At 62.3% G+C, this 219,533-nt stretch carries 245 protein-coding genes, 1 tRNA gene and 5 pseudogenes (2 of these 251 running past the window's edge); 118 read left to right on the top strand and 133 right to left on the bottom strand.

What is annotated here, in order from left to right:
• The 3 genes in view from BPRO_RS18410 to BPRO_RS18420 are tightly spaced (at most 50 nt apart) and all read right to left on the bottom strand, a layout consistent with a single transcriptional unit that may run on beyond the window.
• On the bottom strand, positions 1-329 hold the 5' portion of the coding sequence (locus BPRO_RS18410; protein WP_011484582.1) for an alpha/beta fold hydrolase. It extends 568 nt beyond the left edge of the window; the window shows 329 of its 897 coding nt (coding positions 1-329); the start codon lies at positions 327-329; its stop codon lies beyond the left edge, outside the window.
• 11 nt (positions 330-340) lie between these two features.
• Positions 341-877: a cupin domain-containing protein gene (locus BPRO_RS18415; RefSeq protein WP_011484583.1), complete on the bottom strand. Its 537-nt coding sequence runs from the start codon at positions 875-877 to the stop codon at positions 341-343.
• Positions 878-927: 50 nt separating this feature from the next.
• Positions 928-1,698: an SDR family oxidoreductase gene (locus BPRO_RS18420; RefSeq protein WP_011484584.1), complete on the bottom strand. Its 771-nt coding sequence runs from the start codon at positions 1,696-1,698 to the stop codon at positions 928-930.
• Positions 1,699-1,974: 276 nt separating this feature from the next.
• Between BPRO_RS18420 and BPRO_RS30735 the strand changes: the two genes are divergently transcribed.
• Together BPRO_RS30735 and BPRO_RS30520 are read left to right on the top strand one after the other, a co-directional pair.
• On the top strand, positions 1,975-2,109 hold the full coding sequence (locus BPRO_RS30735) for a hypothetical protein (RefSeq protein ID WP_255349053.1): 135 nt from the start codon (positions 1,975-1,977) through the stop codon (positions 2,107-2,109).
• A gap of 129 nt (positions 2,110-2,238) precedes the next feature.
• Positions 2,239-2,574: a hypothetical protein gene (locus BPRO_RS30520; RefSeq protein WP_232291430.1), complete on the top strand. Its 336-nt coding sequence runs from the start codon at positions 2,239-2,241 to the stop codon at positions 2,572-2,574.
• 166 nt (positions 2,575-2,740) lie between these two features.
• Here BPRO_RS30520 and BPRO_RS18430 read toward each other — a convergent pair whose 3' ends face one another.
• Positions 2,741-3,637, bottom strand: coding sequence for a c-type cytochrome (locus BPRO_RS18430; RefSeq protein ID WP_011484586.1), 897 nt, complete (start codon positions 3,635-3,637; stop codon positions 2,741-2,743).
• A gap of 306 nt (positions 3,638-3,943) precedes the next feature.
• Here BPRO_RS18430 and BPRO_RS18435 point away from each other — a divergent pair, with 306 nt between their 5' ends.
• Complete coding sequence (locus tag BPRO_RS18435) at positions 3,944-5,155, top strand: Y-family DNA polymerase (protein ID WP_049764145.1); 1,212 nt, start codon at positions 3,944-3,946, stop codon at positions 5,153-5,155.
• 32 nt (positions 5,156-5,187) lie between these two features.
• Here BPRO_RS18435 and BPRO_RS18440 read toward each other — a convergent pair whose 3' ends face one another.
• Positions 5,188-5,775, bottom strand: a complete 588-nt coding sequence (locus tag BPRO_RS18440; protein WP_011484588.1) for a hypothetical protein — start codon at positions 5,773-5,775, stop codon at positions 5,188-5,190.
• A gap of 18 nt (positions 5,776-5,793) precedes the next feature.
• Positions 5,794-6,363, bottom strand: a complete 570-nt coding sequence (locus BPRO_RS18445) for a DUF3455 domain-containing protein (protein ID WP_011484589.1) — start codon at positions 6,361-6,363, stop codon at positions 5,794-5,796.
• A gap of 201 nt (positions 6,364-6,564) precedes the next feature.
• Between BPRO_RS18445 and BPRO_RS18450 the strand changes: the two genes are divergently transcribed.
• From BPRO_RS18450 to BPRO_RS18470, 5 genes are all read left to right on the top strand, one after another.
• The gene (locus BPRO_RS18450) at positions 6,565-7,176 is read left to right on the top strand and encodes an RNA polymerase sigma factor (protein WP_011484590.1); all 612 of its coding nucleotides are present in this window, start codon (positions 6,565-6,567) and stop codon (positions 7,174-7,176) included.
• Positions 7,173-7,925 (top strand): anti-sigma factor, encoded by a 753-nt coding sequence (locus tag BPRO_RS18455; RefSeq protein ID WP_011484591.1) that lies wholly within the window; start codon positions 7,173-7,175, stop codon positions 7,923-7,925. The genes BPRO_RS18450 and BPRO_RS18455 overlap by 4 nt, the downstream gene beginning before the upstream one ends.
• A gap of 103 nt (positions 7,926-8,028) precedes the next feature.
• Positions 8,029-8,535 carry a DinB family protein gene (locus tag BPRO_RS18460; protein ID WP_011484592.1) on the top strand — a complete coding sequence of 169 codons (507 nt, stop codon included), beginning with the start codon at positions 8,029-8,031 and terminating at the stop codon, positions 8,533-8,535.
• Between the two features lie 139 nt (positions 8,536-8,674).
• Entirely contained in the window at positions 8,675-9,133 is a 459-nt protein-coding gene (locus BPRO_RS18465; RefSeq protein ID WP_041388934.1) for a tetratricopeptide repeat protein, read from the top strand.
• Positions 9,134-9,324: 191 nt separating this feature from the next.
• The gene (locus tag BPRO_RS18470; protein ID WP_011484594.1) at positions 9,325-9,624 is read left to right on the top strand and encodes a hypothetical protein; all 300 of its coding nucleotides are present in this window, start codon (positions 9,325-9,327) and stop codon (positions 9,622-9,624) included.
• A gap of 88 nt (positions 9,625-9,712) precedes the next feature.
• Here the strand turns inward: BPRO_RS18470 and BPRO_RS18475 are convergent, their stop codons facing one another.
• The 13 genes from BPRO_RS18475 to BPRO_RS18535 all read right to left on the bottom strand — a co-directional run bounded on the left by BPRO_RS18475 (position 9,713) and on the right by BPRO_RS18535 (position 19,936).
• Positions 9,713-10,135: a DUF2784 domain-containing protein gene (locus tag BPRO_RS18475; protein ID WP_041390024.1), complete on the bottom strand. Its 423-nt coding sequence runs from the start codon at positions 10,133-10,135 to the stop codon at positions 9,713-9,715.
• 117 nt (positions 10,136-10,252) lie between these two features.
• Positions 10,253-10,714, bottom strand: coding sequence for a DUF1810 domain-containing protein (locus BPRO_RS18480; RefSeq protein ID WP_011484596.1), 462 nt, complete (start codon positions 10,712-10,714; stop codon positions 10,253-10,255).
• Between the two features lie 138 nt (positions 10,715-10,852).
• Entirely contained in the window at positions 10,853-11,218 is a 366-nt protein-coding gene (locus tag BPRO_RS18485) for a nuclear transport factor 2 family protein (RefSeq protein WP_011484597.1), read from the bottom strand.
• Positions 11,219-11,381: 163 nt separating this feature from the next.
• Positions 11,382-11,738 (bottom strand): cupin domain-containing protein, encoded by a 357-nt coding sequence (locus tag BPRO_RS30925; RefSeq protein ID WP_081430533.1) that lies wholly within the window; start codon positions 11,736-11,738, stop codon positions 11,382-11,384.
• Positions 11,739-11,880: 142 nt separating this feature from the next.
• Entirely contained in the window at positions 11,881-12,288 is a 408-nt protein-coding gene (locus BPRO_RS28055) for a hypothetical protein (RefSeq protein ID WP_049764146.1), read from the bottom strand.
• Positions 12,289-12,421: 133 nt separating this feature from the next.
• Positions 12,422-13,081: a hypothetical protein gene (locus tag BPRO_RS18500; RefSeq protein WP_041388935.1), complete on the bottom strand. Its 660-nt coding sequence runs from the start codon at positions 13,079-13,081 to the stop codon at positions 12,422-12,424.
• 328 nt (positions 13,082-13,409) lie between these two features.
• Entirely contained in the window at positions 13,410-14,237 is an 828-nt protein-coding gene (gene queF, locus BPRO_RS18505; RefSeq protein ID WP_011484601.1) for an NADPH-dependent 7-cyano-7-deazaguanine reductase QueF, read from the bottom strand.
• Positions 14,238-14,380: 143 nt separating this feature from the next.
• On the bottom strand, positions 14,381-15,274 hold the full coding sequence (locus tag BPRO_RS18510; protein ID WP_011484602.1) for an alpha/beta fold hydrolase: 894 nt from the start codon (positions 15,272-15,274) through the stop codon (positions 14,381-14,383).
• Between the two features lie 246 nt (positions 15,275-15,520).
• Positions 15,521-16,354 (bottom strand): 2-oxoglutarate-dependent dioxygenase, encoded by an 834-nt coding sequence (locus BPRO_RS18515; RefSeq protein WP_011484603.1) that lies wholly within the window; start codon positions 16,352-16,354, stop codon positions 15,521-15,523.
• Positions 16,355-16,381: 27 nt separating this feature from the next.
• Positions 16,382-17,158, bottom strand: a complete 777-nt coding sequence (yaaA, locus tag BPRO_RS18520; protein WP_011484604.1) for a peroxide stress protein YaaA — start codon at positions 17,156-17,158, stop codon at positions 16,382-16,384.
• 114 nt (positions 17,159-17,272) lie between these two features.
• Positions 17,273-17,863: a DUF3501 family protein gene (locus BPRO_RS18525; RefSeq protein WP_011484605.1), complete on the bottom strand. Its 591-nt coding sequence runs from the start codon at positions 17,861-17,863 to the stop codon at positions 17,273-17,275.
• A 99-nt stretch (positions 17,864-17,962) separates the two neighbouring features.
• On the bottom strand, positions 17,963-19,312 hold the full coding sequence (locus tag BPRO_RS18530; protein WP_011484606.1) for a (Fe-S)-binding protein: 1,350 nt from the start codon (positions 19,310-19,312) through the stop codon (positions 17,963-17,965).
• A gap of 201 nt (positions 19,313-19,513) precedes the next feature.
• Positions 19,514-19,936 (bottom strand): rubrerythrin family protein, encoded by a 423-nt coding sequence (locus tag BPRO_RS18535; RefSeq protein ID WP_011484607.1) that lies wholly within the window; start codon positions 19,934-19,936, stop codon positions 19,514-19,516.
• A 383-nt stretch (positions 19,937-20,319) separates the two neighbouring features.
• On the opposite strand from BPRO_RS18535, the gene BPRO_RS18540 reads away from it, so the two are divergent.
• The 5 genes from BPRO_RS18540 (at position 20,320) to BPRO_RS18560 (ending at position 27,131) form a co-directional block, all read left to right on the top strand.
• Positions 20,320-20,922: a VOC family protein gene (locus tag BPRO_RS18540; RefSeq protein ID WP_041390026.1), complete on the top strand. Its 603-nt coding sequence runs from the start codon at positions 20,320-20,322 to the stop codon at positions 20,920-20,922.
• Positions 20,923-20,985: 63 nt separating this feature from the next.
• Positions 20,986-22,743, top strand: coding sequence for an FAD-dependent monooxygenase (locus BPRO_RS18545; RefSeq protein ID WP_011484609.1), 1,758 nt, complete (start codon positions 20,986-20,988; stop codon positions 22,741-22,743).
• Positions 22,740-22,961: a DUF2783 domain-containing protein gene (locus BPRO_RS18550; RefSeq protein WP_011484610.1), complete on the top strand. Its 222-nt coding sequence runs from the start codon at positions 22,740-22,742 to the stop codon at positions 22,959-22,961. Before BPRO_RS18545 ends, BPRO_RS18550 begins: the two co-directional genes overlap by 4 nt.
• Before the next feature lie 54 nt (positions 22,962-23,015).
• The gene (locus BPRO_RS18555) at positions 23,016-24,080 is read left to right on the top strand and encodes a S1C family serine protease (protein ID WP_011484611.1); all 1,065 of its coding nucleotides are present in this window, start codon (positions 23,016-23,018) and stop codon (positions 24,078-24,080) included.
• A 150-nt stretch (positions 24,081-24,230) separates the two neighbouring features.
• Positions 24,231-27,131 carry a valine--tRNA ligase gene (locus BPRO_RS18560; protein ID WP_232291432.1) on the top strand — a complete coding sequence of 967 codons (2,901 nt, stop codon included), beginning with the start codon at positions 24,231-24,233 and terminating at the stop codon, positions 27,129-27,131.
• A 53-nt stretch (positions 27,132-27,184) separates the two neighbouring features.
• Here the strand turns inward: BPRO_RS18560 and BPRO_RS18565 are convergent, their stop codons facing one another.
• Complete coding sequence (locus tag BPRO_RS18565; protein WP_041390027.1) at positions 27,185-28,171, bottom strand: NAD(P)-dependent oxidoreductase; 987 nt, start codon at positions 28,169-28,171, stop codon at positions 27,185-27,187.
• A gap of 134 nt (positions 28,172-28,305) precedes the next feature.
• On the opposite strand from BPRO_RS18565, the gene galU reads away from it, so the two are divergent.
• Positions 28,306-29,205 (top strand): UTP--glucose-1-phosphate uridylyltransferase GalU, encoded by a 900-nt coding sequence (galU, locus tag BPRO_RS18570; protein ID WP_011484614.1) that lies wholly within the window; start codon positions 28,306-28,308, stop codon positions 29,203-29,205.
• 69 nt (positions 29,206-29,274) lie between these two features.
• Here galU and BPRO_RS18575 read toward each other — a convergent pair whose 3' ends face one another.
• The 3 genes from BPRO_RS18575 to cysM all read right to left on the bottom strand — a co-directional run bounded on the left by BPRO_RS18575 (position 29,275) and on the right by cysM (position 31,129).
• Positions 29,275-29,502, bottom strand: coding sequence for a sulfurtransferase TusA family protein (locus BPRO_RS18575; RefSeq protein ID WP_011484615.1), 228 nt, complete (start codon positions 29,500-29,502; stop codon positions 29,275-29,277).
• A gap of 101 nt (positions 29,503-29,603) precedes the next feature.
• Positions 29,604-30,137, bottom strand: coding sequence for an NUDIX domain-containing protein (locus tag BPRO_RS18580; protein WP_011484616.1), 534 nt, complete (start codon positions 30,135-30,137; stop codon positions 29,604-29,606).
• Between the two features lie 89 nt (positions 30,138-30,226).
• Positions 30,227-31,129, bottom strand: a complete 903-nt coding sequence (gene cysM / locus BPRO_RS18585; protein ID WP_011484617.1) for a cysteine synthase CysM — start codon at positions 31,127-31,129, stop codon at positions 30,227-30,229.
• 40 nt (positions 31,130-31,169) lie between these two features.
• Here cysM and BPRO_RS18590 point away from each other — a divergent pair.
• Positions 31,170-31,254, top strand: a tRNA-Leu gene (locus tag BPRO_RS18590).
• A 212-nt stretch (positions 31,255-31,466) separates the two neighbouring features.
• On the opposite strand, the pseudogene BPRO_RS18595 reads toward BPRO_RS18590, so the two are convergent.
• From BPRO_RS18595 to BPRO_RS18715, 28 genes and pseudogenes are all read right to left on the bottom strand, one after another.
• A pseudogene (locus BPRO_RS18595) lies at positions 31,467-31,700 on the bottom strand (flavin reductase family protein); the annotation flags it as partial.
• Between the two features lie 278 nt (positions 31,701-31,978).
• Entirely contained in the window at positions 31,979-32,764 is a 786-nt protein-coding gene (locus BPRO_RS18600) for a DNA adenine methylase (RefSeq protein WP_041388937.1), read from the bottom strand.
• Between the two features lie 7 nt (positions 32,765-32,771).
• On the bottom strand, positions 32,772-32,996 hold the full coding sequence (locus BPRO_RS28695; RefSeq protein WP_081430534.1) for a Com family DNA-binding transcriptional regulator: 225 nt from the start codon (positions 32,994-32,996) through the stop codon (positions 32,772-32,774).
• Positions 32,997-33,098: 102 nt separating this feature from the next.
• Positions 33,099-33,260, bottom strand: coding sequence for a hypothetical protein (locus tag BPRO_RS29720; RefSeq protein ID WP_157045829.1), 162 nt, complete (start codon positions 33,258-33,260; stop codon positions 33,099-33,101).
• Between the two features lie 17 nt (positions 33,261-33,277).
• On the bottom strand, positions 33,278-33,769 hold the full coding sequence (locus tag BPRO_RS18605) for a hypothetical protein (RefSeq protein ID WP_011484619.1): 492 nt from the start codon (positions 33,767-33,769) through the stop codon (positions 33,278-33,280).
• A gap of 8 nt (positions 33,770-33,777) precedes the next feature.
• Positions 33,778-34,449, bottom strand: a complete 672-nt coding sequence (locus tag BPRO_RS28060; RefSeq protein ID WP_011484620.1) for a hypothetical protein — start codon at positions 34,447-34,449, stop codon at positions 33,778-33,780.
• A gap of 8 nt (positions 34,450-34,457) precedes the next feature.
• On the bottom strand, positions 34,458-35,354 hold the full coding sequence (locus tag BPRO_RS28065; RefSeq protein ID WP_011484621.1) for a gp53-like domain-containing protein: 897 nt from the start codon (positions 35,352-35,354) through the stop codon (positions 34,458-34,460).
• A gap of 12 nt (positions 35,355-35,366) precedes the next feature.
• Positions 35,367-35,963, bottom strand: a complete 597-nt coding sequence (locus tag BPRO_RS18620; protein WP_011484622.1) for a YmfQ family protein — start codon at positions 35,961-35,963, stop codon at positions 35,367-35,369.
• Positions 35,954-37,009, bottom strand: a complete 1,056-nt coding sequence (locus BPRO_RS18625) for a baseplate J/gp47 family protein (protein WP_011484623.1) — start codon at positions 37,007-37,009, stop codon at positions 35,954-35,956. Before BPRO_RS18625 ends, BPRO_RS18620 begins: the two co-directional genes overlap by 10 nt.
• Positions 37,010-37,477 carry a phage GP46 family protein gene (locus tag BPRO_RS18630; RefSeq protein WP_011484624.1) on the bottom strand — a complete coding sequence of 156 codons (468 nt, stop codon included), beginning with the start codon at positions 37,475-37,477 and terminating at the stop codon, positions 37,010-37,012.
• Positions 37,474-38,055 (bottom strand): phage baseplate assembly protein V, encoded by a 582-nt coding sequence (locus BPRO_RS18635; RefSeq protein ID WP_011484625.1) that lies wholly within the window; start codon positions 38,053-38,055, stop codon positions 37,474-37,476. The genes BPRO_RS18630 and BPRO_RS18635 overlap by 4 nt, the downstream gene beginning before the upstream one ends.
• The gene (locus tag BPRO_RS18640) at positions 38,052-39,134 is read right to left on the bottom strand and encodes a phage baseplate assembly protein (protein ID WP_011484626.1); all 1,083 of its coding nucleotides are present in this window, start codon (positions 39,132-39,134) and stop codon (positions 38,052-38,054) included. The genes BPRO_RS18635 and BPRO_RS18640 overlap by 4 nt, the downstream gene beginning before the upstream one ends.
• Positions 39,127-40,374: a DNA circularization protein gene (locus BPRO_RS28070; protein WP_011484627.1), complete on the bottom strand. Its 1,248-nt coding sequence runs from the start codon at positions 40,372-40,374 to the stop codon at positions 39,127-39,129. Before BPRO_RS28070 ends, BPRO_RS18640 begins: the two co-directional genes overlap by 8 nt.
• Entirely contained in the window at positions 40,371-41,993 is a 1,623-nt protein-coding gene (locus BPRO_RS18650; RefSeq protein WP_011484628.1) for a hypothetical protein, read from the bottom strand. The genes BPRO_RS28070 and BPRO_RS18650 overlap by 4 nt, the downstream gene beginning before the upstream one ends.
• Entirely contained in the window at positions 41,990-42,109 is a 120-nt protein-coding gene (locus tag BPRO_RS30930) for a GpE family phage tail protein (RefSeq protein WP_081430535.1), read from the bottom strand. The genes BPRO_RS18650 and BPRO_RS30930 overlap by 4 nt, the downstream gene beginning before the upstream one ends.
• Complete coding sequence (locus BPRO_RS18655) at positions 42,109-42,399, bottom strand: phage tail assembly protein (RefSeq protein WP_011484629.1); 291 nt, start codon at positions 42,397-42,399, stop codon at positions 42,109-42,111. The genes BPRO_RS30930 and BPRO_RS18655 overlap by 1 nt, the downstream gene beginning before the upstream one ends.
• 2 nt (positions 42,400-42,401) lie before the next feature.
• On the bottom strand, positions 42,402-42,764 hold the full coding sequence (locus BPRO_RS18660; RefSeq protein ID WP_011484630.1) for a phage tail tube protein: 363 nt from the start codon (positions 42,762-42,764) through the stop codon (positions 42,402-42,404).
• Between the two features lie 27 nt (positions 42,765-42,791).
• The gene (locus BPRO_RS18665; RefSeq protein WP_011484631.1) at positions 42,792-44,252 is read right to left on the bottom strand and encodes a phage tail sheath subtilisin-like domain-containing protein; all 1,461 of its coding nucleotides are present in this window, start codon (positions 44,250-44,252) and stop codon (positions 42,792-42,794) included.
• A gap of 6 nt (positions 44,253-44,258) precedes the next feature.
• Complete coding sequence (locus BPRO_RS18670; RefSeq protein ID WP_041388939.1) at positions 44,259-44,453, bottom strand: DUF2635 domain-containing protein; 195 nt, start codon at positions 44,451-44,453, stop codon at positions 44,259-44,261.
• 28 nt (positions 44,454-44,481) lie between these two features.
• Entirely contained in the window at positions 44,482-44,784 is a 303-nt protein-coding gene (locus BPRO_RS18675; protein ID WP_011484632.1) for a Gp49 family protein, read from the bottom strand.
• A gap of 8 nt (positions 44,785-44,792) precedes the next feature.
• A complete protein-coding gene (locus BPRO_RS18680) occupies positions 44,793-45,401 on the bottom strand; it encodes a DUF1834 family protein (RefSeq protein WP_011484633.1) in 609 nt (202 codons plus the stop codon).
• A 2-nt stretch (positions 45,402-45,403) separates the two neighbouring features.
• Positions 45,404-45,826, bottom strand: a complete 423-nt coding sequence (locus BPRO_RS18685) for a gp436 family protein (protein WP_011484634.1) — start codon at positions 45,824-45,826, stop codon at positions 45,404-45,406.
• 115 nt (positions 45,827-45,941) lie between these two features.
• Positions 45,942-46,121 (bottom strand): hypothetical protein, encoded by a 180-nt coding sequence (locus tag BPRO_RS18690; RefSeq protein ID WP_041388940.1) that lies wholly within the window; start codon positions 46,119-46,121, stop codon positions 45,942-45,944.
• Between the two features lie 101 nt (positions 46,122-46,222).
• A complete protein-coding gene (locus BPRO_RS18695) occupies positions 46,223-47,185 on the bottom strand; it encodes a major capsid protein (protein ID WP_011484635.1) in 963 nt (320 codons plus the stop codon).
• A gap of 65 nt (positions 47,186-47,250) precedes the next feature.
• Positions 47,251-47,628 carry a capsid cement protein gene (locus BPRO_RS18700; protein WP_011484636.1) on the bottom strand — a complete coding sequence of 126 codons (378 nt, stop codon included), beginning with the start codon at positions 47,626-47,628 and terminating at the stop codon, positions 47,251-47,253.
• Positions 47,629-47,634: 6 nt separating this feature from the next.
• Entirely contained in the window at positions 47,635-48,765 is a 1,131-nt protein-coding gene (locus BPRO_RS18705) for a peptidase (protein ID WP_157045830.1), read from the bottom strand.
• A gap of 233 nt (positions 48,766-48,998) precedes the next feature.
• A complete protein-coding gene (locus BPRO_RS18710; RefSeq protein WP_011484638.1) occupies positions 48,999-49,667 on the bottom strand; it encodes a hypothetical protein in 669 nt (222 codons plus the stop codon).
• Positions 49,668-49,688: 21 nt separating this feature from the next.
• Positions 49,689-50,321: a hypothetical protein gene (locus BPRO_RS18715; RefSeq protein ID WP_011484639.1), complete on the bottom strand. Its 633-nt coding sequence runs from the start codon at positions 50,319-50,321 to the stop codon at positions 49,689-49,691.
• Between the two features lie 64 nt (positions 50,322-50,385).
• On the opposite strand from BPRO_RS18715, the gene BPRO_RS18720 reads away from it, so the two are divergent.
• The 38 genes from BPRO_RS18720 (at position 50,386) to BPRO_RS18905 (ending at position 70,335) form a co-directional block, all read left to right on the top strand.
• Positions 50,386-50,640 (top strand): helix-turn-helix domain-containing protein, encoded by a 255-nt coding sequence (locus BPRO_RS18720; protein ID WP_011484640.1) that lies wholly within the window; start codon positions 50,386-50,388, stop codon positions 50,638-50,640.
• A complete protein-coding gene (locus BPRO_RS18725) occupies positions 50,637-51,131 on the top strand; it encodes a hypothetical protein (protein WP_011484641.1) in 495 nt (164 codons plus the stop codon). The genes BPRO_RS18720 and BPRO_RS18725 overlap by 4 nt, the downstream gene beginning before the upstream one ends.
• Positions 51,128-53,446, top strand: coding sequence for a DNA-binding protein (locus tag BPRO_RS18730; protein ID WP_011484642.1), 2,319 nt, complete (start codon positions 51,128-51,130; stop codon positions 53,444-53,446). The genes BPRO_RS18725 and BPRO_RS18730 overlap by 4 nt, the downstream gene beginning before the upstream one ends.
• 64 nt (positions 53,447-53,510) lie before the next feature.
• Entirely contained in the window at positions 53,511-54,236 is a 726-nt protein-coding gene (locus BPRO_RS18735) for an AAA family ATPase (RefSeq protein WP_011484643.1), read from the top strand.
• Positions 54,237-54,240: 4 nt separating this feature from the next.
• Positions 54,241-54,642, top strand: coding sequence for a hypothetical protein (locus BPRO_RS18740; RefSeq protein WP_011484644.1), 402 nt, complete (start codon positions 54,241-54,243; stop codon positions 54,640-54,642).
• Entirely contained in the window at positions 54,639-55,037 is a 399-nt protein-coding gene (locus tag BPRO_RS18745; RefSeq protein WP_011484645.1) for a helix-turn-helix domain-containing protein, read from the top strand. The genes BPRO_RS18740 and BPRO_RS18745 overlap by 4 nt, the downstream gene beginning before the upstream one ends.
• Positions 55,034-55,318 (top strand): hypothetical protein, encoded by a 285-nt coding sequence (locus BPRO_RS18750; protein ID WP_041388942.1) that lies wholly within the window; start codon positions 55,034-55,036, stop codon positions 55,316-55,318. Before BPRO_RS18745 ends, BPRO_RS18750 begins: the two co-directional genes overlap by 4 nt.
• A gap of 1 nt (position 55,319) precedes the next feature.
• Complete coding sequence (locus BPRO_RS18755; protein WP_041388943.1) at positions 55,320-55,703, top strand: hypothetical protein; 384 nt, start codon at positions 55,320-55,322, stop codon at positions 55,701-55,703.
• Positions 55,700-56,083 (top strand): hypothetical protein, encoded by a 384-nt coding sequence (locus tag BPRO_RS18760; protein ID WP_011484648.1) that lies wholly within the window; start codon positions 55,700-55,702, stop codon positions 56,081-56,083. The genes BPRO_RS18755 and BPRO_RS18760 overlap by 4 nt, the downstream gene beginning before the upstream one ends.
• A 35-nt stretch (positions 56,084-56,118) precedes the next feature.
• Complete coding sequence (locus BPRO_RS18765) at positions 56,119-56,667, top strand: host-nuclease inhibitor Gam family protein (RefSeq protein WP_011484649.1); 549 nt, start codon at positions 56,119-56,121, stop codon at positions 56,665-56,667.
• Between the two features lie 229 nt (positions 56,668-56,896).
• Positions 56,897-57,223, top strand: coding sequence for a hypothetical protein (locus tag BPRO_RS18770; RefSeq protein ID WP_011484650.1), 327 nt, complete (start codon positions 56,897-56,899; stop codon positions 57,221-57,223).
• On the top strand, positions 57,220-57,753 hold the full coding sequence (locus BPRO_RS29725; RefSeq protein WP_011484651.1) for a hypothetical protein: 534 nt from the start codon (positions 57,220-57,222) through the stop codon (positions 57,751-57,753). The genes BPRO_RS18770 and BPRO_RS29725 overlap by 4 nt, the downstream gene beginning before the upstream one ends.
• A complete protein-coding gene (locus BPRO_RS18780; RefSeq protein WP_011484652.1) occupies positions 57,750-58,001 on the top strand; it encodes a hypothetical protein in 252 nt (83 codons plus the stop codon). Before BPRO_RS29725 ends, BPRO_RS18780 begins: the two co-directional genes overlap by 4 nt.
• Positions 57,998-58,228, top strand: a complete 231-nt coding sequence (locus BPRO_RS18785) for a hypothetical protein (protein ID WP_011484653.1) — start codon at positions 57,998-58,000, stop codon at positions 58,226-58,228. The genes BPRO_RS18780 and BPRO_RS18785 overlap by 4 nt, the downstream gene beginning before the upstream one ends.
• Entirely contained in the window at positions 58,225-58,509 is a 285-nt protein-coding gene (locus BPRO_RS18790) for a hypothetical protein (protein WP_011484654.1), read from the top strand. Before BPRO_RS18785 ends, BPRO_RS18790 begins: the two co-directional genes overlap by 4 nt.
• Complete coding sequence (locus BPRO_RS18795) at positions 58,506-58,781, top strand: hypothetical protein (protein WP_011484655.1); 276 nt, start codon at positions 58,506-58,508, stop codon at positions 58,779-58,781. The genes BPRO_RS18790 and BPRO_RS18795 overlap by 4 nt, the downstream gene beginning before the upstream one ends.
• Positions 58,771-59,388 (top strand): hypothetical protein, encoded by a 618-nt coding sequence (locus tag BPRO_RS18800; protein WP_041388944.1) that lies wholly within the window; start codon positions 58,771-58,773, stop codon positions 59,386-59,388. Before BPRO_RS18795 ends, BPRO_RS18800 begins: the two co-directional genes overlap by 11 nt.
• Positions 59,385-59,729 carry a hypothetical protein gene (locus BPRO_RS18805; RefSeq protein ID WP_041388945.1) on the top strand — a complete coding sequence of 115 codons (345 nt, stop codon included), beginning with the start codon at positions 59,385-59,387 and terminating at the stop codon, positions 59,727-59,729. Before BPRO_RS18800 ends, BPRO_RS18805 begins: the two co-directional genes overlap by 4 nt.
• Positions 59,729-60,025 carry a hypothetical protein gene (locus BPRO_RS18810; RefSeq protein ID WP_011484657.1) on the top strand — a complete coding sequence of 99 codons (297 nt, stop codon included), beginning with the start codon at positions 59,729-59,731 and terminating at the stop codon, positions 60,023-60,025. Before BPRO_RS18805 ends, BPRO_RS18810 begins: the two co-directional genes overlap by 1 nt.
• A complete protein-coding gene (locus BPRO_RS18815; protein WP_041388946.1) occupies positions 60,022-60,228 on the top strand; it encodes a hypothetical protein in 207 nt (68 codons plus the stop codon). Before BPRO_RS18810 ends, BPRO_RS18815 begins: the two co-directional genes overlap by 4 nt.
• Positions 60,225-60,680 (top strand): gp16 family protein, encoded by a 456-nt coding sequence (locus tag BPRO_RS18820; protein ID WP_011484658.1) that lies wholly within the window; start codon positions 60,225-60,227, stop codon positions 60,678-60,680. Before BPRO_RS18815 ends, BPRO_RS18820 begins: the two co-directional genes overlap by 4 nt.
• Positions 60,677-61,087: a hypothetical protein gene (locus BPRO_RS18825; RefSeq protein ID WP_011484659.1), complete on the top strand. Its 411-nt coding sequence runs from the start codon at positions 60,677-60,679 to the stop codon at positions 61,085-61,087. Before BPRO_RS18820 ends, BPRO_RS18825 begins: the two co-directional genes overlap by 4 nt.
• Entirely contained in the window at positions 61,078-61,542 is a 465-nt protein-coding gene (locus BPRO_RS18830; RefSeq protein WP_041388947.1) for a hypothetical protein, read from the top strand. The genes BPRO_RS18825 and BPRO_RS18830 overlap by 10 nt, the downstream gene beginning before the upstream one ends.
• The gene (locus BPRO_RS18835; RefSeq protein WP_011484661.1) at positions 61,539-61,910 is read left to right on the top strand and encodes a hypothetical protein; all 372 of its coding nucleotides are present in this window, start codon (positions 61,539-61,541) and stop codon (positions 61,908-61,910) included. The genes BPRO_RS18830 and BPRO_RS18835 overlap by 4 nt, the downstream gene beginning before the upstream one ends.
• Positions 61,907-62,281, top strand: coding sequence for a Mor transcription activator family protein (locus BPRO_RS18840; RefSeq protein ID WP_011484662.1), 375 nt, complete (start codon positions 61,907-61,909; stop codon positions 62,279-62,281). Before BPRO_RS18835 ends, BPRO_RS18840 begins: the two co-directional genes overlap by 4 nt.
• A 2-nt stretch (positions 62,282-62,283) precedes the next feature.
• Entirely contained in the window at positions 62,284-62,502 is a 219-nt protein-coding gene (locus BPRO_RS18845; protein WP_011484663.1) for a hypothetical protein, read from the top strand.
• The gene (locus BPRO_RS18850; protein WP_011484664.1) at positions 62,502-62,765 is read left to right on the top strand and encodes a hypothetical protein; all 264 of its coding nucleotides are present in this window, start codon (positions 62,502-62,504) and stop codon (positions 62,763-62,765) included. Before BPRO_RS18845 ends, BPRO_RS18850 begins: the two co-directional genes overlap by 1 nt.
• A gap of 93 nt (positions 62,766-62,858) precedes the next feature.
• Entirely contained in the window at positions 62,859-63,470 is a 612-nt protein-coding gene (locus BPRO_RS18855) for an N-acetylmuramoyl-L-alanine amidase (protein ID WP_011484665.1), read from the top strand.
• A complete protein-coding gene (locus tag BPRO_RS18860) occupies positions 63,467-63,769 on the top strand; it encodes a hypothetical protein (RefSeq protein ID WP_011484666.1) in 303 nt (100 codons plus the stop codon). The genes BPRO_RS18855 and BPRO_RS18860 overlap by 4 nt, the downstream gene beginning before the upstream one ends.
• 9 nt (positions 63,770-63,778) lie before the next feature.
• On the top strand, positions 63,779-64,309 hold the full coding sequence (locus tag BPRO_RS28075; RefSeq protein ID WP_011484667.1) for a hypothetical protein: 531 nt from the start codon (positions 63,779-63,781) through the stop codon (positions 64,307-64,309).
• Between the two features lie 4 nt (positions 64,310-64,313).
• On the top strand, positions 64,314-64,553 hold the full coding sequence (locus BPRO_RS18870; protein WP_011484668.1) for a TraR/DksA C4-type zinc finger protein: 240 nt from the start codon (positions 64,314-64,316) through the stop codon (positions 64,551-64,553).
• Positions 64,550-64,885, top strand: a complete 336-nt coding sequence (locus BPRO_RS18875; protein WP_011484669.1) for a hypothetical protein — start codon at positions 64,550-64,552, stop codon at positions 64,883-64,885. Before BPRO_RS18870 ends, BPRO_RS18875 begins: the two co-directional genes overlap by 4 nt.
• Entirely contained in the window at positions 64,878-65,207 is a 330-nt protein-coding gene (locus BPRO_RS18880; protein ID WP_011484670.1) for a hypothetical protein, read from the top strand. The genes BPRO_RS18875 and BPRO_RS18880 overlap by 8 nt, the downstream gene beginning before the upstream one ends.
• Before the next feature lie 2 nt (positions 65,208-65,209).
• On the top strand, positions 65,210-65,731 hold the full coding sequence (locus BPRO_RS18885) for a DUF3486 family protein (protein ID WP_011484671.1): 522 nt from the start codon (positions 65,210-65,212) through the stop codon (positions 65,729-65,731).
• Positions 65,732-65,894: 163 nt separating this feature from the next.
• Positions 65,895-67,418, top strand: coding sequence for a hypothetical protein (locus BPRO_RS18890; protein WP_041388949.1), 1,524 nt, complete (start codon positions 65,895-65,897; stop codon positions 67,416-67,418).
• 1 nt (position 67,419) lies between these two features.
• Positions 67,420-69,033, top strand: coding sequence for a DUF935 domain-containing protein (locus tag BPRO_RS18895; protein ID WP_011484673.1), 1,614 nt, complete (start codon positions 67,420-67,422; stop codon positions 69,031-69,033).
• Positions 69,033-69,806 (top strand): phage head morphogenesis protein, encoded by a 774-nt coding sequence (locus BPRO_RS18900; RefSeq protein WP_011484674.1) that lies wholly within the window; start codon positions 69,033-69,035, stop codon positions 69,804-69,806. The genes BPRO_RS18895 and BPRO_RS18900 overlap by 1 nt, the downstream gene beginning before the upstream one ends.
• A 52-nt stretch (positions 69,807-69,858) precedes the next feature.
• Positions 69,859-70,335, top strand: coding sequence for a phage virion morphogenesis protein (locus BPRO_RS18905; RefSeq protein WP_198140943.1), 477 nt, complete (start codon positions 69,859-69,861; stop codon positions 70,333-70,335).
• A gap of 522 nt (positions 70,336-70,857) precedes the next feature.
• Here the strand turns inward: BPRO_RS18905 and BPRO_RS18910 are convergent.
• Positions 70,858-71,256 (bottom strand): annotated as a pseudogene (locus tag BPRO_RS18910) (flavin reductase family protein); the annotation flags it as partial.
• 210 nt (positions 71,257-71,466) lie between these two features.
• On the opposite strand from BPRO_RS18910, the gene BPRO_RS18915 reads away from it, so the two are divergent.
• The gene (locus BPRO_RS18915) at positions 71,467-72,261 is read left to right on the top strand and encodes an SDR family oxidoreductase (protein ID WP_011484678.1); all 795 of its coding nucleotides are present in this window, start codon (positions 71,467-71,469) and stop codon (positions 72,259-72,261) included.
• A gap of 86 nt (positions 72,262-72,347) precedes the next feature.
• On the opposite strand, the gene BPRO_RS18920 is transcribed toward BPRO_RS18915, so the two are convergent.
• A complete protein-coding gene (locus BPRO_RS18920; protein WP_011484679.1) occupies positions 72,348-73,271 on the bottom strand; it encodes an SDR family oxidoreductase in 924 nt (307 codons plus the stop codon).
• A 61-nt stretch (positions 73,272-73,332) separates the two neighbouring features.
• Between BPRO_RS18920 and BPRO_RS18925 the strand changes: the two genes are divergently transcribed.
• Together BPRO_RS18925 and BPRO_RS18930 are read left to right on the top strand one after the other, a co-directional pair.
• Positions 73,333-74,373 (top strand): CDP-6-deoxy-delta-3,4-glucoseen reductase, encoded by a 1,041-nt coding sequence (locus BPRO_RS18925; protein ID WP_011484680.1) that lies wholly within the window; start codon positions 73,333-73,335, stop codon positions 74,371-74,373.
• A 178-nt stretch (positions 74,374-74,551) separates the two neighbouring features.
• Positions 74,552-75,514 carry a Bug family tripartite tricarboxylate transporter substrate binding protein gene (locus BPRO_RS18930; RefSeq protein WP_011484681.1) on the top strand — a complete coding sequence of 321 codons (963 nt, stop codon included), beginning with the start codon at positions 74,552-74,554 and terminating at the stop codon, positions 75,512-75,514.
• 26 nt (positions 75,515-75,540) lie between these two features.
• On the opposite strand, the gene BPRO_RS30530 is transcribed toward BPRO_RS18930, so the two are convergent.
• The 9 genes from BPRO_RS30530 to BPRO_RS18975 all read right to left on the bottom strand — a co-directional run bounded on the left by BPRO_RS30530 (position 75,541) and on the right by BPRO_RS18975 (position 85,386).
• A complete protein-coding gene (locus BPRO_RS30530) occupies positions 75,541-75,744 on the bottom strand; it encodes a sensor histidine kinase (protein WP_041388950.1) in 204 nt (67 codons plus the stop codon).
• A 516-nt stretch (positions 75,745-76,260) separates the two neighbouring features.
• The gene (locus tag BPRO_RS18940) at positions 76,261-76,977 is read right to left on the bottom strand and encodes an ABC transporter ATP-binding protein (protein ID WP_011484682.1); all 717 of its coding nucleotides are present in this window, start codon (positions 76,975-76,977) and stop codon (positions 76,261-76,263) included.
• Between the two features lie 13 nt (positions 76,978-76,990).
• The gene (locus tag BPRO_RS18945; protein ID WP_011484683.1) at positions 76,991-77,758 is read right to left on the bottom strand and encodes an ABC transporter ATP-binding protein; all 768 of its coding nucleotides are present in this window, start codon (positions 77,756-77,758) and stop codon (positions 76,991-76,993) included.
• Positions 77,759-77,769: 11 nt separating this feature from the next.
• The gene (locus BPRO_RS18950) at positions 77,770-78,855 is read right to left on the bottom strand and encodes a branched-chain amino acid ABC transporter permease (RefSeq protein WP_011484684.1); all 1,086 of its coding nucleotides are present in this window, start codon (positions 78,853-78,855) and stop codon (positions 77,770-77,772) included.
• Between the two features lie 28 nt (positions 78,856-78,883).
• Complete coding sequence (locus tag BPRO_RS18955; RefSeq protein WP_011484685.1) at positions 78,884-79,813, bottom strand: branched-chain amino acid ABC transporter permease; 930 nt, start codon at positions 79,811-79,813, stop codon at positions 78,884-78,886.
• Positions 79,814-80,084: 271 nt separating this feature from the next.
• On the bottom strand, positions 80,085-81,392 hold the full coding sequence (locus BPRO_RS18960; RefSeq protein ID WP_198140945.1) for a replication-associated recombination protein A: 1,308 nt from the start codon (positions 81,390-81,392) through the stop codon (positions 80,085-80,087).
• 35 nt (positions 81,393-81,427) lie between these two features.
• The gene (gene lolA, locus BPRO_RS18965) at positions 81,428-82,054 is read right to left on the bottom strand and encodes an outer membrane lipoprotein chaperone LolA (RefSeq protein ID WP_157045964.1); all 627 of its coding nucleotides are present in this window, start codon (positions 82,052-82,054) and stop codon (positions 81,428-81,430) included.
• A gap of 233 nt (positions 82,055-82,287) precedes the next feature.
• Positions 82,288-84,633: a DNA translocase FtsK gene (locus BPRO_RS18970; protein ID WP_011484688.1), complete on the bottom strand. Its 2,346-nt coding sequence runs from the start codon at positions 84,631-84,633 to the stop codon at positions 82,288-82,290.
• A 75-nt stretch (positions 84,634-84,708) separates the two neighbouring features.
• Complete coding sequence (locus BPRO_RS18975) at positions 84,709-85,386, bottom strand: Crp/Fnr family transcriptional regulator (RefSeq protein ID WP_011484689.1); 678 nt, start codon at positions 85,384-85,386, stop codon at positions 84,709-84,711.
• A 160-nt stretch (positions 85,387-85,546) separates the two neighbouring features.
• Between BPRO_RS18975 and trxB the strand changes: the two genes are divergently transcribed.
• The 3 genes from trxB (at position 85,547) to rpmG (ending at position 87,136) form a co-directional block, all read left to right on the top strand.
• Positions 85,547-86,488 (top strand): thioredoxin-disulfide reductase, encoded by a 942-nt coding sequence (gene trxB, locus BPRO_RS18980; RefSeq protein WP_041388951.1) that lies wholly within the window; start codon positions 85,547-85,549, stop codon positions 86,486-86,488.
• Between the two features lie 235 nt (positions 86,489-86,723).
• Complete coding sequence (rpmB, locus tag BPRO_RS18985; RefSeq protein ID WP_011484691.1) at positions 86,724-86,957, top strand: 50S ribosomal protein L28; 234 nt, start codon at positions 86,724-86,726, stop codon at positions 86,955-86,957.
• Positions 86,958-86,968: 11 nt separating this feature from the next.
• Complete coding sequence (rpmG, locus tag BPRO_RS18990; protein WP_007863188.1) at positions 86,969-87,136, top strand: 50S ribosomal protein L33; 168 nt, start codon at positions 86,969-86,971, stop codon at positions 87,134-87,136.
• Between the two features lie 361 nt (positions 87,137-87,497).
• Here the strand turns inward: rpmG and BPRO_RS18995 are convergent, their stop codons facing one another.
• From BPRO_RS18995 to BPRO_RS19005, 3 genes are all read right to left on the bottom strand, one after another.
• A complete protein-coding gene (locus tag BPRO_RS18995) occupies positions 87,498-88,697 on the bottom strand; it encodes a DesA family fatty acid desaturase (RefSeq protein WP_011484692.1) in 1,200 nt (399 codons plus the stop codon).
• 201 nt (positions 88,698-88,898) lie between these two features.
• On the bottom strand, positions 88,899-90,152 hold the full coding sequence (locus BPRO_RS19000) for an RsmB/NOP family class I SAM-dependent RNA methyltransferase (RefSeq protein ID WP_011484693.1): 1,254 nt from the start codon (positions 90,150-90,152) through the stop codon (positions 88,899-88,901).
• A gap of 30 nt (positions 90,153-90,182) precedes the next feature.
• Positions 90,183-92,045 (bottom strand): M48 family metallopeptidase, encoded by a 1,863-nt coding sequence (locus BPRO_RS19005; RefSeq protein ID WP_011484694.1) that lies wholly within the window; start codon positions 92,043-92,045, stop codon positions 90,183-90,185.
• A gap of 35 nt (positions 92,046-92,080) precedes the next feature.
• On the opposite strand from BPRO_RS19005, the gene BPRO_RS19010 reads away from it, so the two are divergent.
• From BPRO_RS19010 to BPRO_RS19030, 5 genes are all read left to right on the top strand, one after another.
• Positions 92,081-92,317, top strand: a complete 237-nt coding sequence (locus tag BPRO_RS19010; protein WP_011484695.1) for a DUF1653 domain-containing protein — start codon at positions 92,081-92,083, stop codon at positions 92,315-92,317.
• Positions 92,318-92,464: 147 nt separating this feature from the next.
• Positions 92,465-94,081: a peptide chain release factor 3 gene (locus BPRO_RS19015; RefSeq protein ID WP_011484696.1), complete on the top strand. Its 1,617-nt coding sequence runs from the start codon at positions 92,465-92,467 to the stop codon at positions 94,079-94,081.
• Positions 94,082-94,436: 355 nt separating this feature from the next.
• Entirely contained in the window at positions 94,437-95,369 is a 933-nt protein-coding gene (locus BPRO_RS19020; RefSeq protein ID WP_011484697.1) for a tripartite tricarboxylate transporter substrate binding protein, read from the top strand.
• Positions 95,370-95,402: 33 nt separating this feature from the next.
• The gene (locus BPRO_RS19025; RefSeq protein WP_011484698.1) at positions 95,403-97,157 is read left to right on the top strand and encodes an IlvD/Edd family dehydratase; all 1,755 of its coding nucleotides are present in this window, start codon (positions 95,403-95,405) and stop codon (positions 97,155-97,157) included.
• A 1-nt stretch (position 97,158) separates the two neighbouring features.
• On the top strand, positions 97,159-98,088 hold the full coding sequence (locus BPRO_RS19030) for a 2-hydroxyacid dehydrogenase (RefSeq protein WP_011484699.1): 930 nt from the start codon (positions 97,159-97,161) through the stop codon (positions 98,086-98,088).
• Here the strand turns inward: BPRO_RS19030 and BPRO_RS19035 are convergent.
• Positions 98,085-99,050 (bottom strand): LysR family transcriptional regulator, encoded by a 966-nt coding sequence (locus BPRO_RS19035; RefSeq protein WP_011484700.1) that lies wholly within the window; start codon positions 99,048-99,050, stop codon positions 98,085-98,087. The two genes, BPRO_RS19030 and BPRO_RS19035, sit on opposite strands and share 4 nt — an antisense overlap.
• A 214-nt stretch (positions 99,051-99,264) precedes the next feature.
• Between BPRO_RS19035 and BPRO_RS19040 the strand changes: the two genes are divergently transcribed.
• From BPRO_RS19040 to BPRO_RS19080, 9 genes are all read left to right on the top strand, one after another.
• Positions 99,265-99,687 carry a VOC family protein gene (locus BPRO_RS19040; protein ID WP_011484701.1) on the top strand — a complete coding sequence of 141 codons (423 nt, stop codon included), beginning with the start codon at positions 99,265-99,267 and terminating at the stop codon, positions 99,685-99,687.
• 210 nt (positions 99,688-99,897) lie between these two features.
• A complete protein-coding gene (locus tag BPRO_RS19045) occupies positions 99,898-100,818 on the top strand; it encodes a dihydrodipicolinate synthase family protein (RefSeq protein ID WP_011484702.1) in 921 nt (306 codons plus the stop codon).
• Positions 100,819-100,880: 62 nt separating this feature from the next.
• Complete coding sequence (locus tag BPRO_RS19050; protein WP_011484703.1) at positions 100,881-102,203, top strand: ABC transporter substrate-binding protein; 1,323 nt, start codon at positions 100,881-100,883, stop codon at positions 102,201-102,203.
• 21 nt (positions 102,204-102,224) lie between these two features.
• Entirely contained in the window at positions 102,225-103,199 is a 975-nt protein-coding gene (locus BPRO_RS19055) for a carbohydrate ABC transporter permease (protein WP_157045831.1), read from the top strand.
• A 2-nt stretch (positions 103,200-103,201) separates the two neighbouring features.
• Positions 103,202-104,053 (top strand): carbohydrate ABC transporter permease, encoded by an 852-nt coding sequence (locus BPRO_RS19060; protein ID WP_011484705.1) that lies wholly within the window; start codon positions 103,202-103,204, stop codon positions 104,051-104,053.
• Positions 104,054-104,095: 42 nt separating this feature from the next.
• Positions 104,096-105,208: an ABC transporter ATP-binding protein gene (locus BPRO_RS19065; protein WP_011484706.1), complete on the top strand. Its 1,113-nt coding sequence runs from the start codon at positions 104,096-104,098 to the stop codon at positions 105,206-105,208.
• Positions 105,209-105,210: 2 nt separating this feature from the next.
• Positions 105,211-106,236, top strand: a complete 1,026-nt coding sequence (locus BPRO_RS19070) for a Gfo/Idh/MocA family protein (RefSeq protein ID WP_011484707.1) — start codon at positions 105,211-105,213, stop codon at positions 106,234-106,236.
• A 94-nt stretch (positions 106,237-106,330) separates the two neighbouring features.
• Positions 106,331-107,182, top strand: coding sequence for an amidohydrolase family protein (locus BPRO_RS19075; protein ID WP_232291433.1), 852 nt, complete (start codon positions 106,331-106,333; stop codon positions 107,180-107,182).
• A 102-nt stretch (positions 107,183-107,284) separates the two neighbouring features.
• Positions 107,285-107,563, top strand: coding sequence for a hypothetical protein (locus tag BPRO_RS19080; RefSeq protein WP_198140946.1), 279 nt, complete (start codon positions 107,285-107,287; stop codon positions 107,561-107,563).
• A 332-nt stretch (positions 107,564-107,895) separates the two neighbouring features.
• Here the strand turns inward: BPRO_RS19080 and BPRO_RS19085 are convergent, their stop codons facing one another.
• Positions 107,896-108,819 (bottom strand): DUF3616 domain-containing protein, encoded by a 924-nt coding sequence (locus BPRO_RS19085; protein WP_041390046.1) that lies wholly within the window; start codon positions 108,817-108,819, stop codon positions 107,896-107,898.
• Positions 108,820-109,047: 228 nt separating this feature from the next.
• A complete protein-coding gene (locus BPRO_RS19090) occupies positions 109,048-109,521 on the bottom strand; it encodes a hypothetical protein (RefSeq protein ID WP_011484711.1) in 474 nt (157 codons plus the stop codon).
• 105 nt (positions 109,522-109,626) lie between these two features.
• On the opposite strand from BPRO_RS19090, the gene BPRO_RS19095 reads away from it, so the two are divergent.
• Positions 109,627-110,331, top strand: a complete 705-nt coding sequence (locus tag BPRO_RS19095; RefSeq protein WP_011484712.1) for a TetR/AcrR family transcriptional regulator — start codon at positions 109,627-109,629, stop codon at positions 110,329-110,331.
• A 410-nt stretch (positions 110,332-110,741) separates the two neighbouring features.
• On the opposite strand, the gene BPRO_RS19105 is transcribed toward BPRO_RS19095, so the two are convergent.
• The 4 genes from BPRO_RS19105 to BPRO_RS19120 form a co-directional block, all read right to left on the bottom strand.
• On the bottom strand, positions 110,742-110,984 hold the full coding sequence (locus BPRO_RS19105) for a hypothetical protein (RefSeq protein ID WP_011484713.1): 243 nt from the start codon (positions 110,982-110,984) through the stop codon (positions 110,742-110,744).
• A gap of 49 nt (positions 110,985-111,033) precedes the next feature.
• Positions 111,034-112,563, bottom strand: a complete 1,530-nt coding sequence (locus BPRO_RS19110; protein WP_011484714.1) for an amidase — start codon at positions 112,561-112,563, stop codon at positions 111,034-111,036.
• A gap of 9 nt (positions 112,564-112,572) precedes the next feature.
• Positions 112,573-113,565, bottom strand: coding sequence for a Bug family tripartite tricarboxylate transporter substrate binding protein (locus tag BPRO_RS19115; RefSeq protein WP_011484715.1), 993 nt, complete (start codon positions 113,563-113,565; stop codon positions 112,573-112,575).
• A 242-nt stretch (positions 113,566-113,807) separates the two neighbouring features.
• Entirely contained in the window at positions 113,808-114,836 is a 1,029-nt protein-coding gene (locus BPRO_RS19120) for a 1-aminocyclopropane-1-carboxylate deaminase (protein WP_011484716.1), read from the bottom strand.
• Positions 114,837-115,064: 228 nt separating this feature from the next.
• Here BPRO_RS19120 and BPRO_RS19125 point away from each other — a divergent pair, with 228 nt between their 5' ends.
• On the top strand, positions 115,065-115,529 hold the full coding sequence (locus BPRO_RS19125) for an Lrp/AsnC family transcriptional regulator (RefSeq protein WP_011484717.1): 465 nt from the start codon (positions 115,065-115,067) through the stop codon (positions 115,527-115,529).
• 211 nt (positions 115,530-115,740) lie between these two features.
• Here BPRO_RS19125 and BPRO_RS19130 read toward each other — a convergent pair whose 3' ends face one another.
• A complete protein-coding gene (locus tag BPRO_RS19130; protein ID WP_011484718.1) occupies positions 115,741-116,217 on the bottom strand; it encodes an Lrp/AsnC family transcriptional regulator in 477 nt (158 codons plus the stop codon).
• Positions 116,218-116,322: 105 nt separating this feature from the next.
• Here BPRO_RS19130 and mdeB point away from each other — a divergent pair, with 105 nt between their 5' ends.
• On the top strand, positions 116,323-119,025 hold the full coding sequence (gene mdeB / locus BPRO_RS19135; RefSeq protein ID WP_011484719.1) for an alpha-ketoglutarate dehydrogenase: 2,703 nt from the start codon (positions 116,323-116,325) through the stop codon (positions 119,023-119,025).
• A 131-nt stretch (positions 119,026-119,156) separates the two neighbouring features.
• On the opposite strand, the gene BPRO_RS19140 is transcribed toward mdeB, so the two are convergent.
• The 12 genes from BPRO_RS19140 to purN all read right to left on the bottom strand — a co-directional run bounded on the left by BPRO_RS19140 (position 119,157) and on the right by purN (position 131,876).
• The gene (locus tag BPRO_RS19140; protein ID WP_011484720.1) at positions 119,157-120,341 is read right to left on the bottom strand and encodes a lipid-transfer protein; all 1,185 of its coding nucleotides are present in this window, start codon (positions 120,339-120,341) and stop codon (positions 119,157-119,159) included.
• 37 nt (positions 120,342-120,378) lie between these two features.
• Positions 120,379-121,353 (bottom strand): NAD(P)H-dependent flavin oxidoreductase, encoded by a 975-nt coding sequence (locus tag BPRO_RS19145; RefSeq protein WP_011484721.1) that lies wholly within the window; start codon positions 121,351-121,353, stop codon positions 120,379-120,381.
• A gap of 31 nt (positions 121,354-121,384) precedes the next feature.
• Positions 121,385-122,173 carry an enoyl-CoA hydratase/isomerase family protein gene (locus tag BPRO_RS19150; RefSeq protein ID WP_011484722.1) on the bottom strand — a complete coding sequence of 263 codons (789 nt, stop codon included), beginning with the start codon at positions 122,171-122,173 and terminating at the stop codon, positions 121,385-121,387.
• A gap of 43 nt (positions 122,174-122,216) precedes the next feature.
• On the bottom strand, positions 122,217-123,437 hold the full coding sequence (locus tag BPRO_RS19155; protein ID WP_011484723.1) for an acyl-CoA dehydrogenase family protein: 1,221 nt from the start codon (positions 123,435-123,437) through the stop codon (positions 122,217-122,219).
• Positions 123,438-123,462: 25 nt separating this feature from the next.
• Positions 123,463-124,203 carry a TetR/AcrR family transcriptional regulator gene (locus tag BPRO_RS19160; RefSeq protein ID WP_011484724.1) on the bottom strand — a complete coding sequence of 247 codons (741 nt, stop codon included), beginning with the start codon at positions 124,201-124,203 and terminating at the stop codon, positions 123,463-123,465.
• A 66-nt stretch (positions 124,204-124,269) separates the two neighbouring features.
• Positions 124,270-126,075: an AMP-dependent synthetase/ligase gene (locus BPRO_RS19165; RefSeq protein ID WP_011484725.1), complete on the bottom strand. Its 1,806-nt coding sequence runs from the start codon at positions 126,073-126,075 to the stop codon at positions 124,270-124,272.
• A gap of 37 nt (positions 126,076-126,112) precedes the next feature.
• Positions 126,113-126,943: an ABC transporter ATP-binding protein gene (locus BPRO_RS19170; RefSeq protein ID WP_011484726.1), complete on the bottom strand. Its 831-nt coding sequence runs from the start codon at positions 126,941-126,943 to the stop codon at positions 126,113-126,115.
• Between the two features lie 14 nt (positions 126,944-126,957).
• Positions 126,958-128,151 carry an ABC transporter substrate-binding protein gene (locus BPRO_RS19175; protein ID WP_011484727.1) on the bottom strand — a complete coding sequence of 398 codons (1,194 nt, stop codon included), beginning with the start codon at positions 128,149-128,151 and terminating at the stop codon, positions 126,958-126,960.
• A gap of 30 nt (positions 128,152-128,181) precedes the next feature.
• Positions 128,182-129,231 (bottom strand): branched-chain amino acid ABC transporter permease, encoded by a 1,050-nt coding sequence (locus BPRO_RS19180; RefSeq protein WP_011484728.1) that lies wholly within the window; start codon positions 129,229-129,231, stop codon positions 128,182-128,184.
• Positions 129,231-130,115, bottom strand: a complete 885-nt coding sequence (locus BPRO_RS19185; protein ID WP_011484729.1) for a branched-chain amino acid ABC transporter permease — start codon at positions 130,113-130,115, stop codon at positions 129,231-129,233. Before BPRO_RS19185 ends, BPRO_RS19180 begins: the two co-directional genes overlap by 1 nt.
• Complete coding sequence (locus BPRO_RS19190) at positions 130,112-130,984, bottom strand: ABC transporter ATP-binding protein (protein WP_041388954.1); 873 nt, start codon at positions 130,982-130,984, stop codon at positions 130,112-130,114. Before BPRO_RS19190 ends, BPRO_RS19185 begins: the two co-directional genes overlap by 4 nt.
• Before the next feature lie 292 nt (positions 130,985-131,276).
• On the bottom strand, positions 131,277-131,876 hold the full coding sequence (purN, locus tag BPRO_RS19195) for a phosphoribosylglycinamide formyltransferase (protein WP_011484731.1): 600 nt from the start codon (positions 131,874-131,876) through the stop codon (positions 131,277-131,279).
• A 49-nt stretch (positions 131,877-131,925) separates the two neighbouring features.
• Between purN and BPRO_RS19200 the strand changes: the two genes are divergently transcribed.
• From BPRO_RS19200 to BPRO_RS19210, 3 genes are all read left to right on the top strand, one after another.
• On the top strand, positions 131,926-132,636 hold the full coding sequence (locus tag BPRO_RS19200; RefSeq protein WP_011484732.1) for a YceH family protein: 711 nt from the start codon (positions 131,926-131,928) through the stop codon (positions 132,634-132,636).
• A 73-nt stretch (positions 132,637-132,709) separates the two neighbouring features.
• Entirely contained in the window at positions 132,710-133,891 is a 1,182-nt protein-coding gene (locus BPRO_RS19205) for an acyl-CoA dehydrogenase family protein (RefSeq protein ID WP_011484733.1), read from the top strand.
• 22 nt (positions 133,892-133,913) lie between these two features.
• Complete coding sequence (locus BPRO_RS19210; RefSeq protein WP_011484734.1) at positions 133,914-135,029, top strand: acyl-CoA dehydrogenase family protein; 1,116 nt, start codon at positions 133,914-133,916, stop codon at positions 135,027-135,029.
• 65 nt (positions 135,030-135,094) lie between these two features.
• Here the strand turns inward: BPRO_RS19210 and BPRO_RS19215 are convergent, their stop codons facing one another.
• Positions 135,095-135,652 (bottom strand): HNH endonuclease, encoded by a 558-nt coding sequence (locus BPRO_RS19215; RefSeq protein WP_011484735.1) that lies wholly within the window; start codon positions 135,650-135,652, stop codon positions 135,095-135,097.
• A 150-nt stretch (positions 135,653-135,802) separates the two neighbouring features.
• Between BPRO_RS19215 and BPRO_RS19220 the strand changes: the two genes are divergently transcribed.
• The 4 genes from BPRO_RS19220 to BPRO_RS19235 all read left to right on the top strand — a co-directional run bounded on the left by BPRO_RS19220 (position 135,803) and on the right by BPRO_RS19235 (position 142,060).
• Entirely contained in the window at positions 135,803-136,828 is a 1,026-nt protein-coding gene (locus BPRO_RS19220) for a bifunctional riboflavin kinase/FAD synthetase (RefSeq protein WP_011484736.1), read from the top strand.
• A 123-nt stretch (positions 136,829-136,951) separates the two neighbouring features.
• Positions 136,952-139,783: an isoleucine--tRNA ligase gene (gene ileS / locus BPRO_RS19225; protein WP_011484737.1), complete on the top strand. Its 2,832-nt coding sequence runs from the start codon at positions 136,952-136,954 to the stop codon at positions 139,781-139,783.
• On the top strand, positions 139,783-140,277 hold the full coding sequence (lspA, locus tag BPRO_RS19230; RefSeq protein WP_011484738.1) for a signal peptidase II: 495 nt from the start codon (positions 139,783-139,785) through the stop codon (positions 140,275-140,277). The genes ileS and lspA overlap by 1 nt, the downstream gene beginning before the upstream one ends.
• A 121-nt stretch (positions 140,278-140,398) precedes the next feature.
• A complete protein-coding gene (locus tag BPRO_RS19235) occupies positions 140,399-142,060 on the top strand; it encodes a Na/Pi cotransporter family protein (protein ID WP_011484739.1) in 1,662 nt (553 codons plus the stop codon).
• A gap of 40 nt (positions 142,061-142,100) precedes the next feature.
• Here the strand turns inward: BPRO_RS19235 and BPRO_RS19240 are convergent, their stop codons facing one another.
• Together BPRO_RS19240 and BPRO_RS19245 are read right to left on the bottom strand one after the other, a co-directional pair.
• Positions 142,101-142,919: an NUDIX hydrolase gene (locus BPRO_RS19240; RefSeq protein ID WP_011484740.1), complete on the bottom strand. Its 819-nt coding sequence runs from the start codon at positions 142,917-142,919 to the stop codon at positions 142,101-142,103.
• Positions 142,916-143,899: a quinone oxidoreductase family protein gene (locus BPRO_RS19245; protein WP_041388955.1), complete on the bottom strand. Its 984-nt coding sequence runs from the start codon at positions 143,897-143,899 to the stop codon at positions 142,916-142,918. Before BPRO_RS19245 ends, BPRO_RS19240 begins: the two co-directional genes overlap by 4 nt.
• Before the next feature lie 258 nt (positions 143,900-144,157).
• Here BPRO_RS19245 and BPRO_RS19250 point away from each other — a divergent pair, with 258 nt between their 5' ends.
• From BPRO_RS19250 to BPRO_RS29730, 6 genes and pseudogenes are all read left to right on the top strand, one after another.
• The gene (locus BPRO_RS19250; RefSeq protein WP_011484742.1) at positions 144,158-145,144 is read left to right on the top strand and encodes a Bug family tripartite tricarboxylate transporter substrate binding protein; all 987 of its coding nucleotides are present in this window, start codon (positions 144,158-144,160) and stop codon (positions 145,142-145,144) included.
• Positions 145,137-145,898 carry an HpcH/HpaI aldolase family protein gene (locus BPRO_RS19255; RefSeq protein ID WP_011484743.1) on the top strand — a complete coding sequence of 254 codons (762 nt, stop codon included), beginning with the start codon at positions 145,137-145,139 and terminating at the stop codon, positions 145,896-145,898. The genes BPRO_RS19250 and BPRO_RS19255 overlap by 8 nt, the downstream gene beginning before the upstream one ends.
• Positions 145,899-145,943: 45 nt before the next feature.
• A complete protein-coding gene (locus tag BPRO_RS19260) occupies positions 145,944-146,315 on the top strand; it encodes a cupin domain-containing protein (protein ID WP_011484744.1) in 372 nt (123 codons plus the stop codon).
• 12 nt (positions 146,316-146,327) lie between these two features.
• On the top strand, positions 146,328-147,272 hold the full coding sequence (locus tag BPRO_RS19265; protein ID WP_011484745.1) for a DUF6282 family protein: 945 nt from the start codon (positions 146,328-146,330) through the stop codon (positions 147,270-147,272).
• A 26-nt stretch (positions 147,273-147,298) separates the two neighbouring features.
• On the top strand, positions 147,299-148,135 hold the full coding sequence (locus tag BPRO_RS19270; protein ID WP_011484746.1) for an IclR family transcriptional regulator: 837 nt from the start codon (positions 147,299-147,301) through the stop codon (positions 148,133-148,135).
• A gap of 72 nt (positions 148,136-148,207) precedes the next feature.
• A pseudogene (locus tag BPRO_RS29730) lies at positions 148,208-148,342 on the top strand (EamA family transporter); the annotation flags it as partial.
• 133 nt (positions 148,343-148,475) lie between these two features.
• On the opposite strand, the gene BPRO_RS19275 reads toward BPRO_RS29730, so the two are convergent.
• Entirely contained in the window at positions 148,476-149,588 is a 1,113-nt protein-coding gene (locus BPRO_RS19275; RefSeq protein ID WP_011484747.1) for a CapA family protein, read from the bottom strand.
• A 42-nt stretch (positions 149,589-149,630) separates the two neighbouring features.
• Positions 149,631-149,759, bottom strand: a pseudogene (locus BPRO_RS30535) (3-oxoacyl-ACP reductase); the annotation flags it as partial.
• Here BPRO_RS30535 and BPRO_RS19280 point away from each other — a divergent pair.
• Positions 149,752-150,047 (top strand): annotated as a pseudogene (locus tag BPRO_RS19280) (EamA family transporter); the annotation flags it as partial. The pseudogenes BPRO_RS30535 and BPRO_RS19280 sit on opposite strands and share 8 nt — an antisense overlap.
• 116 nt (positions 150,048-150,163) lie before the next feature.
• Here the strand turns inward: BPRO_RS19280 and BPRO_RS29740 are convergent.
• The 6 genes from BPRO_RS29740 to BPRO_RS19310 form a co-directional block, all read right to left on the bottom strand.
• Entirely contained in the window at positions 150,164-150,448 is a 285-nt protein-coding gene (locus BPRO_RS29740) for a transposase (protein WP_369794713.1), read from the bottom strand.
• A gap of 225 nt (positions 150,449-150,673) precedes the next feature.
• Positions 150,674-150,988, bottom strand: coding sequence for a winged helix-turn-helix domain-containing protein (locus BPRO_RS29745; protein WP_198140949.1), 315 nt, complete (start codon positions 150,986-150,988; stop codon positions 150,674-150,676).
• Positions 150,989-151,148: 160 nt separating this feature from the next.
• Entirely contained in the window at positions 151,149-151,598 is a 450-nt protein-coding gene (locus BPRO_RS19295; protein WP_011484749.1) for a hypothetical protein, read from the bottom strand.
• A 95-nt stretch (positions 151,599-151,693) separates the two neighbouring features.
• A complete protein-coding gene (locus BPRO_RS19300; protein ID WP_011484750.1) occupies positions 151,694-152,431 on the bottom strand; it encodes a TerC family protein in 738 nt (245 codons plus the stop codon).
• Positions 152,432-152,682: 251 nt separating this feature from the next.
• Positions 152,683-153,090: a cation-transporting P-type ATPase gene (locus tag BPRO_RS19305; RefSeq protein ID WP_011484751.1), complete on the bottom strand. Its 408-nt coding sequence runs from the start codon at positions 153,088-153,090 to the stop codon at positions 152,683-152,685.
• A 25-nt stretch (positions 153,091-153,115) separates the two neighbouring features.
• On the bottom strand, positions 153,116-153,547 hold the full coding sequence (locus BPRO_RS19310) for a universal stress protein (protein ID WP_041390057.1): 432 nt from the start codon (positions 153,545-153,547) through the stop codon (positions 153,116-153,118).
• A 268-nt stretch (positions 153,548-153,815) separates the two neighbouring features.
• On the opposite strand from BPRO_RS19310, the gene nhaR reads away from it, so the two are divergent.
• On the top strand, positions 153,816-154,745 hold the full coding sequence (gene nhaR, locus BPRO_RS19315) for a transcriptional activator NhaR (RefSeq protein WP_011484753.1): 930 nt from the start codon (positions 153,816-153,818) through the stop codon (positions 154,743-154,745).
• A gap of 105 nt (positions 154,746-154,850) precedes the next feature.
• Here the strand turns inward: nhaR and BPRO_RS19320 are convergent, their stop codons facing one another.
• The 3 genes from BPRO_RS19320 to BPRO_RS19330 all read right to left on the bottom strand — a co-directional run bounded on the left by BPRO_RS19320 (position 154,851) and on the right by BPRO_RS19330 (position 157,779).
• Positions 154,851-155,711: a PA4780 family RIO1-like protein kinase gene (locus tag BPRO_RS19320; protein WP_011484754.1), complete on the bottom strand. Its 861-nt coding sequence runs from the start codon at positions 155,709-155,711 to the stop codon at positions 154,851-154,853.
• Between the two features lie 55 nt (positions 155,712-155,766).
• On the bottom strand, positions 155,767-156,741 hold the full coding sequence (locus BPRO_RS19325) for a Bug family tripartite tricarboxylate transporter substrate binding protein (RefSeq protein ID WP_041390058.1): 975 nt from the start codon (positions 156,739-156,741) through the stop codon (positions 155,767-155,769).
• A 90-nt stretch (positions 156,742-156,831) separates the two neighbouring features.
• Positions 156,832-157,779, bottom strand: coding sequence for a Bug family tripartite tricarboxylate transporter substrate binding protein (locus BPRO_RS19330; RefSeq protein ID WP_011484756.1), 948 nt, complete (start codon positions 157,777-157,779; stop codon positions 156,832-156,834).
• Positions 157,780-157,905: 126 nt separating this feature from the next.
• Here BPRO_RS19330 and acnA point away from each other — a divergent pair, with 126 nt between their 5' ends.
• The 4 genes from acnA (at position 157,906) to BPRO_RS19350 (ending at position 163,410) form a co-directional block, all read left to right on the top strand.
• Positions 157,906-160,572 (top strand): aconitate hydratase AcnA, encoded by a 2,667-nt coding sequence (gene acnA, locus BPRO_RS19335; protein WP_011484757.1) that lies wholly within the window; start codon positions 157,906-157,908, stop codon positions 160,570-160,572.
• A 32-nt stretch (positions 160,573-160,604) separates the two neighbouring features.
• Entirely contained in the window at positions 160,605-161,501 is an 897-nt protein-coding gene (locus tag BPRO_RS19340; protein WP_041388957.1) for a GntR family transcriptional regulator, read from the top strand.
• A gap of 73 nt (positions 161,502-161,574) precedes the next feature.
• Positions 161,575-162,327 carry an ABC transporter substrate-binding protein gene (locus tag BPRO_RS19345; protein ID WP_011484759.1) on the top strand — a complete coding sequence of 251 codons (753 nt, stop codon included), beginning with the start codon at positions 161,575-161,577 and terminating at the stop codon, positions 162,325-162,327.
• 27 nt (positions 162,328-162,354) lie between these two features.
• The gene (locus tag BPRO_RS19350) at positions 162,355-163,410 is read left to right on the top strand and encodes a lactonase family protein (protein ID WP_011484760.1); all 1,056 of its coding nucleotides are present in this window, start codon (positions 162,355-162,357) and stop codon (positions 163,408-163,410) included.
• 142 nt (positions 163,411-163,552) lie between these two features.
• On the opposite strand, the gene BPRO_RS19355 is transcribed toward BPRO_RS19350, so the two are convergent.
• The 11 genes from BPRO_RS19355 to BPRO_RS19405 form a co-directional block, all read right to left on the bottom strand.
• A complete protein-coding gene (locus tag BPRO_RS19355) occupies positions 163,553-164,098 on the bottom strand; it encodes a hypothetical protein (protein WP_011484761.1) in 546 nt (181 codons plus the stop codon).
• Between the two features lie 215 nt (positions 164,099-164,313).
• The gene (locus BPRO_RS19360; RefSeq protein ID WP_011484762.1) at positions 164,314-165,108 is read right to left on the bottom strand and encodes an SDR family oxidoreductase; all 795 of its coding nucleotides are present in this window, start codon (positions 165,106-165,108) and stop codon (positions 164,314-164,316) included.
• A gap of 84 nt (positions 165,109-165,192) precedes the next feature.
• On the bottom strand, positions 165,193-166,155 hold the full coding sequence (locus tag BPRO_RS19365; protein WP_011484763.1) for a DMT family transporter: 963 nt from the start codon (positions 166,153-166,155) through the stop codon (positions 165,193-165,195).
• A gap of 9 nt (positions 166,156-166,164) precedes the next feature.
• Positions 166,165-167,775, bottom strand: a complete 1,611-nt coding sequence (locus BPRO_RS19370) for a gamma-glutamyltransferase family protein (protein ID WP_041390059.1) — start codon at positions 167,773-167,775, stop codon at positions 166,165-166,167.
• A 169-nt stretch (positions 167,776-167,944) separates the two neighbouring features.
• A complete protein-coding gene (locus tag BPRO_RS19375; protein ID WP_041390060.1) occupies positions 167,945-169,252 on the bottom strand; it encodes a DUF3422 family protein in 1,308 nt (435 codons plus the stop codon).
• Positions 169,253-169,363: 111 nt separating this feature from the next.
• Positions 169,364-170,878 carry a tripartite tricarboxylate transporter permease gene (locus BPRO_RS19380; RefSeq protein WP_011484766.1) on the bottom strand — a complete coding sequence of 505 codons (1,515 nt, stop codon included), beginning with the start codon at positions 170,876-170,878 and terminating at the stop codon, positions 169,364-169,366.
• Between the two features lie 8 nt (positions 170,879-170,886).
• A complete protein-coding gene (locus tag BPRO_RS19385; protein ID WP_011484767.1) occupies positions 170,887-171,375 on the bottom strand; it encodes a tripartite tricarboxylate transporter TctB family protein in 489 nt (162 codons plus the stop codon).
• 182 nt (positions 171,376-171,557) lie between these two features.
• On the bottom strand, positions 171,558-173,369 hold the full coding sequence (locus tag BPRO_RS19390; protein WP_011484768.1) for a GspE/PulE family protein: 1,812 nt from the start codon (positions 173,367-173,369) through the stop codon (positions 171,558-171,560).
• A gap of 55 nt (positions 173,370-173,424) precedes the next feature.
• Positions 173,425-174,192, bottom strand: coding sequence for a hypothetical protein (locus BPRO_RS19395; protein ID WP_011484769.1), 768 nt, complete (start codon positions 174,190-174,192; stop codon positions 173,425-173,427).
• A complete protein-coding gene (locus BPRO_RS19400) occupies positions 174,192-174,737 on the bottom strand; it encodes a DNA-deoxyinosine glycosylase (RefSeq protein WP_232291434.1) in 546 nt (181 codons plus the stop codon). Before BPRO_RS19400 ends, BPRO_RS19395 begins: the two co-directional genes overlap by 1 nt.
• A complete protein-coding gene (locus tag BPRO_RS19405) occupies positions 174,734-175,597 on the bottom strand; it encodes a TatD family hydrolase (protein ID WP_011484771.1) in 864 nt (287 codons plus the stop codon). Before BPRO_RS19405 ends, BPRO_RS19400 begins: the two co-directional genes overlap by 4 nt.
• 166 nt (positions 175,598-175,763) lie before the next feature.
• On the opposite strand from BPRO_RS19405, the gene BPRO_RS19410 reads away from it, so the two are divergent.
• The 8 genes from BPRO_RS19410 (at position 175,764) to BPRO_RS19445 (ending at position 184,341) form a co-directional block, all read left to right on the top strand.
• Positions 175,764-176,840, top strand: coding sequence for an extracellular solute-binding protein (locus tag BPRO_RS19410; protein WP_011484772.1), 1,077 nt, complete (start codon positions 175,764-175,766; stop codon positions 176,838-176,840).
• Positions 176,841-176,861: 21 nt separating this feature from the next.
• A complete protein-coding gene (locus BPRO_RS19415; protein ID WP_011484773.1) occupies positions 176,862-177,968 on the top strand; it encodes an ABC transporter ATP-binding protein in 1,107 nt (368 codons plus the stop codon).
• A gap of 5 nt (positions 177,969-177,973) precedes the next feature.
• Positions 177,974-178,879 carry an ABC transporter permease gene (locus tag BPRO_RS19420; RefSeq protein ID WP_011484774.1) on the top strand — a complete coding sequence of 302 codons (906 nt, stop codon included), beginning with the start codon at positions 177,974-177,976 and terminating at the stop codon, positions 178,877-178,879.
• Between the two features lie 247 nt (positions 178,880-179,126).
• Complete coding sequence (locus tag BPRO_RS19425) at positions 179,127-179,987, top strand: ABC transporter permease (RefSeq protein ID WP_011484775.1); 861 nt, start codon at positions 179,127-179,129, stop codon at positions 179,985-179,987.
• 204 nt (positions 179,988-180,191) lie between these two features.
• Entirely contained in the window at positions 180,192-181,145 is a 954-nt protein-coding gene (locus tag BPRO_RS19430) for a S1C family serine protease (protein ID WP_011484776.1), read from the top strand.
• Positions 181,146-181,154: 9 nt separating this feature from the next.
• Positions 181,155-182,189: an AAA family ATPase gene (locus BPRO_RS19435; protein ID WP_011484777.1), complete on the top strand. Its 1,035-nt coding sequence runs from the start codon at positions 181,155-181,157 to the stop codon at positions 182,187-182,189.
• Positions 182,170-183,261: a DUF58 domain-containing protein gene (locus BPRO_RS19440; protein WP_011484778.1), complete on the top strand. Its 1,092-nt coding sequence runs from the start codon at positions 182,170-182,172 to the stop codon at positions 183,259-183,261. The genes BPRO_RS19435 and BPRO_RS19440 overlap by 20 nt, the downstream gene beginning before the upstream one ends.
• Before the next feature lie 39 nt (positions 183,262-183,300).
• Positions 183,301-184,341, top strand: a complete 1,041-nt coding sequence (locus BPRO_RS19445; RefSeq protein ID WP_011484779.1) for a VWA domain-containing protein — start codon at positions 183,301-183,303, stop codon at positions 184,339-184,341.
• 78 nt (positions 184,342-184,419) lie between these two features.
• Here BPRO_RS19445 and BPRO_RS19450 read toward each other — a convergent pair whose 3' ends face one another.
• From BPRO_RS19450 to BPRO_RS19465, 4 genes are read right to left on the bottom strand one after another with little or no spacing between them, the layout of a single operon-like run.
• Positions 184,420-185,784, bottom strand: a complete 1,365-nt coding sequence (locus BPRO_RS19450) for a hypothetical protein (RefSeq protein ID WP_011484780.1) — start codon at positions 185,782-185,784, stop codon at positions 184,420-184,422.
• Positions 185,785-185,791: 7 nt separating this feature from the next.
• Positions 185,792-186,538: a hypothetical protein gene (locus BPRO_RS19455; protein ID WP_011484781.1), complete on the bottom strand. Its 747-nt coding sequence runs from the start codon at positions 186,536-186,538 to the stop codon at positions 185,792-185,794.
• Between the two features lie 37 nt (positions 186,539-186,575).
• A complete protein-coding gene (locus BPRO_RS19460) occupies positions 186,576-187,154 on the bottom strand; it encodes a hypothetical protein (protein WP_011484782.1) in 579 nt (192 codons plus the stop codon).
• Positions 187,155-187,183: 29 nt separating this feature from the next.
• Positions 187,184-187,459 carry a DnaJ domain-containing protein gene (locus BPRO_RS19465; protein ID WP_011484783.1) on the bottom strand — a complete coding sequence of 92 codons (276 nt, stop codon included), beginning with the start codon at positions 187,457-187,459 and terminating at the stop codon, positions 187,184-187,186.
• 524 nt (positions 187,460-187,983) lie between these two features.
• Between BPRO_RS19465 and BPRO_RS19470 the strand changes: the two genes are divergently transcribed.
• The 3 genes from BPRO_RS19470 (at position 187,984) to BPRO_RS19480 (ending at position 192,754) form a co-directional block, all read left to right on the top strand.
• Complete coding sequence (locus BPRO_RS19470) at positions 187,984-190,995, top strand: ATP-binding protein (RefSeq protein ID WP_011484784.1); 3,012 nt, start codon at positions 187,984-187,986, stop codon at positions 190,993-190,995.
• 169 nt (positions 190,996-191,164) lie between these two features.
• Entirely contained in the window at positions 191,165-191,893 is a 729-nt protein-coding gene (locus BPRO_RS19475) for a hypothetical protein (protein ID WP_011484785.1), read from the top strand.
• Between the two features lie 114 nt (positions 191,894-192,007).
• Positions 192,008-192,754, top strand: coding sequence for a hypothetical protein (locus tag BPRO_RS19480; RefSeq protein ID WP_011484786.1), 747 nt, complete (start codon positions 192,008-192,010; stop codon positions 192,752-192,754).
• 137 nt (positions 192,755-192,891) lie between these two features.
• Here the strand turns inward: BPRO_RS19480 and BPRO_RS19485 are convergent, their stop codons facing one another.
• The 6 genes from BPRO_RS19485 to BPRO_RS19510 all read right to left on the bottom strand — a co-directional run bounded on the left by BPRO_RS19485 (position 192,892) and on the right by BPRO_RS19510 (position 199,840).
• Positions 192,892-193,629, bottom strand: coding sequence for an amino acid ABC transporter ATP-binding protein (locus BPRO_RS19485; RefSeq protein WP_011484787.1), 738 nt, complete (start codon positions 193,627-193,629; stop codon positions 192,892-192,894).
• A gap of 40 nt (positions 193,630-193,669) precedes the next feature.
• Complete coding sequence (locus BPRO_RS19490) at positions 193,670-194,338, bottom strand: amino acid ABC transporter permease (RefSeq protein WP_011484788.1); 669 nt, start codon at positions 194,336-194,338, stop codon at positions 193,670-193,672.
• Between the two features lies 1 nt (position 194,339).
• The gene (locus tag BPRO_RS19495) at positions 194,340-195,062 is read right to left on the bottom strand and encodes an amino acid ABC transporter permease (protein ID WP_011484789.1); all 723 of its coding nucleotides are present in this window, start codon (positions 195,060-195,062) and stop codon (positions 194,340-194,342) included.
• A 114-nt stretch (positions 195,063-195,176) separates the two neighbouring features.
• Positions 195,177-196,073 carry an amino acid ABC transporter substrate-binding protein gene (locus tag BPRO_RS19500; protein ID WP_011484790.1) on the bottom strand — a complete coding sequence of 299 codons (897 nt, stop codon included), beginning with the start codon at positions 196,071-196,073 and terminating at the stop codon, positions 195,177-195,179.
• 556 nt (positions 196,074-196,629) lie between these two features.
• Positions 196,630-197,592 carry a LysR substrate-binding domain-containing protein gene (locus BPRO_RS19505; protein WP_011484791.1) on the bottom strand — a complete coding sequence of 321 codons (963 nt, stop codon included), beginning with the start codon at positions 197,590-197,592 and terminating at the stop codon, positions 196,630-196,632.
• A 388-nt stretch (positions 197,593-197,980) separates the two neighbouring features.
• Positions 197,981-199,840 (bottom strand): ABCB family ABC transporter ATP-binding protein/permease, encoded by a 1,860-nt coding sequence (locus BPRO_RS19510; RefSeq protein WP_011484792.1) that lies wholly within the window; start codon positions 199,838-199,840, stop codon positions 197,981-197,983.
• Positions 199,841-199,906: 66 nt separating this feature from the next.
• Here BPRO_RS19510 and BPRO_RS19515 point away from each other — a divergent pair, with 66 nt between their 5' ends.
• Both BPRO_RS19515 and BPRO_RS19520 read left to right on the top strand, forming a co-directional pair.
• A complete protein-coding gene (locus BPRO_RS19515) occupies positions 199,907-200,383 on the top strand; it encodes an acyl-CoA thioesterase (protein ID WP_011484793.1) in 477 nt (158 codons plus the stop codon).
• A 27-nt stretch (positions 200,384-200,410) separates the two neighbouring features.
• A complete protein-coding gene (locus tag BPRO_RS19520) occupies positions 200,411-200,995 on the top strand; it encodes a YdeI/OmpD-associated family protein (protein WP_011484794.1) in 585 nt (194 codons plus the stop codon).
• A 194-nt stretch (positions 200,996-201,189) separates the two neighbouring features.
• On the opposite strand, the gene BPRO_RS19525 is transcribed toward BPRO_RS19520, so the two are convergent.
• Complete coding sequence (locus BPRO_RS19525; RefSeq protein ID WP_011484795.1) at positions 201,190-201,633, bottom strand: hemerythrin domain-containing protein; 444 nt, start codon at positions 201,631-201,633, stop codon at positions 201,190-201,192.
• A 197-nt stretch (positions 201,634-201,830) separates the two neighbouring features.
• Here BPRO_RS19525 and BPRO_RS19530 point away from each other — a divergent pair, with 197 nt between their 5' ends.
• From BPRO_RS19530 to otsA, 8 genes are all read left to right on the top strand, one after another.
• Positions 201,831-202,787, top strand: coding sequence for a complex I NDUFA9 subunit family protein (locus BPRO_RS19530; RefSeq protein ID WP_011484796.1), 957 nt, complete (start codon positions 201,831-201,833; stop codon positions 202,785-202,787).
• Between the two features lie 414 nt (positions 202,788-203,201).
• The gene (locus BPRO_RS19535; RefSeq protein WP_011484797.1) at positions 203,202-203,894 is read left to right on the top strand and encodes a glutathione S-transferase family protein; all 693 of its coding nucleotides are present in this window, start codon (positions 203,202-203,204) and stop codon (positions 203,892-203,894) included.
• Positions 203,895-203,916: 22 nt separating this feature from the next.
• Complete coding sequence (locus BPRO_RS19540; RefSeq protein ID WP_041388959.1) at positions 203,917-204,222, top strand: NIPSNAP family protein; 306 nt, start codon at positions 203,917-203,919, stop codon at positions 204,220-204,222.
• Between the two features lie 253 nt (positions 204,223-204,475).
• Positions 204,476-204,982: a hypothetical protein gene (locus tag BPRO_RS19545; RefSeq protein ID WP_011484798.1), complete on the top strand. Its 507-nt coding sequence runs from the start codon at positions 204,476-204,478 to the stop codon at positions 204,980-204,982.
• A 59-nt stretch (positions 204,983-205,041) separates the two neighbouring features.
• Positions 205,042-206,430, top strand: a complete 1,389-nt coding sequence (locus BPRO_RS19550) for a multifunctional CCA addition/repair protein (protein ID WP_011484799.1) — start codon at positions 205,042-205,044, stop codon at positions 206,428-206,430.
• 76 nt (positions 206,431-206,506) lie between these two features.
• Positions 206,507-207,289: a trehalose-phosphatase gene (otsB, locus tag BPRO_RS19555; RefSeq protein ID WP_011484800.1), complete on the top strand. Its 783-nt coding sequence runs from the start codon at positions 206,507-206,509 to the stop codon at positions 207,287-207,289.
• Entirely contained in the window at positions 207,286-209,142 is a 1,857-nt protein-coding gene (locus tag BPRO_RS19560) for a glycoside hydrolase family 15 protein (RefSeq protein ID WP_011484801.1), read from the top strand. The genes otsB and BPRO_RS19560 overlap by 4 nt, the downstream gene beginning before the upstream one ends.
• Positions 209,143-209,473: 331 nt before the next feature.
• Positions 209,474-210,856, top strand: coding sequence for an alpha,alpha-trehalose-phosphate synthase (UDP-forming) (otsA, locus tag BPRO_RS19565; protein ID WP_011484803.1), 1,383 nt, complete (start codon positions 209,474-209,476; stop codon positions 210,854-210,856).
• 86 nt (positions 210,857-210,942) lie between these two features.
• Here otsA and BPRO_RS19570 read toward each other — a convergent pair whose 3' ends face one another.
• From BPRO_RS19570 to BPRO_RS19600, 7 genes are all read right to left on the bottom strand, one after another.
• Positions 210,943-211,452, bottom strand: coding sequence for a thioesterase family protein (locus BPRO_RS19570; RefSeq protein WP_011484804.1), 510 nt, complete (start codon positions 211,450-211,452; stop codon positions 210,943-210,945).
• The gene (locus BPRO_RS19575) at positions 211,449-212,132 is read right to left on the bottom strand and encodes a TetR/AcrR family transcriptional regulator (RefSeq protein WP_011484805.1); all 684 of its coding nucleotides are present in this window, start codon (positions 212,130-212,132) and stop codon (positions 211,449-211,451) included. Before BPRO_RS19575 ends, BPRO_RS19570 begins: the two co-directional genes overlap by 4 nt.
• A 446-nt stretch (positions 212,133-212,578) precedes the next feature.
• Positions 212,579-213,886, bottom strand: a complete 1,308-nt coding sequence (locus BPRO_RS19580) for an RNA polymerase sigma factor (RefSeq protein ID WP_011484806.1) — start codon at positions 213,884-213,886, stop codon at positions 212,579-212,581.
• A gap of 27 nt (positions 213,887-213,913) precedes the next feature.
• Entirely contained in the window at positions 213,914-214,336 is a 423-nt protein-coding gene (locus BPRO_RS19585; RefSeq protein ID WP_011484807.1) for a VOC family protein, read from the bottom strand.
• A gap of 80 nt (positions 214,337-214,416) precedes the next feature.
• Positions 214,417-214,947 carry an SRPBCC family protein gene (locus BPRO_RS19590; protein ID WP_011484808.1) on the bottom strand — a complete coding sequence of 177 codons (531 nt, stop codon included), beginning with the start codon at positions 214,945-214,947 and terminating at the stop codon, positions 214,417-214,419.
• An 11-nt stretch (positions 214,948-214,958) separates the two neighbouring features.
• Positions 214,959-215,384, bottom strand: a complete 426-nt coding sequence (locus BPRO_RS19595) for a YciI family protein (RefSeq protein ID WP_011484809.1) — start codon at positions 215,382-215,384, stop codon at positions 214,959-214,961.
• A 150-nt stretch (positions 215,385-215,534) separates the two neighbouring features.
• Positions 215,535-215,897, bottom strand: coding sequence for a YciI family protein (locus BPRO_RS19600; protein ID WP_041388961.1), 363 nt, complete (start codon positions 215,895-215,897; stop codon positions 215,535-215,537).
• Between the two features lie 193 nt (positions 215,898-216,090).
• Here BPRO_RS19600 and BPRO_RS19605 point away from each other — a divergent pair, with 193 nt between their 5' ends.
• Complete coding sequence (locus BPRO_RS19605; protein WP_011484811.1) at positions 216,091-216,444, top strand: carboxymuconolactone decarboxylase family protein; 354 nt, start codon at positions 216,091-216,093, stop codon at positions 216,442-216,444.
• Between the two features lie 66 nt (positions 216,445-216,510).
• Here the strand turns inward: BPRO_RS19605 and BPRO_RS30170 are convergent, their stop codons facing one another.
• The 3 genes from BPRO_RS30170 to BPRO_RS19620 all read right to left on the bottom strand — a co-directional run bounded on the left by BPRO_RS30170 (position 216,511) and on the right by BPRO_RS19620 (position 218,127).
• Complete coding sequence (locus tag BPRO_RS30170) at positions 216,511-216,711, bottom strand: hypothetical protein (RefSeq protein ID WP_041388962.1); 201 nt, start codon at positions 216,709-216,711, stop codon at positions 216,511-216,513.
• Between the two features lie 275 nt (positions 216,712-216,986).
• Complete coding sequence (locus tag BPRO_RS19615; protein WP_011484812.1) at positions 216,987-217,298, bottom strand: hypothetical protein; 312 nt, start codon at positions 217,296-217,298, stop codon at positions 216,987-216,989.
• A 19-nt stretch (positions 217,299-217,317) separates the two neighbouring features.
• Complete coding sequence (locus tag BPRO_RS19620; protein ID WP_011484813.1) at positions 217,318-218,127, bottom strand: class I SAM-dependent methyltransferase; 810 nt, start codon at positions 218,125-218,127, stop codon at positions 217,318-217,320.
• A gap of 154 nt (positions 218,128-218,281) precedes the next feature.
• Here BPRO_RS19620 and BPRO_RS19625 point away from each other — a divergent pair, with 154 nt between their 5' ends.
• Complete coding sequence (locus BPRO_RS19625) at positions 218,282-218,497, top strand: hypothetical protein (RefSeq protein WP_011484814.1); 216 nt, start codon at positions 218,282-218,284, stop codon at positions 218,495-218,497.
• Here BPRO_RS19625 and BPRO_RS19630 read toward each other — a convergent pair.
• Both BPRO_RS19630 and BPRO_RS19635 read right to left on the bottom strand, forming a co-directional pair.
• A complete protein-coding gene (locus BPRO_RS19630) occupies positions 218,472-219,299 on the bottom strand; it encodes an SDR family oxidoreductase (RefSeq protein WP_011484815.1) in 828 nt (275 codons plus the stop codon). The genes BPRO_RS19625 and BPRO_RS19630 overlap by 26 nt on opposite strands.
• A gap of 118 nt (positions 219,300-219,417) precedes the next feature.
• On the bottom strand, positions 219,418-219,533 hold the end of the coding sequence (locus tag BPRO_RS19635; protein WP_041390071.1) for an enoyl-CoA hydratase. 649 nt of this gene lie beyond the right edge of the window; only the last 116 of its 765 coding nucleotides appear in the window; its start codon lies off the right edge, out of view — the gene reads right to left on this strand; the stop codon is at positions 219,418-219,420.

The raw sequence follows: 219,533 nt of genomic DNA on the forward strand, positions 1-219,533 counted from the left end.
GCCTGCAGCAGTTCATGCAGGCGTGCCGCATAGTCTGCGTCCGTGGGGGCATCGCCCCGAAGCGGGGTGGAGTCACCATAGCCGGGGGCATCCCACGCCATGACATGCACCTGCTCACCGGCCAGCAGCGCCGCATGCGACCATGAGGCAGCGCCGGAGCTGATGCCGTGCAGCAGCACAACCGTGGGCGCCTCGCCGGGCGCACCGCATTCGCGCAGCGCCACCTGCGCGCCCGAGGGCAGCGGCACGATGCGCTGGGGAAAGCGACTATCCAGCAGCGCGAGCGGCGCCTGCAGCAGATCGTCAGCGGTGCGGGGCACGGCGTTCATGGCAGATGCGCTCAGCGCTTGATCTTGGCGAGCGGGTGCTCGGGCGGATAGGTGGGCGTGATGGGCTTCTTGTTGCCCAGCATCACGCACATCAGCGCGTCTTCGTCGCCGATGTTGATTTCCTCGCGATACACGCCCGGCGGCACCGAGACGACGTCGCGGTCGGTCAGGATGGTTTCAAAACGCTCGCCGTCTTTTTCCAGCACCAGCTTGAGCTTGCCGCGGATGAGGAAGAACACCTCCTCCACGTCGACGTGCAGGTGCGAGGGGCCTTCGTGGCCGGCCGGGATCACCATGGTCGAGAAGGTGAAGTTTTCCGCCGGGATGGTGGTGCTGTCCGAGGCGACACCGGTGCCTCCGGTGCCGATATAGCGCATCTGGCCACGGCGGTATTTGGGATCGAAGTCCGCCTGGAACTTCAGGGCGTCAAAGTCATACTTGCGGGTGGAAAAGCGCGCAACACGGCTTTCCATCCAGGACGCGAAACTCGCCCCCTCAGGTTGGTCCCAGCTTTTGGGGAGTTGCCGTTGCTCAGACAGATCACTCATTGTTCACTCCTTTGAAATTGCGTTTAGCGGGTTTTTCGGGTTTTGCGCGTTCAGCGCATGACGAAGCCGCCATTGACGGCGAGAACCTGGCCGGTGACGAACCGGGCCAGATCGGATAGCGCATAGAGCACCGCGCCGGAGACGTCCTCGGGCATCTGCTCGCGCTGGAGCGCGCGCTGGTCGATGTATTGACGGTGCCGCGACTCGGGCACGTACTGCGTGGCTTCCACCAACACCAAGCCGGGGGCGATGGCATTGACGGTGATGTTGTCGGGGCCCAGCTCGCGGGCCAGCGAATGCGTCATCGCAATCACGGCGCCCTTGCTGGCCACATAGGCCAGCAGATTGGGCGCACCCCACATCGCAGTATCTGAAGCCAGGTTGACAATGGCGCCGCGGCCACCGGCGCGCAGCGCGGGGCGACAGGCACGCGTCATGAGCCAGGTGCCGCGCACGTTGACGTTCATCACCTGGTCCCACTTGGCGATCTCGATGTCGTCCATGCCGCGACCTCCGGAGTCGGTCACCGCGGCGTTGTTGACGAGACCGTCCAGGCCGCCCAGGTTGGCCACCGCCTGCTCGGCGCAGCACTGGATCGATGCCGGGTCGCCCACATCCACCGCCACGCCGCTGGCGTCAAAGCCTTCTGCGCGCAGGGTTGCAACGGACTGCTGCAGCAACTCCTCGCGCAGATCGGCCAGCACCACCCGGGCGCCGCTCTCGCACAGCGTGCGGGCAAAGGAAAAACCCAAACCGCGGGCCGCACCGGTCACCAGGATGCGGCGGCCCTGCACAAGTCCTTGCTGGCTATGCGCGACCATGGTTCACCTCCCTGCGGGCTTGCTTGCGGGCCTGATGCCTCAAACTGCGTGGAAGGCCGGTGATGCGGATGATTTCAAACATGAGAAACCTCAACTGAAGATTTGGATTCTGACTTTGTCTTGTTTCACTAATGAAACAACGATTAATATCTGAAACGATGAACGAAGCTTAAAGGTGATTTTTAGCTTCAAAAATAGGTATAAACCCTAATAAATTCGGCAAAACTCCCCCTCTGGCATGCGGTGTGAGCCTGAAAACGGGTGTGAAAAGGCCTCGTGATGGTTGCGGCATTCCGCGACATTCCGGTGGCCGTCGCCGGCAACTGCATGGGCCACAGCATTGGCGCCATGGGCTTGCGGCCTTACCACGGGCGCATGAGCACCGTGCTGTGCGGCCCGGCGACAACCTGATGATCCACAAGGCCCTGATGATGGTGGAGCCCGGCGACGTACTGGTCATTGATGCGGCGGCGACCTGACACAGGTCCTCGTGGGAGACCTGATGCGCACCACCGCCTCGCCAAACAACTCGGCGAGCTGGTGATCGATGGCGCCGTCCGCAACCTGCTGGAATGGGCCGAGGACGGCATGCCGATCTTTGCGCGCGGGCACACGCACTGCGGCCCCAGCAAGGAAGGCCCGGGCGAAATCAACATACCGATCGCCTGCGCAGGCCTAGCGGTGCAGCCGGGCGACCTGATGCTGGGCGATGCGGATGGCGTGATCGCCATTCCATCGGTGGACGTGGCGGCGCCGCTGCCGGTCGTGCGTGCGCACCTGGCGCGCGAAGCCAAAATTCGCGCCACCAACGCCGCCGGCACCTCCGACCCGGAGCGTTTCAACGCCCTGCTGCGCAGCAAGGGCCTGCCGGTCTGACAGGCCGAACTGCGGCACACCCTCGAACTGGCTGCGGTCGGCAGCCCGTTCGAAGTGCAATGGCCAGTGGCATCCGCTCGGGACAAGACGTGCTCAAGGCCAAGGCCTTGGGCGCTCAGGGCACCTGCTCATGAGTCATGGCAGGCTTCGCCAAGCGAAGTCCTGCCTAACGCTGGCCCGCAGGTCGGGCCGGCACCGTTTGCAGGTAAGCGTGCAGCGCTCGGGTATCGACATCGTTCATGGCCGACAGCGATCCAAACGGCATCACCTGGATGGCTGTGCCGTCAGGCCGTTTGCCGCTGCGCATCATGGCCATGAACTGCGCTGCATCCTTGTAACGCCCCATGGCACTGCCCTCGCCGGGCGTGATGTTGGCGGCCGCCGGCCAGTCCGGGGGGCCACCGGGAATCTTCCCGCCGGACAGCTTCTCGCCATGGCAACCGATGCACATATTGGCCACATAGGCGCCATGCTGCACCGTCACGGCAGCCGCCACCGGGGTTGAGGGCGGCAGCGAGTGGTCAATCCGTTGCGCCGCATCGGGAATGGCGTCAAAGCCGTAGAGCACCCAGGCTGGCAAGGGCAGTTCGATCACCGCGGCACGGGGATTTTGTGGCGGCAAGCTGCGCACATACGCCACCAATGCGGCCAGGTCTTCGTTGGTGAAGCGGTTGTAGTCCTCACTGGGCATGATCAGCGCCGGGTGCCCATCGGGTTTGACCCCATGGCGTATCGTGCGAACCCAGTCTTCGGGCTTGTACCCGGCCACCACACCGCCAGGCGTGATATTGGGTCCGGCGATGCGCGTGCCTTTGCCGTCATTGACAAAGTCGCGCCCGCCCCCGTTCACGCCATGGCAGTCAACGCAACCGCGCGACTGGAATAAATACTTGCCGCGCTCCAGCGCCTGGGCATCCGAGACGTACGCCACGGGTTGCACCGGCACACTCACCTGGCGCATGCGTTTTCGCTCGGCCAGCTGCGTGCCCACCACGGCCGCACCCGCGACCAGCAGTACGGCCAAGCCCAGGCCGGCAGCGCTCCATTTAATCCAGCGTTTCATTGTATTTCCCCCTCCATTAGCCTCGATGGCGCGCCACCACCGGGCCGCATCGTCGCAGGCAAATCGGGCAGTTTAGGCAGCCGCGGATTTTTTGTCAGTGAGAAATTAACATCGCCTGGCGTGAAACCGGTGTGGGCAGCCAGAGCAACCGGTCCCCCACACTCGCGCCCGCATCGGCGTGGAAGTCGGCATTCCGGATGCTTGACCACACAAAAGCGATGACACGTCGACGAGCGCTATGCTTGCCATGTGAACGTTTCAAGCCCGTCCCACAGCGCCAGACTGCGCCGTATTGCCCACCTCGACATGGATGCTTTTTTTGCGTCGATCGAGTTGCTGCGCTACCCGCAACTCAAAGGCCTGCCCGTGGTGATTGGTGGCGGGCGGCGCAAGGTGGATGAAGAACTGCTGGCGGCGCAAGGCGAGCGCGCGCTGCGCTTCATTCCGGTGGAAAATTTTCCGCTGCTCAAGGACTATGTGGGCCGCGGCGTGATCACCACGGCGACCTACGCAGCGCGGCAATTTGGCGTGGGCTCGGCCATGGGCATGATGAAGGCGGCCAAACTCTGTCCGCAGGCCATTGTGTTGCCGGTCGATTTTGAAGAAGTGCGCAAATACTCGCGGCTGTTCAAAAGCACCATCACCGAGATTGCCCCCGTGATGCAGGACCGCGGGGTGGACGAGGTGTATATCGACTTCACCGATGTGCCCGGCGGCCAGCGCGAGGGAGGCCGGGTGCTGGCGCGGTTGATCCAGAAAGCGATTTTTGAAAAGACCGGCCTCACCTGCTCGGTTGGCGTGGCCCCCAACAAGCTGCTGGCCAAGATGGCCAGCGAGTTCGACAAGCCCAATGGCATTTCGATTGTGTACGAGGAAGACCTGCAGCCCCGGATCTGGCCGCTCAACGTACGCAAGATCAACGGCATTGGTCCCAAGGCCGGGGAAAAGCTGGCCAGGCTGCACATCCACACCATCGGCGAGCTGGCCGCGCAGGATCCTTCATTTCTGATTGCCAATTTCGGCAAAGCCACGGGCGCCTGGATGCACGAGGCCGCCTGGGGCCGTGACGACCGGCCAGTGGTCACCGAGAGCGAGCCCGTCAGCATGAGCCGGGAAACCACCTTTGACCGCGACCTGCATGCAGTGCGCGACAAGGCGGTGCTTGGCGCCATCTTCACCGATCTGTGCAGCAAACTGGCGCAGGACCTGCAGCGCAAGGGCTATGTGGCCAAAACCATAGGCATCAAGCTGCGCTATGACGATTTCAGAATTGCAACGCGCGACCAGACCGCCGACAGCTACACCGCTGACGGTCAAGCCATCCGGAAACTGGCGGGCCTGTGCCTGAAGCGGGTTCCGCTCGAGAAAAAGCTGCGCTTGCTGGGCGTTCGCGCCAGCACGCTGGCCAAAGCCGGCGAAGAGCCGGTGCCCGAACAAAAATCGCCACCATCCCGATCGGGAAGCCCGCAACAAGGGCAACAAGGTATTGAATCGATGGCAAGCGATCAATTGTTCTAACGCATCGACCGCTCCACCATCAGCGCTAGCTATCACCCCCTTTCAGAAACGCCGCCCAGCGGTGCAAGGTCGGATAAATAGACACGGTTGCCGAGCTGCAGCTCATGCCCTTTCTGCCGGGCGGCCTCGAAGGCGGCAAACTCTTCAGCCGTGGGGTGGTCGCGCTTGCGGTGCGGCAGTGGCAGGCCCGGCGCCTCGGTCCCGCCGCCACTGTGCTGTGCATCAGGCCGGCTGGTCTCGAAGCCCTGGATCTGGTCGTTGACCTGCCAGTACACAGCGGACACCGTGATGCCGTACCGCGCAGCCGCATTTTTGGTGATCGCCGCACCCAGGACGACCAGTTGCCCGGGACGGCCTTCGCGGTTGTGCAGGAAGTCGGTGGACAGATCGACCAGAACCAAATACCGGTGGCCGCGCCTGTCGTTGCGCACCACACGGAACCGGTAGCTGGCCGACAGGATGCCGTGGGCCTGCATCGTGACCGTGATGGCCTCATACAGCATTTTTCGCCGGAACCACATGCGCTCCTCAAGACTCATCTTGACGGGTGTGGTCTCCGGCCCGGCAGGCTCGGATTTTGAGCGTTTCCCGGTGCTAAACAGATTCTTGAGTACGAACATGCTGGGATGGCATCAGGGCTATTTCGCCGCAAAGAAAACATAGTCCGCCGTATAGCCTTCCTTGCTGCGCTTGCCGGCGTCGGCCTTGGTCTCGCAGCCCTTGGCCGGCGCATTGCCGCCTGCCGTGTTGAGGCGCTGCACGCTGGTAACGCTAGCCATCCTGCCGGTCGCATCGCTTGATTTGGCGGACAGCAGCAGCAGCGGAATGTCTACCGCGCGCTCACCATCGGCGCGGGCCTTGACGGTGCCTACCGTCTTGCTGCCGTCAAGCGCCGCCCAGTTGGGGCCGGCACCGTGGGTGCCGACTTTCTCGTTTTTCTGGTTGAAAAGATCAGCCTCGGGCGCCACAAACACCCAGACCCAACCGCCCTTGTCGGCGACGCGGCATTCATAAATCTGCGAGCCGACGGCGTGCCAGGTGAACGCCACACGCTCGCTATCGGCGGGCTTGAGCGCCGCAGGCACGGGTTTCGCGGCGTTTGCGGCTCCTCCCGGTTTGGACGAGGCGCAAGCACTGAGCAGGCCGGCGCAAAGCGCGGCCAGAACCAGGCTGGTGGCGGCGGACGGGGTTGCGGGAATCGATGTCATGAAAATCTCCTGAAGTGAATTGACGGATAAACAGCCGGTCAGCTGAAGTGCGCAGCCTGGCGCCCTGCTTCCGCCGCCTTGCCTGCAAGGGACAAACGCTGCGTTTTGAAAATCGGATGCAGGTTCGCAAAAATATTTTTGTGACGAGGCCTGGGCGTTTGCCGCCCGGCAAAATTTCAGGAACTTCATATACTCAGCCGCATGAAGCTGGACACTGATGCGGACACCCGCAGCCTGGAAGCGCTGATCGCGGCTGCGGCGCAAGGCGACCATGCCTGCTTCGCCCGGATCTATTCACGCACCCATATGCATCTGTTTGGCGTTGCCCTGCGTATATTGAGACATGGACAGGCGGCCGAGGATGTGCTGCAAGAGGCGTATGTGAGCATCTGGAAAAATGCCGGCGGCTACCGCAGCGAGGTAGACGGGCAAACCATTCAACCCATGACATGGCTGATTGCCATCGTCCGTAACAAGGCGCTGGACGCCTTGCGCTCCCGCACGCGCCGCAAGGAAAGCGAATTGCCCGAGTCCGGCGACGTGGACGAAGAAGACACCGAAACCACCGCAACGCCCGCCCCCAGCGCCATGCAGCTTCTGGAACAGGCCAGCCAGGCCCTGCATATAGAAGGCTGCATGAATGCGCTGGAAGGCAGTTACCGCCAAAGCCTGGCGCTTGCCTACTACCAGGGCTTGTCGCACACCGAGGTGGCGGCGCAAATGGGCGCGCCGCTCGGCTCCGTCAAAGCCTGGATACGGCGCGGGCTGGAAAAACTCAGAGGCTGCCTGGCCGCGCAGGGGGTGACGCCATGAGGTACACCCACCCTGAACTGCTGGAACACCTCGCCTCGTCTTATGTGCTGGGCACGCTGGCGGGCGGCGCACGGCGCCGCTTTGAACGCCTGCAGCGCGACCGCGCCGATGTGCGGATGCTGGTGACGCAGTGGGAAACGCGGCTGGGCCAGCTGGCCATGTCAGTGCCGGCCCAGCGGCCTTCGCCGCAGCTGTGGGCCGCAATTGCCGCACGTACGCAACCCGGCAGGGCACCCGCTGCACCGCCTGCCGCTTCCCCTTCGGCCTCCTGGCTGGGCTGGCTCAAGCCGGCAGGCTTTGGCCTGGGTGGCCTGGCGGCCGGGGTGATCGCGGCCAGCGCGCTGTTTGCAGCCATGCCCTCGCTTTTCATGTCCAGCGACCAGATCGCCATGCGATCGGGTGAAAAACTGCCGCAAAGCTATGTGGGCCTGCTCACCGATGCGCAGGGCAACGGCAAGCTGCTGGTGAGCTCGCTGCGTCACGGCAAGACCATGACGGTCAAGGTGATAGGCCCCATCACACCGCCCGCTGCCGGAACGCTGGTGCTGTGGGCCGTGCCCGCCAATGCGCCGGCCTTTGCGCTTGGCACCGTGCCCACCAGCGGTTCGGCCGTTTCCATGTTGTCCGACACGTCGGAAAATCTGCTGTCCAAAGTGGGCAAGCTGATGGTGACGCTTGAGGCCAGCGCAGCGCCTGCCGTTCCTGGCGGGACCGTGGTCTTCAGCGGCAATTGCGCGAAGTTGTGGTGATCAAGACCGAGCCGCAAGACTGGATTTGGGATGCTGGCACCACGGGCCAACATCGCGTCTATCGTTGCCAATCATGTGAAACCTTAACCCATACACCAACCGAATGAATACAACCACCCTAAACGCCCTGTCCGCATTCCCGGCGCAACTGGAAGCGCACTACGCCGCCATTCCTGCCGAGTTCAAGCACTGGGCCCCGCCATCCTGGGATGGCGTGCCGAGCGAGCCTTTCACGGCCATCGAACAGGTCTGCCATGTGCGTGACATCGAGATCGACGGCTATCACGTGCGCTTGCACCGCACGTTAAATGAAATCAACCCGACACTGGCATCCATCGACAGCGAAGCGCTTGCAAAAGCACGTTCCTACGCCACGGCCAATGCGGGCGAAGCGTTTTCGGCCTTTCGGGAAGCGCGGGCGAAGACCATTTCGGTCATTACCGGCCTGAGTGCGGAGCAGCTCAACAGGACTGCGGAATTTGAAGGCTACGGTCCGTTGTCACTCCGCAGCCTGGTGCACTACCTTTGCAGCCATGACCAGCAGCACCTGGCAGGTTTGCAGTGGCTGCTTGGAAAGATAGAGGCCTCGCGTGTGCAGGTGCGAAGCTAACCCTTGCGATCAACCGCCGTCCCCGTCCCAATTACAAATAAATACGAATCCAGCTGCATCCGTTTTTCAGGTTCCGTCGTTTGTCTCAGGTGCTGGTTTGCAGCGCACTTCAATCAACCGACTATTCAAGGAGCCCGACATGAACGCATTTTCAATTCGCAGCTTTATCGCCCTGCCTGTGCTGGGCCTGGCTTTCGCCGGCGCCGCCCTGGCTGCCGACTTTCAAACCATGCCCGTCCAGAACGTGCAGATCGACGATTTCGCAGCCGGCAAAAAAGCCATTGATGCCAAAAACTGGGCACAGGCCGTCAGCAGCTTCAGCAAGGTCGTCGCCAGGAACCCCACGAATGCCGACGCCTACAGCTACCTCGGTTATGCCAACCGCTGGCTGGGCAAGTACGACGAGGCCTTTGCCGCCTACGGCAAGGCGCTGGCGCTGGACCCCAGGCACAAGGGCGCGCTGGAATATTCGGGCATCGCCTACCTGAAAACCAACCAGAAAGCCCAGGCTGAAGCCCAGTTCGCCAAGCTGCAGGCCATCTGCGCGACCTGCGAGGAAACCAGCGACCTGGCCAAGGCCGTTGCAGCGGCTAAATAACCAAAAAGCCCTGCCTGCCGCCCTGCCATCCTAGCAACCCGCCGGGATGGTTTCTCCCCTGATCCCGATCCTGTTCCCTTCCCATTGCCCCCGGAAGGCTTGCCGGGCCCGTCCCGGCCTATGAAATGGGTGTCGCAGCATTGACAGAACCTTTCATGAATCTTACAGTTAAGTCTCTGCACGGAGGCTTTATGTCAGACCCTTCCAGATACCATCCACACCACCTGACCTTGGCGCAGTTGCAGCGCGTCAAAAACTGGCATGTGGCCCAGCAGGGGGCGCACCCGGTGGAACGCCAGGTCTGGGAGGCCGTGCTGACCGTATGGATCATGGGGTGGATAGGCTGGCTGCCCGCCTACACCTTTGAAGCACCTTGGGCATTTCCGCTGTGCCTGCTGGGTGTTTTCGCGCCGCGGCTTTATGTGCACTGGCGGGCACATGCCCATGCCAGGCAGCTCATCCGGTGTGAATGGCTGGATCTGGTGCGCTGACTTCGCCTGACCGCGCTCAATGGGCGGCCGAGGGCCCGCCAACACCATCGGTCAGGCTCTTGCCGTTGAGGGGCGCTTGAGCGATGGGTCAGGCGCCGCCTTTGCGCCCAGGTTTTTTAAACCTTGGCGGGAAGTACCACCAAGCCGCCACAACAAGCAAGCCGAACAATGTGTACACCGCACTGAAAACCCATGGTGGCGCCTCGTAGAAGAGCAGGCGCTGAACCCAATGCTCAATGAAACTCTCGCTGTAGAACGTGGATCCAGCCTGTATTCGAAGCCAGACTTCCGCTGCTGTCAGTGGGCAGATGATGCCCAGCCACGACTCGGCGACAACAACCCCGATTGCCGCGATATGCCCGACGCGGAACCACGGGCTGTTGACCCAACGCCAAGCCAGCAAGTTGCCGGCGACGATGAGTAGCAAGCCACCGACAACAAACAGGACGACAGCGAAATGCAGGACCAGCACCGCGTCCGCGAGAAGCTGATACGGCAGCGATGCAGGCATTTCGGAGGCCCCTAGCATTCGACGTGAGGCGGGACCGGCGGCGTGGGCTCGCGGAGCAGACCATACCTCTGGCCGTGGGGCCGGCCCATGCCGTTGGTCCCCGCATCGACGCAGTGATCAGGCCTCACCCGGTTCTCCGCGCTGCGCCGCGAGCAGGGCAAGTGTCTGGCGATCAGGCTCACCCTGGTAGTACCTGTTCAGGGCCTGGCCGAAAAGCGACTGCTGGCCCTCGACCTGGGAAAAGAGCGTCAGGCAGGACCGGAACTTGGCCGCGTCAACGTCGCCCAGGACTTGAGTCGCACTCGCGCCAGGAAGCGCGTTCAGGGCTGCCACGCACTCCTTCAGCCTTGGGCCCAGCAACGGATGCTCGATGTAGGCGCGGGCCTCCGCCAGCGACTTGATCGCATAGAAGGTCGACATCCCACTCGAACCCAGACCTTGCAGCTGAGGCAGGATGTACCACATCCAGTGCGTTCGTTTCTTTCCTGTGCGGAGTTCACCGAGGGCTCGCTCGTAGTCACTCGCCTGGGCCTGGACGAAGCGGTCGAGGTTGTACGGGTCAGGTGGTTCGTTTGACATGAGGCTGGAGTTGCGAAATGGGGTGTTTCGTAAGGCCTGGACGAAAATGGTTTCGTGAACTCGGGCGGCCCGTCCCTCAAAGCCAAACTATCGCTCAGTTTCTTGCCGTTGTGGGGGAGTCCATAAGAAGGGTTGGGTCTATGGCTTGGGCGCAAGCGGCCCAAAGAACCCGACGATGCGATGCAGCTTGCTATCGGGGGACAACTTACCGAAGTCAGTTCCCTCCACAAACACCGTTCCATCCGCAAGCACCATGCGCCAGGTGAAGCGAAGCTTCTCGTGATGCGTATCGATCCCACTGGTAAGTTCAAAACGGGCTCCCGGGAACTGCTCAAAGAACCCGCCGATGTGATCGACAAGCGCCTTTCTGCCGGCGACGTGTACGGTGGGGTCGGTGTAAGTGCCGTCCTCAGCCCATACACGTTCGAGCAATTGCTGTCTGAACGCGCGGTCAGGTTCGCTCCACGCACCCGTGTAAAGCGTGATCAGTTCGGACAGTTCCATGCTTACGCTCCTCTTTGCGGTTGCAGAAAAACCGTTCGCTCGTCACGACGTGGTGAACGAGGCCCAACGCTTGAGCTCAGGGCCGTCGACCCTGCAGCGAATTGTCAGATGCCGCCGCCTCGATTCAACCGATCCGCGAAGCCGCTTCGGCTTGAATGAATTGTCAGCCGCTTGCGTGGCCTGGTGGATTCTTGGCGAACCATTCAGCGATGCCGGGCATATGCTGCTCAAAGTTGCCGGGTGCCGAAAAGTTGAGAACCCCGGCGCGTACGGAGCCGCGATTCTCGAAGTCATGCGTGACGCCTCCTGGGGCCAATACAAATGCTCCCTTCGGCGCATCCACCCAGCGGTCCTGGATAAGGAAGCTCATCGTTCCCTCAAGAACGTAAAAGATGTCATCTTCCGGATGCGAGTGCGCCCCCGGACCCTGCGTATTGGGCTCAAGCCACCACTCTGAAATGGAATAACGGTCCGCAGTTTCAGAGCCGTCGGCCTTGAATAGTGCCGAGATCCGACCCATGGGGTAAGCCCGACCCTCTCCAGGCGCCAGGAATACTGCTTCTCGACCAGGTGGTTCCACTGATGTCTCCCGTCACGATTGGATGGCGGTTAACGTTAAAAAGTAAGCGGGCTCGGCAGGCGGCCCGCTCTTGGCAGACCAGTTAAAGCGCATCGGCGTCATATTCGAATGTCTCGTCATGATGCCACCGAAGGACTACTGGCCCACCTTCTACAAAGACGTCCACATCATCGCTGGAAGGGTAGCAGAAGTCGCTCCAGTAAGTGACAAAAATATCCCACGGCAACGACAAAGCGGTATCTCTGCCCCAGGCGATGACCACACGACTAACTGGCACAGGCAGGCTGGCTAGCCACCTTCGAGTTTCGTCAGTGTTTTCAGTCGCGTGATGCTTGATAGTACGCGGACCAAGAGTCTTCGGCGCAGACGCGCATAGCAAATCAACTAACTCGGTCTCCAGCGGGCACAGCGTCTCAAGAGCATCGGCAGGAAGCACGGAATACGACGGCTGCGTCCATCTCCAAAACAGAGGAAAGGCGGTAATGTCCATACGCAGTTCCAATGCCCTTTAACATTGAAGATGACCGGCGCGCAACATACGCCGCGAAGCGGCCATTTTTTGTTGCGTGTCCGTATCGGGCCACCAGTTAGAAGGCATTATGGTTCGTACCCTAGGCCTCGCCTCAGCGGCCCACCCTACTTGGCACGACCGTCGACTGGTGCAGAGCCACAGGGTTGGAGAAGTAGTTGAACTCAAACTGAAAGTTCTTCTCTCGGAAGTAGATCAGGCCTGAAACCTCCGGCGCAGTATTGAACCATCCACCGTGGCGCACGTACAGGACATGCTCTATCTCCTCTGGCGATAGCGATGCGATGAAGTCGCCGTACACCGCGAGCACATACGGGGCATTTGCGTTGCGGGCCAGTTCTGCGTACTGACCGGCTTTGTCGCTGAGCTTTCGATAGATGTGGTCCGGCGGGATGGTGATCCAGCCAGTCCAAAGATCAGTCGAGCGAATGGATGTGGTGATCTCGCGTTCCTTCTCACTTCGCTGATGAAGCGTCAAGACGTCAATCACCTCCAGCAGACGCTTCTTGTCATCGAGAAGCGACCAATCGGGCGTTTGACCATCAATCATTCGCTCGTACCTGAAGTCAGCGCCGCCTTCACGGATGTGCACGCCAAGGAGTAGCTCTCTGTATGTGTGAAAGCGGGCACGCAGAGGCTGCGTCGCTAGCTTCTCCACGAAGGGAGCGACATCGTCTGGATGCAGGTGACGGACAAGGTCCTGCAAGTGCGCGTTGCCCTGTTCGTCTGGGTCGAGGCGTGGAAGCTCTGTCACTTGCGAGGCCTAACGAACAGCGTTTATCTGCCGCGAAGCGATGCATGAAAGAAGCGCTGGACTCATACGCGGCAGATAAACCTTGTTGGACTGAACCGCCCGGCGCGGCGGTTGAATGTTGATCTGATGGCCTATAGGGGTTTGTAATTTCTAGGCGGCCAAGCGGATAAAATTATGACTGAGCTTTGGATGGCCGAGGCGGCACAGGGTAAGGCCGGTGCGCTGGCCGGCCTGGTCTACTGCACCGCAACACGCGCGAAGTCACGCGGGCCATGCCCGGCACTGCGAGGTTGGCCAACCCATGTGCAAATCAATACACAAATGCAACTTACTGCCGCGCCATCCGGATATTGGCCGGCAGGGCTTGCGGATGGCTGGTGCGAAACGGGTTGATGTCCAGCCCTCCGCGGCGGGTGTAGCGGGCGTACACCGACAGCTTCAGCGGCCTGCAGCGCGTCCACACGTCCATGAAGATGCGCTCCACGCACTGCTCGTGAAATTCGTTGTGGTTGCGAAAGCTCACCAGGTATTGCAGCAGGCCTTCCTGGTTGATTTGTGGCCCCGAGTAGCTGATCTGCACACTGCCCCAATCGGGCTGCCCGGTCACCAGGCAGTTGCTTTTGAGCAGGTTGCTGGTCAGGGTTTCATCGACCGGCGGCTCGTCGAACTCTGCAAATAACAGTTCCGGCGCCGGCGTGAAGTGGATGCACTCCACATCGAGCCGGTCCAGGCTCAGGCCATCGAGCTCATGCACGGGTTCGCGGTCAAACAGTTCCGGCCCCAGTGTTTTAACCCCCACGCCAGCGCCCACCGCTGCATTGATGTCGGCGCGGATGCGCTCGCGCACATCGCGCGCGTCGGAAAAACGCGTGTTATTGAAGCTGTTCAGGTAAAGCTTGAAGGACTTGCTCTCGACAATGTTGGGCGACTCGCAGGGCACGGTGATGTGCGCCAAAGCCACCTGCGGCTTGCCGCGCATATTGAGCCAGCTCAGCTCGAATGCGGTCCACATGTCGGCGCCAAAAAACGGCGGTGTTCCGGTGACGCCGATTTCGGCACGTTTTTCCGCACGGGGGATCGGAAAGAGCAAGGAGGCATCGTACTGGTCAACATAGGCCGAGGACTTACCGAGTTGGGAGTGTTCAGGGGTATTCATGGGTCGTAAATTCTCTGATCATCTTGATCAATGTAGCTGACCGCGCCGCGAAGGGCCGCACCGGGCCAGCGAAGACCCCTTTACGTAGAGAAAGGGACAGCGTGCCGCCGAAGGCACGTGAAGCGACAAGCGTAGAGGCCCTATCAACTTGCGGCCTGAAAGTGCGGAATCAATAGCGCCAGCAGGCGGTCCACCACGCCCGGCGGCAAATCATGGCCCATGCCATCGATGCCGGCCAGTTTCGCGCCCGGAATGCGGCGGGCGAGGTCTTCACCACAGGCAAACGGCACCAGCGGATCGGCCTTGCCGTGCACCACCAGCGTAGGCACGGCGATGCCGGCCAGCGCTGCGGCACGCCTGCTGTCGGCCACGGCGGCCGCCATCTGGCGGGCAATGCCCCGGGGATGGTAGCTGCGCTCGGTCGCGGCCGTCACGCGTTCGCGCAGCATCGCATCATCCATGGGAAAGCCGGGGCTGCCGATGGCCTTGAAGAGTCTGACCGTGTGGTCAATGGCGGCCGGCATGCCCTTGCCCGCCGGTCGGCTGAGCAGCGCCCGCGTCACGGCGGGCCTGGCTTCGGGCAGGCCGCGCGCGCCGCTGGAGCTCATGATGCAGGAAAGGCTGAGCGCACGCCCAGGGGCCAGCAGCGCAAGCCGCTGCGCGATCATGCCGCCCATGCTCACGCCGACCATGTGCGCCTTGTCGATTTGCAGCGCATCGAGCACACCCAGCGCATCGCGCGCCATGTCCTCCACGCTGTATGGCGGTGTGATGCGCACGCCAAACCGGTACTTGAGTCCCTCCCACAGCAGGTTGGGTGTGCCCAGGTGGTCAAAGTGCTGGCTTAACCCGGTATCGCGATTGTCAAAGCGCACCACGCGAAAGCCGGCGTCCAGCAGGCCCTGCACCAGCTCCGGCGGCCAGGCGATCAGCTGCATGCCCAGGCCCATGATGAGCAGCACCGCAGGCCGGCCCGTGGCATCGCCCGGGTAAGTGTCCTCGATTTCGATATCGATGCGGTTGGCTTTGATTTTCATCTGGTGATTATGTACACCCCCGTCCAGGCTCACTGCGTGTAGCCTGTTCCCCCCTTGCAGGGGGCGGCGCCTGCGGCCTGGCAGAGCCAGTTCCGCGGCCCCTGCTGGCGGGGGATTCGTCACCCCTGTTCACTGCGTGTAGCCCGACTCCACCAGCGGGGGCCGTGGGTCCGGCTACGCCGGCCCACAGGCGCCGTCCCCTGCAAGGGGAGAGGAGGCTACACGCAGTGAGCCTCAACAGGGGTGTTAAACAAATTCTCGTTCACGCAGCCACTTGGTGGCAATCCACTTTTCTCCGGCCTTCACGGGCTCGCCGCCGTGCCTGGTGAGGCTGGCGGGATTCGCAGCCGGGTAACTGAAAAAAACCGCAGTGCCGCGCCGGGGCGTCACCTGCAGGCCAATGTCCGGAAATACCGTGGCGCCGCCCTGCTCGGGTTCGTTCAGGTACATGATCAGGGTGGCTACGCGCTGCCCGCCCCGCTGAAGTATGGCAGGCGTACCGGGCTCGGCCGGGTCAAAGTAATCATAGTGGGGCTTGTACTGGGCGCCCTGCCGGTAGCGCAGCACCTGCAGGCCTTCGCCCCTGTCGACCGGCCAGCCCACCAGGCGGGCAATGCGCGCCTCCACGCGCTGCACCAGCGGATTCTCGCCCCGCGCGAAAAACATGCCCTGGCTGGTGCGGTCCCGGTTGCGCTCCTCGCCCCCGGTCTTGATGTTCACCGTGAGTGATCGCGCCAGGCGTGGCTGCGCCACCTCCATCAAGGCCTCGCATTCGCTGTCGCTGAGCAAGTTGCCAAACACCACCAGATCGGGCAGTTGCAGGCGCTGCAGCACGTCAACCCACCGGTCGCCGGCGTCCATGCTCATGCTGGCGCCTTCTGCCGGCTGGGCTAGCGCCGTAAACGCAGCTTGTTCCTGCGGCGTCAGCCTCAGGGCCCGGCAGGCGGTCGCGTGCTGCCAGCCGGCGTCCAGCATCGCCTGGAACAGGGCTGCCCGCGAATGCCCCTGGGCTGATTGAGCAAGCAGCCAGGCCCGCAGTTCACGGCTGACAGGCTGGACGCTGGCGGGTTGCTGCTTCACATCGGGCCTGCCTGCAGTACTAACGCTTCAGGCCGCCTGCCGGCGCCGGAACACGAGGCGGTCGGCCTGCGATGCGGCAGGGTCGAAGCGGTACCCTTCGGCATCAAAGCCTTCCAGCTTCCTGACCGTGAGCAGCTTGTGCTCGGTGGCGTAGCGCACCATCAGGCCGCGGGCGCGCTTGGCCATGAAACTGATGATCTTGTATTTGCCGGCCCTGAACTCCTCGAAGACACAGCTCACCACGCGGGCTTTTAGCGCCTTGCGGTCGACCGCCTTGAAATACTCTTCACTCGCCAGGTTCACGATGACGGGCGAGGTGTGGGCGGCGGCGCGCTGATTGAGGTAATCGGCAATCTGCGAGCCCCAGAACTGGTAGAGGTTCTTGCCCTGGCCGGTCGCCAGCGCCGTGCCCATCTCCAGCCGATAGGGCTGCATCCAGTCGAGCGGACGCAGCACGCCGTACAGGCCGCTGAGGATGCAGACATGCTCCTGCGCCCAGCCAAGCTGCTGTTCGCTCAGGGTCTTCGCGTCCAGCCCTCCATAGACATCGCCATTGAAGGCCAGCACAGCCTGTTTGGAGTTTTTGGCGGTGAATTTGGGGGACCACGCCTGGTAGCGCGCGACATTCAGGCCAGACAGCGCATCCGACAGCTTCATCAGCGTGCTGATCTGCTGCGGCGTCTTGGTCTGCAGCACATCAATCAACTCGGCCGACTGGCGCGTAAACAACGGCTTGGTGTACGTGGAGACGTGCGGGGGTGTGTCGTAGTCCAGTGATTTGGCGGGCGAAAGAAGAAACAGCATGGTCCGGCAGAATTAAATTGACAGGCAAGCCTGCGACTGTACGACAGCCCGGCCGGGCGCCTCCGAAGGACCGGAGGGCTGCGACAAGCCCATCCCGCACGGGGAGCAGGCTTCTCAGCGCAGGTCGCTGGCCAGCGACGCCAGCGATTCCGCCGGAATCATCGTGTGCGCCGGGTAATTGGTGTGGTCGCAGCCCAGCTTGACGCTGGCACCGGCCTTGACGGCGGCGCACATGGCGGGGTCCAGCTCGAAACGCACAAAATGCACGGCCGAGGTTTTCTCGTCGTTTTCGCGGTCCATGTCTTCGTCGGCAATCGCGTACACGCGGGCGTGGCCTTCCACCTCGACAAACAGGCGGTCTTCCACGCCGATCAACCGGGCCAGCTCACGCTTGCGCTCGTTGACATCGGGGTACTCCAGCATCATGGTGGCCTTCCAGTTGCTGCCGTCGGGCATCAGGGGCGCATAGGCCTCGATCTCCTGCTCAATGCCGTCTGCCTCAAAGATTTTTTCGAGACGCAACATTTCCTGGATCTGGTAGCGGATGCTGGTTTCGCTCTCGAACTGCACGTTGATGTACTCGCCCAGGCGCACGCTGCGCAGCTTGCGGTGGGCCATGATGGCGGGCTTGTGTTCCTTGCGGTACTTGCTGTAGGCCTCGAGACTCATCAGAGACTCGCGCGTGATTTTTCCGGTGGTTTCCATGGGATGTATGCTCCAACAAATTGTCATGCCGGACTTGATCCGGCATCCATGTCGCTCAACCATGGATTGCGGGTCAGGCCCGCAATGACAAAACAAAAATTATTTGAGGCCATAGGCCATGCGTATCAAGGTCAGCGGATGCTTCTGCGGCGGCGCGCCCAGGTTGTTGACGTCAAAACCCTGGGCGATGTGGTGGCCGCCCAGCGGGCAGTCACTGCTGATGACATCAGGCAGGCCGCCGTCCTTGTGATTGGCCATGGCCTTGAACAGCGGCTTGCCGATTTTCATCGCCTGCTGGTGGTAGGGCACCTTGACGCCGAAGGTGCCGGCGTGGCCCGAGCAGCGCTCGTGCGTGTGCACACTGGTGCCGGGCACCATCTTGAGCATTTCCTCGGTTTTCTTGCCGATGTTCTGCACCCGGCCGTGGCAGGGAATCTGGTAGCTGATCTTGCCCAGCGGCGTGGAAAACTCGGTCTTCAGCAGGCCGTCGCGCTTGCGCGCCATCAGGTACTCGAAGGGGTCCCACATGTGTTCCTTGACCAGCTGCACCTCGGCGTCGTCCGGGTACATCAGCGGGATCTCCTGCTTGAACATCAGCGTGCAGCTGGGCACGGCGCTCAAAATGGCAAAGCCATCGCGGGCGTATCTGGCCAGCACCGGGATGTTGGCTTCCTTGCTGGTGTTCACCGAGTCCAGGTCGCCCAGCTCCAGCTTGGGCATGCCGCAGCACCTTTCCTTTTCCACCAGCACGTAGGGCACTTCGTTGTGGTCCAGTACCTTGAGCAGGTCGTGGCCAATGCCCGGCTCGTTGTAGTTGACGTAGCAGGTCGAAAAAATCACGACCTTGCCCGGTGTCTTGGCGCCGTCTTTTACCGGATGCGGCGGTGACTCCAGCGCACCCGAACGGAATTTTTGCGTGGCCAGCTCGGGCAGCCAGGCGTTTTTGTCGACGCCCAGCACCTTTTCCATCACGGCGCGCGCCGGCCTGGTCTTGTTGACCGCGTTGGCCACCTGCACCACGATGGGAATGCCGGCAAATTGGCCATGCACATCGGTGGAGGCCAGAAACCGCTCACCCGCGCCGACATCACCCTTCTTGAATTTGATGGCCTTGGCGCGCAGCATGGTGTGCGGAAAATCCACGTTCCACTCGTGCGGCGGTACATAGGGACACTTGGTCATGTAGCACAGGTCACACATGTAGCACTGGTCCACCACCTTCCGGTAGTCCTTCTTGTCGACCCCATCGATCTCGCCCGTTTTGCTTTCATCGATCAGGTCAAACAGCGTGGGAAACGTGCCGCACAGGCTGACGCAGCGCCGGCAGCCGTGGCAGATATCGAAGATGCGCTCCAGCTCATGGAGGGTCGCTTCCTCGTTGTAGAACTCCGGATTTTTCCAGTCGAGTGGGTGACGGGTGGGGGCTTGCAGATTGCCTTCTGTGGCCATGGCACTGTCTCTCGTTTTGAGGGTGAAGGTTTAAGAAACGGCTCTGCGGCACTGGGGCTTTCGCGGCAGAACTCTTTCTTAAACTCGCTACCCCGGGGATAGCGAGCAGCAGGCATGGGACGGGACGCCGTCGCCCGGGTGTGCTACCCGAGACGACGCCGCCTTGCAGCCGTTCCAGCGCCGGCAGGGCCGGCGCGCTGGTCAGTCCACCAGCTCGGCCAGGGCCTTGGTGTAGCGGTTCGCATGCGAACGCTCGGCCTTGGCCAGGGTTTCAAACCAGTCCGCTACTTCGTCGTGACCTTCGTCGCGCGCGGTTTTGGCCATGCCCGGATACATGTCGGTGTACTCGTGGGTTTCGCCTGCTATGGCAGATTTGAGGTTGTCGCGGGTGGCGCCGAAGGGCATGCCGGTGGCGGGGTCGCCGCACTGTTCCAGCCATTCCAGGTGGCCGTGGGCGTGGCCGGTTTCACCTTCTGCAGTCGAGCGGAACAGTGCTGACACATCGTTCTGGCCTTCGACGTCGGCCTTGTTTGCGAAATACAGATAGCGGCGGTTGGCCTGTGATTCGCCGGCAAACGCGGCTTTCAGGTTCTCTTCCGTCCTGGAGCCTTTAAGAGCAGCCATGGAAATCTCCTTCGTGGGTTGATGAATACCTTGCTTGGGGCCTCGGGCAAAGCCAGCCGAAGACGGTTCCACCTTAGCGCTGTTGGCGTGACGCGTCCAGTTGCCGCAATCAATGAGTGAAATTGAAAATAACTATCGATCAATCTAAGTTGATAACCATCATCAATTTCCAGGAATCCTAGCAGGATCTGAGGGCGGCGGCCCAAAGTCGCCGTTTGGCGGGTATTTTTTATTACGTTATAGTAAATCAATTACGGATAGTTAAATTTTTATCGCCGCCGGCTTCCGGCGCCGCACCATGGAGACTGCACATGACTTCGCTCGCCACAGGGTTCCCTTCAGGTCCGTCAGATATTTCCGGCACCCGCCTCGCCGCACCGGAAATGCCGGCCGCCGCCCCGATCCGGCAGTTGCACCACTACGCTTACCGTGCCAAAGATGCCGAGGAAACCCGGCATTTTTACGAGGACATCCTGGGCCTGCCGCTCTACCACATCATCCAGAGCGACTACGTGCCCAGCACCGGCGAATACTGCCCCTACACCCACTTTTTCTTTCGCCTGCAGGATGGCTCCTGCATCGCGTTTTTTGACCTGGGCAACGATGAAGCCGCCCTGCCCTCACCGAATACGCCGCTGTGGGTCAACCACATTTCGTTTCGCGTTGATTCGGTCGCCGACCTGGAAGCCACAAAAACACGGCTGCAGGCCAATGGCATTGACGTGATCGGCGTGACGGATCACCATATCTTCCAGAGCATCTATTTTTTTGATCCCAACGGCGTGCGGCTCGAACTGACAGCCCAGCAGGCCGACGAATCTGTAATGAACGAGGAGAGCAAAACCGCCCACGCCCGGCTGGCGGAGTGGACGGCCCGCAAGGAGCAGTGGCGCAAGGACCGCGCAGCCGGCAAGGCCGGCAGTGCCCTGAAACCACAGCGCAACGACCGGCCCGAAGTTGCCGCCAGAGCGATGGCGCGGCCATAGAAGGCGGCCAGGGATTGCAGCAGGAAATCGTGTTGGTAAATGCAGGCAGGAGGGACATCACCCATGCAAGAAGAACATCCGGACTACGCTGAAGCCGCCTTCACCAACGGCTATGAATTCACGCAGGGCACGGGCTACCACCTGCCCGAATACCCATTTATCGCACCGCCCGAACTCACCTCGGGCGAGGTCAGGCGTCACCCGATTGTCATTGTGGGCGGTGGCATCACCGGCCTGACGCTGACCTGCCTGCTGGCGCATTACGGTGTGCCGGTGATACTGCTCGACGAAGACAACACGGTGGGCGTCAAGGGGGCTTCGTCCCGCGGCATTTGCTACGCGCAAAAGACACTCGAAATCTTCAAACGCCTGGGCATTTACGGGCGCATTGCCGCCAGGGGCGTGCAGTGGAGCGTGGGACGCACCTTTGCCGGCGACGACGAGGTCTACAGCTTCGACCTGCGCCAGCAGCAAACCCTCTCCCTGAGCAAAGAACCTCCCTTCATCAACATCCAGCAGTTCTATGTGGAAGGTTTTCTGGTCGAACGGCTCTACCAGCTGGCCCAGGCCCATCCGGGCGTGGAGCTCCGCTGGCGCCACCGGGTTACCGGGCTTGAGCAGAATGCCGAAACCGCGACGCTATCCATCGACACGCCGGCCGGGACCTATTCGCTGCAGGCCGACCATGTGGTTGACTGCAGCGGCTCGCACAGCCCGTTTCGCGGCTGGTGCCAGGCCACGGTCGCCACCAAAAAGGGCGACGACCGCTGGTGCATTGCCGACGTGCGTTTCAGCAACCCGCTACCGGTGGAGCGCCACACCTGGATAGAGGCGCCATTCAACGAAGGCCGTGCCGTCTGGCAGCACCTGATGGCCGACGGCGTCTGGCGCATTGACTACCAGATGCCGCCCGACGCCGACCTGCAATCAATGAGCCGCGAAGACGTCGTGCGGGCCCGGCTGAACGCCCAATTCAAGCGTGAGCTGAGTCCGGAGGAATGTGAAATCGTCTGGGTGGGCCCTTACGCCTACCGCAGCGAATGCCTGGACATGCTGCGCCACGGCCGGGTGTTTTTTGCCGGCGATGCTGCCCATGTGGTCAGCCCCTTTGGTGCGCGCGGCGGCAACTCGGGGGTGCAGGACGCCGACAACCTGGCCTGGAAGCTGGCCGCCGTGGTGGAGGACCGCGCCGCGCCCCAGTTGCTGGACAGCTACAGCGACGAGCGGCGTGAGGCCGCACAGTTCAACATGCGGGTCACCAACCGCACCACACGCTTTTTGCGCCCCGCCGATGGCGCGGAACGCCTGTTTCGCAATGCCGTCCTGAGCCTGGCCAGGCAGCATGCGTTTGCCCGGCAACTGGTCAACACCGGCCGCATGTCCACCCCCAACACCTACACCCACTCCAGCGTGTGCGGCAACACCGGTGGCCTGGCCACGCAAAACGCCGCCCTCACCTGGCCCAACGGGACCCGCGGCGAGCTGATTGACCTGCTCAACTGGGCCGGCAGCCGGCTGCTGCTGCTGGTGTTTGGCGACCTGCCCGCCACCGCCGCCAGGCGGCTCCAGGAACTGGCCGTACAAACCGACGTACGCTGCGTGCAGGTGATTCCCCCCGACAGCCGGGCCAGCGCCGTGGAGCACGTGATTGACCAGGAGGGTCATCTGCAGGCCAGCTGCCACGTCTTTGGCCATGCCTGGGCACTGCTGCGGCCCGACAGCTACGTGGCCGCGACCGGCGAAAGCATTGACACCTCACTGGTGCATGCCATTGCCATGGCGCTTGGCACCCACTGGAGCCTGCACGGAGAAACCGCATGAAAACCAACGTCAACTTCCAGGATGCCGATGCGTTTTACGAATCCCTGCTCGACGCCCACCAGGGCCTGAGCCGGGAGCAGTCCGAGTTGCTCAATGCCCGCCTGATCCTGCTCATGGCCAACCAGATCGGCAACACGGCGCTGCTGCAAGCCTGCATCGCGGCTGCGGCCGAACCAGCGACCCGGCCCGCCAAGGCCCCGCACTTGCACGGACTTTGAATCGGGCGCATTCTCTGGATATACGCCTGTCACGGCGTGTCCCGGGAGTCCATCATGCGTACTCTACTTGTCCGGCCGCTTCTTGCCTTGTCCCTTTCTTTAGCGCTGGCCCCGGGAGCGCTCACTGCGTCATTCGCTGCGAGCCCACTGCCGCCGCCCACGGTTCAGGCTGTGATCGATGCCCTGAGCAAGGCCAACGCAGCGGTTGTCGGCATCCAGGTGACCGCCGTTCCGGACGCCCGGTCGATACAGACACTGGGACGGGAGCGCACCGGCTCGGGCGTGGTGATAGGCGCCGATGGCCTGGTCCTGACAATCGGCTACCTGATGCTCGAAGCCCAGCGGATCGAGGTTGTCACCCAGGACAACAAAAGCCTGCCGGCCACCGCTGTGGCCTACGACATCGCCACAGGTTTTGGCCTGGTCAGGCCGTTGCTGCCCTTGCGCGGCGTGGCACCCGTGACACTGGGAAATTCCCAGGATGTCACGCCCGGTGAAGCACTGATGGCCGCCACCGGGGCAACCGTCGACGGCGAAGACGGTGACGTGAGCATGACGCAGCTGGTCAGCAAGCGCGCTTTTTCGGGCAACTGGGAGTACCACATCGACACCGCGCTGTTCACCAGCCCACCCGTCACTGCAGGCGGGGGCAACCACAGCGGCGCGCCGCTGTTCAACCAGATGGGTGAACTGGTCGGCATCGGCTCGCTGCTGGTGATGGACGCCAGCGGCGAAAACCGCCGCCTGCCCGGCAACATGTTCGTGCCCATCGATCTGCTCAAGCCCATCCTGGCTGAAATGCAGCAGTCGGGCAGCACCCGTCAAAGCCACCGGCCGTGGCTGGGATTGACGTCGAATGACCACGAGGGGCGCATTCAGATCATGCGTGTCAGCGCCGACAGCCCGGCAGAGAATGCTGGCCTGCAGCCGGGTGTGGTGGTCCTGGCCGTGGACGGCACCGAAGTCACGACGCTGGAGGGCTTCTACAAGAAACTGTGGGAACGCGCGGCGCCCGACGCGCCGGTGACGCTCACGGTGCGCCAGGGCGATGAAGTCAAAACAATTGTCATCAACCCCGAGGACCGGATGCTGACGCTGAAGAAACCCCCGGGTATCTGAGGGCGCAAAGTGAGGGCTCAACGTGAGGGCGCCAAGTCCGGTGATGGCGCAGATAGGGACCACACGGACACCGACTGGCCAGTCGAATAAAATCGGGGCAGTTACCTCCAACACCAAGCGGCATCCCGGATGCCGCTTTTCCATTGCCCCATGACCAACGCCGCCACTCCCACGCCCGCCAGCCCCGCTCCCGACACCGCCAAGGCGCCTGTTCCCACGCCCGGGCTGGACAGCCTGGCCAAGTCCTTTGAACCGGCGGCCATTGAAAGCCGCTGGGGCCCGCTGTGGGAGCAGAGCGGGCAGTACGAGCCCACGCTGGATGCGGCCAAACCGTCGTTTTCCATCCAGCTGCCGCCGCCCAATGTGACCGGCACGCTGCACATGGGCCATGCGTTCAACCAGACCATCATGGACTCGCTCACGCGCTACCACCGCATGCGCGGCCACAACACGCTGTGGGTGCCCGGCACCGACCACGCCGGCATTGCGACGCAAATCGTCGTGGAACGGCAGCTGCAGGGTGAAGGCAAAAGCCGCCACGACCTGGGCCGCAAGAACTTTGTCGCCAAGGTCTGGGAGTGGAAAGAGGAATCCGGCTCGACCATCACGCGCCAGATGCGCCGCATGGGCGACTCGGTGTCGTGGAAGCACGAGTACTTCACCATGGACCCCAAGATGTCCACGGTCGTCACCGAGACCTTTGTGCGGCTGTATGAGCAAGGCCTGATCTACCGTGGCAAACGCCTGGTCAACTGGGACCCGATCCTCAAGTCCGCCGTCTCCGACCTGGAAGTGGAGAGCGAGGAGGAAGACGGCTTCCTCTGGCACATCCGCTATCCGCTGGCCGATGGTTCCGGCTCATTGACGGTCGCCACCACCCGCCCCGAAACCATGCTGGGCGACGTGGCCGTGATGGTCCACCCCGAAGATGAACGCTACAGGCACCTGATCGGTCAGCTTGTGAAGCTGCCGCTGTGCGACCGCGAGATCCCGGTGATTGCGGACGACTATGTGGACAAGGAATTCGGCACCGGCGTGGTCAAGGTCACGCCCGCGCACGACACCAACGACTATGCCGTGGGCCAGCGCCACCAGTTGCCCATCATCGGCGTACTGACGCTGGACGCCGCCATCAACGACAACGCGCCTGAGAAATACCGCGGCCTGGACCGCTTCGATGCCCGCAAGTCGGTGGTGGCCGACCTCGAGGAGCTGGGCCTGCTGGTGGAAGTGAAGAAGCACAAGCTCATGGTGCCGCGCTGCGCCCGCACCGGCCAGGTGATCGAACCCATGCTGACCGACCAGTGGTTTGTCGCCATGACCAAGGTCAGCGACCAGGACCCGACCGGCAAATCCATCGCCCAGAAAGCCATCGACGCCGTCGAAAGCGGTGCCGTGAAGTTTGTGCCCGAACAATGGGTCAATACCTATAACCAGTGGATGGGCAACATCCAGGACTGGTGCATTTCGCGCCAGCTCTGGTGGGGCCATCAGATCCCGGCCTGGTATGACGAAGAGGGCAAAGTCTACGTGGCGCGCGATGAGGCCGAAGCACAGCAGCAGGCCCCCGGCAAGAAGCTCACGCGCGACGAAGACGTGCTCGATACCTGGTATTCCTCGGCGCTGGTGCCCTTCTCGTCCATGGGCTGGCCCGAGAAAACCAAGGAGCTCGATCTGTTTTTGCCATCGAGCGTGCTGGTCACCGGCTACGACATCATCTTTTTCTGGGTCGCCCGGATGATCATGATGACCACGCATTTCACCGGCCAGGTGCCCTTCCACCATGTGTACATCCATGGCCTGGTGAAGGATTCCCACGGCAAGAAAATGAGCAAGTCCGAAGGCAATGTGCTGGACCCGGTCGACCTGATTGACGGCATCGAGTTGGCACCGCTGCTGGACAAGCGCTCACAGGGCCTGCGCAAGCCGGAGACGACGCCCCAGGTGCGCAAAAACACCGAAAAAGAATTTCCCGCCGGCATTCCAGGCTATGGCGCCGATGCGCTGCGCTTTACCTTCGCCTCGCTGGCCAGCCTGGGCCGCAGCATCAACTTTGACAGCAAACGCTGCGAGGGCTATCGAAACTTCTGCAACAAGCTCTGGAATGCCACGCGCTTTGTGTTGATGAACTGCGAAGGCCAGGACTGCGGCCTGGCCGAGCACACCAAGGCGCAATGCGCACCCGGTGGCGAGTTTGAAAACTACCTGAGCTTCTCGCAGGCCGACCGCTGGATTTCATCAACCATGCAGCGCGTGGAAGCCGACGTGGCCAAAGGCTTTGCCGACTACCGCCTCGACAATGTGGCCGGCAGCATTTACCAGTTTGTCTGGGACGAGTTCTGCGACTGGTACCTGGAAATTGCCAAGGTGCAGATCCAGACCGGCACGGATGCGCAAAAGCGCGCCACGCGCCGCACGCTAATCCGCACACTGGAAGGCGTGCTGCGCCTGGCGCATCCGCTGATTCCCTTCATCACCGAAGAGCTGTGGCAAAAAGTGGCGCCGGTGGCGGGACTCAAAAAAAGCCCCCTGATCGGCCAGGCCGCCTACCCGCAAAGCCAGCCGGGAAAAATCGATGAGCAAGCCGAAGCGCATGTAGCCAAGCTCAAGACGCTGGTCGATGCCTGCCGCAACCTGCGCGGCGAAATGAACGTCTCGCCGGCCACGCGCCTGCCGCTGTTTGTGCTGGGCGACACCGACTTCATGACGAGCGTGGCGCCCGTGCTCAAGTCATTGGCCAAGCTCAGCGAAGTCAAGGTGTTTGACGACCAGGCCGCCTGGGCCGCCGCCGCGCAGGCAGCCCCCGTGGCGGTTGTTGGCGAGGCACATGTCTGCCTGCACATGGAAGTGGATGTGGCCGCCGAAAAAGCGCGCCTGGGCAAGGAGGCGACCCGCCTGGAGGGCGAGCTGGTCAAGGTCAATGCCAAGCTCGGCAACGAAGCCTTTGTCACCAAAGTGCCCCCTGCCGTGTTGGCGCAGGAGCGCAAGCGCCTGACCGACTTCACGGCGACGCTGGAAAAAATCAGGGACCAGCTGGCACGTCTGGCATAAGCGCACATGCAGGCCGGAGCCGCTGTGCCGGCGCCGGGTCGCGGGTCAACCGCCTACACCGTGAGGTCCGGTTCGGGCCACTGCGACGGTGAGGCCGCGGCGGGCAGCGAATCCAGCCCGCTCTGTGGCGACCCGATGGCTTCATGCATGCGGTGCGCCACGTACCAGCTCGCACGCAAGCGCGCCTCCCGCGTGTACGCCCCCAGGCGCGGGGTGACAAACAGATTCTTCAGGCCCTTGAGCGGCGAGGTGTCGCCCACAAAGCCGGGCTCGACGCCATCCAGAATGCAGGCCTCGATGCGGCCATCGCTCAGCGCTTCGGCCAGCGCCGCCTCCTCAAACAGATCGCTGCGGCTGATGCCCACCCACAGTTGCTCTCGCCGGCAGGCGGACAGCAATTTGTCATTGACGAAACCCCTGTAACGCGTGGCATAGACCATCTGCACCGACACCGCATCGGCCTGACTCACCAGTTCTTGCAGGGAGACGGGCTGAATGCCCAGACGCTCCCAGACGGGCGCGGTATGGTGCACCGCCGGGTCGTAGCCGATCAGGCGAACGCCGAGGCCGCTCAGCATGCCGGCCAGCGTATGCGCAGCCGGCGCCAGGCCCAGAATGCCGACGGTGCTGCCATGCAGCTCGCGCCCGATCTGGCCGCTGGGGTGCTTGTGGCCCATCAGGGCCGACACCAGACCGCGGCGGCAGAGCAGCAGCAGGCTGCTCAGCAAATACTCGGCGTTGGAGCGCACATTGGCGCTGTTGGCGTGTACGACCTTGATGTCCCGCTCCTTGCAGGCTTCCATGTCGATGTTGTCCGTGCCAACATGAAGGCGGCCAACGGCCCTGAGCTTGGGCAGGAAATCCAGAAACCCCCGGGTCACGACGGTTTGCCTGGGAAAGACAATGCCCCTGGTTTTATAAGCCACCTTGCGCAGGGCGATGGGATCGTCAGCCAGTTCGGGACGGTATTCCACGCTGTGCCGGGTTTGAAGCCAGGTCACGGCCTCCGGCACCAATGCGTCAAGAAGTAAGATGTCCACCCAGTTGTCCTTTTTGTCCTTTTCCTGCAGATCCTGTTCATTGCGTGGTTTGCGCACGCCGACTCGGGATGTCGTCCGACGTCGTGCGCTTTACCTGAGCCGCAACACTTGAGTTTTTTCACCTATCAAAGTCGATGCCAAAATTCACCTTGAACAAAGCGGTTTTCCCTGTTGCCGGGCTCGGTACCCGCTTTCTGCCCGCCACCAAAGCCCAGCCCAAGGAAATGCTTCCCGTTGTGGACAAGCCGCTCATCCAGTACGCGGTGGAAGAAGCCTATGCGGCGGGTATTCGCCACATGATTTTTGTGACAGGACGCAATAAACGGGCCATCGAGGATCACTTCGATACCGCCTACGAACTGGAGAACGAACTGGAGGTCGCCCAAAAGCAGGAATTGCTGGCTTTGGTGCGTTCGGTTCAGCCCGACGACATGAATTTTTCCTATGTCCGGCAGCCCCGTTCGCTCGGCCTCGGCCATGCAGTGCTGTGCGCCGAACACCTGGTGGGCGACGAGCCTTTTGCCGTGCTGCTGGCGGATGACCTGATGGTGGGTCCGCCGGGCGGTCTGCCAGTCCTGGCCCAGATGGCCGCGCAGTACCAGGAGCTTCACCAGTCGGTGCTGGCCGTGCAGGAGGTGCCCCTGGCGCACACGCGCCGCTATGGCATCGTGGCCGCAGAAGCCATCAGCCCGGGGGCAAATCCGAGGCTCATGAAGGTGCAGAAAATCGTGGAAAAACCGGCACCGGAGGTGGCCCCGTCCCGCATGGGCGTGGCCGGCCGCTACATTCTCACGCCCGCCATTTTTGAACATATCCGCCGCCAGGCGAGCGGTGTGGGGGGCGAAATTCAGTTGACTGACGGCATCTCAAGCCTGCTGGCCGAGGAAGCCGTTTATGCCCTGCAATACCAGGGCAAGCGTTACGACTGCGGCAGCAAGGAAGGGTTCCTGGAAGCCACCGTTGAGCTGGCGCTGCAACACCCGGAAGTGGGGCAACACTTTCGCCAATACCTCAGCGGGCTCAAGCTCGACTGACGGCCGGACCGCGGGAGAAACCCGGGCAGGCAGCGGCGAACTTCAGGGGGCGAATTTCAGGGGCGAACCTCAGCGCCGTTTCAGCACGTGAATGAAGTCGCTGCCGGCAACTTGCTGGTCCACCAGTTCATTGCCGGTTTGCTTGGCAAAGGCCTGGAAATCGCGGGTCGAACCGGAGTCGGTAGACACCACGCGCAGCAACTGTCCGCTGAGCATTTCGGTCAGCGCTTTTTTGGCTTTCAGGATGGGCAGCGGGCAATTCAGGCCGCGGGTGTCGAGTTCTTTGTCGATATGCATACGTATCCTTGGGTTGCTGTTATTTTAAGCACGAACAGGGCAGCGCAAAACCGCAGCCTGCGGTGACCCCACAAACCACCCCTACCACCGCAGGTACGCGTTCACTCCGTCCTTTTGTCCCACGCCAGAAACTCCGGCTCATAGCCACGCGTGCGCAGCCAGTCGGCCAGCGCATAGCCGGTGCCGGCGGGCCAGCACTTGAGTTTGTCAAAATCGTATAACCGGTAATCCACCAGTTCCGGCGACAACCTGACGTCGCCGTGGCAGACGGCGTGGTAGGCGATGATGATCTGGTTCATGCGCTGAAAGTCGTAGACCCCGATCAGGTCCAGCGCGGTGGTATCCAGGTTGGTTTCTTCCTTGATTTCGCGCTGGATGCCTTCCTGCGGGGTTTCACCGGCCTCCATGAAGCCAGTGATCAGCGCGTACATCTTGCCGGACCAGGCCGCATTGCGCGCCAGCAAAATCTGCCCCTGGTATTCGACCACCGCCGCCAGCACGGGCGTGGGATTGTTCCAGTGGGTGTAATTGCAGGCCGGGCAGCGCAGGCGCGCCTTCTCCCCACTGTCCTCCATTTGCACCACCATGGCCAGCGGCGTCGCACATTGGGGGCAAAAACGGAATTCGTGTGTCATGGCTGATGCCCCACGCGCAACAATTTGCTATATTTTTCATAGCAAACTATCCCAACAAAATATGGGCCTGAAACAGTATTCACGGTGAATCAGGCGGGAAAGACGCCGGTAGACAGGTAGCGGTCGCCGCGGTCGCACACGACGAACACGATCACCGCATCCTTGACGGTTTTAGCGATTTCCTGCGCCACCCAGCAGGCGCCAGCCGACGAGATGCCGGCAAAAATACCCTCTTCGCGCGCCAGCCGGCGGCACATGTCTTCCGCATCGCTCTGGCTGACCAGCACCAGCTCGTCCACATGGCTGGGGTCATAAATTTTGGGCAGGTATTCTTGCTGCCATTTGCGGATGCCGGGAATCCGCGAACCTTCGCTGGGTTGCGCACCGATGACGCGTATGGCCGGATTTTTCTCTTTCAGGTAGCGCGAAACCCCGGTAATCGTGCCGGTTGTACCCATCGCACTGACAAAATGTGTCACCTTGCCTGACGTATCTGTCCATATTTCGGGGCCGGTGGTCTCGTAATGGATGCGCGGATTGTCCTGGTTGGCAAACTGGTCCAGCACCCGGCCTTTGCCCTCGTTTTGCATCTGCTCGGCCAGGTCCCGGGCGTGTTCCATACCGCCGCTTTTGGGCGTGAGCACCAGCTCGGCGCCAAAGGCCTTCATCGTCTGGGCGCGCTCAATGCTCAGGTCCTCCGGCATGATCAGCACCATCCGATAGCCCTTGATGGCCGCCGCCATGGCCAGCGCGATGCCGGTGTTGCCCGAGGTGGCCTCGATGAGGATGTCGCCGGGCTTGATGTCGCCGCGCTCCTCGGCGCGCTTGATCATCGACAGCGCTGGCCTGTCCTTGACGGAGCCGGCCGGATTGTTGCCTTCGAGTTTGCCGAGGATGACGTTGTTGCGTTCGGTGTTTTCAGCGGCTGCGATGCGCTGCAACGCGACCAGCGGCGTTTTGCCGATCGCGTCTTCAATGGTTGGATAGTTCATACGCCACACTGTGCCATAATTTCGGTCTTCGCTTCTTTCCGCCCGGGTGGTGAAATTGGTAGACGCAGGGGACTCAAAATCCCCCGCCGAAAGGCGTGCCGGTTCGATTCCGGCCCCGGGCACCAGCGGTTTAGCGCTATGAATTCAATAGCTGCTTGCACTGCTCGTTCTTCAGCTTTTCATTACCTTTGCCGCATGACGGCAAATCCACCCCCTCCCTGCTTTGCCTGAACCGGCACGTGCTGCCTCTTGCCGGAACAGATGTCAGCGCGGCCGCTGAAGCCACCCCCCGTCCCGGCACGAAAAGTGCCCCCGTGAGAGCCCTCACACTGCGGCCTTATTTGGGACGGCGCATCTGGAACAGTTGCTCAGGGCCGATGGAAAAATAGTCCCCCGGCCCGCCGCCGCGCAGAATGTGGCCAGCGGCTGCGGTGTCGTAAACACCGTCCTTGAGCAGGGCCTGGGCGATATGCACGGCCACGACTTCGCCCAGCACCAGCCAGGTCGGCACCTTGTCGCCACCGGCCCCCTGAAGCTGCACGATCTGCGTGACGCGGCACTCGAACGAAATGTAACGCGCCACATGGTTTGATGAAGCACGACAAATGGTTTGATGTGGCAGACCATCTGGCGCTCGGTTCTCGCCCCAAGTTATCCCCAGTGCTGTGGATAAGTAACCCGGCCGGGGGCTGGTAAACCGCCCTTGAAGGGCCATTGAGCCCCAAAAAACGACCTCTCAGAACGCCCCAGGAGCTGCGATCTTACGCTGGCCAAGGCACTGGGCAGGGGGGACCGGCTCGCGGCTCCTAGGGCCTTGGCGCTTGGCCCGCATGCCGGTGGGCCTGCTGGTCATCCCCCAGGCTTGAAATTGGTAATCAGCAGCTCGCCCTTGGCCTGCCTGCCCTCCCCAGATCGGCCCAGGGTGTAGCTGGTGACCAACCGTTTGATGGACAGGCCCTTGAAGGCCTGGCGCATCTCCGGGATGTCGTTCACGCTGACGGCCGCCTTGCCCTTCATGGTGCGCAGCAGCTCGGCCATCCGGTCGTACTGCTCAAGGCCGAAATCGACACCGTAACCCTCGGTTCCCCAGTAGGGCGGATCGAGGTAAAACAAGCTGTGGGGCCGGTCGTATTTTTCAACGCATTTGGCCCAGTCCAGGTGCTCAATAAACACCTGGTGTAGGCGCAGGTGGACGGCGCTTAAATCCTCTTCCATTCTGAGCAGGTTGATGCTGGCCTTGGCCGTGGTGGCGGTGCCGAAGCTCTGGCCCTTCACCTTGCCACCGAAAGCGCACTTTTGCAGGTAGTAGAACCGCGCAGCTCTCTGTATATCGGTCAGCGTGGCCGGTGGCGTCTCCTGCAGCCAATTGAACAACTCGCGGCTGTTGAGCGCCCACCTGAATTGCCGGATGAACTCGTCAAGATGGTGGGTCACTACCCGGTAAAGCCGCACCAGGTCGCTGTTGACATCATTCAGCACCTCGACCCTGACCGGGGGCTTCATGAAGAACAGCGCTGCGGCTCCGCAGAAAGGCTCGACGTAGCAGCTGTGGTCAGGAAACATGGGCAGGATGAATTGCGCCAGGCGACGCTTGCCACCTACCCACGGCACCAAGGGCGAGGCCTGAATATGCATTGCATTGTTAATGAGCGCTCGGGGCTCCCGTTTTGTCATCTTCAGCTCCATTTGCAGATGACGCTCGGGGGCGTGCTTGGGTGGTGCTCTGGCTGCTGTGATCAGCGGCTCTGGCCCTCAAAATGTTCAAGGCCCCGCATCTGGGACACTTGATCTCTAACCTGGTGTAGCAGCCTGCGCCCAACTTGCGCTGGCAGCTGCCGCACCGAATCTCTTCTAACTTCTCTTGCATGGCATCACCGTTATGATCACCCGGCCTAGCTAGGCGGCAGGGTCTTCGGTCAATACCGTGCGTGTTCACGGTGGAGGCGGGGGCTTGAAGTGTTAGCGCACCTCAGGCCTTCGCCCTGTCTTTTTTTCTAGTTTCCCGGTCCGGCTCCTTGCCGCCCTTCAGCGCAATCCACAAAGTCACAAACGGAACCAGGTTGATGCACCAGCGACGGTTGAACGGCGACCAATGCGCGCCGATCCACAGTGCGCCAGGGTTGATCAACACGCCAACCTCCACGCAGATCAGCCACTCACCGATGCGGCTTGCAGGCGCTTGGCGGTCATGGCATCTTTGATGCCCATGATGGCCAGCTCCAGATCGGCGGGCGATGGAACCTCTTTGTTGAGCCAAAATCTCGCCGGCCAGCCGTTCGCAGCCAGGTCATTGGCCACCATCTCCGAGCAGATCACACCCGACGCATTCCGGGTGCTCTTGCCGACCAGGTGATACGCCCAGCGCACGCTGAACAGCAGGTAGTCCCAAACACCATAGACCGCCCCATCGGTATCGAGCTGGTGATCCAGGTATTCAGCCGTCACGCTGCAGCCAGCGGGCAAGTCGGCCAGGATGACGTTTGCTTCTGCGTACACCGGCCAATTGCGACGCCGGCGGATCAGGTTCATGTCCCAGAACTTGATGCCATCCGTGAAGCCCACGTGATAGCACGTCGAGCCGGTGAAGAACTTGGTCAGGGCCGAGCTGAACGGCTTGCCGTAGACAAAGACGATTTTCATGACAGCCCTCAGATGCTGAAAGTCACAGATTCCATCGCCAGCTTGCCAGCCGCCTCGGCATCGGCGACAGCCAGCGCGGTGGCTGCAGCGCGGATAGCGGCCTTGGCGCGAAGCCGCGCCGCTCCACGATGGTCAAAGGCCACCGCGTTTGCTTCCGTCCACTTTTGCACCACAACCTGCGCGGCCTGCTCATCGGTCAGGCCGTAGCCTTCGGCAAGAGCCTTCACACGCTCTGGTGCGGGCTTGGTCATGTCCACCAGCCAGGCCTTCGCGGCCATGTAGGCGGCGTCATATTCGGAAGCGATCGCGCCGTTCGGAACGGTGCGACTGTAGAGAACTTCAAAGTGTGCATCGATGGCCGCTTGGGCGGCTTCCTTCAGCGCGTCGAGGGTTGGCGCTGGAGGTGTGATCAGAACTGGGGCCCCATTAGCGTCGGCCTCGATACGCTTGCCTTGGGTTTGCCCTTCGAGAAGAGCGGCGTGCTGCTCATCGGTGATCTCGACGGCATCGGGCGGAATCTTGCAATCGGGGTTGTTGATTTCAATGGTCGGCGCGATGGCGGAGGGGTCCGGCATACCGTCAATTAGAGGCGGCACCCACGCTGCGTCGGCTATGACCAGCGTGCGAGACCCGTGGAGGTCGGCGGAGTAAAACCCGCCTGTCAATTTTGAATAGAACATGATTTTCCTTATTTGCCAATGGCAGCCCAATAATTTGAATTTGATGCAATCGAAGCGCGCCCATTGAATCCGGTCAGCAACTGGGTATCGGACCAAGCAGCGCAAGTGGCCGTCGTACCCCCTGCAGAGCCGAATGTGAGGCTGTATAAAGCGGTGGGGAAAGTTAATGGGAAGGTCACCGCAACCGGATTACCGGGCGTCGCGTTGCCGGTAAAAACACCCCACTGAATGATCAGACCGCTGGGCAGCTTCTGGTAGCCACTCGCTGCAACGCTTGCGGCGCCGCCGCTGGAAAGACCGTAATACGATCCACCGCCCGTAGCGCATAAATCGAGGAAATCTCCCACAGTGCGCAGAATGACGGACGATGAGCTGGTGCCGCCCGCGAAGTTGTTCGTGCCGACAATCACATTCGAACCGGAGGTTACAACCGTCACAGCATTGGCTGATGAGTCCGACTTGTATATTTTCAGCGCGGCACCAGACTGCGTAACGAGCGGCAATGTGATGGTGCGGGGCCCTCCGCTGGCGTCGACAAAAATTACCTTACCGAAGTCGGCGGCGGTCAGAACGGTGTTCGCTGCGACCGATATGGCGTCTTGATAATTTCCAAGCGCTCGCTGCACGAAAGCCGTGGTCGCGGCCTTCGTAGTGTTGTCAAACTGCGCGGGCGTGGTGAACACACCGGCCGCACGCAGCGCCAGAAGCATCTGGTTGCGCGTCGCTATCGCAGGCACCTGCCCTCCGGCCTCGATGATGGCCAAAATCTCTTCCTGCACGCCGTTGCAAAATTCCGCGTTGAAGTCGGTAGGTGTAACGCCGAGTCCGAGATTGGCGTTCTTCCAGCCATGCTTGCCGGCCCCGAAGAGGTCAACAGCTTTTGATGCTGTGTTAATGCGATCCATTGGTTAGGCTCCTTATGCCGTGTAGGCGAAAAATACGTTGGTGTGTGCCGGCTTGCGCTCAGTGATCGGACAAACGATCAGCGAGGGCGAGGAAAGGTCCAGCGGGTCATTGCAGTCATCGTTGCAGTTCATCGGGCGGGCATTGACGGCCGCGTGTGGAATGTTCACCCGCCAGCTGAACCGGTCCTCTGGGCTGTACAGCGCGTCATTGCAGTCGTCATTGCAGTTCATCGGCCGGAACTCGGTGATCGTGCAGCCCGGCTCACCGAGCAGCTCCGCCAGACCAAGGAAATAGGAGGCTGATTGACCACCTTGCTCAACCAGGCGCTGCTGCGCCAGGCGGCGGCGCTCAATGAGCGACAAGGCCTGATCAGCCAGGCAGTCGTCTGGCAAGCCGAGTACTCGCTCCCAATCGGTCAGCAACTCAGTGGTCGACCGAACATCCGTCTCCTCCACCAGGTCGTCAAAGCGCGCATCAAGACGCGCCAGCTCTTCCGCCAGGCCCTGCAGCAGCTTGGTAGTGACCGAGTCAGGTTCACGCGACCACGCCGGCCCCTGCGGCAGCAGTGCCTGCAGGTGAGCGACGTACTGCGAAACCGTCAGAGCCATGTGATGGCTCCGAAGGTGGTTATCTGCCCAGTGGTCAACACCACGTCGGCTGCTGGCACGGTCATCACATAGTTGGTTTCACCGGCCGCCAGGCTGATGGCCTCGCGGATGTGGCTCAGCAACAGCGTGCCGCCTGGCACAGCCTCGCGCCGGATCAGATCGGTCAGCTCGGCCTGCACCGCGTTCTTGACGAGGAGCGTGTTGGGCGTGAGCGTGATGGTGAAGTTCAGCGGCACAGCCACTGGCGCCACCACCGTAACGGCGGCAGTAACAGGCCGGCGCGCATCAATATAGGCCTGCACTGCGGCCACCTCGGCGGCGTCGGGTATGCCGGTCACCGTGTCGTCATAGCGCATGAACCGGACCGTGACTGAGCCGGGGCCCAGCTCCTGGGGATAGCACCAGGCATCGGTAACGCCGGCCACTGCCTTGGCCCAGTTCACATAGTCAAAATCTGCGCCACCCTGGGGTGTCTCCTGGATGCGCGCCAGCAGGCGCTCTCGCAGGCTGGCGTCGTCTTCGGTGTCGCTGCCATTGACCAAGCCACCAGCAGCCACCACAGCGCCCGTATTGACGCCCGCAACCGGGGTAACGAAGGTGAGAGCGCTGACCGCCGCCGTATTGCCTGCAGCGCCCGCCACAGACGCCGTGAGCTGCCCCGTGGCCGTGCCGGCCACCAGAGTGGCATCGGCATCCACGGTGAACTCCGCGCCGTCTGCGCGGCTCAGCACAGTGCCAGCCGGAACGGTCGAGCCCGTGAGCCCGGTAAAGGTCACCGGCCCGATGGCACGGGCAGCGGCTTTCCTGTTTACGCCCCAGATGCTGGCCCAGCGGCTCAAGTACTCCGCGTCGGCCGTGTCAATGATCACCTGGCGCGACAGGTAGTCCAGCACGCCATAAAGACCGTGCACGGCACCGGCCAGCATGCGCGCGATGACGTTGAGGTTGCTGCGCCGCAGCCGGGCATCGGTGCCAGGTAGGCGCGTCTCGATATCGGCGATGTTGCGCTCGATGATCTGCAGCAAACTCGGGCGTGTGAATGCCATTTAATTGCCCTTCCAGAATGCTTCAAACTGATATTTATTGACTGGCTTGCCGGCGCGCACGATCTCCACCGTCAGCAACAGAACGCCTTGCCGGCCAGCCTGCCACTCGGCCTTGACGTTGATGGCCCGCGCCAGGCCATCGTCAATCAGCCACTGCAGCGCCTCGGCCGCGAAGTCGCGGGCCTTGAGCAGCGTTGCGGTGGTTTGCTTTTCACGAGCCAGCAGCCAGAGGCGCGAGCCAATGCGGTCGCCCTCGACGTCGGCATAAGAGTCGCCCCACCAGCCCCGGCGATCACTGCCGGCAGCGCTGGCCGGCAAGTCGTCAGCATCGGCGCGGCGGTCGGTGAAGAGGCTGATGATCACGGACGTCTGTAGGCCCTCGTCCGTCGCCAGGCCGGGGCTACCCACGGCCCAGTCGAACCTGAAAGAGCCAACGTCCTGGATGAGCTGGGTTGCGATGTCGCTCATACCGGCACCCCCGACAGACCACCGCCAGGCGTAACGCCACTTTGCCTGTGCGTGCTCAGCGATATGCCGGCACCCACCACGTCGCCGGTAGCCGTGATCGACCCGGCAACGGCCGCAGAGCCCGTGACGTTCAAAGAGCCACCGGCGGTGATATTGCCCGCCACCTGCAGGTTGCCACTCATGGTGACCAACGGGCTCGTGATCACAACCTTGGTGGCATGCTTGATCTCGATCTCGCCCTGTTTGATATGGATGTAGTCACCCCACTTGGTGTAAACAGCCACCTCTCCGGGCAGCAAGCCCAGCTTGCGATAGCGGCGGTCGTCCACCGCCACCAGAATGATGTGGTCGCGGTTGCCCTGCACCGACAGCGCCACGCCCTCGGCACCGGCCTCTGGCACGCTGGTAAAGCCGTAGTTCTGAAAGCGCTCGACCTGGTCGCGCACTTCGCCCTCCAGCAGGCTGACCTGCGCGGCCTGCACCTTGGTGTTGTCGTTGACCAGCTCCAGCACGGCACGGCCCACCATCAGCATTACGCGGCGCTGCATCGGGGCCATCATGCGTTGCAGGGCGTTCATTTGGCCGCGTCCTTGCTGCTGGCCTTGGCCGTGTCCCAAAAGAAGCCGGGGCCTTGACCCTTGGTGTCTTTCAGTGGCAACAGCTTGTAGGCGTCAGGGCTGGTCAGCGTCAGCTCGGTGATGGAGCCGCCAGCGTCGAGCTGGTAGCCCACCTTCTTGATGAGCAGCTCCGCATCCAGGCGCAGCCAGGCGTCCGTGATGTGCACCAGGGTGTTGGGCTCCCACAAGCCGTCAACATGGCTCCAGCCTTGCACCTTGCAGGTGATGTCGTTGCTGCGGGCAGCGCGCACGTTGGCCTCCCACAGCACACGGTCTTTCAACGATGCGGCAATGTCTTGCCCCTCGCTCACCACCACCAGCGGGCGGTAACGCTTGATGGTCGGGTCATTGGCCACCGCCTTGATCTGCGATGCAGCCTTGCCGCTGAAAAAGTCACCGCCTGCCGCCTGGCCCTTCATGATGTAGGTGCTGAAGCGGTCGCGGTAGTTGAGCGTGGCATCGGCCTCCAGCAGGTTCTGGCCCAGCATCAGCGGCGTGCCTACGCGGGTTGTACCGGCGCGCGTGATGACCAGGTTGCCCTTGCCGTCGTTCGTCAGCAGCACGGCCCGAATGCGCGCCATGCGCTCAATGGCCTCAAACACCGTTTCACCCTGCTGCAGCGCAAAGTTGGGGAAGGCCTTGCCCGTGCTCACCAGGGTAATAACCTCAATGCCAAAAGGCTTGCACAGGTCGGCGGCAATTTGCTCCAGCTTGCGGCCAGACCATTGGCCCGCAGGCTTCAAGGCGCTGCAGTCCACCAGGTCGGCGGTTTTGTCGCGGCCGCGCACAGCGATGTCGTGGCTGTTGGCGCTGTAGCTCAGCGTCATCTCGTCCACATAGCCGGTTATCACGGTCTGGCCATCCAGCAACACGGTGCATTCATCGCCCGGCGCAATCTCGCGGGCCGCCATCTGCTCGGGCCACAGTTCAGTCACGCCCAGATCGAACATGCCGGCGCATTGCTCCATGCCGCGCTCCAGGCGCATGCTTTTCCAACCGCCGTAGATGGCACCGTTGACCTTGAGCTGAATGTCAGGCATCCGCCAGCACCTCCAGCGCCTGGCCACCGGGCACAAAGCCGGGGTGGCGCACTTTGTTGCGCGTGACGATCTCAGCCTCGCGGCCGGCATCCTCATACAGCCCATAGGCCAGCACCAGCGCCGGCTGGGTTGCCTCGGGCGTCACCGTCACCGTTCGGGCCAAGTCAGCGCCGCGCAGTGTAATGTCCCGAATCATGGCCGCCCGAACGGTGATGAGCTTGTCGTACACCGTGTCGCTGCTCGAAACCTCGGCCAGGGCATCCAGCTGCTCGGCCAGCTCATCGCGCAGCGCCACCGCATCGCCACTGCCCACATACTGCTGCCGGCCGCTCACGGTAATGCCAGACTGAAAAGCACCGCCAAACTCAATACGGCTCGCGCTGCGCGCCGCTTCAACCGCGGCCGTGCGCTGCACCAGGGCAATCACGGCGTTCTGGTTGTCCGCCTGCTGCTGGCGGCTTGGCGTGGTGGTGGGCACCAGCTGGGCATCGTCGCCAAAGTCAAAAAGGCCGCGCAGCATGGCCACCGAGTCGCCAGGCAAGGCAACCAGGTCCACCAGGCTGCCGATCTGGCCAGACAGGGTGCTGGCCAGGCTGTCGGGCGCTTGCATCAGCGCGAGCAAGTCAGTGCGGGCATCGCCCAGGGCACCGGCAAACGTCGCCTTGGCATCGGCCAGCGTGGGCAAAGAGCCGGCCACGGCCTCCAGGGCATCCAGCGCACCGCCCAGCAGCTCTGCGGCGGCGCTGGCCACGTATTCGGGAAAACCGTCAATGCTGAAGGTCTCGGCAAAGTCAGCATCAATCTCGGCGATCGCGTCGTCGGCCGACAGCTCAACCAGCGCGGCCGTGTCAGCGTCTGAGGACGGGAACGTCAGCTCACCGGACTCCACGCAGGTGATGGTGAAGCGCGCCATGCCGCCCTCGGCCGTGCTCTCGCGCAGCTTCAGGTCGCCCACAATGCTGACGGTCTTTTCGCCCTGGTAGGGGTGCACCAGCCTGCCGGGGCCTGGCTCCGCCAGTGCGTCCATCAGCGCGTCGCGCGCATCCATGTAATCAGCACCCAGCACATAGGCTTCCAGCGTGAAGCTGCGAGCCTTGAGGCCGAGGTCTTCTACAAAGGGGATGTCGCGCAGCGGGTATTCATGCACCACGCTACGGCGGCCAAAGCCCAGCTCCGCGCTGTCCACAAAGAAGGGAACGCCGCGAAAGCTCGCCAGCTGAAGTTCGTCTAACCAGCTCATGGCGTCGCCATCACCATGCCGCTGTAAACGTCAAAGTCCACAGCCGGGTTGTTCTTCTTGACCTCTGCCACGCGGGCGCGGCCGTCCTGGTCGATCTGCAGCTTGATCGTGCCGCCCACGTCAGCCTTTTGCATCATGTTGCGGGTGGGCAGGGCGGAGGGCACGGGCGGCGCAATGGCCAGGGGCGCATCGGCAACGCCCGTGGCGTTCCCCATCGCGTCATAGGTCACCGAGCCGTTCATCTCACCGCTGAACAGGTTTTTGACGGTCTGGCCCACCTTGGCGGCCAGCTCGACCACCGTCATGATCTTGTTCATGATCCAGTCGTAAACCGTGCTGAAAGCCGATTTAACGCCGTCCCACAGGCCGATGAAGAACTGCTTGATAGGTGCCCAGTTCTTGTAGATCAGGAACACGATGCCCGCGATGGCTGCAACAGCCAACAGAATCCAGCCCACGGGCGTCGACATAAGCGCAACGCCCAGGCTCCACACCGTGGGGATCAAGGCGATGATGGCCTTGCCGAGGCCAAAGATGCCAACAGCCAGCTTCAAGCCAAGCAGCGCGGCAAGGCCGATGATCACGTTCTCCCAACCACCAAAGACCTGCGCCACGGTGTCAGCAGCACCGACAATCATCACCAGGGCCCCGGTGATCTGGCCCAGCGACTTCAAGAAACCGGGCAGCGCGTTGACGATCTCGCCAATCATCTTGCCCAGGCGCTGGCCCCACTCTTCGCGGTTGGCCGAGTTGATCTCCGTGAACTTCTTCACCATTGCGTCCAGTGCCGGCAGCGCGTTTTCCGCAATGGCCGACATGACGCCAAAAATCGAGAACTTCAGGCGGTCGAAGTTGTCATTGAAGTCAGCCATTGCCTCAGCGGTGGATCCACCGACCACCGCGCCAACCTTGTCGGCTTCCTTGTAGAAGGTCTTCAGGCCAGCGCTGCCCAGGTCAAGCACCTGTTTCAGCTCGGCACCGCCACGGCCCATCAGGGCCTTCATCACGGCAATCTTTTTCTCGGCGTTCTGGCCGGCGTCGCCCACAGACTGGAACTTGTCGGCCACCTTTTCAAACACCTGGGCCACGTTCATCTTCTTGAGCTGGTCAAGCGGGATGCCCACGCGGGCGAACCAGGTGGCGGCCTCCTTGCTGCCATTGATCGCCTCCACCATGTTCTGGCTCAAGAACTGCAGCGCCTGGCCCATTTCTTCCTGGTTGCTGCCATTGAGCTGCGCCGCGTAGCCCATACGCTGGTATGCCTCCACGCCAATGCCCAGCTTCTTGCTGACATCCACCGCGTGGTCAGTTGCGTCAATCGTCCGCTTCAGCGCAAAAAACACACCGCCCGCAGCCAGGCTGACGGCACCAAAGCCCTGCGCAATGCCCTGGGCGCTGCCCTTCAAGGTATCGAAGCGCTCACGCACCACACCCATCTGGTTCTGCAGCCGGTTGCCCATGAAGCGCCCAAAGCGAAACGCCGTCTGGTCAGACAGCGCGCCGATGCGCTTGATCGGCTCAGCCACCTTGTCAATGGCACGGCCAACGCGGCGAAGAGGCTCTGTCGCTTTGTCCAGAGCCTCTATCACGAATGCCAGCTTGAGATTGCCTGTGCTCATTTATTCAAGTGTTTGTTAATTCGGCTTACCTGCTGGTGCCACTCCATCAGCTCGTCGATGTCCATCGCCATCAGCTCTCTGTTTGACCAGTGAAACGTGAAGGCGACCTCGGCCATCACGTCACGCCAATTTGGAGGGCACCCCCGATAAAACCCGCCACCAGCACGCCGACCTCCGTGACGTCTTCACCGTCGAGCTGGTCAAAGGTGCTCGGCGGAATGCCGGCACTGCGCGAAATCATCACGGCCATCATTTCGCCTTCGCCCTTGGACTTGGCATTGCCGATGGCGCGGATGTCCGCACCTTTGAAGCGCTTGAGCTGCAGCTCGGTGATGGTCTCAATGACATCACCGTCCTTGTTTTTCAGCTCGACCGGGTGCTTGAGGGTGTGAGTGATGGGCTCCATGCTCACATCTCCTCAGCAGGCTGGCCCGCAAACTTCAGGGGCACCTTGCCGCCGTCGCCATCGGTGGCCACGGGCGGCTCGGTCAAGAACGCGTCACGCACCACAAAGGTCTGGCCGGTGTCGCATTCAAAGGTGATGGTCGCGTCCACAATGGCGGCATACTTTTTGAGGCTCGTGCCTGGCGCGACCGAAATCTCGCACTCCACCGTCGCCTCCTTGGGCTGCTCGGAATAGCCGTGGATGGAGTTGTTCCCCTTGATGGGGCTCCGGGTTACACCGCCGATGTCGATTTTTGCGCCGGGCAGCGTTTCGAGCAGCTCGCCGTTGGCCTTGATGAAGGCCTTTCCTAGTCTCATTCCACTCATACATTTACTCCTGGTATTTAGGGGTTGTTACAGGCGGAACTGAATCTGGCCAGCGAAGACGCGCAGCTGGTTGATCACGTCGGGCGGAATGATCGCGTCGATGCGGTTCGGGTCGCTGCCGTTGCGCTCCACGATCAGGTCCGTGTTGAACTGGTCGAAGTTCTCAGCCAGGCCGGCCAGCTCCCACTCGCGGAACAGGGCCAGCAGCTCGGCGCGGATGATCTTCGGCGTCACGATGGCCTGGCCAGCGCCAAACCGGGTGCCGTCGTTCGCCAGCTTGTGGCGCGGGAAGCGCAGGCCAATCCGGCTGCGCACGCTGAACCGCAGGTAGGCAATCGTGCGCATCGTCTCGATGTCCAGGTACGCAATGTCCGGCACACCGAAGCTGTTGGTTTTGTAAGTCGTGGTCAGCCGCTCAATCAGACAGCGGCCACCGGTGTCCACGATGAAGGTGGCAGCGCCATCCGTCAGGTGAATGTTGCGCTCGGTCTGCGTGAAGCGGTCCTGCTCTGCGGGCGGCATCAGGCCGGTCAGCACCAGCGTCTGGCGCGGGCGGGCCGGGTCAGGCTCAAAGGCATCCACAGCGCCCAGCACGGCCGCCCATTCGTAGGGCGGGTTCGGGCTCTTGCCGCTGCCCATGATGCTGACGTGCGGGCTGTTGCGCGCGGCCACCAGCGTGTCAATGCTGGCGTGCGTGCCGCTGGCGGCCGCAAAGGCCTGGCCTTCCTTCATCACCAGCGGGCCAAAGCGCGCGGCCAGTTCGGTCTCCAGCTTCACCAGGTTGGCCGCGTCAGTCCACGGCATGATGACCGTCTGGTACTGCTCCGCGCCAATCGCGGCGATGGGCGTGGCCGCATCAGGGTTGCCGGTGCCGCCAGTCATCGCCGTGATGGTGATGACCAGGCCCTTGGGCGTGCGCTCGCCGAAGTAGTAGTTGGGCCGAATGTCGATGAAGTTGCCGCACTCGCCCTTGTGGCGGGCCGTCAGCGTCACGGTGGCCACAGCCACAGCGCCGGTTACAGCCAGGTCCGTGCTGGCCGCCACGGCCGCCTGGATGGCCGTAGCCACCTGCGCAGCCGTTTGCCCGGCAGCAACAGCCACCTGCACCTGGCGCCCGCCAATGTACAGGTTCAGCGTGCCGCTCTCGGTCGGCGCGCCGCTGGCCACAATGGTGCCCGTGGCCGCCACACCCGCGCCGTTGTCATCAGACGCGCAGGCCCAGCTCTCGGTGTAGGCGTTCGCCAGCTTCAGCCGCTGGAACATGTGCGAGAGCATCGAGCCCCGGCCAAACGCGGCCTCGGCCTGGGCCGCGCTGGTGATCCGGGTAGGCACGCCGGCAACTACCAGGCCGGTGGCCAAGCGCTGGCCAAACACCATGATCTTGTGCGGCTGCACCGGCAGGCCCTGCTGGGCACGGCTGGAGTCAAACTCGATGTACTGGCCAGGCGTGCGCAGCGAAATGGGAATAGCGTTGAAGCTGACGGGCATTTTGGATTACTCCTTCTTTGAAGCAGGTTTGGCGGCAGCTTGCGCGGGGGCAACGCCCTCGCTCACGTCGCCGTCATTCAGGCGGCGTATCCAGTAGGTGCCTTGCTCGACCGTGTCGCCCTCGGGCGGTAGCGGCTGGCCAGTGGCCGGGTTGACCACGCGAAGGCCTGGGGCCGGGATGAGGTAGATTTTTTCGGGCATGGTGTTGTCCTGGAAGGGTTGGAGGGAATCAGGCCGAGAGCTTTTCGCGCAGCAGGTAGCCTTCAAGCAGCCACACCTTGTCGCGCGCGTTTTCACGGGCGATTTTTCGGCCCATCTCTTCGTTGAAGTTCTCCAGGCTGACCGCTGCGCTTTCGCCGGTAGCCGTGAAGCCATTGCGAAGCGTCAAGGCGCAGACCGTCAGCGTGGTGCCCGGAAAGCGGTGGTAGGCCTCGCCCACAATCACTTTGTCGATGTCTGCAGGGGTCAACCGCGGGGCGGTTGGTTTCAGGTCCTGCAGGCTCTTTTCAAGCTGCTGTTCGTTGGTGCTCATGTTGGTCCTTACTGCGGCACAGCGACGGTGTCGTGTGCATCGGGTTTGGTGGTGCCGTAGTTACCGTCCAGCCACTTCTGGTGTTCGGCTTCGGTTGTCAGCGGCGGCGTGTCGTACTGGGCGTCAAAGGTCTGGAACGGCGTCAGCAGGTTCATGTCAACCTCGGTAGGCCACGCCTGGGGCATGTTGAAGCTGCAGGCGTAAACCGTCACGCCCTGGCGGTCAACACTGCCGCTGTACAGGTTTTCAACGCGCTGCAGGCTCAGCGTGCCTTCGCCCGGCACGGTGTAGCCGTTGAGCAGCGGTATCAGCAGCTGCAGCAGCTCGTAGGCCCCGGCCTGCTGGCCATCGCCACGGCGGCGCGCAGCCTCACCGCTGGCGTGGCCGGTGATCACATAGACAATCCAGCTGCCCACAACCAAGCCGCCCACACCCGCGTTGCGCTCCTGCACCTGGCCACCGCCCCACACCAGGAAGATGCCCGGCAGCAGGCGCAGCAGGCGCTTGAGGGTGTCGTCGTCCCAGTTACCCGGCAGCGACTCCACCGCGCGCACCTTGTTGCCCATCACAGTCTTGATCTGGGCAATGATGTTGTCTTCAGCGCTGGTGATGCTCATGGTCAGTAGTCCCCGAGCGAGTCAGCCGTAAACACACGGTCGTTGCCGAAACTCGATGCGCCGCCTGCCTCGGGCGTCACCTGGTTGGCCACGTTGATGCCCAGGCTGACCTTGCCATCGGCCACCAGCTTGAGGAATTTGATGGCGTCGTCATACCGCTTGGTCACCTGCTCGGTGGCGCGGTCGTCATACAAACGGTAGCGGGCCACATCGCAGCACGCACCGATCAGAATCCTGGGAACGCTGGCCAGCGGCAGCGCGTAGCGGCCCATGAGGTAGCCGTCGATCTCGGCGTCGGCGTCCAGCAGCGCCTGGGCAAGCACCGCGTCGTCAACAGCAATGGCCGAGCCCGTGCGGTCCGTGAGCTGAATCAGCTCGGACTGCGCAAAGCGGTCGATCATGTCCTGTTTGACGGCGTAGCTCATATGTCCTTACTCGGTTGTTTGAAAGGGTCCAGACTGCGCCTGGTGACCCTTAACAGGCTCCCGATGGGGGCGCGCATGCCTTACCACCGTTCACTGCCCGCGCGGGGGGGTGTATTTATTTGGCCTTGACGGCCCCGCCGATCAGCGGTGCGGCTTGGGCCTCGGTCAGTTGCACGGTCGAGCCAGGCAGGTAGGTTTCGCCGTCGTGGTCAAGGCGGCTCAGCACCTCGTATTCAGACTTGGTGGCGTCTTCGGCTTTGTTGGCCGAGGTGTTCTTTGGGTTGGAAGTAGCCATCGTTGCTCCTGGTTAAAAAGTGGTTTGCTGAGTGTTCAAAAAAGGCGGCGCAGCCATCAGCGCGCCGCCTTCATTCAAAACTCGTCAATAGACAAGTCTGGTTAGGCCACCGCGTTCTGGAAGAAGCAACCCACCTCCTGGAAGCACACCAGCTCTTTGATGTGCTCGCCCACGCGCACCCGCTGGCCGCCGTCCAGGCCGATGTTCGAGTCGGCGATGGTGCCGCCCACTGCGTCGCCCCATTGCGCGGTAAAGGCAAAGGTCGGCAGGCCGGCGCGCGGGTCGCGCACGGCTTTGTCGATGCGCAGGAACGCTGCGTGCTTGCCCCACAGCCGGTTGTAGGCGGCAGCCTGGCCCTTTTTGCTGGCGTTGTAGAAGCTCTCGCCCACGTAGATGTCATCCAGCTCCAGCAGGTCGGCCACGGCCTTGCGGGCGATCACGCCGGCTGCGGATGCGCCACCCAGGCCGTTGTTCTGGTTCAGTACAGCGGCCACCACCTTGGGGTGCTGCCGCAGCTTGGTCCAGACCGCGCGGCCAACCACACCCACGTTCGGGCGCACCAGCATGCTGTCAAACATGGTCAGGATGGCGCCGGTCGGGTCGCTGTTGGCAAAGTCGCTCCACTGGCCGGTACCGGACAGCGTGGTGCGCAGGCTGGCTGCGTAGGTGTTGAGCGCAAAGTACAGGTTGGACACCCGCTGCTCGCGGGCCAGCTGCACCAGCAGGGCCGTGCGCTCGGCTGCGGCTGCCAGCGGGTCGTAGTTGGTGCCGGCAGCGTTCTTGATGTCTTTGTTGGGCACCGGGTCGTCCAGGCCGTAGTCCTCGGTCGAGTCGGTGGTGTCCACGCCGCCAAATTCAACGGTGTTAGGAGCGCCGGTGCGGCCAACGCGCACGTCGGGGATGGTGAAGGCCTCATCGGTCGTCAACTTGGTGTAGTTGAACTTTTCGCCAGGCACGGGGATGCGCGGGCACACCAGGTCGGCAATCATGCCCTGCGGCTTGACGGCCATCGCAATTTGCGTCAGCCGGGGAATGAGGGTAAAAGGAGCGGAATTGGTGCTCATGGGTTCTCCTGAAAATCAGTGGGTGTAGTCGGTGACTGGTTGCTGCTCGGCGGTAAGTTCGCCGTTTAGCCCTGGAAGGAGCCCGGCTCGATCATCAAAGAGCCAATGTCGCCAAGCACCCCGGCAACCTCGGCCACGCCGATGAAGCGCACGTTGGAGCCAGCTGCGGCTGCGGCCACAATCGCGCGGCCGCTGGCATCGGCGCTGAGCAGGTCGCCCGCAGCCACTGCGCCGCCGTACTCGACCTCCGCGATGCCGTTGCGCACCACATCAATGCGGTCGCCCGAGACTGCGGCGGCCAGGCGGTCGGTAATGCCGACCAGCTTGTCGGTAGCGGCTGCGGCCTGCAGGATGCCGCCGTCTGCGGCACCAAATTTGACGATTCGATAGGCGGCAATGGCGGCTTCAGCGGTGTAATTTTTCACAAGACCTTGGTTTCGCATGGTGGGTTACTCCTTATCGGTACCGGCGTGGACGGCGTCCACGGCTTCGGTGAAGCTGATGTGCGCGCCTGCCGCATCACGCTTGGCCTTGTAGGCCGTGGCGCGGTCAGCAACCGCCTTGTCGGTCATGCCGTCGGTGAGCGACTCAGCGGCAACACCACGGCTGCCAACCTCGCCAAACTCCACCAGCTTGGGCAAGCCCTTCAGGAACTCGCGGAACACCTGCACAGCCGGCGTTTCCTTCTTGACGTCGCCCTCGCCAAACTCGACGCAGACGACGTTGTCAGGCAGCGACTCCATGAAGGCAATCACGCGGGCCTTGTCTTTAGGCAGCAGCTGCCCGGCCTTGACCAGGTCTTCTGCAAACTCGGCCACTTCGGCATCCTTCAGCGCTTTCTCACGCGTGGCCACTGCGGTCTCGCGCTCGGTGAGCAGGCGCTGCTGCTCGGCAAAATTGGCGTCGCCGGTATTGGCTGCGCCCTGGTTGGGTGTGGTCACTTGGGGTGCTCCTTCTTGATAATTGATACCGGACATGCCAGCGACTGCCGGCTCCTGGTTGGTGCGGTGCTCGGTCGCCGTAGCCGCTTCGGCCACGGAGTCAATCTCCCATTGCGGAAGAATCTTGTCGGCCGTCTCAAGGCCCTCTTTGTCGATGAACCAGTCGCGCATGCGTTGGAACATGCTGCGGGTGCTGGTGAAGCCCCAGTCGGCAAACTCGACCACGCCTTCGTCGCTGGCGGCAAACGAGGCAGACTTCAGGCCCTTGATGGCTGGTGGCTGCGCGCCCAGACAGCCCACGTGGCGCAGGTAGTAGCCACCCGGCTTGGGGTTGGCCGGCGCGTCGGGCAGGTACCAGCTGGCGCTGATCTTCTTGTAGCGGCCGGCATTCACCAGCTCGGCAAAAGCGGCGTCTACCTGGTCAAGCTCGGCCTTCACCGAACCATCGGCAAATTGCAGCGACTTGACCCAGCCATAGGCCGGCAGGTTGTCTTTGGGGTGGCCCACCACCAGCGGCGCTTCGTGCACGGCCGGGTCATAGGCAATGGCAGCAGCCTGCATGTCGGCTTCGGTGAAAGAGATCACCTGGCCGCTCATGGCGGTGTGCTTACCTGGCTTGAAAATCTCGATGAGCTTCACACGGTGCATCCCAGTTGCGGTGGTTGACTACGGCTTGCCGGTCAATCAAGACCGGCGATGTAAGACCGTAGTGTTCCGCGCAAGGGCGCAGGGCTCTATTAACTTGCGTTAAAGCCTGCTGTGAAGTTTGATTAGTGGGATTGAGAGGGGCGATGCGGCCCATGAGCATGGGCGCGTGTGCGGCCACCGCAGCAAGTGCGGCGGGCCTATTCTCGCGATTCTATGACAGACGCCTAGGCACCCATCACCTCATTGATGAGAGTCGGTGCCTTTAGCTCAAGATCGGCGATCTGCTCGAGCAGCTTTCGGTACAAAGCAAGCCACGAGGGATGAAATGCGTCGAGAGCGGCCTGGTGTTGTTCTACGGCATTGGCTGCCTTTGCTGACGCTAACGCAGATGCAGCCTCGGCCACTTTCATTTTCATATCGCCGGCAGTGACAATGATCGCCATAACTTCCGACACAAGGGCGGGGAAGTAGAGGCGAGAGAGAATCTCGAGCCTAGACATGGGATTGGAGATTTCCGGCTTGTTTTTCGAAACGACTCTGTTTTCTCTCTCTCGCTCTAACCACTCTTTCGTTTCGTAGACCAGGCTATAAAACTCCTCTAGCTTCACGCGCCTGAGGGTCTTCCACTCTTTGGCTAACCAGTCCGCGTGCGAGATTTCTACACGCACACTCTCGGCGGCCTCGGTCGTCGCCTTGAGTTGCGCGATCAGCCTTTCCCGGTCAACTGCCTCAGCAAGACTCTGCGCTCTACGAACCAAGTACGCGGCCGCGAAAGATGCAACACCCCCGGCGACGATCATCACGCAGATCAGCACACCCCAAAGCCGCCAGTTCTGAATAATCTGTTCGTTGACGATCTGTTCCGCGAGTTCTTTGATCAATGCTTCAGTCATTGGCTTGGGCCCTTAAAAAATTCAGCTCGCCAGCCGCACCAGCATGGCCACAGTCTTCTTGTGCACCTCATGGCTGTCCTCACTGGCGTGGTACGCCGCAACGATCAGCGCGGCCAGCTTGGCGGGCGGTATGTGCAAGCTCTTGCGCTCGATCTCGGTCAACACGGCCTCGATCACGCCATGCAGCAGCGGCTCATCGGGTCGTCGCTCGTCGCCAGCCCAGGCCGCCCGCTCATTGGCCACGCGAGCCTTTGACCCCGCGCGCCCACCGCCCTTGATCTGCTCCAGGGCCGCTATCACCTCGGCGGCGCTCTTGCGGCGCATCGCATAAACCAGCTGCTGCATTTCCCGCGCTGCCGTGCCCGTCAGGCCCAGCTCGGTTACCAGGCGCGTCGCCTCGGCTATTTCATCCCGCTCCTTGATGACCGGCAGTTCGTCGGCGGTCACATGCTGCGGCCCCTTGCCCGTGGTCAGCCACAGCTCATGAATGTTGTAGCGGTCCCGGATTGCCCTGGCCTCGTGCGGTTGGAGTTTTTTTACGCGTCCACTGAGGATATTTTTTACGCGGTCCAGCGTCATGCCGATGGATGTGGCGAAGTCGCCCTGCGTGCCTCCTGCTTCTGAAAGGACAAATCTGAGTCGTTCACTCAACATTGACGGGCCTTTACAAAGATTACATTTACGCGTACATTAAGCGCAATATTAAAGGTCACTTTAAATGCTTATTGATTCAAGCGCAATTAAAGCCGCAATTGTGGCAGCAGGGACGTCGCAATCGGCCATCGCCGAGTACCTCAAGATTTCGCCGTCCAGCGTTGCGAGGGTGGTTGCCGGTAAACACCGCAGCGCCCGCGTTGAAGCCGAGCTGGCCAAGATATTGGGGCGCATGCCCTTCGGCCCACCGGGTAAGCGGGGCCGCAAGAAAACCGTGTGGGAGGGTCGCGTAGCCAGCGCCGAGACGGAGGCTGCATGACCGTTGGACAAAAAGTGGGCGGCAAGCGGCTCCCCGCGTTCCTGCAAATGGCCTCGGCCAACCTGGCGTACGCCCTGGCTTCCGGCCCCTGTTTGGGCAGCAAGCCACCCTTCGCCTTCAAGAGCGACCGACCCTCGGGATCAAAACCCATCGTAGAACGCCGTAGAACGGGGTCAGGTTGCGTCGTTGCGACCGGGCCGCACCACCCGGTGCTTGAAGGCATGTTCCCGGCCCGCACGGCCCCGATTGAAACCGCTGCCGAATTGCGCCAGGCATTGGGCCACCTGATGGCCCGCGACGACCTGCAGATCACCGGCCTCGCCGCCACCCTGGGCGTCAACGCGCACAGCCTCGGCCTGCTCATGCGCGGCCAATACGTCGGCAAGCCACGCACCATGCTGCAGGCTTTCAAGCGCTACCAGGAGCGCACCCAGGGCCGCTGCCGCGCCTGCGGCCAGCCCACCCCCCAGACACAGGCGGCTACTGTATGAGCGCCGTCGCCAAAGACTGGCTCACCGCCAACGAGCTGCTCGGCCTGCCCAACATGCCGGCCGACAAGCGGGGAGTGCACCGCAAGGCGCTGGCCTCCGGCTGGCAATACCGCGAAGTCGCCGGCAACGGCGGCACCCGGCGCGAGTACCACGTGGCCAGCCTACCCGCCACCACGCGGGCCGCGCTGTCCTGGCACACCACGGCCGTGCTGGCCGGCAATGCGGGCCAGGCCCTGCAGGCCGCCGCCCAGGTCGGAACGGTGGAGGGCGCAAAAGCGGCGCTTAAAAGTAATCTTTCTACCCATGTGGCCGACACCGCCAAGGCCGAGGGCCTGCGCAACCTGGCCGCCATGCCCGCCAACGAGCAGCGCCGCATGGACGCCCGGCTGCAGGTGCTGCAGGCCTTTGAAGCCTTCCAGCAGGCCAGCGGCGTCGCCATGACGGTGGCCGAGCACCAGTTCAGCAGCGCCTACCGGCTCGGCCATGTGGCCGTCGAGCCCTGGGTGCGCGCCCTGGTGGGCACCGTGGCCCCGGCCAGCATCCAGCGCTGGCGCCTGGCCGTGCGCAAGGGCGGCATCACCGCGCTGGCCGGCGCTTACGGCAACCGCAAAGGCGCTTCAAAGATAGACGCCCAGCCGCAGATGCGCGAGTTTGTGCAGGCCATGCTGGTGCGCTTTCCCGAGTCCCGCGCCACGCAAATCATGCACGGCCTGCGCACCCGCCTGGCCGGCGACATTGCGGGCGGCAGCATCGAGCTGCCCAGCATGCGCAGCCTGGAGCGCTGGATGGAGACCTGGCGCGAGAAGAATGCCCAGACGCTCATGGCCCTGAGCAACCCCGACGCCTGGAAGAACAAGTTCATGGTCGCCTTCGGTTCGCAGAGCGAAGGCGTCACCGGCATCAACCAGCGCTGGGAGCTTGACAGCACCCCCGCCGACGTCATGCTCACTGACGGCCGCCACGCGGTGCTGGGCGTGGTTGACGTGTTCACCCGCCGCGCCAAGCTGCTGGTCAGCAAGACCAGCAAGTCCACGGCCGTGACCCAGGTGCTGCGCGATGCGCTGCTCGACTGGGGCGTGCCCGCCCTCATCAAGACCGACAACGGCAGCGACTACAAGAGCAAGCACGTCGGCTACGTCGCCGCCAACCTGGACATCAAGCAGGAGTTCTGCCCACCGTTCCAGCCCTGGCACAAGCCGCACATCGAGCGCTTCTTTGGCACGTTTGCGCGCGGCATGCTGGAGCTGCTGCCCAACTTCATCGGGCACAACGTGGCCGAGCGCAGCGCCATCGAGTCGCGCACCAGCTTTGCCGACCGGCTCATGAAGCGCGGCGAGGTGGTGCCCATCAACATGAGCGCCGCCGAGTTCCAGCTCTTTTGCAACCAGTGGGTTGACGGCATGTATATGCACGAGCCCCACGAGGGCCTGCAAAGCCGCACGCCCTTTGCGGTGGCCAGCGCCAACCGCGAGCAGGTGCGCATCATCAAAGACGAGCGCGTGCTCGATGTCCTGCTGGCTGAAGCCGCAGGCAGCCAGGGCGGCTACCTCACCGTCCAGAAAAAAGGCCTCAAGAGCGACGGTGCCTGGTTCATCGCTCCCGAGCTGGAGGCCTGGGTCGGCCAGCGCGTCATGGCCCGGCAGCTGCCTGACCTCGGCCAGATCGTGGTCTACGGCGGCGACAACCGGCTCATCTGCATTGCCGAATGCCCCGAGCGCACCGGCATGGACCGCAAGGAGGTTGCCGCCAAGGGCCGCGAGCTGCAGAAAAAACGCGTGCAGGAAGAGCGCGCCGCCCTCAAGGCCGCCGCCAAGCGCCAGAACGTCGACGGCATCGTGCACGAGATCCTGCTCGACCGCGCCCAGCAGGCCGGCAAGCTGGCCATGCTGCCCAAGCAGACGGTCGAGCACACCAGCACCGGCCTGCAGGGTGCCGCCAACGCCCTGGCCGAGATCACCCGCGAGCCAGGCACCAGCGCCGAGCTGCTGCGCCTGGAGGGCGTCTCCAGCGCCTGGCAGCGCCTGCAGGCCGAGCAGGCCATCAACGACATCCCCGAGGGCAATGACAACGAGCTGGCCCGCCGCCGCGCCGAGGTGCAGCCGGTGTTCAACACCCCGCACGAGCGCGCCCAGTGGATTGAAAAGCGCAGCCGCGTGCGCGCCCTCACAGACGAAGAACGCGACTACATGGCGCGCTTCAAGAAAGACAACCTGGCGAGCTATCGCCGGATTGTGGAGCTGGTGGACGACATGACCAACGACATGTCATCCGCCCAAAAAGAAACCCCGGACGCATCCGCATCCGGGGCCAGTTAACCGCTGTGAGCCCAAGGCCTGAGAAACCAGACCACAGCAGAACCGAAAAAGAAAGAAAGATTGTATGCGTCAAAAACTAGCCGGTGTCAAGAACGTAGCCGCCCTTCAAGCGGCCTTTGAAACCCTTTCAAACCGCGATGCAGGCATCCCCGGCATGGGCCTGGTGCACGGCTTTACCGGCGCGGGCAAGACCACGGCCATCAGCTGGCTCGTCAACCGCACCAACGGCGTGTATGCCCGCGCCTACGGCACCTGGACGCCCAACAGCATGCTCGGCAGCATCATGCACGAGCTGGGCGCAGCTCCCCTGCAGCGCAGCGCCCAGATGCTCAAGTACATCACCGGCGACCTGGAGCGCACCAACCGCCCGCTCTTCATCGACGAGGCCAACTACTTTGCCGGCGACACCGCCATGCTCGACACGCTGCGCGACATCCACGACGTCAGCAACGTGCCGGTCATCCTCATCGGCCACGAAGGCACCGAGCGCAAGCTGATCCACCGCGCCCAGCTGGCCCGCCGCATCAGCGAGTGGGTCGAGTTCAAGCCGCTCGACGCTGAAGACGCCCGCATCCTGGCCGACACGGTGGCCGAGGTCGCCATTGCAGACGACCTGCTGGCCGAGCTGCACGCCCACGCCAAGGGCAGCATGGGCCTCATGACGGTGGGCCTGGCCCGCGTCGAGGCAATGGCCAAGGCCAACGGCTGGAAGCGCGTGGACGCCGACCAGTGGGCCGGCCGCGCCTTCTTCCTGGGCAACGCGCCCAAGTCCACGAACGGCAGGGGCTAAGCAAATGGGTCGAACCATAGGCGCTCGCTGCAAGGCCCCCAAGGCCGACAACCTGGCACGCAAGCAGGCGTGGCAAGCCATGCGCATCATGCGCAGGTTTACCCGCGCCGACATCCTCACCACGGCCGCCATCAACCAGAGCAACCTCGACAAGTATTTGCGCGCTCTGATCAACACGGGCTTTGTGGTCGTGCAGCAAGAGCGCGTGAGCGGCCGACCCGGCAGCCGCGACGTGCTGCGCATTGCCCGAGACAACGGCCCCAAGCCGCCCGTGGCGCACACCGATGGCTCCATGCTCGACCCCAACACGGGCCAGACCTGGCATTACGAGGAGGCAGAGGCCAAGCGGCCCTTCGTGGGCATGCCAGCCGCAGATGCAGCAGATGCCGCAGAAGGCCAGCCATGACCGACCCCATCAAGACCGAACGCTGGCTTGACGCGCTGCGCACCGAGGTCGAGCGCACCAGCCAGGCCCGCGTGGCCGAGCGCCTGCGCATCAGCGAGGCCACCGTCAGCCAGGTGCTCAGCGGCAACTACAAGGCCAACACCCAGCGCATCGAGCGCCGCGTGCTCGGCGAGCTGCTTGGCCGCCAGGTCGAGTGCCGGGTGCTGTACGACATCAGCCTGCGCGTGTGCCAGGACGTGCAGGAGCGCCCGCGCGGCGCAGGCAGCAACCCCATGCACCAGCAGTGCTACAGCGCCTGCAGGGGCACCGGCAAGTGGGAAGAAAAAGGGCCATGCCCTCATTTCTGCGCGGCCACCAACCCGGCCAACGTTATCGCCAAGGAGCCAACGCCATGATGACGATCAACCGCCTGCGCCTGCGCGCACGCACCGCCCTGCACACCTGGCAGGCCAAGCGCCTCATTGCCCGCATCAACAGCCGCCAGGCGGCTGCGCGCGCCAATCCCGGCCTCAACCCCAGCGCCGGCTACGACGAGCTGACCTCCGTGCCGTTTCTGGCCACGATAGCCCTGGCCATGCTCGCCCTCTGGACTGACGTGGGCGACTACTGGCCCGAAGTCACCGCGCAGGCCGTGGCCTGGGCCAAGGCCATCAGCGCCCTGGTGGTGGGGGCCTGACATGCGCGGCCGCAACTCCGCCTTGCGCGATGCCATACGTGATCTGCTCAAGCAGCACGCGCGTGACGGCATCCTCATGACTGACGTTGCCCAGCGCATTGAGGTCGTTGACCGCAAGCGCATCAGCAAGGTCCTGCATAACCTTCGCACCATTGGCGAGGCGTTTTGCGTCAATCAGCAAGGCAGGCTGTCGGGCCTCTGGTTCCCGCATAGCGGCGAGCGTGTAAGAAAACGCCAGGCTAACAACGTCGAATTCAAACGCATTCAGCGTGCCCGCCTCGAAGACCAGATCAATCCTCTCGTCCTCTACGGCCAGAGCCTCGCTGGCGGCCGCTGCGCCTCGGTCTGGGACTACGCCAGAGCATTCCAGGAGCAACGCGTATGAACGAGCAATACAGCCTGCCGCTGTCGACAACCAAGGCCCTGCACCTGGTCAACACCTCATCCGTGTTGATGGCGCTGGCCAGCCACATCGGGGCAGACAAGGGCATACACGCCCGCGACCTGGCGCGGCAGATCGTCGGCCTGGAGGGCGGCATGGCCGCCGAGCGCCGGCTGCGCCACGTCATCACCGAGCTGCGCCTGGAGGGCCACCACATCTGCGGCACGCCCGAGGCCGGCTATTACCTCGCCGCCGACGCCGACGAGCTGAACCACACCTGCGACTTCCTGTACGACCGCGCAATGGCCAGCTTGAAGCAAATCTCCAGCATGAAGCGCGTCGCGCTGCCCGACCTGCGCGGGCAGCTGCACCTCCCCACTTAACCACCACCAAACCACCATCAAACCGAGACCCACCCATGACCACCCTTGAAGCAACCGTCAACCTGGCCGACATCGAGCGCGCCGCCAAGCCCTACGCCGAATCCCGCGAGGGGCTTGGCATGTGCCTGACCAACCTCAACGAAGAGATCGCCGAGGTCAAGAAGCGCCACATGCCCTACATCAAGCGCGCCCTCAACCGCACCGCCGAGAAGCACTCCCAGCTGCAGGCACTGGTGCAGGCCGCGCCCGAGCTGTTCGTCAAACCCCGCACCGTCATCTTCCACGGCATCAAGGTCGGCTACCAGAAGGGCAAGGGCGGCATCGGCTTTGACAGCGCCGAGCGCGTGGTCGAGCTGATTCAGAAGTACCTGGCCGACCAGGCCGACGTGCTGATCAAAACCACCAAAAAGCCCGTCAAGAAGGCGCTGGCCCAGCTGGAAGTGGCCCAGCTCAAAAAGATCGGCTGCACCGTGCTGGCAACCGGCGACGCCGTGTTCATCGGCGCGGTGGACAGCGAGGTCGACAAGATGGTTGACGCCCTGCTGGGCAACGCCGTGCAGGAAGCTGAAGAACAAGAGGACTGAACAACGCCGCAACGCGCGCCGGCCGATATTGGGCGCGAAACCCGCAAGGGAGTCAGGCCGGTGGGACAAGAGGTAAGTGTCCCGGATAGCCGCAAGGCCGAACAACCACCCCAGGCAGCGATAGGCGTCACCTTTCCGCTCATGCGCTGCCCGACTGACCCCCGTAAGGGGTCACTTTTACCGCCCGGTTGCTTCACCTGCAAACGGGCTTTAACCCAGGAGTAAATCCATGACCGATGCGCAAAGACCCGCCGAGGCTTCGATGAAAAAGACCATCAAGGTCACCATTGAAAAGGTGATCGAGATCGAGCTGACCCCTGCAATGTTCGGCGGCATGACCGAGGCCGAGTACATCGCCCAGTTCAAGCAAGGGCTCTGGCACATCGACGGGCTGGATGACATCTACACCTACGCGGCCCGCATGGCTGCTCACCACGGTGGCGGCATCGCGCACGACGGCCTCGGGCTGCTCTCGGCGCATTACAGCACCCACCCACGCGTGCCCGATGTGAAGTTCCGCATCGTTGACGAGTTCACCGAGGAGGAAATCCAATGAAATCCGATCAAGTCATTGCGCTGGAGATCGCCACGCTGGCCGAGCTGGCCAAGCTCGTGCCCGAAACCATCTACGGCGTGCCGGACAACAGCCGCAACGTGATCGCCGCCCAGATCGACGTGCTGGCGCACCGGCTGACCAGTGACCAGGTGCATGACGGCTACATGGCCACGGCTCCTGACGATATGTTTCTGGCTCTGCTGCACGCCAGTGATTGGGCGCACGACCTGCTGTCGCCCGAATATGACTTCCCGCCCAGCATGGAATGGCGCGACGTGGTCAAGTACGCGGACGGTGCCGAGCTGGTGGACGATCGCGCCAAGGCCGCGCTGCACGCCGCACTGGAGAGCTATGCCCTGGAGCGCAGCAACGAACTGAGCGCGGACATCCGCCACTCGCTGGCCAACTACGACGCAGACGAGCCGCTTATGAATGACCCTGAGCTGATCGCCGCGTCCAGGGCGGCCGTCAAGCGCCTGGTGGATGACCGCGCCCGTGCAGGCCTTGCGCTGGAAGGCGGTGCGAAATGAGCACGATCCCAGCCCACAACAGTCACGACCGGCGCATCCAGATCAACCAGGTGGGCAGTTGGTCCACCATGTTTCGCTACTCAACCGAGCGCGGCCAAACCGAGCAGGTCATCCTGGAAGCCGCCGAAGAGCTGGCCTCCTGGGACGCCAACGCCGCCCCGATGCGCGTCCTCAATCGCCTCGGCGCGATTGTCGCCACCTGGACGGCGAAAGATGGCTGGACGCGCTGCGACCAGGTGACGTCATGAGCACCAAACCAGTCACCCTCCAGGTGAACAACAGCGGCGCGTGGAAGAGCGTGATCCGCTTTGACGCGAACGACGACATGAAGTCGACCCAGGTGCTCGATGCGGCCGACACGCTGGGCCGCGTTGACGGACGGTCCAAGTTTCGCGTCGTCATGGACAACGGCCTGCAGGCCGTGCTGATGCATTGGTCAGCCAAAGACGGCTGGAAGCCCTGGAGAAAACCATGACGCACCAGCTTTTCATCGAGATATTCGCCACCGCCTGCGGCCTGCTCGGCAGTCTGGTGCTGTCACTCAAAGGCACCCGCGCCGCTTGGGGCTGGTTGCTGTTCGCCATGAGCAATGTCGGCTGGCTCGGTTTCAGCTTTGAAAACGGCCACTGGTTCATGTTCATCCAGCAAATCGGGTTTTCCATCACCAGCGCGCTGGGGATGTGGAACTGGTTGATCGTGCCCGCCATTGAGCGGCGTTATGAACGCATCGTCAAAGATGCAGTGGGAGGCCTATGAGAACCAACGTTCACGCTCGCGCAAAACCCCGCCGTGGCGGGGTCAGCGAAAACATCCGGCTCAGCCTGGACTTGCCCTTCATGCCGATCCTGGGCATGGGGTTGATGCTGCCCGCCTTCGGCGGCTTCCAGGAGATCAGCTCGATCTTTTGGGACTACCGGAATCCCGGTGTTCTGGAGATTTATTTTGAGGAAGAGGCGATGTTCGAAAGCGACATGCCAACGCTCAGCGCCGCCAAGGCAGCTGGGTGGGAGGTCGACCGTGACCACTAATACCAAGCAGGCCGCGAGCAGGGCGGAGCCGATAGCGATGCCTGTCACCACCTTATCCGCCGCCCCGGCAGCACCGACCGAGCCGCCACGTCAGGCGACGATCACGCAAGCAGGCTTGCTCGATCTCGACTCGTGCATGCGGATGATGGAGTCCCACGGCGACGGGAAGATCGCAACCTCTGAAGTACGCGCCATCATGGAGCGCTCTGTGAAGTGGTCAGCTACCCCCGCCGAGCACGCGATAAATGAGGAATTGATTGACAAGATCGCGCAGGTCTGTAACGAAGCGCGTTGTCTTAGTTCGCGCGTTATCGGAAATTTGGAATTAGCACGACGCATCGCCCACGCAATCGCCGAGCAGGCAGCACCGAAGGCCGAGCCGGTGGCGCTGACCCTTTCATCTCGAATCGCTGAACTGATTGAACGGCATGGATCATTACGCGCAGCGGCGCGAGTGTTGGAGTGCGATCCGGGCTACTTGTCACGGCTTCAGTCCGGAGAGAAAAACGATCCGGGAGACCCTCTGCTACGCCGCATGGGTCTGCGGCAGATCGTCACTTATGCGCGTTCCGTTATCGATGCGCAGGGGAACGAGGTGCCCGCATGATTCACACATGCCACGCCAACCAATGCACCTGGGCGACTGATCGCAAGCTGTTCATGTGCCTGAAGCACTGGACCAAGGTGCCGTCAACGATGCAGGCCGCAATTTGGGCGGCATACCGTGCCCGCCCCACAGCATCAGCGCGCGCGCGCAGCCTTGACTACATGACGGCCTGCGCCGATGCGGTTGAGCATGTCGCCCGGCTTGAAGGCAAGCCCGAGGCCAATAACTACCGCCGCGTGGTCGCGCTCCTACAGCACCAGGCTGCGGCGCAGCTGCCGCAGATGACGGCCAACATCAGGGCGATGGTCGAGAACGCGCCACGGGCCGCAGGAGCCGCCTGATGCCGTTCTATCGCATTCACGGTATGGCCATCCACATCAAAGGCAGCAAGAAGCTGCCGAAGCCCTGCATTGCCCAGATCGGCATCAGCTCGCTCCATGCCGAGGCCACCTACTGCATGGATATGAGCGCTTATCTGTGCGACGGCCCTGGCGCGGCCGGCCGCACCTGCGACAAGCCGCTGTGCGAGGCCCACGCCACGCAGATCGGCAAGAACAAGCACCTTTGCCCGGACTGCAGGGCCAAGCATGCCCCGCGCGGGCAGGGCAGTCTTTTTACTTCACTGGTTAAATCATGAGCACAGAAAACGAAGCCAAACGCGCCAAGGTAGCGCTCATTCTTGCAAAGAAGCTCGATGCTGCTGCCGACGCGATGGATATGTTTGTATATGCCGGCATTGACTGCGGTCAACCCTATCCCGAGGCTGACGATCAGCGGCGGACTCTCGCAGCCGCCATGCGTGAGTATTCCGGCTACCTTGAGTCGGTGTTCCCAAAATGAGCAACCTCGTCCCCAACCACCGCAACCGCGAGCTGGCGATTATTCACATTGCCAAGCAGCAGCTGAACATGGACGATGAGAGCTACCGCGCCATGCTCTGGGCCTGCGGTCGCGTCAAGTCATCCAAAGACCTGGACTACCCCGGCCGGGTGCGGGTGATTGACCACCTGAAGAAATGCGGTTTTCAAGTCGATCAAACCAAGGGCAAGGCCGCACACCCCGGCCGCCCGCACAACATGAATAGCGAAGCGCGCGGCCCGCAGCTCAGCAAGGTCGAGGCGCTTCTGACCGACGCCGGCCGCGAGTGGGCCTATGCCGACGGCATGGCCAGGCGCATGTTCAAGGTCGAGCGCGTGGCGCTGTGCCACGAGGGCCAGCTGCAAAAGATCATCGCCGCGCTCACCTACGACCAGAAGCGTCGGGCCAAGCTGGCTGCTGGAGCTGCAGCATGACCGCCGACGACTGGAAGAAGGTGGAAGCCGCGTTGCAAAGCCCCTATGGCCGGGCAAAGCTGGAGGTGGACGGCTACGCCCTCGATCTGGTAGTGCAGCAGACCAAGCCCCTCAAGTTTGAGATTGGGTTTTTCGTTGACGGCTGGTTTAAAGGGGCCTGGCTGATGGCCGATTCTGAAGAGAGGCGGCGTTTTTGCTGCCCGAAACAACTTTCCCTCTACAGCCCTGCCAAAAAGGCAAAGCTGCTCAAGGGTTTGACCAAGCGCGCCATCGCCGAGTACTTCCCCAGCATTGACAAGAAGCACACCTACTACTCGTCGCACTGGTCGAGATTCGCGCCCCTCAAGCGCCACCTCATCGCCAACAACAAGAGCATCGAGCTGAAGGAGTGCAGTCCATGCAATTGAACTGCCCCTGCTGCCACGCCCGCTATCCTTTTGAGGCGGCGCTGCAAGACGATGCCGCCCGCGAGGTCAATGGCCTGCTGGTGGTCATGCAGCCGCAGCTCATGCGGCCGCTGATCTCCTACATCGGCCTGTTCCGCTCGGCCGGCCGCCAGCTGGCCTGGGAGCGGGCGCTGCGCCTGATGCAGGAAACCCTCAACCTGGCGCCGTTCAACCCGGCCGCCCTGGAGTCGGCCCTGGTGGACACCATCGCCGCAATGGACGAGAAGCGCGGCCAGGGCGGCTTCAAGCCGCTGGCCAACCACAACTACCTCAAGCGGGTGATTGAAAGCACCACGGCCCGCCAGGAGGCCGCTTCAAGCCTGGTTCAAACCCCGCTTGATGGCGCGCCGCCCGCCCGTGTGCCCAAAAGCAAGAGCGGCCAGGCGGTGGTGGCGCTGGAGGGCATGAAGCGATGACGCAGCAGCTGGCCCCGGCCTGGTTCCACAACGCCGTGGTGGAGGGCGTGCAGCGCCTGCACGTGCTGAGCCTGCCCGGCACCCCAGCCGCTGAAACCGTGACGCTGACCGCCCAGGTCTGGATTGACACGCTGTGGCACATGCCCCGGTTTTGGGACGAGGCCCGCGATCTGCCGCGCCTGCAGGAGGCCTTTCGCACCACGGCCCAGCGCGCCGAGCGCTGGCCAGCGCCCCGCAACGTGATGGACAACCTGCCCCGTGCCCCCGACGTGCCGCAACTGCCCGCCCCCAAGGGCGACCGCGAGAAGATCAGGGCCTACCAGGCGCAGGCGCGAGAACTTTTAACCAAATGGAAAGCCAAGCCATGAGCCAGAGCCAGATACAAGACGACGACCAATACCCGGAGCTGCTCAGCGACATTGCCCAGCAGGTGAAGGTGCGGCTGTCCACCCTGGTCAACGAAAAGCAGGCGCTGGACGTTGAAAGGGCCAAGCAGATAGGCTGGGAAGTGGCAGAGCACGTGCGCGCGCACTTTGCCGGGGAGTTGATCTATATTCCAAAAGGCCGACAATTCGAGGCCAGCCAGCTGCACCAGGCCATTTGGGACAAGTTCAACGGCCACAACATTCCCGAGCTGGTGGGCGAGTTCAAGATGGCCGAGCAGTCGATTTACCGGGTTATAAAATTCATGCGGGCACGCAACGTGCGCCGGAATCAACTTTCACTTATTGAGGATTGATCATGCTTAAAAAGGCAGCTGCAGATTTCTGGAACAGGCTCGACACCAAGGGGCGCGACCTGGTCAAGGGCATAGCCGGCGTGCTGGTGCTGGCGGCCGTGCTGACGCTGGTGGTCAATGTCTTCACCGACAAGCCCAAGGCCGATCCGCTGCTCGACCAGTACGGGCAGGCTATGCGCGACGCTGGCGCGCAGATCAAAAAAGACAGCTCGGGGCGCTGATGGACCTCTTAGCCACACGCAAGGCCTGCCTGAGACTTGCAGAACTCACGGGTGATGCTTTCGCCGAATTGAGCTTTAAAAACGACATTACCGGCTTGTCGATGCGAGCCAGGTGGACGGCAGCAGATGGAAAGCAGCACACGGCGCGAGAGACGTTCACCAATCTTGAACTGGAGAACACGGCCAATCCACCCATCATGTTCATTGCAGCATTGTTGGCCCGAGTAGATCGTCAGGTGCAATCTTCCAAGGCTGCGCCGTAGTCTCTTTTGATGCTCTGGCGCGGGCATCGCTCCCGCGTCTCTTTCTAACGCAAGTTAATACCGCATTCGGCGGGCCATCGGCAATATCGCCGCATGGCGCGTTCAATCAATCTCCTCGTTATTCACTGCGCGGCAACGCCGAGCGGTAAACCCCTCCAGCAAGGCAAGCCGGGCCAGCCCGGTTACCTCAATGCCCCCCAGGTCATCAACGCCTGGCACGCGGCACGCGGCTTCAAGCGCGACCCGGCTGCATGCCGGGCTTTCAATTCCCACCTGCCGAGCATCGGCTACCACTACGTCATCGACCTGACCGGCGAGGTCTGGACAGGCCGCGCCCACAGCGAGGTCGGCGCGCACGCGCTGAACTACAACGCCAACAGCCTGGGCATCTGCCTGGTCGGCGGAGCAGAGCGCGAAGGCCGCTACACGCCCAAGCAGTGGGAGTCGCTGCAGAAGGTGGTGTCCATGCTCTGCAACCAGTACGTGCTGCCCACCCGCCCGCCACAGCGCAACTGGCTGGGCGGCGCGAACTGGGCCATACACGGCGGCGTTTGCGGGCACCGCGACCTCAGCCCCGACAAAGACGGCAACGGCCTGGTGGAGGCCTTTGAGTGGCTCAAAACCTGCCCCGGCTTCAACGTGAGCGACTGGCTCAGCACGGCCATGACGCCTGATCCCAAGAACGTTTTCAAGGAGACCGTATGAGATCACTTGGCCTTGCCGTTGCCGCAATGGCAGCAATTGCCGGCGCGGGCTTAGGTAGCCACGTGGTACTGGCCGGCGATGCACCTGGGCTTTCGCAGTCCACCCAGCGCGCTATCAACAAGAGCACGCAGAACCCCGACAAGCAGGCCGCCAACAAGATGCGCGCCATGCTGGGCGGCGGCGTGGGCTCATGGAGCAGCCGGCAGCGCCGCGCCGGCTATGGCTGGACAAACCGGCACGCGCAGCGGGTGGCGCTGAAGAAGCGCAACGTCAAGCGGCACCGTGCCGCCAGCAAATAGGACGCCACCATGCCACTACTCCCCATTGTTTTAAGCCTGGCGCAGTTCGCGCCATCCATCCTGCGCTTCTTTGGCGCAGGCGAGGCATCTGCCGCCGTCGCCGACAAGGTGGCCAGCGTTGCGCAGTCGGTCACCGGGGCCAGCACGCCGCAGGAGGCGCTCGACGCCATCAAGGCCAACGCGCAGCTGCAAGCCGACTTTGCGCGCCGCGTGATCGACATCGACGCCGAGCTGGAGGGCGCCTATCTGGCTGACCGGCAGGACGCCCGCAAGCGCGACATCGAATTTCTCAAGGCGGGCAAGACCAACAGCCGCGCCAACGCAATGGTGCTGTTTGATGCACTGGGCCTGATCGCCTGCCTGGTGGTGCTGGCCTTCTTTCGCAAAGACATTCCAGGCGAGGTGGTGGGCCTGGTGTCAACCATTGCCAGCATCTTCGGCCTTTGCCTGCGCGATGCCCACCAGTTCGAGTTTGGCTCCAGCCGGGGCAGCCGCGAAAAAGACGACCTGCTTGCCAACATGCAGCAAGGGCGGAAGTGAGCCGATGCCAGATGACTTTGACCGGGCGCAGCAGACTGAACAGATGTTCCGCGACGACGCCTTACGCGACCAGGCGCTTCGCTTTCAGCCGGGCGACCCAACCAGGTGGCAGGGCCTTTCGGCTCTGCGTTGCCTTTATGACGGATGCGGTGAGCCCATCCCTGAACAGCGGCGCAAGGCGCTGCCAGGCGTGAAGTTTTGTGTTGAGTGCCAGCAGCGGCTGGAAAAAAAGGGGATGCGGTGAAAGTTGAATTTGAGTTATGGCAACTGATCAGCCTCATGGTCGCGGTGGTGGGCGGGTTCTGGGCAATGGCCAAGATGCTGATCACTCAAACCAAAGAGCAGATCAATCAGAAATTCGTTGCCATCAGTGAGCACATGAAGGGGCAGGACGAAAGCGCCCGCCGCCTGGAGCGCGAGCTGATGGAACTCAAGGCCGAGCTGCCGCGCGACTACGTGCGCAGAGAGGACTACACGCAGGCGGTGGCCATCATCATGACCAAGATCGACTCGCTGGGCCTGCGTATGGAAAACATGTTTAACCAGATGATGTTCAAGGGGAACTCCCGTGAGTGATGCCAACCCAGTTAACAGCGTGCTTCACAAGGCCAAGATTCGGCGCGAGCAAATCCGCTGGTTCTTGCTGACCGCCCTCAACGTGGCGCGGCCCGTGGGTATGTACACCGAGGCGCTGCTGCCCATCGTGCAGGCCACCTATACGGATGCAACGCACCAGGAAGTGCGCCGCGAGCTGGACTACCTGGAAGAGCGCACGCTGGTCAGCATCAAGCGCGACGGCATGGACCGCTGGTTTGCCGAGCTGGCCCGCTTTGGGGTGGATGTGGTTGAGTACACGGTCGACTGCGAGCCCGGCATTGCACGGCCTCGCGCCTACTGATCATGACGCAACGCAGCAAGGTAGTCACCCTGCCAGAGGCCACCCGCGCCGAGCTGGACCGCCGCCTGATCACCGAGGGCTTTCGCGGCTATGACGAGCTGGAGCTATGGCTGCGGGAGCTGGGCTACGAGATCGGCAAAAGCAGCATCCACCGCTACGGCACCAAGCTGGAGCAGCGGCTCGACCAGCTCAAGCGCGCCACCGACCAGGCCAAGGCCCTGGTGGCCGCAGCGCCCGACGATGCAGGCGACATGAGCCAGGCCGTGCTGCGCCTGATGCAGGAAAAGATTTTCTCGGCGCTGATGGAGATGGAGGTTGACCCCGACGAGCAGTCGCTGGGCGGCCTGGCCAAGGCGCTGGCCCCGCTGGTGCGTGCCAATATCGCGCAGCAGAAGTTTGCCAGCGAGGTCAAGGAAAAAGCCCGCAGCGCGGCCGAGGCGGTGGACAAGCTGGCGCGCAAGGGCGGCTTGACCGACGACACGGTGGACGCCATCCGTCGCCAGATTTTGGGGATTGCAGCATGACGCTAACTCTGGTTCTCGCCTGGTGGATGTTGGTGCCTGCGGTGTGGACGGCGATATTCATCGCGTGGATGTGGATTGTCTGTGAAACCGTCGAGGATATTGGCATCCTTTGCATCCCTTGGGTCATAGGGCTCATTTTGGTGAGCCTCGTTCGGGCTTTATCTTGAGCACCACGCCCCCGCTCCTTCAAAGCGACGCGAACAGTACGGACGCGCCGCCACCTGTCCTGTTGCCGTATCAACAGCGCTGGGTCGCCGACGATTCGCAATTCAAGATCGGCGAGAAGTCGCGCCGGATTGGTTTTACCTGGGGCGAGGCGTCTGACGATGTATTGATTGCTGCCAAAGAAGGCGGCACGAACGTTTTCTACATCGGCCCGACTCAGGACATGGCGCTCGAATACATCGAAGCCTGCGCCATGTGGGCGCGGGTTTTCAACTTCGCGGCCAGCCAGGTTCAGGAAGGCATCTTCGACGACGAAGATAAGGATATAAAAACCTACAAAATCGACTTCCCGGCCAGCGGCCGCCGCATCCTCGCGCTCAGCTCGCGTCCCACCAACCTGCGCGGCAAGCAGGGCGTGATCGTCATTGACGAAGCGGCCTTTCATCCCGATTTGCAAGGGCTTTTAAAGGCCGCTATGGCCATGTTGATCTGGGGCGACAAAGTCCGGGTCTTTTCCAGCCACAACGGGCTGGACAGCCCGTTCAATGAACTGATCATCGACGTCCGGTCGGGCCGACGCAAGGGCGTGGTCCACCGCGTGACGTTCATGGAGGCCGTCGCCGAGGGCCTCTATAAGCGCGTTTGCATGCGCCGCCGAATTCCCTGGACTGCCGAGGGCGAGAAGGAGTGGGTCTCCGACGTGTATGGCTTTTACGGCGACGGTGCGACCGAAGAGCTGGACGTGGTGCCATCGCAAAGCGGTGGTGCCTACCTGACGATGGCCTTGATCGAACGGCAAATGAGCGCCGAGACCCCGCTGATTCGCGGCAAGTGGAAGTCCGAGTTCAACATCCAGCCCGACTGGGAGCGCGAGGCCGAGATACAGCGCTGGTGTGAAGAACACCTGGAGCCAGTGCTCATGGCGCTGCCCAAGCACCTGTGGCACAGCTTCGGCGAAGACTTCGGCCGCGTGGGCGACCTGACCGTGATGATCGTGCTGCAGGAGCAGCCCAACCTGGACAAACGCGTGGTGCTGCACGTCGAGCTGAGCAACTGCCCCTTCAAGCAGCAGGAGCAAATCCTCAAGTTCATCATCGACCGGCTGTACCGCTTTCGCGCGGGCGCGCTGGACCGCACCGGCAATGGTGCATACCTGTCTGAGGTGGCCGTGCAGAAGTACGGCGCCACCCGTATCGAGGGCATCCACCTCAGCGAGACCTGGTATCTCGAAAACCTGCCGCGCACCAAGGCGGCACTTGAAGACAACACGCTCAGCGGCATCCCCAAAGACAGCCAGGTGCGCGACGATCTGCGGGCGCTGCGCGTCATCAACGGCATCCCCAAGCTGCCAGCCGTCAAAACGCAAAAAGGCGACGGCGAAAAGCTGCAGCGCCACGGCGACTCAGCCGTTGCCCTGGTAATGGCCGACTACGCCATGCGCCGCGAGGTGGTGCCGATTGAATTCCAGGCCCTCGGCGTAGCGCGCGCCAGCAGCAGCATGGCCGATTACATGGGAGGCTGATATGCCCAAACGACAAAGCAAACCCCCTCAGCCCGCGCAGCCGGTTCAAGCCACGGCGGCCACGAAGCCCGAGACGCAGGAGATCGCGTCGATCGACCGCGACTACAACCGGCTCTTCTTCGGCAACACGCTCACCCACGACGACGACACCCTGCTGACCCGTGGCGGCAGCAAGAGTTACCGCATCTATGACGATCTGGAACGCGACGCGCATTGCGGCGCGGTGCTGGACAAACGCAAGATGGCCGTCACCTCGCGCCCGTGGGTCATCAAGCCCGCCAGCGAAGCCCCGCTCGACGTGGCCGCTGCCGACCTGGTGCGCCTTGCCTTTGGCAAGCTGCGGTTTAACGGCGTCTGCAAGCGAATGCTGGACGCAACGCTGAAGGGCTTTTCAGTCGGTGAGGTGATGTGGGCTGTAGTCGATGGCATGGTGCTGCCTGTCAAGGTCATTAACCGCGACCAGCGCCGCTTCACATTCAACCTTCAAGGGCAGCTGCGCCTCAAGACCAAAGAAAACATGATGGACGGCATTGCGGTGCCAGAGCGCAAGTTCATCGTGCACACCTACGGCGGCAAGGATGGCACGCCCTACGGCTTGGGCCTCGGCTCTAAATTGTTCTGGCCGGTCTTCTTCAAAAAGCAGGGTATTGGTTTCTGGCTCACGTTTGCCGACAAGTTTGGTAGCCCCACTGCCTTGGGGAAATACCCCAATGGCACTTTGCAGCCCGAGCAAAACAAACTGCTCAGCGCCTTGCGCGCGATGAGCCAGGACGCAGGCGTCATCATCCCGGCCGGCATGGAGGTCGAGCTGATTGAGGCGTCCCGCAGCGGCAGCGTTGACACCTATGAAAAGCTCATCCGCTACATGGACGAGCAGATCAGCAAGGCCGTGCTGGGTGAAACCATGAGCACCACGGCCGCCAGCACCGGCCTTGGCAGCAACCAGGCGGGCGTGCACAACGACGTGCGCATTGAGCTGGCCCAGGATGACAACGACGACCTGTGCGAAACACTGGGCAGCACCCTGATTGCCTGGCTCGTTTTTTACAACATGCCCGGCGCGGGCCTGCCCACCCTGGAGCGCGAGTTCGAAGAGCCCGAAGACCTGGCCCAGCGCGCAACGCGCGACAAGACGGTCGGCGAGCTGGGCTACGAGCCTACCGAGGAATACATCCTTGAGACCTATGGCGAGGGCTGGGTCAAGAAGGCCGCTCCGGCCGCTCCGCCTGCCGGCATGTTCACGCGGCTGGGTGTTGATGGCCAGCAACCCGCGTTTTCTGAGAGCATCGACAAGCTGCGCCGGGCCAGGCGCGCCAACCAGGACGTGCTGGAGCTGGCCGCAGATCAGCTCGCGGGCAATTGGCGCAAGACCATGCAGCGCCGTGTCGAAGACCTGCAGGCGATGCTTGAGGAAACCGGCGACCTGGTGATGTTCCGCGAGCGCATGGCCACGCTGCTTGAAACCGAACCACCCAAGGAACTGGTGGAGAGCATTGCCAACGCCAACTTCGCGGCGCAGCTGCTGGGCCGTGGCCCTGCCGATGCCGAGTTTTCGGAGGCAGATTCCGGCTGGTTTAAAGGCCTCTGGAACCGCCTTTTTAACGGCGCAAAGTGATGCAGCTTGAAGGCGCGTTCAACCTTGCGCCCAAGAAGGCGCTGGAGTTCTTTCGCAAGAAGGGCTACGCGGTCAGCTTCGCCTGGCAGGACACCTTCAACGAAGAGCACAACCGCGCCTTCACCGTGGCCAAGATGGCCGACATCGACCTGCTCACCGACATGCGCAAGGCGGTCGATAAGGCCATTTCGGATGGCCTGACGCTTGAGCAGTTCAAAAAGCTGATCGAGCCCACGCTGCAAGAGGCCGGCTGGTGGGGCCGCAAGGAAGTTACCGACCCGACAACCGGCGAGATCACCCAGGCCGAGCTGGGCAGCCCCAGGCGGCTGCGCACCATCTACCGCACCAACTTGAAAACAGCGTATGCCGCTGGCCAGTGGGCGCAGATCGAAGAGACCAAGGCTGAGGCTCCATTCCTGCTGTACGACGCGGTGGATGACGACCGCACCAGGCCAGAACACGCCGAGTGGGACAACACCATCCTGCCGATTGATGATGCCTGGTGGTCCTTTCACACACCGCCCAACGGCTGGGAGTGCAGGTGCGGTGTCATCCAGCTTTCAAAGGCACAAGCCGAGGCAATGGGCTACAGCGCAGGCGATGAAGCACCCAAGACCGATTTCAGGCAATACACCAACCCTCGCACGGGTGAAATTACGCTGATTCCCAAGGGCATAGACCCCGGTTTTGGCTACAACCCCGGCACCGAGCAGGGCAAGGCCTTGCAAGAGGCGCTCGCAGCCAAGGTGAAGGCCTTCAAAGATGGCAACTGACATCAAGATTCTTGCCAAAAATGAGCAGATAAAACGTGCGCTGAGCCGCGTTATGAGCACGCTTCCGGCCGGTGGCGATGGCACCCCGGTCATGCGGTCGATTGGGCGCGTACTTTTAACCGGCTTGCAGCTGCGATTCAGGGCTCAAAAAGCCCCAGACGGCACGCCCTGGAAGCCCTCGCAGCGCGTCAAAAGGGAGGGCGGCCAAACCCTGCGCGATACCGGCATGCTGCGCGACTCTTTCAGCGCAAGTGCGACCAGCAGCAGGGCCCAGGTGGGCACCAACAGCATCAAGGCCGCCATCCACCAGTTCGGCGGCACCATCAAGCACCCCGGAGGCACCCGTTACGTCATCGTGGACGGCATGGCCCGGTTCGTCAGCAACAGCCTGGTGGGGCCGGTCAGCGGGGTCACCAAACCCCACCCGATTGACATGCCGGCCAGGCCCATGCTGGGCGATTCAGACGCCGACCGGCTCGAAATCCTGTCCGTCCTGGAGACCCACTTCAAGGGCCGGTGGTCGCAATGAGCCAATGGCCTGTGGATAACCCGGCTTTGAAGCCACTACCAGGCGGGATTGAAGCCCCCTTCAGGGGCAGCTAAAGGTGGGGCATGGTGCCCCACCTTTGAAAATTGGGTGATCGAGCCCAAAACCGCAAAAGCTCTTTAAAAATCAATGCTCTTATGGATGCCCCTCGGGTTCGGCCCGAGGGGCCAAAGGTGGGGCATCTTCTGTGGATAAGGTGGGGCACCCCCGATTTCACAGCCCCAAAGGTGGGGCATCAAAGCGATTCCAGCCCCACGGCGACCACCCGGTCACCGCTCGACGTACAGAGGGGCCACAGCAGCGTTTTAAACAGCCCCAGCCAGCCGATCAGCACCCCCGCAAACCATCCGCCGCCCAGCCCCACCTTTCCCCTCAAACCATCCGCCGCAAAGGTGGGGCACCCCGTCAGCCCCAGATTCCCAGAAACCCCAATGTTTTCAACACGTTCCGCATCATCCCGCCACAACCCGCCCCATCCCATCACTTCCTAAGACCATGTGTCGGTTCACACGAAACCGGGCTTTCGGCAACTCGCTGTACCTCTATCACGCGCGAATCCACGGGCGTCAATCCGGCCAGGCCGAATTCACTGACCTCGGGCGGTACCGGGGCGCAAGTCTGGTTCATGGCTTCAGCCAGCGGCCGCGTGGCCAGGTTCCAGGCGAACTCGCCCGTCTGCTCGACGTTGCGCACCGTGTCCTTGTAGCCGATGCTGGCAAACCCCACGATGGGCGGGGTGTAGTTAAAGGCGTTGAAAAAGCTGTAAGGCGCCAGGTTGAGTGCGCCCTCTGCATTGCGCGACGAAATCCAGCCGATCGGGCGCGGCCCGACGATGGCGTTGAACGGGTCGTGGGGCAGGCCGTGGCCGTGACGGGGTTCGTAGAAATGATTGGCGTTGGACATGGGCTGTTCGCAATTCCGCTGTGAGTCTGGAGCCGACGATAACCTCAAACGCCCTGCCACACTGCCGCCATGCCTCTCGTGCAGGGGGGTCGCGGTCGCCCGGTTGCCGGGCCGCTGGCAGACAGGCCATAGCCTGAGGGTGCCTGGCGAGGTCAGGTGGTATCCGGCGGACATTCGGACTAGTATGGAGCCTTCCCGAAGGAGTCGAGGATGTCCAGCATACCCACAACGATTCTGGTGACAGGCGCGACCGGCGGCATAGGGCTCGCCGTCTGCCACAGGCTGGCGAGAGCCGGCAACTCTCTCCTGCTTGCGGCGCGCGATGCCGACAAACTTCAGTCGCTGTGCGCGGACCTGTCCAGCGCCTCTTCCGGCAGCCATTCATGGATTTCGGTGGACATGACGCGTGATGCGTCAGTCAGCGAATTCGCCGGGGAACTGGCCGCAAGGAATGTGACGCTGGACGGAGCCGTATTGATGCCGCCACAGGACCCGCCCACCAGCGACCCGCTTCCCAGCAGCGACAAGTGGCGCGAGGTTCTGCAGAACAGTTTTGTGGGCCCGCTGTCGCTGCTCAAGGTGGCTATCGCTGCCATGAAGCCGGACCCGGCCAAGGGCAGGCGCGCCAAGATCGTCATCATCTCCGGCATCTCATCGGTGCAGGTAATGGGCCACTACGCCTCCAGCAATGTGATTCGCTGCGCCTGGCTGGCTGAAGCCAAGACGCTGGCGTTCGCGCTGGGCGACCGGGGAATCCATGTGAACACGCTGTCCCTGGGGGGCACGCTCACGCCCGGGTACAGGGCCTCTCTGGAAAAGCGCGCAGCCAACGCCGGGACGACGTTTGAGCAGCGCCTGGAGGAAGAGACATCAAATGTCCCCCTGCACAAATACGGCACGCCCGAAGAGGTGGCCGCTGCTGTCGAGGGACTGCTGTCGCCGTTCTCCGATCACATGACCGGGCTCAATATCCTGCACGATGGCGGATTCACGAGAGCCTATTGAGAAGAAAAAGGCGTTCCCTTTTCCCTTTTCCCTTTTCCCGCGCAGCGGAAGGGTCGCCCTGCTGCACGCTGCGCCTGCGGCTCGCCTCAGGCCCGCAACCCCTCCTCCACTGTCGGGTAACGCAGCACCAGCTTCAACTCCTCCTTCATCCGCCGGTTGTCCAGCCGCCGCGACTCGCCCATGAAACTCAGCAGCATCAGCGGTAACTGTTCCCTGGCGGTGCTTCGCGGCAGGCGCGCAGGCCGTGGCAGCTGGTACAGGTCGGCCGCCAGGTCGAAGTAGTCGCCCATCTTCATCTGCGTGTCGTCGCTGGCGTTGGTGACCCGTTGCGGCTTGCCGCGCCACAGGGCCGCGACGCAGGCGCGGGCCAGGTCATCCGCGTGGATGTGGTTGGTGTAGACGTCGTCCTGCGCGCGCAGCACAGGTGTTCCCTTGAGCAGTCGCCCGCGCGGGGTGCCGCCTTCGCGGTCAGGGGCGTAAATGCCGGGGATCCGCAGGATGTGCGTGTGCGCCGCGGTCGCGCGCCCGAACAGGCGCACCAGGGCTTCCGCATGCACGCGGCGCACGGCCCGGGGCGTGTTCGGATTGACGCCCCGCGTTTCGCTGACCCAGTCGCCTTGGCAGTCACCGTAGACACCGCTGGTTGAGCCATAGACCAGCGACTGTGGCCGGCCGCGTAAACGCAGGATCCTGAGCAGGGCCAGGGTGCGTGGATCGCTGCGCCAGTCAGGGTTGTCGCCGGGAGGCGGCGCCAGATGCACGACGCGGGTCGCCAGGCCGGCCAGCCGGCGCAGGCTGGCGCTGTCGTCCAGATTGCCCAGCAAGGGGGTGACGCCGTGCGCGCGCAGTTCGGGCAGGCGGTCTGTCGATGAGGTCAGGGCCATCAGGCCAACACGGCCGCGGAGCTGGCGGGACACCCGCAGGCCGACGTCGCCACAACCGACGATGAGAACGCGCTCGCGGCGAAAGCGAAAAGGCAGGGCGCCAAGGGGATTCAGGTTTGAGGGCAAAATTGGGGGTTGGCTGGAAAACCAGCCAGGTCAGACAACAGAAACCGCAAGGATACCCAATATGAGTTTCAACGTGAGCGTTCAGCCCAGCGGGCGGGTCTTTACCGCCGAGGCCGATGAGGCCCTGCTGGCTGCAGCGATTCGGCAGGGAATCGGTCTGCCCTACGGTTGCAAGGACGGCGCGTGCGGCTCCTGCAAATGCAAAAAGCTGGAAGGCACGGTGACCCACGGCCCGCATCAGTTGAAAGCCTTGTCGCTCGAGGAAGCAGCCAGTGGCTTTATCCTGACCTGCTGCGCCACGGCCCACTCCGATATCGTCATCGAGTCACGCCACGTCACCGACGAAAGCGCCTTTCCGGTCAAGAAGATGCCGGTGCGCATCAACAGCCTGGCCAAGGCCTCGCACGACGTGATGGTGGTGCGCCTGCAGCTGCCGGCCAGCGACGTCTTCAAATACCACGCCGGCCAGTATGTGGAATTCCTGCTGCGCGATGGCGACCGCCGCGCCTACTCGGTGGGCAACGCGCCGCATACCCAGGCGGAAAACCCCGGCCTGGAACTGCATATCCGCTACATGCCCGGCGGCAAGTTCACCGAGCATGTGTTTGGCCCCATGAAGGAAAAGGAAATCCTGCGCATCGAAGGTCCCTTCGGCAGTTTTTACCTGCGCGAAGACAGCACCAAACCCATGGTGCTGCTGGCTTCGGGCACCGGCTTTGCACCCATCAAGGCCATCATCGAACACATGCAGTTCAAGGGCATCACGCGCCCCGCCGTGCTGTACTGGGGCGGCCGCCGCCCTGTCGACCTGTACATGAATGACTGGGTGCTCGGCAAGGTGGCCGAGATGCCGAATCTTCGCTACGTGCCGGTGGTGTCCGATGCCCTCGCAGAAGATGCCTGGACGGGCCGTACCGGCTTCGTGCACAAGGCCGTGCTTGAAGATTTCCCCGATCTCTCGGGTCATCAGGTCTACGCCTGTGGCGCACCGATTGTGGTGGACTCCGCGCAGGCCGATTACGCGGCAGCGGGCTTGCCTGCCGATGAGTTTTATGCGGACTCGTTCGTGACGGAAAAGGAAAAGGCACAAGCCGTGGTGTAACGCGCAGGCGCACGCATGTGAGCAAACGGGACTCGGGCGCGGACTCATGGGCAGCCAGCCGGCTGTCAGGGTATGCCATAGAGGCCACCTGCCAGGATTCTTTGTAACAATACGGGGCATGAACATCCGACCCGCCCCGTCCCCGTCCTCGTTCTCGTTCTCCTTTTCGTTCTCGTTCATGAAAGGCCTTGCGAGCCTGTCCATCGCAACACTGGCCCTGTCTTCATCGCTGGCGCTGGCTCAGCCCAAAGTCATGCGCATCATCGTTCCCTACGCGCCTGGCGGCCCGATTGATGTCACAGCCCGCCTGATGGCCGAACGCGTCAAGGACTCGCTGGGACCGGTCATCATCGAGAACCGCCCCGGCGGCGGCGGCAACATTGGCGCCGATGTGATTGCGAAGGCGGCACCCGATGGGTTGACGGTGGGCATAGCCGCAGTGGCGACGCATGCCATCAACCCCTGGCTGTACAGCAGGATGCCTTACAACGCCGCGACCGACTTCGCACCCATCACGCAGATGCTGCGCGTGCCGAACGTGCTGGTGATGAACGCCGACACGGCAAAACGACTGAACATCAACAGCTTGGCCGACCTGATCCAGTACGCCAAAGCCAACCCGGCCAAACTCAACTACGCCAGCGGCGGCAATGGCAGCGCCGGCCACCTGGCGGGTGAAATGTTCAAGGCGCAGGCAGGCATTTTTGCGGTACACATCCCCTATAACGGCGGCAATCCGGCGCAGTTGGCCCTGTTGTCAGGGCAGGTCGATTTCAACTTCGACAACCTCGCCACCGCGTCAAGCAATATCAAGGCTGGCAAACTCAAGGCGCTGGCGGTGACAACCGCCTCGCGAAGCCCCGTACTGCCGGAGGTGCCGGCAGTGGCTGAAACCCTCAAAGGGTTTTCCATTGACACCTGGTGGGGCCTGGTGGCACCCGCCGCCACGCCCAAAGAGGTGATCACCAAACTGAACCATGCGTTTGTGGCCGCGCTGAATTCCCCGGAAGCGAAGACCCGATTTGCCACGCTGATGGCCGAGCCCGTGGCCAACACACCGGAGCAGTTCGGCGCCTTCATGAAGGCGGAACTCGCGAAGTACGAGAAGGTGGTGAAGGCTTCCGGAGCCAAAGTGGACTGAGAAAGTACCCTGAGAAAGTGGATGAATCAGGGCAGTGTGAAGCGCAGGGTGGCACCTTCTCCCGGCTTTGACTCTGCCCATGTCCGGCCCCGGTGCCGGGCCACAATGCGCTGCACAATGCTCAGTCCGATACCCGAGCCCTCGAACTCATCGAGCCGGTGCATGCGCTGGAACGGCATAAACAGCTTGCCGGCTTCCGCCATGTCGAAGCCAGCGCCGTTGTCCCCCACGAAATAGCATGTGGCTGCGCGGTCAGCAGGGCGAACTTCCAGGCGTTGCCAATCAGGTTTTCGAGCAGGATACGCACCAGGCCGAGGTCTGCACTGACCCACAGGCGGGGCATCCGAAGTCCGAAAACCACAAGGACACGCCATGACGTGTCCTTGTTTGTCTTGGTATTTTCTTTGTCTATTCGGTATTGGTATCCGCTCCCCACCCGTCCTGGCTGGGCCGAGCAGCGCAGATGGAGGCGGGATCAGGGCCGCAGCTGTTTGAGCGAAGTGCAACGTAGCGAGTTCTGCGGCCCCCCGCCGGAGTCGAGCAGCACAGGTTGCCCGTAGCGCAGCGCAGGGACCCAGACTGCGGGTCGCCTTCTCTTTGCTTACTTTCTCTTGGCGACGCAAGAGAAAGTGAGTCGCCTGCCGGGGCGAGTCCCGGCCAGCAAATCTCAGTAGAGCTAGTTAGCTATCAATTAATTGGCATGCTGCTATTTAATTTATTGGCTTAGCAGCAAAATACCTCGCAAATCACTCGCCCAGGTAGGCCGCCCGAACCCGCGGATCGCTGAGCAGTTGCTTGGCATCGCCGTTCATGGTGACGTTGCCCGACTCCATCACATAGCCGCGGTTGGCAATGCCCAGCGCACGGCTGGCATTTTGCTCCACGAGCAGGATGGTCACGCCGCGCGCCGACACGTCGCGCACCACTTCGAAAATCTTGTCCACCATGATGGGCGACAAGCCCATCGATGGCTCGTCGAGCAGCAGCACCTTGGGCCGGCTCATCAGCGCGCGGCCCATGGCCAGCATCTGCTGCTCGCCACCGGACAGGGTGCCGGCCAACTGGTCTTTACGCTCACGCAGACGCGGGAACAGCGCAAACATCTTTTCGATGTCTTCGGCGATGCCTGCCTTGTCGCTGCGGATATAGGCGCCCATCTGCAGGTTTTCGGTGATGGTCATGCGGGCGAACACGCCGCGGCCCTCGGGCACCATGGCCAGGCCTTCTTTCACCAGGTCCCAGGCGCCCCGGCCCTTGATGCTTTTGCCCAGGTACTGAATGTCACCATCGAGCATCGGCAAGGTGCCGGTGATGGCTTTCATGGTGGTGGTTTTGCCGGCGCCGTTGGAGCCGATCAGGGTGACGAGTTCGCCCTCATTGACTTCAAAGTCAACGCCCTTGACCGCCTGGATGCCGCCGTAAGCCACCTTGAGCCCGGTCACTTTAAGAAGTGTGTTTGCCATGTTCTTGCTTCCTTCAATGACCTGTGCCCAGATAGGCGGTGATCACTTTTTCGTCTTTTTGCACATCTGCGGGCGCGCCTTCGGCAATCTGCTTGCCATAGTCGAGCACGGTCACCCGGTCGCACAGGCCCATGACCAGCTTCACGTCATGCTCGATCAGCAGGATGGTGCGGTTGTCCTTGCGGATCCGGTCAATCAGCTCGCGCAGCTGCACTTTTTCGGTGGCATTCATGCCGGCTGCCGGCTCGTCGAGCGCGATCAGCTGCGGGTCGGTGGCCAGTGCCCGCGCGATCTCCAGGCGACGCTGGTCGCCATAGCTCAGGGTCCGTGCCTTGAAGTTGGCGTATTTGCCAATGCCCACATAGTCCAGCAGTTCCTGGGAACGTTTGGCGATGGCAGCCTCTTCATGCTTGAAGCCCGGGGTACGAAACACCGCGCCCAGCAAGCCGGATTTGGTCCGGATATGGCGACCCACCATCACATTCTCCAGTGCCGTCATGTCGGCAAACAGGCGGATGTTCTGGAAGGTTCGGGCAATGCCGGCCTTGGCCACCTCATGCACCGCTGTGGGTGTGTAGGACTTTCCGGCCAGCTCGAACGAGCCGCTGTCGGGCGTGTACAGGCCGGTCAGCACATTGAAGAAGGTGGTCTTGCCGGCACCGTTGGGGCCGATCAGGCCGTACACCTGGCCGCGCTTGATATGGATGCCGACGTCGCTCAAGGCCTGCAGGCCGCCAAAGCGCTTGGAAACACCGGCCACTTTAAGAATGGTATCGCTCATGTCCATTCTCCTTAGCTTTTAACAGGTTTGACCAGCGGCTTGGCGTGCTCTGGCGAGGGCCAGAGACCGCGCGGACGCATCAGCATGACGACGATCATGGCCAGCGCAATCAGCAACTGGCGCAGGATGGCAGAGTCCAGCCGGCCATCGGTCATGGCCTGCAGCGGACCGGCCACATGGCGCAGCACCTCGGGCAAGGCGGCCAGCAGCAAGGCACCCAGAATCACGCCAGGCAAATGGCCGATGCCGCCCAGCACCACCATGGCGACGATCATGATCGACTCCATCAGGCTGAAGGACTCGGGCGAGACAAAGCCCTGGAAGGCGGCAAACATGGAACCCGACACACCACCAAAGGTAGCACCCATGCCGAAGGCCAGCAGTTTCATGTTGCGGGTGTTGATGCCCATGGCCTTGGCGGCAATTTCGTCTTCGCGAATCGCCATCCAGGCGCGGCCAATGCGCGAATTTTCCAGCCGGTGGCAAATGATGACCGAGACGATCACCAGCACCAGAAAGAGGTAGTAGTACATCGACACCGAGTTGACCTCGATGCCGAGAAATTCATGCGGCTTGCCCAGGTCGAAGCCGAAAAACTTCATCGAATCAATCTGGTTGATGCCTTTGGGGCCATTGGTCAGGTTGATGGGGCGGTCCAGGTTGTTCAGGAACACGCGGATGATTTCACCAAAGCCCAACGTCACGATGGCCAGGTAGTCACCACGCAGCTTGAGCGTGGGCGCGCCCAGCACCACCCCGAAAAACCCTGCCAGGGCGGCAGCCGCCGGGATGGCGGCCCAGATGGGCAGGTGCAAGCCTTCCGGGAAGGCTGCGGCAATCACAGGAAACGCCTCCGCCAGATGCGGCGAACCGAGCAGCGCAAACAGATAGGCACCGAGCGCAAAAAATGCCACATAGCCGAGATCCAGCAGGCCGGCATAGCCCACCACAATGTTCAGGCCCAGGGCCAGCAGCACATAGAGCAGCGCCGTGTCGACAATGCGCACCCAGGCGTTACCGCCCTGCTGCAACAGCAGGGGCAACACCAGCAGCGCGGCGGCAACTATAAAAAAAGTAACCAGCTTGTTGGGTTTCATCAGAATTTCTCCTTAGGGCAACCGGGGATCAGGCCCGGTCAGCCACACGTTCACCCAGCAGGCCGGATGGGCGCAGCGTGAGCACAAAAATCAGCACGATAAAGGCAAAAATATCGGAGTACTGGCTGCCCAGCACGCCACCCGTCAGCGGGCCGATGTAGCCCGCACCGATGGATTCAATCAGGCCCAGCAGGATGCCGCCCAGCACCGCGCCGCCCAGGTTGCCGATGCCGCCAAACACGGCTGCCGTAAAGGCCTTGAGACCGGGCAAAAAGCCCATGGTGTGCTGCACCGTGCCGTAATTGGAGGCGTACATCACGCCGGCCAGCGCCGCCAGAATGGCACCGATGATGAAGGTGGCGGAAATCACGGTATCGGGCCGCACGCCCATCAGCGCCGCCACGCGCGGGTTCTCGGCGGTAGCGCGCATGGCACGGCCCAGCCGGGTGTAATGCACCAGCCACATCAGCACTGAGAGAGAAACCGCCGTGGCACCCAGAATGAACAGCTGGGTCACGGTGATCACGGCGCCGCCCACCTGGAAGGGCTCGGTCGGCAAGAGGGTTGGGTAAGGTTTGTAGTTGGGCTTCCAGATCATCATGGCCAGCGTCTGCAGCAGCAGCGACATGCCAATGGCGGTGATCAGCGGGGCCAGCTTGGGCGAATTGCGCAGCGGCCGGTAGGCGACTTTTTCAATCGCGAAATTCAGCGCACCGCACACCACGAAGGCGATCAGCAGCGAAATCAGCAAGATCAGCCAGCCCGGTGTGCCCGGCATGGCCTCCTGCATCAGGCCGATGATGGTCCAGCTGGTCAGCGCACCCACCATCAAGACCTCGCCATGCGCAAAATTGATCAGGTTGATGATGCCGTAGACCATGGTGTAGCCCAGGGCGATCAGGGCATACATGCTACCCAGTACCAGACCATTGATGATCTGCTGAAGCAATACTTCCATAAACTCACTCTCCCGTTTGATTGAACTTGCCAACTCTGCCTCTTGCCAACAATGGCCACGAACCAATGGGATCACCACTGGATCGCGCGAGCTAACAAAAAGCCCGCCTATCAAAACCAGGTAACTGGGTTGGGTGGCGAGCTAATCCGCAAATTGTAGCGAGGGGTTATTAGCGAGAATCGGGCCAACAGCCCCGTTTTTGCGGGGTTTACCCTTGAGAAAGTTGGTTTGTATCGCCAAAACCGACTTTATCAGCCGGATTTGTTTTTTATTAGTTTTTCTGATTGTTCTTCAGTTTCAACTCATTCAACTTATCAGAAATCCTGATCTCCAGGCCGCGGTTGACGGGCCGGTACCAGTCGGGCGCACGCAGCCCCTCGGGGAAATAATTCTCGCCGGCAGCAAAACCGTCCTCCTCATCATGGGCGTAGCGGTAGTCTTTCCCATAATCGAGCTCTTTCATGAGCCTGGTCGGCGCATTGCGCAAATGCAGCGGCACGGGACGGGTGCCGTCCTTGCGGATAAAAGCCTTGGCCTCGTTGAAGGCCTTGTAAACGGCATTGGACTTGGGCGCCACCGCCAGGTAGATCACGCATTGGGCCAGGGCCAGTTCGCCTTCGGGTGATCCGAGGCGTTCATAGACCTCCGCCGCATCCAGCGCCAGCCGGAGGGCGCGCGGGTCGGCCAGCCCGATGTCTTCGCTGGCCATGCGAATCAGCCGGCGCGCCATGTAACGCGGTTCGGCACCACCATCGAGCATGCGCATGAACCAGTAGAGTGCGGCGTCGGGGTCGGAACCCCGCACGGATTTGTGCAGCGCGGAGATGGTGTCGTAGAACTGCTCGCCGCCCTTGTCGTAGCGACGCAGGCGTTCGCCCAGCACTTTCAGCAGCCAGGCATCGGTCACTACTGTGATTTTCTCGCTGCGCGCCGCCACCCCAAGGGATTCCAGCGTATTGAGCAGCCGCCGGGCGTCGCCGTCGGCATAGGCCACGAGCCGGTCCACCGCCGCATCCGCTATGCTTTCGATAGCTGGAAGCGCCCGTTCTTCAAGGACCTTGACCACGATCCTCTTGAGGTCGGCCTCGACGAGCGGCTGCAGCACGTAAACCACCGCGCGCGACAGCAGGGCGGAGTTCACCTCGAACGACGGGTTCTCCGTGGTGGCGCCAATAAAAGTGAAAAGGCCGCTTTCCACGTGCGGCAGGAAGGCGTCCTGCTGGCTTTTGTTGAAACGGTGCACCTCATCGACAAACACGATGGTGCGCCGGCCGCCCTGCCCCTGCCAGATGCTCGCCTGTTCCACCGCTTCGCGAATGTCCTTGACACCGCCGAGCACGGCGGAAATGGTGATGAAATGCGCATCGAAACTGCTGGCCATCAGCCGGGCAAGCGTGGTCTTGCCAACGCCAGGCGGCCCCCAGAGGATGCAGCTGTGCGGCTGGCCGGACTCAAAGGCAATGCGCAGCGGCATGCCTTCGCCCAGCAGATGCTGCTGGCCAATGACCTCGCCCAGGCTCTTCGGACGGAGCCGTTCCGCCAACGGCGCCTGCATCTGTGGGTCTACCTTGGGAGCCATCGGGCTAATGCGTGACGCGCCTGTCCATCGCCCGGCTACTGACGGATCACGTCGGCACCGGACGGCGGCTTGAACTGGAAGCTGGCCGGGCTCAGCACGGGATTGATCTCAAACTGGCTGAAAGTCATCACCGACTTCTGGCCAAAGCTGTCCAGAATTTCCAGCGCTGCGAGCTCGCTCCCCTTGTCCGTGGACCTGAATCCCACCTGGATGCTTTGAAGCTGGCCTTCGCGGGTTTTCGGCACGGCCTGCACCCACTGCAGCCCGCCTTTGTCGGGCAGCGGCGTCAAACGGAAATCCGCTTCCAGGCCCTTGAGGTCGGCCGCGGCAGCCACCACCGCGGCCGGCGTGCCGTTCAGCACCTGCGCCAGCTTGCGGGACGTGACCTGGTTCAGGTCCACGTCATGCAGCCACAGCGTCTGGCCATCGGCGACGATGCTTTGCTCAAAGGGCTTTTTGTAGATGAACTTGAAGCGGTTGGGCCGCAGGAACTCAAAGCTGCCGCTGGAGGTCTTGGTCTTGGCCGTTTGCCCCTCCTTGGCCGGACTGGTTACCACCTGGGTGAAGCTGGCGCGCCCGCTTTTCGTGGTCTTGATGAAATTCTCGAGACTATCAAGGCCGGTGACTCCCGTGGTTTGAGCGCTTGCAGCCATTGAAATCATGGCAACAAGCGTTGCCAGCGTGACTGACGCAGCCCGAACCGCGCCTCGCCATAGGCTGGCCGGAAAGGCGTCCGTGAAAGTGTATTTCATCATGATGTGCGATTCGGGATTATCCGGTGTGGTGAGGGATACGGGTGAGGCAGGTGAAAGGTTTATGGGCATTGCCGTAGGATTCCGGCCGAACCCGGAGGTTGCCTCAACAATGTATCGGCCAGGTAAATCCCGGCCTGTCGTCATTCAGCCCGGGCCGGCACCAGAATTTCGCGCTGGCCGCTGCCCGACATGGCGCTGACCAGTCCGGAATTTTCCATTTCCTCCAGCATGCGTGCCGCGCGGTTGTAGCCGATCTTCAGATGGCGCTGCACCAGGGAGATGGACGCCTTGCGGTTTTTCAGCACGATTTCCACCGCCTGGTCATACATCGGGTCCTTGTCGCCGCCGGCCTCACCACCATCGCCCAGCAGATCACCGCCCTCGCCATCGACCGTACCGCCTTCGAGCACGCCGTCAATGTAGTTGGGCTCGCCCTGCTGCTTGAGGTAGGCCACCACGCGGTGCACTTCGTCGTCGCTGACGAAGGCGCCGTGCACACGAATCGGGAAACCCGTGCCGCTGGGCATGTAGAGCATGTCACCCATGCCCAGCAGGGCTTCGGCGCCCATCTGGTCAAGAATGGTACGGCTATCGATCTTGCTGCTCACCTGGAAGGACAGGCGGGTGGGAATGTTGGCCTTGATCAGGCCGGTGATCACATCCACACTGGGGCGTTGCGTGGCCAGCACCAGATGGATGCCGGCGGCACGGGCCTTCTGCGCCAGGCGGGCGATCAGTTCCTCGATCTTCTTGCCCACCACAATCATCAGGTCGGCCAGCTCGTCAATCACCACGACGATGTAGGGCAGGCGTTCCAGGGGCTCGGGCTGCTCGGGCGTCAGGCTGAACGGGTTGTAGAGGAATTCGCCGCGCACCTTGGCTTCGTCGATCTTGGCGTTGTAGCCGGCCAGGTTGCGCACGCCCAGCTTGCTCATCAGCTTGTAGCGCTTTTCCATTTCGGCCACGCACCAGTTCAGGCCGTGCGCTGCCTGGCGCATGTCGGTCACCACGGGGGCCAGCAGGTGCGGAATGCCCTCGTAGACACTCATCTCCAGCATCTTCGGGTCAATCAGCAGCAGGCGTACATCACGCGCATCAGCCTTGTAGAGCAGGCTCAGGATCATCGCGTTGATACCCACCGACTTACCCGAACCGGTGGTGCCGGCGACCAGGCAATGCGGCATTTTCGCCAGGTCGGCCACCACGGCATTGCCGCCGATGTCCTTGCCCAGGCCGATCGTGAGCATGGACTTCGCTTCGTTATAGACCTGGGAGCCCAGGATCTCGCTGAGCTTGATCGACTGACGCTTGGCGTTGGGCAGCTCCAGCGCCATGTAGTTTTTGCCCGGAATGGTCTCGATCACGCGGATGGACACGAGGCTCAGCGCACGCGCCAGGTCCTTGGCCAGGTTGACGACCTGCGAGCCCTTCACACCGGTTGCCGGCTCGATTTCATAGCGCGTGATGACGGGGCCGGGAGCGGCCGCCACCACACGCACCTCAACGCCGAAGTCCTTGAGTTTCTTCTCGATCAGGCGTGAGGTCATCTCCAGGGTTTCGGGCGCCACGCCTTCCTGCCGCTGCAGCGCGCCGTCGAGCAGATCGACCTGCGGCAGCTTGGAATCGGGCATTTCGCTGAAGAGCGGCTTTTGCCGTTCCTTGGCCACGCGCTCGCTCTTGGGAATGTCGACCCGGACGGGCTCGATCAAAACCGGAACCGGGTGGTGTTCCTCGATTTCGATGCGCTCGTCGATCAGCGTTTCTTCTCGCTCGCGGGCGGCAAGCTTGCCGAAGGCCAGATCTTCAGCGATCTCGCGTTTTTCGCGGCGTGAGTCGACCAGGTTGTCAATCCACGCGCCTATCCGCAAGGCTACATGCGCCCATGAGAAACCGAATACGACCGACACCGCAATGACACCGAGAGCGATAAACACGAGGCCCGAGCCGGCGAAGCCCAACCACTTGACCCCCAGCGTGCCGACCAGATAACCGAACACGCCGCCCGCATGCCCGGGCAGACGAAATTCAAACCGGTACAGCCGCGACCACTCCAGCGCCGCGCTGACCATCACCAGCAGCAGCAGTCCCAGCCAGAACCTGAGGCGGTCGCTGTGCGGGGGAGCGGCAGATGCCAACGGCTCCCCGCGCAGCCAGCGCGCCAGCGAAGACAGCCAGACCCGGGCACCCACGGCCAGCGTCCACCACACCGAAAATCCGAGCAGGAAATAACTCGCATCGGCCAGCCACGCTCCCAGACGTCCACCCCAGTTCCGGGCGGCCGCAGACGCGCCACCGGCAGTGTCTGCCATGCCCGAGGTCGACCAGGCGGCATCCTGCGGCGAATAGCTCAGCAGCGCAGCCAGCCAGAAAATCAGGCCCAGCAAGCCCAGAATCAGGCTGACTTCATGGGCGAAACGTTTGATGCCGCCGGGCACGCCTGCGGCGGAGGATGTTCTCGAGTTCAGGGTGTCAAGTGAGTAAGTCATGGACCGGTCAGAGCTTACCGCAGTTGGCGAGCACTTCGGCGGAGGCGGACGTGCAACGGATACAGCGAGGCGGTGTCAACCCAGCGAATGAAGGCGCTCCCTCACCAGGAGCGAACTGTCATCGCGCGTTTCAATGAATCCGCGCTCCTCGAGGTCTTTCATCACCCGGCTGACCATCTCGCGTGAAGCGCCGACCATCTTGGCCAGATCCTGACGCGAGACCTTGTCGCGAATCACGGCATTGCCTTCGCCGTCCTCGCTGGCAAACTCCAGCAGCGCCCGGGCCACGCGCCCGTAGACGTCCATCAGTGCCAGAGATTCAATCTTGCGGTCTGCATGGCGCAGGCGCTGCACCAGCCCTTTCAGCACCGCATAAGCCATGGAGCTGTTCTCGGGAAGGCAACGCGCAAACTCCGGCTGGCCGAGTATCAGGGCGTCGGTCTGAACCTCTGCACATACCGTGGCTGAATGGGGTTCATTGTCGATCAGGCTCATCTCGCCGACATAGTCGCCGGGATGCATGGTGGCCAGAATGACCTCGCGGCCCCGGGTGTCGGTGGTGATGACACGTGCACGCCCGGTGAGAATGATAGATAGGGCATTTGATTTTTTGCCCTGCTCCACAATGGCTTCGCCACGCTTGAAACGGCGCTTGACCACCGCATTGGCCACGGACTCTGCCTGGCTGGCCGTCAGCATCGAAAAAAGAGGCACCCGGCGAATCAATTCCAGATTGGACACCATCGTCGTCATATCAACTCTCTCCAAACCTTGCGGCGACGACAAGTCGCGCGAGTTCTTACAATGGCTTTTATCGTGAGAAAAACAAATACCGCCAAGCTTTTACCTGCTGCAGCATTTGTTCGGCATGACTCTACCTGACTTCCAACACTTTCCCAATCAGTTTTTCACCATGAAACATTCCAAAGTCCTCATCCTCGGTTCAGGCCCTGCAGGTTATACCGCGGCGGTGTATGCAGCGCGCGCCAATCTCGACCCGGTACTGATCACCGGAATTGCGCAAGGGGGCCAACTCATGACCACCACCGACGTGGACAACTGGCCGGCCGACGCGCAGGGCGTGCAGGGGCCGGACCTGATGCAGCGCTTTCTCGAACATGCCGAGCGCTTCAAGACCGAGATCATCTTCGACCACATCAACCAGGTCGACCTCAGCAAGCGTCCTTTCACGCTGACCGGTGACAGCGGCACCTACACCTGCGACACGCTGATCATCGCCACCGGTGCGTCGGCCAAATACCTCGGGCTTGAATCCGAATCTGCGTTCATGGGTCGCGGCGTTTCCGGCTGCGCCACGTGCGATGGCTTCTTCTACCGCAACCAGGACGTCTGCGTGGTGGGCGGCGGCAATACGGCCGTGGAAGAGGCGTTGTACCTGTCCAACATTGCCAGCAAGGTCACGCTGGTGCATCGCCGCGACAAATTCAAGGCCGAGGCCATCCTGATCGACAAGCTCCACGAAAAAGTGGCAGCGGGCAAGATCGAGCTTCGCTTGCACCATACGCTGGACCAGGTGCTCGGAGACGCTTCTGGCGTGACCGGCGTGCGCCTGAAAAGCACCCTGCATGACACGGCGCAAGACCTGGCGCTCAAGGGTTGCTTCATCGCCATCGGCCACCAGCCCAACACGGAGATTTTTGCCGGGCAGCTGGAAATGAAAGACGGCTACATCATCACCAAAACCGGTTTGCAGGGTTTTGCCACCATGACCAGCGTGCCGGGCGTCTTTGCCGCCGGCGATGTGCAGGACCATGTGTACCGCCAGGCCATCACCAGCGCCGGGACCGGTTGCATGGCTGCGCTGGATGCCCAGCGCTTCCTGGAACAAAGCTGATACAGGGCAGCTGATTAAAAGCAGTTGATTCAGGGCTGCCGGGTTGCGGTCAGGCCACACCATAGCCCCGCTCATGCTCATGCTCATGGCCCGCCATTGCGGGCCGCGTGGCAGCGGGAAGATGCAGTTTTGTGGAAAGCCGGTTTTCAGGCTATAATTTAAGGCTTAGCTGCGCATCCGCAGGGCAATCCCCTTCGGCCAGCATCCGATTTCTAATTTTTTACGGAGAGTGCTCATGGCACGCGTCTGTCAGGTAACGGGCAAAGGCCCGATGGTGGGAAACAATGTTTCTCACGCCAACAACAAAACCAAGCGCCGGTTCATGCCTAACCTGCAATATCGCCGCTTCTGGGTCGAGAGCGAAAACCGCTGGGTGCGCCTGCGCATCACCAGTGCGGGTCTGCGCTTGATTGATAAAAAAGGCATCGATGCCATCCTCGTGGACCTCCGTGCCCGCGGTGAAATCTAAGGAGAAGCACCATGGCTAAAGGCGCACGCGAAAAAATCAAGCTGGAATCCACTGCCGGCACCGGTCATTTCTATACGACCACCAAAAACAAGAAAACCACGCCCGACAAAATGCTGATCATGAAATTTGATCCCAAGGCACGCAAGCACGTGGAATACAAGGAAATCAAGCTGAAGTAATTCAGCCCTGATTCCCCGCAGCGCCCTGCGCTGCAACCAAACCCGCTGTACCCCGGCGGGTTTTTTTATGCCTGATCGATCCTGCCGGTCTTCGGCACGCCAGCCAGGACACACCATACCGCGCGCACCATGCGTCCGCAACACTCGGCGACCCAACCCGCTTCAAGCCCGGCAGAAAAAGACGGGAGCGCGCCGGCTTTCCCCCATGAGCAGTGTCACGAGCGACGGGAATCCCGGCATCAGGAGAAAAGCCTCTGCGGCACCACAGAAGGTGGCCCATGAAAAAACCGCCTGAGCAGCAATGCTGAGGCGGTTTCGCGCTGCGGGGACGGGGCGCGAGCCCCGTTGCAGGAAAGTCAGGTCAGGCGCGGGCGGCGCGCAGCTTCATCGAGAATTCACGCAGCGCGGCAATGCCGCTTTCCTCGGCGCGGTGGCACCAGGCCTGCAGGTCAGTCGCCAGCTGCTCGCGCGAGGCGGAAGTGCTCAGCCACATCTGGCGCAGCTCTTCACGCATGGTGACCATCTTGTCCAGCACCGGGTGCTCGGCACGGGCCTGGGCCAGCTGCGGCTTGGCCGCTGCGGGCACCTTGTCATCATCACGGTGCAGCCAGCGATTGGCCGTGCGCAGCACCGACACGTCCGCCTTCCGGGCTTTCAGGACTTCAATCTCGGCCTTGCCGGCACGGCGCAACTCGCGCGCAAATCCGGCCATCACTTCGTAGCGATGGGCAATCAGGGCTTCGAGCGTCTTCTCGTCAGCCACGGGCTGGATCGCGCCCAGCTGAAGCTTGGGCGGCACCTTCTTCACGGAAGCCAGACCGACCTTTTCCAGGGCGCGGATATATACCCAGCCGATGTCGAACTCGTAGGGTTTGACCGAGAACTTGGCCGACGTGGGATAGGTGTGGTGGTTGTTGTGCAACTCTTCGCCGCCAATCATGATGCCCCAGGGCGAAACGTTGGTGCTGGCGTCCGGTGCTTCAAAGTTGCGGTATCCCCAGTAGTGGCCGATACCATTGATGATGCCGGCCGCCGTCACGGGAATCCAGACCATCTGGACCGCCCACACGGCCAGACCGGCCGCACCAAACAGCGCCAGGTTCAGGATCATCATCAGGCCGACACCCTGCCAGCTATAGCGCGTGTAGACGTTGCGCTCCAGCCAGTCATTGGGCGTGCCATGACCATACTTGGTCAGGGTTTCCTTGTTTTTGGTTTCGGCACGGTAGAGCTCGGCACCCTTCCAGAACACGGTTTCAATGCCGTGCGCCTGCGGGCTGTGCGGATCTTCCATGGTCTCGCACTTGGCGTGGTGTTTGCGGTGCACCGACACCCACTCCTTGGTGACTTGGCCCGTGCCCAGCCAGAGCCAGAAGCGGAAGAAGTGCGCCGGAAGGGCATGCAGATCCATGGCGCGGTGCGCCTGATGGCGATGCAGGTAAATCGTCACGCTGGCAATCGTGATGTGCGTTGTCACCAGGGTGTACAACACAATTTGCCACCAGCTGGCGGCTACCAGTCCATGAGCCAGCCAATCAATGGCGGCATCAAAAAAAATCATAAAAGTCCTTTAAACAATCTGCACCAGCCCCTCATTCATCTTTGACCTGTCTCCATGGGCTGCACCAGACAACCCGTTATTGTACTGGGATCACTCCAAAATACCAAGTTATCGAGAGGTCACAAAAATCGCCAGAAGTCCCCAAAACCCGGGATCATTCTGTAACTTTTACCTAATTACCAGCAATTACCGCCAAAAATATCACAACTTTTGCCATACGGCGGCAAAAAACCCATCGGTTTGATGCAGGTAGGGCCAGAGCCGCAAATAAGGACCCCGACACAGTCTTTCAGCCCCTTCCACCCCCAGATGGGTCAACAAGGGCGCCACTTCAAGGGCGTTGAACTCTTTATTGGCAGCACTGAAGGCCTCGGCAATGGCCTCGTTTTCTTCACGCAAAATGCTGCAGGTGGCGTAAACCAGCCGTCCGCCGGGCTTCAAAAGGCGTGCGGCACTCTGCAAAATCGCGGCTTGCTTGGCCGTCAGCTCCTCGATGGCCTTGGGGTTCTGCCGCCATTTGAGGTCGGGATTGCGCCGCAGGGTACCCAGACCCGAACAGGGCGCATCCACCAGCACCCGGTCTATCTTGCCGGCCAGGCGCTTGATGCGGTCATCGCGCTCATGGGCAATGGCCACGGGATGGACGTTGGACAGGCCGCTGCGTGCCAGCCGGGGCTTGAGCGCATCGAGCCGATGACCCGAGGTGTCAAAGGCGTAGAGGCGTCCGGTATTGCGCATCGTGGCACCGATGGCCAGCGTTTTGCCTCCGGCACCGGCACAAAAGTCCACCACCATTTCGCCGCGTTTCGCGTCAAGCAGCAGGGCCAGCAGTTGCGAGCCCTCATCCTGCACTTCAATCGCACCCCGCGTGAAGGCGTCCAGCTTGCCCAGCTGCGGCTTGTCCACCAGGCGCAAGCCCCACGGGGAGTACGGCGTGGCTACTGTTTTAATAGCATGCTTGCCCAGTTCCTTTTGGACCTCAGCCCGTTTTTCCTTCAGGGTATTGACCCGCAAATCCAGCCCTGCCGGGGCATTGAGGCTTTCCACCAGCGGCCAGAAGTCGTCACCCAGCTGAGCCTTGAGTGGCTCCACCAGCCACTGCGGCAGGTTGTGGCGGTGCAGCTCCATCAGGTCTGACGGCTTCACCTGGTCACAACGCGCCAGCCAGTCTTTCTCCTGCTCGGTCAGCGCGCTCAGCAGAAAATCACGCTCCGCGGCAAAACCCAGAATGGCCAGGCGCCGCTCCGGCGGGCCGCTGCCGTGCTGGGCAAGATAGGCATAGAGGTTTTTTTTGCGCAGCACCCCATAAATTGTTTCCGCCACGGTGGCGCGCTCGCGTGGGCCGAGGCGCATCTCGCGAAAATAGCGCGACACCACCATGTCGGCGGGGTGTTCAAATTTAAGGACCTGCTTGAGAAGCTCGGAACAACTGTCGAGTAAGGCTTTAGGGTGCATGGCCCTATTGTCCCATCTGGCCGCGCAGCTTCAGGCCGGGGTGCGGATGTAGATGGGTTCGAAGGCGTCTCGCTCGATGTCACCCAGCGTGGGCGAATAACCAGCCCACAGGGCCAGGGCCGGTCCGGGCAGATCCAGTGAACGCTCGAGCTCGCGGCACAGGTCATACCGCTCTTCGTCGTCCAGGCCCGGCAGTTCCACGAAGACGAGGTAACAGCGCCGGTAGGGAAACTCGCGCAAGTTCTTGCGCACCAACCAGGCCCTGGCCACGGGTTTGCAACGCGCCATACCCGCCTGGATCTCGCCCCTTTCGAACTCGTTCAGGTCGTGGCGGCTGATCGACTGGAAAAGCGGCGTGTTCGTCAGTTCCTCCCAGGCGCGGCCTTCGGCTTCCTCGGCCTGCTTGAGCCGCTCGCGCCAGAGCTTGAGCGCCTTGTCATCGAGGCTGCCGTCGGCAGCGGGCTTTTCCAGTTCGGCCACCGCCGCCCGGCAGGCCCACCAGCGGCTGGGCAGACTGTGATCGAACAGCTGGCCCAGGCAGTCCAGGCGCCGGGCATGCTCAGCGGCCGGCAGGCATTGCACCAGGCCGCGCAAGCCGCCGGCATGGCCAGGCGTGATCTGCAAGGCCCGTTCATAGTGGCTCCGCACATCGGCGCGCGCATTGAGGCGTCTTTGCAGGTCGCCCAGCTCGACCATTTCGCCGGCGTTGTTGCGCACGGCGCTGGCCATCAGGGCGTCGGCGCGGGCCCGCACCCGGCCCAGGTAGGCATGGTGCTGCTTCCAGTCAGTGGCGTTGTCCTTGCACCATTGCTTGTCGAAATGGGCGATCCATTTGGCGCCGCTGGTGCCTAGCAGATCCAGCGCAGGCCTGGACGACCAGGCAGGCAAGCCCTTGCTCGCGTCCAGCGCCTCCAGGCGGTCGCGCAGTACCGGGTGCGTGTCGTCGACGTCGCTGATCTGCCGCAGGGTCTGCCGCAAGGTCTCGCGGGCGAAGTCGTCTGGCGGCGCCAAGGCCAGCAGTTTGCGCATGGCAGCATACGGCCCGACGGGCAGCGCGCTGGCTGCGGCGGCGCTCCAGTGGCCCGACCAGAACTCGCGACCCAGCCAGGCGCTCTTGATGGCGATTTCGGTCAGCGCGGCGGCGGCGACTTCTTTACCCAGCAGCTTGCCGGAAATGCGGTCAGCCTCGTACTCGTCCTGGCGCGCCAGCGCAAAGGTCTTGGCCGAAAAGCGCGGGAAATACCAGCGCAGAAAGGCCTGGGTGGCCGCGGCCACCGGCCCCTCGTCGTTGCGCAGGCCGTGGCTGAGCTTGGCCCAGCTCAGGCGGGTGCGATAAATCCAGGCCGCGAAGCGGCCGTGATCGCCGCGCAAGTGGCCGTACTCGTGAGCCAGCACGGCAAGAAAGCGCGGCCGGTCCACTGCCAGCAGCAGGGGCAGGCCAATGGTCAGGTAGTTGACGGCACCGCCGAACAGGCCATAGCGCGGATACTGGCTGATGCTGGCGTTGAAGTCCCCGTCCAGCAGCACGCGGTGGATAGTCGGGCCCTTGATCTTCCTGCGGATGCGCTCCAGCGCCTCGAACAGGGCCGGCGCATCGGCGGGCGACAGCGCCACGCCTTGCGGCTCGTCGAGCCGACACCACAAGGCACGCAGGCTGGTCCAAAGCAGGCCGCCCGCGGCCAGCAGCAGCCAGATGTAGGCGCCCTTGAACTGGCCCCGCAGCAGCGAGCTGCCTAGCCACGCCAGAATGGCAGCCGCAAGCAGCAGGCAGCCGACCACCCAGGCATAGCCCAAAGCGGCAAAGGCTGCCACGCTGCGGCGATAGGCTTTGCTGTCTTGCGCGCTGGCATGTTCGCTCAGCCGCACCAGGTGAATGAAATCCGCGCGGTCCATGAGTCCCCTCCCCTCTTTTGGCGACAATCTTAACCATGAGCCACGACCTTCCCCCATTGATAGAAACCCCGCCAGGCCTGTACCGTCACTACAAGGGCCAGTTGTATGAAGTCGTGGGCACCGCGCGCCACAGCGAGAGCCTGGAGCCCATGACGCTGTACCGGGCGCTCTACGGCGAAAAAGGCCTGTGGGTGCGCCCGGCGGCCATGTTCAATGAGGACGTGGTGATCGAAGGCATTCGACAGCCGCGCTTCGCGCGGCAACCCGATTAAGTGCCGCAAAGAACACAAGATGACCCCAACGGCGACCAGCGGCCGCAGCGCCGGGCCGCCCCAAGCAAGGCCAGCCCCCTCGGGAGCAGCGCATTACACGCAGTAAAAAGCGTGGGGGCCATGCCACGTCGCCGATAATCATGGGTTATGTCCGAAACCACCGAAATCGCAAAACAGGTCAAGCGCCGCCGCACGTTTGCCATCATTTCCCACCCTGACGCCGGCAAGACCACGCTGACCGAGAAGCTGCTGCTGTTTTCGGGTGCGATCCAGATCGCCGGCAGCGTCAAGGCCCGCAAGGCCGCGCGCCATGCCACGTCGGACTGGATGGAGATTGAAAAGCAGCGCGGCATCTCGGTGGCCAGCTCGGTCATGCAGATGGAATACCGCGACTGCGTGATCAACCTGCTCGACACCCCCGGCCACCAGGACTTTTCGGAAGATACCTACCGCGTGTTGACGGCAGTCGATGCCGCGCTGATGGTGATTGACGCGGCCAACGGCGTCGAGCCGCAGACGCGCCGCCTGCTGCAGGTCTGCCGCGCACGCAACACGCCCATCCTCACGTTCGTCAACAAGATGGACCGCGAGGTGCAGGACCCGATGAGCGTGATGGACGAGATCGAGCGTGAACTTGGCATGGCGGTGGTGCCCTTCACCTGGCCGGTGGGCATGGGCAAACTCTTTCACGGCGTTTATGACCGGCGTGAAGACCGCATGCGCGTCTTCAGCCCGGGTGAAGAAAAAGCGGGCGGCGACGATGAAATCCTGGCCGGCCTGGACAACGCCGAAGCCGCGAAACGCTTTGGCGCCGAATACAAGCAGGCGCAGGAAGAGATTGAGCTGGTTGCCGGCGCCTCGCACGAATTTGACCGCGCCCAATTCCTCAGCGGCAAACAGACGCCCATGTTCTTTGGCTCGGCCATCAACAACTTTGGTGTGCAGGAGGTGCTGGACGCGCTGGTGGACCTGGCCCCCGCCCCAGCCGAGCGCGAAGCCATCCAGCGCGTGGTGCAGCCTGACGAAAAGAAATTCTCCGGCGTGGTGTTCAAGATCCAGGCCAATATGGACCCGGCACACCGCGACCGCATTGCGTTTTTGCGCGTGGCCAGCGGCGAGTTCACGCGCGGCATGCGCCTGAAGGTGGTGCGCAGCGGCAAGGAGTTGCGGCCCAACACGGTGGTGAGCTTCATGAGCCAGCGCAGGGAATTACTGGATACTGCGTTCGCCGGTGACATCATCGGTATTCCCAACCACGGCGTGCTGCAGTTGGGCGACACGCTCACCGAAGGCGAAGCGCTGCAATTCACCGGCCTGCCCTTCTTCGCGCCCGAGATGTTCCGCTCCGTTGAAGTGGCCGATCCGCTGCGCAGCAAGCAGCTGCGTGCCGGCCTCACGCAGCTGGGTGAAGAAGGTGCGATCCAGGTGTTCCGGCCCATTGCCGGCTCCGTGCTGCTGCTGGGCGCCGTCGGCCAGCTGCAGTTTGAAGTGGTGGCACACCGCCTGGAGCACGAGTACGGCGTCAAGGCCCGCATCATGGGCAGCAACTTCAACCTGGCCCGCTGGGTCACCAGCGACGACGCCAATGAGTTGAAAAAATTCATGGATGCCAACGCGCACCGCGTCGCGCTCGATGCGGTCGATGCGCCCACGCTGCTGGTGGACCACAGCGCCACCTTGCGCGCGGTCGAGCAGCAATGGCCCAAGATCCGGTTCCATGCGCTGCGCGAGCATGCCGGGCTGGTGTTTCAGTCAAAGATGTAAATCGTTCACTGGCCTCGTTCACTGACCGCGCGGCCAGTTTCGCCGCATTTGCACGCCCCAGGATTGCAGCCGGCGACCTGACCTGCATCTCCGGCCGGCTCAAGCCGGGTTTCCATCCCGTGCGGATTGAAAACAAAATTTATTATCTTTTGAAGATAACAAACAATCATTCCTTTTATCCATTGCCACACCCAGAATCCATATCTTCCAGGGACGTGCAGGGGCGGTAGTCAATCCATGAGCTAGCCCGCCGGCAACGTTTTTATGTTGAACCGAAGGGGATCACATGGACAACGGAAAATGGAATCAAGGACGGCGCAAGCTCATTCGCGCAGGGCTGATGCTGGGGATGGCAATGTGCACGTCATGGGCGTTCGCGGCCTACCCTGACAAGCCCATCAAGCTCATCGTTCCTTACCCTCCCGGTGGTGCGACAGATGTCATTGGCCGCATCCTAGCCCTGAAACTGGGCGAATCCCTTGGCCAGCAGGTGATCGTGGATAACCGGGGTGGTGCTGGAGGCAATCTTGGTGCCGAAGCAGTAGCCAAATCGGCGCCCGATGGCTATACCCTGCTGATGGGTGCCTTGACATCCCACTCAACCATGGCCACCCTTGAGAAAGGAAAACTTCGTTACGACATCATCAAGGACTTCACCCCACTGATGGTGGTCGGATCCGTCCCCCTTGTCCTGGTCGTTAACCCGCAACTTCCCGTCAAAAACCTGCAGGAGTTGATCACTTATGCGAAGACGAATCCGGACAAGCTGTCTTACGCCTCTTCCGGCGCAGGTGCACCGCAACGGATGGCGGCGGAAATTTTTCGCAAGGAGGCATCGGTCGGCATGCTGCACATTCCGTACAAGGGCAGTGGTCCTGCGATGACCGACCTGGTCGGCGGCCAGGTGAACCTGATGTTCGAAACTGTGCCGGCCGCGCAGCCCTTCATCAAAAGCGGGCAACTGCGGGCTCTGGCCGTCACGACACCCACGCGCATCTCGATGCTGCCTGAAAGTCCGACGACGGCAGAAGCCGGCCTGCCTGGGCTCGAGGTGAGCTCCACCTTCGGCGTACTGGCTCCCGCCGGCACACCGGCCACCATCGTGGAACACCTGAATGCAGCGCTGGCCAAAATCGTCCAATCGCCGGAGGTCAAGGAGCAATTCCTGCGCCAGGGCGTGTATGCCCTGCCGCCCACCACGCCGGCAAAAGCTGCGGAGCGCCTGCGCAGCGAAGTGTCTCGCTGGGAAAAGGTCATCAAGGAAGCCAACATCAAGGCAGACGACTGAGCTGTCGGCCACCGGATATTTTCAAACACCCTCATGACCATGAAATCAAGCGACACATCCAAAAACCATTCCGAAGAAACCGGTCTGAGAAAGGGCCTGACCAGCTACGGCGACAAGGGCTTCTCGCTCTTTCTTCGAAAGGCTTTCATCAAGGGGGCGGGCTATACCGATACGGCGCTGGACCGGCCTGTGATCGGCATTGCCAATACCGGCAGCGCATACAACCCATGCCATGGCAATGCCCCCCAGCTCATTGAGGCCGTCAAGCGTGGTGTCATGCTGGCAGGCGGGCTGCCCATGGATTTCCCCACGATTTCCATCCACGAGAGCTTCTCGGCGCCGACCAGCATGTACCTGCGCAACCTGATGTCGATGGATACGGAGGAGATGGTCCGGGCCCAACCGATGGATGCGGTGGTGCTGATTGGCGGCTGCGACAAGACGGTTCCGGCGCAGCTGATGGGTGCGGCATCGGCGGGCATTCCGGCCATCCAGTTGATCACGGGATCCATGCTGACCGGCTCCCACCGGGGCGAGCGTGTCGGTGCGTGTACCGACTGCCGCCGCTATTGGGGCAAGTTCCGCGCCGGCGAGATCGATGCCGAGGAAACAGCGGATGTCAACAACCAGCTGGTGGCCAGCGTGGGCACCTGCTCGGTGATGGGAACTGCCAGCACCATGGCCTGCATTGCCGAGGCCCTGGGCATGACGGTTCCGGGCGGCGCATCGCCTCCGGCCGTCACGGCCGACCGCATCCGGATCGCGGAGGAGACCGGTGCGCGGGCCGTGCAAATGGCACGCGATGGACTGACCATCGACAAAATCCTGACACCCGCGGCTTTCGAAAATGCCATGCGGGTGCTGCTGTCCATCGGCGGGTCCACCAACGGCATCGTGCACCTGGCAGCGATTGCGGGTCGCGTCGGCCTGGAAATTGACATGCAGGCGCTGGATCGCATGGGCAGGGAAACGCCGGTCCTGCTGGACCTCAAACCCTCCGGCCAGCACTACATGGAAGACTTCCACAAGGCAGGCGGCATGGCCACGCTGTTCAGGGCGCTCAAGCCCCTGCTGCGCCTGGATGCATTGACGGTGACGGGACGCACCCTGGGTGAGGAAATTGAACTGGTCGGACCAGGTTTTGCGCAGGATGTGGTTCGCTCCATCGACAACCCGATCTACCCGCAGGGAGGCATCGCCGTGCTGCGCGGCAACCTGGCGCCAGGCTGCGCCATCATCAAGCAATCTGCGGCCGACCCCAAGCTGATGGAGCATGAGGGACGCGCCGTGGTGTTCGACAACGCGGAGGATCTGGTCAACCGCATCGACCGCGACGACCTGGATGTCATGGCAGACGACGTGCTGGTGCTCAAGAACATCGGCCCCAAGGGGGCGCCGGGCATGCCCGAGGCTGGCTACATTCCCATTCCGCTCAAACTGGCACGTGCCGGCGTAAAGGACATGGTCAGGATTTCGGACGGCCGGATGAGCGGCACCGCCTTCGGCACCATCGTCCTGCATGTGACGCCGGAATCCGCCGTGGGTGGGCCACTGTCGCAGGTGCGCAGTGGAGACCACATTCGGCTCAGCGTGCGCAATCGTGAGATCAGCCTGCTGGTATCCGATGAAGAACTCGCCCGGCGGATGCGCGAGAACGTGGTGACCGAGCCGACCGCCGACCGGGGCTATCGCAGGCTGTTCCTGCAGACCGTCACGCAAGCCGACAAGGGCGTCGATTTTGACTTTCTGAGGGCCGCAAAGATCACCGGAAAAACGCCTCGATCCTGACATGCAGGCTATCGTCAAAATTGGGACCTTTGCCGGAGAGCTTCAGCAGACCATTGACCGGGAATTCCAATGCCATGGGCCTGAGGATATTGCGCGGGATGATGGGTTGCGCCAGTCCATCCGCGGACTGATCACCCGGAGCAACTACCAGGTGCCCTTGGCGCTGCTGGAGTTGCTCCCGGCCCTGCAGGTCATCTCAACCTGCGGCGTAGGCTACGACGGCATCCCCGTGGCGTATGCCCAGGCAAGAGGGATCGCCGTCACCCACACGCCGGGCGTGCTGGATGACGCCGTCTGCGAATTGGGCGTGGGCCTGCTGCTGGGACTGCTGCGCGACATCCCCGCTTCAGACCGCTTTGTGCGTGACGGGCGATGGTCAGACAGTGCTTATCCGCTCACCACCAGCCTGGCCGGAAAGGCCGTTGGCATCGTCGGCCTGGGCCGCATTGGCCGGGGCATCGCGGCAAGGTTGCAGCCATTCGGTGTAGCACTGGCTTATTCCGGGTCCCCAAAAATCGACGTTCCGTATCGCCATGTCCAGAGCGTGCTGGCACTGGCCGGCGAATGCAGCATTCTCATCGTCTGCTGCAAGGGTGGAAGCGAGACCCGGCATCTGGTCAATGCGGAGATTCTGCAAGCCCTTGGACCGGCTGGCTACCTCGTCAACATCGCGCGCGGCAGCGTCGTCGACGAAGAGGCATTGGTCCATGCATTGACGACGGGTGGCATTCGCGCTGCGGCACTGGATGTGTTCGAGGACGAACCGCTGCGCAATTCTGCGCTGACGTCGCTTCCCAATGTGCTTTTGTCGCCCCACGCCGGATCGGCCACCCGGGAAGCACGGACGGCCATGTTGCGTCTGACGCTGGACAACCTCCATGCCGTCCTGAACGGGCAGCCAGCGCTGTCGCCCACGCCCCGCATCGGCTAGCCCGCGTCAGCGATTTGTTTCTTCCGGCGGCTGCTTGCTGCCGGCTTGATGGTCTGCTTGATGGTCTGGGTGGGGGCCTGCTGTGGGACCGGCCTGGCAAACACTGCTTCAGCCTCGGCCAGAAATGCGCGAGCCAATGAGGCGCGTGGACCATACTCGCCCCAGATCAGCCCGACGTGCCGGACCGGTGGGCGCTCCGGCAAGGGAATGCGGGTGATGGCCAGACCCGATTGCCACAGCGGTATCCAGTCCGGCAACAGGGCCACACCGAGGCCTTGCGCCACCAGGGCGGCAATCGCCATGAGGCCGTCAATCTCAAGACGCTGCCTGGGCCGGATACTTTGGTCGCGCAAATACCGATCGGCCAGTTGCCCTCCGAGGACCGACCGGTCATAGCGGATGAATGGCTCTGATCGCAACAGTTCGTGGGCCTCATGACCGGCCAGTTCAGCGGGCGCCACGACCACCAGGGGTTCCGCCACAAGCGAGCGCCATGCGCAACTTTTGGCCACGGCAAATTGAGGCTCCACAACAATCGCGGCATCAATGGCACCGGTGCTGACCTGCCGGCACAACTCCACCGAGGACCCCGTGGCCACGAAGACATTGAGGTCCGGGTACCTGGCATAGAGTCGCTTGAGCACCGGCGGAAGCACGCTGGTCATGGCCGACGCGAACACGCCCAGCCGCAATTCGCCCAACGCAATCCCGTCTCCCGCCACCACGCGCAGATCGCGTATGTCACGCAGCACGGAGCGGGAAGGCTCCAGGATTTTCACGCCCGCCTCGGTCGGCTTGACGGATCGCCCGGCGCGCTTGATGAGCGCCACACCCAGTTCCTCCTCCAGTGCATGAACACGCGCCGCAATGGCGGCGGGCGTCAAGTCCAGTCTTCTGGCGGCTTCCGCCAGCGAGCCGACTTCCACGACGGTGACGAAGCTTTGCAGGTAGCGGACATCCATGATTTCACCTTGGGGAAACGCTGCTCGGAAAGTTAAAAATTTTATCGTATGAACACATGAAAAGCCTGTTTTATTTGACAGTGTGTGCAAGGAAACTCTGGGTACGCGACAAGGCGGCCCGGAAATGCGCTGGTCGCTGACTGACGGACGGATGCTTCAAAAGTGCAACCACCAGCGTCTACCGACAACTAGCCACAACTACTCAAGGAATTTCATGCCCCCCGTTCCTCCGTTCCATCTTGCGTTTCCCGTGCGGGATCTTTCAGAGGCTCGCCGCTTTTACGGCGAGCTTCTCGGATGTGCCGAGGGGCGCAGCTCCCCTGACTGGGTGGATTTCAATTTCTTTGGCCATCAGCTTGTTGCCCACCTGGCACCTGGCGAGTGCGGCCATCGCAGCACCAGTGAGGTGGATGGGCATCAAGTGCCCGTCCGGCATTTCGGTGCCGTCCTGCCCATGAAGGACTGGGAAGCATTGGCGGCCCGCCTCGGGACCGAAGGCATGCATTTTGAAATTGAACCGCAGATCAGGTTCAAGGGGCAGGTTGGCGAGCAGGCCACGATGTTCTTTCTGGACCCGTCGGGCAATGCGCTGGAATTCAAGGCTTTCGCCGACATCAGCCAGCTCTTTGCCAAATGACCCGTCATTGGAGACCGCCAATATGCCCGGATTCGTGATCTGCAACCCGGTGACGAGGTGTGCGGTGGCATCCAGGGGGTTGCCGATTTCAGCTTCGTCGTGGGCCCCAGGCGCCCTTGAACCGCTTGAACCGCTTGAACCGCTTGAACCGCTTTAACCACTTGAACCGCCCCCTCCTCCCGTCATTCCATCTTGAGGCCACCGCACACCATGACCACCAGAATCCGCGGCGTTCTCGCCCCTGTCCTGACACCTTTCAACCGGCGTTTGGAGCCTGATGTCAATCGCTTCATTGCCCACTGCCGCTGGCTGATCGACAACCAGGTCAGCCTGGCCATTTTCGGCACCAATTCCGAAGCCGCTTCACTGTCGGTGAACGAGCGCCTGTCGATGACGGATGCGCTCTTGAGCGCCGGTATTCCTGCGGCCCGCATGATGCCGGGCACGGGTGGCTGCTCGTTGGCCGATTCGGTCATCCTGACCAAACATGCGGTTGAAAACGGCGCCTTGGGTGCCTTGATGTTGCCTCCGTTCTACTTCAAGGGTGTGTCCGACGAAGGCTTGTATGCCTATTACTCCGAGGTGATAGAGCGGGTTGGCAGCGATCGCCTGAAGGTCTATCTCTACCACATCCCCCAACTCACGCAGGTGCCGATCACACTGAACCTGATCGAAACGCTGCGCAAGCGTTATCCCGACACGGTCGTTGGCGCCAAGGACTCATCGGGCGACTGGCCAAACACCAAGGCCATGATCGACAACTTCGCAAAAGACGGTTTTGACGTCTTCCCTGCCAGTGAGTCGACGCTCTCCAAGGCGCTGCCGCTCGGTGCCGCCGGCTGCATCAGTGCCACCGTCAACATGAACCCTGGCGGAATCCATGCCTTGTACCAAGGCTGCAACAGCGCACAGGGCGAAACCTTGCAGGCCAATGCGGACGTGATCCGCAAGATCTTCCAGGCGGTACCGATGATCCCGGCCATGAAGCGGGTGGTCGCCGAATTCTCTGCTGACCCCGGCTGGCAAGTGGTGCGTCCACCCCTGGTTGGGCTGGACGACAGCACCGCCCAAGGCGTGCTGACAGCCTTGCGTGACGCGCAATTCACCATGCCGGGTTATCCGGGCCGCTAGGCGATCGGCGATCGGCGCACCACAACCAAACGAAACCACCCACCAACAACGAGGAGACAACCATGCCTTTGCCCAGATTCCTTCCTTCCGCAGTTTTCGTCCAGCGCTTCGTGCCTGCTCTGGCTGGCGCGCTGGCTTGCGCCGCCCTGGCTGGCCCTGTGCTGGCCCAGACCTCGCAGCAAACCATCACCATGTGGAGTCATTGGCCCGACGAGCAGTCCAAGCGCGGCTTTGTCGAAGAGCGCGTGAAAAAGTTCGAGGCCGCCACACCGCAATGCAAAGTCAATCTTCAATTCGTCCAGAAGTCCGACCTCTATGCGTCGGTCAAGACCTCGGTGCGAACGGGGCAGGCACCCGACATCTTCTGGCTTGAGCCCGACGAAATTGCCTTCGCGAAGAGCGGTTACCTGGAGCCGCTGGACGGCCACATCAACCTCAACAACCTGGAAGACTGGGCACGCCAGTCCTGGAGCCATAACGGCAAGGTCTACGGACTGCCGGTGGAGGCCTACACGGTGGAGCTGTACTACAACAGGGACCTGATGAAGAAAGTTGGCGTGACGCCCCCGCCTGGCATGCAGATGTCGCAGGCGCAATTCACGGACCTGGTGAAGAAGACCGCCGCCGCAGGCATCACACCGGTGGCCTCAGGCGTGGGGGACCGCCCCTACCCTGGCGCCTATCTGCTTCAGGAGATGCTCCTGCGCAAACTGGGGCTTGACGACTATCGCGCGTTGCTGACGGGGAAGCTGTCGTTCACTGACCCGCGTGTCATCGAAACCATGAACTGGATCAAGGAGCTGGTGGATGCCGGCGCCTACCCGAAGAGCTTTTCGACGCTCAAGCTCGGCGAGTCGCACTACTACTTTCACACCAATCCGGGCGCCATGATGTTCCCGATCGCCAGCTGGTACACCGGCCGCGCTTTCGTTTCAGCGGAAAAAGGGGGGCAGCCGCAAGGATTCCCACTCGGCCTGATGAAGTATCCGGCAGTCAACGGTGCGAAATGCCCGGAATGCAAGACACTCGCCGTCGGTGGCAGCTACGTGATGTACTCGCGCAGCAAGAATAAAGAGTGCGCGGGCAAGCTCCTCAACTCGATCGCCACTGTGGAAAATGGCAACAAGTGGATGGAGGAAGTGCTGCTGCAGACCGGCGTGCGCACGGACCCTTCGCGTATACAGAGCATTCACGCGCAGTACTTCAAGGACCTGCAGGACCGCAGCATCGGCGCAAAATTCTTCATCGGCACACCACTGCACTACATGAGCGGCAAGTGCGGGGACACCTTTTCGCAGGTACTCAATCGCGCCTTTCCCGCCGGTCTGATCAGCGTCAAGGACGCGGCTGGCCAGATGGACGCAGCTTGCAAAGCGGCTTCCTGACGTTTTTCCGAGATGCCGTCCATGTCCAATTCCATTTCGAACGCCTTGCCCGCCCCAAAACCCGGTTGGCGCCCGAAACTCGGCGCGTTGCTGGCGCCACCCGAGGCTGACTCGCGGCGCACCTCATGGCCGACCCTGATGCTGTTTCTCGCACCGGCGCTTCTGGTGTACGCGGCGCTGACGGCCTATCCCGTGGTGCGGACGTTCTACAACAGCTTTTTCATCATCAACGACATCGCCTCGTCGGATTTCGTGGGCCTGGCCCATTTCGCCGAGGTGTTCCGTGACGCCACCTTTCTTGCGGCGGTGCGCAACACGGCCATCTGGTCCACCGTGGCACCGTTTCTCGATGTCATCACCGGTTTATTGCTGGCACTCTGTCTGTACGCGGGTGTGCCGTTCGCCCGTTTTCTGCGGGTGGCCTGGTTCACGCCGGTGCTGCTGTCCTATGTGGTGGTCGGAATCATGTGGGTCTGGATCTACAACTACGACTGGGGCGTGGTCAACGTCGCCCTGCGCAACGTCGGCTTGGGGCATTGGGCGCAGGCCTGGATCGGCGACCCCAGCTTCGCGCTGGCCTCGCTCATGGTGACACATGCCTGGAAATGGGCGGGCTTCAACATGGTGGTCTGCCTCGCCGCCCTTCATTCACTGCCCTCCGAGGTGCTCGAAGCCGCTGAACTCGACAACTGCGGCTGGTGGGACAAGCTGGTGCACGTCATCGTGCCCATGCTGTGGCCGACCCTGCTCAACCTCTACATCCTGGCCTTCATTGGCAAGATGAAGGTGTTTGACCTGGTCTGGATCATGACCGAGGGTGGCCCCGTGTGGTCTACCGAGACGGTATCTACCTATGTGTACAAGCGTGCCTTCAACTGGAACACCTTCGACCTCGGCTATCCGTCGGCCATCGCCGTGGTGTGGTTCTTTGTGGTGGTGGGCTTCGTTGTGTTCTTCAACGTGCTGTTTCGCCGCCGCGAACGTCTGGAATACTAAAAATGCGTGCTTCCAACTCCTTTGGCGACTCGGTTTCGCGCCTGCTGCGACAGGGCGGGCTGATGGCTGTCATCGTCCTGTACACCCTGTACTCGGCGATGCCCTTCGTCTGGCTTGGCTCGATGTCGCTGCGCACCACGTCCGAGATCAGCGCCGCGCACTTTGCCTGGCCGCAAACGCTGCACTGGGAAAAATTCCGTGTCGCCTGGGTTGACTCCAACTTTGCGCAGTATTTCTGGAACAGCACGCTGGTGGTGGGCGCGGCCGTGGCCATCGTGACCCTGTTCGGTGCAGCCGCTGCCCACTGCCTGGCGCGCTACAACTTTCGTGGCAACCGGCTCGTGTACTTCACCCTGTTCAGCTCCATCGTCTTTCCACCACAAATTATCCTGATCTCCTTGTTCCAGGTGCTGGTGGAATTCGACCTGTACAACACGCGTCTGGGTCTCACCCTGGTGTATGTCGGTTTGCAGCTTCCGTTGACCGTGTACCTGCTGGAAGGCTTTTTCGCCCGCATCCCGCAGGACCTGTTTGACGCGGCCAAGATCGACGGTTATTCAGACTTCGAGATCTTTTGGAAAATCGTTCTGCCGGTGGGCATGCCCGCCATCGCCACCACCATCATCCTGAATTTCATTCAACTGTGGAACGAATTCCTGTTTGCGGTGGTGCTGGTCAGCGAACCGGGCCTGCGCACACTGCCCATCGGCATCCGCGCTTTCATGGGCGACTACTTCCAGGACATCGGAATGATTGCCACCGGAATGATGATCGCCATCATCCCGGTCGTGATTGTCTACGCCTTCTTCTCGGAAAAGCTCATTCAGGGGATGACAGCCGGCGCCGTGAAATAAGCCCGCTCATCGTTCACTTGCCCACACAACGGAGAAACCCAATTGGCTACCGTCACTCTCAAAAATATCTGCAAAAGCTACCGCGGCACCCCCGTTCCATCCGTCAATGACGTCTCATTCACTGTGAACGACGGCGAATTCATGGTCTTGCTCGGCCCCTCGGGCTGCGGCAAATCGACCACATTGCGCATGATTGCCGGCCTCGAATCGATCACCAAAGGCCAGCTGGATATCGATGGCCGCGAAGTCAACGAGGTCGCGGCCAAAGATCGCGATATCGCCATGGTGTTCCAGTCTTACGCGCTCTACCCCCACATGACCGTGGCTGAAAACCTGGGTTTTGGCCTGAAGCGCCGCAAGGTCGACAAGAACGAAATCGCCGCAAGGGTCAAGAAAGCCTGCGGCATTCTCGGCCTGGACGAGTTGCTGGAGCGCAAGCCTTTTGCGCTGTCAGGCGGCCAGCGCCAGCGCGTGGCGCTGGGCCGTGCCATCGTGCGTGAGCCCAAGGTTTTCCTGTTTGACGAACCGCTGTCCAACCTGGACGCGGCCTTGCGCGTCAACACCCGCAACGAACTGGTGCGCTTGCACCAGCGCCTGAACGCAACCATGATTTACGTGACGCACGACCAGGTCGAGGCGATGACCATGGGCCAGCGCATCTGCGTCATGAACAAAGGACGCGTGGCGCAGATCGGTCGGCCACTGGACGTGTACCGGGCACCGGCCGATGCCTTCGTTGCACGCTTCCTGGGCAACCCACCGATGAACATCGTGCGGGCCCAATTGCTTGAACACAATGGCCTGCGCCACGCGATGGTGGGCGGGTGCGCACTGCCCCTGGAGCGCTGGAAAGGCGTCTCATTCAGCGCTGCTGACGAGGTATTGCTGGGGGTGCGGCCTGAAGAACTGTCGCTGACCACGACGCCAGGCAGCGAGCAGGCATCACTGCGGGGCACAGTATCCGGAGTAGAACCCCTGGGCGCAGAAACGCTTGTGATCGTCGAACTGGAGCGCCAGGCGGGCGAGGTCACGGCGCGGCTGCACCGCGAAACATCAGTCAGGGTCGGTGACACGGTAGGCCTCAGCTGCGCTTCGGAGGCCATCTATCTGTTTGACCCGGTCAGCGAGAAAGCCATTGTGGCAACGGATCATTAAGCATGGACGCAACACAGACACCACAGACACACCAGGCCCAGCCGTTGCGGATCGGCCTCATCGGCGCAGGCTGGGTCACCCAGCATCACCTGGCAGGCTGGCGGCAACACGCATCGCGCGCCCGGGTGGTGTCCATCACCGACCCCCATACGGCGCAGGCACAAGCGCGAGCCAGCGCCTTTGGCATCGACCAGGTCTTCGCCAACGCCGAACAGATGCTCGACCGGGGCGACCTCGATGCCGTGGATGTGGCGGCGCCACGCGAAACCCACGCGGAACTGGTGCGCCTGGCCGCGCGGCACGGCCTGCCCGTGCTGTGCCAGAAGCCACTGGCACCGACCTATGAAGAAGCTTGCGCACTGGTCGCCGAAACCCAGGACTGCACGCGCCTGATGGTGCATGAGAACTGGCGCTTCAGACCCTATTACCGCCAAATCTCCCGCTGGCTGCACGAGCAGCGCATCGGCCAGGTGGTACAGGCGCAAATGAGCCTTTTGACCTCGGGTCTCATTCCAGATGGACAAGGCAGGTATGCCGCCCTCGACCGCCAGCCGTTCGTGGCAACGCTCCAACGCGCGCTGGTCATGGAGATCCTGATTCACCACATCGACACACTGCGTTTCCTGCTGGGTGATCTGCGGCTGGTTCATGCCCGTCTGGGCAAGGGCTGCAGCGCCATGGCGGGAGAAGACCGCGCGTCGCTCGTTTTCGAGAGCACCAGCGGTGCGGCGGTAAGCCTTCTGGCCAACCTGCGCGTGTGGGGTGAACCCGAAGCCAAACCTGATGAACTGTTGCTGGTCGGTGAGCGCGGCTGCATCCGCTTATCCGGTGATTCGCTGCGCTGCCAGGGAGATCAGCCAGAACAGCTTCACTACGACCTGCCGGCCTGCTACACCGAATCCTACGCCGCAACCATCGGCCACTTCATTGATGCGCTGGGTGATGGCGGACCGTTCGAGACCAGTCCACAAGACAATCTCCAGACGCTGCGTCTGGTGGAGGAGATCTACAGCTTCTCCCGCAATTAGCCCGACCGGATCCGCCCTCCCTTTTTTTGCCATGACGACCACACCATGCATTGACACTCTGAGTGGGTCTCATCCACCAATTCGAAAGCAACAGATGAAGTTTTCGTCGGGTTCGAACTCTCCCGGCATCAGGGTGCCTCCCGGCGCTATCGACTGCCATCACCATATTTACGATGCGCGCTACCCTGCAGCGGAGAACGCCACCCTCAGGCCGGCCGACGCCTTGATCGCCGATTACCGCGCGCTGCAAGCGCGCATTGGCACCACCCGCAACGTGATCGTGCAACCCTCCACCTATGGCGTAGACAACCGCCTGCTGGTCGAGTCGCTCGCCGCATTCGGGCTGGAGAATGCGCGGGGTGTCGCTGTCGTCAACACCAGCGTGACCGACGGCGAGCTCAAGCAACTGCACGACGCTGGCGTGCGCGGCATTCGGTTCAACCTGGCGCCTCCCGGCACCACCACGCTCGACATGGTGCGCCCGCTCGCACGACGCATTGCGCCCATGGGCTGGCATATTCAGCTCAATGCACCGTCGGCAGCGCTACTCGATGCCAAATCAGTCTGGAGCGATCTGCCCGTTCCCGTGGTGTTCGACCACCTGGGCCGTGTGCCGCAACCGGGCGCTGCCAACCATCCCACCTTCGCCATGATTCGTGGACTGCTTCAGCAGGGCAAGGCCTATGTCAAACTTTCCGGGTTCTACAACGAGTCCAACGTCGGCTACCCGTCCTATTCAGACAGCGTGCAAGTGGCTACCCTCTATGCCAAGGAAGCGCCCGAACGTGTGGTCTGGGGAAGCGACTGGCCGCACCCCACCGAAAAAGACAAGGGCTATCCAGACGACGCCCATTTGATCGATTTGCTGTCCGAAGTCGTACCCGACGAGGCGGCCCGCCATCGCATTCTGGTGGACACCCCGGCAAGGCTGTACCAGTTCGCATGAGCCCTGGACGGTTCCCGGCTGAGCTTTGACGTATTCCCGGCCAGTGAGTCAACGCCGTCCAAGGCCTTGCCGCTCGGCGCCGCAGGCTGTACCAGTGCCACCGTGAACATGAACCCGGCGGGCATCCGCGCTGTCTATGAGAAGAACTGGAGTACCGCGACGGGCGAAGAGCTTCAGGCCAAGGCCGACGTTGTTCGACAAATCTTCGAGGCGATGCCCATGATCCCCGCCATGAAGCGGGTCGTCGCCGGGCTTTCAAACTATCCTCGGTGGGGCGCGGTTCGCCCGCCGCTGTGGGCATTGAACGACAGCGCCGCAACGGATTTTTTCAAAGCCCCCGGCAAGGCAGGATTTGACATGCCCGCCTATCCGAAGGCCTGACAGACCGTTGATTTCCCGCCCCTTGCCCCGATTTGGGATGCGCCCTGGCATGTGAACCGCAGGGCGCTGGACATTGCCGTTGTCAGTCAAGGGAAACATCCATGACGATTACAGGTCGCTCAATCCCGTTTTTAAGATGCGAGATTTCGCCATTCCGCCTTCGTCAGCGATTTGGGCTCAAAAATATCACCTCGGTCAATGTCTCCATGCGCGCACATGCGGGACTGGTGTTTCAGTCAAAAATTCAGTGTTATAGCCCAATAAACGCGGTTGCGATCAGCTGCTATTTTTATAGCATATGCTTGTCTGGATACGGTAACCCCAGTACCAGATCAAGGCGCGATCTGCAGTTGCCCAGGGTCGAGCAGCACAAAACGGGCGAAGCGCCCTTCTTTGCGGCTACCGTCGTCACTGACGATGACAACTCGGGGTGCGCCATCGATGACCGCCGGGCTCACCCCTTCCGCGCGCTCGAAACCCTGCAAGCCTGGAACAGAGACGCGGCGCGCCGGCACACCGGACTGCCCGCTCCAGAACCAGAGCTTGAACTCATCTGGCTCGCGCGAGGCTGGGCCACTGATGACCAGGTATCCCTCGAGCGACGTCATCCAGGACATGCCGCGAATCCCGTCCCCGCCAAGGTCCAGCGCCTGCAGCGTGCTTGACACCCGCGGTGCCTCGTCTGCTTCAAAAATCGCAGCAAGATTTTCAACGCTGGCGATGATGGCATGACTGCCCTGCAGCGGACTGCGAAATCCAACCAGCAATCGCTGCTGGTCCGGGGAGATCTCCAGCGCCTCAATGTTGAATCCACCGCTGGTTTTGACATCTTCAATCTGGGCAGCGGCTGCGAGCAGCGGATGCGCCGCCACCAAAGCGCGCTTCAGTCCGTTGACCACGATGGGCTCAACCACGCGGTTGGCTTCGATTCGGAACCGTACCAATTTGTCACGCGACTTCTTCTCGTCGCCGACGTCGTCCCGCGAATGCGACGTGACCGCATAGAGGTACCCCGATGCATCAAGGGCGAGCCCTTCAAGGTCGTCCAGCTTCCAGAAGGGATCACCGGATTGGAACCATCCCGGGCTCAGCGACGTGCGCTTGACACGCCCGCTGGCGTCAATAGTCACCAGACTGAAGGGATGCTTCTTCTCATCTTCAACCACGAGGAAACGCCCATCCGGCAACTGCTGGATGGCAGATGGCTCATAGAGACCGGTCAGGGGCAGGAACATGGGAATAGTGTTCTGCGTCATGACGGTCATTGTCTCTCGCGGTAAATGTTTCGGGTAGCGGAAATCCCGTGAAGGAGCCGCATGTACCGCACGGCCCTCGATGGCTGGTTGATTGGTACAGGAGTGGAAGGGGTGACGACGTGTTGCATCGACCGGTTGAATCCGCCCAGCGAAAGCCGGTGTTGGCCAATGTCAGCCTCCTGGATACCCAGCAAACAAATCGACGCCAGTCGGCGTCACTACCGTTGTCTAGTCCTCACCGCGCATCGTGGTCACCTTCACCACTCGCAGTACCGGGCGCCCGTCGACCAATACCGGGTGATGGTGGTCATCAGCCAGGAGCACGCCGATTTCATGCACGCCGGCGGCTGTCGGGCAGTGACCGAAGCGAGCCTTGACGAGGTCGCCGCCGGTATCGCTGTTCATGCTGTTGTAGGGGCGGCCGGGGATATTGCAGCTGTCGCCCGCCGGGTCGATCTTCATGTGGATATGGCCACATCGCGGTGTGTTTCCGCACTGCCCCGCGGCACGAAGCACGAAATTACTGCGCACAACGACCCCGACAGCAGCTTCAGCATCGTTGCCCAGCGAAATGACTGCGCCTTCGGGCGGCCACACGATTTCGAGAGTCGGTGCCTCCTGTGCGGCGGCACAGGTGCTGATCGCGACCAAAAAGGCAGCAAGCAGTGAGTGGAAGATAGCAGCGCGGGTGATGAAGTTCATGGCGGTCCTGGGTTAACTGGCGACGATGTAATCGGTGAATACATCTGCATTGAATTCTAACCCTAAAATAATCAATGCTTACATTGTCTTAGCACCGAATCCCCAATGCCCTCTTCCGCCACCTCTCAAAACGACGCAGCCGCGCCACGCGGCAGGTACCACCACGGCAGCCTGCGCGAGGCCATGGTGGCCGCCGCGCTTGAACTGATCGAAGCCCATGGCGTGGAGCACTTAAGCGTGCGCGAAGCGGCGAGGACGGCTGGCGTGTCTCCCGGTGCCCCGTTTAGGCACTTTCCCACCAAGGCTGCATTGCTGACCGCCGTTGCAGAACAAGCGACAGAGCGCCTGCACGCGCAGGTGGAATTGGGCCTTGCCAACAGCGCGGGCCAGCCAGCACTGCTGCGTTTCGCGGCCATCGGAGAGGCCTACCTGGATTGGGCGGCGCGTCATCCCACACATTTCCAAGTGGTAAGCCAGCGCCAATTGCTCGATGCAGACGCCCCCGCGCGCCTGGCCCCGCACAACGACGCGATCCGTGCCCATATGCAGGCGTTGCTGGACGAAGCGTTCGCCGACACTCCCACCGCGCTCGCCCGGCTACCAGCGCTGCAATTGCTCGGACGAGCCCTGGTTTATGGCCTGTCACGCATGGGGGTGGATGGACATTTCCCGGAATGGGACCTTGGCCATGCTTCTGCGCCGACCGCCGTGCGCGACGCCTTTGTGCTTTTTATCGAACTGCTGGCCACCGGACGGGATGCTCAAACACGTGAGGCGGTGGCCCGATGGGCGGAGAGGCTTTCTGCTTGACGCTGGGCGGTGGTCTTGCTTTCGGCGCGCGCAATGCACCTTGAGTGAGCGATGGCGGCTTCTCCCGTCGATGATATTGGTGCCAGTTAGCCGACCGACAGTCCGCGGTCCGGAGCGACCGGTCTGGGGCAAGCAGTTTGGATTGCTCTGCTTCCGTATTCAGTCTGATCCGGACATCGAGCAACACACGCCACCCATCTACGCAATTGATCAAACCGGTTATTGACTGATTCTCGAAAGCACGTGTCTCGGCAGTCAGCCATTTCAATGCGAACCTGGCACGCTCTATCTCTGGTCCATCGAGCAGCAGTGGCCCAAGATCCTCCAGCAAAGCGCGTCCTGCGGCAGCATCTCATTGGCTTTCAAGAAATCTGCGGCCGCAGCCATCAGATGCGGGAAAGGTCTAGCCACTAGGCCAGGGGATCCGATGCCCGAATGACTTGCACCAGACTGGCACCCGGCACAGCGCCCAGCTTCAGGGCCAGGACCACGGTATGCACAGCTGGGTCGTCAAGCATCGCCAACAACGTTCCCGTGCCTGCTTCGCTGCCTGGCGTGGGCGCGCAAAGCGCTTCGTGCAAACGGGCGCTGCGCGCCGGGCCCAGCACGACAGGCAAGCCCATGGTCAGCCGTTGCGCCACAGCCCAAGGCATTGGCTCTTTGAGGCCAAGCAGTTGAATAGGTCCATTCCTTGTCTCCCCTTCAGGCGGCGGACGTCGGGGCTCCGGCGCCGCCAGTGCCGCCGCCGAGAACGGGCGGCGCCGTAACGATCGATGTCAGGGCGGGCTCGACGGAGCGCAGGCGGTCGAGCGCGGGACGCGGCCGCCGCAGCTCGTCAGACCCGGCAAAGGCCTGCTCCAGCGCCGCGGCCACGCCAAGCACGTGATGGTCCGCCCGGAAACGGCCGATCAGCTGCAGCCCGAACGGCATGCCGGCGTGATCGAATCCGCAGGGCAGGCTGAGGGCCGGCAAGGTGGTCAGCGTGACCACGTAGGTCAGCGCCAGCCAGCGGTAGTAATTGCTTTGTGCCTGGCCGTCGACCGTGTCGGCATACAGCGTGGTCCAGGGGAAAGGCGATACCGGCGTGGTCGGCGCGAGGATCAGGTCGCAGCCGGCCATCGCGGCATGGAAGCGCGCGAGGATGCGCGTTTGTTCTGCCTGCGCCCAGGCACAGTCGAGCAGGCTCATCGCAGCACCGATTTCGAAGTTGGCCCGCGTGTTGGGGCCGAGACTTGCCGGATCGCGTTCGTAGGCATCGCGCGTGCCGGCGACGAAAGCCTCGGCGCGCAGCACGTCGAAGCAGCGGTGCACATCGCCCAGTTCGAACTTCACCTCGTCGCAACTGCGGAACAGATGCTTCATCGAGGCGATCTTGCGGCGAAAAGCCCCGCGGATCGAGGCGTCGACGTCGCAGGCGCCGAAGTCCTCGGTCCAGCCGACACGCAAGGCCCCGAGGTCCACCGCCGGCGGCTCCAGGAAACCCGCTGGGTCCACCGGGTAGCTGAGGGGGTCGCCCACGGCGGCGCCGGCCGAAGCCGCCAGTTGCAGGCAGGCGTCGGCGACGGTCCGCCCCATCGGCCCGACCACCGAGATCGGCGTCCAGCCGAGCAGCTTGCGCGAACTCGGCACCAGGCCCGGCGAGGGCCGAAAACCCACCACACCGCACAGGGCCGCAGGAATGCGCAGCGACCCCCCAGTGTCGGAGCCCGTGCACACCGGAAGCATGTCGCAGGCCAGCGCTGCCGCCGAACCACCCGATGAGCCGCCGGCGTTGAGTCTCGGGTCGAAGGGGTTGCCGGTGGCGCCCCAGACCGCGTTGCGGGTGTTCGCGCCGGCGCCCAGCTCGGGCACGTTGGTCTTTCCGACCACGATCGCACCGGCTGCGCGCAAGCGCGCCACGAGCACGTTGTCGGCCGCGGGCACATGGTCGCGATACAGCGGCGAGCCCAGGGTGGTGAGCAGGCCCTCGGTCGCTTCCAGGTCTTTCACGCCCATCGGCAGGCCGTGCAGCAGGCCCAGCGGGCGGCCCTCGAGCACGGCGCGTTCGGCCGCCCTGGCCTCGCTGCGTGCGCGCTCGAAGCAGGTAGCGGTGACGGCATTGACGAATGGGTTCACCGCCTCGATGCGAGCGATACAAGCTTCGAGCAGCTCGACCGGCGAGATCTGTTTGGCCTCGATCAGCCGCCTCAATTCGACGGCGGACAGGACGACCAGGCTGTCATCGGTTGCCATATTCGTTCCTCATTCCGCCCGGATGTTCGCGCGTTGCGCCACGGCGCGCATGCGCGGCAGCTCGTCTTCGATTCGCGCAGCCACGGCGGCAGCGGACTCGTACGCGGGCTGCAGCCCGTTGGCAATGAGCTTGTCGCGGATCTCGGCGTCGGCCATGGTTTCGGCCAGTGCTTTTTGCAGCCTGGCCTTCGCATCGACTGGCAGACCGCGCGGCGCGACGACCGCCAGCCAGGAGTCGGCGGAAAAACCCGGGAAGCCGCTTTCCGCCACCGTCGGCACGTCGGGTAGCTGCGTGGTGCGCGTGGCACCCGTGACGGCGATGGCCTTGATCTTGCCCGCTTTCAGCTGAGGCAGCGACGCTGCCACGGTGTCGACCGTGAATGGGATCTGGCCGCCGATCAGGTCGCTCATGGCCGGCGCGCTGCCCTTGTAGGGCACGTGCAGCAGCTTGATGCCGATGGCGCTCCACATCAGCTCACCCGCGAAGTGGCCCGTCGTGCCGCTGCCAAAGGAACCGTAGACGTACTTGTCCGGCGTGCCGCGCACGGCGGCTACCAGTTGCATCAGGTTGTTGACCGGCACCTCGCGGTTGGCAATCAGGATCAGAGGAACGCGCGCGGCAAGGCCGATGGGCTCGAAGCTCTTGACCGGGTCATAGGGCAGCCTGGGGTTGAGCGCAGGGTTCACGGTGAAGGTGGAACCCGAGCTGATCAGCAGCGTGTAACCATCGGCCGGTGCCTTGGCGACAAAGGCGGCGCCGACGACGGTGCCGGCACCGGCCTTGTTCTCGATCACCACAGGCTGGCCGAGGTGCTCGCCCAGCTTTTTGCCGACAAGCCGGCCGACGATGTCGGTCGCCCCGCCAGGTGGAAAGGGAATGACCAGCTGGATCGGCTTCGACGGATAGCTTTGTGCGCGGGCGCCGCTCCATGGCACCAGCCCGGCCAGGACTGCCGCGACGATAGCCAGGTTTGTCGCCAGGTTTACGAGTTTCAGTTTCATCATGTTGTCCACCGTTTCAATGGCGGCCCGAGGGCCGCGGTTGGCATGTGCAAAGGCCTCGCTGCAACAGCGAATCCTCGCTCCAGGATGAGCACGTCTCCTCAACGGCTTGTCAGCAGCGACGTGGGCTCAACACCCGCTGCCCGGAGACCGTGCGGGCGCACGGCTCTCCGAGGCTCTCTCGAAAATCGGATCGGCGTGGTTCCCCTTCCTGAACCCCTTCCTCGCACCTGGGCAGGGGGTCAGCCGTTGCGGAACAGGAAGCTGTACGCATTGAGCGCGGGCACGCCACCCAGGTGGGCATACAGCACCTTGGACCCCTCGGCGAACTCACCGCGGCGCACCATGTCGATCATGCCGTGCATGGACTTGCCCTCGTAGACCGGGTCCGTCAGCATGCCCTCCTGCCGGGCGCACAGGCGAATGGCCTCCAGCGTGCCTTCGTTCGGCAGGCCGTATTCGGGCCCGCCGTAGCGGGTGTCGAGCACCACGTCTTTCGCGGTGATGTCGCGATCCAGCTCGACCAGCCTGGCGGTGTTCTTTGCGATGCGCAGGATTTGCGCCTTGGTCTTCTCAGGCTTGGCAGAGGCGTCTATGCCGATCACGCGGTCGGCACGGCCGTCGGCGGCAAAACCAACCACCATGCCGGCCTGCGTGCTGCCGGTGACCGAGCAGACAACGATGTAGTCGAACCTGAAGCCGAGTTCAGCTTCCTGCGCCCGCACTTCTTCGGCAAAGCCGACAAAGCCCAGGCCGCCATAAGGATGTTCGGAGCAGCCGGCCGGAATGGGGAAGGGCTTGCCACCGGCTTTGCGCACGTCGTCCATGGCCTGCTCCCAGCTGGGGCGAATGCCGATGTCAAAACCGGCCGCATCCAGGCGCACGTCGGCGCCCAGGATGCGCGACATCTCGATATTGCCGACGCGGTCGTACACGGCGTCGGAATAGTTCACCCAGTTCTCCTGCACCAGCACGCACTTCATGCCCAGGTGCGCGGCCACGGCCGCCACCTGGCGCGTCTGGTTGGACTGGATGCCGCCGATGGAGACCAGCGTGTCGCAGCCTTGCGCCAGCGCCTCGGGGATCAGGTACTCCAGCTTGCGGGTTTTGTTGCCGCCAAAGGCCAGGCCGCTGTTGCAGTCTTCGCGTTTGGCGTACAGCTCGACCTTGCCGCCCAGGTGGGCGCTCAGGCGCCTGAGCGGCTGGATGGGCGTGGGGCCGAAGGTCAACGAATGTCTGGGAAACTTTTTGAGGTTGAGCGTGAGTTGCATGATCGTGGCTCCGGTGAAAGCCCCCTTTGCGTGGACTGTGATGGCCGCAAAAGGATGGCTTGGTTGGCTGAAATGTCTTGCGCAGTCGTGATTAAATCGTAGCCAAGCCCACCAGAAATTAATTGCAAACTCTCAGAATGAAACCTCTTTCTGGAATCTATTTTTCAAATATTCAAGAAATTCATTTCGATTTTTATAAAATTAACGCAATATTTAGCCAATACACCCATGGAAATCACCCTCGACCGGATTGACCGCAAATTGCTGAAGCTGTTGCAGCAGGACGCCTCCCTGCCCAACATCGACCTGGCCGAAAAAACCAACCTCAGCCCGCCCGCGTGCTCGCGACGCATTGCCAAGCTCAAGGAGCTGGGGCTGATCCGAAAAACCGTCGCGCTGGTGAACCCGCGTGCGCTGGGCTACAACGGCCTGGTCATCATTGGCGTGGTGCTGGACCGCTCGACCACCGACTCCTTTGCCGCCTTTGAGAAAGCCGTTGCCGGCCTGACAGGCTGCCTGGAGGTGCAACTGGTGACCGGTGAATTTGACTACTTCGTCAAGCTGCGCATCCAGAGCATCGACTCCTTCAATGAGCTGCATGCGGCGCAGCTGATAGGTCTGCCGGGCGTGAGGCAGATTCGCACGTTTGTGTGTTTAAAAGAAGTGTTCGAGACTACGGCGATTCCTGTTTGAGTTCAATGGAGTCGGATATCGAAAGCTATTGAATTGATAGCGGGTTGGTTTTGCTGAGGGTCGCTGGCCGGGGGTAGCCCGGCGGCTACTCACTTTTCTTTGCTTCGCCAAAGAAAAGTAAGCAAAAGAAAGTGAGTCGCCCGCCGGGGCGAGTCCCGGCCTCCAACCCCAGCAAAGCCAACAAAACCCAAATCCACAATCAGACCGCGAACTATGCGGCCGCAACCCGCGGCAACGGCAACGCCGTCTTATAGCGCACCTGCTTGAGCGCAAAACTGGAGCGGATTTTTTCGATGCCGGGAATCGGCGTGAGCTGCTCCAGAATGAATTTCTCCAGCGCCCCGATGTCGGCGACCGCCACGCGGATCAGATAGTCGCTGTCGCCAGTCATCAAATAGCACTCCATCACTTCGTCATGCTCGGCAATGCGCCGCTCAAACTCGCCCAGCGCCTCCTTGTTTTGCGAGCGCAGGCTGATGGAGATGAACACACTCAGCCCCAGTCCCAGCGCCTGCGCATTGGCAATGGCCACATAGCGGTCAATGACCCGGGCGGCCTCCAGCGCCTTGACGCGGGCCAGACACGGCGACGGACTTAAATGCACGCGCCGGGCCAGCTCCACATTGGACAGCGAGCCATCGCGCTGAAGCTCGTCAAGAATCTTCAAATCAAGGTTATCAAGCTGCATAGTCTGTAAATTTAGTCAATTGCAGAATTTTATGCCGCCAGTTACGCATTTATCCCCATATTTAGGCAACACCTTTTGCGGGAAGATGCGTACAGTGGATTTGCCATGAACGATTCCACCCCCCACCATCTCCTGATGCAAACCGCCGACGCTTTCACGCCAGACCCTGACCCACAGGAAACCGCGGAGTGGCGCGAGGCGTTTGAAGCCCTGGCAGCCACGCAGGGCCCGGCCCGCGCGCGGCACATGCTGGACGAGCTGAGCCGCGTTGCCCGCAACCGCCGCATCGGCTGGCAGCCCGAGCTGTCCACGCCCTACATGAACACCATCGGCGTGAACGAGCAGCCAGTCTTTCCCGGCGATCTGGCGCTGGAGGAACGGCTGGCTTCGCTGATGCGCTGGAACGCGCTGGCCATGGTGGTGCGCGCCAACCAGGCCGAGCTTGGCGGCTCCAGCGAACTGGGCGGCCACATTGCCAGCTACGCCAGCGCCGCCGATTTGTTTGAAACCGGCTTCAACCATTTCTTTCATGCGCGCGAAGGCACGGGCGAAATTGACGGTGTCAAGCAGCATCGCGGCGACCTGGTGTTCTTCCAGCCGCACAGCGCGCCCGGTGTGTATGCGCGCGCCTACCTCGAAGGCCGGCTCACTGAAAAGGACTTGAGCTTTTACCGCCAGGAACTCACCGCACCCGGCCAGGGTGCGCAAGGCCTGTCCAGCTACCCCCACCCCTACCTGATGCCCGGGTTCTGGCAGTTCCCGACAGGCTCCATGGGCATAGGCCCGATCAGCTCGATCTACCATGCGCGCTTCATGCGCTACCTCACGCACCGGCGGCTGCTCGACTGCAGCGGCCGCAAGGTCTGGGGCGTGTTCGGCGACGGCGAGATGGACGAGCCCGAGTCCATGAGCGCCCTCACCCTGGCAGCACGCGAAGGGCTGGACAACCTGGTCTGGGTCGTCAACTGCAATCTGCAGCGGCTCGACGGCCCTGTGCGCGGCAACGGCCGCATCATCGACGAGCTGGAAAAGCTCTTTGCCGGCGCAGGCTGGAACGTCATCAAGCTGGTCTGGGGCAGCGACTGGGACGGCCTGTTTGCGCGCGACCTGACCGGCGCGCTGACGCAGGCCTTTGCCCACACGGTGGACGGCCAGATGCAGACCTTTGCCGCCAAGGACGGCCGCTTTAACCGCGACAACTTCTTCGGACAGAACGAGGAACTGGCCCGACTGGCCCAGGGCATGACCGACGAACAGATCGACCGCCTCAAGCGCGGCGGCCACGACCTGGTGAAAATCCATGCGGCCTATGCAGCGGCGGCCAACCACAAAGGCCAGCCCACGGTGATCCTGGCGCACACCAAAAAAGGCTATGGCATGGGCAGCGCCGGCCAGGGCAAGATGACCACGCATTCGCAAAAGAAATTTGACGAGACCGATCTTCTGGAGTTTCGCAACCGCTTCAATTTGCCCTTGACCGACGAGCAGGCCAAACACATCGCGTTTTACAAGCCCGCCGATGACAGCCCCGAGATGCGCTACATGCACGCGCAGCGTGCGGCCCTGGGTGGCTACCTGCCCAAACGCGACACCACGGCCGAGGTGATTCCTGTACCGGCCTTGCCAAGTTACGCCCAGTTTGCGCTTGGTGCTGCAGCCAAGGAAATGAGCACCACCATGGCCTTTGTGCGCATGCTGGGCAGCCTGCTGAAGGACCCGGCCCTGGGCCCGAAGATCGTGCCCATCGTGGCGGACGAAGCGCGCACCTTCGGCATGGCCAACCTGTTCAAGCAGGTCGGCATTTACTCCAGTGTGGGCCAGCGCTACGCACCCGAAGACATCGGCTCGGTGCTGAGCTACCGCGAGGCCCTTGACGGGCAGATTCTGGAAGAGGGCATCAGCGAAGCCGGGGCACTCGCCAGCTGGACGGCCGCGGCCACCAGCTACAGCGTCCACGGCTTGGCCATGCTGCCGTTTTATATCTATTACTCGATGTTCGGCTTCCAGCGCGTCGGCGACCAGATCTGGGCCGCAGCCGACCAGCGGGCGCGCGGCTTCCTGCTGGGCGCCACTTCAGGCCGCACCACGCTGGGCGGCGAAGGCCTGCAGCACCAGGACGGCTCCAGCCACCTGATCGCCGCCACCATTCCCAACTGCAAGGCCTATGACCCGGCCTTTGCCTGCGAGCTGGCCGTCATCATCGACCGGGGCATGCGCGAGATGATGGTGGAGCAAAAAGACGTGTTCTATTACGTCACGATGATGAACGAGAACTACGCCCAGCCAGATCTGCGGCCGGGGTCGGAGGCGGACATCATTCGCGGATGCTATCAATTCAATAGCTATCAAGGTCCGGCAAGCGAAGGGAAATCAGCCAAAAATCCACAACATGTGACGCTGATGGGTTCAGGGGCCATCCTGACCGAGGTGATCAAGGCGGCGCAGCAACTGGCAGACCAGGGCATTCATGCCACCGTTTACAGCGTGACCAGCTGGAGCGAGCTCGCACGCGATGGCGCGGCTTGCCAGCAGCGGATGCTGAACGGCGAAGGAATGACCGAAGGCGCAAAGACTGACGCGTTCATCAGGCAGCAACTGCACGCCAGCCAGGGGCCCATCATTGCCGCCACCGACTACGTGCGTGCCGTGCCCGAGAGCATTCGCGCTTTCCTGCCCGAAGGCCGCGCCTACCTGACGCTGGGCACCGACGGCTTCGGCCGCAGCGACACGCGGGCCGCCTTGCGCGAATTTTTTGGCGTCAATGCACAAAGCATCGTCAACGCGGCACGGCATCTGCTGAAGGCTTGAGCCGGTACCCGGCGTGAGGGGTTCAGCAAGGACGGCGCTGGCCGCCCACCTGCCCGCCGGATTCAATTGGCTTCAATGCAGCATTCACGGCCGGCATTGGCGCGCGTCTGAAGTCATGCAACTACGTGGTGCTAGACCCGTTCGTAGAGCGTGACGACACAGGCGCCGCCGAGACCGAGGTTGTGCTGCAGCGCCAGGCGGGCGCCGGCGACCTGCCGCTTGTCGGCGTTGCCGCGCAGTTGCTGGACCAGTTCGGTGCACTGGGCCAGGCCTGTCGCGCCGAGCGGATGCCCTTTGGAGAGCAGCCCGCCGGAGGGGTTGGTGACAAAGCGTCCGCCATAGGTGTTGTCGCCATCCAGCACAAACTTCTCCGCACCGCCATCGGCGCACAGGTCCAGTGCCTCATACGTCAGCAGTTCGTTGTGGGCAAAGCAGTCATGCAACTCCACCACCTGAATGTCCTGCGGGCCGACACCCGCCTGCGCATACACCTGGCGCGCCGCATCCCGCGTCATGTCGACGCCAACCAGCTGGCGCATGTCGTGCGCATCAAACGTGGAAGAGCGGTCAGTGGTCATGGCCTGGGCCTTGATGCGCACCGACCGGTCCAGGCCATGGCGCTGCGCGAACGCGTCACTGCACACGACAGCCGCGGCGCCGCCACAGGTGGGCGGGCAGGCCATCAGGCGGGTCATCACGCCCGGCCACATCATCGGCGCGTTGAGCACGTCCTCTTCGGTCAGGACCTGCCTGAACAGCGCGAGCGGGTTGTTGGCCGCGTGACGGCTGGCCTTGGCGCGGATTTTGGCGAAGGTGCTCAGCTTCGTGCCGTATTGCTGCATGTGCGCCAGACCGGCACCGCCAAAATAACGCAACGCCAGCGGCACGCCCTCGACCTGCAGCAGCGCATCGGCTTCTGCCTCGAAGCGGTCAAAGGGCGTGGGCCGGTCGTCGTACACCGAGCCCAGGGCGCCGGGCTTCATCTGCTCGAAACCGACCGCCAGCGCGCAATCGACGCTGCCCGAGGCCACCGCCTGGCGCGCCAGAAAGAGCGCGGTGGAGCCGGTCGAGCAATTGTTGTTGACGTTGAACACCGGCACGCCCGACATGCCGACAGCATAGGCTGCACGTTGCCCGCTGCACGAGTCGCCATAGACATAACCGGCATATACCTGCTGCACCTCGTGGTAGTCGAGATGCGCGTCTTGCAGTGCGGCCCAAATGGCCTGCGCGCCCATCACGTCGTAGGACTGGCTCGCGCCTGGCTTGGCAAAAGGGATCATGCCGACCCCGGCGACAAAAACATCTCGTGCCATGCTTATCTCCTGAATAGTGCGGACCGGCCGCGTGAAATCAAGCGGCGAACATCGTGCGCCCGCGATCGAGTGCCACACGGCAGTCAGCGACCATGCGTGCCATCAATTCCGCGCAAGTCGGGATGTCATGGATCAGCCCCACCACCTGGCTGGCCCAGACGAGGCCGCCATCCACCTCGCCGCTTTCGAGAGCCGCCCGCCCGCGTGCGCCAGCCACCAGGTGATGGATATCACTGAACTCGCAGCCACCCGGCTGCCGCTCCAGCGCCACCACCTCGCTTGAAATGGCATTTTTGAGGACCCGCCCGGTGTTGTTCAGCGTCCTGAAGATCAGTTGCGTGTCGCGTTCGCCTGCATGGATCAGCGCCTGCTTGATGTGCTCATGGATGGGCGCCTCTTGCGTCGCGCAAAAGCGCGTGCCCATGTTGATGCCTTCAGCGCCCAGTGCCAGCGCCGCCGCCATGCCGCGGCCATCGGCAATGCCGCCCGAGGCGACCAGCGGAATCTTCACTTGGTCGGCAGCGGCCGCAAACAGCACCAATCCACCGACATCGTCTTCACCCGGATGGCCCGCGCATTCAAAGCCGTCGATGGACACGGCATCGACACCATTGCGCTCTGCCGACAAGGCATGCCGCACCGAAGTGCACTTGTGAATAATTTTGACCCCGGCGGCCTTGGCCTTCAGGATGAATTCCCTGGGGTTGTTGCCGGCGGTTTCCAGAATCTTCACGCCGCTGTTGATGACGACATCGAGATAGGCTTCATAGGGCGGCGGTTTGGCCGAGGGCAGGATCGTCAGGTTCACGCCGAAGGGCTTGTCGGTCATGCTGCGGCAGCGCGCAATCTCGGCCGCCAGCGCCTCAGGCGTGGGCTGGGTCAAGCCCGTCAATACGCCCAGGCCGCCCGCGTTTGAGACGGCCGATGCCAGCTCGGCGCGTCCCACCCATTGCATGCCGCCCTGAATGATGGGGTAGCGGATGCCGAGCAATTCAGTGATTCGGTTCTTCATGGTTTGCCTTAAAGGGTTGAAATGACGCGGGCTAGTGGCCCTTGAAAACGGCTGGCCGTTTGGCAAAGAAGGCCTTCGCGGCTTCCTTGAAATCTTCCGTCTGCGTGCTGGCCTTGAAATTTTCGCGTTCAGCGTCGAGCTGCGTGGGCAAGTCGGTCTCGAAGGACTGGCGCATCAGCCGCTTCATGCGGCCGTAGGCCAGGGTAGGCCCGGCAGCCAGCCGCCGGGCCAAGGCCACGGTTTCTTCCTGCAACTTGTCAGCGGGTACCACGCGGTTGACCAGGCCCAGACGCAGCGCTTCGGCCGCGTCAAAAGTTTCCGACAGCAGGGCAATCTGCATCGCGTTGCGCAGCCCCACCAGCCGCGGCAGGCTCCAGGAGCCTGATACGTCACAGCTGGCACCGACATTCGCATAGGCGAGGTTAAAGCGCGTACTGTCGGCTGCGATGACCAGGTCGCAGGCCATGGAGAGGCTCAGCGAGCCACCCGCCACCACGCCATGCAGGCTGGCAATCACGGGGGCATTGAGTCCGGCCAGCAGCACGACCGCCTCGTGCAAGCGGCCGATCAGATCTTGTGCCGTCGCCGCAGAGTCGTGCTGCAGCGCTGCCAGGTCGCCGCCCACGCCAAAGGCGCGGCCTTCGCCGCGGATGACAATCACCCGCAGCTGCGGGTCGTCCGCCAGCGACTGGCAAGCCGCCAGAAATGCGCTGGCCGTCGGCACGTCCAGTGCGTTCATGGCCGAGGGGCGGTTAAAGGTCATCGTCGCCATGCCGCCTTCGCATGTCAAGATCACCGGGTTTGAATTTGAAGCGCTCATGAGGTACTTTCTGTTGTGCTGAGTCGGGTCATCAAGCGCTTAATTAACCCGTGTAAGCGCGGCCAAAGATGTTGCGTGCAATCACCCATTTCTGGATCTCGTTCGCACCTTCGTAAATCTCGCCAATCTTGGCGTCGCGGTAGATCGACTCCAAGGGCATCAACTCGCCCGTGGCCGACAACTCGCGTACAAAGCCATAGGCACCACAGACCTGAATCGCATCACGTGCCACGTCGACCGCCAGCCGACTGCCCACCAGCTTGGCCATGGCTGCCTCGACCTCGGCGCTGCCTTCCACGTCGTAGCGGTAGCCCGCCTTCTGGTAGAGGCTGCGCGCCTGCTCCAGGCCCACTGCATGCTCGGCAAACAGGTACTGCCAGTGCTGCATGCGCGCGAGTTCCTGGCCAAATACCTTGCGCTTGCACATATAGTCGGCTGCATGGTCGAAGGCGGCCTGGGCCATCGCCACGCCAATCGCGCCTATGCCCATGCGCCCGAGCGCCAGTGCGCCGAGCGCGACGCGCAGGCCGCCACCTTCGGTGCCGACGACATGGTCGTCCGGCACGAACACCTTGTCGAACACGACGTCGGCCGTCAGCTGCAGGTGGTTGCCCATCTTGAGATCGGGCTTGCCCACCGACACCCCCTCGGCGCGCATGTCGGCCATCAGCATGGTGAGGCGTTCACCGCTGCGGCACAGCACCACAATCCAGTCGGCCACCGGGGAGTTGGTGATCCAGCGCTTGCGGCCATTGATGCGCCAGCCGCCGGCTACCTGGGTCGCCGTGGTTTGCATGGACGTCGCTGACAAGTCGGTGCTGGCCTCCGGTTCGCTGGTCGCGAACGAGCCGACAAACTCGCCGCGTATCAGCGCCGGCAGGTATTTGTTGCGCAGCGCGGCAGGTGCTTTTTCCAGCGTCTTACCGACCAGAATGGCCTGCCCGTCATAGAGTGCCGAGGCCAGTCCCCGGCTGTAATAGGCCAGCTCTTCCAACACGGTGAGGGTCGCCAGTGTGGGGAATTCGAGCCCCCGGCCGCCTACATCTGCCGGAAAGGGAATCGTGTAAAGCCCCGCGCGCGCCATCGCGTCAAACTGTTCGCGCGGAAACGCCTCTTTGGATTCAGGGGTGGTGTTCAAGCGGTGCGCGACAGGGCGCAGCACGTCTTGCGCGAATTCACGCACTTCAGCGCGAATCCGGCGCGTCTCGTCGGGCAGCCCCACATCGTGGAACAAGGTGTCGGCCCTGCGGGCTGGATGGGTCATGACGGTTTCCTGGGGGCGTTCGGAATCACGGGGTTTTGCGCAGGCCGGCGCGGCGTCGTGCTGCGGTGGCCGGTGCAGGTTCAAGGGACACGGGTACCGCCGGCGCCGGTTCGGCAGGGCGCTGGCGCACAAGGGGTTTGGCTTTGCCGCTGCACAGGCCATTGGCCAGCAAAGCGATGCATTGCTGCGCGATGTCGTCTGGGCTCAAGGCCCCATCGGGCCGGTACCAGCGTCCAATCCAGCTCAGCGCGCCTGCCAGCGTGAAGGCGGCGATCTTGGGGTCACAGGGCGCGATGGAGCCTTCCTCGATGCCAAGCCGGATCAGTTCACGGAACTCTTTGTCGATTGCGGCCTTCATGCGCCTTAGCTTGCGCTGGCTTTCCGGTGGCAGCGGGTCTTCGCCCACGCGGATCAGGCACATGCCAAAGTCCATGGTCACGATCTCGGTGTATTTGTGCATGGCGGCCACCAGCTTGTCCATCGCGCTGCCACCGGAGGCACCCACCTCCGTGATCGCGTCCTGCAGCATCGTGAGGCCAATACGCACGCATTCGTAAAGAATTTCGTCCTTGCTCTTGACGTAGTAGTACAGCGTCGGCTTGGTGACATGCAGCCGCTCGGCGACCTCGTCCAGCGTGCTAGCCTGGTAGCCTTTTTCGTTGAACACCTGTGCTGCCATGCGCAGCACCGCCTCGCGCTTGTCTGTGCGAACCTTCTCGCGTTCGGTAGTGGGGGCCCAGGGGGAGACGAGCTTTCGAGCAGTCAAGATATTTCAATTCCTGTGGGGTAGGGTGGAGCGGGATGCCGTGGCGAGATGGAGTTTGCGTAGCGTTCAGCGGTACAGCGCCTCAATTTCGGCCGCATAGGTTTTGTAGATGCTGGCCCGGCGCACCTTCATGGTCGCCGTAACTTCACCGTCATCGTGGTCCAGCTCCTTGGTCAGCAAATGAAAGCGCCGGATACGTGACACTTCGGCCAGCAGGGCGTTGCCCTTGTCCACTTCGGCTTGAACCAGTTCACGCACCTCGGCCGTTTCAACCAGCGAGCGGAAATGCGTAAAGGTCACGTTGCGCGACTCCGCCCATTGCGCCACGGCGTCGTAGTCGATCTGGATCAGCGCACCGACGAACTTGCGCGCGTCGGCGACGATCACGCATTCCTTGATGAACAGGCTGCCCTTCATGGTGTTTTCGATTTCCGACGGCGTCAGGTTCTTGCCGCCGGCGGTGATCATGATGTCCTTGAGCCGGTCGACGATGCGCAGCGAGCCGCCCCTTTCTTCGACGACGTCGCCGGTGTGCAGCCAGCCGTCCACAATGCTGGATGCGGTGGCCTCTGCGTTTTTGTAATAGCCCTTGAACACCACGCCGCCACGAATCTGCAGTTCACCCTGGCTTGAGAGCCGGTGCTCAACGCCCAGGGTCGGCACGCCGACGGTGCCAAAAACCACCTGGTCGTTCCGTTGGCCCAGCACCATGCCGCTGGATTCCGTCATGCCATAGACCTCGACCAGCGGCACGCCCAGCGTGCGAAAGAACTGCACAATGGCCGGCGAAACCGGTGCGGCACCGGTCAGCGCCACGCGGGCCTGGCGCAGGCCGATGAAGTTCTGCAGGGCCCGGAAGATCAGGCCGTAATAAAAGGCAAAGCACAGCTTTTCGCCCAATGAGCGCTGGTGCGCCGCCTTGTGTGCGAACGGCGCACATGCGCGCAGGCCTGCATCGAACAAACGTTGGCGCAGCCCGCCCGACTCATGCATCTTGATGGAGATGGCTGAGTGCAGCTTTTCCCAGATGCGCGGTACGCCCAGAAACATGGTGGGCGCGACTTCGCGCAGGTCTTCCTGCACGGTGCGGATTGATTCACCAAAATCCACGCGTGAGCCCAGGTACAGCGGCACAAAGGCAGTCAGCATCTGCTCGGCCACATGGCACAGCGGCAGGTAGGACAGGTGCGAGGTCTGCGCGGTCAGGCCCAGTCGTTCAATCACGCCCGGCGCCATGGCCGCGATGTTGCCGTAACTGATCATTGCGCCTTTGGGTTTGCCGGTAGAGCCCGAGGTGTAGATGATGAGTGCGGTGTCTTGAAGTTGTTGATGGGCCAGCACTGACTCAATATGCGAAGCATCCAGGGACGCCACGCCGAGCGCTTCGAGCTCCTCAAAGCCCATCACCAGCGCGGGTGCGCGCGCCTTCGTCTCTGCCAGCCCTTTCCGTTCAATCATCACAATTTTCCTGAGCTGGGGCAGCAGGTCGCGTGCGTCAAGCACCTTGTCAGACTGTTCCTGGTCTTCGCAGATCACCACCTCGGCATCCGCGTGGGCCAGTACATAGGCAATCTCGTTGGTCGGGCTGGTCGGGTAGACGCCCACCGTGACGCCCCCGACCAGACCCGCGCCTAACTGGGTCAGCACCCACTCGACACGGTTCTCGGACAGCACGCCCACATGGCCACCCTCTGACAAGCCCGCAGCACGCAAACCCAGGCCCACCTGTTGTGCGCGCTGAAAGTAGTGGCCCCAGGTCAGCGGCTTCCAGATGCCGTGTTCCTTCTGGCGGATCGCCACTGAAGCGGTGCGGCGCTGTGCCTGCTCTCGCAGCATCTGGGGCAGTGTCAGTGTGTAGGTCATCTCAGTCATGAAAGAAGGTCCGGTGGTTTGGTGCGGTGCTGGGGGCTTATGACAGCCAGCGCTTGCGGCGCTTGTAATGCTTGAGATCCTTGAAGCTCCTGGCGCCGCCCTCGCTGCCAACGCCGAGGTAAAACTCGCGCACATCGGGGTCGGCGGCGAGTTTCTCTGCGCTGTTGTCGATTACCACCTTGCCGGTTTCCATGATGTAGCCGTAGTGCGCCACCGCCAGTGCGATGGACGCGTTTTGTTCCACCAGCAGCATGGAGACGCCGCGCTCCGCATTGATGCGGGCGATGATCTCGAAAATGGTCTCCACCAGCACCGGCGACAGGCCCAGCGAGGGCTCGTCCAGCAGCATCAGCTTGGGCTCGGCAATCAGCGCCCGGCCAATCGCCAGCATCTGCTGCTCACCGCCAGAGAGGTAACCCGCCAGGCTGCGCCGGCGTTCATGCAGGCGCGGAAAGTAGTCGTACACCTTGTCGAAATCAGCCTTGCCCGCACGTTTCCCGGTCAGTGCATAGGTGGCTGCCACCAGGTTTTCTTCGATGGTGAGGTCTTCAAATACATGCCGGCCTTCCATCACATGGAAGACGCCGGCACGAACCAGCGCGTGCGGCGCGATGCCGCGCGTGTCCTGGCTGTCAAAGCGGATGTCGCCGCGCGTCATTTCCCCATCCTGCAGCGCCAGCAGGCTGGAAATGGCTTTCAGTGTGGTGGACTTGCCGGCGCCATTGCTGCCGAGCAAGGCCACGATTTGCCCACGTGGAACTGCCAGTGACAGACCGCGCAACACCTGAATCGCCTTGTTGTAGACGACCTCGATGTTGTTGACTTCCAGAATGGCGTTGCTGTCGATTGCCACGGTTTTTTCCATCATGGTGTGGTCATTTATTACTGCAGACTGATCCACTCGGAGGCCGGCACCATCTTCTGCTGCTTGAAGTCGGCCCGGTAGATGCGGCCCACGGGAATGGAGTTGCCCTTGATCGACAAGGGCACGCCAATGACGCCGCCGGTGTCGAAATTGCGGATCGAGCTGAGCGCGGTTTTCATGTTCTTGCCGGTCAGCTCATTGCCCGCATCCAACGTGCGTTTGGCAGCCTCGGTCAGCAGCATGGCGCTCAGGAAGCCCTGCATGTAGCCTGTGCTCTGGTACTCGGGGCGCATCTTGCGGATGCGCTCCAGCATCGGCGCTTTGCCTTCGGTGTCGTAGTAGTAACGGTAAGGCATGACGCCCAGAAAACCATCGACATTCGCGCCCATGCGCATGACGGTCGAGTTGTCCATGCTCCAGAAGGTGCCCATGAACGCGGTCTTGAGATTCAGGGCCTTGGCCTGGTTGATGAATTCAGGAATGGGTGCCGAGACGTAGCCGTGAAAGATGGTGTAGTCGGGGTCCGCGCGGCGCAGCTTGATGACCTCGGCCGACACGTCCACGCTGCTCGGCGGCGTGACGATTTCGCTGACCAGGTTCAGGCCCAGTTTCTTGGCCTCGGTCCGTGCGGCGTCGACCGGGTCGCGGCCGAACTCGGTGTCCGAGTACACAAGCGCGACCTTGGCGCCGGGTTTGGTCTTGGCGATGTACTGCAGCAGGATGCCGACCATCTCGCTGTAATTGGGGCCCACCATGAACTGCAGCGGGTACTTCTGCGCGTCACTGATTTCCTTGGCGAACGAGGCGCCGGTCATCAGGATGTTCTGGTTGCGCTCCAGTTCGGGGTTGACGGTTTTGACAAACGCGGTGGAGTCAGCGTAGTAAAGGCTGACCTTGTTCTGGCTGGTAATTTTCTTGAATGCCGCCATCGACTGGTCAACCTTGTAGCCGGTGTCCTCGGGCACGTAGCGCACCTTGCGGCCTTTGATGCCGCCACCCTCGTTGAGAATGGTCAGGTAATCCTTGATGCCCTGGTCAATGCCGATGCCCGCAAAGGCGAACACGCCCGTCAGCGGTATAGAGCCGCCCAACACGATGTCTTCTTGCGGTGCTGTTTTCGGAGGCGTCTTTTGTGCCAGCGCGGCGGGCGCTATGGCCAAGGCGGCGGCGGCGAGCGTCGCCAGACAAATTGTTCTGCGGAAGCTTTTCATGGTTGTCTCCTGGTTGATTTAAATGCAGGTTCAGGTACGGAAGGGCCACAGGTGAAACAGCCGGCGGATGCGTCGCCACACCTCCGCCAGGCCATGCGGCTCGAAGATCAGGAACAGCACGATCATCAAACCGAACACGATGGTGCGAACGGGCGACAGAATCAGCGCGGCATTTCCGCCAAAAGACGCCAGGGGCAGCCAGCCCACGATGAGCTTGAGCAACTCGGGCACCAGCGTCATGAACACCGCACCGAGAATGCTGCCCAAGATGCTGCCCATGCCGCCGACGATGACGGCGGCGAGGAAAAAGATCGACATCAGCAGCGGAAAACTCTCGGGCGAGACTGCGCGGAAGAAGTAGGCAAACAGGCCCCCGGCCACGCCGGCATAAAACGACGAGATCGCAAACGACAACAGCTTGTAGCGCAGCAGCGAGATGCCCAGCACCTCGGCCGAAATATCGCGGTCACGGATGGCGATGAAAGCACGGCCGATGCGGGTGCGAAACAGGTTGACGGCGCCCAGCAGCATCAGCCCCATGACCGGCACGATCACCCAGTACAGCTTGAAGGAGTTGTCCAGCTCGATGCCAAAAAATCGCGCTGGTGGCACCGTCAAGCCGCTGCTGCCACCGGTCAAACTGCTGAAATGCGAGAAGATGAAATGCGCGATGACACCCGCCGCAATGGTGGCAATCGCCAGGTACAGGCCTTTCACACGCAGCGACGGCAAACCGACCAGCACACCGGCGAGCATGGCGACGCAGCCACCGGCCAGCAGGTTGCCCACAAAAGGCAGGCCAAAGCGGATCTGCAAAATCGCCACCGTGTAGGCACCCAGCCCCATGAAGGCGGCCTGTCCCAGGCTCACGAGGCCGGTGTAGCCGGTCAGGATATTGAGCCCACTGGTGCTGGCGATGTTGATGGCCACCAGGCACGCAAGGTAGAGCCAGTATTCGCTGGCGACAAAGGGGAAGGCACACAAGGTCAGAGCGAGTACACCCATCCAGACGCGCTGGGTGGTGCTGTCGAACAGGGCGGTGTCGCCCGCGTAGCTTTCTTTGGCAGAACCAATGCGCATCAGAGCCTCTCAATTTCGTGGGTACCGAACAGGCCGTAGGGCCTGACCATCAGAATCAATACCAGCAGGCTGAAGGTGGCCAGAATTTTGTATTCACCGCCCAAATAGAAGCCGGTCAAGGCCTCGACCAGGCCCACCAGAATGCCGCCCACCAGTGCGCCGAGCACACTGTCGAGCCCGCCGAAGATCACCACCACCAGCACCGACAGGCCGAACACGCCCATGGCGGATGAGATGCCACCGATCGATCCCACCACGATGCCGGCGACGCCCGCGATCATGGCCGCAGCCACCCACGCCAGCGAAAACACGCGCGGCACGTTGATGCCCATGGAGTACGCCGCAGCCTGGTCCGACGCCGTGGCCCGCAGCGCCACGCCGCCGCGCCAGAAGCGAAACACCAGCAGCACCACCACGATCAACAGCACGGCAATCCAGAAGCCGTAGAAGATCTTGGGCGACACAAAAGCCTCGCCAATCTCGATCGGTTTGGACGGCAAAAATTCAGGCAGGCGCTGCTGGTCGGCGGTCCAGATCAGCTCGACCAGCCCGACCAGAATCGACGAGAGGCCGACCGTGACCATGAAGGAGGAAATTGGCGATTCACCCAGCATGGGCCGGATCATGGTGCGCTCTACCAGCGCGCCAAACGCGCCCGATACCAGCAGCGCGCCGGGTATCGCCAGCCATACCGGCAAGCCCATGCCCGCCGAAAACGCAAAGAAAATGTAGGCGCTGATCATCAGCATTTCGCCGATGGCGATGTTCACCACCCGCGTGGCCTTGTAGATCATCACGAAAGCCAGGCCCGTCAGCGCATACAGGCCACCGGTGCCTAGTCCGGCCAGGCTGATTTCAAACAGCAGCCACCAGTCGATGTTCATGCTGCAAGCCTCTCGTCTTTGTCCATGCCTGCTCGCTTGCCGGCCTGCGCGGCTTGCTGGAATCTTGCGCGCAGCGCTTCGATGTTGCCCGAGCCCAGATAGGCCTTGATGACCTCCGGGTTGGCCTGCACTTCGGCCGGCGTGCCGTCGGCAATTACCTGGCCAAAGTTCAGCACCACCACATGGTCCGACAGGTCCATCACCATGCCCATGTCGTGCTCGACCATCAGCACCGTTACGCCCCACTCGCGCCGCACCTCCAGGATAAAGCGCGCCATGTCTTCGGTTTCCTCGCGGTTCATGCCGGCGACAGGTTCATCGAGCAGCAGCAGCTTGGGCTTCATGGCCAGGGCGCGCGCGAGTTCGACGCGCTTTTGCAGGCCATACGACAGCGCTGATACCGGCGCCTTGCGAATGTGGTCGATTTCCAGGAAGTCGATGATGCGGTCCTCGATTTCGCGGCGAAGCTCCTGCTCTTCGCGCCGTGCGGCAGGGCTGTAAAACAGCGCCTGCAAGGGCCCGGTCTTGAGGTGGCAATGGCGGCCGAGCTTGATGTTGTCGAGCACCGTCATGCCGCGAAACAGCGCGATGTTCTGGAAGCTGCGTGCCAGACCCAGCGCGGCCCGCCTGGGCGGTGCCATGCCGTCAAGCGACTGCCCTGCGAAGCGGATGCTGCCAGCGCTGGGGCGATAAAAGCCAGAAATGGTGTTGAACACAGAGGTCTTGCCGGCACCGTTCGGGCCAATCACCGACGTGATGGAGTCGGCTTTCACGCTGAACCCGACGCCGCGCAGCGCCTTGACGCCACCGAAGGTCAGAGTGAGATCTTCAACTTCCAGCAAAGAAGGAACTGCTGCGACTTTCACCATGTCTCCTGGTTATTTGAAGGTTCTGGCTGCACGATGTTGACGTCGCGCCCAAAAACCTACTTTTAAGTAACTTAGAGAATAATAAGTAGCTTTTCACGCAACCGCAAGCGGGTTTGAATAGTGTTTACCCTGAAGCAAGGGGCCGCCTGGTGAGATGGAGCCTGCAGATTTGGACGGCAACACCGCAAGCGGCGAATCCGCCGGACAGGAGAAGAACGCCACACCGGGTTCATGACGCGGTGCCGGCTCAGCGCTCAGCGCTCAGCGCTCAGCGATCAGCGATCAGCACCCATCAGCCAGCGGCCTGCTCCAGCAACGCGCGGATTGCCCGCGGATAAATCAGGTGTTCCTGGCTCAGCACGCGGGCGGCCAGCGTGTTCGCGCTGTCTCCCGCAAGAATGGGCACCACCGCCTGGGCCAGAATGGGGCCGTGGTCAAGATCGGCAGTGACCAGGTGCACCGTGGCACCGGCCACCTTGCAGCCCGCATCAATGGCCCGTTGATGGGTGTTGAGGCCGGGGAAGGCGGGCAGCAGGGACGGATGGATATTGACCAGCCGACCGGCGTAGTGCGCCACAAAAGCGGGCGTCAATATGCGCATGAAGCCAGCCAGCACCACCAGCGTGGGCTGGCAGGCATCAATAGCGCCCTGCAGCGCCGCGTCAAACGCATCGCGCGAGTCAAATTGCTTGTGATCAATCACCTGGGTCGCAATGCCCAGCCCGGCCGCGGTGGCCAGCCCCTCGGCACCCGGCTTGTTGCTGATGACGCAGGCCACGCGGGCATGGAGGGTGTCCTGCCACCGCTCTTTTTGCGCTGCATTCGTGATGGCCACCATGTTGGAGCCCCCGCCAGAGATCAAAATAACGATGTCCTTTGGACTGCTTCCCATATTGTTTCTTATCACCTTCTGGTGCCTCTTTCAAATATCACCCTAGTTTATGACCATCAGAACCCTGACCCCGATTGAAGCCCGCGTGCTGGGCACACTCATGGAAAAAGCCCGCACCGTGCCCGACAGTTACCCCCTGAGCCTGAACGCACTCGTGTCGGGCTGCAACCAGAAAACCAGCCGCGACCCCTTGATGGAGGTGAATGACGATGAAGCGCGCGCCGCCATTGACAGCCTGAAAGCACAAAGCCTGGTCTTTGAGGGCAGCTCCAGCCGCGTGCCTCGCTTTGAACACAACTTTCAGCGCGCCGCAGGGGTCAACGAGCCCCAGGCCATGGTGATGGGCCTGCTGATGCTGCGCGGCCCGCAAACCGCCGCCGAGCTGCGCACCAATGGCGAGCGCTGGTACCGGTTTGCCGACTCGGCAGCGGTGGAAGCGGTGTTGCTTGAGCTACAACAGCGCGGCGAGGACGGTGGCCAGGCCACGGTGCAAAAACTGCCCCGCGCAGCAGGCGCCCGCGAACAACGCTGGGTTCACCTGCTGTGCGGCGAGCCCGACATCCAGGCCCTGATGGCCAGCGCACCCACGACCGCTGAGGCCGAAGGCCTTCTGGCCCGCGTGACCGCCCTTGAAAACACGCTGGCCCGGCTCAAGGCAGACAACGCGCAACTGCGCAGCCATGTCCTGAACATCAGCGAGCAACTGGGCATTGCACTGCCTGAAACACTGGATGACGCCCACGATCATTCGCCAAATTAGGCCGGTTTGTCCCCGTTTTGACAGGTCAAAAAGCACATTCGTGCTAAAACCGGGGAAATCGACGGAGACATGTATGGATTTAGCTTTCACCCCTGAAGAGCAGGCATTTCGCGAAGAAATACGCGCCTGGGTTCATGCCAGCCTGCCCCAAGACATTTCGCACAAGGTGCACAACGCCTTGCGCCTGTCGCGTGATGACATGCAGCGCTGGGCCAAAATCCTGGGCAAAAAAGGCTGGCTGGGCCACGGCTGGCCCAAGGAATTTGGCGGCCCGGGCTGGAACGCCGTGCAAAAACACCTGTTTGAAGAAGAATGCGCGCTGGCTGGCGCGCCGCGTGTTGTGCCATTCGGCCCCGTGATGGTGGCCCCCGTCATCATGGCCTTCGGCAATGCCGAGCAGCAAAAGCGCTTTCTGCCGGGCATCGCCAGCGGCGACGTCTGGTGGAGCCAGGGCTACAGCGAGCCAGGCTCCGGCTCCGACCTTGCATCGGTCAAATGCCGGGCCGAACGGCAGGGCGACAAATACATCGTCAATGGCCAGAAAACCTGGACCACGCTGGGCCAGTACGGCGAATGGATTTTCTGCCTGGTGCGCACCAGCACAGAGGGCAAACCGCAAACCGGCATCTCCTTTTTGCTGATCGACATGAAGTCGCCCGGCGTCACGGTGCGGCCCATCAAGCTGCTCGATGGCGAAAGCGAAGTCAACGAGGTCTGGTTCGACAACGTGGAAGTGCCCGCGGAAAATCTGATCGGCGAGGAAAACAAGGGCTGGACCTACGCCAAGCACCTGCTCAGCCACGAGCGCACCAACATTGCCGACGTCAATCGCGCCAAGCGCGAACTGGAACGACTCAAGCGCATCGCCAAAACGGAAAACGTTTATGACGACATGCGGTTTGGCGACGAGATCGCCAAGCTCGAAGTGGATGTGGTGGCGCTGGAAATGCTGGTGCTGCGCGTGCTGTCCGCTGAAAAATCCGGCAAGAACTCGCTGGACATCGCCGGGCTGCTCAAGATCCGGGGCAGCGAGATCCAGCAGCGCTACAGCGAACTGATGATGCTGGCCGCCGGCCCGTTCAGCCTGCCTTTCATCGAGGAGGCCATGGAAGCGGGCTGGCAGGGCAACTTCCCGGGCGGCGTGCTGGCCAATGCGCCGCTGGCGTCCACCTATTTCAACATGCGCAAAACCACGATTTACGGCGGCTCCAACGAGGTCCAGCGAAATATCGTTTCACAAGTCGTTTTGGGTTAATGCTGGTTTAAAGGAAAGCATCATGGATTTCGATTTCACCGATGACCAGGAACAGCTTCGCGACGCGGTTCGCAAATGGGTGGACAAGGGCTACGACTTCGAGCGCCGCCGCAGCATTGAAAAAGCCGGTGGCTTCTCACGCGAGGCCTATGGCCAGCTGGCCGAACTGGGGCTGACAGGCCTGTACATCCCCGAGGACGATGGTGGCATGGGCATGGGGCCGGTTGAAGGCATGGTGGTCATGGAAGAACTGGGGCGCGGCATGGTGCTGGAGCCCCTGGCCCAGACCCTGCTCACCAGCGCTGTGCTCTCCGGCTACGCACCCGATGCCGTCAAGGCCGCCTGGCTGCCGAACATTGCCTCGGGCGAGAGCCTGGTGGTGCTGGCCTATCAGGAACGGGCTGCCCGCTACCGGCTTGAACAATGCGAAGCAACAGCAGTTGCAAGCGGCGACGCCTGGTCGCTGACTGCTGTCAAAAGCATAGTACCGGCAGGTGACCAGGCCGACGCCTTCCTTGTGCCGGCCATGGCCAGCGGCAAGCTGGCGCTGTTTCTGGTGGAGCGCACCGCAACAGGCGTTGCCACCCGCGGCTACAGCACCCAGGACGGCGCGCGCGCCGCGGAGGTGACGCTCGCGAATGCGCCGGCCAGCCTGGTCACGCTGGATGGCCTCACCGCGCTCTCGCACGCCGTCGACATCGGCATTGCCGCCATCTGCGCCGAGGCGGTGGGCGTGATGGACAAAACGCTGGCTGTCACGGTCGAGTACATGAACACGCGCAAGCAGTTTGGCGTGGCCATCAGCAGCTTCCAGGCACTGCGCCACCGCGTGGCCGACATGAAGATGCAGCTGGAGCTGGCCCGCTCCATGAGCTACTACGCTTCGCTCAAGCTCAATGCGCCGACGGACGAACGCCGCCGGGCGTTGGCCCGCGCCAAGTACCAGCTGGGCGTTTCCATGCGTTTTGTCGGCCAGCAGGCCGTGCAGCTGCATGGCGGCATCGGCGTGACCGACGAATACATCGTCAGTCACTACTTCAAGAAACTCACCCAGCTGGAGATGACGTTTGGCGACACGCTGCACCACCTGGGCGAGGTGTCCAGCCGGATGCAGGAGACGGCCGGCGTGTTTGCCTGAAGGATGAAGGAACAGGCGTGGACCGCCTGGAGCGTCACGCGTGCAGGCGTGAAGGCATCAGATCGTCACGCGTGCAGGCGTGACGTTTTGGGAATGTGCGCCATCAGGAATTCCATCTGGTCCGCCAGGATGCGGCGGTTGCGCAGGATGAAATCTTCCCACAGGCTGGGCACATAGGGCGTGTAGATCAGCGGCATGTGGGCCTGCTCGGGGGTGCGGCTGCTTTTGCGGTGGTTGCAGGCGCGGCAGGCCGTCACCACATTCATCCAGGTGTCGATACCGTTCTGGGCAAAGGGAATGATGTGCTCGCGGGTCAGGTCTTCTTCGTGGAAATGCCCGCTGCAGTAGGCGCACACATTGCGGTCCCGCGCGAACAGCTTGCTGTTGGTCAGCCCGGGCTTGAGGTCAAAAGGGTTGATGTTGGGCACGCCCTTGGTGCCGATGATGCTGTTGATGGAGATGACTGACTGAATTCCGGTGATGGCGTTATGGCCGCCATGAAAGGTGGCGACCCGCGCGCCCATCTCCCAGCGCACTTCGTCCGCCGCGTAATGCAACACGGCTTCCTCAAGGCTGATCCACGACTGTGGTAACCCCTGGGCTGAGAGCTTCAAGACCTTCAAAACGAACCTCCATGGACATGGAAACACGAAATCGGACCGACCGTGTATCAATATACAGTGAAAACATGACAATGAGGTTTAAATCCCCCATTAACCACGTTCAAGCCACGTCCAACCGGGCTCCGGCGCTATGGAAACGATAATCACCCCATGAAAGTCTTCCGTGGTTACCACCATCCCGAGCTGGCCCCCGGCTGCGCCCTGACCATCGGCAATTTCGATGGCGTGCACCGTGGCCACCAAGCCATGCTGGCATTGCTTAAAAATGAGGCCCAGCACCGCGGCGTGCCCAGTTGCGTGATGAGTTTTGAGCCCCATCCCCGCGACTATTTCGCCGCGGTCGCCCGCAAACCCGAACTTGCGCCCGCGCGCATTGCCACGCTGCGCGACAAGCTCACCGAACTGGCGCGCTGCGGCATTGACCAGTGCGTGGTGCTGTCTTTCAATGCCCGGCTGTCCTCGCAGGCCCCCGAGGCCTTTATCCAGGACGTGCTGGTGCAGGGCCTGGGGACAAAATACGTGCTGGTGGGCGATGATTTCCGCTTCGGCGCCAAACGCGCGGGCGACTACGCCATGCTGGATGCGGCGGGCGAGCGCCTGGGTTTTGACGTGGCCCGCATGAACAGCTATGAGGTGCATGGCACCCGGGTGTCCAGTTCTGCCGTGCGGGAAGCACTCGGAGAAGGCCGGATGGACCGGGTGGCCAGCCTGCTGGGCCGGCCTTACAGCATCTCGGGCCATGTGGTGCACGGCCGCAAACTGGGCCGCGACCTGGGTTTTCGCACGCTCAACCTGCGTTTTTCGCACTGGAAACCAGCCGCCAGCGGGATTTTTGCGGTCCATGTGCATGGCCTGGCCGACCAACCCCTGCCCGGTGTCGCCAACCTGGGCATCCGGCCTTCGATCGACCCCAACGACGCCAACGGCGGACGCGTCCTGCTCGAAACCTATTGCCTCGAATGGCCGGCCGGCCTGGGCGCGGAGGGGGCATACGGTAAAATCATCCGCGTGGAACTGCTACACAAACTGCACGATGAACTGAAATACGACAGTCTGGACAGCCTGCAAGCGGGCATTGCCAAAGACTGCGACGACGCGCGGGCATTTTTTGCCCAGGCTTTTTCGGCATCCATGCACACGGAAACCAGCCGCCAGACCACGCGAGACCGAATTTAGACGATCTCGTCGCCCCGGTCGCAGCCCTTCGACAGGCTCAGGGCGAGCGGCCCAGTATTCCTCCCTTTCCCCCCAACACAGCCGTTCGGGCTGAGCCTGTCGAAGCCTTTTCGAGCGACACCCATGCCTGACAACAAAACCGATTACCGCAGCACCCTGAACCTGCCCGACACCCCCTTTCCGATGCGCGGCGACCTGCCCAAGCGCGAGGCCGGCTGGGTGAAGGAATGGGACGACAAAGGCATTTACAAGAAACTGCGCGATGCACGCTGCGGTGCGCCGAAGTTCGTGCTGCATGACGGCCCGCCGTACGCCAACGGCAAGATCCACATCGGCCACGCCGTCAACAAGGTCCTGAAAGACATGATCGTCAAGGCGCGCCAGCTCAAGGGACTGGACGCCATCTATGTGCCGGGCTGGGACTGCCACGGCCTGCCGATCGAAAACGCGATTGAAAAACTGCACGGCCGCAACCTGCCGCGTGACGAGGTGCAAGCCAAATCGCGCGCCTTTGCCACCGAGCAGATCGCCGGCCAGATGGCCGACTTCAAGCGCCTGGGCGTGCTGGGTGAATGGGACAACCCCTACCGCACGATGGACCATGCCAACGAGGCCAACGAAATCCGTGCGCTCAAGCGCATCATGGAGCGTGGCTTTGTCTACCGCGGCCTCAAGCCCGTGTACTGGTGTTTCGACTGCGGCTCCTCGCTGGCTGAATTTGAAATCGAATATGCCGACAAGAAGTCGCAGACGCTGGACGTGGGCTTCAAAAGCGCCGAGCCCGACAAACTCGCCGCCGCCTTCGGCCTGAAAAGCCTGGCCAAGGACGCTTTTGCGGTGATCTGGACCACCACCGCCTGGACCATCCCCGCCAACCAGGCGCTCAACCTCAACCCCGAGCTGGAATACGCGCTGGTCGACACCGAGCGCGGCATCCTGCTGCTGGCCGCGTCGCTGGTCGACAAATGCCTGGAGCGCTACCAGCTCACCGGCACCGTGCTGGCCACCACACAGGGCAAAAACCTGGCGATGCTGAAGTTCATGCATCCCTTTTACGATGTGGATACGGGCTACCAGCGCTTCAGCCCGGTGTTTCTGGCCGACTACGCGACGGCCGACGACGGCACGGGTATCGTGCACTCATCGCCTGCCTACGGCGTGGAAGACTTTAACTCCTGCGTGGCCAACGGCATTGCTTACGACGACATCCTCAACCCGGTGCAGGGCAACGGCCGCTATGTCGATGAACTGGCGCTGTTTGGCGGCCTCAACATCTGGAAGGCCGCGCCGCTGATCATCGACAAGCTGCGCGAGCACGGGCGCCTGTTTGACACGCACGACATCGTTCACAGCTACCCGCACTGCTGGCGCCACAAGACGCCGGTGATCTACCGCGCAGCGGCCCAGTGGTTTGTGCGCATGGACGAGGGCGTGGGCGTCTTCACCAAAGACAAGGCCGGCAAAACCCTGCGCCAGCTGGCCCTGGCCGCCATCGAAGAAACCAGCTTCTACCCGGAAAACGGCAAGACCCGCCTGCGCGACATGATTGCCGGCCGGCCCGACTGGTGCATCAGCCGCCAGCGCAACTGGGGCGTGCCGCTGCCCTTCTTCATTCACACCGCCACCGGCGAGTTGCACCCGCGCACCATGGAGATCATGGACCAGGCCGCCCGCATGGTCGAGGCCGGCGGCATCGAGGCCTGGAGCAAGGCGAGCGCTGAAACCATCATCGGCGCCGATGCGCCGGACTACATCAAGAGCACCGACATCCTCGACGTCTGGTTTGACTCCGGCACCACGCATGACCACGTGCTCAGGCACAGCCATGCGGCGCAGTCCACATGGCCGGCCGACTTGTACCTGGAAGGCCATGACCAGCACCGCGGCTGGTTCCACAGCTCGCTGCTGACCGCCTGCGCGATGTACGACCACGCGCCCTACAAAGGCCTGCTGACCCACGGCTTCACCGTGGACGGCAAGGGCCGCAAGATGAGCAAGAGCGAAGGCAATGTGGTGGTGCCGCAGGAAGTCAGCGACAAGCTGGGCGCCGAGATCATCCGCCTGTGGTGCGCCTCCACCGATTACTCGGGTGACCTGGGCATCGACGACAAGATTCTCGCCCGCGTGGTCGACGCCTACCGCCGCATCCGCAACACGCTGCGCTTTTTGATGGCCAACGTCAGCGACTTCGACCCGGCCAAAGACGCCGTGCCGTTTGACCAGATGCTGGAAATCGACCGTTACGCGCTGAGCCGCGCGGCGCAGTTGCAGGCCGACATCCTGGCGCACTACGAGGTGTATGAATTCCACCCGGTGGTGTCCAAGCTGCAGATCTACTGCAGCGAAGACCTGGGCTCCTTCTACCTCGACATCCTGAAAGACCGGCTGTACACGACAGGTCCCAAATCGCTGGCGCGCCGCAGCGCGCAAACGGCACTGCACCAGATCACCCATGCCATGCTGCGCTGGATGGCGCCCTTCCTGAGCTTCACCGCCGAAGAGGCGTGGAAGACCTTTGGCAGCTCGGAATCCATCTTCATGGAAACCTATGCCGAGCTGACAGCCCCCGATGAAGCGCTGCTGGCCAAATGGTCGCGCATTCGCGAGATCCGAGACGAAGCCAACAAGTTTATTGAAGAACTTCGCTCGGAAGGAAAGGTCGGCTCGTCACTCCAAGCAAACGTCACGCTACGCGTCAACCAGGAAGATCTTTCCCTGCTTTCATCCCTAGATGAAGACCTGAAGTTTGTCTTCATCACTTCGGCAGCATTTCTCGACTCTGTTCCTACGCCTAATGATGTACGGTCTATTGGGGTTGAAGCCTCTACGGCCAAAAAATGCGAGCGCTGCTGGCACTACCGCGAAGACGTGGGCCATGACCCGGCGCACCCGACCATTTGCGGCCGCTGCACCAGCAACCTGTATGGCGCCGGCGAAGACAGGAAGTACGCCTGATGGCCAAGGCTTTCGGAAAAACCTCGGGTTCCATGCTGCCCTGGCTGGGGCTGGCACTGATTCTGCTAATTGCCGACCAGTTCACCAAGGTGCTGATCCTGGGCTATTACCGCCTGGGCGATGCCACCTATGTGACCAGTTTCTTCAATGTGGTGCGGGTTCACAACACCGGCGCCGCGTTTTCCTTTCTGGCCTCAGCGTCGGGCTGGCAGCGCTGGTTTTTTACCGGTCTTGGTATTGCCGCAGCGGTCTTCATTGTGTGGCTGCTCAGGTCTCATGCCGGGCAAAAGCTGTTTTCGTTCGCGCTGGCCTGCATCCTGGGCGGTGCAGTCGGCAACGTGATCGACCGCACCCTGCACGGCTACGTGGTGGACTTTCTGGACTTCCACTACGGCAACTGGCATTTTCCGGCCTTCAACATCGCCGACAGCGCCATCACCATTGGCGCGATTTTTCTGGTGCTGGACGAGTTGCGGCGCGTGCGCAGAAGTTGACCCGGCCCCGCGCTCGCGCCCCTTGCCCGGCGTGTGGCTTCAGAGTGTGGCTTTAACTTCACAGTGCCGGGGTCAGGCCGCTTGTGCCGCAACCCACTGGCGTATAGTGGCTTCTGACCTTATGAAGCATCTGTTGAATTTATTGGCAGCCATTGCGCTGCTTGTCTGGGGCACCCAACTAGTACGAACCGGCATTCTGCGGGTGTTTGGTGCCAATCTGCGCCAGGTGTTGGCGCGCAGCATCAGCAACCGTTTCACCGCCGCCTTGTCGGGCATCGGTGTGACCGCCCTGGTACAGTCCGGCACCGCCACCGCGCTGATTGTCTCTTCTTTCGTCGGCCAGGGGCTGATCGCGCTTCCGCTGGCGCTGGCCGTGATGCTGGGCGCCGACATCGGCACCAGCCTGATGGCGGTGGTGTTTTCCTTTGATTTATCCTGGCTGTCGCCCCTCTTCATTTTTCTGGGCGTGGTGCTGTTCATCTCGCGCCAGGACAGCAATGCAGGCCGCCTGGGCCGCGTCCTGATTGGCCTGGGCCTGATGCTGCTGGCCCTGCGGCTGGTCACGGACTCCACCGAGGTGCTTACCCGGGCACCGGCCGTCAAGGCGCTGCTGGCATCGCTCAGCAGTGACTTGCTGCTGGAAATCACCACCGGTGCGGTGTTGTCCGTGGTGTCTTATTCCAGCCTGGCGATCGTGCTGCTCACCGCCACGCTGGCCGGCACCAGCGTCATTCCGCTGGACGTCGCCCTGGGCCTGGTGCTGGGCGCCAACCTGGGCAGCGGCCTGCTGGCCGTACTGACCACGACAAGGTCCTCCATCGAAACGCGGCAGGTACCGATGGGCAACCTGGTGTTCAAGGCGCTGGGCATTGTCATGGCCGCGCCGCTGATCGGCCTGTGGCTGCGGCATGTGCGCCCGCTGCTGGGTGAGCCGGCCACAGCGGTGGTGCTGTTCCACTTCGGCTTCAATGTCATCATCGGTGCGGTCTTCATTGGCCTGACCCATACGGTAGCGCGCTGGATCGGAGTCTGGCTGCCCAAGGTCGGAAAAAAGACCGACGCCAGCACGCGCCACCACCATCTGGACCCTTCCGCACTGGCCACGCCCTCGCTGGCGATTTCGTGTGCAGCGCGTGAGGCCATGTACCAGGCCGATGTGGTGGAAACCATGCTGCGCGGCGTGCTTGAAGTCATCAAAAAAGATGACATCAAGCTGGCTGAAGACCTGCGCAAACTCGACGATACGGTGGATGAGCTGTACTCGGCCATCAAGTACTACCTGACCAAAATCTCCCGCGAAGCCCTGAGTGATGAAGAAAGCCGCCGCTGGACCGACATCATCAGCTTCACCATCAACATGGAGCAGATCGGCGACATCATCGAACGGGTGCTGATTGATATTGAAGACAAAAAAATCAAGCCGGGCCGTAATTTTTCGGAAGCTGGCATGGCCGAGATCGCCGAGCTGCATGAACGGCTGATCGACAACCTGCGCCTGGGCATGAGCGTATTTTTGAACGGCACCGTGCGCGATGCCCAGAAGCTGCTGGAAGAAAAAGCGCGCTTTCGCGATCTGGAGCGTACCTATGCCACCACCCACCTGGGCCGCCTGTCGGCCAATACGGTGCAGAGTTTTGAGACCAGCTCCCTGCACATCGACCTGATCAGCGAGTTGAAGCGCATCAACTCGCATATCTGCTCCATCGCCTACCCGATTCTTGACTCCGCCGGCGCCTTGGCACCCAACCGCCTGCGGCCCATGGTGCTGACCGACCAGCCCTGAAGCCCGGACCTGCCCTCCCGACAGGCCTGCGGACTGGAAATCAGGGCAGTTTCAGCACATCGCAGAGAATCAGCGCGGCTTCGGTGGTGAACTCACCCCGCTGCAGGACGTCCAGCAATTGCCCCGCGTCCATCAGGCAAAACTGCTCGACCTCGCCGTCCTGGTTGTTCGGCACCAGCCGCTCGGGCACGGTGCAGCAGTACCAGTCGATGTTTTCGCTGACATAACCCGCCCCCATGCCGTCGCTGCAGGGGCGGCAGGTGCTCAGGCGCCCGCCGTAGCGCATGTCCTGCAGGTCGGCCGTATGCAGCCCGGCCTCTTCCCAGGTTTCACGCACCAGCGCCGTCTCTACCGTATCCGCCGCCGACACCATGCCACCCATCAGCGTGTCCCACTGGCCCGGGTCGTTGGCCTTGTCAAAAGCGCGCTGCTGCACCCAGAAGCGGCCGTCCGGCGTCTGCCCCACCAGATGCACGGCCAGCGTGGTGATGCCCAGCGGCCGGACAGCGGCGCGTTCCACCGTCCCCTTGCGATGGCCCAGCTGGTCAGGCACCGCCAGCTGTTCATTGCGCCAGGCGCCCGCCAGGCCGGCTTCAAGCAGGGCAAGGGCCACCCGGTTCAGGCTGGTCGTCACGTCGCCCATCAGGCGCCAGCCGAGCCGTTCCGGATGCTCCTCCTTTAACAGCGGATGATGTCCATCCGTCAGGGGTTGAAGCGTGATTTGATGCAGGAATTCAGGCTCCACCGAGCCGATCACCGACTCGCCCGCCCACAGCGGCACGCGCGGCCGCAGGGGTGGCTGAACGGCTTTGGCGCGCAGCTCGCGCAGCCAGCCCGCATCGACCCGCAGGCCGCTCACAGGGTAAGAATCGTGCAGCCCGTGGTCTTGCGGGCTTCGAGCGACCGGTGCGCCTCGGCCACATCGGCCAGCGGAAACCGCTGGTCAATGGCGATCCTGATCTTGCCGCCGGTGACCATGGCAAACAGGTCATCGGCCATTTCCTGCGTGGTCTCGCGGGTGGCGATGTGGGTGAACAGGGTGGGGCGTGACACATACAGCGAGCCCTTGGCGGCCAGCACACCAATATCCAGCGGCTCGACCTTGCCCGATGCATTGCCGAAGTTGGCCAGCAGGCCGAAGGGGCGCAGACAGTCCAGCGATTTGAGAAAGGTGTCCTTGCCGACCGAGTCGTAGACCGCCTTCACGCCCTTGCCGCCGGTGATTTCCTTCACGCGGGCGACGAAGTCCTCCTTCGCGTAATTGATGACGAAGGCCGCGCCGTTCGCCTTGGCCAGCGCACATTTTTCATCCGAGCCCGCCGTACCGATCAGCTGCAGCCCCATGGCCTTGGCCCACTGGCAGGCAATCAGGCCCACGCCGCCGGCCGCCGCATGAAACAGCACAAAATCACCTGCGTTGAGCCCGCCCTGCGGCTGTGTGCGGCGCAGCAAATACTGCACGGTCAGGCCCTTGAGCATCATCGCCGCGCCGGTCTCGAACGAAATCGCATCCGGCAGCCTGCACACGCATTTGGCGGGCATCACCCGCAGCTCGCAGTAGCTGCCCGGTGGCTGGCTGGCGTAGGCGGCGCGGTCGCCGGCCTTGAGGTGCGTCACACCCTCGCCCACCGCCTCCACCACGCCCGATGCCTCCATGCCCAGTTGCAGCGGCATGGGCAGCTTGTACAGGCCGGTGCGCTGGTACACATCAATGAAGTTCAGGCCCACGGCCTTGTGACGGATGCGGATTTCGCCGGGGCCGGGCTCGCCCACGGTCACATCGACGAGCTTGAGCTGTTCGGGACCGCCATTCTGGTCAATCTGTACGGCGAGGGTCATGGTGGGTTTCCTTTGGATGGTTATCAAAAAATCAGCACCACATCCTGCCATACATCTCGTGGCCCCGCCCCCTATGGAGACAGGTCGGGGCGAACCGGCACCCATGTCAGACGGCTGTAAAGAAGTGAAGTGACCACCGCGCCGAACCAGGGAAAACCCTTATCTACAAATCGTTCCTTTGAGTGGTACAGTATTCCTTTGAGAGGAACAATATTGATTTCCGTATTTGCATTTCATTCAATTCCATGGAGACTTTTCATGATCAACCAACTTGTTAAAAAATACCTTTTGGGCGCATGCGTCCTTACGCTGGCGGGTGCGACGTCGCTAGCCAGCGCCCAGCCCTTCCCAAGCAAGCCGGTCAAACTCATCGTGCCCTATCCGGCAGGAGCGCCGGTGGACAACTTTGCACGGGGTTTGGGCGAGGCGCTCACCGGCTTATGGGGGCAACCGGTTATCGTTGACAACCGGCCCGGCGCCAATGAAATCATCGCCGCCTCCTTCGTGGCGAAAGCCCCGGCCGATGGCTATACGCTCTTGCTGGGTTCAGACGCGGCCTTTACGCATAACGCGTTTCTCTATTCCAAGATGCCCTACGACGCAGACAAGGATCTGACCCCGATCACACGGGCCGTTCACTTCAACATGGTGCTGATCACCAAGGGTGATCTGAAGACGCCAACACTCAAAGACTTTGTGGCCCTGATGAAAAAAGAGGGCCCCAAACACAGCTACGCCTCGGCCGGCAGCGGTGGAACCACGCACCAGGCATTGGAGAGCCTCAAACAGGAAGCCGCGTTTGACATGATCCACGTGCCCTACAAGGGCATTGCTCCGGCCATACAGGACATGCTGGGCGGCAACATCGACGCCATGGTGGCCGGAGCCTCTGCGGCCATCCCTCACCTGCAAAGTGGCAAGGTCAAGATACTGGCAATTGCCGGGTCCAAGCGTGCCAAGGCGCTGCCGGATGTCCCCACCTTTGCCGAATCCGGCTACCCCAACGTGATGGCCAACCTCTACCTGGCGCTGGCCGGCCCTGCCGGAACACCGCCCGCCATCGCGAACAAAATCACGGCTGACGTACAGAAGGTGCTGAAAAGCAAGGAGTTCCTCGACCGGTTCGTCGATCCCTACGGCTATGAGCCCATCGGGGACACGCCGCAACAGTTTGAAGCCTTCCTGAAAAAGGACAAAGACGTTTCCGGCAAGCGCATCAAGGCACTGGGGATCAAACTTGACTGAGACCAGCTTCCGGCAACTGGTGCGTGCACGCAACCGGCTGGTGGGCACCTTTGTCAAGACGGCCAGCCATCAGACGGTTGAGGTCCTCGGGACCACCGGGCTGGACTTCATTGTCATTGACGCTGAACACGCGCCCTTCAGTCAGAATGCGCTGGACACCTGCCTGCTCGCTGCCAGAGCCACGCAGCTGCCCGCGCTGGTCAGGATTGCCGATACCGAGCCGGCCACGATACTGCAGGCACTGGACATGGGCGCTACCGGATTGCTGGTACCCCACGCCAAGACGGTTGCGGGCATCCATGCGGTGCTGGCATGCACTCAGTACCGCCGTGGCAGCAGGGGATTTTCCAACTCATCCCGAGCCGGACAGTACGGCACGACTCCCATGCTGCAGCTGGTGGACTCCTCCGACCAGGACGTAGCGGTAGTGTTCCAGATCGAGGACCGTGAGGCCGTTGAAGCGATAGAGACCTTGGCCGCCATGGAAGAAGTGGATGGCTTCCTGATCGGGCGTGCCGACCTAGCCATGTCCTATGGCGTTTTTGACGCGGCACATCCCGAGGTGTACGCGGCTGCTGTTCGGGTCTGCAAGGCTTGTGCGGCGGCTAACAAGCCGGTTGGCATGTTCCTGGCCGACGCGAGCGAACTGGAGCACTGGGTTCAATTGGGTGTCAGCCTGTTTGTGATGGGATCCGATCAGGCCTTGCTGCGTGCACAGGCCAACGCCATGGCCAGCAAAGTCCGGTCTGCCTGATGGCCGGAATCATTTTTTCATATTCGTATTGATAAGGAACACCCCATGACTCAAATGTTTGACTGGAACAAGCTGCCCCGCGAATTTGTGCGCGAAGGCATTGAACGCTGCGGATTTCGCGGCGAAGACGTGATCATGGTGATGAACTTCGTGCAGCCCAGAATTCAGGTACGCCCACATCAGCACGACTTCGAGCAGATCGCCATCTGCGTTCAGGGACGCATGAACTACCACGTGGGCGATCAAGTGTTCGAAATGACGCCTGGCTGCATGGTCCGCGTGCCGCCGCACACCCTGCACTATGTAGAGCCCATTGGCGACGAGGTGGCGCTCAACCTGGACGTGTTCGCTCCCATCCGTGATGACTACAAGCACCTGGTGGAGTACCAGGCTGCCGATTTTTCTGACAAACCCTGAGGAGAACCGAACATGACAGCCGCAACCTCTGCCAATCCGACTGCGTGGCGCACCACCGATCCCGGTCTGCCTGACCGCTTGCTTGAAGGCGCAATTGACCTGCACTGCCACAGTGGTCCATCGGTCATGCCGCGTTACTTTGACCACTACGATGCCATGCAGGAGGCCTCTTCTGTCGGTATGCGGGCCCTGCTCATCAAGGACCACTACTACTCGGCCACGCCCGTGACCGAAGTGCTCAACAAGCACTTTTCCCACCTGAAAGTGACCTTGTTGTCTGGCGTACCGTTGAACAACACCACTGGCGGGCTCAACATGTATGCCGTGGAGCACGGCATCAAGCTCGGGGCAAAGCTGGTCTGGATGCCGACTTTTTCAGCCAAGAACCACCTGGATCACCACAAGCAGGACGAGCACTTCAAGGACAAGTTCCCCCAGACCAAAAAGGTCATGATCGAACCTACGCCACTGACTGTCACAAACGGGGCTGGCAAGCTGCGGCCCGAGGTCATGCCGATTCTGGATCTGATTGCGGAAAGTGACATTGTTCTTTCCTCCGGACATCTGCACATCAGCGAAATTTGGCCCCTGTTTGAAGAGGCCAAGCGGCGTGGGGTCAAGCGTCTCCTGTGTAATCACCCAACCTATGTGGTGGACGCCTCGCTCGACGACATTCGCGAGCTGGTGGGCATGGGCGCCTATATGGAACACTCCATGTGCATGTTCGTTCCAGGCTCCAAGTTCAAGTTCTACGATCCACCCGAGTTGCAGGCCATGATCACCGCAGGCACGGTGGATCACACGATTCTCGGCTCTGATCTGGGGCAGATCGGAAACCCTCGGCTCGTGGACGGCTTCAAAAACGTCATTGAAACCTGTCTCGATCTGGGATACAGCGAAGCCGACGTGCGGAAAATGGTGTCTACCAATGCAGCTGATCTAATCGGACTGAAATAAATGCATTTACCGGGAAGGGTACTGCCGTGACCTTGGAAAAAGAAACCGCGAACTCGCTCGATTCCGTAGCGGTGGTAGCCCAATTGCTGGATGAATTGGCCGCCGCGCCAGCACCCATGGGGGTCAGTGAAATAGCCCGCGCCCTGAACCAGTCCAAGGCACGGATTCACCGCAATCTGGTTTCGCTCAAACACTTTGGTCTGATTGACCAGGACGAAGCCACCGAAAAATACCGCCTGGGCTGGAAGTTGTTTCAGCTTGGCGAACGCGCTGGCGTGCAATCGAACATTCGTGCAATAGCCGCCCCTTATCTCAAACTTCTATGTGAAACCACCGGGCAGAGTTCGCTGCTGTCCATTCCACTCAATGGTGAGGCGCTGGTCATCGCTGCGGTGGACAATGAGAGCAACGTCAGCATCACCGTCAAACCCGGCAACCGTCCGCTCCCCCACTGCTCGGCCCAGGGTCGCATCGCATTGGCCTATGCAACCGACACACAACGGGAACGCCTGCTGAGCGGGCCTCTGCTAGCCCCCACACCGCATTCGCTGGTTGACATCCACGCCATTGATCTGCGCCTGCAACGCATCCGTGAGCACTTAATGGAAGACGCGCCCAACGAGGCCTTGACAGGTATCAACGTACTTGCCGCCCCCATCCTGCGCAGTGCCAAAGACCTGATAGGAATCGTCGCCATCGTCGGCTCCATCCAGAACATTCCGCCTTCACCGGCCGGCACTATGGCTGACATGGTTCGGGGCTGTGCAGCAGCGCTGTCAAAACTGTTTGGCTGCGATGCGTATGAACAGCACGGCATCGCCATCCCTCCTGAAGTACGCCGCCTGATGCCCAGCGGGAGATGATTTCGCTTGCAGTCAAACGTGCCGGCAAGAACGGCACGAGTGGTGAAAGTCAACCCTATCCTTCCTGGCACTGGCGTTTTCTCCAGCCTCACGCCGCTGTTCGCCGCCCTGCTGTCTGTGGCCGTCCAGGGCGAGCCGCCGCGCGCCTACCATGCTGCGGCCTTTGCCCTGATCGTGGGCGGGATTGTGGTGTCGTCAAGGCGGTGAGCGGGCGGGCAGACTACAAGACTCGTGGCGATCAAAGTGACGGCGACGCTGCGGGCCAGGTTTTTATGGCCCCCAAGGGCTGCGCCCGGCCCCCGAGGGGACGCGTCGCCGGTTTGAGGCGGCTCGGCACCGGCTAGGTCCAGCGTAACAGCAGATCTGCGTTGCGCTGCTCCACGCCTGTCCCGAATCGCTGCCCCTCCCGACTCAAAGTCGCCAGCAGCCACGCCGTCTCGTCGTCGGTCGCCCGCTGGATCTGAAAACGCTGGACCCGTATGGGAACCATGGTCAGATTCACGAGGCGACGTGTCTGCGCATCGAGACTCGCAAAATACATCAGCCCCAGACCCGGGCAGTAGCTGTCGTAACCGCCAATCCCTTCATAATCGTTCAGAAGGTCGCCGCAGCCATACAGGATCAGGCGTTCGCAGTACACCTCGATGCCCTTCACATGGTGGGAGGAGTGGCCGAAGATGACATCTACGGCACCAGAATCAATCAGACGCCTGGCAAAGCTGCGCTGCTCGGCGGGCACCTGAAACCCCCAGTTGCCGCCCCAATGAAGCGACACAACCACGATGTCACCCTCTCGCCGCGCTGCAGCCGCTCTGGCGGCCAGCGCCTGCGCCGCCTGTGCCGAGAAGTCGGGTGCACGCGAGACGCCCGCGCGCTCTGCCGTGGCCTCCCAGGAAGGGGGGACGCCGCTGCTGTCGCTGGCCATGGCAAGCACGAGGACCCGCCCTTTGCCGGGCACCTCGATGCAGGCCGGCGCCTCAGCCTCGGCCTGGTTGAGTCCCGCGCCGGTGGTACGCAGCCCGGCACGACGGAGTGTGGCCAGGGTGTCGCTCAGGCCGTCGTAGCCCCAATCCAGGACGTGGTTATTGGCCAGTACACAACAGTCCAGGCCGGCAGCCGTCAGACAGGGCACATTGGCGGGATGCATGCGGTAGTGAATGCCCTTGGCCGGCCAGGGCTCCCCTCGCGCCGTGACGGCGGTCTCCAGGTTGACGATGCGCGCGTGCGGCTGCAGGCGGTTCAGCTCGGCCAGGGCATCGCCCCAGACATAGTCCCAGCCCACCGGACGAGGGATGGGGCCACTTTGGCCTTCCGCCAGCTCGACGTAATCGCGCGCGGACTTGACGAAGGACTCGAACAATTGCGGGTGGACTGGATGAGGCAGGATTTGGTCGATGCCGCGGCCGCACATGACATCACCCGCCAGGAACAGAGTGATTGCTGATATGTCCATCCACCCATGGTCCGCCGACGCGCAGCGCGCGTCAACTGCCCGTCAGTACGTTCCTGGATAGGCCCCGCCATCCGCCAGCACATTCTTCCCCGTCATGCAAGCCGCATGCGTGCGGGACAAAACCGCACAGATCGCACCGAACTCATCGGGCATTCCAAAGCGCTGGTCCGGGTTTTTTGCCGGTAGCGAATGGGCACTGACCGACGCCCACATCAGCTGGGGCTGGCCCCTGGCGACGGCCTGCTCTACGTGGCCATCGGCCCAGCCGTGATCGCCTACCGCTGCTGGGGCATGGGCGTGCAGCGTGTCAGCCCGGCGATTGCCGGCTTTTTCTCCAACCTCACGCCGCTGTTTGCGGCGCTGCTGTCAGCCGCTTTTCTGGGCGAGCTGCCGCAGCTCTATCACGCGCTGGCGTTTTTTCTGATCGTGGGCGGGATTGTGGTGTCGTCGCGGCGGTGATCTAATTTCATTTCTATTGATGTTTTCGTAATTCATGACGCTACACCGTTCGGGCTGAGCCTGTCGAAGCCCTTCGACAAGCTCAGGGAGAACGGTAGTAAGTTGGTCGCCATGATTTATGGAAGTCTCAATAGCATGAGTGAAGCCATGAACGCTCCAATAATCCAAGGCCGCGACACGATGGAGCCCGCTATGTTGGGATCAAGTTCCAAGGTCTTCATCGCAAGTGCCAGGTCACCCGCCAATGCGTCGAGGCTCTTGAAGACCCGGTTATGGAAGAACTTCTCACGTAGCTCATCCCGGGCGTGCTCAATCGGGTTGAGCTCGGGCGCATACGGCGGGGGTTTGAGCAGGTAGATGTTCGCTGGCGCTTTGAGCTTGTCACTGGTGCCCGCCTGCACCGTCAATCAACATGACGATGCGCTCATCAGGATGACGTGCCGAGACTTCGTTCGGAAACAGCTGCATGCACTCGGTATTGACGTGCGGCAGGATCAACCTATCGAGCTCGCCAATGCAGACATCCACCGCCCCATAGGCATAGGTATATTAGTGCGTCAGCATGGCTTGGCAGATTGGGCGTATTGGCTTGGGAACCCAGCACCTGCGCACGTCCGAGATGCGCTTCACAAGCGCGCCTCGTCCTGGAACATCAGCTTGATGGCTTTGCCTTGCGCCCAGTCTCGGCGGATTTCGGCAAGCGTTTGGGGGAGTTTTTTCCACTCATCCTGAGCTTGTGGATCGCTTTGCGGACGGCGCTTGTCGAGGGCGATTTTTCGCCAGTCGAGGCGGTGCAGCAGGTTGTAGGCTGAGGCCAGCGCCACCTCGCGCCCCAGGCGCTGGTCCAGCGCTGCCTTGATCTGGCCGACTACGAGTACACCACCCGTGGCCGCTTGCTCCAAAAAGGGGGTCAGGAACTCGCGCTCTTCTTCCAAGCTCATGTTCTGGCGCTTGCGCCCGGCCTGCGCCCCGGGATGTGCAGCAGCATGGCTAGCCAGGATCACCCCCATTTTCCGCCGGGCCGCCCCAAGGAAAATGAACCCCCTCGGGGGCAACGCCTTACGCGAAGCGAAAAGCGCGAGGGCTATTCCGAGGGGCTATTCAGTCTGTCGCAACAAGCAGTCCCGCGCTCGCCAGCGCTGCAACATAGCCCAGCACGTCGTGGTGTTCCTGGGCCTGCTCGGTCGTGACGGGTTGCAGGTCCTGGCCAAATTTGGGCCGGCGGGCGTCCAGCACACGTGCAACGCCATGTTCCTTGATCAAGGCTTCCGTCTGGGTGGTCAATGTGGTCTGGGCCATCCGTGTCACCACGGTATTGCCCTCTTTTTGCAGGAGAGGCACCAGTTGCGCAAATACTTTCGCCGCCCATTTGCCGCGCCAACTCTCCCGCGCACTGTGTGTTACCCATTTGCTGGCATGGTGCGTCACGCGCGGTGCGCAGGCCACCAGAATCCAGCGGGTCGGACTGCGCGCGTTGCCCTCTGGCAGCATGGGTTGCAGCATGTGCAGGGCATAGCCGGCATCGTCAATATAAACAATGATGTTGTCCATAAAGTTCTCCTTCAGTTATCGTGGTTATAGAAGCTTCGCTGGGTGAAACAAAAAGCCCTGGACCTCCCAGTGGCCTTCGGTGATGCCTTTCACTTTCAATGTGCAATCAGGTCTTTCTCGTTTGCATAGTGTTCGGACTTGTTGCGTCGGGTGGCCCTCCAGCCCGCGCCCAGCACACCCGCTACAGCGAACGCATAGGTAACCCATTGAGCTGCGGTGTGCAGGGTCTCGGCAGACGGCAAAGCACTCGGGCCGCCGTAGATCGGGTCAAGCAGTTGTTCGCCGATGATCATGTTGGCTGCGGTAATCGCCAGAACGGCCGCCCCGAGGTTGATGATGAGGGGAAAACGCGCCACCAGTTTGAGCACCATCGTGCTGCCGAAAACCACGATAGGCACGCTCACCAGCAGGCCGATGATGACCAGGTCAAAGGCACCGTGCGCGGCGCCGGCCACACCCAGAACGTTGTCAATACCCATCAGGGCGTCGGCCACGACGATGGTTTTCATCGCGCCCCAGAATGTGGTCGCGACAGGGCCCTGGTGTTCTCCGCCGCCCTCGTCAGCCAGCAGCTTGTAGGCGATCCACAGCAGGCCCAGGCCGCCCACCAGCATCAGGCCGGGGATCTTGAGCAGCCACACGACGCCCACCGTCATGGCGGAGCGCACCACGATGGCCCCGACCGTACCCCAGACAATCGCTCTTTTCTGAAGGTTGGGTGGCAGATTGCGAGCGGCCAGCGCAATCACGATGGCGTTATCGCCGGCAAGCACCAGGTCAATGAGAATGATCGCCAGCAGGGCCGACCACCAGGGGGCTGTAAATAGTTCCAATTTTCACACTCCATATCAAGTTCGGACATGGAAATCCGACGCGCGGATTTCCGGCTTCGTTCAAACCGGACAGGTATGTGAGTGGTGCGGCTCGGGTGATGCCGCGAACGCCTCGATCAAACCTGTGCAGGTTTCAATCGAAGGTCTGGCTCGATATGCAGTGTCTCCGCATATCCAGCAAGCCGGAAGTGTGAACTTCGGAATGACGACTTGCTGTGGCGATTTTGCTGTGGTATCTGTTATCGAATGTGTCAGCAAAACGAGGGAGTTACTCCCCTTCGTTCCTTCATTGGACAGTAAAAATAGATTATTTGCAAGCCCAGGGCGCGGCTGAGGTGTTTTGTCTGCGTCTTTGACTCCTGAAAGACTCCGACCACAGCGTTGAGCACCACAATGAACAAGATGGCAACGGAGTCGACGTACTCGCCGAGTGCGAGTGAAATCGCCGCAGCAATGATCAGAATGATCACAAGGAAATTTTTGAACTGATCCCACAGCAGCGCCAAAAAGCCCGGCCGTGGCCGCTCGGTCAGTTCGTTGGCACCAAACTTTGCGAGTCGCTCCTGTGCTTGTACCTGGGTCAGACCGCGTTTGAGGTGCGTCTCAAAGTCGCTGAGCAGTTCTTCAATCGGTTTGGAGTGGGCTTGCTTGTCATGCATGCCGGACTCCAGAAAAAAGATGCAACTACTTGACGAGCAGCACCGGAATTTTTGAAAGATGGACCACCTTCAGCGTGATCGAACCCATCAGAAACTCACTGAGCGCCCCGCGACCATGGGTGCCCATGACGATTTGATCGCACTTTAGCGTTTCAGCCAGGTGGGTGATCGTTTCTGCGATTTTGCCGACCTCGTGGTGGCACGTGTACTTTGCGCCGGCCGCATCCAGAAGTTCGCATGCCCCCCGCATGAGCTTCACGCTCTCCTCATGGTGAAATGCGGCTACCTGGTCGTGATCGGAAAAACGACTGACGTCATGCGAAAAAGGGGCTTGGACGTTGACCAGATGGATGTCGAGGTCATCCGGATTGGCATAGTGGGCGCGTTTTGAGATAACGAGGGCTACGCCGCGCAGAGCACATTCCGAACCATCCGTCAGGAGTAGTATTTTTTTCATGATGATCTCCTTGTTGAAAACCTGCATAGACCCAACCCGGCCGCTCGGTTCTGGAAATTGTCCTGCCCTTGCTGTCGTCGGGTTTGCTCAACCTGCAAGGCAACAAGGCGCACCAGTTGGGTCTCGGTTGTGATGCTAGGGCGTATCGATACATCTAGCAAGTCGAATTCAATGGCTTAATACATCGAAAAATTCGATGAAACTGGTCTGCGCGCGAAAAGTCGTTTGTGTCTCGCTCTCGCACGCTGGGCAGTTGATGGGGAACACTTTGGCCGTACTTAACTTCAAGCATTTGCGCTATTTCTGGATGGTTGCAAAGACTGGCAGCATTGCCCGCGCATCCGAGCAACTGTGCCTCACGCCGCAGTCCATCAGTGGCCAGCTGAGCAAGTTTGAGGCGAAGCTGGGCATTGAATTGTTTCGCCGATCCGGGCGTAACCGTGAGTTGACCGACGCCGGACGGCGCATTCTGAGCTACGCGGAAGAGATCTTCTCGATTGGTGACGAACTCCTCGAGGTGCTTCATAACCAGGGGGCGAAAAAGACCTTGCCCTTCCAGGTGGGGATCGCCGATTCCGTCACAAAGTCCGTCGCTTACCGGCTTGTGGAACCGGCGCTCAAGCAAAGGCAAGGGGAGCCGATGCGGCTGGTTTGCCGCGAGGGACGCTTGCCTTCCTTGCTGGCGGAGTTGGCTATAGATCGACTTGACATGATCATTGCGGACCGACCCATGCCGGCAAACCTGAATGTTCGCGGCTACAGCCACCTGCTCGGCGAGAGTGGGCTGACGGTGTTCGGTACCCCCAGCCTGGTGAAAGAGCTGAAAGGCAGTTTTCCGGCCATGCTCGATAACACTGCGTTCTTGCTCCCCGGTGAAGATGCCGCCATTCGGCCGAAACTTGAGCAGTGGTTCAAGGTTAACAATTTGCGGCCCCACATCGTCGGTGAATTTGATGACAGTGCTCTGATGAAGGCCTTCGGACAAGCGGGGGCCGGACTATTTGCCGCACCAACAGCCATCGTTGATCAGGTTTGCGAACAGCACCAAGTGGTCGAAATCGGCCGTATCGATTCGGTGGTCGAGAACCTGTACGCCATCACGACCGAACGCCGGCTCACCCACCCTGCGGTTGTGACGATCAGCAAGACGGCCAAAGAGGGTATTTTTGGCCCGATCAGCCAAAATCGATTCAGGTGATGGGTTTAGCCGCCGACAGGCCAAGGCGACCACCAGACGCCAGCGGCCTGCGTGGAGAAGGCGTTTCAGAAATACCTGGAGACATTAGGCGACTGACCAGCCCCATCACCCAACAGCCTGCATACGCACCCGCCGCGCCGCTTCCTCGGCACGCGCATCGTCAATCTCGCGCATCACGCCACCCATATCCACCGCCCCGACCTTGCGCTCAAACCGGCCGGTGAGAACCACCTCAGGGTCCAGCACGCCGCGTTCATACAAGGCCCATATCTCCGGGCCAAAGTCGGTATGCAGCAGCTCGGGTGCAAAGCGGCCAAAAAAGCCGCGCAGGTTATCCACGTCGCGCAGCAGCATGCGTTTGGCGTGGTTGTTGCCGGCGGCGTCCACGGCCTGGGGCAGGTCGATGATCACCGGGCCGTCCACACCCTGTTCGCTGCCCAGCAGGATGTTGAACTCCGACAGGTCGCCATGCACGACGCCGGCGCACAGCATGCGCACCACCTCGATCAACAGCGTCCCGTGGTGCGTGCGCGCCTGCTCGGGTGTGAACTCCACGTCATTGAGCCGCGGGGCGGCGTCGCCGTGCTCGTCGGTCACCAGCTCCATCAGCAACACGCCGTCGCAGAAATTGTGGGGCCGGGGCACGCGCACGCCAGCGGCGGCCAGGCGATACAGCGCATCAACCTCGGCGCTTTGCCAGGCGGCCTCCTGCGCCTGCCGGCCAAAACGGGTGCCCTTGGCCATGGCGCGGGCCTGGCGGGTGTTTTTGACCTTGCGGTTTTCGGTGTAATCAACCGCCTGCCGGAAGCTGCGCTCCGTGGCCTCCTTGTAGACCTTGGCGCAGCGGGTTTCGCCGCCAGAGCGCACCACGTAGACCATGGCCTCCTTGCCGCTCATGAGCTGACGCACGACTGTGTCGATCAGACCTTCCTCAATCAATGACTGCAGTCGCTTGGGTGGTTTCATGGACCCATTTTGCACTGTGGCCGCAGGGCTCCCTGCCGCGCGTCAATGTGCCCGCCTACTCCAGCTTGATGCCGGCCACCTTCACGAGCGCTGCCCAGCGCTTGTTCTCGGCCGCTATAAACGCCGCAAACTCCTCGGGCGTGCCGCCACCGATCACGTTGCCGGGGCCGGCAATTTTTTCCCGGATATCGGGCAAGGCCAGCGCACTGTTGTAGGCCTCGTTGAGTTTGCGGACCACGGCGGGCGACAGCCCCTTGGGCCCAATCAGGCCGAGCCAGTTTGAAACCGTGGCCTGCGGGTAGCCAAGCTCGGCCATGGTCGGCACATCGGGCAGGCTGGGCAAGCGCTTGTCGCTGGTGACAGCAAGGGGGCGTGTCTTGCCGGCCTGGATCGAGGGCAGGGCCGCATAGGTTTGCTCGAACATCAAGTCCACCTCGCCCGCCAGCAGCGCACCGGCGGCCGGACCGCCCCCCTTGTACGGCACGGACAGCATGAAGATGCCCGCCGTCTGCTTGAACAACTCGGCGCTCAGATGATGCGCGCCGCCCGCGCCGGCGTTGCCGATAGTCAACAAGCCTGGCTTGGCCTTCGCCGCAGCGACGACGTCTTTCACCGACTTGAAGGGCTTGTCGGTGCGGGTGACGAGCACCAGCGGCGCCTTTTCGATCAGGACGATGGGCGTGAAGTCCTTGACCGCGTCGAACGGCACCTTGGGGTAGATAGCCGCATTCACCGCCATCGGGCCCATCGCGCCTATGCCCAGCGTGTAGCCATCCGTGGCGGCACGCGCGACGAAGTCGTGGCCGATGTTGCCGCTGGCACCGGGTTTGTTCTCAATGATGATGCTCTTGCCCAGGGTTTTGGCAACCTCCACGCCCAGCATGCGGGCGCGGATGTCGTTGTTGCCGCCAGCGGCATAAGCCACGACCACGGTCACGGGCTTGGCTGGATAGTCTTGCGACAGCGCGGGCAGAGCGGCCAGGCAGCCCAGCAGGAGGCCGGAAATTTTCAGAAAGGTCTTGCGATGCATGAAGGTCTCCTGGTTGAAGGTCATGTGGAAAAAGAAAAACGAAAGGACGGAAAAAGAGGAAGAAGGAGGGAAAGAAATGGAGGCTGCGGCCTATTCCGCCGTGATGTTGGCCGTTCTGACAATGCGTTCGAACTGCACGGCCTCGGTCTTGATGAAGTCACGAAACTCCTGCGCCGTCATGGGAGCGGGCTCTCCGCCCTGCTCCCGGAGTTTTTTCGCCAATTCAGGATCACGCAAGGCCTGCGTGACCGCCGCATTGAGCTTTTGCTGCACGGCGTCTGGCGTGCCGGCCGGCGCAAACAGGCCGAACCAGTTTTCCAGCTGGTACCTGGCCAGCGGCTTGTACTCGGCGATGGCAGGGATGTCGGGCGCAAAACTGGCGCGCCTGGCCGAGGTCACGGCGATGGCCTTGACCTTGCCGCTCTGGATGAAGCCCTTGGCCGCGGTGTAGCTGACAAAGGTCATGTCGACCGTGCCCGAGGTGACGTCAATCAATTGACCTGCCGCGCCCCGATAGGGAATGTGAACCATGTGGATACCGGCAAGCTCCTCCAGCAGTTCGCCGTTGAGGTGCTGGGGGTTGCCGACACCGCTGGTCGAATAAGACAGCTTGCCGGGGTTCTTTTTGGCGTGCGCTATCAACTCCTCCATGTTCTTGACCGGAAGGGTCGGGCTGGTGACCAGCACATTGGGAATGCGCGTCACCAGGGTGATCGGCGCCAGGTCTTTCGCCGGCGTGTACTGCATCCGGCCCTTGTAGACAAAGGGATTGATGGCGGTTTCACCCGCCGAACCCAACAAAAGCGTGTAGCCGTCGGGCACAGCCCTCACCACGGCTTGCGCGCCAATCATGCCGCTGCCGCCGGCCTTGTTGTCCACCACGATGGACTGCTTCAGCGAGACACGAAGCTTTTCGGCAAGCAGGCGCGCGATCGTGTCGACGCCCCCGCCTGCTGAAAAAGGCACCACGAGGGTGATGGGCTTGCCGGGATAGTCCTGGGCCTGCACCCCGGCCGAGCTGGCCAGGCCTGCGGCCATCAAAAGGCCCTGGAAAACGAAACGACGGGGAAGTTGCACGGGAAAGCTCCTTGAATGAGGCTGGAATTTGCGTCTAGGGTTTGTGCTTAATTGCATTTTATTGCGTTAATATGCAAAATACACACTATGGAAAACACCTACAAATTTCCCGAAGGACAACTTTTCGTCAACGGCCAGGCGCATGCGCTGGTCGACTTGCCCGCCTTGTGTGGGGAGCGCCTGGGGCGCTTGCCCGTGGTGCTGCGCCTGCTGCTGGAAAACGCCGTGCGCAATATGCAGGGTGACGAGCGGCAGGCCGCAGTGGACGCAGTTTTTGCATGGCTGGAGCACGGCACCAGCGAGGCCGAACTGGCCTTTCAGCCCGGCCGTGTCTTGATGCACGACACCACCAGCACGCCTGCGCTGGTCGACATTGCGGCCATGCGCAACGCGCTCGACGAGGCAGGGGTCGACCCTTCGGTACTCAATCCCGGCCTGCCCGTCGATGTCTCCATCGACCATTCGCTGGCGGTGGAGGTGTATGCGCAGCGCGACGCGGTCACGCTGAATCTGCAGCACGAGATCCGCCGCAACGGCGAGCGCTACCGCTTTTTGCGCTGGGCGTCCCGCGTGCTCAGCGGCGTGCGCATTCACCCGCCGGGCACCGGCATCATGCACACCATCAACCTGGAGCAACTGGCGACGGTGGTGACGACCGAAGAGCGCGGCGGCAGGCTGTGGGCCGTGCCCGACATGATGATAGGCACCGACAGCCACACCCCCATGATCAACGGCATTGGCGTGCTGGGCTGGGGCGTGGGCGGGCTGGAGGCCCAAACGGTGATGTTTGGCATGCCGACCATGCTGCGCATTCCGGATGTGATTGGCGTGCGGCTCACCGGCCGGCTGCCGCCGGCCGCGCAGTCCACCGACCTGGCGCTGACGGTGACGCTGCGGCTGCGCCAGATCGGTGTCTCGGGGGAATTCGTGGAGTTTTACGGCCCGGGTGTCGCGACGCTGAGCGCGGGCGACCGGTCCGTGGTGGCCAACATGGCGCCTGAGTACGGCGCGACCACGGGCTTCTTCGCCGTGGACCAGCGCACGCTGGACTACCTGCGCAACACCGGACGCAGGGAAGACGCCATCGCGCTGGTGGAGGCCTACACCCGGCGCACCGGACTGTGGTTCGACCCCGAAGCCGAGCCGCGCTACACCCGCACGATCGAGATCGACCTCCAGACGATTGGCATGCACGTGGCCGGCCCCCGCCGTCCGCAGGACCTGCTGGACTATTCGGAAACGCCCCAAGCGCTGGCGGCGGTGGGATTTGTGCCGCCGGCGCCCAGCGCCGACATGCCGCGGCATCCCGTGGCCATTGCCGCCATCACCAGTTGCACCAATACCTCTGACCCGCGCCTGCTGATTGCCGCCGGGCTGCTCGCACGCAAGGCGCGCGCGTTCGGCCTCAAGGCGCCGCCGTGGGTCAAGACTTCCCTGGCGCCCGGGTCACCCGCTGCCGCGTCCTACCTGGAACGGGCGGGACTGCGCGACGACCTGTCCGCCGTCGGCTTCGACATCGTGGGCTACGGCTGCACCACCTGCATCGGCAATCCGGGCCCGCTCACGGAGGCGATCCGCCAGGCGCAGGCGGCAGGCCACAGCAAGGCGGTGGCCGTGCTGTCCGGCAACCGCAACTTTCCGGGACGCGTGCATCCCGACCTCGAACTGAGCTTCATCATGTCGCCGCCGCTGGTCGTGGCTTTTGCTTTGGCAGGTGACGCGGAGCGAAACCTTCGCCTTGATCCGGTACAAACCACGCCGGACGGCCGGCAGGTGTTCCTCAAGGACTTGTGGCCCACGCGCGAGGAAATTGATGCGCACCTGGCGCTGGCCGGCGACCCGTCCGACTACCGGCGCGACTTCGAGATCGCCAGCCGCCATCCGCTCTGGCACGCCCTGAAGGCGCCCGACACGCCGCTGTTCCCCTGGGATGCGCGGTCCACCACGCTGCGCCGCCCGCCCTTTGCGGCGGTCACGGAGGGCAGCCTGCTCGGCCGCTACAGCGCCTATCCCCTGCTGGTGCTGGGCGACGACATCACCACCGACCACATTTCACCGGCCAGCGCCATTCCACCGGACAGCCTGGTGGCGGACTTTCTGGTTGAACGCGGCGACAACCGCCAGGATCTGAATGTCTTTGCCTCGCGGCGCGGCAACTGGGAGGTGATGGTGCGTGCAGCCTTCCACAACAAGACGCTGGTCAACCTGCTCAAGCCGGAGGTGCCGCTGGCCCACACCCTGCATGTGCCCAGCGGTGAGGTGCAGCCGATATGGGAGGTCGCGCAGCGCTACCGGGAGGACGGCGACCCGGTCGTACTGGTGGCCGGTGAGCGCTATGGCACCGGCTCTTCACGCGACTGGGCGGCCAAGGGCCAGCGACTGCTCGGGATCCGGGCGGTGCTGGCGGCGAGCTTTGAACGCATCCACCGTTCCAACCTGATCGGCATGGGGATTCTGCCGCTGCGGCTGCCGCCGGGCGTTAATCCGCACACGCTGCAACTGCAGCCCGGCGACCAACTCGAGATTGATGCCGACCCGCAGCACCTGGCGCCGCGCTGCAGTGTGGCGGTGCGCATCCGCCGTCTCAACGGAAGTACCCAGGCCCTGCTGGCCACGGCCGCCGTGGAGACACAGCTTGAAGTGCAGTTGCTGCGCGACGGCGGGGTCATACCCTCGATTTTGGGCAAGACGATCGCGGCGCAGGGTACCCGCGCCAAGGCCAGGGCGGCGGTAACGGCAACCAGCCCATGTTGAGCATACGCATTCAGGGGCAGAATACCGGCTCTATGAAGACCGAAAAATCCATAGCTGTCCAGATCATCGAGTTTATCCAGGCCGAAGGGCTGACGATTGGCGACCATCTGCCGGCACAACTGCTGGCCGACCGCTTGCGCGTGTCACGCTCCCCCATCAATGAAGCCCTGTGCCTGCTGCATGAAAAAGGCGTGCTGAGCCGCGAGCGCAACCGGGGCTACTTTCTGGCGAAATCGGTCACCCAGCCCGTGGCCGACCTGGCCGAGCAGTGGGGACTGGACGAATCGGATGTCGTGACCACCGTTTACTTCAAGATAGCCGACGACCGGCTCAAGGGCCTGCTGTCCGATGAATTCTCGGAAAGTCTGATCAAGAACCGCTACGGCCTGACCGCGGCACAGCTTCAGGCCGTGCTCAGCCGCATTTCCCAGGAGGGCTGGGCAAACAGGAAACCCGGCTATGGCTGGGTCTTCTCGTCCATGCTGACCACGCCAGACAGCCTGCTGCAGTCCTACCGTCTCCGGCTGGCGCTGGAGCCGGCAGCCCTGCTGGAACCGGGCTACCGGCTCGATCCGCAAGTGCTGGCGCGTTGCCGCGCCGCCGAACTGCACTTGCTGGAGGGCGGCATCGAAACCGACACGGCGGACCAGCTGCATGAGCGCGGCGTTCGTTTCCATGAGTCGCTGGTGGAGGCCTCGGGCAACCCCTTCTTCATCGACACGATACGCCGCGTCAACCGCGTGCGCCGTCTGCTGTCTTATCGCTCGATGCAAAACCGCAAACGCTATAAAGAACACTGCCTTCAGCATCTGGGCGTGCTTGAACTTCTTGAAAAAGGCCGCAACGAAGAAGCCTCCGAGGCTTTGCGCAGTCACTTGCTCAGCACCCTGAAAAATCTGGGAGAAATCAGTGACCTGCTCAAATCCTGAGGCCGCTTTTCATTGTCAGCAGCTCATTTTCGCGTTACCCCCTTTTGACTTTTGAACGTATCAGGAACTCGCCATGAACATTCCATCGCAGATCATCAAAGCATTCACGCCAACAGGCAAGCTGCGGGCCTCCATCAACCTGGGCAACCCCATCCTCGCCAACAGCGATGCTGCAACGGGTGAGCCCGTCGGCGTGTCGATCGACCTGGCGCGGGCTTTCGCCGAACGGCTTGGCGTCGGGATCGAATTGGTGGTGTTCGACACCGCGGGAAAATCCGTGGATGCCGTGACCCAGGAGCAGGCGGATATCGGGTTCTTTGCGATTGATCCGCTGCGTGGCGAGGGAATATCCTTCACAGCCCCCTATGTGCTGATTGAAGGCAGCTACATGGTGCCCCAGGACTCACCGATTCAGGCCAATGACGAGGTCGATCGCCCGGGTCATCGGGTCACGGTCGGCAAGGGCAGTGCCTACGACCTGTACCTGAGCCGGGAACTTCGCGAGGCGCAGATCGTGCGGGCACCGACGTCCCCGACCGTCGTGGATATCTTCGTGGCGCAGGGCCTGGAGGTGGCGGCAGGCGTCAGGCAGCAACTGGAAGGGGACGCCAGGCGCTTTCCCGGCCTGCGACTCCTGCCTGGCCGTTTCATGGTGATCCAGCAGGCCATGGGCACACCCAAAGGTCGCGGGCATGAAACGGCGGAGCTCTTGCGCCAATACGTCGAGGACATGAAAGCCAGCGGTTTTGTGGCCAAGGCACTGGCCCGCCACGGCATCCAGGGTGCTTCGGTCGCGCCCCCCTCCGCCGCTGCCGCTGCGCAGTGACCCGACCCGGCTCGCAAGGACCACACCATGTACGCCTATGTCGGCTCGCGCACCACGCGCGAGCGAAATGCCCGCGGAGAGGGCATCAGCGTCTTCAAGGTTACCCCCGCCACCGGGCAACTGGAACGGGTGCAAGTGGTCGCGGACCTGGTCAATCCATCCTTCCTGGCCCGCAATCGCAGAGGTGATGCGCTCTATGCGGTGCACGGAGACCGGCAGGAGGTGAGCGCATTCCGGATAGATCCAGCCGACGGCACCCTGCACTTTCTGAATCGGCAGAGTTGCCAGGGCAACAACCCTGTCCACCTGGCGCTGGACCCGACCGAACGTTGCCTGGTCGTGTCCAACCATTTGAGCGGCAGTCTCGCGGTGCTGCCGGTAGCCGCAGATGGTTCGCTGGGTGAGGTGAGCCAGGTCGTCCAGCTGGAAGGCACGCCGGGCCCGCACAAGACCGAGCAGCCTTTTTCAAAGCCGCACTTCAATCCCTTCGATCCGGGCGGCCGCTTTGTTGTCGTACCCGACAAGGGCCTGGACCGCATGTTCTGCTTCCGGTTCGCCAACGGCCAGCTGCAACCCGCCGCGCGGGCTTCGGTAGCGACGCGCGAAAACGCAGGACCGCGCCACCTCGCCTTTCATCCGAAAGAGCCCTTCGCCTATGTGGTGAACGAGCTGGACTCCAGCGTGACCGCTTATCGTTTCAGCGCAGAAACGGGTGATCTGGAACCCATGCAGGTTCTGTCTGCCCTGCCCGATCATTTCACCGGCAACAGCCGCGCCTCGGGCATCGTCGTGGACCATGCGGGGCGCACGCTTTACGCCTCCAACCGGGGCTATGACAGCATTGCGATCTTCCGGATTGAGCCGGGCACGGGGCGCCTGGCATTCATGGGTACCCAGGCGTCAGAGGGACGGACACCCCGGTTTTTCACGTTAAGCCCCGACGGACGCATCCTCTTCGTACTCAACGAAGACAGCGACAGCATTGTGCCCTTCACCGTGCACGAGAGCTCCGGCCCGCTGAGGTCCACGGGGCTGTCGGTGCCCTGCGGCAGCCCGGTCTGCATGGTGTTTTCACCGTCATAACAAAAATCCCACAGGCGCCGGCTGGCTCCCCATGGGGTTTTCATGTCTGGATGAAGCGCCGCTCCTTCACCGCGACAAGCGCAGCTGCGGCAGCAGGCACGAGGGCCGGGTCAACTCGACGCCGAACCCCGCGCAGCAGTCATCACATCGAACCGAGGTCCTGGATGGCATCGACCACCATGCTGGTGCCTATGGCGATCAGCAGGATGTCACTCGCGACCCGAACATACTTGTAGCCGGAAGGAGGAACGCCGAGGCGTACCGTCACGGCCTGTGGCACGGGATAAAAGACGACGTCGCCCGGCAATGGCTGACCCATCGCCCATTTTTTGGCCTGGCCGGGAGGCATGCAGCCATTGTTCTTCTTGGCCAGTCCCGGTGGGCACCGACCGGTTTTGGCTTGCCCGACGTAGTACTCACGCACCGCCACGCGCTGATGGTCCGCAAAAAAACCACCGATCCGAACCTCTGTCCGGGTGACCTGGTTTTTCTGCCCTGATCCCTGCACTGTTCCCTGAACGGCTCCCGACCCTTTTCCTTCTTTTTGATTCTTTTTCTCATGCTTTTGGCCTTTACCGCCACCTTCTCCTGCCCATTCTGGTTTTTCTGCCATGGCTCCACCGCAAAGCAGGGAAGCTGCAAGAAGCAGCGTTTGGGCGCGTGCGAGAGAAAAATTGAGGGATTTCATGGGATCTCCATTTTTAAGAATTAGACATGCGGTCCGGCGACGCTTCATCTGCAATGCTTCGACGCAGCAATACGCCTATCGTGTCTAACGAACAAGCATAGGCAATAGTTGACAAAAGCGCATGTAGGACGAGTTCGCCAGGCGCGGCTTGAGGCAGGCGTCCCGCCGCAGGCCACCTGGCACCGTTCGTTTGTAGTACGTTTCCAGTACGTTTTTCAGTACGTTCCCGGATAGGCGCCGCCGTCGGCCAGCACGTTCTGGCCCGTCATGTAGCCCGCATGCGCGCTGCACAAAAATGCGCAGATGGCGCCAAACTCTTCGGACGTTCCGAAACGCTGGGCTGGAATGCTCTTGCGACGCGCGTCCATGATCGCTTCCAGCGGCTGGCCGGTTTTCTGCGCCGCGCCGCTCATGGTTCCCCGAAGCCGGTCCGTGTCAAATGCGCCGGGCAGCAGGTTGTTGATGGTCACGCCCTGCCCAGCCAGCTTGCTGCGCGCCACGCCGGCAACAAAACCGGTCAGGCCGCTGCGGGCGCCGTTGGACAAGCCGAGGATATCGATGGGCGACTTGACGGCGCTGGAGGTGATGTTGACGATGCGGCCAAAACCGCGCGCCGCCATGCCGTCCACCGTGGCCTTGATCAATTCGATGGGCGTCAGCATGTTGGCATCGACGGCCTTGATCCAGGCGTCGCGGTCCCAGTCGCGGAAGTCACCCGGTGGCGGACCACCGGCATTGGTGACCACGATATCGAAATCCTTGCGCACCGCAAAAACCGCGGCGCGGCCTTCGGGTGTGGTGATGTCTGCGGCAACAAATTGCACATCAGGGCTGTCGTGGCGGGTGTTGTCAGCTATTAATTTGTCAGCAGCGGCCTCCAGCGCCGCGGCGCCGCGCGCCACGATGAGCACGTTCACGCCTTCATGCACCAGCGCTTGCGCGCAACCGAAGCCCAGACCCTTGCTGGCGCCGCAGACCAGCGCCCATTTGCCTGCAATACCCAAATCCATAATCGTTCCTTGCTTGAAAGTTACTGGCGAATCAGTGAATGGCCCATGATACTGAGTTGCGTCGAATCTCGGGGGCCGGGGAAATCAGGTTCTGGCGGCCGCGCGCGAAAAGACAAAGATGCCGGCAATCACCAGCACCGTGCCCGCCGCCACCCAGGCGGTGAAGGGCTCGCCCAGAATCAGCACGCCCATCAGGATGGTCGACATGGGCCCCACCATCCCCGTTTGCGCCGCCATGCTGGCGCCAATGCGTTCTATCGCCATCATCACCATCAATACCGGCGCAGCCGTGCACAGGGTGGCGTTGAGCAGCGACAGCCAGATCACCTCGGGCGCCACCACGGCAGCGCTCATCGGCCTGAGCACCGCAAACTGCAGCAGGCATAACAGGCAGGCCACCGTGGTCGCCAGCCCGACCAGCCGCAGGGCACCCAGGCGCCTGACCAGCTCGCCGCTGTAAACCAGGTACACCGCGTAGCTGACGGCGCTGAGAAAGACCAGCAGCGCGCCCCAGGCGGCGTCCGCACCCTGCAAGGTGATCTCATGGCCAAACACCAGCACCACACCGCTGTAGCTGATCGCCATGCCAACGAGCTGCCCGGCCGCCACGCGGCGCTGGTACATGACCAGGCCCAGCAGCAGGACCAGGGTGGGATTGAGGTAAAGAATCAGCCGCTCCAACGAAGCGGTGACGTAGGCCAGGCCGGCAAAGTCCAGAAAACTCGCCAGGTAGTAGCCGGTGAATCCGAGCCCGAGCACCCCCAGCCAGTCCTTGCGCGTCAGCGGCGCCCTGCGGCCGCCGCCCTGTCGATACGTGGCCCACCAGGCCATGACGGCAAAGATCGGCAGCGCAAACAGCATCCGGTACATGATCAGCGTGACCGCATCCACGCCGTAACGGTAGGCGAGCTTGACGATGATGGCCTTGCCGCTGAAGGCAATCGCGCCGAAGATGGCGAGCAACAGGCCGGATGCTATGTTTTTTGCAGCTTTATGTTCTTGTGCTTCCTGGCTTGCAGGCGCTGTTGACTCTGAAATATCGCTCAAGATGCGCTTTTAGAAACCCACGGCCTGGCCATCGCGACGGGCGTCGCTCGCCGACACATAGCCTTCCACTTTGGGGTTGCCGGCGCGCCAGATGAACTGGCCGGCGCCGAAGTCCTGGTAGGAGTCGTTGATGACCTCCATGCGGTGGCCGCGCCCGGCCAGCCCCTGGACGGTCGCTGGGTTCATCGCGGCTTCGACGTTGATTTCAAGGCCCTCGTTGTAGCGCCAGCGCGGTGCATCGCAGGCCACCTGCGGGCTCTGCCTATAGTCCAGCATGCGCACCAGTGTCTGCAGGTGGCCCTGCGGCTGCATGTTGGCGCCCATCACGCCGAAGCTCATCACGGGCTGGCCGTCCTTGCTGAGGAAGGCCGGGATGATGGTGTGAAAGGGCCGCTTGCCGGGTGCAACCTGGTTGACGCCGGCCTGCACGCTGAAGCCATGGCCGCGGTTTTGCAGGCTGATGCCAAATTCAGGCTCGACACAGCCCGAGCCAAAGCCCATGTAGTTGCTCTGGATGAAGCTCACCATCATGCCGTCTTCGTCGGCGGCGGTGAGGTAAATCGTGCCGCCCTTGACCGGATTGCCAGCGCCAAAGTCCTGTGCCTTTTTCATGTCGATGAGTTTGGCACGGGATGCCAGGTAGGCGTCATCGAGCATTTGCGCGGCCGTCACCTCCATTGACGACGGCTCGGCCACATACCGGTACACGTCGGCAAATGCCAGCTTCATGGCTTCAATCTGCAGATGCTGCGAATCCACACCATCGACGGGCAGGCCGGCGACGTCGAACTTGTCCAGGATGCCCAGCGCAATCAGGGCCGCAATGCCTTGCCCGTTGGGGGGAATCTCGTGCAGGGTGTAGCCGCGGTAGTCCTTGGTGATGGGCTGGATCCATTCAGGCTGGTAGGCTTCAAAATCTTTCGCCGTGATGCTGCCCCCGTTTTGCGCGGAGAATTTTTCAATGGCGTGGGCGATCTCGCCGCCGTAATACGCGGCGCCCCGGGTCTGGGCGATGGCCCGCAGGGCTTTGGCCGCCGCCTTGAACTGGAACAGCTCGCCCACCTTGGGCGCCCGGCCCCAGGGCAGGAAGGCACCGGCAAAACCGGGCTGCGACTGCAACTCGGCCGTAGCGGCCGCCCACTTCTGCTGCACCACCGGCGACAGAAGATAGCCGCGCTCGGCGATTTCAATGGCAGGCTCCATCAGGTCGGCGAACGGCAGCTTACCAAAACGCTCACTCAGGGCAACCCAGCTCGCCACGGCGCCGGGCACGCTGACTGAATCCATCCCGCGCTTGGGTGGCGTGGTGGCGCTGTCACCGTATTTGCGCTTGAAGTACTCGGGCGTCCAGCTCTGCGGCGCGCGGCCCGAGGCGTTCAGGCCATGCATGTCCTTGCCGTCCCACAGGATGCAGAAAGAATCGCTCCCCAGACCATTGCTGACCGGCTCCACGATGGCCATGGCGGCGGCGGCCGCAATGGCTGCATCCACCGCATTGCCCCCCTTGAGCAGCATGCGCAGGCCGGCCTGCGCGCCCAGCGGATGGGACGTGGAAACCACATTGCGCGCAAACAGGGGAATACGGGTCGAGGTGTAGGGGTTGCTGAAGTTGAAGTCCATCACGGGATTATCAAGGGTTTGAAACAGGATGGTGGCAATGTCTGGCACACCTCACGTGCCCACGAAAGAGTGCCTTCAGGGATAGGCGTGCGAAGTTGCCGAGACAGTGAATCATCAGTCTGAAAAAAAAAAGCGCCCGGAGGCGGCAACCGGCAGGGGCAGAAGGCTTTCAAGCTTCCCCGGGGTGCTGTTCCACAATTTTCCGGTGCAGTTTTCGCATGGACCACCACACAGCCGCAGCCACCAGCGGTATGGCCAGTGCGGCCGTGCTTTCGCCGCTCCACGGCCAGCCCAGTGCCTGCGCTCCCTTGGCCATGTAGGCAATGAGGCCGACGGTGTAATAGGTGATGGCGGCCACGGACAGGCCCTCGACCGCGGTCTGCAGCTTGAGCTGCACGCCTTGGCGCTGGTTCATGGTGGCCAGCAGCGCCTGGCTGCTCTGCTGCTGGTCAATTTCGACCCGGGTGCGCAGCAGGTTGCTGATGCGTGAAACCCGCTGCGACAAGGCGTCCTGCCGGCGCGCGGCCCACTCGCAGGTACTGCGCGCCGGTGTGAGGCGGCGGTCCATGAATTCACGGATGGTCTGCAGGCCTGGCAGCCGGGCCTCCGCAATGTCGTCAATGCGCTTGTCCACCAGCTCGAAATACGCCGCACTGGCCGAAAACCGCGAGTGGGTGGCCGCATGCTGGCTTTCCACCTGGCCGGCCAGTTTGGTCAGGCGATCCAGCAGCACGGGTTCGTCGTTGGGCGTGGCGCTGCGAATCGACTGCGCCAGTTCGGCCAGCTCGCGCTCGGCATAGGCCAGCACGCTGTAGGCCTCGCGCGCCGCCGGCAGACCCAGCAGCGCGGCCATGCGGTAGGTTTCAATCTCGATGAGGCGCTGCACCAGCCGGCCCAGGCGGCGCGGCGTCAGGCTGCCGGCCAGCACCACCATGCGGGAAAAGCCATCGGCATGAATGCTCAGATCGGTGTAGACCTCGCCGTTGCCGTCGGCCACCGAGGAGCCGATCAGGGTGTCTTCCTGCAACACGCGCCGGGACAGCGTCGAAGCACCCAGGCTGTGCATGGGCAAGGCCCACAGGTGCAGCGCCGCGAGGCATTGGCCGGGCAAGCCGGCGAGCCAGTCCTGCGGCACGACGGCGATGGCGGCGACGGGCTCGCGCTGGTCGAGGTCGTCAAGCTCGACCGGGTGCGTGAAGGTCCAGGAAACAAACTCGGTGTGCAGCTCCCAGCGGATGCGAAACGGCCCCACTTCCATGCGGATGTGGGTAGACGCCAGGTCAGGCTGGGGAAGATGGTGGTCGCGCAGCAAGGCAGCCACATGGGCGCGGCTGGCCTCGCGCTGGGCAGCGTCGCACACCATCACCACGTGTGAAATGGCCAGGGGAGCAGTCATCGCCTCGGGCGGGCGGGCATGGATTTCGTTGTGCAGCGCCGTTCTTTGCGGATGCTGCTGCAGGTGGTTGTTCTGTTGCATGATGACCTTTTTCATCCGCATTGTGGCCCAGAGTGGTTACAGCACGGGTACAAGCCCCATAAAAAACGGCGCCCGAAGGCGCCGTCTTTTAGGGATGGAAAACTGGGAAAATCAGTCTTCTTCGTGGAACGCTTCTTCGCGTTTGTTTTTCACCGCCGGCAGCAGCACGATCAGCAGCAGCAGCCCCCCGGCGGCCAGCAAGCCGGCTGACAGCGGACGCGTGACAAACACGCTCCAGTCACCCCGGGACAGCAGCAGCGCGCGGCGCAGGTTTTCTTCCATCATGGGGCCCAAAATAAAGCCCAGCAGCAGCGGCGCGGGTTCTGCGCCCAACTTGACGAAGATGTAGCCGATCACGCCAAAAATACCCACCATCCAGATGTCCCAGGTGTTGTTGTTGGTGGAGTACACACCAATCGCACAGAACAGCACAATCGCCGGGAACAGGTAGCGGTAAGGCACCGTCAGCAGCTTGATCCACATGCCGATCAGCGGCAGGTTCAGGATGATCAGCATCGCGTTGCCGATCCACATCGAGGCGATCAGGCCCCAGAACAGCTCGGGGTTGCTGGTCATCACCTGCGGGCCTGGCTGGATGTTGTGGATCGTCATGGCGCCCACCATCAGCGCCATCACGGCGTTCGGCGGAATACCCAGGGTCAGCAGCGGAATAAACGAGGTCTGCGCGCCGGCATTGTTGGCCGACTCAGGACCGGCCACACCGCGGATGTTGCCCTGGCCGAAGGGAACTTCGCCCGGCTTCATCTTCAATTTCTTTTCCAGCGCATAGGCGGCAAAAGCAGACAGCAGTGCGCCACCACCGGGCAAAATCCCGAGGGACGAACCGAGCAAGGTACCGCGCAGCATGGCCGGCACCATATCCTTGAAATCCTGTTTCGTCGGAAACAGGCCCGACACCTTGGCGGTGAACACTTCGCGCTCATGCTCGGGCTGCGCCAGGTTGCTGATGATCTCGCCGTAGCCGAAGACGCCCATGGCAATCACGACAAAGCCGATACCGTCGGTCAACTCAGGCACATCGAAACTGAAGCGAGCCACGCCCGAATTCACGTCGGTGCCGATGAGACCAAGCAACAGGCCCAGCACAATCATGGCGACCGCCTTGAGCAACGAGCCCGATGCCAACACCACCGCACCAATCAGGCCCAGCACCATCAGCGAGAAATACTCGGCAGGGCCAAACTTGAAAGCCAGTTCGGTCAGCGGCGGTGCAAAGGCCGCCAGGACCAGCGTGCCCACGCAACCGGCGAAGAACGAACCCAGTCCGGCAGCGGCCAGCGCTGGCCCCGCTCGGCCTTTTCGGGCCATCTGGTAGCCGTCAATACAGGTCACCACCGAGGAAGACTCGCCCGGCAGGTTCACCAGAATGGCGGTGGTCGAGCCACCGTACTGGGCACCGTAATAAATACCGGCCAGCATGATCAGCGCGGACACCGGCGGCAAGGCGTAGGTGGCCGGCAGCAGCATGGCAATGGTGGCCACCGGGCCGATGCCGGGCAGAACACCGATCAGCGTACCCAGGATACAGCCAGCCAGCGCGTATAGCAGGTTGATCGGCGTGAAAGCCACGCCAAAGCCCAGCGACAAATTTGCAATGAGATCCATTTTTTTCCTTAGCCGGTGATGAAGGCAGGCCACACCGGGAACTGCAGCTTGAGCGCAACGACGAAAGCCAGGTAGCTGCCGACGGCGAGAACCGTTGCGAGGATGAAAGTTGCCTTGAACTTCCATCCCGCTTCAGCCATGCTGGCAATAAAGGTCAAGGCGTAAATCCCCACAATCATGCCGAAGGCCGGCAGCTTGATGCTGGGCAGGCCCGCCAGCAAAATGCCGAACACGACGTTGGCGGTAATGATCAAAATCAGCGGCTTCCAGGCCCATTTGCCGATTTTGGCGCCGCCCTCGGTCTCAACGACCAGCGCAGTGAAAGTCACTGCGGCTCCGATGCTGGCCAGCAAAATGCCCAGCATGAGCGGAAAGTAGCCGGGGCCCATGCGGGCCCCTGTACCGACGTTGTAGGTGCTCGCACCCCACGCAAAGGCCACGCCCACGGTCATGAACATTAGTCCGCAAAAGAAGTCTTTCTGACTCTTGATATTCACGGGTTGTCTCCTTCGAAAATTAGTTGAACCTGCGGATTGTGCATGCAATCAACCCCGACAGGCATGTGGCTTTCACCTACAGGCCTAAGAACCTGTTTACGATCTAAACGAGGCCCCGTTTAGATCGTAAACAGGTTCTAAAGGCACCCGATTGGGGCGCGCGGGACCTGCTCAGGTCCGGCTCAGGACATCGGCGGGGTGGTGGAGAGGATTTCCTCGATGGTGGTCACCCCTTCCGCCACCTTGAGCGCACCCGCCAGCCGCAACGGGCGCATGCCGTCTGTCACCGCCTGGCGCCGCAGCGCGTCAATATTCGGCTCCCGGGTGACCTTGTCCTTGAAGGCTTCGGTCACCGTCAGCAACTCGTACAGCCCCATCCGACCCAGAAAGCCGGTCATGCGGCAATCGACACAGCCGGCCGGCTTGTAGGGCCGGTAAGCCCCGTTGATTTGCCAGGGTTTGACGACTTCCGCCAACGCTTCACGCGAGCTGCCTTCGTCCTTTTCACGGCATTGCGCGCACAGGGTGCGCACCAGCCGCTGCGCCAGCACGCCCAGCAGCGTGGCGTTGATCAGGTAGGCAGGCACGCCCAGCTCCATCAGGCGCGAGACCGCCGAGGGCGCGTCGTTGGTGTGCAGCGTGCTGAAGACCAGGTGGCCCGTCAGCGCGGCCTGCACGGCCATTTCCGCGGTCTGCAGGTCGCGGATTTCGCCGACCATGATGATGTCGGGGTCCTGCCGCATCAGCGCGCGCAGCCCTTCGGGGAAATCGAAATCCAGGTGCGCCTGCACCTGCGTCTGGTTGAACGCCGGCTCGATCATCTCGATCGGGTCTTCAATCGTGCTGACATTGACCTCTTCAGTCGCCAGACGCTTGAGCGTGGAGTACAGCGTGGTGGTCTTGCCGGAGCCGGTCGGCCCGGTGACTAAAACAATGCCGTAGGGCCGCTTGAGCAGTTGCTCCCAGCGCTCCGCGTCATGCTGCGAAAAACCCAGCGCGTCCAGGTCCTTGACCGTGGTGTCCGGGTCAAAAATCCGCATCACCATCTTTTCGCCGAAGGCCGTGGGCAGGGTTGACAGGCGCATTTCAATTTCGTCGCCGCGCGGGTTGCGGGTCTTGATGCGGCCATCCTGCGGGCGTCGCTTTTCAACCACATCCATACGGCCCAGCAGTTTGATGCGCGCCGTCATGGCGTTGTGCACGCCCATGGGCAACTGGTAGACCGGATGCAGTACACCGTCAATCCGGAAACGGATCACACCCTGCTCGCGCCGCGGCTCCAGGTGGATGTCACTGGCGCGCTGGTCAAAGGCGTACTGCCAGAGCCAGTCCACCACCTGCACCACCCCCTGGTCGTTGGCATCGAGCTGCTTGTTGCTCTTGTTCAGCTCCACCAGCTGCTCAAAGCTGGCCGAGCCCGAGGTGCCGCCCGACTTGAGCGCCGCCCGGACGGATTTGGCCAGCGCAAAAAACTCGGCCGTGTATTTGGCAATTTCCAGCGGATTGGCCACCACCAGGCGCACGCTGCGCTTGGCCTGGCGCTCAACCTCCGCCACCCAGTCCGTGACAAAGGGCTCGGACGTGGCAATCACCACCTCCCGGGGGGTCACCTGCACCGGCAACACCTTGTGCCGCTCGGCATACACCGCTGACATGGTGTCGGCCACCTTGCCCACATCCACCTTCAGCGGGTCAATCCTCAGGTAGTTGAGATCGGCCCGGCCGGCCAGCCACTGGGCAATGGTTTCGATGTCGAGCGGCTTGCCGTCGGCCACGCGCACCATGCTGACACTGGCCAGCCGGATCAGGGGAGCCTGGGCGCTTTGCACCTGTGAGCAGCGCGCAATGGTGCGCTGCGCCTCGGCGCTGCTGATCACGCCGTCTTCACTGAGCCACTCGACCAGCTTGCGCCAGTCGAGCGGGCCGGCATGGACTTTTTTACCCTGAGAGTCCCGCGAGGAAGTGGGGCGTGGGGGGGGTATCACGGCGCTCATGGATGGCACTGTACCCGATCCACTCCGGCGATTGCCACCCCGTCCTCATCCGGCATCAGGTCACCGGCTTGAAAAGCCGCAGCCACTTTTTGGCGGGCAGGTCCCAACGTGATTCAATGACGCCCGCCTGCAGCAGGAGTTCGGCCCGGTCCGGGCGCGTGGGCTCGCGCTGGGCCATCACGACCGTGTTGCCCTCACGCGTCGGCCGGAAGGCCCAGACCGCCTCCGGGCCAAAGGCCTCGGCGATCTTGGTCAGCGAGTGCACATAACTCGAATCCCGGCCGAAGAGGTTCACCGTCATCACCCCCTCATCACTGAGAAGGCGCCGGCAATCAGCGTAAAAATCAGCACTGTCCAGCACCGGCGCCGCCGCTTCGTGGTCGTACAGGTCGACATGCAGGAGATCAACACTCCCCTGATGCCGCGGGTTCTGGATTTCTTTGGCGGCATCGGCCTCGATGACATGCAGCCTGAGGTCGTCGCGCGGCAATTTGAACCAGAGCCGGCAAGCGGCGATCACCTGCGGGTTGATCTCGATGGCCGTGGTTTTCATGCGCAGCTTTTTGTAGCAGAACTTGGTCAGCGCCGCCGAGCCCAGCCCAAGCTGCATCGCATGCTTTTTTGACACGGCCGTAGCGTCCATGAACAGCAGCCCCACCATCATGCGCTGCACATACTCCAGCTCAATGTCATAAGGCGCATCGCGCAGCATGGAGCCCTGCACCCATTCAGTACCCAAATGCAGAAAACGCACATCGCCATAGTCGGAGAAATTGACCTCTGGCAACTCCAGGGTGGTGTTCTCGGTAATTTTTTTCGCCATCAGATCAATTCGTGTTTTTCAAAAACTTCGCGCCAGGAGCTAAGTTTGCGCTCAAAAGACCAGGACGCATTGGCCGGGCTGGTGGAAGGTAACCGGTAAACCGGCAAACCCAGCAGCACCGTGTATTTTGAATGCTTGAAGCTTTCCCCTCCGTTATGGGCGACGGCCCGCAATTTCGGGCAGAGCTGCCTGACGGCTGCAAAATCATTCACCACCGCATTGCGGATATTGCTGTCCAGGCTGCCGTCGCGTTCACACGCCGCGTACACGTCCCAGACTCCAAGTCGCTTCGACAGCAGCCATTCGCTACGAATCTGATAGCCATCTGCCCCCGTTCCTATTGGGCCATCAGGCCAAATGGCTTGCAAAATCTTCCAGAAATGGTTTTGCGGATGCCCGTAGTACTGCTGGGCGGCCAAAGACGCAGCGCCCGGGAAACTGCCTAGGATCAAGAGGCGCGTCTGGCCGCAGACGAGCGGCGGCAAGCCGGTCAGCACGGCAGTCCTCCCGTCATGACTCACGACATTACTCACCACATTGCTCACGACACGAGCGCCTTGAGCCGGGGCAGCGCCTCTAGCGCGTTGGCGCTGGTGGCGCTGGCCAACGCTTCGGCCGAGATGCCGCGCAGACTCGCCACTTGCTGTGCAATGCGGGGCAACTCGCCCGGCTCATTGCGGCCCTGGCCCTGCCCGGCCGCACGCTGCGCTGCCGTGGTGTAAAGCCAGTGCGGTGGAATGTCGGGTGAATCGGTTTCCATCACCAGCACCTCCAGCGGCAACTGGGCGGCCAGGTGCCTGAGCTGCCGGGCGGGCTCAAACGTGACGGCACCGCCAAAGCCCAGCTTGAAACCCAGCTTGACGAACTCCATCGCCTGCTGTTCGCTGCCGTTAAAGGCATGGGCAATGCCACGCCAGCCGTCCTCCGGGTGCTCCGGGTGATGGGGCACCAGCTCACGCAAATGTTTGAGCAGCTTGTCGGCCGATCGCCGCACATGCAGGATGACCGGCAAGCCGTGCTTGCGCGCCAGCTTGAGCTGCTCGCGGTAGAAATATTCCTGGCGCTCGCGCATGGGGCTTTGCGTCAATGCGGGCACAAAATAGTCAAGCCCTATTTCACCCACCGCCACCAGGCGCGGGTCGGACTTTCTGAGGGTCAGTTCCGCATCCAGCGCCAGCAGGTCGGCCTCTTGTGCTTCGGGCACGCAAAGCGGATGTATGCCCAATGCGTAACTGTCCGAAAACTCATGCGCCAGCAAGCGCACGGCCGCGAAGTTGCTGACTGCCACAGCCGGCAGCACGCAATGCGCGACCTGCCTGACGGTAGCCCGCGCACGAACTGCGGCCACATCTGGCGAGAACTCCCCGGCATCGAGGTGGCAGTGTGTGTCAATCCAGAAGGTCATTGCGGGGGGTGGCGTGAAAAAAGGAGAAGCGCGCTATCAGTGCAGATGATATTGACACAGAAATGAAACCAGTACAGGCTATGCTTTTTTCGCATGCTCATGCATTTCCGGGCTTTGCTGCAATCCCTTCGCGTCACATCACCATGTCATCAACCAGGAAAATCCCATGAAATTATCTCGCCTGATGCGCCTCATGATGGGGGCCGGTCTGCTTGCTTCTAGCCTGGCCAATACGGCTTGGGCTCAGGATCAGAAACTGCGGCTGATTACCTGGGCGGACTACGTGCCGGCTGATGTTGTGGCGCAGTTCAAAAAGGAAACAGGAATTGACGTCGAGCTCACCCTGTCGAACAACGAGGAGATGATCTCCAAATTGCGCGCCACCGGCGGTGCGGGTTTTGACCTGGCCCAGCCCTCACAGGACCGCATCACCGGCCCGCAGCAGGAGTTTGGTATTTACAAACCCATGGACCTGAGCAAGATCAAGTCCGAGCTGTTCATTCCTGCCATGCTCGACGCCACCAAAAAGAACACCACGCTGGCCGGCAAGGTCTATGGCCTGCCGCACATCTGGGGTACCGACGGCCTGGTGGTCAACACCCAGTTGGCGAAGATGAGCGACTACCCCGATTTGTGCAAAGCCGATGTCAAGGGAAAGACCGCCGTTCGCCTCAAGCGGCCCACCCTGCTGGCATTTGCCTTTGCCTCCGGCAAGGATCCGTTTGCACTTTACAAAGACCCAAAAGCCTATGGCGCGCTGATGGACGAAGTCGGCAAAACCATGATCGCCTGCAAGAGCAACATCAAGTTTTACTGGGACAACAAGGACCAGCTGCTCAACGGCATGCGCACCGGCGAAGTGGTGGGCGCCATGATGTGGGATACCGGCGGCTGGAAGCTCAACAGTGAAAAACCCGAAATCCAGTACATCGCCCCCAAGTCGGGCGCGCTCGGCTGGATAGACACCTTTGCCATCCCCGCCAAAGGCCGCAATGATGCTGCCGCGTATGCCTGGATCAACTTCAACATGCGTCCGGAAATCGCTGCCAAGGTGGCGGGCTCCGCCGGCAACTTCACCGCCGCCAAAGGCGCTGACCAGCTGATGGACGCCAAGCTCAAGGCCCAGTTCGCCGCCAGCTTCCCGGAAGCCGCCCTGAAGAACGTCAAATGGTATCCGGCCGTACCGGCCGGCATCGAAGACATCGAGGGCCGTGTGCTGGACCGCATCAAGGCCGCCCGGTAACCATCGCCCGCCATTCAAGCGGTGCAGGCAGACCTTCAAGCCGATCACGTCGGTAAGCACTACGGCGGCCAGCTCGCCGTCAAGGACTTGTCCCTGACGGTCGAGCGCGGCAGCTTTTTTTCCATCCTCGGCCCATCGGGCTGCGGAAAAACCACCCTGCTGCGCATGATTGCCGGTTTCCTGGCGCCCGACACAGGCCAGATCCACATCGGCGGCAAGCCCATGAATGGCGTGCCGCCCAACCAGCGGCCGGTCAACATGGTGTTTCAGCACCTGGCCCTGTTTCCCATGATGTCGGTGGGTGAAAACGTCGGCTACGGCCTGGCGCGGCGCGGCTTGTCCCGTGCCGACATTGCCAAAAAGGTGGGCGCCATGCTGGAGCGCGTGAGCCTGCCGGGCATGCAGGACAAGCGCGTCGACCAGCTCTCCGGCGGGCAACGGCAACGCGTGGCGATTGCCCGCAGCCTGGTGCTGGAACCCACTTTGCTGTTGCTGGATGAACCGCTGGGCGCGCTGGACCTCAAACTGCGCGAGCACATGAAGGTCGAGCTCAAGCAGCTGCAGGCGGACTTCGGCACCACCTTTGTCTATATCACGCACGACCAGTCGGAGGCGCTGGTGTTGTCCGACCATGTCGCGGTGATGAACGCCGGCAGTTTCGAGCAGCTGGGGACACCCCAGCAGCTTTATTACCAGCCCCAAACGCCTTTCGTGGCGGGCTTTGTGGGTGCCAACAACAAAATTACAGGCCGCGCCACGCAGGTGGATGCGGGACCGGAGGGCCTTGTGACCTTCATGTCCGGGCTGGGCCTGGCAATGCGCGCCCGCGCCATGGGCACTATTGGCACCGGCCAGGCGGTTGAAGCCTTTGTGCGCCCTGAGGCCGTCAGCCTGGCGCGCGACGCCAGCGAGCTGCCGGCAAGTCACCCAACGCATGCGGGCCAGGTTGAAAGCCTGCTGTTTGACGGCGCCAACTCGGCCGTGCTGCTGAGCGAGGCGACCACCCGCACCGGGTTCCGCATTGCGCTGCCGCAAACCGGCCGTTTTGCCGACCTGCGCATCGGGGAAACCGTGGCCTTCAGCTTTGACCCGCAGCAGGCCGTCTGTTTCGCGGCGGCGAGCGCCTGAGATTCATGCAAACCGCGGTTGCCGCCCCGGGAATTGGCACAACACCAGCCTCAACGCAGGCCCGGCTTATCCTTTTCCTGTTGCTGGCGCCTGCGCTGATCTGGCTGGTGGGCCTGATTGTGCTGCCGCACATCGATCTGGCGGTGCTGTCGCTGCGCGAGCGCATCGCGCCGCGGCAGTACACGCCCAGCATCGCCCAGTACCGCACCTTCATTGAAGAGCCGCTGTACTGGCACACCTTTGTGCGGACAGCCGTCATGTCCATCCTGGCCACACTGATCACGCTGCTGCTGGCCTTTCCGGTGGCCTGGACCATTGCCAAGCTGGTGCGCGGCCGCGCCAAGTCCTTGCTGCTGGTGCTGTGCCTGATCCCCTTCTGGGTCAGCGAAACCGTGCGCACCTTGGGGTGGATGATCCTGCTGCGCGAGTCCGGCGTGCTGCCCGCCCTGCTGGTGCAACTCGGCCTCACGGCAACCCCTGTGGAAATGCTTTACCGGGATGCCACCATTCTGGTGGGCCTGGTGTACACCTCCATGCTGTTCATGGTGGTGCCGCTGATCAGCGCCCTGGAAAGCCTGGACGACGCCCTGATTGAAGCGGCCTACGATCTGGGAGGCACCGGCCCCTCCATCCTGCGCCAGATCGTGATTCCGCACGCGGCGCCCGGAATTCTGGCCGGCTGCATCGTGGTCTTCATGCTGACCCTGGGCAACTACCTCACGCCCACCTTGCTGGGCGGCAAAAACTCGCTATGGTTTACCGAGCAGATTTACACCCAGTTCATTACCCGTTTCAACTGGGAACAGGGCGCTGCCTTCGGCTTTTTGCTGCTGGGGCTGTCCACCGCCATCGTCTGGCTGGGCCTGAAGCTCACGGGCCAGAAATTCGGTGAAGTGATGAGGAAGACATGACACACCCCCGTTGCGGACTCACTTCGTGTAGCGGCCTCCCCCCTGGCAGGGGGCGACACCTGCGGCCCGGCAAAGCCGGTTCCGCGATGGACACGACACACCCCCGTTGCGGACTCACTTCGTGTAGTCGCCTCCCCCCTTGCTGGGGGCGACATCTGCGGCCCGGCAAAGCCGGTTCCGCGATGTCACTGGCATTTCACCGCCTGCGCCAACACTGCGGGTGCGCATCAGGCTGGGGAATCATCGAATGATCGCCTCCCTGCCCCGCCCGGCCTGGCTGCGCGCCGGCACGGTGGTGTATGCCCTGGCCTTTTTCGCCTTCCTGTTCCTGCCGCTGGCGGTGGTGGCGGTGTTCGCCTTCAACGACGCGCCCTATCCCGCCCCGCCCTGGCGCGGCTTCACGCTGGACTGGTTTTTTGGCAGCAAGGCCGGCCGCACCGGGCTGTTTTCGGACGGGCCGCTGCTGGCCAGCCTCTGGACCAGCGTGGTGGTGGCGGGCTGGGTCACGCTGCTGGCGGTTCTGGTGGGTACCACCAACGCCTTTTTGATTGAGCGCAGCCGGTTTCCGGGCAAGCAGGCCCTGTCTTTGCTGATGCTGGCCCCGCTGGTGATTCCGGGCGTGATTCTGGGCATCTCGATACTGGCCTTTGCCAGCCGGATGGCGCAATTTGCAGACGACATATGGGGCCTTGAGCTTGATTTTCTGCGCCCCGGCCTGCCGCTGGTGGTGCTGGGCCAGTTTTCGTACATCGTGTCCATTGCCACCCTCATCATCACGGCGCGCCTCAAACGCTTCGACATCACCCTGGAAGAAGCTGCTTACAACCTCGGCGCCTCGCGCGCAGCGGTCTTTGCCACCATCACGCTGCCGGCGCTCAAACCGGCCCTGGTAGGCGCTGCGGCCATTTCATTTTTGATGTCTTTTGAGAACTTCAACACCACGCTGATGCTGGTGGGTTCGGACGCGCCGCTCACCGTCATGATGTATGGGCGCATGCGCGAAGGCGCCACCCCGGTCCTGAACGCCGTCAGCCTGTTTCTGATGCTCGCCTCTGCCGCGCTGGCACTCACGCTGCTGCGCAAGCCAGCCATCGGCGGGGCAGCCTGAGACGCCTGGCGGCCAGCTGTGCCAACCCCGCCTGAGGCGGGAGTCGACACGCCCATAAAACCGCCTGTTACAGCGGCCTCGTGCGAATACCCAAATACGTGCATGAACGCAAAAATCGTGATACGGTGCAGTTCTTGAACCCGCAGTTTTTGAGCTTTTTTTGAGTGTGTTGAGCGTTTAGACATTTACCTCACAGGTGAACGGATGCGAAGGCCTGCCCTCTACAGTAGCTCCAGCCACGACCGCCGCGGCAACGACGCTCCGGATGCACCCGAGGCCGACCCGCCTGCGCAGTCCCCGCCCCAGGAACTGCCGCTACCGGCACGCACTTCACGTTTTTCACGCCTGGCCGCGCGCTTTCCGGCCTACAACCTCTACCTGCTCTGGTCCGTCATTGCCCTGTTGGCCCTGTTGCTGGCCATCAGTTTTTCCCTGTCACTGCACCCGCCGGGCCGCAAACTGACCCAGCACGACATCAACGCAGCCGTCCTCAAGACACTGGAGACGACCACCCTGCCCTCAGCCGCCGCCAAGGCCTATCAGGTGATCAGCCCTTCCGTGGTGCGCGTCGTGGGCCAGGGCCGGGAAAAGGATGGCAAGGACGGCAGCAAGGAAGAAGGCGAGCGCAGCGTGGGCACCGGCGTGGTCATCGTGGACAAGGGCATCATCCTGACCAACCTGCATGTGGTGCAGGGGGCAGAGAACATCAAGGTCACGTTCTCCGACGGCCTGGAGTCCACCGCCTCGATTGTCGGCATACAGCTGGAAAACGATCTGGCGGTGTTGCAGGCCGACAAAATTCCGGACGACATGATCGCCGCCACCATGCGCTCCACGGCCGACCTCGCGCCGGGCGATGAGGTGATGGCGGTGGGCTATCCGTTCGGCATCGGCCCTTCCGCTTCGGCCGGTGTCATCTCGGGGCTCAAGCGCACCTTCCGCTCGCCCGAGGGCAAGCAGCAAATGACCAACCTCATCCAGTTCGACGCGGCCGCCAACCCGGGTAATTCGGGTGGGCCACTGGTCACCATGGATGGCGAAGTCATCGGCATCGTGACCGCCATCTACAACCCCAACCAGCAACGCACGTTTGTCGGCATCGGCTTTGCCGTGCCGATTGAAAACGCGGCCTCGGCTGCCGGCATGCCCCCATTTTGAAAGACCCGAATGGAATCGCACACCCCTGATCATTTGCCTGTGAGCCACTTGCCCGTGAGCCACGAAACCGCCCAGTTGATGGAGCAAATCCTCTATGAGGTCAAGCGCGTGGTGGTCGGGCAGGACCGCTTCCTCGAACGCGTGATGGTCGCCATCCTGGCACAGGGCCACCTGCTGGTGGAGGGCGTTCCCGGCCTGGCCAAGACCCTCACCGTGAAAACGCTGGCCAGCACCGTGCGCGGCAATTTCAAGCGCATCCAGTTCACGCCTGACCTGGTGCCGGCCGACCTGGTGGGTACGCGCATCTACAACCAGAAAACCGGCGAATTCAGCACCTCGCTCGGCCCGGTCTTCACCAACCTGCTGCTGGCCGACGAGATCAACCGCGCGCCAGCCAAGGTACAAAGCGCGCTGCTCGAGGTCATGCAGGAGCGGCAAGTCACCATTGCGGGCATCACGCACAAGGTGCCCGAGCCGTTTCTGGTGATGGCCACGCAAAACCCGATTGAGACCGAAGGAACCTACCCGCTGCCCGAAGCGCAGGTAGACCGCTTCATGATGAAGGTGCTGGTCGACTACCCCAGCGACGAGGAAGAGTTTGTCATCGTCCAGCGCGTCACCGGCCCTGCGGTGGCGGTAGCGGCCGTGGCCACCACCGAGCAGCTGGCCGCCCTGCAGACCGAATGCCGGCGCGTGTATGTCGACCCCTCCCTGGTGCAGTACGCGGTGCGGCTGGTCTCGGCCACGCGCAACCCCACCCGGCACGGGATCAAGGACCTGGCGCGCTTCATCACCTTTGGCGCCAGCCCGCGCGCCACCATCAACCTGACCGAAGGCGCCAGGGCACTGGCCATGCTGCGCGGCCGCAGCTACGCCCTGCCCGAAGACATGACCGACCTGGTGCCCGATGTGCTGCGCCATCGCCTGGTGCTGTCTTACGAAGCCCTGTCAGAAGGACTTTCGGCCGACACGGTGGTCAGCAAGATCATGGCCAAAATCCCGGCACCCACCAAGCCGCTTGCTCATGAAAAACTCGCCGCCTAGGGATATAAGCCCCCACGCTCCGCCGCTGCGCGGGTCGCTGCCCCCCGAGGGGGCTGGCCTTGCTTGGGGCGGCCCTGCGCTGCGGCCGCTCGCACCTCCTTCGCCAGCCACGGCACCCGCCGCTGGGGCAGAGCAGTTGCTGCGCCGCCTCGAATGGACCGTGTTGCGCCGTCTTGACGGGCTGCTGCAGGGCGACTACCGCACCCTGCTGCGCGGCGCCGGCATGGACCTGGCGGACCTGCGCGAATACCAGCATCACGACGACGTGCGTCACATTGACTGGAACGTGACGGCGCGCCTGCAGCAGACGCATGTGCGCGTCTTTACCGAAGACCGCGAAATGAGCGCCTGGTTTTTGCTGGACCTGAGCCCTTCAATGGACTTTGGCTCCGGCGAACTGCGCAAGCGCCACGTGTTGACAGAATTCGTCGCCGTGCTGGCGCGCATGCTGACGCGCCACGGCAACCGCGTGGGCGCCGTGCTCTATGGCGCCGGCGTAGACGCCGTGATTCCGGCGCGCGGCGGCCGCCACCATGTGCTGCGCATGCTGCATACCCTGCATGCACGCCCTGAATCGGCCGGTACCGGCCCCACGCGCCTGCGCGAATTGCTGGAGTCCGCCGCCAACCTGGTGCGCCGGCGCTCTACCCTGTTTGTGGTGTCCGATTTCATCAGCGAGCCGGGCTGGGAAAAACCCCTGGGCCTGCTCGCACTGCGCCATGAAGTGGTGGCCGTGCGCCTGCTCGATCCGCTGGAGCTGGAACTGCCCGATCTCGGACTGATCCCGATCCGCGATGCCGAGACCGGCGAACAGCTGCTGGTCGACACCCACGATGCGGGTTTTCGCAAGCGCTTTGCCCGCATTGCCGCGCAGCGCGAAGCCGAGTTGCGGCAGACCCTGGCACGCGCCGGTGTCGACACGCTGGAGCTGTCAACCGATGACGATCTGGTGGATGCCATCATGCGTTTTGCCGACTTGCGCAAACGCCGCAGCCGGCTGTCTGGCGGCCATGCGGCCGGCATGCATGCGGCATTGGGCAAGTTGCCCTCGCACCTGCGACAGGCCGCCTGAACTGCCTGAGTAGTACCCGGTACCGCCCAAGGAACTTTCATGTTTTTTCTCTGGCCCCAATTTCTCTGGCTGCTGCTGGCCGTACCGCTGCTTGTGCTGCTGTACCTCTGGTTGCTGCGCCGCAAGAAAAAACTGGCCGTGCGCTACGCATCACTGGCCATCATCAAGGAGGCCATGGGCCCGGGGCAAAGCATTCGCCGCCATATCCCGCCCATCCTGTTTCTGCTGGCCATGGCGCTGATGCTGCTCGCCACGGCGCGACCGATGGCCGTGATCACGCTGCCGTCAAACCAGCAGACCATCATGCTGGCCATAGATGTTTCAGGCAGCATGCGCGCGACCGACGTGCAGCCCAGCCGCCTCGTGGCTGCGCAAACGGCCGCCAAGGCCTTCCTCACCGAACTGCCGCGCACGGTGAAGGTCGGCCTTGTCGCGTTTGCCGGCTCTGCCCAGGTGGCGCAGATCCCGACGGTGAACCGCGAGGACCTGGTCTCCGCGATTGACCGCTTCCAGCTGCAGCGCGGCACCGCCATCGGCAACGGCATCGTCATGTCGCTTGCCACGCTCTTTCCGGATGCCGGCATTGACCTGCAGTCCATGCAATCCGGGCGCGAGCGTCAGCGCGGCTTTGCCATTGACCAGGAGAAAAAGGAAGCGAAAGAATTCACGCCGGTGGCGCCGGGCTCCTACAACTCGGCCGCGATCATCCTGCTGACGGACGGCCAGCGCACCACCGGCGTCGACTCGCTCGATGCCGCCAAGCTGGCAGCCGACCGCGGCGTGCGCGTCTACACCGTGGGCATCGGTACCGTCGACGGCGAAACGATTGGCTTTGAAGGCTGGTCCATGCGCGTCAGGCTCGATGAGGAAACCCTCAAGGGCATCGCGCGCGCCACGCAGGCCGAGTACTTTTATGCGGGCACGGCGACTGACCTCAAAAAAGTCTATGAGACCCTGAGCTCACGCCTGACGGTGGAAAAAAAGGAGACCGAAGTCTCCGCCCTGCTGGCACTGGCAGCCGCAGCGCTGGCGCTGCTCTCCGCCGGGCTGTCACTGCTGTGGTTTAACCGGATTCTTTAAGGCGGCGGCCTGGCAGATGCGCTCAGGCACCGAGACAGCGAGACCACGAGACAGCGATAAGGATCGCTTCAACACCCATCACTGTTTCACATTGCACTCGCGCCGCAGCAGGGCCAGCGCATCTGCCTGCGCAAACACCGAATCGCTTTGCAGCAGGTGCTGCGCTTCGTCAACAAAGTCCGTCCACAACCGGGCATAGTCGTCCTGGTATTGCGCGGGTGCGTTCTCCAGGATGTATTGATGGGCCAGGGCCGGGTCAAAGCCCGGCTTGGCGCCCGCTTTTTGATTCTTGCGGATCAGGGCCGCAGCGGCCTTTTCGCTCAGAAGCGTCTTGGGAGGGGCACCGGCGGCCACGCATAAAAACAGCGTGAGCAGCGAGCCGTCATCGCTGTTCCCCCCAGTGGCCTTGTCCCAGGCTTTGGAGACAGAACGGTCATGGTGGTCGATTTCGCTCGCCATGTCTTCCAGCCAGAAATACCGCCCAAAGAGCGGCGGCGTCCGGTGGTCACTGTCCTTGGCAAAAAGCGCCCTGGCCGGCAGGGAAGCGTCCAGGATGCGGGGTAAATCGGCAACGACGGATTGCCGCACAAGCTCCACCACCGCCCTGAATTCATCGGGCAGGTTTTGGGGAAGGACGATGGGCAAGGTCAAAGACCTGGCGCTACCCTTGTCGGCACCAGCGCCGGCCTTCTTCGCGAGTGCTGTGGCGCTGGTTTTGGCTAGTCCGTATCTCTTGCGCAGTGCCGCCACCATTTTTTCAAAGGCAACCCAATCCGGCATCTCGGCGTGTTGGGTGGCGGACAACACCAGGAGCGCCGTACGAATCACTGCTTCGGCATGGGTGTGCGCCTCTTCCAGTTCGGCGACGTCCAGCCCCAGCTGTTCGGCCAGCCAGATGGCAGCGTCCTTCTGCTGCTTGACCGGACTGCGCCTGGCCAGTTCAGCCTGATAGTCATCCAGGCTTTTGAGCGTCCACGCGGCAAACACGCTGGACGGCGCCTGGCCGTCAAGGCTGTCACTGCCCGGATTGGTGTCAAAGCTGGTGCTCTCGGGCAGGGCCAGCAAGGCCTTCAACATGTCCGAGCCGCCCTTGGAGCGGGACAAAAACGAATGGTCACGCAGCGACTCGGCGGCTTTGCGCAGGTCGCCGCCACTGGTGCTTTCCAGGTAAAGGCTGACCAGGTTAACCATGCGGTCCCTGGCCTTTTCAAGTTCCGGGCGCAAAAATTCGCTGCCAAAGTGGCGCGCAATCTGCACCATGCCTTTGGGCGCATCCTCGCAAATGGCGTCCAGCTTATGCTGGTTGATGATGCCGTTCTGCACACCAAACTGCAGCGCCTTTTCAAAGAACGGGCGCGCATCATGGAGCGAGACCGAAGAACCGGACGCTGGCGGGGCTGAGGGTTGCGTGGGCATCGTGGAGAGATGGGCTTTCGGACTCATGCCGCTTTTAGATTGCCGATTCCTCGTCTGACTCGCGCGCAGCGGGCGTGGCCTTGCCGCGGTCGGTATCACCCGTCTCGACCTTGCCATCGTCTTCTTCGGCGTCTTCTTCCTCCTCGACGCCCAGGTCATGCGCACGCGCCTTGGCGCGCAGCACAGTCAGCATCTCGATGAAAAGGTCGGGGCACTGGTAGCGCAAAATCCAGGCGAGCTCCATCCAGTCGTGGTCGGCAATTTCGTCCTGTTCGACGCGCGGCTTCGCATAGGCCGAGGCCTGCAGGGCGGCCTTGGACAGCAGTTCACCCGTGTCATCCACGGCATCAAAGGTGCCGGTACGGGCAAAGGCTTCGACGCGGCTCCACTTTTCAGTGAAGTAGTCGGCCAGCGCTTCGCTGCCGCCCTCCAGGTCGCCAATCGCATTCAAAAACGCCAGCGGGTCCGCGTCTTCCCTGAAGATCACCGAGTTGACCATGCCGCGCAGGTGGGTGCGGGTCAGGTCCTTGTACTGCTTTTCAATCACCACCGCGCGCGCGAACTGCTCGGGCGTGACCAGCAGGTTGATGACCGATTCCTTCGAGTTGTCGTATTCGCGGATGACCGCCAGGATGTCTTTGGGCGGCAGCAAGTCCAGCACCACCATCAGCGCAGCGTCGCCCTCGGTGTCGGCCAGTTCGACCAGTGCGGACTCGGCGCCCACGATGTCGCCGGCGGCAATCAGGGTCTGTGTCTTGGCAATCAGGGCAAGGTGGTTCATAAAAGCTTCACGTCCAATCCAATCTGTCGGTCATCCATCAATCTTTGCGGTCAAAGCCCTGCTCGACCAGCCAGTCGGCACCGGCTTCCTGCCGGATTTTCTCGTCGTCTGCTCCATCGCCGTATTCATCCGCGTCAAAGCCTTGCGGGCGATTGTCGCCGTCCTCATGACTGCTTTCGTCGTCGTCTTCGGACTCGTCATCCTCACTCTGCCCGGCAGATGCAACAACCGGCTTGCCCGCCATGTACTCCAGGCCGGCAGCCACCGCCAAAAACCACTCGCCGCCCGGTTGCTTCAGCACCACCTCGGCCAGGTCCTGGGCCCAGGGTGCCAATTCAACCGCGTCAGCAAAGCCGCCCCACTCCGCAAACTCATCCGCCTCAAGGCTGAGCAGGTGATCCATCACCCCAGGCAACTTGAAGTGAAAACCGCGATGGAACATCACCGCCACCATCTCGGGACTCAGTTCCATCATGTGGACAAGGAAATTGATCTCCCTGCGTTTATCAGCCAAACGCTGGCCCAGCACATCGCGCCCTTCGGAGTCAAAGGTCAGGTCATCGATTTCAGACTGGTAGGCCGAACGCAACTCAAGGAAAAAAGGGGTGATCGTCATGTCACGGGGTCCTTCGTGTCATGCACGTATCAAAGCAGGGGGTTGAAATAATTTGTCCAGATCTCGCGCGCCGTCTCGACCGGACTGTCGAGCAGGTTGCGGCGCCGGTTGTCGTCATAGGCTTGCCGTTTGTCCGCATCGGACAGCACCGCGTAAGCCTCCTGCACCGCACGGAAGCGCGCCCCCGCATCAGTGGCGGCGTTTTTGTCGGGGTGCAAGAAAGACGCTTTCTGGCGAAAGGCCTTCTTGACATCGGCCAGCGTCGCAGCGCTGTTGAGCCCAAGGGTGGTGTAGTGATCGGTCATATGAGCGCAAGCGTTTCGGTAGAACCAACAGCTGTTGGCTCATCCGAAATGCGGAGGATTTTGGTGTACCCGGGATATCGCCAGCAAACGCGCTGCCCCTAGATTATGCCCGGCCAGCTTATTCCCGGCCTGGCAGCTAGTACTCACATCCACGCCGGCAGTTGCCCCTCCACCAGCCGGAGAGGTCGCCCGCAGCGCACCGCCGTGCCGATGGGTAAAACAGAAAAGGCCTATGGCGTTTCAAGAAACTAGTCTATTTAGAGGAGGCGTCTTCACGGCTTGCTCCCTAAAATTCAACTGCGGGGTTTAGTGCTTTTTATTTAACTGGCGTAAGGCTGCAATGTGCTGAAAGTCATTTCCCGACAATCACTTAGCTCATTTCGAGACCGCCACCTTATGCCGCAGCGGCCGTTGCGTACCGCAGACCCCGGGCATACATTACGCATTGCGTTGTGCGCCTTGACGTGCGACACATTGCTCTTATCGTTGTGACCACCTTGTTCGCGATCCTCACCGGGTAGCAAATGACAGACAAAAACGTAGCGGACACCAACTCCAACGCCGTCAACGTGCCGGGCGCCGCCGCCCCTGTCGGCGCGCCTCCCAGGGACCTGTTTACCGGCGGCGGCGAAATGGGTGCGATCATGCGCGCGACGGACTGGTCCAAGACGAAGCTCGGCCCGATTGAAGCCTGGCCGAACAGTCTCAGAACCATGCTGGGCGTCGTACTCGGCAGCCGGTTTCCCATGCTGCTCTGGTGGGGCCCCGATCTCCTGCACCTCTACAACGACGCATACCGCCCCATTCTGAGGGACAAGCACCCCGCGTCGCTCGCCGCTCCAGCCGCGGAGATGTGGGCCGAGGTCTGGGACGTTGCCGGGCCCATGGCAAGGAGCGTCCAGGAAGGAGGCCCGGCGACATGGACGGAGGACCTTCAGCTGTTCATTAACAGCGGGGCCATGGTCGAGGAAACGTACTTCACGTTTTCGTACAGCCCCGTCCCAGGCGATGACGGGCGCGTCGGCGGCCTGCTCAACACGGTGCAGGAAACGACAGTGAAGGTGCAGGGCGAACGCCAGATCCGGATGCTGCACGAATTGGCCGCGCGGGCGGCCGAAGCAAAATCCGAGAACGAAGCGTACCGGATTGCCGCGGAGGTCCTTTCGGCCAACGAACTGGATCTCCCGTTTGTGCTGCTCTATGTTCTGAACGAGACGGCTTCCGACGCTGAACTCGTCGCCGTGAGCGGCTGGAAGGAGTATGAAGGCCGCGCCAGGCCCGCGCATGTGCCGGTCAAGGAGGGTGCAAGTACAGCTTCCTGGCCCTTTGCTGAAGTCATTCGAACCGCTCAGGAACTCGTCGTCGACGACCTCTCGTCGCGCTTCGGGCCGCTGCCGGCGGGTCGCTGGAACGCACGGCCCGAACGAGCTATCGTCCTGCCGCTTTCGCGGACAGGCCAGTCCGAGCCTTATGGGTTTCTCGTTGCCGGCATCAGCCCGCACCGTGCATTCGAAGACCGGTATCGAAGGTTCTTTCGGGCTACCGCGGATCAGGTGGCGACCGTCATCGCCAATGCCCGTGCCTACGAGGCAGAAAAGACGCGGGCCGAGGCCCTGACCGAGACCGATCGGGCCAAGACCGCCTTCTTCAGCAACGTCAGCCACGAGTTCAGGACCCCCCTCACGCTCCTGCTCGGACCGCTGGAGACGCTGCTTGCCGAGCGCGAGCTTGGTGCCGAGGCGCGGGATCGGCTGCTCCAGATGCAGCGCAACGCGTTGCGCCTGCTGCGCCTGGTGAATGCGCTGCTCGATTTCTCGCGCATGGAGGCCGGGCGGCACTCCGCGCGGTTCGCGCCGACCGACCTCGCACGCTACACCGCGGATCTGGCGAGCGCGTTTCGCTCGGCCATGGAAAAAGCCGGGCTCTCCTTTGCGGTGGAATGCCCGCCGTTGCCGGCGCCGATCTACGTCGACCGCGACATGTGGGAGAAGATCGTCATGAATCTCCTCTCCAATGCGCTCAAGTTCACTTTCGAGGGCGGGGTGAGCCTGCGCCTTGTTGCGGCGGATGGCGGCGCGCACCTGACGGTGAAGGACACGGGCTCGGGCATCCCCAGGAGCGAACTGCCGAAACTCTTTCAGCGGTTCCACCGGGTGGAGGGCGCGCGCGCTCGCTCGCACGAAGGCACGGGCATCGGGCTTGCGCTGGTCCATGAGCTCGTCAAGCTGCACGGCGGCGAGATCCGCGTCGCGAGCGACGAAGGCCAGGGTGCGGAATTCACGATCACGCTGCGCGGCGGGCGCAACCACCTGCCGCCGGAGCATGTCGTAGCAGAGTCCCCGGAGGCCGCATCGGTGGCGAGAAGCGCGTCGGCCTATCTCGACGAGGCGCTGCAATGGCTGCCTTATGAGTCGCAGCCGATCGCCTCCGCTCCGGCAAGGAGCGGTGCTCGCGTGCTCGTCGCCGACGACAACCGTGACCTGCGGACCTTCCTCTCGAGCCTACTTGCGCCGCATTACGACGTGCAGGTGGTGGCCGACGGCCGCGAAGCGCTCGCCGCCATTCAGCAGAGAAAACCGGACCTCGTGCTGAGCGACGTGATGATGCCGAACCTCGACGGCCTGGGCCTGGTGCGGGCGCTGCGCGAGGATCCCGAAACGCGCACGCTGCCGGTGATTTTGCTGTCGGCGCGCGCGGGTCAGGAAGCCTCGCTCGAAGGCCTTTCCGCCGGCGCGGACGACTATCTCGCCAAGCCGTTCACGTCCCAGGAACTGCTCGCGCGGGTGCGCACGCACCTCACCATGGCACGAGCGCGCGATGAGCTGAACACGGAGCTCATGCACGCCAACGAGGAACTGGAAGCGTTCAGCTACTCCGTGTCCCATGACTTGCGGGCGCCGCTGCGTGCAGTCAACGGATACACGCATCTGCTCGAGGAGGGCTACGCGACGCAGCTCGACGACGAAGGACGGCGGTTTCTTCGCGTGGTGCGGGAGGAAGCCGGCCGGATGGGGCAGCTGATCGACGACCTGCTCAATCTCTCGCGGATCGCGAGAGCACAGCTCAGCCGGGACCCGGTCGATCTCTCCGCGCTTGCCCTGGCCGCCGGCGAAGAGCTGCAGCGCAAGGAACCCGAACGGCGGGTCAGCCTGCTGATCCAGGAAGGCCTCGTCGCCGGGGTGGATCGCCAGCTATTGCGCATTCTGTTTGACAATCTTCTCGGCAACGCGTGGAAATTCACGGTCAAGACCGGTGAACCGAGGATCGCGTTCGGAACGGAACAGCGCAATGGCAGCGAGGTATTTGTGGTGCGCGACAACGGAGCCGGCTTTGACATGGCTTACGCCAGCAAGCTGTTTCGGCCCTTTCAGCGACTCCACACCGAGAGCGAATTCCCTGGAACGGGGATCGGGCTCGCAACCGTTCGCCGGATCGTCGAACGCCACGGCGGCCGCGTGTGGGCAGAGGGCGCGCCAGGGCGCGGCGCGGCCGTCTTCTTCACGCTCCCGCCCGCGGCAATGGAAGGCCGGAGGTGATTCGCAATCGATATCGCCCGTCTGGGGTTGCAAGCAGACAGTCAGGGGCCAACGCAGTACCCAAGAAAATGCCGCATAACAAGTGGTTGCGGGGACGCACGAAACAGCAGCCTCATAACTTTATAGGTGCGATCTTCGCGCGCCCCTGAACCATGTTAGGGTACATGCAATGACCGTCACGGAAAGCATCGACAAGTTCTGCGAGTACTTCGAACGCCAGTCTGCGGCAATTGGATGCGTCACGGTCTCAACGGCTAACGATGCTGACAGTAGCGCCGGAAGCGAATTTCGGTACAGGAAGGTTCTCTGTTTAACTGCGATTGACACACTAGCGGGGCTCAGATACCACAAGTCTGCCTACCCTCAGTTGTCCCGCCAGAATCGTGAGCGCTTCACTCGCTTCGTGAAGGAACATGGATCATGGCCAGAAGGAGAGCTTGTGAGCCTGCCCTTTCTCCGAGACGAACTGAAAACACTAAAACTCCTTCATCGCCCGCTCGGCCAACACGTGACCCAAAAGGTAGACGCACACTCTACGGACGACGGTGGATCATTGCTAGTCACTGAGATTGACGAACCTGCCGACGAACTGCTCGCGTTGGCTTCAACTGAGAAGGAAGAGGAAGCGATTCGCGATTATCAACACCGAGCCCTTCTTTATCGTTACCGCAACAGCCTAGTCCACGAGTCTCGCGAGCCCGGTATGGCCATGGAAGTATTTCCTACGTCTGGCGCGCCCTACTACCACGGCTATATTGGCGACCCGAATTGGTATCTTGCATATCCACCACCTCTCTTCACGCTTCTGCTTCAACGGGCCATTGCTAGTTTTCGTACGTATCTATCGACAAATTCTATCGACCCATATGCACTCGTCGAAGACCAAGCGCGCTGGTGACATGTGCCCTTTACAGGGACTCCCCGAGAAGTCAAGTAACGGTACTCAATTGATATTCCTAGGTGACGGGTTTCCTGCGCTGGCGTGAGGTGAAGCGGCGGAACCTACCCAATCATGACTGGGCAACCTATTCAGCGTTTTCTTAGCTACGGGGCCGAGCTTGCCGGGTTATCGGTCGGATATACCGCGGAGTTTTTTGAGACGGTTCCGCCCGGTGCGGGAGAGCTAATCGCACCGAGCGTCGCAATCGTTATCAAAGAGGTCACAGCTCGACTTCTCTCACCTCGTGAACGGATTCGTATCGATGCCGCGACAGATGTCGCCACCTACCGAATTAGCTCCAGACTGCTCGCTGGACATATATGTCGTTCTGATGGCTTCTTCGATAACATGGAGTATCGTGGCTCCCCCAGTCAAGAACTCTTAGAGGCCGTCCTGCTCAAGGCCCGCGATTCCTTCGAGGAGAAGAAGGTTCGCCATCTGGGGCTTTTTTACGCGAATCTCGTCTTTACCGACTACGTGTCGCCGCAAACTGCACACCTTTTACTCAAGCAGTTGGAGCGACTCAGCTACAGGCAGCTATGCCTTATTGCTCTCGTCGGGGCAAAGGAGTCTCTTGATACAGAACCGCTGCGCCGACCTAATCACAGCGATCCTGAACTCGAGGCACTAAAGCGCGAAGAGATGGATCTTCATTCAACGGATCTGGGAACGATTGGTCTTCTTTCGGGTACAGCATGGGTAGATCAGCTCAGTATGCTCGGAAAGGTAATGTACGACCTTGCCGGACTTGAAGAAGTCTCTGTGGCCGACAAAGCTGCTCTTGAGGAAACTATCGAATCACTAAAGCATTCGACGTGAACCACACTGTCCCAGCCACGCGCGGAACTGAAGACTACACGCAAAGTCGCGCCCTTTAGTGTCAACTTATTCAGGACGGGTCAACCACATGAAAAAAGCCCCGCGATGCGGGGCTTTTTGAACGCTGCGTAAGCTTTTCAGTGGGAAAGGATCTTGTTGAGGAAATCCTTGGTGCGCGCCTGGCGGTTTTCGGGGTGGGCGAAGAACTCGTCTTTGGAGCAGTCTTCCAGAATCTTGCCGCCCACATCCATGAAAATCACGCGGCTGCCCACCTTGCGGGCAAAACCCATCTCGTGCGTGACCACCATCATGGTCATGCCTTCGACGGCCAGGCCCATCATGCAGTCCAGCACCTCGCCGACCATTTCAGGGTCGAGCGCCGAGGTCGGTTCGTCGAACAGCATGGCAATCGGGTCCATGCTCAGCGCGCGGGCAATCGCCACACGTTGTTGCTGCCCGCCCGACAGCTGGCCCGGGAACTTGTCCTTGTGCGCCATCAGGCCCACGCGGTCCAGGTATTTCAAGCCATGCGCCGTCGCATCGGTCTGGTTGCGGCCCAGCACCTTGATCTGGGCCAAGGTCAGGTTTTCCGTCACGCTCAGGTGGGGAAACAGCTCGAAATTCTGAAACACCATGCCGACTCTAGAGCGCAGCTTGGGCAAGTCGGTCTTGGGATCATGCACCGCCTGGCCATCGACAAAAATCTGGCCCTTTTGAAAAGGTTCGAGTGCGTTGATGACTTTGATCAGCGTCGATTTGCCCGAGCCGGACGGACCGCAGACCACGACCACTTCGCCTTTTTTGATGCTGGTGCTGCAGTTGTTGAGCACCTGCACGGCACCGTACCATTTGGAAACTTCTTTGAGTTGAATCATCTTATTCTCCGGGGAGCCTTAACAAACTGTTATCGAACTGCTATCGAACAATGGCAATCTTGTTTTGCAGCTGCTTGACGACATACGACAAGCCAAAACACATCACGAAATAAACCACGGCGGCCAGCAGGTAGGCCTCTTCGGGCCTGCCGTAAATCTTGCCGGCGGTTGTCAGGCCTTTGAGCAAATCATAGGCACCGATGGCGTAAACCAGCGAGGTGTCCTGAAACAAGATGATGGTCTGCGTCAGCAAAATCGGCACCATGTTGCGAAAGGCCTGCGGCAGCACCACCAGGCGCATGTTCTGGCCGTAGGTCATGCCCAGCGCCTGGCCGGCGTGGACCTGGCCGCGCGAAATGGACTGGATGCCGGCCCGCATGATCTCGCTGAAATAAGCCGCTTCAAACGCAACGAAGGTGATGATGGCCGAGAGCTCGGCCCCGATCGGCCGCCCTATCAGCGTGGGCACCAGCAGGTAAAACCACAGGATCACCATCACCAGCGGTACGGAGCGCATGCCGTTGACGTAAAAGGTGGCCGGAAGCATCAGGAATTTGCGGCCGGACAGACGCATCAGCGCCAAAATGGTGCCGAAAATAATGCCGCCCAGGGTGGCGATCGCCGTCAGCTGGATGCTGAAGATGAAACCGTTCTTGACGAACCTGGAAATGATGTCCCAGTTCAGGAAACTCAGGTCGAGTCCAAGCATGTCAGTGTCCTCCACCTGCGGTGCCGGCCACGATGTAGCCCGGAATCTGCACTTTCTTTTCAATGAAAGCCATGATCCGGTTGACGGTAAAGGCCGACACGGCGTACAGCGCCGTCACGGCCAGATAAATCTCGACGCCCCGTGACGTTTCCTCCTGCGCCTGCATCGCAAACATCGTCAGCTCGGCAATCGACACGGCAAAAGCCACCGACGAGTTTTTCAGCAGGTTCATCGACTCGCTGGTCAGCGGCGGGATGATGATGCGAATCGCCATCGGCAAAATCACATAGCGGTAGGTCTGGGCCGTCGTGAAACCCATGGCCATGCCGGCGTAGCGCTGGCCTCGCGGCAGCGCCTGGACACCGGCCCTGACTTGCTCGGCAATGCGTGCCGAGGTGAAAAACCCCAGCGCAAACACGACCAGCACAAAGCCTGGCAGGTCTCTCATCGCCGGAAACATCTTGGGTATGACGAAATACCAGATGAAAATTTGAACCAGCAACGGAACGTTGCGAAAGACTTCAACCCAGACATTGGCCAGCCGGACCAGCCAGGGGCTGTTGGGCAGGGTTCTGAGCGTGCCCATGATGCCGCCCATCACGATGGCAACGACCCAGGAACAGCCAGCGACGGACAGCGTCCAGCCCCAGGCGTCCATCATCCACTGCAGGTAAGTGCGCCCGCTCCCATCGTCATTCAAAAATACTTGCCAATCCCAGGTCATGGTGACTCCGCCAAAAATAAGTTTTGTTTTTATCGCGTTGTTTTACTCTGGAGCAAACAACAAACCCCGCCAGAAAAGTCGCAGGCGGGGTTGGTTTTAACTCAACTGCCAGAATTACTTTTTGGCGTAATCTTCCATGGGCTTGTCGTTAGGCGTTGCCCAAGCAGCCTTGGTGCTGTCGCTGGCTGGCAACCCAACGCGTACATTTTTCGGTGGAACAGGTTGCATGAGCCACTTGTCATATATTTTTGCCAGCTCGCCGGACTTGATCAGGTCCTTGATGGTGTCATCCGACAATTTTTTGAACGCCGGGTCATCTTTGCGCATCATGATGGCAATCGGCTCAACGCTCAGTACTTCACCGACGATCTTGAAGCCGGCGGGGTTCTTGGAGTTGGCGATGTTGCTGGCCAGGATGGAGCCATCCATGACAAATGCATCGGCACGGCCGGACTCCAGCAGCAGAAAGCTGTCGGAGTGGTCTTTGCCGAAGACTTCCTTGAAGTCAATGCCGGTGGCGCGCTCGTTTTTGCGCAAGGTCTGGACGGAGGTGGTGCCGGTGGTGGTGGCCACGCTTTTGCCATTGAGCTGGGCGATAGACGTAATGCCTGAGTCGGCTTTCACCGCAATGCGAACCTCTTCAACAAAGGTGGTCACAGCAAACGCAACATCTTTTTGGCGCGTCGCATTATTGGTGGTGGAGCCGCACTCAATATCGACCGTGCCGTTTTGCACCAGGGGAATGCGGTTTTGCGATGTCACCGGCAGGTATTTCACTTCCAGTTTCTTGCCTACCGTTTTTTCGAGTCTGGCCAGAATGCGCTGACACACGTCAACGTGGTAACCGGCGTACTTGCCGTCACCGAGGGTAAAGGAAAGACCGGACGAGTCGCGCACCCCCATGGTCACCACGCCTGAGGCCTTGACCTTGGCGATGGTGTCGTTCGCCTGGGCGATGGCACCGCCGGTTGCGAGCAAGGCGATGGACAGAGCGGCTAGTTTGAGTTTCATGGAATCTCCTGTGTTGAAATGAAACGGTGAGTAGATACTATTTTAGAGAGCTGGATACAAGGCCATGCCTAGGTTTACCCGGCTCTCGCAGCGGCTCAGGCGGGACGGACACAGGGGACCGTGCCTGAAAATACTGCCTTGAAAACCGCGGTACCAACGACGATTTCCCGGGCTTCCAAAATGGTGCATGTATAAAAATCCAGCGCTATCAATTTCATATGTAAGCAGTCTTTGTGCCACACCTTAGCCGGGCGTCCCTGATTTTTCAACCCGGGCGTGCAACGAGCGTCGAGGTGCGGAGCGGCAGCGGGCAACCCGCAGGACGGCCAGCCTCCAGACATCCTCATGCCACCAGGCGGCGCTGCATCCCGTTGGAAACCGGATGTTCCAGCGGGGTCCGGGATGCAGGGGCAGCAGAGCTTGGGAATTCGGTCATGGTCAAAATTCGAAGGTGACGCACTGTAAGTTTGCGGGTGCAAAAACACCAATGCTGTTTGAGTGGACAACTATGCATTTTATTTATAACCACTAAGGGTTGCTACCTAGTCCACCCAGGCTATCGGGTCGGCGGCTGGATTCCGCCCCGGCCCGCCGCCTTGTCCCGGGGGCCGGTTGAGGTCTGCAAATAGGTCCACAGGGCCTGTGCATGGCTTTTGGCCGCCTCTTTGGATGTGGGCCGTGCGCGGTAGACGCGGACGTCCATGGTCATCTCCAGGTTACCGCCCGCGCTGACCAGCTTTTTGGCCCGGAGTTCTTTCCTGACGGCACTGAGCGGCAAAAATGCGATGCCATGCCCCTCGAGCGCCATGGCCTTCAGGCCCTCGGCCATGTCGGTTTCATACACCCGGTCCAGGTGAATCGCGGTACTGGACTGCTTGAGGATCAGGTCGACCACCCGCCCCAGATAGGCGCCGGGCGCGTAGCCCAGGTAGGGCAAAGGCTGCCCGGCCCGCCCCGGCAGGCTGAACTCGGGCTCGCCGGCGGCATTGGCCTTCACAAACGGCGCGAGCACTTCCTGGCCCAGCGTCACCATTTCATAGCGCTCGGGGTCCAGCTGGAAAGGCTGGGAGTCATGGTGGTAGGCGATCAGCAGGTCGCAACTGCCCTCCACCAGCCGCAACACCGCGTCATGCACGTTGAGCGCGATCAGCCGGCTCTTGATCGGCCCGAACTTCTCGCGCAGGCTGCTGACCCACGCCGGGAAGAAGGTAAAGGCCAGCGTATGCGGCACAGCGAACTCGATGACATCCTGCCCGGCCGAGGTATGGCCGCGCAGCATGGCGCGGGTGGACTGCAGACCCTGCAGCATTTCCAGCGACTGGCTGTACAGCGTCTCGCCGGCCGGCGTCAGGCGCGTGGGATAGGAGCTTCTGTCAACCAGGTCGGTGCCGGCCCAGGCTTCGAGCGCCTGGATGCGCCGCGAAAAGGCCGGCTGGGTCACATGACGCAGTTGGGCCGAGCGGCTGAAACTGCGGGTTTCAGCAAGACTGACGAAATCTTCCAGCCATTTGGTTTCCATAGACCTAGCGACCGCAGTTGGACGCGCCCGAGTGGGCCGTCATGGTGTGCGCTGGCAAGGCGCGACGAGGCAGCAGGCACTTGCCTGCAAGGAGAAGCAACGCTGCCAGCGTGCGCCAGGACGGCTCAATCGGGCGTGTAGCGCTCTCAACCAAACGGCGAGGTTGTTCAAAGTCACTGGTGTGGTTGCTCATGCAAGCTCCAAAAGGCGATCAAGCGGTCAACTACGGCCGCTAGGTCCTTGGATTATGCGAGCCCGGCCGGCACCCGGCGCTACGGGGATTCCCATGGGCCCCGGCGCCCGGAGGGGTGGCGGGGTCTTGCGGATATGCAGTCAGCTATCAATTAAATAGCAAATTTCCGCCGCCACATGCCTATGAATTGCCGATTTACGCGTAAGCCTCTGAGGAATTCTGCTGCAGCGCCCACATGCGCGCATAGGCGCCTTCCATCTCGAGCAACTGCGCGTGCGTGCCGCGCTCCACAATGCGCCCGTTGTCCATCACCAGAATCTCGTGCGCCTCTACGACGGTGGAAAGCCGGTGCGCTATGACCAGCGTGGTCTTGTTCTGCGCGGCGGTGCGCAGCTCGGCCTGGATGGCGCGCTCGTTGGCCGAGTCCAGCGCCGAGGTGGCCTCGTCAAAAATCATCACTGGCGGATTTTTCAGCAGCGTGCGGGCGATCGCCACGCGCTGCTTTTCGCCGCCCGACAGCTTGAGCCCGCGCTCGCCCACCATGGTCTTGTAGCCCAGCGGCGTGGAGGCAATGAAGTCGTGGATGCGCGCCGCGCGGGCCGCCTCCTCCACCTCGGCGTGGCTGGCGCCCGGCTTGCCGTAGGCAATGTTGTATTCCACCGTGTCGTTGAAGAGTACCGTGTCCTGCGGCACGATGCCGATGGCCTGGCGCACGCTGGCCTGGGTGACGTGCCGGATGTCCTGCCCGGCAATGGTGATGCGGCCGCCCTCGTGCGGGTTGCTCACGTCATAGAAGCGAAACAGCAGGCGTGCCAGCGTCGATTTGCCGGCGCCCGAGGAGCCCACCACGGCCACCGTTTTACCTGGTGGTATGTCAAAACTGACCCTGTGCAGGATGGGCCGGGCCGGCTCATAGGCAAAACTGACATGTTCAAAACGCACGGCCGGCGGGCCATCGATGCAGATCGGCTGCGCTGAGGGCTCGTCGGCGATTTCCCGCTCCCGCTCCATCAGCGTGAACATCTTGTCCAGGTCGGTCAGGCTCTGCTTGATCTCACGGTAGATCACGCCCAGGAAGCCAAGCGGAATGTACAGCTGGATCATGAAGGCATTGACCATCACCAGGTCACCCAGCGTCATGCGGCCATCGACCACGCCCTGCGTGGCGCGCCACAGCATGGCCATCAGCCCGATCGCAATGATCAGCTGCTGCCCGGTATTGAGCAGGCTCAGGGTATTCTGGCTCTTGATGGCAGCCTTGCGGTAGCGCTTGAGGTTCTCGTCGTAGCGCTGCGCTTCAAACTCCTCATTGTTGAAGTACTTGACGGTTTCGTAGTTCAGCAGCGAGTCGATGGCGCGGCTGTGGGCCGACGAGTCCAGCTCGTTCATGGTCTTGCGGAACTGCGTGCGCCAGTTGGTCACCGTGACCGTGAAGAAGATGTAGAACACCAGCGCAATGCCGGTGATGGCGGCAAACCAGACGTCAAACTTGACAGCCAGCAGGGTCAGCACCAGCGTGACCTCGATCAGCGTCGGGATGATGCTGTACAGCGAGTAGGAGATGAGCGAATGCACGCCACGCGTGCCGCGCTCGATGTCGCGCGTCATGCCGCCGGTCTGGCGCTCGAGGTGAAAACGCAGGCTCAGCGCATGCAGGTGCCGGAACACTTCCAGCGAAATGCGCCGGGCCGCGCCTTCCGTGGCCTTGGCAAAGACCAGCTCGCGCAGTTCGGTGAACAGGGTGGTCGACAGGCGAAGCAGGCCATAGGCCAGCAGCAGCGCCGCCGGCACCACCAGCACAGCCTGCACATCGCCGGGCTTGAAGCTCATGGTGTCCACCAGGTTTTTCAGCAGCAGCGGCACGCCCACGTTGGCGAGCTTGGCGCCCACCATGAAGCTCAGGGCCGCCACGACGCGCCACTTGTACTCCCACAAATACGGGAAAAGCCGCTTCAGCGTCCCCAGGTCCGAACGCCCCGCAGCCGCCCCCGTCGGGGAGCCGGCCGCAGCAGGCAGGTGAAGGGAAGAATCGGCAGTGGAAGCTCGGGAGCGCATGAGTGACAATCGTGACAAGAGCCTACCGGCTCCTGGTTGTTTAAATTCCTACTCAAGATTGTGCCTATGTCTTTCGAATCAAGCGCCAGCCCGGGTATCCACGCCAAAGCCGCCGCTGCGGCGGTCGCTGAGGCCGCCGAGGCTGCAGATGCCCTCAGCGTCCAGTTGCCCACCGACAAGGAGCTGGTTCTCAAGGTGATTCCAATGCCGGCCGACTGCAACGCCAATGGCGACATTTTTGGCGGCTGGGTCATGGCCCAGGTCGACCTGGCGGGCTCGGTGGTGCCGGCCCGCCACGCAGGCGGCCGCTTGGCGACCGTGGCCGTCAACCAGTTCATCTTCAAGCAGCCGGTCAGGGTGGGCGACATCCTCTCCTTTTTTGCCAGCCTCACCCGCATTGGCACGACCTCGATCACGGTGCAGGTCGAGGTGTATGCCGAGCGCTTTCGCGCACAGGGCCGCTACATCAAGGTCACCGAGGCCAGCCTGACCTATGTGGCGATCGACGATTTCGGCAAGCCGCGCAAGATTGCCAGCACCTGACCTCCTGCCCACGCAAAAAATGACACCATGACCCAAGCTGTCGGGGCCATGGCGGTCCTCGCCTGCCGGAACAGGAAATGCTGGACGAACTGGCTGGCCAGACACCACGCCAGCAGCCCGGGTGTCTGGCTGCAGATCGCCAAGAAGGATTCGGGCCTGGCGTCCATCTCCCACGCCGAAGCGCTGGAAGCGGCCTTGTGCCAGGGCTGGATAGACGGCCAGCGCAAAAGCCTGGACGCGCAATACTTCCTGCAGAAATTCACGCCGCGCCGGACCAGGAGCATCTGGTCCAAAATCAACCGTGAGAAGGCATTGGCGCTGCTGGCTGCCGGGCACATGCAAGCCGCCGGCCTGGCCGAGATCGAACGCGCCAAGGCCGATGGCCGCTGGGATGCGGCCTACGACGGGCAGGCAAAGGTGACCGTCCCTGAAGACCTGGCGGCCCTGCTGGCCAGGGAGCCCCAGGCGAAAGCCTTTTTTGAATCCCTCGACTCACGCAACCGCTACGCCATCCTGTTTCGGCTCCAGACGGCGAAAAAGCAGGAGACCCGGGAGCGTCGCCTCCTGCAATTCACAGGGATGCTGAGCCGCGGAGAGAAAATTTATCCCTGAACGGGGCCCACGCCGGCCTGCAGCGAAGGCCTCAGAGGCTGAGAGTTTTTCGAAGCGACGGCATTTCCTCCCTCGCCCCTTTGGGGAGAGGGTTGGGGTGAGGGGCTGTGCTCCAGTGTTGTGGCCACTCGCCGGCCCTCACCCCCGCCCTCTCCCAGAGGGAGAGGGAGTGAAATCGAAAAACTCTCACTCTCTCAGCCCCCGACACGCTGGGAGACGAACTCACCCTCGTAGCCTTTGGCCAGCGACAGCTTCTCGGCCTCGGTGAGCACCTTGCCCGCCAGCTGGAAGATGCCCTGCTCCTCGTCCTCCAGGTGGTGATAGATCTTGTGGTGCAGCTCTTTCGCCGTGGCCAGCCAGCCCGGTGACGTGAAATCCGTTGCTTCCAGCTGCTCCACCAGCTTGTCCATCTGGTGATGCTCCGCAATACCGTGGCGCGACGGCTCCTGTGTCATGTCGTGGGCAATCAGCGGCACATAGAAAAAGCGCTCCTCGGCGGCCGCGTGGGCCGCCAGCTCCAGTTTGAGCCCCTTGAAGAGACTGTGCCTTTCCGGGCTATCGCCCTCGGTCCTGATCAGGTGGTCCGCCAGGGCGCGCTGGGTTTCATGGCTGATGCGCAGTGCTTCGAAGATATTCATCCGGCAATTGTCCGGACCCTGCCTGCCCGCGCGTGTAGGCAAATGGCGGGTTCTGCCTACAGAGGATTCGACGCCAGCACGCAAATCAGCTATTAATTTAATAGCTTAACTCCTCGAAAAAACGGTGTCAAAACCGTTTTTACGATAAAAATCATTTTTTTAAAGCAAAGTTGCCCAAACGCGCTAAATTAAGGTCCATGAAACAAGTTCTCATCCTCGGCGGCACCGGTTTTGTGGGCCGCCATGTCTGCGAGAAACTGGCCCAACTGCAATGCCGCGTGACCGTGGCGACACGCCGGCTTGACAACGCCCGTCACCTCCAGACGCTGCCAATGCTCGACGTGATCGAAATCGATGTGCATGACAGCGCAGCCCTGACATCCCTGCTGGCCGGGCATGACGCGGTGGTGAACCTGATCGCCATCCTGCACGGCACGGAGGCCGCGTTTGAAAAGGCCCATGTGCAGTTGCCGCTGGCACTGGTGCGGGCCTGCGAGGCCGCTGGGTTACGGCGCATTGTTCACATCAGCGCGCTCGGCGCTTCTGTCAGCTCGGCATCGATGTACCAGCGCAGCAAGGCACGTGGCGAGGCGGTCCTGCTCAGCGCCGGGCTGGATGTGACGCTGCTTCGCCCCAGCGTGATCTTTGGTGCCGAGGACAAATTCCTCAACACCTTTGCCCGGCTGCAACAGCTGTTTCCGGTGGTCCCCCTGGCCGCCAGCCAGGCGCGCTTCCAGCCGGTCTGGGTGGAAGACGTCGCCAGCGCCGTGGTGCACTGCCTGCAGGACAGCAGCTCGATTGGCCAGGTCTACGAAGCCTGCGGGCCCGACGTGTTCACGCTGCGGCAACTGGTGGAGCTGGCGGGCCGCTATGCCGGCGTCAATGGCGGAAAGGGCCGGCCGGTCATCGCACTGCCGGCACCGCTGGGGCGCCTGCAGGCGCGCCTGATGGAATTGCTGCCCGGCGAGCCCCTGCTCAGCCGCGACAACCTGGACGCCATGCAAACCGACAATGTGGCCAGCGGCAAGCTGCCCGGTCTGAAGGCGCTGGGCATCACGCCCGCCGCCCTGGGCGCCATTGCCCCGTCTTACCTTGGCGCGCAGGGCCTGCGCAGCGGCCTGACGGCCAAGCGCAAGACGGCCGGGCGGTTCTGAGGCCCCCACGGTCGCTCACTGCGTGTAGCTCCCGAGGCCTTGCAGGCCGCGGCTCGCGAGACGCTTCGCCTCTGTCGCCTGTCCAAAGCTGCTCAAGCAGCTTTGGAGCCGCAGGCTCCAGCCCCTCGGGGGCCGCTGCGCCTGCGGTCTGGCAAAGCCAGTCCCGCGGCCCCTGCTGGAATCTCTTGGCCCCCACGCTCCCCACTGCGTGTGGTTCGCTGCCCCCCGAGGGGGCGCTGCGCCTGCGGCCCCTGCTGGCTGGAGAGCCACCGCTTCTGGCTATTGCCCCCCACGCTTGCTCGCTGCGTGCAGCATCAATCCGGCGATTTTTTTGCATCAATGGTGCGCTGGCGTACCTGTAGCATCGCCTGTCGTTTCATTGTGACCTTCATCGTCAGCAGATCGGGAATTTCCATGCTCAAGCTCTATATCGGCAACAAAAACTATTCCTCCTGGTCCATGCGGCCCTGGGTACTGCTCAGGCAGGCCGGCATTCCTTTTGAAGAAGTCAAGCTGCGATTTGATTCGTTTGACGCCGGTTCGGGCTTCAAGCAAAAGATCGGCAGCGTGAGCCCGGTGGGCAAGGTGCCGGCGCTGGACGACGATGGGTTTGTGGTGTGGGACAGCCTGGCGATCGCCGAATACCTGGCCGAGCGCTTCCCCGACAAAGCGCTCTGGCCCCAAAGCCTGCAGGCTCGCGCCCGGGCGCGCAGCGTCTGCGCCGAAATGCACAGCGGCTTTGGCGCCCTGCGCTCGGCCTGCCCCATGAACATCGAGGCCGACTTGCGGGAAGTGGGTCAGTTGATCTGGCGCGACAAGCCCGCCGTGCGCGCTGACGTGCAGCGCCTCATCGCCATGTGGAGCGAGCTGCTGGCGCAGCATAAAAACGTTCAGGAGCCCATGCTTTTTGGTGAGTTCAGCATCGCCGATGCGTTCTTCGCCCCAGTCTGCATGCGCCTGAAAAGCTACGCCCTGCCTGTTCCTGCTGAGATCGCAGCCTACATCCAGCGCCTGAGCGCCTTGCCTGGCGTGAAAGCCTGGACCGACGACGCGCTGACTGAAAACGATTTCCGCGATTTTGAAGAACCGTACCGGATCAAACGCTGATCCACAGAAAGCAAGCCTCCTCATGGTCACCATTTACCTGCGCTACGTACTCGATGCCACCAAGCTCAAGGAATTTGAGCACTACGGCAAACTGTGGATTCCGCTGGTCGAAAAATTCGGCGGCAAACACCACGGCTATTTCATGCCCAGCGAAGGGGCCAACAACATCGCGCTGGCGCTATTTACCTTTGACAGCCTGGCCGCCTACGAAAGCTATCGCCAGCGCTCCTTTGAAGATGCGGACTGCCAGGCCGCCTTCAAATATGCAGCAGCCACCGGCTGCATCATCAGTTACGAACGCAGCTTTTTCCGCCCCGTGTTTTCCTGACCCCGGAATACCCGCAGGAGCGAAGGGTGCACCCAGAAATCCGGTTGCCGGGATGCAGGGCAAAGCGCCAAGCCGCAGCGAAGGCTGGACGCCTTCGCAAGGGTTGCAACGCCGCCATGGGTGCGAAGACACGCTTTCATGTTTCGATATTTTCGGGTTGAAGTACCAAGCCCCGATCCTGTCTGATTGCGCAGTCCCGATTTATGGCCTAGCATGAATCGTCCCGTCAACAACTTCAAGCGGGGGGTTCATCATGATTCGACTGGCCTGGTTGTTTTCAGCCGCAAGCGTGGCTGTTTTGGTCGCGGCCTGCGGCGGAGGCGATGGCGGCACGGCCGCACTGATATCTTCCGAGCCGATCGACAAATACGTTGGCAACTGGACCAACTGCCAGGCCACCGTCGTTAGCGGCGTCAATGTCTCCGCCCTGACGAGCTTCACGGCCACCAAGACTGACGCGACCCGCGGCTCCTTCACGACGACGGTCACCGTTTTCGCCATCACCAGCTGCACAGGTCTCAAGCTCGCGGATCCCGTCCCCGTCCCGCAACTCTCGGGAAACGTGGCCATCGACAGCGTGGGAACGGGGCCCTCCGGATCTGACAAGATCACCATCACGCCTTCGACCCTGCCGAGCTTCAAGGACCTCGCGCTGGTCACCGGCGGACAGTTGCAGTTTGGCGATGCAGGCAGCGCCAAGGACGCCCAGGGCTATCCCACGGCCCTGGACAGCAGCTTCATCCTGACCAAACAGCTGTGAACAGAAGAGCCACGCGGCCGCCCCTGCCGCGTGAGCCGGGCAAAGCCTACACTTCGGTCATGCAGATTTACATGGTCGGTGGTGCAGTGCGCGATGCCTTGATGGGCCTGGCGGTGCAGGACCACGACTGGGTGGTGGTGGGTGCGACACCGGAGGACCTGGTGGCCCAGGGCTATCAGCCGGTGGGCAAGGATTTTCCGGTGTTCTTGCACCCCGAAACCCGCGAGGAGTACGCGCTGGCCCGCACCGAGCGCAAGACCGCGCGCGGCTACCGCGGCTTTGTGGTGCATGCCGATCCCGGCGTCACGCTGGAGCAGGATCTGGCACGGCGCGATCTCACCATCAATGCCATCGCGGCTCCCGCCCGTTCGACAGGTGCTGCGGCTGGCGCTGCAGCCCGCCCCGGTGCCGCATTGAATACTGATTTTGACGCTGACTTTGACGCGCTGATCGACCCTTATGGCGGCCAGAAGGACATCCGGGACAAGGTCCTGCGCCACGTGACCGAGGCCTTCCGCGAAGACCCGGTGCGCATTCTCCGGCTGGCCCGCTTTGCCGCCCGATTTGCGGATTTTTCGGTGGCGCCCGAAACCCTGGCGCTGATGCGGGACATGGTGACCGAGGGCGAAGTCGATGCACTGGTCCCCGAACGCGTCTGGCAGGAGCTGGCCCGCGGACTGATGGAGGACAAGCCCTCGCGCCTCTTTGATGTGCTGCGCGACTGCGGCGCATTGCACAGGCTGCTGCCGGAAGTCGCCAGGCTCTGGGGCGTGCCGCAGCGCGCCGAGCACCACCCCGAAGTCGACACCGGCGTCCACCTGATGATGGTGATGGACATGGCAGCGCAGCTCCAGGCGTCCCTGCCCGTGCGCTTCGCCTGCCTGTGCCACGACCTGGGCAAGGGCACGACGCGGGCACCGGACGCTGGCATGTCCACGCCAGGCGAGCCTCCCCCGCCAGAGTTCTGGCGCGAGAAGATGGCGTCCGACCCCCAGCTGGGACGCCACATTGGCCATGAGGAGCGCAGTGCGCGCCTGCTCAAGGACGTATGCGAGCGCCTGCGCGTGCCGGTGGACTGCCGCGAGCTGGCCGATGTGGTGGCGCGCGAGCACGGCAACATTCACGGCAGTGCCGCATTCGGCGCGGCGGCCGTGGTGCGCCTGCTGGAGCGCTGCGACGCATTTCGCAAGCCCAGGCGCTTTGCCGAGGTGCTGCTGGCCTGCGAGTGCGATGCCCGTGGCCGTCTCGGGTACGAGCATTCGCCGTATCCCCAGCGCCCGCGGCTGCTGGAGGCCCTCGCCGCGGCCCAGTCTGTCGCCACGCACCAGGTGGCCGCCGACGCGCAGGCCGCCGGGCAGGATGGCAGGCAGATTGGCGAGCTGATTCACCAGGCCCGGGTGGCGGCCGTGGGCGAGATCCCCGGCTTTGCGGCGGGCTCCCCCGGCTGATCTTTCGACCGAAAATTGTGAAAAAGCGAAGCCGGCCTACAGCCATGTCGCACGTGTTTTGCTAAGGTGAATGCCGATGCAGCTTCTCACCCCATCCCCGCAAATGGGCTCACCCCGCCTGCCCCTGATCGGGCCGCAGACCGCACTTTTTCTCGACTTCGACGGCACACTGGCTGACTTGGCGCCGCAGCCCGGGGCCGTGCAGGTGACCGCAGGGTTGATTCCCACCCTGGCCCAGCTTGCGACCCGGCTCGGTGGCGCGCTGGCCATTGTGTCGGGGCGCACACTCACGGACCTGGACCGGTTTCTCGACCCCCTGCAACTGGCCGCCGCGGCCGAGCACGGAGCGCAGCGCCGCCAGGCAGATGGCCAGGTGGTCAGCGTGGCCGCCCCCGATTTGCAGGAGGTGGTGCGCCGAGCCGAGGCGCTGGCTGCACGCCATCCCGGCCTGTACCTCGAAATCAAGTCCGCGGCCGTCGCCCTGCACTACCGCCATGCCCCCGACCTCGAAACGCTGGCGTTGCAGGTCATGCGGGAAGCGGCCAACAGCACACCGGGCGCAGAATTGCTGCAGGGCAAGTATGTCTTTGAAATCAAACCGGCCGGCGTCAGCAAGGGCACGGCCATTGAGGCTTTCATGGGAGAAATGCCGTTTGTGGGTCGCCTGCCCCTGTTCGCCGGCGACGACGTGACCGATGAAGCCGGGTTCTCCGTGGTGCAGTTCCTCGGCGGCCAAGGCATCAAGGTTGGCGAAGGCGCCACCCTGGCCAGGCACCGGTGCGCGGCGCCGGCCGCACTGCGGCAGTGGCTGCAGGCTGCCAGCCAGAATTCGGGCCACTGGCGCGGGATCAGCCCATGACGGCCCCGAACGACTCCGCGCGCTTTGTGCCGCCCGCTGAACCCTCGCTCGCGATGGGCGTGATCGGCAACTGCGCGTTCAGCGCGCTGATTGACATCCGCGGGCGCATTGTCTGGTGCTGCCTGCCGCGCTTTGACGGCGACCCGGTGTTCAATGCGCTGCTGCAGCCCGGTACCGGCAGGATCGACGGCGCCCATACCAATACCGATACGCAGCCCAGCGCTTTTTCCATTGAAATCGAGGATTTTGCCGAGTCCCGGCAATGGTATGAGCCCAATACCGCCGTGCTGCATACCCAGCTGTTTGACAAAAGCGGCCAGGGTATTGAGATCACCGACTTCGCGCCGCGCTTTTTCAGCCGCTCACGTTTTTTCCGGCCCATGACGCTGGTGCGGCGCGTGCGCCCCCTCTCCGGCGCGCCCCGCATTCGCGTCTCGCTGGATGTCCGTTTTGACTGGGGCCGGCGTGCACCGCTGATCACCCAGGGCAGCAACCACCTGCGTTATGTGGGCGATGCGCTGACGCTGCGGCTGAACACCGACGCGCCGCTGTCGCACCTGCTGGCCCGGCAGCCCTTCGTGCTGACCCGCGAGCACAACTTTCTGCTGGGTGCCGACGAGTCGCTGGCCGAGGGCATTGCCGACACGGCGCGCCTGTTTGAACAGGAGACCGTCTCGTATTGGAAAAAATGGAGCCAGCGCCTGCACATCCCGCTGGAATGGCAGGAAGCCGTGATACGCGCCGCGATCACGCTCAAGCTGTCCCTCTTTGAAGACACCGGCGCCATCGTGGCGGCCATGACCACCAGCATTCCCGAGGCGCCCGGCAGCCAGCGCAACTGGGACTACCGTTTTTGCTGGCTGCGCGATGCTTTCTTTGTGGTGCGCGCCCTCAACAGCCTGTCGGAGGTCGGCACCATGGAAGACTACCTGCGCTGGCTCAGCAACGTGGTGGTGCAGGCCAACGGCGGGCACATCCAGCCGCTGTACGGCATTGGCCTGGAGCGCGAGCTGCCGGAGTCCGTGATGGACCATCTGGGCGGCTACCGCGGCATGGGGCCGGTGCGCGTGGGCAACCAGGCGCAGGAGCACTTCCAGCATGACGTGTATGGCAATGTAGTGCTGGGTGCGGCGCAGGCCTTTCACGACCACCGGCTGCTGCACCGCGCCGGCCTGGCCGAGTTCCAGCGGCTCGAAGCAGTGGGCGAGCAGGCCGCTCGCACCTATGACCAGCCCGACGCCGGCATGTGGGAGCTGCGCACCCGTGCCCGGGTCCACACCTCGTCGGCCCTGATGTGCTGGGCGGCCTGCGACCGGCTGGCCAAGATCGCCCTGGTGCTTCACCTTCCCGAGCGTGCAGCCTACTGGCAGGACCATGCACAGCGCATGCAGGAGAACATTTTGCGGAAGGCCTGGAGCGAGGAACGCCAGGCCTTTGCCGAGAGCTTTGGCGGCCGCGACCTGGACGCCAGTGTGCTGCTGATGATTGAAGTGGGCTTCATCGACCCGAAGGATCCGCGCTTCATTGCCACCGTCGACGCGCTGGAAACCCATTTGTGCGACGGCCCCTACATGCGCCGCTACGAAGCGCCCGATGATTTCGGCAAACCCGAGACCGCCTTCAACATCTGCACCTTCTGGCGCATTGATGCGCTGGCGCGCATAGGGCGCAAGGCGCAGGCGCGCGAGATTTTTGAGACCATGCTGGCCGCGCGCAACCACGTAGGCCTGCTCTCCGAAGACACGCACCCGGCCAGCGGCGAGATGTGGGGCAACTTTCCGCAAACCTATTCCATGGTGGGCATCATCAACGCGGCGGTCCGGCTTTCGGCGCCTTGGGAATCGCAGATATGAGGTACACCCCCGTCGGCGGCTCACTGCGTGTAGCCCCTTCCCCCCTTGCAGGGGGCGGCGCCTGCGGCCCGGCGAAGCCGGTTCCGCGGCCCCTGCTGGCCGGCGAAGCCGGGCTCGCAGGCCCTGCTGAGCGTAGCAAGATCACTTCATCGATGAACACCATTTTTCCGCCGGGCCGCCCCAAGGAAAAAACGGCCCCCGAGGGGCTGGAGCCTGCGGCTCCGAAGCTGCTTGAGCAGGTTGGGACAGGCGACAGAGGCGAAGCGTCTGGCGAGCCGCGGCCTGCAAGGCCTCGTGCAGTACACGAAGTGACAAGCGTGGGGGCCATGTCATGAGCCGGCTGGTTGTGGTGTCCAACCGCGTGGCGGATCCGCGCAAGACGGCGGCCGGCGGCCTGGCTGTGGCGCTGGGCGATGCGCTCAATGCCACGGGCGGCATGTGGTTTGGCTGGAGCGGCACCGTCATCGAAGGCGGTGCCCCGGGCGAAGGCGAGCTGCATGTGCAGCAGGCGGGCAACGTCAAGCTGGCCACCGTGGATTTGTCCGCCGAAGACCATGCCGGCTATTACCTGGGCTACAGCAATGGCGTGCTCTGGCCGGTGTTTCACTACCGGATCGACCTGGCGCGCTTTGACGCCGGCAACATCCGCGCCTATCGCCGCGTCAACCAGCTGTTTGCGCGCAAGCTGATGACGCAGCTGCGGCCGGACGACATCATCTGGGTGCATGACTACCACCTGATTCCGCTGGCGGCCGAGCTGCGCGCCATGGGCGCCACCCAGCGCATCGGATTTTTCCTGCACATTCCCCTGCCGCCGCAGCAGGTGCTGGCGGCCATTCCCCAACACGAATGGCTGATGCGGGCCATGTTTGCCTACGACCTGTTGGGCTTTCAGAGCGAGGCCGACCTGCAAAACTTTTCGCACTATGTGCAGGCCGAGGCCGGCGCCGAGGACCTGGGCGACAACCGGTTTCGCGCCTTCAACCGCACCGTGCGCGCCGGCGCCTTCCCGATTGGCATTGACGTGGACGAATTCGCCGCGCTCACCCATGCCAAGGAGGGGCACGACATGTATGAACGCATGAAGGACGAATACTCGCGCCGCAAATTGCTGCTGGGCGTGGAACGCCTGGACTATTCAAAAGGCCTGCCCCAGCGCCTGCGCGCATTCAAGAGCCTGCTTGAAAAATACCCGGAAAACATCCGCAGCGCCACGCTGATCCAGATCGCCTCACCGAGCCGCGAAGACATGGGCACGTACACCGACTTGCTGCAAGAGCTCGAGAGCCTGTGCGGCGCCATCAACGGCGACTTTGGCGAGCTGGACTGGATGCCGGTGCGCTACATGCACCGCAACGTGGCGCGCAAACGCCTGCCCGGTCTCTACCGCGTGGCGCGCGTGGCGCTGGTGACGCCGCTGCGCGACGGAATGAACCTGGTGGCCAAGGAGTTCATTGCCGCGCAGGACCCGGCCGATCCGGGTGTGCTGGTGCTGTCACGCTTTGCCGGCGCCGCCGAGCAGCTGAAGGAAGCCCTGCTGGTGAACCCGTACGACACGGACGGCACGGCAGACACCATCCAGCACGCCCTGCAGATGTCGCTGCAGGAGCGGCAGGGACGGCACCAGAGGCTGCTGAAAAATATCCGGGAGCAGGATGTGCACTGGTGGCGCAAGACATTCCTGGACACGCTGCGCGACGCCGGAAGTGACTAGCCTTTTGACGAACCTTTTGACTGGCCTCTTGACGGGCCATTTTCAGGGACACACCGCCGCTTGCAGCAGAAACCGAAGCAGAAAATTCAGGACACGATATAGGCGGCCGCAGCGCTGGAAAAAAGCGTTCCGTCCGCCCCCAGAAACTCCATGCGCGTATTGGCCACCCGCGACCCCAGGCGCAACACTTCGGCCCGCAGTTCAAAGTAGTCGCTGATGCCCGGGCGCAAATAGTCCACCCGCAGGTCAATCGTGCCCAGCCTGGAAAATCGGTGCAGCCGCTGCAGCGGAGCTTCGTCCATGTGGCGCGCCCCGATCGCCGCCATCACGGCGAGCCCGCCCATGGCATCCAGGCTGGCGCTGATCACGCCGCCGTGAATGCGGTTGTAGGCGTAGTGGCCCACCAGTTCGTGCCGCATGTCAATGCGTGCCGTGACGCGCTCGGCCTTGAGCGACGTGATCTTCAGGCCCAGCACCCGGTTGAAAACAATTTTCTCTTCAAACATGCTTGTCAGGCCGGTGATGAACTCTTCCTCAAATTCGAAAACTGAAGGCTTGGGGTGGGGTGAAGATCGGGTCATGGTATTGATGGTCATGCAGTGACTTTTCGGGCCCGCATCGGGGCGTGCAGAAACAGTGCCAGGGCCGCGTCGGTCAGGTCATCCAGCGACGCGTCTTTTTTTGCGTCAAACCACTGGACCGACCAGTTCAGCGCACCGAAGATCAACAGGCGCGCCAGCGTCACCGGCCCGTGGAGCCGGCCCTGTTCGGCCAGGGCCTCGAGCACCGGCTCCCAGTTCGACTCATAGTCGCTTCGCAGCCGGGCGATGGACGCACGCTGCCGCGCCGTGAGGGAGCGTGACTCGTACAGCATCACCGGAATGAAGTCACTGCCGGGCCCCAGCAGCACATCGAAGTGGTTGCGGATCAGCACGCGCAGCAAGGAAGACGCATCGAACTTTGATTGGCTGGCAGACTGCAGGGCCGCGGTCTGCCGGTCCAGGGCCGAACGCATGCCCTGCTCCATCACCGCGTGAAGCAGTGCCCCCTTGCTCTTGAAGTGATAAAAGGGCGAGCCGCTGTGCATGCCCACCGCGGCCGCGATGTCGCGGGTGCTGGCGCCGTCAAATCCCTTGCGGCGAAACAGCTTCGCCGCGGCGCTGACCAGCTCCATGCGGCGGTTGCCGTCGTCGCGTTCGCCCAGCGTCTTGCGCGGCCGGCCGCGCGGGCGCCGGGCCGTGTTGCCGCCGGCTTGAAAGGGGGTGACTGCGTCCATGGTTCAGCACCATACCAAAACGCCTTATTTTTAACAAGCAAATGCTTGGTAAAAATAAGGAGGGCAACGGCCGAGGTCGCGCTTCCCTCGGACAGCCCCGCACGGGCTGAGGTGCCTGTCCTGAGCCTGTCGAAGGGGTCGAAGCCCCATTTGGCCTGCGCCCCAACCCCTCGACCCTCGACCCTCGACAAGCTCAGGACAGGCCGAGCTCAGGGCGAACGGTAATACGGACTTGTCGCAATTTATGAAACTCTCGATAACTGACCGGCATTTGGCTTGGCACCGCCTACCCGGCTGGCCGTACCCAAGGCCAGGGCCTGTTCACCCTGAATCGTAATGACCAGAACCTTGACTTGTCATGGCGGGCCTGACCCGCAATCCATGGATCCCGGATCAAGTCCGGGATGACAAACCAGGGGCAAGGGCTTAACTGAACCGTATTGCGGCTAGTCCGGCGGGCGCTCCCGCTCCTGCCTCGCCGGGTCGCGCGCGCGTTCGAGCAGCAGCTCCCGCTCCCGCAGGTTGCCGGCCAGCTGCGCCGCCCGCTCGAATTCGGCGCGCGCCTCGTCCATGCGGCCCAGCTTGGCCAGCAGATCCCCGCGCACACCGGGCAGCCACTGATAAGCCTGCAGCGACGGCTCCTGGCGCAGCGTGTCAATGATCTCCAGCCCGGCCGCGGGCCCGAACGCCATGCTGACGGCGACTGCCCGGTTCAGCTCCACCACCGGCGAGGGCGCGGTCTGCGCCAACGCGTCGTACAGCGCGGCAATGCGCGTCCAGTCGGTCTCCGCCGCCGTGGGGGCCCGCGCATGGCAGGCCGCAATCGATGCCTGCAGCGCATACGTGCCGAGCGGATGGCCGCGTGCGCCGCACAGCGCCTCGGCATGCGCGAGCGCGGCCAGGCCTCTGCGGATCAGCAGGCGGTCCCAGCGGCCACGGTCCTGCTGCGCCAGCAGCACGGGGCGGCCCGATGCGTCGACGCGTGCGGCGGCGCGGGAGGCCTGCAGTTCCATCAGCGCGACCAAGCCCTGCACTTCGGATTCGTCGGGCGCCAGCTCCGCCAGCATGCGGCCCAGGCGCAGGGCCTCGTCGGTGAGCGCCGGCCGCATCCAGTCCTCGCCCGCGGTGGCGGTGTAGCCCTCGTTGAAAACCAGGTAAACCACCTCGAGCACCGAGGCCAGCCGTTCGGCCAGTGCGTCGCCGACCGGCACCTCGAAAGGCACGCGCGCCTCCCCCAGCGTGCGCTTGGCGCGAACGATGCGCTGAGCGATCGTCGGCTCGGCCACCAGGAAGGCGCGGGCTATCTCGTGGGTCGTCAGGCCGCCCAGCAGCCTCAGCGTCAGCGCCACCCGCGCTTCAGTCGAGAGCACGGGGTGGCAGGCGGTGAAGATCAGCCGCAGCAGGTCGTCGCCGATCTGGTTGGCCCGGGCGGCGTCGAGCCCATCGACAAAGTCAGGCACGACCAGCGCCTCCTGCGCCTCCAGGTCATGGCCGATCTGCGCCAGCTTGCTGTCGAGCAGCTTGTGGCGGCGCAGGTGGTCAAGCGCCCGGTTCTTTGCGGTGGTCATCAGCCAGGCGCCCGGGTTATGGGGCACGCCCTCGGTGGGCCAATGCTCCAGCGCCGCCACCAGGGCGTCCTGCGCCAGCTCCTCGGCCAGGCCGATGTCACGCACCATGCGCAGGACAGCGGCTACGATCTTGGCAGACTCGATGCGCCAGACCGCGGCAATCGCCTGGTGCGTGCCTGAATGCATGGGCAAGCGTCCTCGGGCCCCGCCCGTTCAGGCCTGCTGGGGCGTAGCCGGGGCTGCGGCCATGTCCATGTACGCCAGCTCCCAGATGTGGCCATCCAGGTCCTCGAAGCCGTGGCCGTACATGAAGCCGTGGTCCTGCGGCGCGTTAGGCACGGTGGCGCCGGCGGTGCGCGCCTTGGCCACGAGTTCATCCACCTCGGCGCGGCTCTCGCACGACAGGCACACCAGCACCTCGGTACTCCTGGTAGTGTCGGCCACCGCCTTCTTGGTGAAGGTCTTGAAGAAGCTCTCGACCAGCAGCATCACGTAGATGCTGCCGTCCGCCACAACCATGCAGGCGCCCTGCTCGTTGGTGAACTGCGGGTTGAAGCTGAAACCGAGTTTGCCGAAGAACGCCTTCGAGCGTTCCATGTCCTTGATGGGGAGGTTGACGTAAATCTGGCGGCTCATGAGGTACTCCTTGGAATAAGCAATGAATGAATGAATCTGAAAACCGGGTTAAAACCGGATGAAAAAGAAGCCTGCGCCCCTCAGGCGCGCTCGGCCCGGGCCTTGAGGTTGGCGAGACCTGCTTCGAAGTCGCGGCCTATCATGCGGTCCATGTTGAGGAACACGCCCACCAGCCTGGCCACGAAAGGACTCGGGCCGTGCATGGCCCAGGTGACCTCCGTGGCATCGCCGCGCGGCGCCAGACTGAACTCGACGACGTTGTGCCCTTCAAAGGGTTCGAGCATGTCCAGCTTCATCGTGACCTTGCCGGGTGGCGAGGACTCGACGATCTCGATGCTGCCTTTGCCGACGTCCTTGTTGCCCTGGAAGTCGTAGCCCGCCCCGGGGCCGCTGGCCGGGCCGCGGTAGCTGCCCTTGATGGCCGGGTCTTTCTTCTCGTAGGGGTTCCAGGTGTTGAACTGCCGCAGGTCGTTGATGAGCGGGTACAGCGTGTCGGGCGCGGCCTTGATGCTGGCGCTGCGCTGCACGCGGAAGGTGTCGGGCCGGGTGGCGGCAAAGATCAGCAGCGCGCCAATGGCGGCGACGGCGATGAGGGCCAGGGTCTTGATCATGGCGCGCCCCCTCACTTCTGGCTGGGTGTGTTCATTTTGCGGAAGCGCTCGACCGACTCGCTGGGGGAAAAGTCGTCCAGCTCATAAAGCTGGCGCACCTCAATCACGGCCGGCGCGTTCTCGCCCACGGGGTTGGGAAAACGGCGCGACCACTCCAGCGCCTCTTCGCGCGAGCGCACCTGGATCGTGGTGAAGCCGGCAATGAGCTCCTTGCTTTCGGCGAACGGGCCGTCGACCACGGTCCGCTTCTGGCCGTCGTAGTGGATGCGCCAGCCCTTGCGGCTGGGCTGCAGGCCGCTGGCGTCCAGCAGCACGCCCGCCTTCGACAGCTGCTCGTGGTAGTCAGCCATGGCGGCCATCAGCTTTTCGTCCGGCGACTGGGGCGTGGTCTCGGCCTCGAACTCGGGGTTGGATTTGACGATGATCATGAATCGCATGGGATTCTCCTTTGCATTGAGATTTGAAGCCGGAGACCGAAAGGTCTGCAAATGGCGGCTTCTACTCCCACGACGAACGAGGCGCTGCGAAATCGACAGTTTTCGCCAGATATCTATTAGGTAAAAACCCTAGTCGCCATCAACAAGGAATCAAACCGCATCTTCGTAACAGGGTCCGACGCCGCGAACCTCAACGGTGCACCACTCGGCCGCCGGACATTGTTCCGCGATCGCGATGGCTTCGGCCCGGGTCTTGCAATCGACCAGGAAGAAGCCGCCGACCATTTCCTTGGCTTCGGCGAAGGGGCCGTCCAGCAACTGGGGCCGCCCCTCGCGCACCTTGACGCGGACGGCGTTGGCCTGCGAGTTCAGGGACTCGACGGCAAGCAGTTGGCCCCGCGCGCGCAGCTCATCCGCAAACCCGAGCATGCGCTCATAGACGGCATGGCCCTCGGCCTCGGTACGCGAAAGCCGTTGGCCGAGCGGCTCCATGATCAGCAGCATGTAGGGCATGGCGATTCTTCTATTTTTCCAATGGCGGGGGTGGCCGCAGGGTTGGGCGAGCGTCGCCGCCATCATAGCTGTGGCATGGCCCGGGCGCAGCCCGTTGTACACGACATGATCCACGCATGATCCGCGTCAACACACCCGCAACGATGTCACCTGATACTTGAAAAGGTAGCAAAACACGGAAGGAAAGCCATCCATGAGCACATTTGACCATGTGGGCCTGATACAGGATATCAATGAAGGCCTCGGGCAGTTTCGCAAGGCGCAACCCGAGGCGATGCAGGGGTTTGGGCAGCTCTCGCGAGCCGCGATGTCGGAGGGCACCCTCAGCGCCAGGCACAAGGAGCTGATGGCCCTGGCGATTGGAGTGACCCAGCACTGCTCGGGCTGCATCGCTTTTCATGTGAAAGCCCTGCACAAACTGGGCTGCACCCGCGCCGAGCTGGAGGAAACGCTGGCCGTGTGCGTGTACATGGGCGGTGGTCCGGCCCTGATGTACACGGCCGAGGCCCTCAAAGCCTGGGAGGCCATGGCGCCAGATCTCACCTGAAAACCTGAGCCGTCCGCTGCGCCCGCTGCTCAAGCGGCGCACCGAGCGCGGGCCGTCCACCGATCTTCAGTCCACAAAAAAATCCGGAATGAAATCTTTCGTTCCCGGCGTCACCGAATATTTTTCCAGGTCGGTGATGCCGTGCGCGGCCAGCAGTTCGTCGTCAATATAAAAATTTCCGGTGTTCGCACTCGGGCTGGTCAGGATCAGGCAGGCGGCGTCAGACAGGCAGACAGGCCTGAGAGAGTGAGAGTTTTTCGATTTCACTCCCTCTCCCTCTGGGAGAGGGCGGGGGTGAGGGCCGGTGAGTGGCCACAACACTGGAGCACAGCCCCTCACCCCAACCCTCTCCCCAAAGGGGCGAGGGAGGAAATGCCATCGCTTCGAAAAACCCTCGGCCTCTGAGTGCACAGGCAGGGGCCGCGCGCATCGACGCCGCTCATCAGGTCGCAGCGCTTCATCGGCATGCGTTCGGTGTCGGTGAGGCTGATGACGCGCGAGCAGCCACCCGACCCGCGCGCCAGACCGTGATGTCCGCGACGTCACAGCACCCGATATATCTCCCAGCGGCTGGTTCCGGACACCACGAAGGGTTCGAGGTCCTTGCTCCACTGCTTGTGCTCGGGAATCGAAGCTATCTTGTCCCAGGCCCGGCTCAATTCGGCGAGGTCCTCGATCAGATGTTCCGACTGGATCGTGGCTTCCAGCGCGCCGACCGAGCCGGTCAGCAGGCGCGTCTTGTCGGCGGAAAAACCGGCCTGGGGACCAATCTCCCGCAGCCAGCGCTGCATCAGGTCCACCGCATTCTGCTTGTAGCCGAACTTCGCATCAATGCTCCAGCGTGCAATCATCATGGCTCATCTCCTTTCAGGATTACTTTCTCACACCCACCGTCACCCAGTATTCGCGCGGCACGCAGATGCCCAGTTCCGTCGCGAAACTGTCGTGGAAGGCGATAAAGTCGCGCCGCAGCTGCGCGCGCCGGCTTTCGTCGAGGCTCGCGGCCAGGGCCTTGGTCGGACCGTAGCCTGTAGAAAAGGTCTGCCAGGCGGATTCCCCGGAGGGCTCGCGATAGTAGGAAACGCCCTTCTCGAACTTGAGGTCGAAGTCGCGCGCCAGCAGTTCGCGAATGCGCTCCGTGCGGCCCCACTCGAAAGGCGAAGGCGGCGCCGGGTCCGGGGGCGCGGCCATGTAGGGCTTCATGACCTGGAACATCCTGGCCACGTTGCTGTCGTTCAGCCAGGTCGTCAACGCAATGCGCCCGCTATGGCGAGTGACGCGCGCCAGTTCGGCTGCGGCCGCTTCCGGCCGGCTGGCAAACATGACGCCACAGGTCGAGATGACGGCGTCGAACGCGCCATCGGCGAACGGGAGGCTTTCGGCGTCGCCGATGCGGTAGTCGATGGCAAGCCCTTCGGCTTCGGCCCGGGCCTTGGCGGCGGCCACCAGTTCCGAGGCGATGTCCACGCCGGTCACCCGCGCGCCACGCCGCGCGACCACGCGCGAGGTCCAGCCGGTGCCCGTGGCCAGGTCGAGAATGCTCTCGCCGGGCTTCGGGTCCAGCCGCAGCACGCAATGGTCGATGGAGTCGCTGATGCCACGGCTGATCTGGTCATAGTCCAGTCCGCCCGAACTCCAGACGGCCGCCGGGCGCTGGTTATGCGTTTGAATCGCTATGTCCATGGAAAGGTCTCCGCTTTCTCGCTGGTGTTTTTGTCCCGCCGCGCCATGGAGCTTCGCGAGAATGGAAGCACCCAAGGCGACGAACAGAGGCGGCAAAGAGTCAGACTAGGCCGCGCAGGGCCACTTGTCAAGGAGCAGCCTTATCCAACGCGGTATGAGCCTGGGCGGTGGATTTGGATCGATCACGTTTCACAAGGTGATCGACATGGGCGAGACCCGTCTGCAAACAATTTCCCGGTTCCAGGCCTTCCTGGCCGGCACGCTGGAGGTGCGCTTTTGCGTGCACGACAACGATGACACGCCTCAAAGCGAGCTTTTCAACAGAATTGGCCGTTTTCTGATGCTCAATCCACGAAGAAATCCGGAATGAAGTCTTTCGTTCCCGGGGTCACCGAATATTTTTCCAGGTCGGTGATGCCGTGTGCGGCCAGCAGTTCGTCGTCAATATAAAAATTGCCGGTGTTCGAACTCGGGCTGGTCAGGATCAGGTAGGCAGCGTCAGACAGGATCTCGGGCGTTCGGCAGCGCTTCACGTCCACCCCGGGCAGCATCTGCAGCGCGGCGGTGGCAATGGCGGTGCGCGGCCACAGGCTGTTGACGGCGATGCCGTACTTCCCGAACTCGCCCGCATGCCCCAGCGTGCACATGCTCATGCCGTACTTGGCCATGGTGTAGGCCGTGTGGTGCTCAAACCAGTGCGGCTTCATCGACAGCGGCGGCGACATCGTCAGCACATGCGGGTTGCGCCCGGCCTGCGCGGATTTTTTCAGCTCGGCCAGGCAGGCCTGCGTGCACAGGTAGGTGCCGCGCGCATTGACGCCGTTCATCAGGTCGTAGCGCTTCATCGGCGTGTGCTCGGTGTCGGTGAGGCTGATGGCGCTGGCGTTGTTGACCAGGATGTCGATGCCGCCAAAAGTCTCCACGGCCTTGACCACGGCGACTCTCACGGCGTCTTCGTCGCGGATGTCCACAGCCAGCGCCAGCGCCTGGCCGCCAGAGGCCCGGATTTCTTCGGCGGCGCTGTAGATGGTGCCGGGCAGCTTGGGGTTGGCATCGGTGGTCTTGGCCACGATGACCACATTGGCGCCGTCGGCGGCGGCCCGGTTGCCGATGGCCAGCCCGATGCCGCGCGAGGCACCGGTGATGAAGAGGGTCTTGCCTTTGAGATTCATGAACGTCTCCTGTTTTAACTTGCTATATGTTTGATAGCTCACCACCCCATATCGACAGCGGAGACCGGCCTTTGTTCTTGCTTTGTTCTTGATAAGGCCCCGAGCCCGTACCGCCGCCTCACACTTTTGAGAAGTCCGGCTTGCGTTTCTCCATGAAAGCGCCAAACGCCTCACGCGCGGCCGGCTCGCCGAGCATGCGGCCGAAGCTGGCGCCCTCTTCGGCCATGCGTTCGG

The sequence above is a fragment of the Polaromonas sp. JS666 genome (assembly GCF_000013865.1).
Taxonomy (GTDB): Bacteria; Pseudomonadota; Gammaproteobacteria; order Burkholderiales; family Burkholderiaceae_C; genus Polaromonas.

Coding starts and splice junctions, on each gene's coding strand:
- BPRO_RS18415 (WP_011484583.1), bottom strand. CDS start 877: ATGAGTGATCTGTCTGAGCAACGGCAACTCCCCAAAAGCTGGGACCAA.
- BPRO_RS18420 (WP_011484584.1), bottom strand. CDS start 1,698: ATGGTCGCGCATAGCCAGCAAGGACTTGTGCAGGGCCGCCGCATCCTG.
- BPRO_RS18430 (WP_011484586.1), bottom strand. CDS start 3,637: ATGAAACGCTGGATTAAATGGAGCGCTGCCGGCCTGGGCTTGGCCGTA.
- BPRO_RS18435 (WP_049764145.1), top strand. CDS start 3,944: ATGGATGCTTTTTTTGCGTCGATCGAGTTGCTGCGCTACCCGCAACTC.
- BPRO_RS18440 (WP_011484588.1), bottom strand. CDS start 5,775: ATGTTCGTACTCAAGAATCTGTTTAGCACCGGGAAACGCTCAAAATCC.
- BPRO_RS18445 (WP_011484589.1), bottom strand. CDS start 6,363: ATGACATCGATTCCCGCAACCCCGTCCGCCGCCACCAGCCTGGTTCTG.
- BPRO_RS18450 (WP_011484590.1), top strand. CDS start 6,565: ATGAAGCTGGACACTGATGCGGACACCCGCAGCCTGGAAGCGCTGATC.
- BPRO_RS18455 (WP_011484591.1), top strand. CDS start 7,173: ATGAGGTACACCCACCCTGAACTGCTGGAACACCTCGCCTCGTCTTAT.
- BPRO_RS18460 (WP_011484592.1), top strand. CDS start 8,029: ATGAATACAACCACCCTAAACGCCCTGTCCGCATTCCCGGCGCAACTG.
- BPRO_RS18465 (WP_041388934.1), top strand. CDS start 8,675: ATGAACGCATTTTCAATTCGCAGCTTTATCGCCCTGCCTGTGCTGGGC.
- BPRO_RS18470 (WP_011484594.1), top strand. CDS start 9,325: ATGTCAGACCCTTCCAGATACCATCCACACCACCTGACCTTGGCGCAG.
- BPRO_RS18475 (WP_041390024.1), bottom strand. CDS start 10,135: ATGCCTGCATCGCTGCCGTATCAGCTTCTCGCGGACGCGGTGCTGGTC.
- BPRO_RS18480 (WP_011484596.1), bottom strand. CDS start 10,714: ATGTCAAACGAACCACCTGACCCGTACAACCTCGACCGCTTCGTCCAG.
- BPRO_RS18485 (WP_011484597.1), bottom strand. CDS start 11,218: ATGGAACTGTCCGAACTGATCACGCTTTACACGGGTGCGTGGAGCGAA.
- BPRO_RS30925 (WP_081430533.1), bottom strand. CDS start 11,738: ATGGGTCGGATCTCGGCACTATTCAAGGCCGACGGCTCTGAAACTGCG.
- BPRO_RS28055 (WP_049764146.1), bottom strand. CDS start 12,288: ATGGACATTACCGCCTTTCCTCTGTTTTGGAGATGGACGCAGCCGTCG.
- queF (WP_011484601.1), bottom strand. CDS start 14,237: ATGAATACCCCTGAACACTCCCAACTCGGTAAGTCCTCGGCCTATGTT.
- BPRO_RS18510 (WP_011484602.1), bottom strand. CDS start 15,274: ATGAAAATCAAAGCCAACCGCATCGATATCGAAATCGAGGACACTTAC.
- yaaA (WP_011484604.1), bottom strand. CDS start 17,158: ATGCTGTTTCTTCTTTCGCCCGCCAAATCACTGGACTACGACACACCC.
- BPRO_RS18525 (WP_011484605.1), bottom strand. CDS start 17,863: ATGGAAACCACCGGAAAAATCACGCGCGAGTCTCTGATGAGTCTCGAG.
- BPRO_RS18530 (WP_011484606.1), bottom strand. CDS start 19,312: ATGGCCACAGAAGGCAATCTGCAAGCCCCCACCCGTCACCCACTCGAC.
- BPRO_RS18535 (WP_011484607.1), bottom strand. CDS start 19,936: ATGGCTGCTCTTAAAGGCTCCAGGACGGAAGAGAACCTGAAAGCCGCG.
- BPRO_RS18540 (WP_041390026.1), top strand. CDS start 20,320: ATGCCGGCCGCCGCCCCGATCCGGCAGTTGCACCACTACGCTTACCGT.
- BPRO_RS18545 (WP_011484609.1), top strand. CDS start 20,986: ATGCAAGAAGAACATCCGGACTACGCTGAAGCCGCCTTCACCAACGGC.
- BPRO_RS18550 (WP_011484610.1), top strand. CDS start 22,740: ATGAAAACCAACGTCAACTTCCAGGATGCCGATGCGTTTTACGAATCC.
- BPRO_RS18555 (WP_011484611.1), top strand. CDS start 23,016: ATGCGTACTCTACTTGTCCGGCCGCTTCTTGCCTTGTCCCTTTCTTTA.
- BPRO_RS18560 (WP_232291432.1), top strand. CDS start 24,231: ATGACCAACGCCGCCACTCCCACGCCCGCCAGCCCCGCTCCCGACACC.
- galU (WP_011484614.1), top strand. CDS start 28,306: ATGCCAAAATTCACCTTGAACAAAGCGGTTTTCCCTGTTGCCGGGCTC.
- BPRO_RS18575 (WP_011484615.1), bottom strand. CDS start 29,502: ATGCATATCGACAAAGAACTCGACACCCGCGGCCTGAATTGCCCGCTG.
- BPRO_RS18580 (WP_011484616.1), bottom strand. CDS start 30,137: ATGACACACGAATTCCGTTTTTGCCCCCAATGTGCGACGCCGCTGGCC.
- cysM (WP_011484617.1), bottom strand. CDS start 31,129: ATGAACTATCCAACCATTGAAGACGCGATCGGCAAAACGCCGCTGGTC.
- BPRO_RS18600 (WP_041388937.1), bottom strand. CDS start 32,764: ATGCATATTCAGGCCTCGCCCTTGGTGCCGTGGGTAGGTGGCAAGCGT.
- BPRO_RS28695 (WP_081430534.1), bottom strand. CDS start 32,996: ATGCAAGAGAAGTTAGAAGAGATTCGGTGCGGCAGCTGCCAGCGCAAG.
- BPRO_RS18605 (WP_011484619.1), bottom strand. CDS start 33,769: ATGAAAATCGTCTTTGTCTACGGCAAGCCGTTCAGCTCGGCCCTGACC.
- BPRO_RS28060 (WP_011484620.1), bottom strand. CDS start 34,449: ATGTTCTATTCAAAATTGACAGGCGGGTTTTACTCCGCCGACCTCCAC.
- BPRO_RS28065 (WP_011484621.1), bottom strand. CDS start 35,354: ATGGATCGCATTAACACAGCATCAAAAGCTGTTGACCTCTTCGGGGCC.
- BPRO_RS18620 (WP_011484622.1), bottom strand. CDS start 35,963: ATGGCTCTGACGGTTTCGCAGTACGTCGCTCACCTGCAGGCACTGCTG.
- BPRO_RS18625 (WP_011484623.1), bottom strand. CDS start 37,009: ATGGCATTCACACGCCCGAGTTTGCTGCAGATCATCGAGCGCAACATC.
- BPRO_RS18630 (WP_011484624.1), bottom strand. CDS start 37,477: ATGAGCGACATCGCAACCCAGCTCATCCAGGACGTTGGCTCTTTCAGG.
- BPRO_RS18635 (WP_011484625.1), bottom strand. CDS start 38,055: ATGAACGCCCTGCAACGCATGATGGCCCCGATGCAGCGCCGCGTAATG.
- BPRO_RS18640 (WP_011484626.1), bottom strand. CDS start 39,134: ATGCCTGACATTCAGCTCAAGGTCAACGGTGCCATCTACGGCGGTTGG.
- BPRO_RS28070 (WP_011484627.1), bottom strand. CDS start 40,374: ATGAGCTGGTTAGACGAACTTCAGCTGGCGAGCTTTCGCGGCGTTCCC.
- BPRO_RS18650 (WP_011484628.1), bottom strand. CDS start 41,993: ATGAGCACAGGCAATCTCAAGCTGGCATTCGTGATAGAGGCTCTGGAC.
- BPRO_RS30930 (WP_081430535.1), bottom strand. CDS start 42,109: ATGGCCGAGGTCGCCTTCACGTTTCACTGGTCAAACAGAGAGCTGATG.
- BPRO_RS18655 (WP_011484629.1), bottom strand. CDS start 42,399: ATGGAGCCCATCACTCACACCCTCAAGCACCCGGTCGAGCTGAAAAAC.
- BPRO_RS18660 (WP_011484630.1), bottom strand. CDS start 42,764: ATGAGTGGAATGAGACTAGGAAAGGCCTTCATCAAGGCCAACGGCGAG.
- BPRO_RS18665 (WP_011484631.1), bottom strand. CDS start 44,252: ATGCCCGTCAGCTTCAACGCTATTCCCATTTCGCTGCGCACGCCTGGC.
- BPRO_RS18670 (WP_041388939.1), bottom strand. CDS start 44,453: ATGCCCGAAAAAATCTACCTCATCCCGGCCCCAGGCCTTCGCGTGGTC.
- BPRO_RS18675 (WP_011484632.1), bottom strand. CDS start 44,784: ATGAGCACCAACGAACAGCAGCTTGAAAAGAGCCTGCAGGACCTGAAA.
- BPRO_RS18680 (WP_011484633.1), bottom strand. CDS start 45,401: ATGAGCATCACCAGCGCTGAAGACAACATCATTGCCCAGATCAAGACT.
- BPRO_RS18685 (WP_011484634.1), bottom strand. CDS start 45,826: ATGAGCTACGCCGTCAAACAGGACATGATCGACCGCTTTGCGCAGTCC.
- BPRO_RS18690 (WP_041388940.1), bottom strand. CDS start 46,121: ATGGCTACTTCCAACCCAAAGAACACCTCGGCCAACAAAGCCGAAGAC.
- BPRO_RS18695 (WP_011484635.1), bottom strand. CDS start 47,185: ATGAGCACCAATTCCGCTCCTTTTACCCTCATTCCCCGGCTGACGCAA.
- BPRO_RS18700 (WP_011484636.1), bottom strand. CDS start 47,628: ATGCGAAACCAAGGTCTTGTGAAAAATTACACCGCTGAAGCCGCCATT.
- BPRO_RS18710 (WP_011484638.1), bottom strand. CDS start 49,667: ATGACTGAAGCATTGATCAAAGAACTCGCGGAACAGATCGTCAACGAA.
- BPRO_RS18715 (WP_011484639.1), bottom strand. CDS start 50,321: ATGTTGAGTGAACGACTCAGATTTGTCCTTTCAGAAGCAGGAGGCACG.
- BPRO_RS18720 (WP_011484640.1), top strand. CDS start 50,386: ATGCTTATTGATTCAAGCGCAATTAAAGCCGCAATTGTGGCAGCAGGG.
- BPRO_RS18725 (WP_011484641.1), top strand. CDS start 50,637: ATGACCGTTGGACAAAAAGTGGGCGGCAAGCGGCTCCCCGCGTTCCTG.
- BPRO_RS18730 (WP_011484642.1), top strand. CDS start 51,128: ATGAGCGCCGTCGCCAAAGACTGGCTCACCGCCAACGAGCTGCTCGGC.
- BPRO_RS18735 (WP_011484643.1), top strand. CDS start 53,511: ATGCGTCAAAAACTAGCCGGTGTCAAGAACGTAGCCGCCCTTCAAGCG.
- BPRO_RS18740 (WP_011484644.1), top strand. CDS start 54,241: ATGGGTCGAACCATAGGCGCTCGCTGCAAGGCCCCCAAGGCCGACAAC.
- BPRO_RS18745 (WP_011484645.1), top strand. CDS start 54,639: ATGACCGACCCCATCAAGACCGAACGCTGGCTTGACGCGCTGCGCACC.
- BPRO_RS18750 (WP_041388942.1), top strand. CDS start 55,034: ATGATGACGATCAACCGCCTGCGCCTGCGCGCACGCACCGCCCTGCAC.
- BPRO_RS18755 (WP_041388943.1), top strand. CDS start 55,320: ATGCGCGGCCGCAACTCCGCCTTGCGCGATGCCATACGTGATCTGCTC.
- BPRO_RS18760 (WP_011484648.1), top strand. CDS start 55,700: ATGAACGAGCAATACAGCCTGCCGCTGTCGACAACCAAGGCCCTGCAC.
- BPRO_RS18765 (WP_011484649.1), top strand. CDS start 56,119: ATGACCACCCTTGAAGCAACCGTCAACCTGGCCGACATCGAGCGCGCC.
- BPRO_RS18770 (WP_011484650.1), top strand. CDS start 56,897: ATGACCGATGCGCAAAGACCCGCCGAGGCTTCGATGAAAAAGACCATC.
- BPRO_RS29725 (WP_011484651.1), top strand. CDS start 57,220: ATGAAATCCGATCAAGTCATTGCGCTGGAGATCGCCACGCTGGCCGAG.
- BPRO_RS18780 (WP_011484652.1), top strand. CDS start 57,750: ATGAGCACGATCCCAGCCCACAACAGTCACGACCGGCGCATCCAGATC.
- BPRO_RS18785 (WP_011484653.1), top strand. CDS start 57,998: ATGAGCACCAAACCAGTCACCCTCCAGGTGAACAACAGCGGCGCGTGG.
- BPRO_RS18790 (WP_011484654.1), top strand. CDS start 58,225: ATGACGCACCAGCTTTTCATCGAGATATTCGCCACCGCCTGCGGCCTG.
- BPRO_RS18795 (WP_011484655.1), top strand. CDS start 58,506: ATGAGAACCAACGTTCACGCTCGCGCAAAACCCCGCCGTGGCGGGGTC.
- BPRO_RS18805 (WP_041388945.1), top strand. CDS start 59,385: ATGATTCACACATGCCACGCCAACCAATGCACCTGGGCGACTGATCGC.
- BPRO_RS18810 (WP_011484657.1), top strand. CDS start 59,729: ATGCCGTTCTATCGCATTCACGGTATGGCCATCCACATCAAAGGCAGC.
- BPRO_RS18815 (WP_041388946.1), top strand. CDS start 60,022: ATGAGCACAGAAAACGAAGCCAAACGCGCCAAGGTAGCGCTCATTCTT.
- BPRO_RS18820 (WP_011484658.1), top strand. CDS start 60,225: ATGAGCAACCTCGTCCCCAACCACCGCAACCGCGAGCTGGCGATTATT.
- BPRO_RS18825 (WP_011484659.1), top strand. CDS start 60,677: ATGACCGCCGACGACTGGAAGAAGGTGGAAGCCGCGTTGCAAAGCCCC.
- BPRO_RS18830 (WP_041388947.1), top strand. CDS start 61,078: ATGCAATTGAACTGCCCCTGCTGCCACGCCCGCTATCCTTTTGAGGCG.
- BPRO_RS18835 (WP_011484661.1), top strand. CDS start 61,539: ATGACGCAGCAGCTGGCCCCGGCCTGGTTCCACAACGCCGTGGTGGAG.
- BPRO_RS18840 (WP_011484662.1), top strand. CDS start 61,907: ATGAGCCAGAGCCAGATACAAGACGACGACCAATACCCGGAGCTGCTC.
- BPRO_RS18845 (WP_011484663.1), top strand. CDS start 62,284: ATGCTTAAAAAGGCAGCTGCAGATTTCTGGAACAGGCTCGACACCAAG.
- BPRO_RS18850 (WP_011484664.1), top strand. CDS start 62,502: ATGGACCTCTTAGCCACACGCAAGGCCTGCCTGAGACTTGCAGAACTC.
- BPRO_RS18855 (WP_011484665.1), top strand. CDS start 62,859: ATGGCGCGTTCAATCAATCTCCTCGTTATTCACTGCGCGGCAACGCCG.
- BPRO_RS18860 (WP_011484666.1), top strand. CDS start 63,467: ATGAGATCACTTGGCCTTGCCGTTGCCGCAATGGCAGCAATTGCCGGC.
- BPRO_RS28075 (WP_011484667.1), top strand. CDS start 63,779: ATGCCACTACTCCCCATTGTTTTAAGCCTGGCGCAGTTCGCGCCATCC.
- BPRO_RS18870 (WP_011484668.1), top strand. CDS start 64,314: ATGCCAGATGACTTTGACCGGGCGCAGCAGACTGAACAGATGTTCCGC.
- BPRO_RS18885 (WP_011484671.1), top strand. CDS start 65,210: ATGACGCAACGCAGCAAGGTAGTCACCCTGCCAGAGGCCACCCGCGCC.
- BPRO_RS18895 (WP_011484673.1), top strand. CDS start 67,420: ATGCCCAAACGACAAAGCAAACCCCCTCAGCCCGCGCAGCCGGTTCAA.
- BPRO_RS18900 (WP_011484674.1), top strand. CDS start 69,033: ATGCAGCTTGAAGGCGCGTTCAACCTTGCGCCCAAGAAGGCGCTGGAG.
- BPRO_RS18905 (WP_198140943.1), top strand. CDS start 69,859: ATGAGCACGCTTCCGGCCGGTGGCGATGGCACCCCGGTCATGCGGTCG.
- BPRO_RS18915 (WP_011484678.1), top strand. CDS start 71,467: ATGTCCAGCATACCCACAACGATTCTGGTGACAGGCGCGACCGGCGGC.
- BPRO_RS18925 (WP_011484680.1), top strand. CDS start 73,333: ATGAGTTTCAACGTGAGCGTTCAGCCCAGCGGGCGGGTCTTTACCGCC.
- BPRO_RS18930 (WP_011484681.1), top strand. CDS start 74,552: ATGAAAGGCCTTGCGAGCCTGTCCATCGCAACACTGGCCCTGTCTTCA.
- BPRO_RS18940 (WP_011484682.1), bottom strand. CDS start 76,977: ATGGCAAACACACTTCTTAAAGTGACCGGGCTCAAGGTGGCTTACGGC.
- BPRO_RS18945 (WP_011484683.1), bottom strand. CDS start 77,758: ATGAGCGATACCATTCTTAAAGTGGCCGGTGTTTCCAAGCGCTTTGGC.
- BPRO_RS18950 (WP_011484684.1), bottom strand. CDS start 78,855: ATGAAACCCAACAAGCTGGTTACTTTTTTTATAGTTGCCGCCGCGCTG.
- BPRO_RS18955 (WP_011484685.1), bottom strand. CDS start 79,813: ATGGAAGTATTGCTTCAGCAGATCATCAATGGTCTGGTACTGGGTAGC.
- BPRO_RS18960 (WP_198140945.1), bottom strand. CDS start 81,392: ATGGCTCCCAAGGTAGACCCACAGATGCAGGCGCCGTTGGCGGAACGG.
- lolA (WP_157045964.1), bottom strand. CDS start 82,054: ATGATTTCAATGGCTGCAAGCGCTCAAACCACGGGAGTCACCGGCCTT.
- BPRO_RS18970 (WP_011484688.1), bottom strand. CDS start 84,633: ATGACTTACTCACTTGACACCCTGAACTCGAGAACATCCTCCGCCGCA.
- BPRO_RS18975 (WP_011484689.1), bottom strand. CDS start 85,386: ATGACGACGATGGTGTCCAATCTGGAATTGATTCGCCGGGTGCCTCTT.
- trxB (WP_041388951.1), top strand. CDS start 85,547: ATGAAACATTCCAAAGTCCTCATCCTCGGTTCAGGCCCTGCAGGTTAT.
- rpmB (WP_011484691.1), top strand. CDS start 86,724: ATGGCACGCGTCTGTCAGGTAACGGGCAAAGGCCCGATGGTGGGAAAC.
- rpmG (WP_007863188.1), top strand. CDS start 86,969: ATGGCTAAAGGCGCACGCGAAAAAATCAAGCTGGAATCCACTGCCGGC.
- BPRO_RS18995 (WP_011484692.1), bottom strand. CDS start 88,697: ATGATTTTTTTTGATGCCGCCATTGATTGGCTGGCTCATGGACTGGTA.
- BPRO_RS19000 (WP_011484693.1), bottom strand. CDS start 90,152: ATGCACCCTAAAGCCTTACTCGACAGTTGTTCCGAGCTTCTCAAGCAG.
- BPRO_RS19005 (WP_011484694.1), bottom strand. CDS start 92,045: ATGGACCGCGCGGATTTCATTCACCTGGTGCGGCTGAGCGAACATGCC.
- BPRO_RS19010 (WP_011484695.1), top strand. CDS start 92,081: ATGAGCCACGACCTTCCCCCATTGATAGAAACCCCGCCAGGCCTGTAC.
- BPRO_RS19015 (WP_011484696.1), top strand. CDS start 92,465: ATGTCCGAAACCACCGAAATCGCAAAACAGGTCAAGCGCCGCCGCACG.
- BPRO_RS19020 (WP_011484697.1), top strand. CDS start 94,437: ATGTGCACGTCATGGGCGTTCGCGGCCTACCCTGACAAGCCCATCAAG.
- BPRO_RS19025 (WP_011484698.1), top strand. CDS start 95,403: ATGACCATGAAATCAAGCGACACATCCAAAAACCATTCCGAAGAAACC.
- BPRO_RS19030 (WP_011484699.1), top strand. CDS start 97,159: ATGCAGGCTATCGTCAAAATTGGGACCTTTGCCGGAGAGCTTCAGCAG.
- BPRO_RS19035 (WP_011484700.1), bottom strand. CDS start 99,050: ATGGATGTCCGCTACCTGCAAAGCTTCGTCACCGTCGTGGAAGTCGGC.
- BPRO_RS19040 (WP_011484701.1), top strand. CDS start 99,265: ATGCCCCCCGTTCCTCCGTTCCATCTTGCGTTTCCCGTGCGGGATCTT.
- BPRO_RS19045 (WP_011484702.1), top strand. CDS start 99,898: ATGACCACCAGAATCCGCGGCGTTCTCGCCCCTGTCCTGACACCTTTC.
- BPRO_RS19050 (WP_011484703.1), top strand. CDS start 100,881: ATGCCTTTGCCCAGATTCCTTCCTTCCGCAGTTTTCGTCCAGCGCTTC.
- BPRO_RS19055 (WP_157045831.1), top strand. CDS start 102,225: ATGTCCAATTCCATTTCGAACGCCTTGCCCGCCCCAAAACCCGGTTGG.
- BPRO_RS19060 (WP_011484705.1), top strand. CDS start 103,202: ATGCGTGCTTCCAACTCCTTTGGCGACTCGGTTTCGCGCCTGCTGCGA.
- BPRO_RS19070 (WP_011484707.1), top strand. CDS start 105,211: ATGGACGCAACACAGACACCACAGACACACCAGGCCCAGCCGTTGCGG.
- BPRO_RS19075 (WP_232291433.1), top strand. CDS start 106,331: ATGAAGTTTTCGTCGGGTTCGAACTCTCCCGGCATCAGGGTGCCTCCC.
- BPRO_RS19085 (WP_041390046.1), bottom strand. CDS start 108,819: ATGACGCAGAACACTATTCCCATGTTCCTGCCCCTGACCGGTCTCTAT.
- BPRO_RS19090 (WP_011484711.1), bottom strand. CDS start 109,521: ATGAACTTCATCACCCGCGCTGCTATCTTCCACTCACTGCTTGCTGCC.
- BPRO_RS19095 (WP_011484712.1), top strand. CDS start 109,627: ATGCCCTCTTCCGCCACCTCTCAAAACGACGCAGCCGCGCCACGCGGC.
- BPRO_RS19105 (WP_011484713.1), bottom strand. CDS start 110,984: ATGCCTTGGGCTGTGGCGCAACGGCTGACCATGGGCTTGCCTGTCGTG.
- BPRO_RS19110 (WP_011484714.1), bottom strand. CDS start 112,563: ATGGCAACCGATGACAGCCTGGTCGTCCTGTCCGCCGTCGAATTGAGG.
- BPRO_RS19115 (WP_011484715.1), bottom strand. CDS start 113,565: ATGAAACTGAAACTCGTAAACCTGGCGACAAACCTGGCTATCGTCGCG.
- BPRO_RS19120 (WP_011484716.1), bottom strand. CDS start 114,836: ATGCAACTCACGCTCAACCTCAAAAAGTTTCCCAGACATTCGTTGACC.
- BPRO_RS19125 (WP_011484717.1), top strand. CDS start 115,065: ATGGAAATCACCCTCGACCGGATTGACCGCAAATTGCTGAAGCTGTTG.
- BPRO_RS19130 (WP_011484718.1), bottom strand. CDS start 116,217: ATGCAGCTTGATAACCTTGATTTGAAGATTCTTGACGAGCTTCAGCGC.
- mdeB (WP_011484719.1), top strand. CDS start 116,323: ATGAACGATTCCACCCCCCACCATCTCCTGATGCAAACCGCCGACGCT.
- BPRO_RS19140 (WP_011484720.1), bottom strand. CDS start 120,341: ATGGCACGAGATGTTTTTGTCGCCGGGGTCGGCATGATCCCTTTTGCC.
- BPRO_RS19145 (WP_011484721.1), bottom strand. CDS start 121,353: ATGAAGAACCGAATCACTGAATTGCTCGGCATCCGCTACCCCATCATT.
- BPRO_RS19150 (WP_011484722.1), bottom strand. CDS start 122,173: ATGAGCGCTTCAAATTCAAACCCGGTGATCTTGACATGCGAAGGCGGC.
- BPRO_RS19155 (WP_011484723.1), bottom strand. CDS start 123,437: ATGACCCATCCAGCCCGCAGGGCCGACACCTTGTTCCACGATGTGGGG.
- BPRO_RS19165 (WP_011484725.1), bottom strand. CDS start 126,075: ATGACTGAGATGACCTACACACTGACACTGCCCCAGATGCTGCGAGAG.
- BPRO_RS19170 (WP_011484726.1), bottom strand. CDS start 126,943: ATGATGGAAAAAACCGTGGCAATCGACAGCAACGCCATTCTGGAAGTC.
- BPRO_RS19175 (WP_011484727.1), bottom strand. CDS start 128,151: ATGAAAAGCTTCCGCAGAACAATTTGTCTGGCGACGCTCGCCGCCGCC.
- BPRO_RS19180 (WP_011484728.1), bottom strand. CDS start 129,231: ATGCGCATTGGTTCTGCCAAAGAAAGCTACGCGGGCGACACCGCCCTG.
- BPRO_RS19185 (WP_011484729.1), bottom strand. CDS start 130,115: ATGAACATCGACTGGTGGCTGCTGTTTGAAATCAGCCTGGCCGGACTA.
- BPRO_RS19190 (WP_041388954.1), bottom strand. CDS start 130,984: ATGGTGAAAGTCGCAGCAGTTCCTTCTTTGCTGGAAGTTGAAGATCTC.
- purN (WP_011484731.1), bottom strand. CDS start 131,876: ATGGGAAGCAGTCCAAAGGACATCGTTATTTTGATCTCTGGCGGGGGC.
- BPRO_RS19200 (WP_011484732.1), top strand. CDS start 131,926: ATGACCATCAGAACCCTGACCCCGATTGAAGCCCGCGTGCTGGGCACA.
- BPRO_RS19205 (WP_011484733.1), top strand. CDS start 132,710: ATGGATTTAGCTTTCACCCCTGAAGAGCAGGCATTTCGCGAAGAAATA.
- BPRO_RS19210 (WP_011484734.1), top strand. CDS start 133,914: ATGGATTTCGATTTCACCGATGACCAGGAACAGCTTCGCGACGCGGTT.
- BPRO_RS19220 (WP_011484736.1), top strand. CDS start 135,803: ATGAAAGTCTTCCGTGGTTACCACCATCCCGAGCTGGCCCCCGGCTGC.
- ileS (WP_011484737.1), top strand. CDS start 136,952: ATGCCTGACAACAAAACCGATTACCGCAGCACCCTGAACCTGCCCGAC.
- lspA (WP_011484738.1), top strand. CDS start 139,783: ATGGCCAAGGCTTTCGGAAAAACCTCGGGTTCCATGCTGCCCTGGCTG.
- BPRO_RS19235 (WP_011484739.1), top strand. CDS start 140,399: ATGAAGCATCTGTTGAATTTATTGGCAGCCATTGCGCTGCTTGTCTGG.
- BPRO_RS19245 (WP_041388955.1), bottom strand. CDS start 143,899: ATGACCCTCGCCGTACAGATTGACCAGAATGGCGGTCCCGAACAGCTC.
- BPRO_RS19250 (WP_011484742.1), top strand. CDS start 144,158: ATGATCAACCAACTTGTTAAAAAATACCTTTTGGGCGCATGCGTCCTT.
- BPRO_RS19260 (WP_011484744.1), top strand. CDS start 145,944: ATGACTCAAATGTTTGACTGGAACAAGCTGCCCCGCGAATTTGTGCGC.
- BPRO_RS19265 (WP_011484745.1), top strand. CDS start 146,328: ATGACAGCCGCAACCTCTGCCAATCCGACTGCGTGGCGCACCACCGAT.
- BPRO_RS19275 (WP_011484747.1), bottom strand. CDS start 149,588: ATGGACATATCAGCAATCACTCTGTTCCTGGCGGGTGATGTCATGTGC.
- BPRO_RS29745 (WP_198140949.1), bottom strand. CDS start 150,988: ATGAGCTTGGAAGAAGAGCGCGAGTTCCTGACCCCCTTTTTGGAGCAA.
- BPRO_RS19295 (WP_011484749.1), bottom strand. CDS start 151,598: ATGGACAACATCATTGTTTATATTGACGATGCCGGCTATGCCCTGCAC.
- BPRO_RS19305 (WP_011484751.1), bottom strand. CDS start 153,090: ATGCATGACAAGCAAGCCCACTCCAAACCGATTGAAGAACTGCTCAGC.
- BPRO_RS19310 (WP_041390057.1), bottom strand. CDS start 153,547: ATGAAAAAAATACTACTCCTGACGGATGGTTCGGAATGTGCTCTGCGC.
- BPRO_RS19320 (WP_011484754.1), bottom strand. CDS start 155,711: ATGAAACCACCCAAGCGACTGCAGTCATTGATTGAGGAAGGTCTGATC.
- BPRO_RS19325 (WP_041390058.1), bottom strand. CDS start 156,741: ATGCATCGCAAGACCTTTCTGAAAATTTCCGGCCTCCTGCTGGGCTGC.
- BPRO_RS19330 (WP_011484756.1), bottom strand. CDS start 157,779: ATGGCCGCAGGCCTGGCCAGCTCGGCCGGGGTGCAGGCCCAGGACTAT.
- acnA (WP_011484757.1), top strand. CDS start 157,906: ATGGAAAACACCTACAAATTTCCCGAAGGACAACTTTTCGTCAACGGC.
- BPRO_RS19340 (WP_041388957.1), top strand. CDS start 160,605: ATGAAGACCGAAAAATCCATAGCTGTCCAGATCATCGAGTTTATCCAG.
- BPRO_RS19345 (WP_011484759.1), top strand. CDS start 161,575: ATGAACATTCCATCGCAGATCATCAAAGCATTCACGCCAACAGGCAAG.
- BPRO_RS19350 (WP_011484760.1), top strand. CDS start 162,355: ATGTACGCCTATGTCGGCTCGCGCACCACGCGCGAGCGAAATGCCCGC.
- BPRO_RS19355 (WP_011484761.1), bottom strand. CDS start 164,098: ATGAAATCCCTCAATTTTTCTCTCGCACGCGCCCAAACGCTGCTTCTT.
- BPRO_RS19360 (WP_011484762.1), bottom strand. CDS start 165,108: ATGGATTTGGGTATTGCAGGCAAATGGGCGCTGGTCTGCGGCGCCAGC.
- BPRO_RS19370 (WP_041390059.1), bottom strand. CDS start 167,775: ATGGACTTCAACTTCAGCAACCCCTACACCTCGACCCGTATTCCCCTG.
- BPRO_RS19375 (WP_041390060.1), bottom strand. CDS start 169,252: ATGCAACAGAACAACCACCTGCAGCAGCATCCGCAAAGAACGGCGCTG.
- BPRO_RS19380 (WP_011484766.1), bottom strand. CDS start 170,878: ATGGATCTCATTGCAAATTTGTCGCTGGGCTTTGGCGTGGCTTTCACG.
- BPRO_RS19390 (WP_011484768.1), bottom strand. CDS start 173,369: ATGAGCGCCGTGATACCCCCCCCACGCCCCACTTCCTCGCGGGACTCT.
- BPRO_RS19395 (WP_011484769.1), bottom strand. CDS start 174,192: ATGGCGAAAAAAATTACCGAGAACACCACCCTGGAGTTGCCAGAGGTC.
- BPRO_RS19405 (WP_011484771.1), bottom strand. CDS start 175,597: ATGACCTTCTGGATTGACACACACTGCCACCTCGATGCCGGGGAGTTC.
- BPRO_RS19410 (WP_011484772.1), top strand. CDS start 175,764: ATGAAATTATCTCGCCTGATGCGCCTCATGATGGGGGCCGGTCTGCTT.
- BPRO_RS19420 (WP_011484774.1), top strand. CDS start 177,974: ATGCAAACCGCGGTTGCCGCCCCGGGAATTGGCACAACACCAGCCTCA.
- BPRO_RS19425 (WP_011484775.1), top strand. CDS start 179,127: ATGATCGCCTCCCTGCCCCGCCCGGCCTGGCTGCGCGCCGGCACGGTG.
- BPRO_RS19430 (WP_011484776.1), top strand. CDS start 180,192: ATGCGAAGGCCTGCCCTCTACAGTAGCTCCAGCCACGACCGCCGCGGC.
- BPRO_RS19435 (WP_011484777.1), top strand. CDS start 181,155: ATGGAATCGCACACCCCTGATCATTTGCCTGTGAGCCACTTGCCCGTG.
- BPRO_RS19440 (WP_011484778.1), top strand. CDS start 182,170: ATGAAAAACTCGCCGCCTAGGGATATAAGCCCCCACGCTCCGCCGCTG.
- BPRO_RS19445 (WP_011484779.1), top strand. CDS start 183,301: ATGTTTTTTCTCTGGCCCCAATTTCTCTGGCTGCTGCTGGCCGTACCG.
- BPRO_RS19450 (WP_011484780.1), bottom strand. CDS start 185,784: ATGAGTCCGAAAGCCCATCTCTCCACGATGCCCACGCAACCCTCAGCC.
- BPRO_RS19455 (WP_011484781.1), bottom strand. CDS start 186,538: ATGAACCACCTTGCCCTGATTGCCAAGACACAGACCCTGATTGCCGCC.
- BPRO_RS19460 (WP_011484782.1), bottom strand. CDS start 187,154: ATGACGATCACCCCTTTTTTCCTTGAGTTGCGTTCGGCCTACCAGTCT.
- BPRO_RS19465 (WP_011484783.1), bottom strand. CDS start 187,459: ATGACCGATCACTACACCACCCTTGGGCTCAACAGCGCTGCGACGCTG.
- BPRO_RS19470 (WP_011484784.1), top strand. CDS start 187,984: ATGACAGACAAAAACGTAGCGGACACCAACTCCAACGCCGTCAACGTG.
- BPRO_RS19475 (WP_011484785.1), top strand. CDS start 191,165: ATGACCGTCACGGAAAGCATCGACAAGTTCTGCGAGTACTTCGAACGC.
- BPRO_RS19480 (WP_011484786.1), top strand. CDS start 192,008: ATGACTGGGCAACCTATTCAGCGTTTTCTTAGCTACGGGGCCGAGCTT.
- BPRO_RS19485 (WP_011484787.1), bottom strand. CDS start 193,629: ATGATTCAACTCAAAGAAGTTTCCAAATGGTACGGTGCCGTGCAGGTG.
- BPRO_RS19490 (WP_011484788.1), bottom strand. CDS start 194,338: ATGCTTGGACTCGACCTGAGTTTCCTGAACTGGGACATCATTTCCAGG.
- BPRO_RS19495 (WP_011484789.1), bottom strand. CDS start 195,062: ATGACCTGGGATTGGCAAGTATTTTTGAATGACGATGGGAGCGGGCGC.
- BPRO_RS19500 (WP_011484790.1), bottom strand. CDS start 196,073: ATGAAACTCAAACTAGCCGCTCTGTCCATCGCCTTGCTCGCAACCGGC.
- BPRO_RS19505 (WP_011484791.1), bottom strand. CDS start 197,592: ATGGAAACCAAATGGCTGGAAGATTTCGTCAGTCTTGCTGAAACCCGC.
- BPRO_RS19510 (WP_011484792.1), bottom strand. CDS start 199,840: ATGCGCTCCCGAGCTTCCACTGCCGATTCTTCCCTTCACCTGCCTGCT.
- BPRO_RS19515 (WP_011484793.1), top strand. CDS start 199,907: ATGTCTTTCGAATCAAGCGCCAGCCCGGGTATCCACGCCAAAGCCGCC.
- BPRO_RS19520 (WP_011484794.1), top strand. CDS start 200,411: ATGACCCAAGCTGTCGGGGCCATGGCGGTCCTCGCCTGCCGGAACAGG.
- BPRO_RS19525 (WP_011484795.1), bottom strand. CDS start 201,633: ATGAATATCTTCGAAGCACTGCGCATCAGCCATGAAACCCAGCGCGCC.
- BPRO_RS19530 (WP_011484796.1), top strand. CDS start 201,831: ATGAAACAAGTTCTCATCCTCGGCGGCACCGGTTTTGTGGGCCGCCAT.
- BPRO_RS19535 (WP_011484797.1), top strand. CDS start 203,202: ATGCTCAAGCTCTATATCGGCAACAAAAACTATTCCTCCTGGTCCATG.
- BPRO_RS19540 (WP_041388959.1), top strand. CDS start 203,917: ATGGTCACCATTTACCTGCGCTACGTACTCGATGCCACCAAGCTCAAG.
- BPRO_RS19545 (WP_011484798.1), top strand. CDS start 204,476: ATGATTCGACTGGCCTGGTTGTTTTCAGCCGCAAGCGTGGCTGTTTTG.
- BPRO_RS19550 (WP_011484799.1), top strand. CDS start 205,042: ATGCAGATTTACATGGTCGGTGGTGCAGTGCGCGATGCCTTGATGGGC.
- otsB (WP_011484800.1), top strand. CDS start 206,507: ATGCAGCTTCTCACCCCATCCCCGCAAATGGGCTCACCCCGCCTGCCC.
- BPRO_RS19560 (WP_011484801.1), top strand. CDS start 207,286: ATGACGGCCCCGAACGACTCCGCGCGCTTTGTGCCGCCCGCTGAACCC.
- otsA (WP_011484803.1), top strand. CDS start 209,474: ATGAGCCGGCTGGTTGTGGTGTCCAACCGCGTGGCGGATCCGCGCAAG.
- BPRO_RS19570 (WP_011484804.1), bottom strand. CDS start 211,452: ATGACCATCAATACCATGACCCGATCTTCACCCCACCCCAAGCCTTCA.
- BPRO_RS19575 (WP_011484805.1), bottom strand. CDS start 212,132: ATGGACGCAGTCACCCCCTTTCAAGCCGGCGGCAACACGGCCCGGCGC.
- BPRO_RS19580 (WP_011484806.1), bottom strand. CDS start 213,886: ATGCATTCAGGCACGCACCAGGCGATTGCCGCGGTCTGGCGCATCGAG.
- BPRO_RS19585 (WP_011484807.1), bottom strand. CDS start 214,336: ATGAGCCGCCAGATTTACGTCAACCTCCCCATCAAGGACATGGAACGC.
- BPRO_RS19590 (WP_011484808.1), bottom strand. CDS start 214,947: ATGATCAAGACCCTGGCCCTCATCGCCGTCGCCGCCATTGGCGCGCTG.
- BPRO_RS19595 (WP_011484809.1), bottom strand. CDS start 215,384: ATGCGATTCATGATCATCGTCAAATCCAACCCCGAGTTCGAGGCCGAG.
- BPRO_RS19600 (WP_041388961.1), bottom strand. CDS start 215,897: ATGCCCTACATGCTGCTGATCATGGAGCCGCTCGGCCAACGGCTTTCG.
- BPRO_RS19605 (WP_011484811.1), top strand. CDS start 216,091: ATGAGCACATTTGACCATGTGGGCCTGATACAGGATATCAATGAAGGC.
- BPRO_RS19615 (WP_011484812.1), bottom strand. CDS start 217,298: ATGATGATTGCACGCTGGAGCATTGATGCGAAGTTCGGCTACAAGCAG.
- BPRO_RS19620 (WP_011484813.1), bottom strand. CDS start 218,127: ATGGACATAGCGATTCAAACGCATAACCAGCGCCCGGCGGCCGTCTGG.
- BPRO_RS19625 (WP_011484814.1), top strand. CDS start 218,282: ATGAGCCTGGGCGGTGGATTTGGATCGATCACGTTTCACAAGGTGATC.
- BPRO_RS19630 (WP_011484815.1), bottom strand. CDS start 219,299: ATGAATCTCAAAGGCAAGACCCTCTTCATCACCGGTGCCTCGCGCGGC.